Origin of the sequence: Janthinobacterium sp. RA13 (assembly GCF_000745325.1) — a bacterium.
In the GTDB taxonomy this organism is placed as follows: Bacteria; Pseudomonadota; Gammaproteobacteria; order Burkholderiales; family Burkholderiaceae_D; genus Janthinobacterium; species Janthinobacterium rivuli.
This window is the reverse complement of sequence record NZ_JQNP01000001.1, coordinates 2,858,330-3,083,449: the sequence shown is the minus strand read 5'-3', so window position 1 is coordinate 3,083,449 and position 225,120 is coordinate 2,858,330. Positions and strand designations below refer to the sequence as shown.

At 62.9% G+C, this 225,120-nt stretch carries 208 protein-coding genes, 3 tRNA genes and 1 other RNA gene (1 of these 212 running past the window's edge); 96 read left to right on the top strand and 116 right to left on the bottom strand.

The genetic code is table 11. The features are described from left to right. From FG13_RS13675 to FG13_RS13660, 4 genes are all read left to right on the top strand, one after another. A protein-coding gene (locus FG13_RS13675) for an ABC transporter ATP-binding protein (RefSeq protein ID WP_081922571.1) crosses the window boundary here: on the top strand, positions 1 to 502 show its 3' end. It extends 623 nt beyond the left edge of the window; the window shows 502 of its 1,125 coding nt (coding positions 624–1,125); its start codon lies beyond the left edge, outside the window; it ends in the stop codon at positions 500 to 502. Between the two features lie 35 nt (positions 503 to 537). Next, positions 538 to 1,428 carry an AraC family transcriptional regulator gene (locus FG13_RS13670; RefSeq protein ID WP_035821643.1) on the top strand — a complete coding sequence of 297 codons (891 nt, stop codon included), beginning with the start codon at positions 538 to 540 and terminating at the stop codon, positions 1,426 to 1,428. A gap of 17 nt (positions 1,429 to 1,445) precedes the next feature. Further along, positions 1,446 to 2,927 (top strand): xylulokinase, encoded by a 1,482-nt coding sequence (gene xylB / locus FG13_RS13665; protein WP_035821641.1) that lies wholly within the window; start codon positions 1,446 to 1,448, stop codon positions 2,925 to 2,927. A 167-nt stretch (positions 2,928 to 3,094) separates the two neighbouring features. Then, complete coding sequence (locus tag FG13_RS13660; protein ID WP_035821639.1) at positions 3,095 to 4,720, top strand: methyl-accepting chemotaxis protein; 1,626 nt, start codon at positions 3,095 to 3,097, stop codon at positions 4,718 to 4,720. Here FG13_RS13660 and FG13_RS13655 read toward each other — a convergent pair. Beyond that, the gene (locus FG13_RS13655; RefSeq protein ID WP_081922570.1) at positions 4,717 to 6,882 is read right to left on the bottom strand and encodes a TonB-dependent siderophore receptor; all 2,166 of its coding nucleotides are present in this window, start codon (positions 6,880 to 6,882) and stop codon (positions 4,717 to 4,719) included. The genes FG13_RS13660 and FG13_RS13655 overlap by 4 nt on opposite strands. A gap of 407 nt (positions 6,883 to 7,289) precedes the next feature. Here FG13_RS13655 and FG13_RS13650 point away from each other — a divergent pair, with 407 nt between their 5' ends. Then, entirely contained in the window at positions 7,290 to 9,104 is a 1,815-nt protein-coding gene (locus tag FG13_RS13650; RefSeq protein ID WP_081922569.1) for a putative bifunctional diguanylate cyclase/phosphodiesterase, read from the top strand. Here FG13_RS13650 and FG13_RS13645 read toward each other — a convergent pair. The 10 genes from FG13_RS13645 to FG13_RS13600 all read right to left on the bottom strand — a co-directional run bounded on the left by FG13_RS13645 (position 9,095) and on the right by FG13_RS13600 (position 20,611). Continuing rightward, entirely contained in the window at positions 9,095 to 11,542 is a 2,448-nt protein-coding gene (locus FG13_RS13645) for a TonB-dependent siderophore receptor (RefSeq protein ID WP_035821637.1), read from the bottom strand. The genes FG13_RS13650 and FG13_RS13645 overlap by 10 nt on opposite strands. A 77-nt stretch (positions 11,543 to 11,619) precedes the next feature. Then, positions 11,620 to 12,573 carry a FecR domain-containing protein gene (locus FG13_RS13640; RefSeq protein ID WP_035821635.1) on the bottom strand — a complete coding sequence of 318 codons (954 nt, stop codon included), beginning with the start codon at positions 12,571 to 12,573 and terminating at the stop codon, positions 11,620 to 11,622. Next, complete coding sequence (locus FG13_RS13635; protein WP_035821633.1) at positions 12,570 to 13,097, bottom strand: sigma-70 family RNA polymerase sigma factor; 528 nt, start codon at positions 13,095 to 13,097, stop codon at positions 12,570 to 12,572. The genes FG13_RS13640 and FG13_RS13635 overlap by 4 nt, the downstream gene beginning before the upstream one ends. Before the next feature lie 5 nt (positions 13,098 to 13,102). Next, positions 13,103 to 13,456, bottom strand: a complete 354-nt coding sequence (locus tag FG13_RS13630; RefSeq protein WP_035821631.1) for a DUF3325 domain-containing protein — start codon at positions 13,454 to 13,456, stop codon at positions 13,103 to 13,105. Then, a complete protein-coding gene (locus tag FG13_RS13625) occupies positions 13,456 to 15,078 on the bottom strand; it encodes a PepSY-associated TM helix domain-containing protein (protein WP_035821628.1) in 1,623 nt (540 codons plus the stop codon). Before FG13_RS13625 ends, FG13_RS13630 begins: the two co-directional genes overlap by 1 nt. After that, a complete protein-coding gene (locus FG13_RS13620) occupies positions 15,075 to 15,410 on the bottom strand; it encodes a DUF3649 domain-containing protein (RefSeq protein ID WP_051959021.1) in 336 nt (111 codons plus the stop codon). Before FG13_RS13620 ends, FG13_RS13625 begins: the two co-directional genes overlap by 4 nt. Positions 15,411 to 15,412: 2 nt before the next feature. Then, positions 15,413 to 16,159, bottom strand: a complete 747-nt coding sequence (locus tag FG13_RS13615; protein WP_035821626.1) for a DUF4198 domain-containing protein — start codon at positions 16,157 to 16,159, stop codon at positions 15,413 to 15,415. Between the two features lie 387 nt (positions 16,160 to 16,546). Continuing rightward, on the bottom strand, positions 16,547 to 18,943 hold the full coding sequence (locus tag FG13_RS13610; RefSeq protein ID WP_235211729.1) for a TonB-dependent siderophore receptor: 2,397 nt from the start codon (positions 18,941 to 18,943) through the stop codon (positions 16,547 to 16,549). Positions 18,944 to 19,034: 91 nt separating this feature from the next. Beyond that, the gene (locus tag FG13_RS13605; RefSeq protein ID WP_235211728.1) at positions 19,035 to 20,126 is read right to left on the bottom strand and encodes a FecR family protein; all 1,092 of its coding nucleotides are present in this window, start codon (positions 20,124 to 20,126) and stop codon (positions 19,035 to 19,037) included. Then, on the bottom strand, positions 20,126 to 20,611 hold the full coding sequence (locus FG13_RS13600; protein ID WP_200880282.1) for a sigma-70 family RNA polymerase sigma factor: 486 nt from the start codon (positions 20,609 to 20,611) through the stop codon (positions 20,126 to 20,128). Before FG13_RS13600 ends, FG13_RS13605 begins: the two co-directional genes overlap by 1 nt. A 168-nt stretch (positions 20,612 to 20,779) precedes the next feature. Here FG13_RS13600 and FG13_RS13595 point away from each other — a divergent pair, with 168 nt between their 5' ends. Then, positions 20,780 to 22,411: an alpha-D-glucose phosphate-specific phosphoglucomutase gene (locus FG13_RS13595; RefSeq protein WP_035821622.1), complete on the top strand. Its 1,632-nt coding sequence runs from the start codon at positions 20,780 to 20,782 to the stop codon at positions 22,409 to 22,411. A gap of 50 nt (positions 22,412 to 22,461) precedes the next feature. Here FG13_RS13595 and FG13_RS13590 read toward each other — a convergent pair whose 3' ends face one another. The 5 genes from FG13_RS13590 to groES form a co-directional block, all read right to left on the bottom strand. Continuing rightward, complete coding sequence (locus FG13_RS13590) at positions 22,462 to 24,000, bottom strand: POT-type proton-dependent oligopeptide transporter (RefSeq protein WP_176388037.1); 1,539 nt, start codon at positions 23,998 to 24,000, stop codon at positions 22,462 to 22,464. 118 nt (positions 24,001 to 24,118) lie between these two features. Then, positions 24,119 to 24,688, bottom strand: coding sequence for a GNAT family N-acetyltransferase (locus FG13_RS13585; protein ID WP_051959019.1), 570 nt, complete (start codon positions 24,686 to 24,688; stop codon positions 24,119 to 24,121). 60 nt (positions 24,689 to 24,748) lie between these two features. Continuing rightward, a complete protein-coding gene (locus FG13_RS13580) occupies positions 24,749 to 25,279 on the bottom strand; it encodes a hypothetical protein (protein ID WP_051959018.1) in 531 nt (176 codons plus the stop codon). 180 nt (positions 25,280 to 25,459) lie between these two features. Next, on the bottom strand, positions 25,460 to 27,109 hold the full coding sequence (gene groL, locus FG13_RS13575; RefSeq protein ID WP_035821617.1) for a chaperonin GroEL: 1,650 nt from the start codon (positions 27,107 to 27,109) through the stop codon (positions 25,460 to 25,462). A 50-nt stretch (positions 27,110 to 27,159) separates the two neighbouring features. Next, the gene (groES, locus tag FG13_RS13570; RefSeq protein WP_010400979.1) at positions 27,160 to 27,450 is read right to left on the bottom strand and encodes a co-chaperone GroES; all 291 of its coding nucleotides are present in this window, start codon (positions 27,448 to 27,450) and stop codon (positions 27,160 to 27,162) included. 534 nt (positions 27,451 to 27,984) lie between these two features. Here groES and FG13_RS29035 point away from each other — a divergent pair. From FG13_RS29035 to FG13_RS13550, 5 genes are all read left to right on the top strand, one after another. Further along, complete coding sequence (locus FG13_RS29035; protein ID WP_051959016.1) at positions 27,985 to 28,731, top strand: hypothetical protein; 747 nt, start codon at positions 27,985 to 27,987, stop codon at positions 28,729 to 28,731. Positions 28,732 to 28,887: 156 nt separating this feature from the next. Next, positions 28,888 to 29,151: a hypothetical protein gene (locus FG13_RS13560; protein ID WP_035821615.1), complete on the top strand. Its 264-nt coding sequence runs from the start codon at positions 28,888 to 28,890 to the stop codon at positions 29,149 to 29,151. After that, positions 29,151 to 29,462: a cell division protein ZapA gene (locus tag FG13_RS13555; protein WP_034747344.1), complete on the top strand. Its 312-nt coding sequence runs from the start codon at positions 29,151 to 29,153 to the stop codon at positions 29,460 to 29,462. The genes FG13_RS13560 and FG13_RS13555 overlap by 1 nt, the downstream gene beginning before the upstream one ends. A 189-nt stretch (positions 29,463 to 29,651) precedes the next feature. Further along, positions 29,652 to 29,829: non-coding RNA, 6S RNA (gene ssrS / locus FG13_RS29480), on the top strand. Positions 29,830 to 29,908: 79 nt separating this feature from the next. Then, on the top strand, positions 29,909 to 30,373 hold the full coding sequence (locus FG13_RS13550; protein WP_035821613.1) for an EVE domain-containing protein: 465 nt from the start codon (positions 29,909 to 29,911) through the stop codon (positions 30,371 to 30,373). On the opposite strand, the gene FG13_RS29030 is transcribed toward FG13_RS13550, so the two are convergent. The 4 genes from FG13_RS29030 to FG13_RS13530 form a co-directional block, all read right to left on the bottom strand. After that, the gene (locus FG13_RS29030; protein WP_152598763.1) at positions 30,370 to 31,623 is read right to left on the bottom strand and encodes a GGDEF domain-containing protein; all 1,254 of its coding nucleotides are present in this window, start codon (positions 31,621 to 31,623) and stop codon (positions 30,370 to 30,372) included. The two genes, FG13_RS13550 and FG13_RS29030, sit on opposite strands and share 4 nt — an antisense overlap. Continuing rightward, positions 31,620 to 31,865: a hypothetical protein gene (locus FG13_RS30075; protein WP_035821611.1), complete on the bottom strand. Its 246-nt coding sequence runs from the start codon at positions 31,863 to 31,865 to the stop codon at positions 31,620 to 31,622. Before FG13_RS30075 ends, FG13_RS29030 begins: the two co-directional genes overlap by 4 nt. A 154-nt stretch (positions 31,866 to 32,019) precedes the next feature. After that, entirely contained in the window at positions 32,020 to 32,850 is an 831-nt protein-coding gene (lgt, locus tag FG13_RS13535) for a prolipoprotein diacylglyceryl transferase (protein WP_035821609.1), read from the bottom strand. 79 nt (positions 32,851 to 32,929) lie between these two features. Continuing rightward, on the bottom strand, positions 32,930 to 33,841 hold the full coding sequence (locus FG13_RS13530; RefSeq protein ID WP_035821607.1) for a LysR family transcriptional regulator: 912 nt from the start codon (positions 33,839 to 33,841) through the stop codon (positions 32,930 to 32,932). A gap of 174 nt (positions 33,842 to 34,015) precedes the next feature. On the opposite strand from FG13_RS13530, the gene ilvD reads away from it, so the two are divergent. Continuing rightward, positions 34,016 to 35,881, top strand: coding sequence for a dihydroxy-acid dehydratase (gene ilvD / locus FG13_RS13525; protein ID WP_035821605.1), 1,866 nt, complete (start codon positions 34,016 to 34,018; stop codon positions 35,879 to 35,881). Positions 35,882 to 36,228: 347 nt separating this feature from the next. After that, positions 36,229 to 36,540 carry a c-type cytochrome gene (locus FG13_RS13520; RefSeq protein WP_034747381.1) on the top strand — a complete coding sequence of 104 codons (312 nt, stop codon included), beginning with the start codon at positions 36,229 to 36,231 and terminating at the stop codon, positions 36,538 to 36,540. 21 nt (positions 36,541 to 36,561) lie between these two features. On the opposite strand, the gene FG13_RS13515 is transcribed toward FG13_RS13520, so the two are convergent. Further along, the gene (locus tag FG13_RS13515) at positions 36,562 to 37,563 is read right to left on the bottom strand and encodes an NAD-dependent epimerase/dehydratase family protein (RefSeq protein WP_051959013.1); all 1,002 of its coding nucleotides are present in this window, start codon (positions 37,561 to 37,563) and stop codon (positions 36,562 to 36,564) included. Positions 37,564 to 37,668: 105 nt separating this feature from the next. Here FG13_RS13515 and FG13_RS13510 point away from each other — a divergent pair, with 105 nt between their 5' ends. Continuing rightward, on the top strand, positions 37,669 to 38,571 hold the full coding sequence (locus tag FG13_RS13510) for a LysR family transcriptional regulator (protein ID WP_035828068.1): 903 nt from the start codon (positions 37,669 to 37,671) through the stop codon (positions 38,569 to 38,571). Here FG13_RS13510 and FG13_RS13505 read toward each other — a convergent pair. The 5 genes from FG13_RS13505 to folD all read right to left on the bottom strand — a co-directional run bounded on the left by FG13_RS13505 (position 38,564) and on the right by folD (position 43,795). Next, on the bottom strand, positions 38,564 to 39,706 hold the full coding sequence (locus FG13_RS13505; protein ID WP_034747385.1) for a branched-chain amino acid ABC transporter substrate-binding protein: 1,143 nt from the start codon (positions 39,704 to 39,706) through the stop codon (positions 38,564 to 38,566). The genes FG13_RS13510 and FG13_RS13505 overlap by 8 nt on opposite strands. 334 nt (positions 39,707 to 40,040) lie before the next feature. Then, a complete protein-coding gene (locus tag FG13_RS13500) occupies positions 40,041 to 40,406 on the bottom strand; it encodes a hypothetical protein (RefSeq protein WP_035821604.1) in 366 nt (121 codons plus the stop codon). Beyond that, positions 40,403 to 40,828: a DNA polymerase III subunit chi gene (locus FG13_RS13495; RefSeq protein ID WP_035828066.1), complete on the bottom strand. Its 426-nt coding sequence runs from the start codon at positions 40,826 to 40,828 to the stop codon at positions 40,403 to 40,405. Before FG13_RS13495 ends, FG13_RS13500 begins: the two co-directional genes overlap by 4 nt. A 5-nt stretch (positions 40,829 to 40,833) precedes the next feature. Continuing rightward, complete coding sequence (locus FG13_RS13490; RefSeq protein ID WP_035821602.1) at positions 40,834 to 42,903, bottom strand: M3 family metallopeptidase; 2,070 nt, start codon at positions 42,901 to 42,903, stop codon at positions 40,834 to 40,836. Between the two features lie 46 nt (positions 42,904 to 42,949). Continuing rightward, positions 42,950 to 43,795 (bottom strand): bifunctional methylenetetrahydrofolate dehydrogenase/methenyltetrahydrofolate cyclohydrolase FolD, encoded by an 846-nt coding sequence (folD, locus tag FG13_RS13485; protein WP_035821601.1) that lies wholly within the window; start codon positions 43,793 to 43,795, stop codon positions 42,950 to 42,952. A gap of 528 nt (positions 43,796 to 44,323) precedes the next feature. On the opposite strand from folD, the gene aceE reads away from it, so the two are divergent. The 4 genes from aceE to FG13_RS13465 all read left to right on the top strand — a co-directional run bounded on the left by aceE (position 44,324) and on the right by FG13_RS13465 (position 52,289). Continuing rightward, a complete protein-coding gene (aceE, locus tag FG13_RS13480) occupies positions 44,324 to 47,020 on the top strand; it encodes a pyruvate dehydrogenase (acetyl-transferring), homodimeric type (RefSeq protein ID WP_035821599.1) in 2,697 nt (898 codons plus the stop codon). Between the two features lie 94 nt (positions 47,021 to 47,114). After that, positions 47,115 to 48,785, top strand: a complete 1,671-nt coding sequence (gene aceF / locus FG13_RS13475; RefSeq protein ID WP_035821597.1) for a dihydrolipoyllysine-residue acetyltransferase — start codon at positions 47,115 to 47,117, stop codon at positions 48,783 to 48,785. A gap of 10 nt (positions 48,786 to 48,795) precedes the next feature. Further along, positions 48,796 to 50,583 (top strand): dihydrolipoyl dehydrogenase, encoded by a 1,788-nt coding sequence (gene lpdA, locus FG13_RS13470; protein ID WP_035821594.1) that lies wholly within the window; start codon positions 48,796 to 48,798, stop codon positions 50,581 to 50,583. Between the two features lie 530 nt (positions 50,584 to 51,113). Further along, positions 51,114 to 52,289: an STAND family AAA ATPase gene (locus tag FG13_RS13465; protein WP_035821591.1), complete on the top strand. Its 1,176-nt coding sequence runs from the start codon at positions 51,114 to 51,116 to the stop codon at positions 52,287 to 52,289. A gap of 23 nt (positions 52,290 to 52,312) precedes the next feature. Here the strand turns inward: FG13_RS13465 and FG13_RS13460 are convergent, their stop codons facing one another. Continuing rightward, positions 52,313 to 53,029, bottom strand: coding sequence for a TetR/AcrR family transcriptional regulator (locus FG13_RS13460; RefSeq protein ID WP_035821589.1), 717 nt, complete (start codon positions 53,027 to 53,029; stop codon positions 52,313 to 52,315). A 144-nt stretch (positions 53,030 to 53,173) separates the two neighbouring features. Here FG13_RS13460 and FG13_RS13455 point away from each other — a divergent pair, with 144 nt between their 5' ends. The 3 genes from FG13_RS13455 to FG13_RS13445 are packed head-to-tail and all read left to right on the top strand — an operon-like array spanning position 53,174 to position 57,516. Further along, on the top strand, positions 53,174 to 54,388 hold the full coding sequence (locus FG13_RS13455; protein WP_035821587.1) for an HlyD family secretion protein: 1,215 nt from the start codon (positions 53,174 to 53,176) through the stop codon (positions 54,386 to 54,388). 6 nt (positions 54,389 to 54,394) lie between these two features. Continuing rightward, positions 54,395 to 55,993 (top strand): DHA2 family efflux MFS transporter permease subunit, encoded by a 1,599-nt coding sequence (locus FG13_RS13450; protein ID WP_035821585.1) that lies wholly within the window; start codon positions 54,395 to 54,397, stop codon positions 55,991 to 55,993. Positions 55,994 to 56,043: 50 nt separating this feature from the next. Then, positions 56,044 to 57,516 carry an efflux transporter outer membrane subunit gene (locus FG13_RS13445; RefSeq protein ID WP_035828064.1) on the top strand — a complete coding sequence of 491 codons (1,473 nt, stop codon included), beginning with the start codon at positions 56,044 to 56,046 and terminating at the stop codon, positions 57,514 to 57,516. A gap of 9 nt (positions 57,517 to 57,525) precedes the next feature. Here FG13_RS13445 and FG13_RS13440 read toward each other — a convergent pair whose 3' ends face one another. Further along, positions 57,526 to 58,443, bottom strand: coding sequence for a LysR family transcriptional regulator (locus FG13_RS13440; protein ID WP_035821584.1), 918 nt, complete (start codon positions 58,441 to 58,443; stop codon positions 57,526 to 57,528). Between the two features lie 112 nt (positions 58,444 to 58,555). On the opposite strand from FG13_RS13440, the gene FG13_RS13435 reads away from it, so the two are divergent. The 5 genes from FG13_RS13435 to FG13_RS13415 all read left to right on the top strand — a co-directional run bounded on the left by FG13_RS13435 (position 58,556) and on the right by FG13_RS13415 (position 64,122). Beyond that, on the top strand, positions 58,556 to 59,155 hold the full coding sequence (locus FG13_RS13435) for a short chain dehydrogenase (RefSeq protein ID WP_035821582.1): 600 nt from the start codon (positions 58,556 to 58,558) through the stop codon (positions 59,153 to 59,155). A 112-nt stretch (positions 59,156 to 59,267) separates the two neighbouring features. Continuing rightward, positions 59,268 to 60,989 carry a dipeptidyl-peptidase 3 family protein gene (locus tag FG13_RS13430; RefSeq protein ID WP_035821580.1) on the top strand — a complete coding sequence of 574 codons (1,722 nt, stop codon included), beginning with the start codon at positions 59,268 to 59,270 and terminating at the stop codon, positions 60,987 to 60,989. A 153-nt stretch (positions 60,990 to 61,142) separates the two neighbouring features. Continuing rightward, complete coding sequence (locus tag FG13_RS13425) at positions 61,143 to 61,838, top strand: hypothetical protein (protein ID WP_035821577.1); 696 nt, start codon at positions 61,143 to 61,145, stop codon at positions 61,836 to 61,838. Positions 61,839 to 61,942: 104 nt separating this feature from the next. Next, positions 61,943 to 62,674 carry a BON domain-containing protein gene (locus FG13_RS13420; protein WP_035821574.1) on the top strand — a complete coding sequence of 244 codons (732 nt, stop codon included), beginning with the start codon at positions 61,943 to 61,945 and terminating at the stop codon, positions 62,672 to 62,674. Positions 62,675 to 62,829: 155 nt separating this feature from the next. After that, a complete protein-coding gene (locus FG13_RS13415; protein WP_035821571.1) occupies positions 62,830 to 64,122 on the top strand; it encodes an MFS transporter in 1,293 nt (430 codons plus the stop codon). 55 nt (positions 64,123 to 64,177) lie between these two features. Here FG13_RS13415 and FG13_RS13410 read toward each other — a convergent pair whose 3' ends face one another. Further along, positions 64,178 to 66,337, bottom strand: a complete 2,160-nt coding sequence (locus FG13_RS13410; protein ID WP_035821568.1) for a dipeptidyl-peptidase 5 — start codon at positions 66,335 to 66,337, stop codon at positions 64,178 to 64,180. A gap of 175 nt (positions 66,338 to 66,512) precedes the next feature. Here FG13_RS13410 and FG13_RS30690 point away from each other — a divergent pair, with 175 nt between their 5' ends. Then, on the top strand, positions 66,513 to 67,559 hold the full coding sequence (locus tag FG13_RS30690) for a lysozyme inhibitor LprI family protein (RefSeq protein ID WP_081922567.1): 1,047 nt from the start codon (positions 66,513 to 66,515) through the stop codon (positions 67,557 to 67,559). A gap of 3 nt (positions 67,560 to 67,562) precedes the next feature. After that, complete coding sequence (locus FG13_RS13400; protein WP_035821566.1) at positions 67,563 to 68,066, top strand: hypothetical protein; 504 nt, start codon at positions 67,563 to 67,565, stop codon at positions 68,064 to 68,066. Between the two features lie 3 nt (positions 68,067 to 68,069). Here the strand turns inward: FG13_RS13400 and FG13_RS13395 are convergent, their stop codons facing one another. The 5 genes from FG13_RS13395 to FG13_RS13375 all read right to left on the bottom strand — a co-directional run bounded on the left by FG13_RS13395 (position 68,070) and on the right by FG13_RS13375 (position 71,929). Next, on the bottom strand, positions 68,070 to 68,480 hold the full coding sequence (locus FG13_RS13395) for a hypothetical protein (RefSeq protein WP_035821563.1): 411 nt from the start codon (positions 68,478 to 68,480) through the stop codon (positions 68,070 to 68,072). Between the two features lie 104 nt (positions 68,481 to 68,584). After that, a tRNA-Lys gene (locus tag FG13_RS13390) sits at positions 68,585 to 68,660 on the bottom strand. Between the two features lie 68 nt (positions 68,661 to 68,728). Further along, a complete protein-coding gene (locus tag FG13_RS13385) occupies positions 68,729 to 70,483 on the bottom strand; it encodes a GspE/PulE family protein (protein ID WP_035821560.1) in 1,755 nt (584 codons plus the stop codon). A gap of 47 nt (positions 70,484 to 70,530) precedes the next feature. Then, the gene (locus tag FG13_RS13380) at positions 70,531 to 71,319 is read right to left on the bottom strand and encodes a spermidine synthase (RefSeq protein WP_035821557.1); all 789 of its coding nucleotides are present in this window, start codon (positions 71,317 to 71,319) and stop codon (positions 70,531 to 70,533) included. A 97-nt stretch (positions 71,320 to 71,416) separates the two neighbouring features. Continuing rightward, on the bottom strand, positions 71,417 to 71,929 hold the full coding sequence (locus tag FG13_RS13375; RefSeq protein WP_034785134.1) for a glycine zipper 2TM domain-containing protein: 513 nt from the start codon (positions 71,927 to 71,929) through the stop codon (positions 71,417 to 71,419). Between the two features lie 400 nt (positions 71,930 to 72,329). Between FG13_RS13375 and FG13_RS13370 the strand changes: the two genes are divergently transcribed. The 5 genes from FG13_RS13370 (at position 72,330) to FG13_RS13350 (ending at position 77,660) form a co-directional block, all read left to right on the top strand. Further along, positions 72,330 to 72,728, top strand: coding sequence for a barstar family protein (locus tag FG13_RS13370; protein WP_034747450.1), 399 nt, complete (start codon positions 72,330 to 72,332; stop codon positions 72,726 to 72,728). Between the two features lie 156 nt (positions 72,729 to 72,884). Further along, positions 72,885 to 73,493 carry a phosphoribosylglycinamide formyltransferase gene (gene purN / locus FG13_RS13365; RefSeq protein ID WP_035821555.1) on the top strand — a complete coding sequence of 203 codons (609 nt, stop codon included), beginning with the start codon at positions 72,885 to 72,887 and terminating at the stop codon, positions 73,491 to 73,493. A 21-nt stretch (positions 73,494 to 73,514) separates the two neighbouring features. Further along, positions 73,515 to 74,834: an RsmB/NOP family class I SAM-dependent RNA methyltransferase gene (locus FG13_RS13360; protein ID WP_035821554.1), complete on the top strand. Its 1,320-nt coding sequence runs from the start codon at positions 73,515 to 73,517 to the stop codon at positions 74,832 to 74,834. A 125-nt stretch (positions 74,835 to 74,959) separates the two neighbouring features. Next, positions 74,960 to 76,318, top strand: coding sequence for a mechanosensitive ion channel family protein (locus FG13_RS13355; RefSeq protein ID WP_035821553.1), 1,359 nt, complete (start codon positions 74,960 to 74,962; stop codon positions 76,316 to 76,318). A gap of 172 nt (positions 76,319 to 76,490) precedes the next feature. Next, complete coding sequence (locus tag FG13_RS13350; protein ID WP_416208709.1) at positions 76,491 to 77,660, top strand: DesA family fatty acid desaturase; 1,170 nt, start codon at positions 76,491 to 76,493, stop codon at positions 77,658 to 77,660. Between the two features lie 137 nt (positions 77,661 to 77,797). Here the strand turns inward: FG13_RS13350 and rpmG are convergent, their stop codons facing one another. The 3 genes from rpmG to radC all read right to left on the bottom strand — a co-directional run bounded on the left by rpmG (position 77,798) and on the right by radC (position 79,155). Continuing rightward, the gene (gene rpmG / locus FG13_RS13345) at positions 77,798 to 77,965 is read right to left on the bottom strand and encodes a 50S ribosomal protein L33 (RefSeq protein WP_010400929.1); all 168 of its coding nucleotides are present in this window, start codon (positions 77,963 to 77,965) and stop codon (positions 77,798 to 77,800) included. A 22-nt stretch (positions 77,966 to 77,987) separates the two neighbouring features. Further along, positions 77,988 to 78,224, bottom strand: a complete 237-nt coding sequence (rpmB, locus tag FG13_RS13340; RefSeq protein WP_010400928.1) for a 50S ribosomal protein L28 — start codon at positions 78,222 to 78,224, stop codon at positions 77,988 to 77,990. 256 nt (positions 78,225 to 78,480) lie between these two features. Next, positions 78,481 to 79,155 carry a RadC family protein gene (gene radC, locus FG13_RS13335; protein ID WP_035821549.1) on the bottom strand — a complete coding sequence of 225 codons (675 nt, stop codon included), beginning with the start codon at positions 79,153 to 79,155 and terminating at the stop codon, positions 78,481 to 78,483. 244 nt (positions 79,156 to 79,399) lie between these two features. On the opposite strand from radC, the gene FG13_RS13330 reads away from it, so the two are divergent. From FG13_RS13330 to FG13_RS13295, 7 genes are all read left to right on the top strand, one after another. Then, positions 79,400 to 81,250 (top strand): LamG-like jellyroll fold domain-containing protein, encoded by a 1,851-nt coding sequence (locus FG13_RS13330; RefSeq protein ID WP_035821547.1) that lies wholly within the window; start codon positions 79,400 to 79,402, stop codon positions 81,248 to 81,250. A 118-nt stretch (positions 81,251 to 81,368) separates the two neighbouring features. Further along, positions 81,369 to 81,824, top strand: a complete 456-nt coding sequence (locus FG13_RS13325) for an FKBP-type peptidyl-prolyl cis-trans isomerase (protein WP_034785165.1) — start codon at positions 81,369 to 81,371, stop codon at positions 81,822 to 81,824. 12 nt (positions 81,825 to 81,836) lie between these two features. Beyond that, positions 81,837 to 82,784 carry a 4-hydroxy-3-methylbut-2-enyl diphosphate reductase gene (gene ispH, locus FG13_RS13320; RefSeq protein WP_035821545.1) on the top strand — a complete coding sequence of 316 codons (948 nt, stop codon included), beginning with the start codon at positions 81,837 to 81,839 and terminating at the stop codon, positions 82,782 to 82,784. A gap of 295 nt (positions 82,785 to 83,079) precedes the next feature. Next, complete coding sequence (locus FG13_RS13310) at positions 83,080 to 84,009, top strand: branched-chain amino acid ABC transporter permease (RefSeq protein WP_034747477.1); 930 nt, start codon at positions 83,080 to 83,082, stop codon at positions 84,007 to 84,009. 22 nt (positions 84,010 to 84,031) lie between these two features. Continuing rightward, a complete protein-coding gene (locus tag FG13_RS13305) occupies positions 84,032 to 85,249 on the top strand; it encodes an ABC transporter permease subunit (protein WP_035821542.1) in 1,218 nt (405 codons plus the stop codon). 12 nt (positions 85,250 to 85,261) lie between these two features. Continuing rightward, complete coding sequence (locus tag FG13_RS13300) at positions 85,262 to 86,035, top strand: ABC transporter ATP-binding protein (RefSeq protein ID WP_034747484.1); 774 nt, start codon at positions 85,262 to 85,264, stop codon at positions 86,033 to 86,035. An 11-nt stretch (positions 86,036 to 86,046) separates the two neighbouring features. After that, positions 86,047 to 86,769 (top strand): ABC transporter ATP-binding protein, encoded by a 723-nt coding sequence (locus FG13_RS13295; protein ID WP_152598918.1) that lies wholly within the window; start codon positions 86,047 to 86,049, stop codon positions 86,767 to 86,769. A gap of 283 nt (positions 86,770 to 87,052) precedes the next feature. Here the strand turns inward: FG13_RS13295 and FG13_RS13290 are convergent, their stop codons facing one another. Then, positions 87,053 to 87,619, bottom strand: coding sequence for a phasin family protein (locus FG13_RS13290; protein WP_035821535.1), 567 nt, complete (start codon positions 87,617 to 87,619; stop codon positions 87,053 to 87,055). A gap of 350 nt (positions 87,620 to 87,969) precedes the next feature. On the opposite strand from FG13_RS13290, the gene FG13_RS13285 reads away from it, so the two are divergent. The 3 genes from FG13_RS13285 (at position 87,970) to FG13_RS13275 (ending at position 90,877) form a co-directional block, all read left to right on the top strand. Continuing rightward, a complete protein-coding gene (locus FG13_RS13285; RefSeq protein ID WP_034747493.1) occupies positions 87,970 to 88,887 on the top strand; it encodes a DMT family transporter in 918 nt (305 codons plus the stop codon). A 19-nt stretch (positions 88,888 to 88,906) separates the two neighbouring features. Then, positions 88,907 to 89,626, top strand: coding sequence for a nitroreductase (locus FG13_RS13280; RefSeq protein ID WP_051959007.1), 720 nt, complete (start codon positions 88,907 to 88,909; stop codon positions 89,624 to 89,626). Positions 89,627 to 89,803: 177 nt separating this feature from the next. Beyond that, entirely contained in the window at positions 89,804 to 90,877 is a 1,074-nt protein-coding gene (locus FG13_RS13275) for a serine hydrolase (RefSeq protein ID WP_035821532.1), read from the top strand. Between the two features lie 32 nt (positions 90,878 to 90,909). Here FG13_RS13275 and FG13_RS13270 read toward each other — a convergent pair whose 3' ends face one another. Beyond that, positions 90,910 to 91,689 carry an IclR family transcriptional regulator gene (locus FG13_RS13270; RefSeq protein ID WP_034747499.1) on the bottom strand — a complete coding sequence of 260 codons (780 nt, stop codon included), beginning with the start codon at positions 91,687 to 91,689 and terminating at the stop codon, positions 90,910 to 90,912. 151 nt (positions 91,690 to 91,840) lie between these two features. Here FG13_RS13270 and FG13_RS13265 point away from each other — a divergent pair, with 151 nt between their 5' ends. The 8 genes from FG13_RS13265 to FG13_RS13230 all read left to right on the top strand — a co-directional run bounded on the left by FG13_RS13265 (position 91,841) and on the right by FG13_RS13230 (position 98,630). Next, the gene (locus FG13_RS13265) at positions 91,841 to 92,224 is read left to right on the top strand and encodes a diacylglycerol kinase (RefSeq protein ID WP_035821531.1); all 384 of its coding nucleotides are present in this window, start codon (positions 91,841 to 91,843) and stop codon (positions 92,222 to 92,224) included. A gap of 130 nt (positions 92,225 to 92,354) precedes the next feature. Then, positions 92,355 to 93,359: a sulfate ABC transporter substrate-binding protein gene (locus FG13_RS13260; protein ID WP_035821530.1), complete on the top strand. Its 1,005-nt coding sequence runs from the start codon at positions 92,355 to 92,357 to the stop codon at positions 93,357 to 93,359. Between the two features lie 44 nt (positions 93,360 to 93,403). Further along, a complete protein-coding gene (locus FG13_RS13255; RefSeq protein ID WP_034747509.1) occupies positions 93,404 to 93,970 on the top strand; it encodes an RBBP9/YdeN family alpha/beta hydrolase in 567 nt (188 codons plus the stop codon). A gap of 41 nt (positions 93,971 to 94,011) precedes the next feature. Continuing rightward, a complete protein-coding gene (locus tag FG13_RS13250) occupies positions 94,012 to 94,650 on the top strand; it encodes a peroxiredoxin (RefSeq protein ID WP_034785187.1) in 639 nt (212 codons plus the stop codon). A 228-nt stretch (positions 94,651 to 94,878) separates the two neighbouring features. Then, positions 94,879 to 95,688 (top strand): sulfate ABC transporter permease subunit CysT, encoded by an 810-nt coding sequence (cysT, locus tag FG13_RS13245; RefSeq protein ID WP_099408869.1) that lies wholly within the window; start codon positions 94,879 to 94,881, stop codon positions 95,686 to 95,688. Continuing rightward, complete coding sequence (cysW, locus tag FG13_RS13240; protein WP_035828057.1) at positions 95,685 to 96,611, top strand: sulfate ABC transporter permease subunit CysW; 927 nt, start codon at positions 95,685 to 95,687, stop codon at positions 96,609 to 96,611. The genes cysT and cysW overlap by 4 nt, the downstream gene beginning before the upstream one ends. A 1-nt stretch (position 96,612) precedes the next feature. Beyond that, positions 96,613 to 97,683, top strand: coding sequence for a sulfate/molybdate ABC transporter ATP-binding protein (locus FG13_RS13235; protein ID WP_035821525.1), 1,071 nt, complete (start codon positions 96,613 to 96,615; stop codon positions 97,681 to 97,683). A gap of 14 nt (positions 97,684 to 97,697) precedes the next feature. After that, positions 97,698 to 98,630 (top strand): CysB family HTH-type transcriptional regulator, encoded by a 933-nt coding sequence (locus FG13_RS13230; protein ID WP_035821523.1) that lies wholly within the window; start codon positions 97,698 to 97,700, stop codon positions 98,628 to 98,630. Here FG13_RS13230 and FG13_RS13225 read toward each other — a convergent pair. Together FG13_RS13225 and FG13_RS30935 are read right to left on the bottom strand one after the other, a co-directional pair. Beyond that, on the bottom strand, positions 98,627 to 98,980 hold the full coding sequence (locus tag FG13_RS13225) for an MmcQ/YjbR family DNA-binding protein (RefSeq protein ID WP_035821521.1): 354 nt from the start codon (positions 98,978 to 98,980) through the stop codon (positions 98,627 to 98,629). The genes FG13_RS13230 and FG13_RS13225 overlap by 4 nt on opposite strands. Then, the gene (locus tag FG13_RS30935) at positions 98,977 to 99,588 is read right to left on the bottom strand and encodes an immunity protein Imm33 domain-containing protein (protein WP_035821519.1); all 612 of its coding nucleotides are present in this window, start codon (positions 99,586 to 99,588) and stop codon (positions 98,977 to 98,979) included. Before FG13_RS30935 ends, FG13_RS13225 begins: the two co-directional genes overlap by 4 nt. Positions 99,589 to 99,877: 289 nt before the next feature. On the opposite strand from FG13_RS30935, the gene FG13_RS13215 reads away from it, so the two are divergent. Further along, entirely contained in the window at positions 99,878 to 100,567 is a 690-nt protein-coding gene (locus tag FG13_RS13215) for a hypothetical protein (protein ID WP_035821517.1), read from the top strand. 83 nt (positions 100,568 to 100,650) lie between these two features. Here FG13_RS13215 and FG13_RS13210 read toward each other — a convergent pair whose 3' ends face one another. The 3 genes from FG13_RS13210 to FG13_RS13200 form a co-directional block, all read right to left on the bottom strand. Next, positions 100,651 to 103,068 carry a TonB-dependent receptor plug domain-containing protein gene (locus FG13_RS13210; RefSeq protein ID WP_051959004.1) on the bottom strand — a complete coding sequence of 806 codons (2,418 nt, stop codon included), beginning with the start codon at positions 103,066 to 103,068 and terminating at the stop codon, positions 100,651 to 100,653. 295 nt (positions 103,069 to 103,363) lie between these two features. After that, complete coding sequence (locus tag FG13_RS13205; protein WP_035828053.1) at positions 103,364 to 104,410, bottom strand: aldo/keto reductase; 1,047 nt, start codon at positions 104,408 to 104,410, stop codon at positions 103,364 to 103,366. Further along, positions 104,410 to 105,459 carry a quinone-dependent dihydroorotate dehydrogenase gene (locus tag FG13_RS13200; protein WP_035821515.1) on the bottom strand — a complete coding sequence of 350 codons (1,050 nt, stop codon included), beginning with the start codon at positions 105,457 to 105,459 and terminating at the stop codon, positions 104,410 to 104,412. The genes FG13_RS13205 and FG13_RS13200 overlap by 1 nt, the downstream gene beginning before the upstream one ends. Before the next feature lie 203 nt (positions 105,460 to 105,662). On the opposite strand from FG13_RS13200, the gene FG13_RS13195 reads away from it, so the two are divergent. Then, positions 105,663 to 108,977, top strand: a complete 3,315-nt coding sequence (locus FG13_RS13195) for a S41 family peptidase (RefSeq protein ID WP_035821512.1) — start codon at positions 105,663 to 105,665, stop codon at positions 108,975 to 108,977. A 129-nt stretch (positions 108,978 to 109,106) separates the two neighbouring features. Here FG13_RS13195 and FG13_RS13190 read toward each other — a convergent pair whose 3' ends face one another. The 3 genes from FG13_RS13190 to FG13_RS13180 are packed head-to-tail and all read right to left on the bottom strand — an operon-like array spanning position 109,107 to position 111,227. Next, the gene (locus FG13_RS13190; protein WP_035821511.1) at positions 109,107 to 109,829 is read right to left on the bottom strand and encodes an arginyltransferase; all 723 of its coding nucleotides are present in this window, start codon (positions 109,827 to 109,829) and stop codon (positions 109,107 to 109,109) included. 60 nt (positions 109,830 to 109,889) lie between these two features. Further along, a complete protein-coding gene (aat, locus tag FG13_RS13185; RefSeq protein WP_035821509.1) occupies positions 109,890 to 110,606 on the bottom strand; it encodes a leucyl/phenylalanyl-tRNA--protein transferase in 717 nt (238 codons plus the stop codon). 30 nt (positions 110,607 to 110,636) lie between these two features. Then, entirely contained in the window at positions 110,637 to 111,227 is a 591-nt protein-coding gene (locus FG13_RS13180) for an NUDIX hydrolase (RefSeq protein ID WP_035821507.1), read from the bottom strand. Between the two features lie 185 nt (positions 111,228 to 111,412). Here FG13_RS13180 and FG13_RS13175 point away from each other — a divergent pair. Continuing rightward, positions 111,413 to 111,489, top strand: a tRNA-Met gene (locus FG13_RS13175). Positions 111,490 to 111,631: 142 nt separating this feature from the next. Then, a tRNA-Met gene (locus FG13_RS13170) sits at positions 111,632 to 111,708 on the top strand. A gap of 62 nt (positions 111,709 to 111,770) precedes the next feature. On the opposite strand, the gene FG13_RS13165 is transcribed toward FG13_RS13170, so the two are convergent. Next, entirely contained in the window at positions 111,771 to 112,556 is a 786-nt protein-coding gene (locus tag FG13_RS13165) for a helix-turn-helix transcriptional regulator (protein ID WP_035821506.1), read from the bottom strand. Between the two features lie 110 nt (positions 112,557 to 112,666). On the opposite strand from FG13_RS13165, the gene FG13_RS13160 reads away from it, so the two are divergent. After that, positions 112,667 to 113,845 (top strand): MFS transporter, encoded by a 1,179-nt coding sequence (locus tag FG13_RS13160; RefSeq protein WP_035821505.1) that lies wholly within the window; start codon positions 112,667 to 112,669, stop codon positions 113,843 to 113,845. Here the strand turns inward: FG13_RS13160 and FG13_RS13155 are convergent. Together FG13_RS13155 and FG13_RS13150 are read right to left on the bottom strand one after the other, a co-directional pair. Further along, positions 113,842 to 116,148 (bottom strand): xanthine dehydrogenase family protein molybdopterin-binding subunit, encoded by a 2,307-nt coding sequence (locus FG13_RS13155; RefSeq protein WP_035821504.1) that lies wholly within the window; start codon positions 116,146 to 116,148, stop codon positions 113,842 to 113,844. The genes FG13_RS13160 and FG13_RS13155 overlap by 4 nt on opposite strands. After that, complete coding sequence (locus FG13_RS13150; protein WP_035821503.1) at positions 116,145 to 116,621, bottom strand: (2Fe-2S)-binding protein; 477 nt, start codon at positions 116,619 to 116,621, stop codon at positions 116,145 to 116,147. Before FG13_RS13150 ends, FG13_RS13155 begins: the two co-directional genes overlap by 4 nt. Positions 116,622 to 116,773: 152 nt before the next feature. Between FG13_RS13150 and mug the strand changes: the two genes are divergently transcribed. Continuing rightward, positions 116,774 to 117,295: a G/U mismatch-specific DNA glycosylase gene (gene mug / locus FG13_RS13145; RefSeq protein ID WP_035821497.1), complete on the top strand. Its 522-nt coding sequence runs from the start codon at positions 116,774 to 116,776 to the stop codon at positions 117,293 to 117,295. On the opposite strand, the gene FG13_RS13140 is transcribed toward mug, so the two are convergent. Continuing rightward, positions 117,228 to 118,190, bottom strand: coding sequence for a LysR family transcriptional regulator (locus FG13_RS13140; protein ID WP_081922565.1), 963 nt, complete (start codon positions 118,188 to 118,190; stop codon positions 117,228 to 117,230). The two genes, mug and FG13_RS13140, sit on opposite strands and share 68 nt — an antisense overlap. 137 nt (positions 118,191 to 118,327) lie before the next feature. On the opposite strand from FG13_RS13140, the gene FG13_RS13135 reads away from it, so the two are divergent. After that, positions 118,328 to 119,548, top strand: a complete 1,221-nt coding sequence (locus FG13_RS13135) for an MFS transporter (protein WP_051959002.1) — start codon at positions 118,328 to 118,330, stop codon at positions 119,546 to 119,548. Here the strand turns inward: FG13_RS13135 and FG13_RS13130 are convergent. From FG13_RS13130 to FG13_RS13110, 5 genes are all read right to left on the bottom strand, one after another. After that, positions 119,545 to 120,336 carry an anti-sigma factor family protein gene (locus tag FG13_RS13130; protein ID WP_035821494.1) on the bottom strand — a complete coding sequence of 264 codons (792 nt, stop codon included), beginning with the start codon at positions 120,334 to 120,336 and terminating at the stop codon, positions 119,545 to 119,547. The genes FG13_RS13135 and FG13_RS13130 overlap by 4 nt on opposite strands. Further along, positions 120,333 to 120,854 carry an RNA polymerase sigma factor gene (locus FG13_RS13125; RefSeq protein WP_035821493.1) on the bottom strand — a complete coding sequence of 174 codons (522 nt, stop codon included), beginning with the start codon at positions 120,852 to 120,854 and terminating at the stop codon, positions 120,333 to 120,335. Before FG13_RS13125 ends, FG13_RS13130 begins: the two co-directional genes overlap by 4 nt. A gap of 15 nt (positions 120,855 to 120,869) precedes the next feature. Further along, positions 120,870 to 121,241: a COG4315 family predicted lipoprotein gene (locus FG13_RS13120; RefSeq protein ID WP_035821491.1), complete on the bottom strand. Its 372-nt coding sequence runs from the start codon at positions 121,239 to 121,241 to the stop codon at positions 120,870 to 120,872. Between the two features lie 57 nt (positions 121,242 to 121,298). Further along, on the bottom strand, positions 121,299 to 122,210 hold the full coding sequence (locus FG13_RS13115) for a DNA-3-methyladenine glycosylase 2 (RefSeq protein ID WP_035821489.1): 912 nt from the start codon (positions 122,208 to 122,210) through the stop codon (positions 121,299 to 121,301). Between the two features lie 70 nt (positions 122,211 to 122,280). Further along, positions 122,281 to 123,288, bottom strand: a complete 1,008-nt coding sequence (locus FG13_RS13110) for an XdhC family protein (protein WP_035821487.1) — start codon at positions 123,286 to 123,288, stop codon at positions 122,281 to 122,283. A 98-nt stretch (positions 123,289 to 123,386) separates the two neighbouring features. On the opposite strand from FG13_RS13110, the gene FG13_RS30680 reads away from it, so the two are divergent. Then, positions 123,387 to 123,527 carry a hypothetical protein gene (locus FG13_RS30680; RefSeq protein WP_175444556.1) on the top strand — a complete coding sequence of 47 codons (141 nt, stop codon included), beginning with the start codon at positions 123,387 to 123,389 and terminating at the stop codon, positions 123,525 to 123,527. Between the two features lie 41 nt (positions 123,528 to 123,568). Here the strand turns inward: FG13_RS30680 and FG13_RS13105 are convergent, their stop codons facing one another. The 14 genes from FG13_RS13105 to FG13_RS13040 form a co-directional block, all read right to left on the bottom strand. Then, positions 123,569 to 124,672, bottom strand: a complete 1,104-nt coding sequence (locus tag FG13_RS13105) for a M48 family metallopeptidase (protein ID WP_035821485.1) — start codon at positions 124,670 to 124,672, stop codon at positions 123,569 to 123,571. Positions 124,673 to 124,809: 137 nt separating this feature from the next. Further along, the gene (gene dut / locus FG13_RS13100; RefSeq protein ID WP_034785229.1) at positions 124,810 to 125,259 is read right to left on the bottom strand and encodes a dUTP diphosphatase; all 450 of its coding nucleotides are present in this window, start codon (positions 125,257 to 125,259) and stop codon (positions 124,810 to 124,812) included. Between the two features lie 35 nt (positions 125,260 to 125,294). Then, positions 125,295 to 126,515, bottom strand: coding sequence for a bifunctional phosphopantothenoylcysteine decarboxylase/phosphopantothenate--cysteine ligase CoaBC (gene coaBC, locus FG13_RS13095; protein ID WP_035821482.1), 1,221 nt, complete (start codon positions 126,513 to 126,515; stop codon positions 125,295 to 125,297). A 17-nt stretch (positions 126,516 to 126,532) separates the two neighbouring features. After that, a complete protein-coding gene (gene lspA, locus FG13_RS13090) occupies positions 126,533 to 127,042 on the bottom strand; it encodes a signal peptidase II (RefSeq protein ID WP_035821479.1) in 510 nt (169 codons plus the stop codon). An 83-nt stretch (positions 127,043 to 127,125) separates the two neighbouring features. Beyond that, a complete protein-coding gene (gene ileS, locus FG13_RS13085) occupies positions 127,126 to 130,026 on the bottom strand; it encodes an isoleucine--tRNA ligase (RefSeq protein WP_035821476.1) in 2,901 nt (966 codons plus the stop codon). An 85-nt stretch (positions 130,027 to 130,111) separates the two neighbouring features. Continuing rightward, a complete protein-coding gene (locus FG13_RS13080; protein ID WP_035821475.1) occupies positions 130,112 to 131,083 on the bottom strand; it encodes a bifunctional riboflavin kinase/FAD synthetase in 972 nt (323 codons plus the stop codon). 186 nt (positions 131,084 to 131,269) lie between these two features. Beyond that, on the bottom strand, positions 131,270 to 132,481 hold the full coding sequence (locus FG13_RS13075; protein ID WP_035821474.1) for a hypothetical protein: 1,212 nt from the start codon (positions 132,479 to 132,481) through the stop codon (positions 131,270 to 131,272). Between the two features lie 78 nt (positions 132,482 to 132,559). Beyond that, positions 132,560 to 132,991: an ExbD/TolR family protein gene (locus FG13_RS13070; protein ID WP_170840419.1), complete on the bottom strand. Its 432-nt coding sequence runs from the start codon at positions 132,989 to 132,991 to the stop codon at positions 132,560 to 132,562. Positions 132,992 to 133,096: 105 nt separating this feature from the next. Beyond that, positions 133,097 to 133,525 carry an ExbD/TolR family protein gene (locus tag FG13_RS13065; RefSeq protein WP_035821469.1) on the bottom strand — a complete coding sequence of 143 codons (429 nt, stop codon included), beginning with the start codon at positions 133,523 to 133,525 and terminating at the stop codon, positions 133,097 to 133,099. A gap of 3 nt (positions 133,526 to 133,528) precedes the next feature. After that, positions 133,529 to 134,461, bottom strand: coding sequence for a MotA/TolQ/ExbB proton channel family protein (locus FG13_RS13060; protein WP_200880281.1), 933 nt, complete (start codon positions 134,459 to 134,461; stop codon positions 133,529 to 133,531). Between the two features lie 86 nt (positions 134,462 to 134,547). Then, positions 134,548 to 135,204, bottom strand: coding sequence for an energy transducer TonB (locus FG13_RS13055; protein ID WP_035821463.1), 657 nt, complete (start codon positions 135,202 to 135,204; stop codon positions 134,548 to 134,550). 539 nt (positions 135,205 to 135,743) lie between these two features. Then, entirely contained in the window at positions 135,744 to 137,345 is a 1,602-nt protein-coding gene (locus FG13_RS13050) for a SpoVR family protein (RefSeq protein ID WP_051959000.1), read from the bottom strand. Then, positions 137,345 to 138,613 (bottom strand): YeaH/YhbH family protein, encoded by a 1,269-nt coding sequence (locus tag FG13_RS13045; protein ID WP_035821458.1) that lies wholly within the window; start codon positions 138,611 to 138,613, stop codon positions 137,345 to 137,347. Before FG13_RS13045 ends, FG13_RS13050 begins: the two co-directional genes overlap by 1 nt. 72 nt (positions 138,614 to 138,685) lie before the next feature. Then, complete coding sequence (locus FG13_RS13040; protein ID WP_034754154.1) at positions 138,686 to 140,608, bottom strand: PrkA family serine protein kinase; 1,923 nt, start codon at positions 140,606 to 140,608, stop codon at positions 138,686 to 138,688. 553 nt (positions 140,609 to 141,161) lie between these two features. Here FG13_RS13040 and FG13_RS13035 point away from each other — a divergent pair. Both FG13_RS13035 and FG13_RS13030 read left to right on the top strand, forming a co-directional pair. Then, a complete protein-coding gene (locus FG13_RS13035; protein WP_035821455.1) occupies positions 141,162 to 142,193 on the top strand; it encodes an adenosine deaminase in 1,032 nt (343 codons plus the stop codon). A gap of 23 nt (positions 142,194 to 142,216) precedes the next feature. Continuing rightward, positions 142,217 to 144,748 carry an ABC transporter permease gene (locus FG13_RS13030; RefSeq protein WP_035821451.1) on the top strand — a complete coding sequence of 844 codons (2,532 nt, stop codon included), beginning with the start codon at positions 142,217 to 142,219 and terminating at the stop codon, positions 144,746 to 144,748. Here FG13_RS13030 and FG13_RS13025 read toward each other — a convergent pair. Together FG13_RS13025 and FG13_RS13020 are read right to left on the bottom strand one after the other, a co-directional pair. Continuing rightward, positions 144,745 to 145,752, bottom strand: a complete 1,008-nt coding sequence (locus tag FG13_RS13025; protein ID WP_035821449.1) for a response regulator — start codon at positions 145,750 to 145,752, stop codon at positions 144,745 to 144,747. The genes FG13_RS13030 and FG13_RS13025 overlap by 4 nt on opposite strands. Positions 145,753 to 145,755: 3 nt before the next feature. After that, a complete protein-coding gene (locus FG13_RS13020) occupies positions 145,756 to 147,054 on the bottom strand; it encodes a sensor histidine kinase (protein WP_035821446.1) in 1,299 nt (432 codons plus the stop codon). 152 nt (positions 147,055 to 147,206) lie between these two features. Between FG13_RS13020 and cqsA the strand changes: the two genes are divergently transcribed. Continuing rightward, positions 147,207 to 148,454, top strand: coding sequence for an alpha-hydroxyketone-type quorum-sensing autoinducer synthase (cqsA, locus tag FG13_RS13015; protein ID WP_035821443.1), 1,248 nt, complete (start codon positions 147,207 to 147,209; stop codon positions 148,452 to 148,454). Between the two features lie 21 nt (positions 148,455 to 148,475). Here the strand turns inward: cqsA and FG13_RS13010 are convergent, their stop codons facing one another. From FG13_RS13010 to FG13_RS13000, 3 genes are read right to left on the bottom strand one after another with little or no spacing between them, the layout of a single operon-like run. Next, positions 148,476 to 148,925, bottom strand: coding sequence for a MarR family winged helix-turn-helix transcriptional regulator (locus FG13_RS13010; RefSeq protein ID WP_051958998.1), 450 nt, complete (start codon positions 148,923 to 148,925; stop codon positions 148,476 to 148,478). Between the two features lie 56 nt (positions 148,926 to 148,981). Beyond that, a complete protein-coding gene (locus FG13_RS13005; protein ID WP_035821440.1) occupies positions 148,982 to 149,329 on the bottom strand; it encodes a GIY-YIG nuclease family protein in 348 nt (115 codons plus the stop codon). 12 nt (positions 149,330 to 149,341) lie between these two features. Next, entirely contained in the window at positions 149,342 to 150,637 is a 1,296-nt protein-coding gene (locus tag FG13_RS13000) for an MFS transporter (RefSeq protein ID WP_235211727.1), read from the bottom strand. Positions 150,638 to 150,738: 101 nt separating this feature from the next. Here FG13_RS13000 and FG13_RS12995 point away from each other — a divergent pair, with 101 nt between their 5' ends. After that, positions 150,739 to 151,134, top strand: a complete 396-nt coding sequence (locus FG13_RS12995) for a group II truncated hemoglobin (RefSeq protein ID WP_035828045.1) — start codon at positions 150,739 to 150,741, stop codon at positions 151,132 to 151,134. Positions 151,135 to 151,139: 5 nt separating this feature from the next. After that, a complete protein-coding gene (gene rmuC, locus FG13_RS12990; RefSeq protein ID WP_035821436.1) occupies positions 151,140 to 152,525 on the top strand; it encodes a DNA recombination protein RmuC in 1,386 nt (461 codons plus the stop codon). Positions 152,526 to 152,537: 12 nt separating this feature from the next. Here rmuC and FG13_RS12985 read toward each other — a convergent pair whose 3' ends face one another. The 6 genes from FG13_RS12985 to FG13_RS12960 form a co-directional block, all read right to left on the bottom strand. After that, positions 152,538 to 153,446, bottom strand: a complete 909-nt coding sequence (locus FG13_RS12985; RefSeq protein ID WP_051958996.1) for an MHFG family PEP-CTERM protein — start codon at positions 153,444 to 153,446, stop codon at positions 152,538 to 152,540. A gap of 289 nt (positions 153,447 to 153,735) precedes the next feature. After that, positions 153,736 to 154,518 (bottom strand): hypothetical protein, encoded by a 783-nt coding sequence (locus FG13_RS12980; RefSeq protein WP_035821434.1) that lies wholly within the window; start codon positions 154,516 to 154,518, stop codon positions 153,736 to 153,738. Further along, a complete protein-coding gene (gene moeA / locus FG13_RS12975; RefSeq protein ID WP_035821431.1) occupies positions 154,515 to 156,362 on the bottom strand; it encodes a molybdopterin molybdotransferase MoeA in 1,848 nt (615 codons plus the stop codon). The genes FG13_RS12980 and moeA overlap by 4 nt, the downstream gene beginning before the upstream one ends. A 62-nt stretch (positions 156,363 to 156,424) precedes the next feature. Then, positions 156,425 to 157,546 carry a GTP 3',8-cyclase MoaA gene (gene moaA, locus FG13_RS12970; RefSeq protein WP_035821428.1) on the bottom strand — a complete coding sequence of 374 codons (1,122 nt, stop codon included), beginning with the start codon at positions 157,544 to 157,546 and terminating at the stop codon, positions 156,425 to 156,427. A 29-nt stretch (positions 157,547 to 157,575) separates the two neighbouring features. Continuing rightward, positions 157,576 to 158,907 carry a chromate efflux transporter gene (gene chrA, locus FG13_RS12965; RefSeq protein WP_035821426.1) on the bottom strand — a complete coding sequence of 444 codons (1,332 nt, stop codon included), beginning with the start codon at positions 158,905 to 158,907 and terminating at the stop codon, positions 157,576 to 157,578. An 87-nt stretch (positions 158,908 to 158,994) separates the two neighbouring features. Next, positions 158,995 to 162,099 carry an Rne/Rng family ribonuclease gene (locus FG13_RS12960; RefSeq protein ID WP_035821425.1) on the bottom strand — a complete coding sequence of 1,035 codons (3,105 nt, stop codon included), beginning with the start codon at positions 162,097 to 162,099 and terminating at the stop codon, positions 158,995 to 158,997. 696 nt (positions 162,100 to 162,795) lie between these two features. On the opposite strand from FG13_RS12960, the gene FG13_RS12955 reads away from it, so the two are divergent. The 4 genes from FG13_RS12955 to FG13_RS12940 all read left to right on the top strand — a co-directional run bounded on the left by FG13_RS12955 (position 162,796) and on the right by FG13_RS12940 (position 165,955). After that, the gene (locus tag FG13_RS12955; protein WP_034754116.1) at positions 162,796 to 163,791 is read left to right on the top strand and encodes an RluA family pseudouridine synthase; all 996 of its coding nucleotides are present in this window, start codon (positions 162,796 to 162,798) and stop codon (positions 163,789 to 163,791) included. 89 nt (positions 163,792 to 163,880) lie between these two features. Further along, positions 163,881 to 164,540 carry an HAD-IIIA family hydrolase gene (locus tag FG13_RS12950; RefSeq protein ID WP_035821424.1) on the top strand — a complete coding sequence of 220 codons (660 nt, stop codon included), beginning with the start codon at positions 163,881 to 163,883 and terminating at the stop codon, positions 164,538 to 164,540. Beyond that, positions 164,537 to 164,914, top strand: coding sequence for a Rieske (2Fe-2S) protein (locus FG13_RS12945; protein ID WP_099402980.1), 378 nt, complete (start codon positions 164,537 to 164,539; stop codon positions 164,912 to 164,914). Before FG13_RS12950 ends, FG13_RS12945 begins: the two co-directional genes overlap by 4 nt. A 39-nt stretch (positions 164,915 to 164,953) precedes the next feature. Next, a complete protein-coding gene (locus FG13_RS12940) occupies positions 164,954 to 165,955 on the top strand; it encodes a S49 family peptidase (protein WP_035821422.1) in 1,002 nt (333 codons plus the stop codon). 376 nt (positions 165,956 to 166,331) lie between these two features. Here FG13_RS12940 and FG13_RS29025 read toward each other — a convergent pair whose 3' ends face one another. Beyond that, entirely contained in the window at positions 166,332 to 166,727 is a 396-nt protein-coding gene (locus FG13_RS29025) for a hypothetical protein (protein WP_051958995.1), read from the bottom strand. A 256-nt stretch (positions 166,728 to 166,983) separates the two neighbouring features. On the opposite strand from FG13_RS29025, the gene FG13_RS12930 reads away from it, so the two are divergent. From FG13_RS12930 to FG13_RS12880, 11 genes are all read left to right on the top strand, one after another. Beyond that, on the top strand, positions 166,984 to 167,694 hold the full coding sequence (locus tag FG13_RS12930) for a pseudouridine synthase (protein ID WP_035828038.1): 711 nt from the start codon (positions 166,984 to 166,986) through the stop codon (positions 167,692 to 167,694). An 88-nt stretch (positions 167,695 to 167,782) separates the two neighbouring features. Then, on the top strand, positions 167,783 to 168,781 hold the full coding sequence (locus FG13_RS12925; RefSeq protein ID WP_035821420.1) for a fumarylacetoacetate hydrolase family protein: 999 nt from the start codon (positions 167,783 to 167,785) through the stop codon (positions 168,779 to 168,781). 139 nt (positions 168,782 to 168,920) lie between these two features. Continuing rightward, positions 168,921 to 170,114: a flagellar biosynthesis protein FlhB gene (flhB, locus tag FG13_RS12920; protein ID WP_035821418.1), complete on the top strand. Its 1,194-nt coding sequence runs from the start codon at positions 168,921 to 168,923 to the stop codon at positions 170,112 to 170,114. Beyond that, positions 170,111 to 172,207 carry a flagellar biosynthesis protein FlhA gene (gene flhA, locus FG13_RS12915; RefSeq protein ID WP_035821417.1) on the top strand — a complete coding sequence of 699 codons (2,097 nt, stop codon included), beginning with the start codon at positions 170,111 to 170,113 and terminating at the stop codon, positions 172,205 to 172,207. The genes flhB and flhA overlap by 4 nt, the downstream gene beginning before the upstream one ends. Positions 172,208 to 172,478: 271 nt before the next feature. Next, on the top strand, positions 172,479 to 173,807 hold the full coding sequence (flhF, locus tag FG13_RS12910) for a flagellar biosynthesis protein FlhF (RefSeq protein WP_034754102.1): 1,329 nt from the start codon (positions 172,479 to 172,481) through the stop codon (positions 173,805 to 173,807). Next, positions 173,800 to 174,663, top strand: a complete 864-nt coding sequence (locus FG13_RS12905) for a MinD/ParA family ATP-binding protein (RefSeq protein WP_035821406.1) — start codon at positions 173,800 to 173,802, stop codon at positions 174,661 to 174,663. Before flhF ends, FG13_RS12905 begins: the two co-directional genes overlap by 8 nt. Before the next feature lie 45 nt (positions 174,664 to 174,708). Beyond that, positions 174,709 to 175,440: an RNA polymerase sigma factor FliA gene (locus FG13_RS12900; RefSeq protein ID WP_035821402.1), complete on the top strand. Its 732-nt coding sequence runs from the start codon at positions 174,709 to 174,711 to the stop codon at positions 175,438 to 175,440. Further along, complete coding sequence (locus FG13_RS12895) at positions 175,422 to 176,168, top strand: flagellar motor protein (protein ID WP_035821399.1); 747 nt, start codon at positions 175,422 to 175,424, stop codon at positions 176,166 to 176,168. The genes FG13_RS12900 and FG13_RS12895 overlap by 19 nt, the downstream gene beginning before the upstream one ends. A gap of 5 nt (positions 176,169 to 176,173) precedes the next feature. Continuing rightward, positions 176,174 to 176,950 carry a flagellar motor protein MotD gene (gene motD / locus FG13_RS12890; protein ID WP_035828035.1) on the top strand — a complete coding sequence of 259 codons (777 nt, stop codon included), beginning with the start codon at positions 176,174 to 176,176 and terminating at the stop codon, positions 176,948 to 176,950. A 49-nt stretch (positions 176,951 to 176,999) separates the two neighbouring features. After that, entirely contained in the window at positions 177,000 to 177,362 is a 363-nt protein-coding gene (locus FG13_RS12885) for a translation initiation factor Sui1 (protein ID WP_035821397.1), read from the top strand. A 43-nt stretch (positions 177,363 to 177,405) separates the two neighbouring features. After that, the gene (locus FG13_RS12880) at positions 177,406 to 178,290 is read left to right on the top strand and encodes a hypothetical protein (protein WP_035821395.1); all 885 of its coding nucleotides are present in this window, start codon (positions 177,406 to 177,408) and stop codon (positions 178,288 to 178,290) included. Between the two features lie 18 nt (positions 178,291 to 178,308). Here FG13_RS12880 and FG13_RS12875 read toward each other — a convergent pair whose 3' ends face one another. From FG13_RS12875 to flgA, 3 genes are all read right to left on the bottom strand, one after another. After that, on the bottom strand, positions 178,309 to 178,776 hold the full coding sequence (locus FG13_RS12875; protein ID WP_035821394.1) for a flagella synthesis protein FlgN: 468 nt from the start codon (positions 178,774 to 178,776) through the stop codon (positions 178,309 to 178,311). Between the two features lie 8 nt (positions 178,777 to 178,784). Next, positions 178,785 to 179,093, bottom strand: coding sequence for a flagellar biosynthesis anti-sigma factor FlgM (flgM, locus tag FG13_RS12870; protein ID WP_034787161.1), 309 nt, complete (start codon positions 179,091 to 179,093; stop codon positions 178,785 to 178,787). A 111-nt stretch (positions 179,094 to 179,204) separates the two neighbouring features. After that, on the bottom strand, positions 179,205 to 179,900 hold the full coding sequence (flgA, locus tag FG13_RS12865) for a flagellar basal body P-ring formation chaperone FlgA (protein WP_035821393.1): 696 nt from the start codon (positions 179,898 to 179,900) through the stop codon (positions 179,205 to 179,207). Positions 179,901 to 180,091: 191 nt separating this feature from the next. On the opposite strand from flgA, the gene flgB reads away from it, so the two are divergent. The 11 genes from flgB (at position 180,092) to flgL (ending at position 191,025) form a co-directional block, all read left to right on the top strand. Continuing rightward, positions 180,092 to 180,544, top strand: a complete 453-nt coding sequence (gene flgB, locus FG13_RS12860) for a flagellar basal body rod protein FlgB (RefSeq protein ID WP_035821392.1) — start codon at positions 180,092 to 180,094, stop codon at positions 180,542 to 180,544. Between the two features lie 2 nt (positions 180,545 to 180,546). Beyond that, positions 180,547 to 180,948: a flagellar basal body rod protein FlgC gene (flgC, locus tag FG13_RS12855; protein ID WP_034754081.1), complete on the top strand. Its 402-nt coding sequence runs from the start codon at positions 180,547 to 180,549 to the stop codon at positions 180,946 to 180,948. A gap of 15 nt (positions 180,949 to 180,963) precedes the next feature. Then, positions 180,964 to 181,659 carry a flagellar hook assembly protein FlgD gene (locus FG13_RS12850; RefSeq protein WP_035821390.1) on the top strand — a complete coding sequence of 232 codons (696 nt, stop codon included), beginning with the start codon at positions 180,964 to 180,966 and terminating at the stop codon, positions 181,657 to 181,659. Between the two features lie 53 nt (positions 181,660 to 181,712). Further along, a complete protein-coding gene (locus FG13_RS12845; protein WP_035821388.1) occupies positions 181,713 to 183,260 on the top strand; it encodes a flagellar hook protein FlgE in 1,548 nt (515 codons plus the stop codon). Between the two features lie 60 nt (positions 183,261 to 183,320). Next, positions 183,321 to 184,064: a flagellar basal body rod protein FlgF gene (locus FG13_RS12840; protein ID WP_035821385.1), complete on the top strand. Its 744-nt coding sequence runs from the start codon at positions 183,321 to 183,323 to the stop codon at positions 184,062 to 184,064. A gap of 72 nt (positions 184,065 to 184,136) precedes the next feature. Next, positions 184,137 to 184,919 (top strand): flagellar basal-body rod protein FlgG, encoded by a 783-nt coding sequence (gene flgG, locus FG13_RS12835; protein ID WP_034754070.1) that lies wholly within the window; start codon positions 184,137 to 184,139, stop codon positions 184,917 to 184,919. Between the two features lie 50 nt (positions 184,920 to 184,969). Beyond that, entirely contained in the window at positions 184,970 to 185,620 is a 651-nt protein-coding gene (locus FG13_RS12830) for a flagellar basal body L-ring protein FlgH (protein ID WP_035821382.1), read from the top strand. Positions 185,621 to 185,622: 2 nt separating this feature from the next. Further along, entirely contained in the window at positions 185,623 to 186,738 is a 1,116-nt protein-coding gene (locus FG13_RS12825) for a flagellar basal body P-ring protein FlgI (protein WP_035821379.1), read from the top strand. A 10-nt stretch (positions 186,739 to 186,748) separates the two neighbouring features. Next, on the top strand, positions 186,749 to 187,675 hold the full coding sequence (flgJ, locus tag FG13_RS12820) for a flagellar assembly peptidoglycan hydrolase FlgJ (RefSeq protein ID WP_035821376.1): 927 nt from the start codon (positions 186,749 to 186,751) through the stop codon (positions 187,673 to 187,675). 88 nt (positions 187,676 to 187,763) lie between these two features. Beyond that, complete coding sequence (flgK, locus tag FG13_RS12815) at positions 187,764 to 189,731, top strand: flagellar hook-associated protein FlgK (protein ID WP_051958993.1); 1,968 nt, start codon at positions 187,764 to 187,766, stop codon at positions 189,729 to 189,731. Positions 189,732 to 189,783: 52 nt separating this feature from the next. Next, the gene (gene flgL, locus FG13_RS12810; protein ID WP_035821373.1) at positions 189,784 to 191,025 is read left to right on the top strand and encodes a flagellar hook-associated protein FlgL; all 1,242 of its coding nucleotides are present in this window, start codon (positions 189,784 to 189,786) and stop codon (positions 191,023 to 191,025) included. 143 nt (positions 191,026 to 191,168) lie between these two features. On the opposite strand, the gene FG13_RS12805 is transcribed toward flgL, so the two are convergent. Further along, complete coding sequence (locus tag FG13_RS12805) at positions 191,169 to 192,068, bottom strand: LysR family transcriptional regulator ArgP (RefSeq protein ID WP_035821371.1); 900 nt, start codon at positions 192,066 to 192,068, stop codon at positions 191,169 to 191,171. 73 nt (positions 192,069 to 192,141) lie between these two features. Here FG13_RS12805 and FG13_RS12800 point away from each other — a divergent pair, with 73 nt between their 5' ends. Then, positions 192,142 to 192,789, top strand: coding sequence for a LysE/ArgO family amino acid transporter (locus FG13_RS12800; RefSeq protein ID WP_035821369.1), 648 nt, complete (start codon positions 192,142 to 192,144; stop codon positions 192,787 to 192,789). A gap of 6 nt (positions 192,790 to 192,795) precedes the next feature. Here FG13_RS12800 and fliR read toward each other — a convergent pair whose 3' ends face one another. From fliR to FG13_RS30930, 14 genes are all read right to left on the bottom strand, one after another. Continuing rightward, positions 192,796 to 193,662: a flagellar biosynthetic protein FliR gene (fliR, locus tag FG13_RS12795; protein ID WP_035821367.1), complete on the bottom strand. Its 867-nt coding sequence runs from the start codon at positions 193,660 to 193,662 to the stop codon at positions 192,796 to 192,798. 16 nt (positions 193,663 to 193,678) lie between these two features. After that, a complete protein-coding gene (gene fliQ, locus FG13_RS12790; protein ID WP_035821365.1) occupies positions 193,679 to 193,948 on the bottom strand; it encodes a flagellar biosynthesis protein FliQ in 270 nt (89 codons plus the stop codon). 10 nt (positions 193,949 to 193,958) lie between these two features. Beyond that, the gene (gene fliP, locus FG13_RS12785) at positions 193,959 to 194,717 is read right to left on the bottom strand and encodes a flagellar type III secretion system pore protein FliP (RefSeq protein ID WP_370385431.1); all 759 of its coding nucleotides are present in this window, start codon (positions 194,715 to 194,717) and stop codon (positions 193,959 to 193,961) included. A gap of 7 nt (positions 194,718 to 194,724) precedes the next feature. Continuing rightward, entirely contained in the window at positions 194,725 to 195,315 is a 591-nt protein-coding gene (fliO, locus tag FG13_RS12780) for a flagellar biosynthetic protein FliO (RefSeq protein ID WP_035821363.1), read from the bottom strand. Next, positions 195,312 to 195,746, bottom strand: coding sequence for a flagellar motor switch protein FliN (fliN, locus tag FG13_RS12775; protein ID WP_034754038.1), 435 nt, complete (start codon positions 195,744 to 195,746; stop codon positions 195,312 to 195,314). Before fliN ends, fliO begins: the two co-directional genes overlap by 4 nt. Before the next feature lie 51 nt (positions 195,747 to 195,797). After that, the gene (fliM, locus tag FG13_RS12770) at positions 195,798 to 196,784 is read right to left on the bottom strand and encodes a flagellar motor switch protein FliM (RefSeq protein ID WP_034754035.1); all 987 of its coding nucleotides are present in this window, start codon (positions 196,782 to 196,784) and stop codon (positions 195,798 to 195,800) included. A 6-nt stretch (positions 196,785 to 196,790) separates the two neighbouring features. Then, positions 196,791 to 197,303: a flagellar basal body-associated protein FliL gene (gene fliL / locus FG13_RS12765; RefSeq protein WP_035821361.1), complete on the bottom strand. Its 513-nt coding sequence runs from the start codon at positions 197,301 to 197,303 to the stop codon at positions 196,791 to 196,793. A 186-nt stretch (positions 197,304 to 197,489) separates the two neighbouring features. Continuing rightward, a complete protein-coding gene (locus tag FG13_RS29020; RefSeq protein WP_051958991.1) occupies positions 197,490 to 198,776 on the bottom strand; it encodes a flagellar hook-length control protein FliK in 1,287 nt (428 codons plus the stop codon). A gap of 19 nt (positions 198,777 to 198,795) precedes the next feature. Beyond that, positions 198,796 to 199,236: a flagellar export protein FliJ gene (gene fliJ / locus FG13_RS12755; RefSeq protein WP_035821358.1), complete on the bottom strand. Its 441-nt coding sequence runs from the start codon at positions 199,234 to 199,236 to the stop codon at positions 198,796 to 198,798. A gap of 32 nt (positions 199,237 to 199,268) precedes the next feature. Beyond that, positions 199,269 to 200,585, bottom strand: a complete 1,317-nt coding sequence (fliI, locus tag FG13_RS12750; RefSeq protein ID WP_233516143.1) for a flagellar protein export ATPase FliI — start codon at positions 200,583 to 200,585, stop codon at positions 199,269 to 199,271. A gap of 89 nt (positions 200,586 to 200,674) precedes the next feature. Next, complete coding sequence (locus tag FG13_RS12745; RefSeq protein WP_051959609.1) at positions 200,675 to 201,376, bottom strand: flagellar assembly protein FliH; 702 nt, start codon at positions 201,374 to 201,376, stop codon at positions 200,675 to 200,677. 43 nt (positions 201,377 to 201,419) lie between these two features. Continuing rightward, complete coding sequence (gene fliG, locus FG13_RS12740) at positions 201,420 to 202,418, bottom strand: flagellar motor switch protein FliG (RefSeq protein ID WP_034754023.1); 999 nt, start codon at positions 202,416 to 202,418, stop codon at positions 201,420 to 201,422. Further along, entirely contained in the window at positions 202,411 to 204,126 is a 1,716-nt protein-coding gene (fliF, locus tag FG13_RS12735) for a flagellar basal-body MS-ring/collar protein FliF (protein ID WP_035821349.1), read from the bottom strand. Before fliF ends, fliG begins: the two co-directional genes overlap by 8 nt. Before the next feature lie 74 nt (positions 204,127 to 204,200). Further along, a complete protein-coding gene (locus FG13_RS30930; RefSeq protein WP_217916889.1) occupies positions 204,201 to 204,557 on the bottom strand; it encodes a hypothetical protein in 357 nt (118 codons plus the stop codon). Here FG13_RS30930 and fliE point away from each other — a divergent pair. Next, the gene (gene fliE, locus FG13_RS12730; RefSeq protein WP_217916886.1) at positions 204,454 to 204,756 is read left to right on the top strand and encodes a flagellar hook-basal body complex protein FliE; all 303 of its coding nucleotides are present in this window, start codon (positions 204,454 to 204,456) and stop codon (positions 204,754 to 204,756) included. The two genes, FG13_RS30930 and fliE, sit on opposite strands and share 104 nt — an antisense overlap. A 72-nt stretch (positions 204,757 to 204,828) precedes the next feature. Here the strand turns inward: fliE and FG13_RS12725 are convergent, their stop codons facing one another. The 12 genes from FG13_RS12725 to FG13_RS12670 all read right to left on the bottom strand — a co-directional run bounded on the left by FG13_RS12725 (position 204,829) and on the right by FG13_RS12670 (position 217,703). Then, positions 204,829 to 205,575, bottom strand: coding sequence for a flagellar brake protein (locus tag FG13_RS12725; protein WP_081922563.1), 747 nt, complete (start codon positions 205,573 to 205,575; stop codon positions 204,829 to 204,831). A 25-nt stretch (positions 205,576 to 205,600) separates the two neighbouring features. Then, positions 205,601 to 205,927: an EscU/YscU/HrcU family type III secretion system export apparatus switch protein gene (locus tag FG13_RS12720; protein WP_035821344.1), complete on the bottom strand. Its 327-nt coding sequence runs from the start codon at positions 205,925 to 205,927 to the stop codon at positions 205,601 to 205,603. Beyond that, positions 205,920 to 207,101, bottom strand: coding sequence for a flagellar hook-length control protein FliK (gene fliK, locus FG13_RS12715; protein ID WP_035821342.1), 1,182 nt, complete (start codon positions 207,099 to 207,101; stop codon positions 205,920 to 205,922). Before fliK ends, FG13_RS12720 begins: the two co-directional genes overlap by 8 nt. Positions 207,102 to 207,127: 26 nt before the next feature. Further along, complete coding sequence (locus FG13_RS12710) at positions 207,128 to 207,454, bottom strand: flagellar protein FliT (protein ID WP_035821340.1); 327 nt, start codon at positions 207,452 to 207,454, stop codon at positions 207,128 to 207,130. Positions 207,455 to 207,457: 3 nt separating this feature from the next. Further along, a complete protein-coding gene (gene fliS, locus FG13_RS12705; RefSeq protein WP_035821338.1) occupies positions 207,458 to 207,904 on the bottom strand; it encodes a flagellar export chaperone FliS in 447 nt (148 codons plus the stop codon). Between the two features lie 22 nt (positions 207,905 to 207,926). Further along, complete coding sequence (fliD, locus tag FG13_RS12700) at positions 207,927 to 210,608, bottom strand: flagellar filament capping protein FliD (protein ID WP_235211726.1); 2,682 nt, start codon at positions 210,606 to 210,608, stop codon at positions 207,927 to 207,929. Between the two features lie 229 nt (positions 210,609 to 210,837). Continuing rightward, positions 210,838 to 211,209 (bottom strand): flagellar protein FlaG, encoded by a 372-nt coding sequence (locus tag FG13_RS12695; RefSeq protein WP_035821335.1) that lies wholly within the window; start codon positions 211,207 to 211,209, stop codon positions 210,838 to 210,840. A gap of 84 nt (positions 211,210 to 211,293) precedes the next feature. Next, positions 211,294 to 212,805, bottom strand: a complete 1,512-nt coding sequence (locus tag FG13_RS12690) for a flagellin N-terminal helical domain-containing protein (protein WP_035821332.1) — start codon at positions 212,803 to 212,805, stop codon at positions 211,294 to 211,296. Between the two features lie 339 nt (positions 212,806 to 213,144). Next, positions 213,145 to 214,716 carry a diguanylate cyclase gene (locus FG13_RS12685; RefSeq protein WP_035821329.1) on the bottom strand — a complete coding sequence of 524 codons (1,572 nt, stop codon included), beginning with the start codon at positions 214,714 to 214,716 and terminating at the stop codon, positions 213,145 to 213,147. 198 nt (positions 214,717 to 214,914) lie between these two features. Beyond that, positions 214,915 to 215,562 (bottom strand): response regulator, encoded by a 648-nt coding sequence (locus FG13_RS12680; protein WP_034753998.1) that lies wholly within the window; start codon positions 215,560 to 215,562, stop codon positions 214,915 to 214,917. Positions 215,563 to 215,592: 30 nt separating this feature from the next. Further along, entirely contained in the window at positions 215,593 to 217,113 is a 1,521-nt protein-coding gene (locus tag FG13_RS12675) for a sensor histidine kinase (protein ID WP_235211725.1), read from the bottom strand. Further along, complete coding sequence (locus FG13_RS12670; RefSeq protein ID WP_035821327.1) at positions 217,113 to 217,703, bottom strand: membrane protein; 591 nt, start codon at positions 217,701 to 217,703, stop codon at positions 217,113 to 217,115. Before FG13_RS12670 ends, FG13_RS12675 begins: the two co-directional genes overlap by 1 nt. Positions 217,704 to 217,818: 115 nt before the next feature. Between FG13_RS12670 and greB the strand changes: the two genes are divergently transcribed. Further along, on the top strand, positions 217,819 to 218,385 hold the full coding sequence (gene greB, locus FG13_RS12665) for a transcription elongation factor GreB (protein ID WP_035821325.1): 567 nt from the start codon (positions 217,819 to 217,821) through the stop codon (positions 218,383 to 218,385). 70 nt (positions 218,386 to 218,455) lie between these two features. After that, a complete protein-coding gene (locus tag FG13_RS12660; protein WP_051958989.1) occupies positions 218,456 to 219,100 on the top strand; it encodes a transposase in 645 nt (214 codons plus the stop codon). A 180-nt stretch (positions 219,101 to 219,280) separates the two neighbouring features. On the opposite strand, the gene FG13_RS12655 is transcribed toward FG13_RS12660, so the two are convergent. From FG13_RS12655 to gmk, 3 genes are all read right to left on the bottom strand, one after another. Beyond that, positions 219,281 to 221,563 carry a RelA/SpoT family protein gene (locus FG13_RS12655; RefSeq protein WP_035821324.1) on the bottom strand — a complete coding sequence of 761 codons (2,283 nt, stop codon included), beginning with the start codon at positions 221,561 to 221,563 and terminating at the stop codon, positions 219,281 to 219,283. 82 nt (positions 221,564 to 221,645) lie between these two features. Then, on the bottom strand, positions 221,646 to 221,849 hold the full coding sequence (rpoZ, locus tag FG13_RS12650; RefSeq protein WP_010400723.1) for a DNA-directed RNA polymerase subunit omega: 204 nt from the start codon (positions 221,847 to 221,849) through the stop codon (positions 221,646 to 221,648). 60 nt (positions 221,850 to 221,909) lie between these two features. Continuing rightward, positions 221,910 to 222,548, bottom strand: coding sequence for a guanylate kinase (gmk, locus tag FG13_RS12645; RefSeq protein ID WP_080753685.1), 639 nt, complete (start codon positions 222,546 to 222,548; stop codon positions 221,910 to 221,912). A gap of 210 nt (positions 222,549 to 222,758) precedes the next feature. Here gmk and FG13_RS12640 point away from each other — a divergent pair, with 210 nt between their 5' ends. Continuing rightward, on the top strand, positions 222,759 to 223,169 hold the full coding sequence (locus FG13_RS12640; protein ID WP_081922562.1) for a DoxX family protein: 411 nt from the start codon (positions 222,759 to 222,761) through the stop codon (positions 223,167 to 223,169). A gap of 9 nt (positions 223,170 to 223,178) precedes the next feature. Here the strand turns inward: FG13_RS12640 and FG13_RS12635 are convergent, their stop codons facing one another. Then, a complete protein-coding gene (locus FG13_RS12635; RefSeq protein WP_035821322.1) occupies positions 223,179 to 224,069 on the bottom strand; it encodes a YicC/YloC family endoribonuclease in 891 nt (296 codons plus the stop codon). Between the two features lie 300 nt (positions 224,070 to 224,369). On the opposite strand from FG13_RS12635, the gene rph reads away from it, so the two are divergent. Further along, positions 224,370 to 225,098 carry a ribonuclease PH gene (rph, locus tag FG13_RS12630; protein ID WP_035821321.1) on the top strand — a complete coding sequence of 243 codons (729 nt, stop codon included), beginning with the start codon at positions 224,370 to 224,372 and terminating at the stop codon, positions 225,096 to 225,098. Positions 225,099 to 225,120: the final 22 nt, after the last annotated feature.

Genomic DNA, 225,120 nt, shown 5'->3' with positions numbered 1-225,120 from the left:
GAAGGGCGGGCATATCGAGCAGATCGGCACGCCGGCGGAACTGTACAACCATCCGCGCACCCTGTTCGCGGCAGGGTTCATCGGCACGCCGGCCATGAACTTCATCGATGGCGTCGTCGAAAAAGACGGCGGCCAGACGGTGCTCGTGTGCGCCGGCTACCGCTGGCCACTGGTCTCGTTCCGCTTCGCGGCGTTGCAGGCCGGTGCGCGCGTGGTCTTCGGCCTGCGCCCGAACCACTTGCGCGCGGCGCTGCCGCAGGAGCCGGCGGGTACGCATGGCCTGGCGTGCGCCATCGACCTGGTCGAGCTGCTGGGCGCCGAAGCGCTGATCAGCTTCCAGTGCGGCTCCTTGAGCCTGTCCGCGCTGCTGCCGGCGAACGCGGCCAACAGCGCGGCGCAGGTGGGCCAGAGTCTGGCGCTGGCTTTCGATGAAGAGCATATGCACCTGTTCGACGCCGACAGCGGGCTGGCTTTGGCGCTCAGTGCTCAGCTAAGTGGTTAGAATAGCTGGCAACGAGACCGCGCAAGGGAACTGCCGTGACGCCTGACCTGGAACTGATCCACAAACCGATCCACGAATCGTTTCGCGCGTGGGCGCACGGCTTTCCGCACACTGTGGCGAAATGGCATTTTCATCCCGAGTACGAACTGCACTTCATCATCACGTCAAACGGCAAATTTTTTATCGGCGACCATATCGGCAGTTACGGGGCGGGCAATCTGATCCTGACGGGGCCGAACCTGCCGCACAACTGGGTCAGCGAACTGCCGGAAGGCGTGATCCTGCCCGAGCGCGACCTGGTGCTGCAGTTTTCCGGCGACTTCATCGAACGCTGCGCGCTGCTGTTCCCGGAAATGGCGCCCCTGAAAGCCCTGCTGGGCGAGGCCGGCAGGGGCTTGCAATTTCCCGATGCGCTGGGCCTGCGCCTGGTGCCGCTGATGAAGGAATTGACGACGGCGCAGGGCTTGCGCCGGGTCGAACTGTTTACGCGCCTGTTCGGCGAGCTGTGCGAGTGCCGCGAGCGGCGGCCCCTGGCCAGCGTCACTTACCTGGCGCAGGCGGGCCGCTACATGTCGTCGACCATCAACCTGGTGCTGGCGTATATCAAGCAGAACATCACGCTCGATTTTTGCGAGCAGGACGTGGCCGACGTGGCGGAAATGAACACCTTGAAATTCACGCGTTTCTTCCGCAAGCATACGGGCACCTCGTTCATTCAATACGTCAACCAGGAGCGCATCGCACTGGCCTGCGAGCTGCTGATGAACACGGACATGAAGGTCACCGATATCTGCTACCGCACGGGCTTCAACAACCTTTCCAATTTCAACCGCCAGTTTTTGGCGCACAAGCAGATGTCGCCGTCGAAGTTCCGCTCCTGCCTGCTGATGAACATGCCCGAGCCGTCCGGCGACGGCCATTCTTAACTTTCTTCTGGAATCAAATGACATATCTCGGTATCGATATCGGCACCTCCGAAATCAAGGCCATCCTCACCGATGACGCCCAGGCCATCCTTGCCAGCGCCGGCGTGGCCTTGCGCGTGTCCAGTCCCCATCCCGGCTGGTCGGAACAGAATCCCGAAGACTGGTGGCACGCCACCCTGGACGTCATCGCCGCCATTCGCGCCGCCCAGCCGGTGGCGTTTTCGGGCTTGCGCGGCATCGCGCTGTCGGGCCAGATGCATGGCGCAACCCTGCTCGACAAGCAGCAGCACGTGCTGCGCGCCGCCATCCTGTGGAACGATACGCGCGCCTTTGCCGAATGCGTGGAACTCGAGGCCTTGGTGCCCGAGTCGCGCGCCATCACGGGCAACCAGGCCATGCCCGGCTTCACGGCGCCCAAGCTGCTGTGGCTGCAAAAGTACGAACCGTCGCTGTTCCGCGCCACGGCCAAGGTCTTGCTGCCCAAGGATTACGTGGCGCTGCGCCTGACGGGCGAGTATGTGTCCGACATGTCCGACGCTTCCGGCACCCTGTGGCTGGACGTGGCCAAACGCGACTGGTCCGAGCGCATGCTGGCGGCCACTGGCCTGTCGCGCGAGCACATGCCGCGTCTGGTCGAAGGCAGCGCCGCCGCTGCGCCGGTGCGCCCGTCGCTGTGCCAGGAGTGGGGCATCGCGCACACGGTGCTGCTGGCCGGCGGCGCGGGAGATAACGCTGCCGCCGCCGTGGGCCTGGGCGTGGTGGAGCCGGGCGCCGGCCTGCTGTCGCTGGGGACGTCCGGCGTGCTGTTCGCCGGCAGCGACGGTTTTGCGCCCAATCCGGGCCAGGGCGTGCACGCGTTTTGCCACTGCCTGCCCGAGCGCTGGCACCAGATGAGCGTGATCCTCAGCGCCGCGTCCAGCCTCAGCTGGGTGGCGCGGCTGACGCAGTCGTCCGACATCGGCGAACTGGTCAAGCTGGCGGAAAACGTCGAGGCGCGCACGGCGCCCGTCTTCCTGCCGTATTTGAGCGGCGAACGCACGCCGCACAACGACGCCTCCGCGCGCGGCGTGTTTTTCGGTTTGTCGACGGAGCACGGACGCGCTGAACTGGCCTACAGCGTGATGGAAGGCGTGGCCTTTGCCATGGCCGATGGCAATGCGGCCCTGCGCAGCGCCGGCACGCACCTGGAAGAAGCGTCGTTCGTGGGCGGCGGTTCGCGCAGCCGGTTCTGGGCGCAGCTGTGCGCGAATGCCTCGGGCTTGAACGTGCTGCGTCACGACCACGGCGCGGCTGGCGGCACCATGGGCGCGGCGCGCCTGGCGCAGATGGCGGTGACGGGCTTGCCGCCCGCGCAGGTGTGCACGCGGCCGCCCGTGCAGGAAACGGTGGCGCCGCAAGCGTCCGCCATGCTGGACGAACGCCTGGCGCGCTACCGGCGGCTGTACCCGTTGCTGCGCGCGGAGTTCGCCGGCGCGGCAGGCGAAGGCGTGGCCGGGTAGTCAACTTTCCATTGTAATTTGTTGTTTCTATGTTGAAAGTGTTTCTCTAGCGAAAGCGCTGCTTGGTTTTTCCCGGGGCGCGCCCCATGATTTCCCCATTTGGTGAGAATTGGATAGTTTTGGTGGCGCCTTTGTTGCCATCCTGTTCTTGCCGCCGGGAGAAACACATGCAACTTGCGAATCTGAAAATCTCCGTCCGCCTGGGTCTGTTGGGCGCCTTTTTCTTTCTTGCGCTGGTGTTCGTTGGCGCGCGTGGCTGGAGCGCGCTCGACGCGGCCAGTGTGCGCAGCGCGGACGCCATGCAGCGTTCCGTCGCCCTGACGGAAGCGGTCGACGCGGCGCGCAGCGCGCAAGTGGAATTCAAGATCCAGGTGCAGGAATGGAAAAACATCCTGCTGCGCGGCGGCGATGCGGCCGCCTTCCAGCGCTACCGCGAAGCGTTTGTCGCCAGCGGCGCGCAGACGCGCAAGGAATTGAAAAGCCTGCAATCGATGATGGCCGCGCTGGGGCTCGACACGGCGCCCGTGGAGCAGGCGCTGCAGGCGCATGACGCGCTGGGCGTGAGCTACCTGGCGGCGCTGCAAAAGTTTGATGGCGCGCGCGCCGACAGCGCCCACACGGTCGATGCGCTGGTCAAGGGCATGGACCGCGAACCGACGCGCCAGATCGACGCCATCGTCGCCGCCATCGGCAAGCAGTCGCACGCCCTGATGGCGCAGATGAAGGAGCGCGATGCGGCCGCGCACCGCAGCGCCAGCATCGCCATGCTGGCCACCGTGCTGCTGACCCTGGTCGTCGGTACCGTCACCGTGTGGTGGCTGATCCGCAGCATCACGGTGCCGCTGGGCGCTGCCGTCGGCATCGCCCAGCAAGTGGCGGCCGGCGACTTGCGCGCCGTGGTGGCCGACGGCAGCCGCGATGAAATCGGCGACCTGCTGCGCGCCTTGAAAGCGATGAGCGGCAACCTGGCCGCCATCGTGGGACGGGTGCGCGCCGGCACGGACGCCATCGCCACGGCGTCCGCTGAAATCGCCAGCGGCAATATGGACCTGTCGTCGCGTACGGAAGAGCAAGCCAGCTCGCTGGAAGAAACGGCTGCCTCGATGATCGAGCTGACGTCCACCGTGCGGCAGAATAACGACAACGCGGACCAGGCGCGCCAGCTGGCCGGCGGCGCGGCCGACGTGGCGCAGCGCGGTGGCGAGGCCGTGGCGCAGGTGGTGCAGACCATGAGCCATATCAATGCCTCGTCCAAGCGCATCGTCGACATCATCGCCGTCATCGACGGCATCGCCTTCCAGACGAATATCCTGGCCCTGAATGCGGCCGTGGAAGCGGCGCGCGCGGGCGAGCAGGGACGCGGCTTTGCCGTCGTGGCCACCGAAGTGCGCAACCTGGCGCAGAGGTCAAGCGCGGCGGCCATGGAAATCAAGCAGCTGATCGGCGCATCCGTGCGCACGGTGGAAGAGGGCAGCGTGCTGGCCGGTCAGGCGGGGCGCACGATGGACGACGTGGTGAGCAGCGTGCAGCGCGTCAACGCCATCATCGGCGAGATCGCCGTGGCCAGCGTGGAGCAGCGCGACGGCATCGAGCTGATCAGCATCGCCATCAGCCAGATGGATGGCGTGACGCAGCAAAACGCGGCTCTGGTGGAGCAGGCGGCCGCCGCCGCGGACGCGCTGCAGCAGCAGGCGGCCAGCCTGGCCGACGCCGTCAGCATCTTCAAGCTGCATGCGGCGCCGGCACTGGCGCCGGCACCGGAACTGAAACCGGGCCGGCTGGCGCTGGCTTAGAACGTGTACTTCGCCGTCAGCACGGCGCTGCGCGGATCGCCGAATGCATTGCCGCTGTCGATGCTGCTGATGGCCTGGTAGTAGCTGCGGTCGAAGACGTTGGTCACGCTCAGGCGCACGTCGAGCTGGCGGTTCACTTGCCAGCCCGCGTTCAGGTCGGCCACCGCGTAGCCGCCCTGGCGGATGGCGCTGTTGGTCTTGTAGACCTGGTTCTGCGCCCGCAGCGCGCCGCCGACGCGCCACGCATCGGACAGGCGATAGCTGGTGGACAGGCGCAGCAGGCGGCTGGGGCGCTCGGCCGCATAGCGCGCGCCGACGGCATTGCTGCCCTGTGCCTTGGCGTACTCGGCCGTGTTGTAGGTAAAGCCCGCGCTCATCTGCCAGCGCGGCGTCAACGCGCCGGACACGCTCAGCTCGAACCCATCGCTGCGTACTTCACCGGCCGCCTCGGAACATGACAGCAGGCCGGGGCCGCACTGCGTCAGCGGCAGCGCTGTCGCCAGGTTCTTTTGCACGATGCGGAACACGGCCGCCGAGGCGTTCAGCGCGCCGCCGAAGTATTCGCCCTTCACGCCCGCTTCCATGTTGATGCCCGTGACGGGATCGAGCAGCACGCCATGCCTGTCGACGGCGCTTTGCGGATTGAAGATGCTGGTCCAGCTGCCGTACAGCGAGTGCTGGGCGTCGATGTCGTACACCAGGCCCGCATATGGCGTGACTTCCCGGCTCACCTTGTAGCCGGAGCGGGCCCCCGTAAACGTATTGATGGCGCGGTAGTCATACCAGTCGACGCGGCCTCCCACCAGCAGGGCCAGCGGATCGGCCAGGCTGAAGCGGGCCGTCGTGTAGACGCCCGTCTGCTTCGTCTTGCTGTCCTGGCCATAGTAGAAGGTGCCGATCGCCGGTTTCACGGGCGCGCCCGTATCCCAGTTCACGGGGTTGAAGGTATAGCTGTAGTCGGGCACCGACTTGTAGCCCTTGTCTTCGGTATCGCGCGTGCGGTAGCTGGCGCCGAAGACGATTTCATGGCGGCGGCCCAGCAGGCTGAAAGGACCGGCTGCCTGCGCATCGACAATGCGTTGCTGGCGGTCGTAGACAAAGGCGTTGGCCGCGCTGAGGCGGAACAGATTCGTCTTCGGCACGCGGGCGATGCCTGTGACGACGGAGTCGAGTTCGTCCTGCAGCGCCTGCGCCGCCAGTTTGACCTTCCAGCCGTTGCCCAACCGGTGTTCGAGTTCGGCGAACAGGCGCGTGTTTTTCTTGTTCCAGAAGGTCCAGTCGGGCGCATTACTGGCCGAGAGGTCGAGCGGCAGGAAACTGCCATCGAGCGCCGTCGGCAAGCCGTACCACGTGGAGCCGGGATTGCGCTCGTCGTTGACGTGGAAGCCCACGCTCAGGGTCGTGTCGCGCGACAGGTCGGCGTCGGCAGTGGCGTAGAGCAGGGCGCGCTTGTGGCGGTAGTTCGAGATGAACGTGTCGGTATCCTGGTAGGCGGCCACGGCGCGCCCGCGCAGGCTGCCCGCCTGGTTCAGCGCGCCGCGCGCATCGACTTCGCCGCGGTAGTCGTGGTAGCGGCCGACGCTGCCCGTGAGCGACACCTCGTTCTGCGCCGTAGGGCGCTTGCGCACGAAATTCATCGTGCCCGACGGGTTGCCCACGCCATTCATCATGCCGGCCGCGCCGCGCAGGATTTCGACCCGGTCGTACATGGCCAGGGTGGCGAAACCCAGGGTGTCGCCGTCGGCCGACATGGTCAGACCGTCTTCCGTGAAATTGCTGATCGAGAAACCGCGTGAATAAAAGCTGGCGCGCTCGGTGGCGCCCTTGTTCAGGCTCAGACCCGGCGTGATATTGGCGATGTCCTCGACCGAGCGGATATTCATGTCGTCCATTTGCTGGCGCGTGACGACGCTGACCGATTGCGGCGTCTCGCGCATGGACAGGTTCAGGCGTGTGGCCGCGGTCATGCTGCCGCTGGTGTAGGAGCCGCTGCCTTCGGTGGTGGCGGAGGCGGCCTGCGCGTTGACGCGCACCTCGGGCAGATTCTGCTCCTGCTGCTGCGCCTGGCCATGGGCCGGTGCACCCAAGGTGCCGAGAATGGCCGCGGCCATGAGGGTCGGCGCCAATGCGGCGGCCTTTCGCTGTGCGCTGTGGTTTGTCATTGACTGCTCCCGGTGTCGCGATGATGTGGTGGATGAAGCAGGCGGATGCCTGTTTCACAATATGCGTCGCTGGGGAGAGTGTTGCGCCTGGCTTGCTTGGCCATGCCGCTGCTGTCCTGGCCTGGGCGCAGGGACTCAGATGAATGGAGTGAATCTCAATAATGAGAATCATTCTCATTTTAGTGCGGCGCAGCAATTGTTGCAATAATTGGTGAGATTGTCTGTGGGAGGATTGCAACAGTGATCTCGCCTCGCCGTGATTGACACCAGTCAAGCGTCGCCCGATCAGGCAAATATCGCGCCAAAATTCTTATACTATTTCCTTTCCGCATGGTTCTGCGCCCGGCCGCATGGCGCGCGTTGCAAAGGAAAAGCATGTCTTCCATCTCTTGCCTGACGGGTGACGCATGACGGCGCTGCTGCTGGCGCTGTGCCTGACCCTCGCCGTGGTGCTGAGCGTGCTGCTGGCCTGCCAGTGGCAGGTGGCGCGCACGTGGCGCCTGCGCCATGCGACGGGCGTGGTGCTGCAGGCGGCGCAGGCGCAACGCATGGCAGAGGCGCTGGCGCTGCTGCACGCATTGCCGGCGGCCGTCGTCGGCACCGACCACGCTGGCGTGGTGCGCTACCTGAATCCCCGCGCCAGCGCCATGGGCGGCCGGCTGGGCGACGATGGCCTGGGCCAGCCTGTGACCGAGCTGCTGCCGCTGTTCCATGACGGCACGCCCGTCGATGCGGCGCGCCAGGTGCGCGATTGCGTGGCGCGGCAGGAAGTGCTGGAAGTGGCGCGCGGCGCCGTGCTGCTGCGCCACCTTGACGGCAAGCGCATCGACGTGCAGTACAGCTGCGCGCCGCTGGCGCAGGGCGGCGCGGTGCTGCTGCTGCACGATGTGTCGGCTCGCCGGCGCGCCGAGCAGCAGCTGGAATTCATCGCCCACCACGATGGCCTGACGGGGCTGCCAAACCGGCTGCATTTCCAGATCCGCTTCGAGCACGGCATCGCCTACGCGCGCCGCCACCAGGGTTTGCTGGCCGTGCTGTTCGTCGACATCGACCGCTTCAAATCCATCAACGACAGTCTGGGGCACGACGTGGGCGACCAGGTGCTGACGGAGTTCGCGCGCCGGGTGCAGCAGTGCGTGCGCAAGGTCGACACGGTGGCGCGCCAGGGCGGCGACGAATTCATCATCCTGCTGACGGAACTGCGCACGGCGCACGATGCCGAGCGGGTGGCCGAAAAAATCGTCGGCGCCATCGCCGCGCCCTTCGTCATCGGCGAATACAGCCTGTCGGTGGCGGCCAGCGTGGGCGTGGCCCTGTATCCGGACGATGACGACGACGTCAATGCGCTGATCGAAAAGGCCGACCTGGCCATGTATGCGGCCAAGCGCCACGCGCCCGGTACCTGCCTGCGCTACGCGCCGCGCATGCAGACGCAGTCGTATTCGCGCACCATCCTCGAGACGGCCCTGCGCCACGCGCTCGAACGCAACGAGTTCGCGTTGTATTACCAGCCGCGCATGGACTTGAAGACGCGCACGATCACGGGCGTGAAAGCGCTGCTGCGCTGGAAGCACCCGGAACTGGGCCTGATGATGCCGCTCGATTTTTTGCCGGTGCTGGAAGAAAGCGCCTTGATCCTGCCGGTGGGAGCGTGGGTGATGGCCACGGCGGTGGAACAGGCGCGCAGCTGGATCACGCAGGGGCAGAGGCTGACGGTGTCCGTCAGCCTGTCGGCGCGCCAGTTCTACCAGCGCGATATCGCGCGCAATTTCGCCGCCGCGCTGGAGGCGGCCGGCGTGCCGGGGCATTGCATCGAACTGGAAATCGCCGCCGGCATCTTGATCGACCGCAACCAGAACTGCGAACTGATACTGCGCCAGTTCCGCCAGCTGGGCGTGGCGATTTCCATCAGCGATTTCGGCACGGGCGACGCTTCGCTCAACTACCTGAAACGCTTTCCCACGGATGCCGTGAAGATCGAAAAGTGTTTTGTCGACGACGTGGGCAAGCCCGGTGGCGACGGCGCCATGGTGCGCGCCATCGTGGCGATGGCGCGCACCTTGGGGCTGCGCACCATCGCCGGCGGCGTGGAAAGCGGCGAGCAGCTGGAACTGCTGGCCGAGATGGGCTGCGACGAGGCGTTTGGCTACTATCTGGGCCGCGCCATGGCGCCCGAGGGCATCGAGGTGCTGCTCAAAACGAGTGAAGCCATTCAGAACTGATAGCGCAGCGACAGCATGGCGTTGCGCGGATCGCCGTAGTAGCCGCCCATGCCCGTCGAATAGTACTTTTTGTCGAAGACATTGTTGACGTTCAGGGTCGCCAGCAGTTGCTTGCTGACCTGGTACTGCGCCATCAGTCCCGCCACCGCATACGCCTTTTGCGTGAAGCGTTCGCCGTTCGGCCCGCGGTCGTCCGTGTAGATATCGCTTTGCCAGTTCACGCCGCCGCCCAGCACCAGGCCCGGCACGCCTTGCGCCAGGCGCCAGGTGGTCCACAGCTTGGCCATGTTCTGCGGCTGGTTGGTCTGGATGCGTGCGCCGGCGGCATTGCGGATGCGGCTATGGGCATAGCTGGCCGTCAGTTGCCAGTCGGGACGCAGCTGGCCCGACACTTCCGCCTCGAAGCCACGCGTGGTGGCACCTTTCACCGTGTGGTAGGCGTAGGAACCGCCGCCCGTGCCGATGATCCAGACATTGCCCGGATCGGCTTCGGCCAGGTTTTCCTGCTTCAGCTGGAAGAGCGCGGCGCTGGTGGTGAGCTTGCCGCCGAAGAATTCGCCCTTGGCACCCACTTCGTAGTTCTTGCCTTCGAGCGGCGCCAGGAAGCGGCTGTTGACGTCGCGCTGGCTTTGCGGCGTGAAGATGCTGGTGTAGCTGGCATAGGCCGACCAGTGCCGGCCCAGGTCGTAGACGAGGCCCGCATACGGCGTGATCTTGCCGTTTTCGCGCATCGCGTCATACAGGTCCGTGCCGTTGAAAAAATCGCTGCGAATGTCGCGCTTCCAGTACGACAGGCGCGCGCCCAAAATCACCGACAGCGCGTCCGTCGGGCGCAGGCGCAAGGTCGAATACAGGCCGCTTTCCTGTTCCTTGTCGTATGAGCTGCCCCGGCGCGTGCCGCTGTAGTCGGGCACCGGCATGGCGCCGTTCCAGGCGTGAATATCCGGCACCGTATGGTCATAGCCATCGAGGCGCCAGTTCGGATAGAGGGGGCTATTCGTCTTGAGTTCCGAAGTGCTCACGCCCAGCACCAGTTCGTGCTGGCGGCCGAAGGCCTGGAACGGGCCGCTGACATAGGCGTCGAGCGAGGTCTGTTGCGGCTTGCTGTGCCAGTTGGCCAGCCACAGCTTCATGCCGCCGCCCGTAGCGCGGTCCGGGTAGCCGTCGCCGGAAAAGCCCTGCAAGGCGTCGTACTGGTTGCTGCTGCGGCTCACGGCCACCCTGGCGATCCAGTCATTGTCGAAATAATGGTCGAGCGTGGCGAACAGCATGCTCTGTTCGCGGTCATACGTGCTCCACGCCGCCGTGCCGTTCATCGAGCGCTTGAAATGGGTCAGCGAGCCGTCGGCATAGAACATGGGGAATTCACGGCCCGCGCCTTTCAGCTTTTCCTTCTGGTAGTTGATGCCGGCGCCGAGCACCGTCGATGGCGTCAGGTCCGCTTCGACGATGGCGTACAGCACATCCTTTTTCTGCTGGTAGCGGTCGATGAACGAGCGCTGGTCTTCATGCGCGGCGACGATGCGTGCGCGTACCTTGCCGTCCGCCGTCAAGGGCGTCGAGACATCGCCTTCGATGCGGTAGCGGTCCCACGAACCGAGCTGGGCGCCGGCCGTGGCGGCAAAGCTGCGGCCCGGACGTTTGCGCACCAGGTTGACGGCGGCCGACGGACTGCCCGTGCCGCTGATCAGGCCCGTGGCGCCGCGGATGATCTCGACCCTGTCGTAGATGGCCATGTCGTAGGTGCGCGCTTCCAGGCTTTTGCTGGTCGGGATGCCGTCGAACATGTACGAGGTGACTTCGAAGCCGCGTGAAAACACCTGGTCGTATTCGCGCGTGCTCGAGGAATGGTCGACCGTGATGCCGGGCGACTGCACCAGTACGTCCTGCAAGGTGCGCAAGCCCTGGTCTTCGATCCGCTGGCGCGTGATGACGCTGACCGCTTGCGGCGTTTCGCGCAGCGACAGGTTCAGGCGCGTGGCGCTGGTCAGGCCCGCATACCCGCGCTTGCCTTCCGTGGTGCCGTCGCGCAGGGCGCTGGAGCTGACGGCCACTTCGCCCAGGGTGGCGGCGATCGGCGCGGCGGGTAACGCGGTACCCGCCTTGCGCAGCACGTAGCTGCGTTCCCCGCTGGGCAGCGCTTCCAGGCCCGTGCCGGCCAGCAGGCGGGCCAGGGCCTGCGGCACCGTGTAGCTGCCGCTCAGGCCTGGCGTGCGCACGCCTTGCAGCAGTTCGGCCGCCGCGCCCACGCTCACTTTTGCTTCGATGGCAAAGCTGGCGATGGCGGCGGACAGCTCGCCCGCCGGCACGTGGAAGGCCGTTTGCGCGGTGGCTGGCGCGGTGGCATCGGCGGCCATGGCCGGCGCCTGCGCCAGCGACAGCAGGATCACGGCGCTGCCGATGGCGCGTGCGAGGGGAGTCAAACGGGGTGGGTGCATGGTGTGGCCTTTCCGGTGAGTGTCGTTGTCGTACTTACAGGACAGGCCATGCCGAAAAAAGGGGCCAAATTTCACGATTATTTTTTGCGGGCCGCGAGAGTGACCCAGTACGGGGTGCGGTACAGCACGTCGACGGGCAGCATGCGCGCCAGGCTGTCCAGCACGGCGTCCGTGTCGTCGAGCTGGAAGGCGCCCGACAGGCGCAAGCCCGCCACTTGCGGTTCCACGCGCAGCAGGCCGGGACGGTAGCGTGACAGCTCAAAAGCGAAGGCGTCGAGGCGCATGTCCTGCGCCGCCAGCATGCCGTGCGCCCATGCATCGGCTTGCAGCGGGGCCGGCGTGGGCAGGCCGGCGTGGCTGGCGTCGAAGCGGCTTTGCTGTCCCGCCACGAGCGTGCGGACGGTGGCCGACGGCGCGCGCGGCGTGATTTCCACCGCGTGTTCGAGCACCGTCACACGGCTGGCGTCGTCGTCGACGCGCACGGTGAAGCGCGTGCCCAGCGCGCGGATGCGGCCATGGCAGGTGGCGACGATGAAAGGGCGGCTGCCCGCATGGTCGGGGCGCGTCTGCACCAGCACTTCGCCGCGGCGCAGGGTCAGCAGGCGTTCACCGGCGCCATACGCCACGTCGACGGCGCTGTCCGTGTTGAGCACCAGGGTGCCGCCATCGGGCAGGGATATTTCGCGCCGTTCGCCCACGCCGCTGCGGTAATCAGCCAGCATCTCGTGGCGCACCAGCAGCCAGGCGGCGGGCGCCGCCATCAGCGCCAGCAATACCTGCACGGCCACGCGGCGTTGCGGCCGGCGCAGCACGGGCACGGCCAGCTCCGGCGGCAGCAAATTCGCCGTCTGGCTCACCTGCCGTACCCTGTTCCAGGCGCGCGCATGTTCCGGGTCGCGTGCGCGCCACTGGGCGCTGGCGGCCAGGTCGTCCGGCGTGGCCTGGCCCGACTGCTCCAATAAATACCATTCGACGGCCTGGCGCGCCACCTTGCGCGACAGCGGCGGAGATGGCGAAGCGGCCGCGCTCATGCCGGCAAGTCCTGCGCCAGCAGCACGCATTCGGTCAGCGCCTCGGCCATGTAGCGCTTCACGGAGCGTTCGCCGATGCCCAGCTGCGCGGCGATGTCCGCATAGGCATGGCCTTCGATCTGCGCCAGGATGAAGACGGCGCGCACCTTCGGTCTCAGGCCATCGAGCATGGCATCGACGGCTTGCAGCGCCTGCAGGATTTCCACGCGCCGCTCGGTCGATGGCACATGCTGTTCGGGTAGGGCGGCCAGCGCATCGGCCCACGCGCGTTCCAGCGACTGGCGGCGCAGGTGGTTGATCAGCAGGTGCTTGGCGACGGTCGCCAGGTAAGCCTTGGGTGCGCGCAGGGCCGGCGTTTGCGGCTGCATGGGCGCGCCGGCCAGCAGGCGCGCGAAGGTGTCCTGCATCAGGTCGGCCGCCTCGGCGGCATTGCCCAGGCGCCGTTGCAGCCAGTGCGCCAGCCAACCGTGGTGTGCGCGGTAATGGCTTTCCAGTTGCGTGGACAGCAGGGGTGGCATGGCCATGATCGTTACCGTACTGCCAGCGCGACGGCGGCCAGCAAGGCCGCCACGCCGATCATGCGCGCCAGGCGCATGGCCTGGTGCGGCGCATACGGCAGCAGCCAGATCAGCAGCAAGCCGCAGCCCGTCAGGCTGCCGACCCAGTAGACGAGGCCATAGCCGCCGCCGGCGATGTGCATGGCCCAGGCCAGGCCGGCCGCCAGCGCCAGCCAGCCAGCCCACTGCAGGCGGCGGCGCAGCGGCGCGGGCGGTTCGGCGCCGCGTCCGTGCAAGTCGGCGTAGTGGCGGTCCATCGCCAGGCACAGCGAAGACAGGCCCGCGTAGCACAGCGCGAAGACGAGGAAATTGGCTAACAGTTCCATCACGCGGCCTCCATCGTTTGCGCCGGTTTCACCGGTGCCGCCTTGGCCGCCTTCACGGGCAGCGGTTTCAGTTTGTACGCCGCATACGCGAGACCGAGGCCCAGCAGCAGCACCACCAGGTCGAAGGCGGCCACCGCAACGGGGCCGCGGCCCAGGAACAGGGTCACGCCCAGGTGCGAATTGGTGGTGAAGACGTTCAGCACGGGCAGCGACGCCAGCAGGAAGGCGCCGGCGGCCAGCTGCATGCGCCACATGGCGCGCGAGGGGCGCAGCTGGGCGATGATGGCGGCCAGGGCCCAGGCGCCGAAGAAGCAGGCGATTTCCTCTTTTGGCCGGTCTTCCATCGTCACCGACAGCAGGCGGTTGGCCCAGAAGTAGGCGCCAAAGGCGATCGGGATGCCGGCGATGGCGCCGATGTTGAGCGCCTCGACCAGGCGCAGGCCGAAGCTGGCGCGCTTGCCGGCGGCCAGCGCCTTGGCCTGCTTCTGGCGCGTCTTGACGGCCCACAGCAGGGCGCCCGTGGCGACCATGGCGCAGCCGGCCAGGCCGGACAGGAAGAACAGGGCGCGCAGCAGCGGTCCGCCGAAATGCGCGACGTGCAGTCCCACCATGACGCCTTGCGTGGCGGCCGCGCCGGGCTGCGCCTCGCCGTCGCTCGACAGCAGTTTGCCGGACACGCCATCGAATTCCATCGATGGCTGCTTCGACGACATGTCGCGTCCACCGGCGCGCGTCAGTGAAATGGTGGCGTTGGCGTCGCCCGGGTGGTTGACGGAGATGCGCTCGACCTTGCCGCCGCCCCAGTGCTGCTCCGCCTGGCGCACGAGGGGCGCCAACGGCGTCAGCGGCGCGGCCACGCCGGCCGGCTTGCTGTCGCCCGAGCGGCCGGGGAAGGCTTCGGCGAAGAAGGTATCCTGGTCGCCCTTGTAGGCGGCCGTGACGCCGGAAGGCATGTACAGGAACATCAACGTGACCAGGCCCGTGTAGGTGATCATGATGTGATAGGGCAGGGCCAGCACGGCCGTCACGTTGTGCGCGTCCAGCCACGAGCGCTGGCCCTTTTTCGGCCGGAAGGTAAACAGATCCTTGAAGATGCGCTTGTGCGTGACGATGCCGCTGATGATGGAGACGAACATGAACATGGCGCAGAACCCCACGATCCAGCGGCCCCAGATGGCCGACATGTAGTGCAGGTCGAAGTGCAGGCGGTAGAGGAATTCGCCGCCCCGCGTCTCGCGCGGCTTTGATAGCACTTCGCCCGTGGCCGGGTCGGCTTTTTCGCTATGAAAATTGCCGCGCCGGCCGCGTTTCTTTTCGCCCGGTTTCGAGGGTTTGCTCCAGCCCAGTTGCGTGGACGGGCTGCGCTCGCCGGGCAGGCTGATGAACCAGCGCGTGGCGCCGTCTGCCCGTTCTTCCATCGCCTGTTGCGCGACCTTGGCCGCTTCCTCGGTGCTCACCTGGCTGGCGGCGGCGCCGTGCAGTTCGGGCTGCATCCACAGGGTGATTTCATTGCGGTAGTAGCTGGCCGTGCCGGCGCAAAACACCAGCAGCAAGATCCAGCAGACGAGCAGGCCGGACCAGGTGTGCAGCCATGCCATCGACTGGCGGAAACCTTCTTTCATGCGAGACTCCAGGATAGTGCGTCCATCCACTGCAGGATGGCGGCGATGACGGCGGCCGGCATCAACAGGCCCAGCCAGGCGCGCAGGGCGCTGCGCGTGGCGAAGACCCACAGCACGGCGCAGGTGTAGATGGCAAACGACAGCAGGGTGGCCGTCATGACGGCTTCGGAGCGGGCCATGGGCAGGCTCACCGACAGCAGCATGGTGACCAGCGCGGCCAGCACGTAGCCGCCAACGATGGCCGCCACGCTGCGCGAGGCCACGCCGAGGCGGTAGATCGCGCCGGCGGACAGGCGCAGGCGCGCGATTTTAATGATGGCTGGCGCTGGCATGCTCAGTCATGATCCTTGCTGGGCGGCAGGGCCGGGCCGGCCGGCAGCGGCGTCACGCCTTGCGGCTGCACCAGGCTCAGGGTCGTCACGAACATGGCCTTGTCATAGGCTTGCGCGCCGCGCTGGCCGGCCGTCTTGTCCGTGTGCTGCACTTCCAGCACATAGGTGCCCTTCCATGGCAGCGGGAAGCTGACCAGGCCTTGCGCATCGCTCCACGCTTCCTTGCCCCAGCCCGACTGCACCACGGCGTTGACCTTGGCCTGCGCCAGCGGCTTGCCCTGGTAGCTGACCTGGAACTGGCCTGGTTTGCCGGTCGGCACCAGGTCCAGGGTCAGCGCGGGAGCTTGCGCCTTGCCGTCGGCGACCAGGCGCGCGGCGGGAATCCATACGGTGCGCGTGCTCTTGCCATCCTTCTTTTCTTCCCACGATGGGTAGTTGTCTTCCTCGACGATGATGCTTTCGCCCGCGCCCGCCTTGCCATTGAGGAGGAACGCGCCGGCCGTCTTGCTCGCCTGCAGCGGCTGCGCGCCCTTGGCCGACACCCACGTCACGTTCCTGATGCTGAACTTGTCGAGCAGGCCGGGCGACGCTTCGCGCAGGTTGTCGCCGAACTCGCCGAAGTACACACTGGCCGCCTTGCCGTCCTGCTGCAGCCAGATCTGGTGCGCGCTGGCCGTGCCGGAAACGAGGGCCGCGCCCAGCAGGGCGGTGGCGAGGGCGCCGAGGCGCGCGATGGAAGTGAGGTGCATGGTGTATCCCTTGGTTTATGGTGAGAAACGTGGTTGTCGCAGCGGTGCAAGGTGCCGGGAAGCGGCGGCGGCAATGCCGGCCGGCGAACGTGCCCGCGCCATGAAACTACCTTTTTCGTTATTGATACGGGAAGGCTTGCTTGGCGGGGATGCCTGGCTGGCGCAGCGTGTCATCCAGCTGCGCATCAGCCATGCCGTCCTGGCCGGTCGATGGCAGGCAGGACATGCGGGATGCGGACTCCGAACGGAATCCAAATGTGAATGAGAACTATTCTTATTATAGTGCGAGGTTGCGAGACATGCAAGAGAGAGGTGTTGTAACGATGTCGTAAACGAGCACGGCCACCGTACTGACGCGGTGCCCGTGCAAGCGCGCAAGCGCGGGCGTTACAGCTGGCCGCGCAGGGTCAGCATGGCGTTGCGTGGTTCGCCATAGAAGTTGGAGCCATAGGCGGCCCACACGCGCGTGTAGTATTTTTTATCGAACAGGTTGTTCACCGTCAGCGACAGCTCCAGCTTGGGACTGAGGCGGTAGCCAGCCTGCAAGCCCACCGTGGTGACGGGTCCCTGCTCGAATTTCACGGGGCCGTTCAGGCGGTACATGCTGCTGACGCTGCGCAAGCCGCCGCCCACGCTGACTTTATCGAGCGCGCCGGCCAGCCGGTAAGTGGTCCACAGATTGACATTGTGGCGCGGCGCGATGAAGGTGTACAGCTGGGCCTTCTGATCATCGCTGCCTTCGAGGGTGCGCGTGCTGGTGTAGGAATAGCCGCTCGTGATGTTCCAGCCCGGCAGGGGGCTGCCGCTCAGCTCGGCTTCCACGCCCTGGTTGCGCATCTTGCCGGCGCCGATGGAAAACAGCGGGTTGGCCGGATCTGGCATGGCGCGGTTCTCGTCTTCCATGCGGAACAGGGCCGCATGCGCATTGACGTTCTTGTCGAACAGCTCCGCCTTCAGGCCCAGTTCGAACTGCTGGCCCGTGCGCGGTTTCAGGATCTGGCCGGCGGCGTCCGTGGTGGTCTGGGGCGAGAAGATGCGCGTGTAGCTGGCGTAGGCCGACACCTGCTTGTCGAGTTCATAGACCAGGCCCGCGTACGGCGTGAATTTCGCATTGATGGTGTTGCTGACATCGGTGAACTGGTTGAAATAGGCATTGCGGTTGACGGTATGGTTGTTCCGGTGCGTCAGGCGCCCGCCCAGGTTGACGGCGAGCCGGTCCGTCGCTTGCAGGCGGGTGCGCGCGTACAGGCCCAACTGCTTGGTGCGGTTGTCGTTGCCGTTGGAAAAGGTGTAGCTGGGCCGGGCGATATTGTTATCCGGGTGGAAGATGTTGATCGGCGCAGTGTCGCCGCCACCATACTGGAAATTTTTGTGCACCTGGCGGTAGTCGGCGCCCACGATCAGGTCGTGGCTGCGGCCGAACGCCTGGAACGGCGTCGCCAGCCAGGCATCGAGTCCCTGCGTCTTCCAGTGGCTGCGGTAGGTCCAGCTGATCAGGCAGCTCTCGCCCGTGACAGGGTCTGCCGAACAATCGGGCCAGCCGAAATGGCGCGATGGTTCGTCCTGCTCGCGGTACAAAGCGGTCACCTTGAACTGGCCGCCGTTGTCCAGTTTGTGATCGAGTTCGGCAAAATATTCCGTGACCTTTTCCGTGATGTGGTTCCAGGCCGGGTCCAGGTACGTGGAGCGGGGCACGTCGAGCAGGCGCCCGTCTTCATAGGCGGGCAGGCCGAAGGCGGGACGGCCCTTGTATTCCTGCCAGGTGACGCCGCCCGTCAGCACGGTGCCCGGCGCCACATCGACGGCAACGGTGCCGTACAGCAGTGGTTTTTCCGCATACACGTGGTCGACGAAGGAGCGCCGGTGTTCGTAGGCGGCCACCAGGCGGCCGCGCACCTTGCCGTCCGCGCTCAAGGGACCCGTGACGTCCGCTTCCGCATAGTAGCGGTCCCAGGAACCCGCGCTGAGCACGCCGCTGGCGGTGTAGGTGTCGCGCGCCCGCTTGCGCACCAGGTTGATGCTGCCGCCCGGGTCGCCCGCGCCCTGGAACAGGCCGTCCGGTCCGCGCAGCACTTCCACGCGGTCATAGATGGCCAGGCCGAAGCCGGCTGACAGATCGTTGCCCGTGCTGGCCGGCGTCATCACGCCATCGACCTGTACCGAGTCCAGCGCATGGCCGCGCGAATAAAAATTGCCGTGGTTGCCGCCCGTGCTGCTCGCTTCGACGGTGATGCCCGTCACGCCGCGCATGGCGTCATCCAGGTTCAGCAAATTCTGGTCGTTCAGCTGCTGGCGCGTCAGCACGGAGATGGACTGGGGAATCTCGCGCAGGCTTTGCCGGCCCTTGCCGATGCTCACTGCCTGCGCCGCATACGACTTCGTCAGTTCGGTATCCGCCGTCGCCTCCTGGCGCGCGCTGACGGTGATTTCCGCCAGGGTCGCCACCTTGCCCGTGGCGGCGGGCGCCGGGCGGATGATGACGCTGTTGCCGTCGATGCTGGCGGACAGGCCGCTGCCGGCCAGCAGACGCTCCAGGCTGTCGGCCACGCTGAGCGTGCCGCTGACGGCGGGCGCCGTCTTGCCGGCCACCAGTTCCGGCGCGAACAGCAGTTGCAAATTGGCTTGCCGCGCCAGCTCATTCAGGGCTTGCCCCAGAGGTTGGGCGGCGATGGCTAGTTTGACGGATGACAAGGTTTGCGCGTGTGCCAAGGGGATGCTGCCCAGGGCCAGCATGGCGGCCAGGGCGAAGGGGGCGGGTGTCAGATTGAGGCGGGGGGACCACATGTTGCATTTCTCCAGGTTAATTTATTGTCGATTAACCTGGTAGACGCGGCAGCGGGAAAAACCCTCACCTGCGAATGCGAATTATTTTCATTTATTTTTTTGGGAAGTGCATAGCCGGTGCCTGCGCAGGTGCTCTCGGCGCCATGCCGATGGTGCTGACGGTGCCGCTGCGCACGACTTGTACGGGCAAGAGTTGCGGCAAGGCGGCGGCGAAGCGGTCGAGCTGGGTCAGGCTGAAGCTGCCGCCGATGCGCAAGCGCGCGACGGCGGGATCGCGCACGACGAAGCCCGTGTCGCCATAGCGTTCGAATTCGGCCAGCGCCGCACCCAGCGGCACATTGTCGAAGGTGATCCTGCCGTCGCGCCACGGCGCCACGCTGCCCGGGGCCAGGCTGGCGACGGCAGACAGGCGGCCGCCGGCATCGCTGCTGACGCCCTGGCCGGCCCGCAGGTCGACCTGATCTTGTCCTACGCCGGCCACGCGCACCTGGCCATGCTGCACGGCCACGCGCAGCTGGCCGTCGTGCACCAGCGTGTTACGCACGGAAAACTGCGTGCCCACCACCGTCACTGTCAACGGACCGCTGAGCACGTCGAACGGCTGGCCCTGCTTCGATTGCACCTGGAACAGCGCTTCGCCGTGCGCCAGGCGCACTTCGCGGCGCTGGCGGTACAGGGTGACGTGCAGTTGCGTGGCCGTATCGAGCTGCACCTGGCTGCCGTCGGGTAGCGAGATGGCCAGGCGCTGGCCGCGCACGGTGGCATACGACTGGCTGAACGTGGGTTGCTGCCACCACTGGTAGCCGCCCGCGCCCACGCCGAGCAGCAGCATGGCGGCGGCCGCATACGGCAGCATGCGCAGGGAGCGCAGAAGCGGGCGGCGGGCGGATGGCGCTGGCACTGTCCAGCGGGCGGCCACCTGCGCGGGAATCCGGCGCGCCGCGCGATAGGTGTCTTGCAACTGGGCATACGCGTGCGCGTGCAGCGCATCGGCCGCCAGCCAGGCGGCAAACTCGGCCTGTTGCCGCGCATCGAGGTTACCGCGCCGGCTGAACCACGTGGCCGCCGCCAGCGCTACCGGGTCTTGCGTGGCGGCAAAGTCGGCATGCTCGCGCAAGTCCGCCTGCTCCTGGGCGGAGGGGCCGAAATCATGGCGGGGCGGGTGGGCTGTCATGGACGGCATTATGCGCATTCCCGCAGAGAACGCAACTGCGCCTGGCAACTGAGCATGCCGCGCGCGATATGTTTTTCCACCATGCTCACGGAAATGCCCATGCGCGCAGCGATCTGTGCGTGCGGCAATTCCTCGAAGATGTGCAGCACGAAGGCATCGCGGCAGCGCGGTGGCAAGGCGTCGATGGCGGCCACGCAGGCTTGCCAGTCCTGGCTGCTTTCCAATGCCTGTTCCGGCTGCAAATGACGGGGCCCTGCCGGATGCGCGGCCTCCGGCAGGGCGTCGAGTTCCTCGTGCTGGCGCAAGGCGGCGCGGCGGTGCTGGTCGATCAGCAGGTTGCGCGCCGTGTGGTACAGCAGCGCGCGCGGTTCGCGCACGGCCGCCTCGCCCAGCACGCGCGCATAGCTTTCCTGCACCAGGTCGGCCGCTGCCTCGCGGTTGCGCACGCTGCGCCAGCAAAAGTTCAACAGTTCTTGGTAATAGCGTGCAACCACGGCGTCCGATGTATGAGTCCGCAGCCAGGAATGCCGCATATGAGAATGATTCTCATTATATGGCATGCCGCGATGTTGCGTTAAGCGGCTTGGCGCACCGTGGCAGACGTACAACGCTTTGCCCTGCGGCCAGCATCGGTTAACATGGGAAGTTAATAAGGAGGCAAGATGAGTATACAAATCATCAATACGGCGCCGGTGGCCGGCCAGCGGCCTGGCACCTCGGGCTTGCGCAAGAAGGTGGCTGTCTTCAGCGCACCGCAATACCTGGAAAACTTCGTGCAGAGCGTGTTTGACACGCTGGGCGACTGCCGCGGCCAGACCTTGGTGCTGGGCGGCGACGGGCGTTACTACAACCGCGCGGCCATCCAGACGGTGCTGCGCATGGCGGCCGCGCATGGCTACGCGCGCGTGTTGCTGGGGCAGGGCGGCATTTTGTCGACGCCGGCCGTCAGCTGCGTGATTCGCAAGCATGGCGCCAGCGGCGGCATCATCCTGTCGGCCAGCCATAACCCGGGCGGCCCCGATGGCGATTTCGGCATCAAGTACAACATCGCCAATGGCGGCCCGGCGCCCGAAAAGGTCACCGAGGCCATCTACGCCTGCACGCAAGGCATCGCCGAATACCGCATCAGCGACGCTGCCGACATCGACCTCGATGTGCTGGGAGTGGCGCGCATCGAGCAGATGACGGTCGAAGTGATCGATCCGGTGCTTGATTACGCGGAACTGATGCAGCAGCTGTTCGACTTCGACGCCATCCGCGCCCTGTTCGCGGGCGGCCTGCGCCTCTGCTTTGACGGCATGCACGCCGTTTCCGGCCCGTATGCGACGGCCATCCTGGAAGGCATGCTGGGCGCGGCTAAGGGCAGCGTCATCAACGGCGTGCCCCTGGAAGACTTCGGCGGCGGCCATCCCGACCCGAATCCCGTCAACGCGCACGAGCTGATCGCCATCATGGCTGCCGACGATGCCCCGGACTTTGGCGCCGCCTCCGATGGCGACGGCGACCGCAACATGATCGTCGGCCGGCGCTTCGACGTGACGCCCTCGGACAGCCTGGCGATCCTGGCCGCCAACGCCACGCTGGCGCCCGGCTACCGCGACGGTTTGAACGGCATCGCCCGCTCCATGCCGACGTCGGGCGCGGCCGACCGTGTCGCTGGCGCGCTGGGCATCCCTTGCCACGAGACGCCGACAGGCTGGAAATTCTTCGGCACCCTGCTCGACGCGGGCATGGCCACCTTGTGCGGCGAAGAAAGCTACGGCACGGGCTCGAACCACGTGCGCGAAAAAGATGGTTTGTGGGCCGTGCTGTTCTGGCTCAACCTGCTGGCAGAGAAAAAACAATCGGTGGAAGAGATCGTGCGCGCGCACTGGGCCACGTATGGCCGCAACTACTATTCGCGCCACGACTACGAAGACATCGACAGCGCCGGCGCGCAGCAGCTGATGGACGCCGTGCGCGGCCAGCTGGCCGCCTTGCCCGGCCAGGTGTTCGATGGTTACACGGTGGCGCTGGCCGACGATTTCAGCTACACGGACCCCGTTGACGGCTCCGTGGCCACGCAGCAGGGCATCCGCATCATCATGACGGACGGCGCGCGCATCGTGCTGCGCCTGTCCGGCACGGGCACCGAGGGCGCGACCCTGCGCCTGTACCTGGAGCGCTACGAAGCCGATCCGGCCCGGCACGATATTCCCACCCAGGAAGCGCTGGCGGGGCTGATCGGCGTGGCCGAGCAGCTGGCGCAGATCCGTGAGCGCACGGGGCGCGATGGGCCGACGGTGACGACGTAAAAAAGGGCGCCCGAGGGCGCCCTTCTTGATTGCGGCAGATCAAACCGGCATCATGCTTTCGCCGGCACCACCGCCTGGCGGTAGTTGTCCACCATCTTGTAGCGCTTCGCATACAGGCCGAAGGCCAGCATGGCGACGGCGGCAAAGGCGGCGAAGAAGAACATCTGGAAAGCCGTCACGCTGATGCCGCTTTCGGCGATCTTGCCGATCACGCCTTCGTTCATGACGCTGCGGTTGACGATCAGCACCCACAGGTTGCCCACCGTGGTCGACAGATTCCAGAAGCTCATGATGGCGCCCTTCATCGAGACGGGCGCCTGGCTGTACGCAAACTCCAGCCCCGTCGCCGAGACCAGCACTTCGCCGAACGTCAGCAAGGCGTATGGCAGGATCTGCCACATGATGGAGACGGCGTTGCCGCTGTCGAGTGCCAGTTGCAGCAAGCCGATGACGATCCACGCCAGCGAGGAAAAGCCGATACCGGCCGTCATGCGGCGCAGGGCCGTCGCTTCCAGGCCGAAGCGGTTCAGCATCGGGTACAGCACCAGGTTGTTGAACGGGATCAGCAGCATCACCAGCATCGGGTTCAGCGCCTGCATCTGCGCCGGCAGGAACCAGCTTGGTTTTTCCATGGTGTTCGCTTGCACGATCCACGTCGAGGCCTTCTGGTCGAACAGCGAGAAGAACGGCGTGACGAGGGCGAAGATGACGAGGATGCGCAGCACGGCGCGCACGCCTTCGACGGCTTCGTCGGGGTGGATGCCGCGTGCGCGTTCCAGCTGCATGGCCGTGCCGATGCTGCCGAAGGCCAGCAGCAAGACCAGCGCGGTACATGCGGAAATCACGAAGCCCCATTCTGGAATGCTGTAGAACGCATACAGGGCGCCGACGACGCCGACATAGGCCACATACAGGCCTGGGCGCGAACCGCCGTCGACGCGGGCCAGCAGGGCCGTGCGGGCCACGCGGGTGAACGAATCGGGGTTTGGCGGTGCCGGCGGCACGTGCACGTATTTCTTGGCGCCCATCCAGAAGACGATGGTGGCGGCCAGCATCATGATGCCGGGGATGCCGAAGGCGATCGACGGACCGTAGTCGCGCAGGAACATCGGCATCAGCAGCGAGGCGAAGAAGGAGCCGAAGTTGATGATCCAGTAGAACAGGTCGAAGACCAGCTTGGCCTTGTGCTTGTTGGTCTGGTCGAACTGGTCGCCGACAAACGAGGCGACCAGCGGCTTGATGCCGCCGGAACCGAAGGCGATCAGGAACAGGCCGAAATAGAAGCCGTTGACGCTGTTTTCAAACAGGGCCAGGCAGGCATGGCCGGCGCAATACACGAGGCTGAGCCAGAAGATGGTGTTGTACTTGCCGAAGAAGCGGTCGGCCAGCCAGCCGCCCAGCAGCGGGAAGAAATACACGCCGATGACGAAGGTGTGGAAGACGTGCTTGGCTTCGCCCGTGCGCTGGTCGATCGGGATCATCAGCAGCAGGGTGCTGATGAGGAATGGCGTCAGGATGTTGCGCATGCCATAAAAGCTGAAGCGTTCGCAGCCTTCGTTGGCGATGATGTACGGTATTTGCCGCGGCATTTTGCCCGTGGCGGTTTGTGTCTCGGCCGATGACATTGGCTCTCCCCCAAGTTTTTTTTGTAAGCCGCGATGCTAAGGCCTGCCGCGTTTGCTTGCAACAGAAAAAACGGCCTGTCCGCTATTTCGCAGGGATTTGTAAGGTATTGATTTTCATAAAGACATTACTTTCGGCACTTGCAATGGCACTTGCACGAACCGGGCGGGGCAGCAACAGCTGCATATGCAGCATGCCATCCGCCGCGGGACGGTCCTCCAGCGTAAAACCGCAAGCCAGGTACAGGGTCAATGCCGCATGGTTGTCCTGCGCCACGGCCAGGCGCACGCGGGCCAGTTCGGGCACGCTGCAGGCGTGCGCGATGGCCGCCTGCACCAGTTGCCGTCCCGCACCGCACCCGCGCGCCTGCGGCGCCACGTACACGCTCCACAGACTGGCCTTGTCCTGCACGACGGCAATCGGTTCGCGGCGTAGGCCAGCCATGCCGATCAATTGTTCTTTGTTGAAAGCGCCAAATATTATTTGGTGCGAGGTGACGCGCAAGCGCTCGGCTATCTGTGCCAGCGGCAAGCCGCTTTCCGCCGCATGCGTGGTGCAGAAGGCGGCGGGCAGTTCGGCGATGCCGGCCAGGCGCAGCGCGCGGTAGGCGCTGGCGTCGTCTGGCGTGAGGGGGCGGACAGTGATGGCGGGCATGTGGGCGAGTATCGGGCTTTGATGCCAGAAAGTAAAGCTTGCGCTACAACGCCGGCGTAGTTACTGCGTGGCGACGCGCTGCATGGGCGCATTGTCCTTGCGCCATTGTTCCAGGCTGATCAGGTCGCCGCTGACGATGTCGTCGACAAGGATGCGCTTGCCATCGGGCGTCACGACGAAACTTTCCCAGCGGTGCGCCGCATCGGGCGTGCTTTCGAAAAAGCTCAGCTGGTAACTGGCGACGCCATCGACGAGACGCGTCTCGGGCGACGTTTCCATCACGGCGCCGTGCGCGCGGCCGCCCGAAGCCTTTTCGATATGCGCCGACCAGGCCTTGATTTCCGGCAAAGCCAGCAAGGCATCGACGGCGCGCGCGTTCTGCTCTGGCGCCGCCGTGTTGGCGCTGGCGCCAGGGGCATTGTCACCGTGCGGCGCGGACTGCTGGTGCATGTAGAAAGCGACTAGCCCGGCGGCCAGCAAGCCGGCCAGGATGCCGGCGATGATGGTGGTTCTGGAAGAAGAGGCGCGTGGCGGCATGATGGTGGGCGTGAGAAAGAAGGACGATGGCGGCCATGCTAAAGCAAAACGCACAGGCCGGCAATCGCCTGGCTTGCCAAATCAACAGGCCAACAGGCGAAAAAAAAAGCTACCTTCCGTAGAAGATAGCTTTTCGGGGGTTGCCGGGGGAGGGACAGGCAGCTTTTGGTCTGCTGTGTCTCCCCGGCGTATGCATCCCTGCGCGCCGTCGCCTGCGCGCGGGGATGCCGGACATTACATCATGCCGTCCATGCCGCCCATGCCGCCCATACCACCCATGCCGCCGCCCATGCCGCCGCCTGCTTTGTCGTCAGCGATTTCGCAGACCATGCAGTCGGTTGTCAGCATCAGCGAAGCGATCGAAGCGGCGTTTTGCAGCGCCGAACGGGTCACTTTGGCTGGGTCCAGAACACCCATTTCAACCATGTCGCCATACGTGCCGTTGGCAGCGTTGTAGCCGTAGTTGCCCGAACCAGCCAGTACGGCTGCCACGACGACCGAAGCTTCTTCGCCAGCGTTTTGCACGATCATGCGCAGTGGCTCTTCCATTGCGCGCAGAACGATTTTGATACCAGCGTCTTGATCAGGATTGTCGCCCTTGACCGTGATGTTGGCGCGTGCGCGCAGCAGGGCTACGCCGCCGCCTGGCACGATGCCTTCTTCCACGGCAGCGCGGGTCGCGTGCAGTGCATCTTCAACGCGGGCTTTTTTCTCTTTCATTTCGACTTCGGTGGCTGCGCCAACTTTGATCACGGCAACGCCGCCAGCCAGTTTGGCCACGCGCTCTTGCAGTTTTTCACGGTCGTAGTCCGAGGTCGCTTCTTCGATCTGTACACGCACTTGTTTTACGCGTGCTTCGATAGCGGCAGCTTCGCCGGCGCCATCGATGACGATGGTGTTTTCTTTGCCCACTTCGATGCGTTTCGCTTGGCCCAGTTCGGCCAGGGTCACTTTTTCCAGGGTCAGGCCGACTTCTTCAGCGATCACTTGGCCGCCGGTCAGAACAGCGATGTCTTCCAGCATGGCTTTGCGGCGGTCGCCGAAGCCAGGGGCTTTCACTGCGCACGTTTTCAGGATGCCGCGGATGTTGTTCACAACCAGGGTGGCCAGCGCTTCGCCTTCGATGTCTTCTGCGATGATCAGCAGTGGACGGCCAGCTTTGGCGACTTGTTCCAGTACCGGCAGCAGGTCACGGATGTTCGAGATTTTCTTGTCGCACAGCAGGACGAATGGGCTGTCCAGTACGGCAACTTGTTTCTCTGGGTTGTTGATGAAGTATGGCGACAGGTAGCCGCGGTCGAACTGCATGCCTTCAACGATGTCCAGCTCGTCGTTCAGCGACTTGCCGTCTTCCACGGTGATCACGCCTTCTTTGCCGACTTTTTCCATCGCTTCAGCGATACGCTCGCCGATCGAGTAGTCCGAGTTCGCCGAGATCGCGCCAACCTGGGCGATTTCTTTGGTCGTGGTGCAAGGACGGGCGATTTTCGCCAGTTCTTCGACGGTGGCAGCAACTGCCTTGTCGATACCGCGCTTCAGGTCCATCGGGTTCATGCCGGCGGCAACGAACTTCATGCCTTCGCGCACGATGGCTTGTGCCAGCACGGTTGCGGTGGTGGTGCCGTCGCCGGCGTTGTCGCTGGTGCGGGAAGCAACTTCCTTGACCATTTGCGCGCCCATGTTCATGAGCTTGTCTTTGAGTTCAACTTCTTTCGCTACCGACACACCATCCTTGGTGACGGTAGGGGCGCCGAACGAGCGCTCCAGAACCACGTTGCGGCCTTTCGGGCCCAAGGTGACTTTGACTGCGTTGGCGAGGATATTGACGCCTTCGACCATCTTGGCGCGCGCTGCGTCGCCGAATACTACTTCTTTAGCTGCCATGTTCAATTCTCCTGAGTTTCGGGATGTATCTGTCTACAACGTGGAAACAATTACTTGACGACGATCGCCATGATGTCTTCTTCGCGCATGACCAGCAGCTCATCGCCGTCAACTTTGACGGTTTGGCCGGCGTACTTGCCGAACAGGACGCGGTCGCCCACTTTGACATCCAGAGGACGGACTTTGCCGTCGTCGAGAATCTTGCCATTGCCTACGGCAAGGACTTCGCCTTGATCCGGTTTTTCAGCAGCTGCATCAGGAATGATGAGGCCGGACGCAGTTTTGGTTTCCTGGTCGAGGCGTTTGACGATGACGCGATCGTTCAATGGGCGCAGATTCATACAAAACTCCTTAAAGTTCAATGGATAGGTGTTGCTAAATGAATACATGCCTGGCACAGCGCCAGGCCTGCTTTCAGTGACCGCCGTTGAAAGCAGCCCGCAACGGTCAAGCAAACCCCATGTCATCCTGTCCTTGCCTGTATCCGGCAGTGGTGCATCGCGGCGTCGCCCGCCGCGTAGCGTTCCCTGCAGTGGCCTGGCAAGCACCATCAGTCCTGAGGATTACTACGAAAGAGTTTGTTAGCACTCTCTACTAACGAGTGCTAATTATAGGGACGGTAGGGGGCTTATTCAAGGGCTTATTCTCCGGGAAGATATACATAGACGTTCTGCGCAGCCTGCATTTACGCAGGGTTTGCGCTGGCGCAAGCCAACTTCCCGGGCGTCAGCAACAGGCGCGACTCTAGCATGCCGTCCGGAGAGGGGCCGTTCCTGTACGCACAGGAAACAGAGTTTCACTATGGAATTTGATAAGATGATTGTAATTGCATATCAATATCGCCACATATGACTACTTGCACGAGAAAGAACGCCATGCCATTTCCGCCTTCCCGCCCCGCGCTGCGCCTGCTGGGCGCTACCCTCATCGGCCTCGCCTGCCTGGGCAATGCCGCCGCGCAAACGCCCACCATCGCCGACGAGATCACCGTGGCGACCCTGACGCCACAGGAAAAAGACAGGCTGCTGGGCGATTTGTTCAAGGACTTGAACAAGGACGACGACGACCAGGAAGCGCACGTGTGGGACAACGGCGGCGACCGCGGCGTGATGGTCAAAGTCACGTATAACTTCAGCAATTCCGGCATGACGGAGCACAGTTTGAAGGCGCATGTGTGCCGCGACCTGAAATTCATCGTCACGGCGGGCGGCAAGTCGCAGGACCTGAGCCGCCGCACCTGTTCGCAGAACAGCGGGAAATGGGATGTGCAGGGCAAGGATCCGGCGCCCGTCGTGTATCCGCCTTTCCTGTCCGACGTCACCATCGCCAGGCTGAATGCACAAGAACAAGCATCGTTGCTGAAGGCCGCCGTGCGCACCTTGAAAGATGAAGAGGATGGCAAGAGCCGCCAGTGGAGCAACAAGGGCCTGGGCAACGCGGTGCCACTGGCAGTGCGCCTGACGCCTTCGGGCACGGACGCCAAACCTGGCAGCTACAGCCGTACTTGCCGCGACCTGACGATGGTGCTTGACGGCAAGAGCGGCAAGCAGGAGTTGACGCGCCGCTCTTGCGAAAACCGCTATGGCGGTCTCGATATCGAACCCGATTACGTCGACGAGTAAAACGCTGCCATCGCTGCGCCGGCGGATGCGCGCACTTGGCGAAAAGCGCCGGAAAAAGCGTGTATTGTCCGCCAACTGCCCTGCATTGATGTAAATATGTGTGACAGCGGCGTGATTCGATTGACGCCCATGGAGCGTCCGCCCTATAGTGGCGGCATGATTTCCGAATTCAACGAATTATCCGACAAAATAGGCCTGCTGGCCGAAATGACCCATGCGCTGCGCCGTGAAAACGCGCAACTGCGCAAGGACAATGCCGCGCTGGCCGCCGACAACGCCCTGTATGTGCAACGCATGCGCGAAGCGCAGGAGCGGGTGGAAGCGTTGCTGGAAAAAATTCCCGAACTGGTGCAAGCTGGCCTGGAGCAAGCCGCTTCGGAAGCGGGCGCCTATATTGCCGAGAACGAGAAGGAAGCGTAATGCCGCGTGTCGATGTCAATATCATGGGCCAGTCCTACAGCATGGTGTGCCGCGACGGCGAAGAGCGCGCGCTGCGCGAAGCGGCGATCTATCTCGATAGCAAAATGAAAGCCATCCGCGACGCGGGCAAGGTCAAGGGTAACGACCGCATCGCCGTGCTGGCCGCCCTGGGCGTGGCCGCCGAATTCCTCTCCGTGAAGTCGCCGCAAGGTCCGCTGTCGGAATTGACGATACTGGAAGTGAAGCAGAAAATCTCGGCCATGCATACTGTCCTGGATAGCGCATTGACGCCCCAGGAAAACCTTTTTTAAACACCGAACCAAACCTACTGCGCGTCGCGACTTGCGGCCTGCGATGCTCGCTGTGCTCAAGCACAGCTGCGCTTCTTAGCCACAATTCATCGCCGCTCGCTACGGTTTTGTTCAGTGTTATTAATTGGATTTTAAGCGGACACGGTACGATTTGTCTTTGCGATGCGCGATCAAAGGAGTAAACTTGGGTCTACCCTGCGGTGTTCGCGATTGCCATATATTCCTTGAACCATTTATGCGCATCGGTTGCGAATTTTGTTTGATGGGAGTGAGCGTCGCTCGTTCGACGAACCCGAAATTGAACTAACGTGACCACCTTGAACCGTTTGGTTCGGGATGCCGGCATAGCGGCACAGGCGGGGCCCAATTTGAAAGAAAACGAAAAACGGTTGCAGCATCGATGCGCAACCGTTTTTTTACGTCTGTCGCTTTGATACGGAGTCTGCATGAAACAATACTGGCTGATGAAGTCCGAACCCGATGAAGTGAGCATCGATGACCTGATGGCCGCGCCCAAACACACCATGCCGTGGTTCGGTGTGCGCAATTACCAGGCGCGCAACTTCATGCGCGATGGCATGCAGCCGGGCGATGGCGTGCTGTTCTATCACTCGAGCTGCCCGCAGCCGGGCGTGGCGGGCGTGGCAGAAGTGGCCAGCGGCGCCTATCCCGATCACAGCCAGTTTGAAGAGGGCGGCAAATACTTCGACCCGAAAGCCACGCCAGAACAGCCGCGCTGGATCAGCGTCGACGTGCGCGGCGTGAAGAAGACGGCGCTGCTGCCCCTGTCCGAGATGCGCCAGATGCCGGAGCTGGAAGACATGCTGCTGCTCAAGAAGGGCAGCCGGCTGTCGATCACGCCCGTGACGCCGGCGCAATGGAAAGTCATCACCGGCAAGCTGGGACGCTAAGCCTCGACCCGGTTGCGGCCATTCTGCTTGGCCCGGTACAGGGCCTGGTCGGCGGCGGCCAGCAATTGTTCCGGCGTCTGTCCTGCGTCATGCAAGGCCAGGCCGATGCTGGCCGTCACCAGGCCGCCGCGCGACGGCGCGTGGACGATGGCGGCCGCGGCGATCGCCTCCTGCATCTTGTGCGCCACCGCCAGCGCGCCGTCGCCATCGGTGGCGGGCAGGATGGCGGCAAACTCCTCGCCGCCGAAGCGGGCCGCCAGGTCGCTGGCGCGCGGCAGCGCCGAGTTCAGGGCGGCCGCGATCCGCACCAGGCAGGCGTCGCCATACGGGTGGCCGAAGGTATCGTTGAGGCTTTTGAAGAAATCGATATCGATGATCAGCAGCGCCAGCCCCTGATGGTTGCGCGCGGCGCGCTGCCACTCCAGCTGCAGGGTCTGGTCGAAGCAGCGCCGGTTGGCGATGCCCGTCAAACCATCCGTCAGCGACAGCTTTTCCAGTTTGTCATGCGCCGCGCGCAAGGCCAGTTCGCTTTGCATGTAGCGGCTTTGCAGGGTGGCCGAGCGCAGCGCGTGGACCAGCAGCGCGACGAACAGCGACGCCGCCGCCAGGTAAAAATGCGCGCGCATGACGGCAAAGCCCAGGCCCAGCAAGGCGGCCGTAAAGAAGATGGGACTGAAATTGTCGATCAGCAGGGTCAGCTTTTGCGGGGTCTGCTGCGCCTGTGCGCTCTCCGCGCCGGACCGCGCCGCCGTGACGCGCATGGACAGCAGCACCAGAATCAGGAAGGGCAGGCTCGGCAGCACCTCGCTCCAGGCTTCGGTCGCGCCATGCAAGGTCAGATAGTTATACGCGGCCGCGCAGCCCGCATAGCACCATAAGAACACCGCCAGCAGCAGGTAAAAGCGGCCTTGCCCGCCATCGCGGCGGTGCGCCAGCAGGCGCAGCGAGGCGCAACAGGCCAGGGCCAGGTTTTCCACGTTGTAGGTCAGCACCAGCAGGCTGGCGGGAATCGGCGCGATCGAGCGCTGGTCGAAGGGCGACACGGAAAAGATGGCCGTATAGGCCAGGTAGGCCGCCAGCAGCACCTGTACGGCGTCGAGCCATTGCAGGGTGCGTGAAGGATGCTCGTGCGTCACGGACGACATGGCCAGCAGCAGGGGCGCGCCGTACATGAAATAGGCGAAATCGGAAAAATACGTGGCGTCGGAAGCCACTTGTCCGCTCAGGTCCTGCCAGGCCGACAATATCATGCCGGTGCTCCAGAACAGCATGGCCACGGCGAACAGGGTCCAGCCTGTCCTGGCGCGCCTGCCGCGCTGACATAGGCGCAGCGGCAACAGGCGGCCAGCGCCAGCAGGGGCGCGACGATGTTGAACGCATAGCTGACCCAGGGCGCGCGCGTGCCGGCCCACGCCGTCAAGGCCAGCTGGGCCAGCACATAGCCGGCGCCCAGCGCAATCGAGTACGTCAGTTTTTGTCCGGCAGGCAGCATGGCATGGCATTCCCGGTGGCGGCACGTTGAAACGATGATGCCGATATGTCAACAGCAAGTCTATTCCACTAGGAAATTTTATTGTGTCGAGGGAAATATTGCGGAAGGAGATAGTGGCGCACCTGCCTGGCGCGCCACCGGGGAAGCAGCGGTGTTACGTGTTTGCCGGGCGGGCCTTGGTGGGCGGCGTGCCCATTACCTGGCTTTTATACGCCCACACCAGCAGCGCGATGGCGCCGACGATCATCGGCAGGGACAGCATCTGGCCCGACGTGATCGGCACGCCCAGCCACACGACTTCCCAGTCCGGCGTGCGGAAGTATTCCGTGAAGAAGCGCGCGCAGCCGTACAGCAGGGTGAACATGGCGCCCACGGCCATGCGCGGACGCTGCTTGCGCGCAAACAGCCACAGGATGATGAATACCAGGATGCCATCGACCAGCATCTGGTAGAGCGGCGACGGGTGCACGGGATACGGAATGCCCGGCCACTGCATGGCCCACGGCAGGGTGTCCGGCGCGATGCGGCCCGGCAGTTCGGCATTGATGAAGTTGCCCAGGCGGCCGGCCGCGTAGCCGAGCGGCACCAGCGGCGCGATGAAGTCGAGCACGTCGAACAGATTGCGGCCCGCCTTGCGGCTCCACAGGTACATGGCCAGGATGACGCCGAGGAAGCCGCCATGGAAGGACATGCCGCCATGCCAGACCATGAAGATTTCGAGCGGATTGTGCATGAAGTATTCGGGACGGTAGAACAGCACTTCGCCCAGGCGCCCGCCGATCACCACGCCCAGCATGCCGTAGAACAGCATGTCATCGAGGTCTTCCTTCTTCCAGCCCAGCACGGCGATATGCGGCTGCTTGATGCGCACTCTGCCCAGGATAATGAACAGGGCAAAGGCCAGCACATACATCAGGCCGTACCAGTGCACGGCGAGCGGGCCGATCTGGATGGCTATCGGGTCGGGCATCGGGTGTATCAGCATGGGGTTTCTTTCTTTGTTTAAAGCCAAGGTTGCGTAGTATGGGGGCGCTGGCGGTTTTTTGCCTTAGCGGCCACTTAATTTATTGCGCTGGGTGGCCTAACTGCTTGCGCAGCAGCGCCAGGAAACCTTGCAGCACGGCGGACGGATTGTCGCGGCGCCAGGCCAGGCCCGTTTCCACCAGCGGCGTGGCGTCCTGCAGCGGCCTGTATTCTACGCCCGGGCGCATCAGATTCGATACCGATTGTGGCACAAGCGCGATACCCATGCCAGCCGAGACGAGGCTGACGATGGTTTGCATCTGTATCGCTTCCTGGCCGATCTGCGGCGTGATGCCGGCCGCGCGGAACACGCCGAGGATGGCGTCGTGCAGGGCAGGCGAGATTGCACGCGGGAAAATGATCAGGGGCAGGGGCGGCACGTCGCGCAGGCGCACGGGTCCCGGCGCATTGAATATGTCGAGGCCGGACGGCGCGGCCAGCACCAGCCCTTCGGCCAGCACGGGCAGGTAGTCGAGCGCCCCTTTCGCCTTTTCGGGCAAGGGCGGGATCAACAGGCCCGCATCCGTGCGCCCGGCCAGCAATTCATCGAGCTGCAGATCCGAGGTGGCTTCCTGCAGCGCGATCTGCACTTGCGGGTAAGCCGTCTGATAAGCGCGCAGCAGCGGTGGCAGCACGCTGTAGTCGGCCGAGGAAACGAAGGCCAGGCTCAGACGCCCCGCCTCGCCCTGTGCGGCGCGCCGCACCAGCGCGGGTAAATCCTGCGCCTGGGCCAGCAGCCGGCGCGCCTCGGGCAGCAGGGCCGTGCCGGCCGGCGTCAGTTGCACCTCGCGCCGCGTGCGCACGAACAGCGGGGCGCCCAGCAGTTCTTCCAGCGCCATGATGGTTTGCGACAGGGGCGGCTGCGTCATGTGCAGGCGCGCGGCGGCGCGGCCGAAGTGCAATTCCTCGGCGACGGTGACAAAGTAGCGCAGCTGGCGCAGTTCAAGGTTCATATGCGTTTCCATGTGGAATAAGTCCTGTGATATGAAAATCGACTCACAGACACGTGCATCATATATTTGACAGTGGCGCGCGCGCAAGGCAATCTGACGTACCCCCACTGCATGCAGGGTTTTGTTGAAAATCCGGGCAGTCAGGCATTATTCATTTCTCGGAAGGTCCCCATCATGCCGCAATACCGCTCCCGCACCACCACCCACGGCCGCAACATGGCTGGCGCCCGCGCCCTGTGGCGCGCCACCGGCATGAAGGACGGCGACTTCGACAAGCCGATCATCGCCGTCGTCAACTCGTTCACCCAGTTCGTGCCCGGTCACGTGCATCTGAAGGACCTGGGACAGATGGTGGCGCGCGAAATCGAAGCGGCCGGCGGCGTGGCCAAGGAATTCAACACCATCGCCGTCGATGACGGCATCGCCATGGGCCACGGCGGCATGCTGTATTCGCTGCCCTCGCGCGACCTGATCGCCGACTCCGTCGAATACATGGTCAACGCCCACTGCGCCGACGCCATGGTGTGCATCTCGAACTGCGACAAGATCACGCCGGGCATGCTGATGGCCGCCATGCGCATCAACATCCCCGTCGTCTTCATCTCGGGCGGGCCGATGGAAGCGGGCAAGGTCGTCAAGGTGGTCAACGGCACGCAGAAGATCATCAAGCTCGATCTGGTCGACGCCATGATCAAGGCGGGCGACAGCAGCGTCTCCGACGCCGACGTGGCGGAAATCGAACGCTCGGCCTGTCCGACCTGCGGTTCCTGCTCCGGCATGTTTACGGCCAACTCGATGAACTGTCTGACCGAGGCGCTGGGCCTGGCCCTGCCCGGCAACGGCACCATCCTGGCCACGCACTCGGACCGCCAGCAGCTGTTCCTGCGCGCGGGCCGCCTGATCGTGGAACTGGCCAAGCGCCACTACGAGCAGGACGATTATTCCGTGCTGCCACGCTCGATCGCCACCAAGGCCGCGTTTGAAAACGCCATGGCGCTCGACGTCTCCATGGGCGGCTCGACGAATACCGTGCTGCACTTGCTGGCCGCCGCGCACGAGGCGGAAGTGGAATTCACGATGGCCGACATCGACCGCATCTCGCGCAAGGTGCCGTGCCTGTGCAAGGTCGCGCCGATGACGGACAAATACCATATCGAAGACGTGCACCGCGCCGGCGGCATCGTGGGCATCCTGGGCGAACTGGCGCGCGCCGGCCTGCTCAACACCACCCTGCCGACCATCCACGCGCCGACCCTGGCCGACGCCATCGCGCAAAACGACATCAAGTGTACGGACGATCCTGCCGTGCATGAACTGTTCCGCGCCGCGCCGGGCGGCGTGCCGACGCAGACGGCGTTCTCGCAGTCCGAGCGTTTCGCTGCCGTCGACACGGACCGCAGCACGGGCTGCATCCGCGACAAGGCCCACGCGTATTCGCAAGATGGCGGCCTGGCCGTCTTGTACGGCAACCTGGCCGAAAAGGGCTGCATCGTCAAGACGGCCGGCGTCGATGAAAGCATCTTGAAATTCTCGGGCAAGGCGCGCGTGTTCGAAAGCCAGGACGCGGCCGTCGCTGCCATCCTGGAGGACACCGTGCATGAAGGCGACGTCGTCATCATCCGCTACGAAGGTCCGAAAGGCGGTCCCGGCATGCAGGAAATGCTGTACCCGACGTCGTACATCAAGTCCAAAGGCCTGGGCAAGGCGTGCGCGCTGTTCACGGACGGGCGCTTCTCGGGCGGCTCCTCGGGCCTGGTGATCGGTCACGCCTCGCCGGAAGCGGCCGAAGGCGGCGCCATCGGCCTGGTGGAAGAGGGCGACTTCATCGACATCGACATCCCCGAGCGCACGATCAACCTGCGCGTGACGGATGCGGAACTGGCCGCGCGCCGCGCCGCCATGGAAGCGAAGGGCGACGCGGCCTGGCTGCCCGTCAACCGCGACCGCTATGTGTCGCAGGCGCTGCAGGCGTATGCGGCGCTGACGACGTCGGCCGACCGGGGCGCAGTGCGCGATCTGTCCCAACTGAAGAAGCGCTGACCACACCAGGCAAAACCTACTGCGCGTCGCGATTTGCGGCCTGCGATGCTCACTGTGCATCCGCACAGCTGCGCTTCTCAGCCACAACTCGCTGCCGCTCGCTACGGTTTTACCTGGTGTTGGATAGTGTTGCGCAAGTAAGACAGCCGGTCCCGTTTGACTATGCGGGGCCGGCTGTCGTTACATCGCCTTACAAACAACGTGGTCATGGGCGTGCAGTTGGGGCAGAATGTGAGTGCCTGATACAAGGACATTGCGTTGCTACATTGAAACGCTTGATCTGGGCTCGTGGTGCATCTGCGGAAACACAGTAAAATGCCGCAGGAAGTAACTTTGGAGAAAAGACAATGAAACGTTTTATGTTGGTGAGTGTATTGACCGTATCGGCTCTGGCATCGCAAGCAGCGTTGGCCAATCCGGATCTGGCGAAAGCAAAGAACTGCATGGCTTGCCACGCGGTGAGCACGAAACTGGTGGGCCCTGCGTTCAAGGACGTGGCTGCCAAGTACGCTGGCCAGAAAGACGCTGAAAACAAGCTCGTGGCGAAAGTCATGAAGGGCGGTTCCGGCACCTGGGGCGCGATCCCGATGCCAGCGAACCCGCAAGTGAGCGATGCGGAAGCCCACACCCTGGTCAAATGGGTACTGGCACAGAAATAATCTGTGCCGCAGTACCTGCAATTAGCGCGCCGGCAATCCCGGCGCGTTTTTTTTGCCTGCTTCCTTCAGATTCCCCATGCCCTGCAATGTCGCCCGCACCGCTTCGTCGAGCGGCGTATGCGGCTCCTGGCCCAGCACGGCCAGCAGCCGCGCATTCTCCATGGATAGAGGCGTTTGCCACAGATAGCGCATCTCGCGCATTTCGCGCAGGGTTGCCACGAACGGCGACGCCAGCGCCACCAGCCACCATGGAAAACGCCGGATGGCGGGCGCAGCTCCCGTTGCCTGTTCCACCACGCGGGCAATCGCCCCCGTCATTTGCCGGCCGTCGTGGTCCCAGTGGCCGGCCATGTGAAAGCGGGCAAAGGCGGGCAAGGTGGCGCGCACGGCCAGCAATTGGACCATTGTGCGCGCCACGTCGGGCAGGTAGGACCACTGGTGACCCACGCCGGGCGCGCCCGGATACAGCACACTGCGCACGGGCTGGCCCGGTTTCACCAGGCCCTGTGAAAACCAGTTGTTGCCGGCACGGGGGCCAAAGAAGTCGCCCGCGCGCACGATGATGACCCTGGCGCCCTGCGTGCTGGCCCGTTCCAGCCGCGCTTCCAGTTCCACGCGGATGGCGCCCTTGCGCGTGAGCGGGCGTTGCGGCGCGTCTTCCGCCAGCACCGGGAAGGCATCGGGACCGAAGTTGTACACGGTGCCGGGCAGCACGATGGTGGCGTTTTCGGCCATCGCCGCGGCAATCGTATTGTCGAGCATGGGCAGCACCAGCTGGCCCCAGTGGCGGTAGCCGGGCGGGTTGACGGCGTGCACGATGACGGCGCAGCCTTTCGCGGCCGCCAGCACGTCCGTGCGCGACAGGGCATCGCCGCGCAGCCATTCAATGCCGTCGCCGCGTGGCGATGGCAGCTCTCCCCGCGTCAGGGCGCGCACCCGCCAGCCCGCCGCCAATAGCTGGCGCACCATCTCGCCGCCGATGCCGCCCGTGGCGCCCAGTACCAATGCTGTTTTGTCCATCATGACCTCCGTGTGGTTGATGGTGCCAGTATCTGCCGCGCAGGGCTAATTGGGAATTGACGAGCATCGACCACAGGCTATACATTTATGTATGACAAAGTTGATGCCATGAACCCATCCATCGCCTGGGAATACTACCGCTCGCTGCTGGCCGTGCTGAAGCACGGCTCGCTGTCCGGCGCGGCACGCGCGCTGGCCATCACGCAACCCACCGTCGGCCGGCATATCGCCGCGCTCGAGCAGGCGCTGGGCGCGACCCTGTTTACGCGCTCCCAGCTGGGTTTGCTACCGACGGAAGTGGCGCTGGCGTTGCGGCCCTATGCGGAAACCATGGAGCACACGGCAGCCTTGATGGAGCGCGCCGCCAGCAGCCAGGGGCAGGGCGTGGCCGGTGTCGTGCGCATCGCGGCCAGCGAAGTGGTGGGCGTGGAAGTGCTGCCGCCCATCCTGGCCCGCTTGCGCGCACGTCATCCGGACCTGGTCATTGAATTAGTATTGAGCAACAAGGTGCAGGATTTGCTGCGCCGGGAAGCGGACATCGCCGTACGCATGCTGCGGCCGCGTCAGGAACAGCTGGTGGCGCGCAAGGTGGGCGAGATCGAGCTGGGTCTGCATGCCCATGTGGATTACCTGGCGCAACACGGCACGCCACTGGCAATGGGCGACCTGGCGCGGCATGCCGTCATCGGCTACGACGAGGCGAGCCCCTTCGTGCGCAACGCGGGCGCGGCTTTCAAGGGATTTACGCGGGAAAATTTTGCCTGGCGCAGCGACAGCGACCTGGGGCAACTGGCCCTGATACGGGCGGGCGCGGGCATCGGCGTGTGCCAGGCGGGGCTGGCGGCGCGCGATCAATCCCTGCGGCGCGTGTTGCCGCAAGCGTTTTCGCTACCGATGGAAACCTGGATCACCATGCATGAAGACTTGCGCGGCAGCCTGCGCTGCCGCGCCACCTTCGACGCGCTGGCCGAAGGTTTGCAGGCTTACGTGGCGACGCAGCCGCTTACTTGACCACTTCCATCTTGGTCTTCTTGCCTTCCCGGTAGGTGAACAAGGTCAGCGCGCCGTCCTTGATGTCGCCGTTGGCGTCGAACGAGATCGGCCCCGTCACGCCCTGGTAGTGCACCTTGGCCAGGAACGGCAGGTAGACGGATGGTTTCGACGATTTGGCGTCGGCCATGGCGGTGGCCATGGTCATCACGGCATCGTAGACGTATGGCGCGTACAGCTGCACTTCCATATTGTACTTTTGCTTGTAGCGGGCGCGGAAATCGTCCATGCCTTTTTGCTGTGCGCCAGTCACGCCGCCCGCTTCCGCGCAGGTGACCATGTCTTCACCCACGGCGTCGCCCGCCAGCTTGCCCAGCGGTTCCGTGCACAGGCCATCGCCGCCCATGAACTTGGCCTTGATGCCCAGCGCCTTCATCTGGCGCAGCATGGGGCCGCCCACGGAATCCATGCCGCCAAAGAAGATCAGGTCGGGATTTTTCGACTTGATGCTGGTCAAAATGGCATTGAAGTCGGTCGCGTTGGCATTGGTAAATTCCTTGCCGACGATTTGCACGCCAGGCGCGGCCTTCTTGGCGCCCTTGACGAACTGTTCCGCCACGCCCTGGCCGTAAGCCGTGCGGTCATCGATGACGGCGATTTTCTTCGCTTGCAGCTTGCCCACGGCATATGCGCCCAAAGTTCCCCCCAGCTTGTTGTCATTGGCCACGACGCGGAAGGCCGTGTTGAATTTCTGCTGGGTATACGTCGGATTGGTGGCGGCCGGCGAAATCTGCGGAATGCCAGCATTGAAGTAAATGCGCGAGGCGGGAATTGTCGTGCCCGAATTCAGGTGGCCGACCACGCCATTGACCTTGGCGTCGACCAGCTTTTGCGCCACGGCCGTGCCCTGTTTGGGATCTGCTGCGTCATCTTCGGGTACCAGCACGAATTTCACGGCTTTGCCGTCGATCTTGAAGCCTTTGGCGTTCAAATCCTCGATGGCCATCTTGGCCGCGTTCTCGTTATCCTTGCCCAGGTGGGAGCTGGCGCCAGAGACCGGGGCGACATGGCCTATCTTGATGATTTCCTGCGCGCCCGCATGGCCGGCAAAAGCGAGGGCGAGGGCGAGAGGAAGGACTTTGGTCTTGAGCAGCATAAACATTCTCCAATGGATAAAGATACGGCGGCGTCTCGTGAAAACCGCTTCGAGGGGCGGTACGTGTGAAGAAAGGTACAACAAAAAACAGGCGGCGCAAAGCCGCATTTCGGGCTTTTTACATTTTGTCGCAACAATCACCAAAGTGAGGCGCGATGCACCGATTTCGCAGGCGCGAGCGCACCAAAGAATGGCGTTGGGAGGGGGAAGGGTGTAGGGCGAAAATACATTTATGGTCATTTACCCCAAAGGCGTAAATGCCGGGGTCAGACCCGTCGGGTCTGACCCCAGATTTTTGCCGGTGGGTGAAATGGTGCCACCGACAGACGTGCAGTTACTGTGCGGGAGGATGCAGATGGCCCAACTCATGGCTCACCGCATGCGCCACGATCTGTTCCAGCGACTGCTGCAAGTCTTCGCGCAAGGCTCCCCGCATGCCGATCAGGGCGTTTTGCAGAGCCGTCTGCAGCACGTGGGCGATGCGCTCTTCCAGCAGATGGTCGATCTTGCCTTGCACCTGGTGCAGGATGCGCTGCGTCAGCCGCTGTTCGATGGCGTCCCAGTCGGGCTGCGCCACCGTGGGCGGCAACGCCGGCGCTGTCTCGATAACAGGCTCTGCTGGGATGGAAGGAGATACCTCCGGCCCCAGCAGGACCTCCGTCAGCAGGGGGATGCCCTGGTCGAATGGCTGCTGACTCATGTCTTCCCTGCCACGAAGTGGGTCGGCTGCACGTTCTGCTGGCGGTAATGCAGGAAGCGCTGGCGACCCGCCTGCGCATCTTGCTCCTCCATGGAAACGATCTCGAAGACGCGCTGGAACTGCGCGTAATTGGCGGGCGGCAACTGCGACAGGTTGACGAGGATGTCGTGGTGCGGCAGCTCGGCCGCTTCGTCATCGGTCAGGATGATCGGCGTTTGCGCCGCCAGCGGATCGCCGGCCAGCACGTGCGGCAGGAAATCCGTGGCGGAAATGGTCCACATGGCGCTGTTCAAGGCGTCGAGCTGGGCGCTGTCGGCCACCAGCACGACGACCTTGTTGCCGGCCATATAGGCCTTGCGCGCCAGACGGCAGGCGTAGGCCAGCTTGTCCGGCACGTTGCTGTGAAAATCGACGCGGCTCATGGCGATCAAGCGGCCATGCCGCTGTGGCGCAGCAGGGCGTCGATCGACGGTTCGCGGCCGCGGAAGGCCGTGAACGATTCCAGCGCGGGGCGCGAGCCGCCGACGGACAGGATTTCTTGCAGGTAACGCTTGCCTGCTGCCGTGGTGGCGGCCGGCCCCAGCGCCTTGGCTTCCTCGAAAGCTGCATACGCATCGGCGGACAGCACCTCGGCCCACTTGTAGCTGTAGTAGCCGGCCGCGTAGCCGCCGGCGAAGATGTGCCCAAAGGCATTCTGGAAGCGGTTGAACGGGGGCGGGATGAGCAGCGAAAACTGGGCGCGCACGCGGTCGATCAGCTGCTGCACGCTTTGGCCCGTGCTGGCGTCGTAGTCATAGTGCAAATGCATGTCGAGCAGGGAGAACTCCACCTGGCGCAGGGTTTGCAGGCCGGACTGGAAATTCTTGGCGGCCAGCATCTTGTCGTACAGCGCGCGCGGCAGCGGCTCGCCCGTGACGGCATGCGCCGTCATGTGTTCGAGCACTTCCCATTCCCAGCAGAAGTTTTCCATGAATTGCGATGGCAGTTCCACGGCATCCCATTCGACGCCGGAAATGCCCGACACGCCCAGCTCGTCGACGACGGTGAGCATATGGTGCAGGCCGTGACCGAACTCGTGGAACAGGGTGATGACTTCATCGTGCGTAAACAGGGCAGGCTGGGCTTGGCCAGCTACCATGGCCGGTTCCGTGAAGTTGCAGGTCAGGTAGGCGATCGGCGTTTGCACATGTTGCGCGTCGGCGCGGCGGCCGCGCGCGTCGTCCATCCAGGCGCCGCCGCTCTTGCCGGCGCGCGCATACAGATCCAGGTAGAACTGGCCCACCAGCTTGCCGTCGCGTTCGATGCGGTAAAAACGCACGTCCTTGTGCCAGACGGGCGCCGTATCGGACTTGATCTCGACGTTGAACAGGTTCTGGATCTGGCGGAACAGGCCGTCGATCACCTTGTGTTCAGGGAAATATTGTTTGACTTCCTGGGCTGAGAACGCATAGCGGCGTTCCTGCAGCTTTTCGGAAGCATAGGGCACGTCCCACGCCTGCAGCTCGGCGATGCCCAGTTCTTCGCGGGCGAATTGTTTCAGTTCTGCCAGATCTTTCTCGGCGAACGGACGCGCGCGTTTGGCCAGGTCTTCCAGGAAAGTGATGACTTGCGCGGGCGAGGTGGCCATTTTGGAGACGAGCGACACTTCGGCGAAATTGCCGTAGCCCAGCAGTTGTGCCTCTTCGTTGCGCAGCCGCAACAAGGTGACGATGTTGTGCGTGTTGTCCCAGTCTTCTTTCTTGCTGAAGACCTCGCCCTGGTCCGACGCCTTGGTGGCGTTGGCGCGGTAGATGGTTTCGCGCAGCGCGCGATTGTCGGCAAATTGCAGGATCGGGTAGTAGGATGGGAAGTGCAGCGAGAATTCGTACCCTTGCTTGCCTGCCTTTTCGGCGGCGGCGCGCGCGGCGGCCTTCACGTCGTCAGGCAGGCCGGCCAGGTCAGCTTCGCTATCGACCAGCAATTTATAGTCATTGGTGGCGTCAAGCACGTTTTCGGAAAAACGCGTCGAGACGGCCGCGTGTTCTTCCTGGATGGCGCCAAAGCGCTCTTTCTTGTCCTCGGGCAACTCGGCGCCACCGAGGCGGAAGTCGCGCACGGCATTGTCGACGATGCGACGGCGCGCCGGCGACAGGCTGGCGAAATCGGCGCGGGCCTGCAATTGCTTGTATTTGCCGAAGAGGATTTCGTTCTGGCCCAGCTCGGTCCAGAATTCCGTCACCTTGGGCTGGTTCGCATTGTAGGCGGCGCGCAGCTCGGGCGTATCGACCACGCTATTCAAGTGGTTGACGATGCTCCAGGCGCGGCCCAGGGTTTCTGCGATCTGGTCCTGGGGCGCGACGAAGTTGTCCCAGCTCACTTCTTCCATGGGCGCTTCCAGCTGCGCCACCGTGGCGCGCGCCTGGGCCAAGAGGGTATCGATGGCAGGCGTGACATGCTCGTGCGTGATCGCGTCGAAACGTGGCAGGCCGGAAAAATCAAGCAGGGGATTGGTATTCATCGTCGCTTCCATATATAAAAGGGCGGTCATGCCGCCCCGGTGATTCTTAAATGCGTTCCGCGGCTTCTACCGTGTTCATCAATAACATGGTAATCGTCATCGGACCCACGCCACCCGGTACGGGGGTGATGTGGGACGCGACTTCTTTCACGCCAGCAAAATCCACGTCGCCGCACAGCTTGCCTTCATCGTCGCGGTTCATGCCCACGTCGATGACGATGGCGCCCGGCTTGACCATGTCGGCCGTCAGCGTGTTGCGGCGGCCGACGGCGGCCACGACCACGTCTGCCTGGCGCGTGTACAGGCCCAGGTCCGGGGTCGCGCTATGGCAGATGGTGACGGTAGCGTTCGCTTGCAAGAGCAGCAGGGCCATCGGCTTGCCGACGGTATTGCTGCGGCCGATGACGACAGCGTGCTTGCCGCGCAAGTCCACGCCCGTGCTTTCGATCAGTTTCATGCAGCCGTACGGCGTGCACGGGCGGAAGCCGGGCAAGCCCGTCATCAGTTCGCCGGCGCTCAGGACGGAATAGCCATCCACGTCTTTCGTCGTGGCGATCGCTTCGATGACCTTGTGCGGGTTGATGTGCTTGGGCAAGGGCATTTGCACGAGGATGCCGTGGATGGCGGGATCCGCGTTCAGGCTGGCGATGCGTGCCAGCAAGTCTGCCTCGGACAGGTCCGCTTCATATTTTTCCAGCACCGAGTGGAAACCCACGTCGCCGCACGCCTTGACCTTGTTGCGGACGTATACCTGGCTGGCCGGGTCTTCGCCGACGAGTATCACGGCCAGGCCGGGCTGGGTGCCCTTGGCCGTGAGGGCTGCGGCGCGCGTGGCGATCTCGCTGCGCAGTTTTTGGGAGAGGGCGATTCCGTCGATCAGTTGTGCTGGCATGGTAGGAGGCTGTGTTGGAGGGAAAACACAGATTATAAAGCCGGGCGGTGCAAAGGGGCGGTTTTGGCTATGCAAAGGCGTGACAACTGCGGGCCGGAGACGCGGGCCTGAGAAAATGCCGATAGCGGCGTTGCAACTCCTTGCCGTACTGGCGTACTGTCTGCGTCGCTGCGCCTTGCCCTCGACATTTTTCAGGCCCGCTTGGCCCGAAGCGCCTGGGCGGGCGACTGGGGCGTCAATGCGTTTTGCTGGTGTGCTGGTGGCGTAGGGAGCGCAAGGGCCTGTGGGTTTTTGGCGCCGTTTTTGGCACTTTGATCACGCTAATTTCCGGACAGAATTTGCGGCAGTGCAGCATAAATTTCATAGGGTAGTTTCATAATATGAAATGCTATATCGTAATTTGAAAAATAGTAAATACGCTGTTAGAATCCCCACACTAAACCGACTTAATAGTAAATAATCAGCGAAATACCGTCCGACAGCGATCCGGAAAATCGGGGTGGGGCGTTCACAAAGGAGACTCAACAGATGTCAGCTCAACTGAACCAGGTAACGACACAGATCGGCACCGACCCGGATATGCAGGAAACCAAGGAGTGGCTGGACGCGCTCGAAGCCGTTCTGGAAAATGAAGGCCCGGAACGCGCGCATTACCTGATGGAGCGCATGGTTGACCTGGCCCGCCGCCGCGGCGCCCAGATCCCGTTCTCCAGCACCACCGCCTACGTCAATACCATCCCCACCAAGCAAGAAGCACACTGTCCCGGCAACCTGGAATACGAAGAGCGCCTGCGTTCGTGGATGCGCTGGAATGCCATGGCCATGGTTGTCAAGGCCAACCGCGCCGACGGCGATCTGGGCGGCCACTTGTCCTCGTTCGCTTCGCTGGCGAACATGCTGGGCATCGGTTTCAACCATTTCTGGCACGCGCCAACGGCCGACCACGGCGGCGACCTGCTGTACATCCAGGGCCACTCCTCGCCCGGCGTCTACGCGCGCGCCTTCCTCGAAGGCCGTTTGAGCGAAGAGCAAATGCTGAACTTCCGCAAGGAAGTCGACGGCAAGGGCCTGTCCTCGTACCCGCATCCAAAGCTGATGCCTGACTTCTGGCAGTTCCCGACCGTGTCGATGGGCCTGGGCCCGCACATGGCGATCTACCAGGCGCGCTTCCTGAAGTACCTGCACGCACGCGGCATCGCGAAAACCGACAACCGCAAGATCTGGGCCTTCTGCGGCGATGGCGAGATGGACGAGCCGGAATCCCTGGGCGCGATCGGCCTGGCCGCACGCGACATGCTCGACAACCTGGTCATCGTGGTCAACTGCAACCTGCAGCGCCTGGACGGCCCTGTGCGCGGCAACACCAAGATCATCCAGGAACTCGAAGGCGAATTCCGCGGCGCCGGCTGGAACGTCGTCAAGGTCATCTGGGGTCCGGGCTGGGACGCCCTGCTGGCGCAAGACAAGGAAGGCATCCTGCAGCGCGTCATGATGGAAACCGTCGACGGCGAATACCAGAACTACAAGGCCAAGGATGGCGCCTACGTGCGCAAGCACTTCTTCGGCAAGCATCCGAAGCTGCTGGAAATGGTTGCCAACATGACGGACGACGACATCTGGCGCCTGACCCGTGGCGGCCATGATCCGCACAAGATTTACGCGGCATTCAAGATCGCCCAGGAACACAAGGGCCAGCCGACCGTCCTGCTGGTGAAAACCATCAAGGGCTACGGCATGGGCAAGTCCGGCGAAGCGCGCAACACGGCGCACCAGACGAAAAAACTCGACGACGAAGCCATCCGCGAAATGCGCGACCGCTTCTCGCTGCCTATCCCTGACGACAAGCTGGCCGACATCCCGTTCTTCAAGCCAGCCGACGACGCGCCGGAAATGGTCTACCTGCACGAGCGCCGCAAGGCCCTCGGTGGCTACCTGCCGCAGCGCCGCCAGAAGTCGGAAGAAACCCTGCCCGTGCCTGGCCTGGACGCCTTTAAAAACGTGCTGGAAGCGACGCCTGAAGGCCGTGAAATCTCGACCACGCAAGCGTTCGTGCGTGTGATCTCGACCCTGCTGAAAGACCCGAACCTGGGCCAGCGCGTCGTGCCTATCCTGGTCGATGAATCGCGTACCTTCGGCATGGAAGGCCTGTTCCGCCAGATCGGTATCTACAACCCGAAAGGCCAGTTGTACGAGCCGGTCGACAAAGACCAGGTCATGTACTACCGCGAAGACAAGGCCGGCCAGATCCTGCAAGAGGGCATCAACGAAGCGGGCGGCATGAGCTCGTGGATCGCCGCGGCGACGTCGTACTCGACCAACGACCGCATCATGATCCCGTTCTACACCTTCTACTCGATGTTCGGCTTCCAGCGCATCGGCGACCAGGTATGGGCTTCGGCCGACATGCGCGCCCGCGGCTTCCTGATGGGCGGCACGGCTGGCCGTACGACCCTGAACGGCGAAGGCTTGCAGCACGAAGATGGCCACAGCCATATCTTCGCCGCGACCATCCCGACCTGCATGCCGTACGATCCGACCTTCAGCCATGAAGTCGCCGTCATCATCCAGGACGGCCTGCGCCGCATGATCGCCAATCAGGAAGATGTGTTCTACTACATCACGATCATGAACGAGAACTACGCCCAGCCAGGCATCAAGCCAGGCCAGGAAGAAGGCATCCTGAAAGGCATGTACAAGCTGCAGGAAGGCTCTGCGGACGCCAAGCTGCGCGTACAGTTGATCGGCTGCGGCACCATCCTGCGCGAATCGATCTTCGCCGCCGAGCTGTTGCAAAACGACTGGGGCGTGGCAGCGGACGTGTGGTCGGCGCCATCGCTGACCCTGGTGGCCCGCGATGGCCAGGATGCGGAACGCTGGAACATGGTCAACCCGTCGAAAGAGCAGCGCGTGCCTTACGTGACGTCGCTGATGCAGGACACGGACGGCCCGATCGTCGCCACGACCGACTACATGCGCGCGTTTGCAGAACAGATCCGCGCCTTCATGCCGAAGGGCCGCACTTATAAAGTGCTCGGTACCGATGGCTTTGGCCGCTCGGACAGCCGCGCCAAGCTGCGCGAGTTCTTCGAAGTGAACCGTTATTATGTCACCGTGGCCGCGCTCAAATCGCTGGCTGACGAAGGCAAGATCGACGTGTCGGTGGTGGAGCAGGCGATCGCCAAGTACGGCATCGACGCGAACAAACCGAATCCGGTGACCCAGTAATCGTTGTGCGGACCCGATGATGCCAGGGCGGTGCGAAAGTGCCGCCCTGGCGTGTGTGCGGGTCCATCTGACAAATAAAATAACGGAGCAAGCTATGAGCATTGTGGAAGTCAAAGTCCCGGATATCGGCGATTTCAAGGAAGTCGAGATCATTGAACTGATGGTCAAGCCAGGCGATACGGTCAAGGTTGACCAGTCCCTGATCACGGTCGAATCGGACAAGGCCAGCATGGAAATTCCATCGAGCCACGCCGGTGTCGTCAAGGAATTGAAAGTCAACGTGGGCGACAAGATCGCCGAAGGTACGCTGGTCCTGCTGCTGGAAGTGGCGGACGACGCGTCGGTCCGGGTATCGGCGCCTGCGCCTGCCGCTGCGGCCCCTGCACCGGCTGCTGAAGCCGCACCTGCCGCCGCGCCAGCACCTGCCGCCCCATCCGGCGCGCCAGCGCTGGTCGAAGTGACCGTACCTGATATCGGCGACTTCAAGGAAGTCGAAGTCATCGAACTGATGGTCAAGGTCGGCGACAGCATCAAGGTCGACCAGTCGCTGCTGACGGTTGAATCTGACAAGGCCAGCATGGAAATTCCATCGAGCCACGCCGGTATCGTCAAGGAATTGAAAGTCAAGGTCGGCGACAAGGTTGCCAAGGGTTCGCTGGTGCTGGTCGTCGAAACGACGGGCGGCGCTGCCGCTCCTGTTGCTGCACCTGCCGCCGCGCCAGCGCAAGCTGCCGCCGCACCAGCCGCCGCCATCGCTTCGGCGCCCGTGCCTGCCGCAGCATCTGCTGCAGCCCCGGCTCCTGCTGCCGCACCTGCCGCCAACGGCAAACTGGCGCACGCGTCGCCATCGATCCGCAAGTTCGCGCGCGAACTGGGTGTGGACCTGAGCCGCGTGGGCGGTTCCGGTCCGAAAGGCCGCATCACCCAGGAAGACGTGCAGAACTTCGTCAAGGGCGTGATGTCGGGCGCAGTCGCCGCGCCGAACGCGCCAGCCGCCGCCAAAGGCGGTTCGGGCGTGGGCCTGGATCTGCTGCCATGGCCGTCGCTGGACTTCAGCAAATTCGGCACGACCGAATTGCTGCCGCTGTCGCGCATCAAGAAAATCTCGGGTCCTAATTTGCACCGCAACTGGGTCATGATCCCGCACGTCACGCAGTTCGACGAAGCGGACGTGACGGACCTGGAAGCGTTCCGCGTCGACACCAACGCGGCCAATGCGAAGAACAAGGATGCGGCCAAGCTGACCATGCTCGCCTTCGTCATCAAGGCGTCCGTCGCCGCGCTGAAGAAATTCCCCGCGTTTAACGCGTCGCTCGATGCCAAGGGCGAGAACCTGATCCTCAAGCAGTACTACAACATCGGCTTCGCGGCCGACACGCCGAATGGCCTGGTGGTCCCGGTGATCAAGGGCGCGGACCAGAAGTCGGTGTCGCAGATCGCCCGCGAAATGACGGAATTGTCGCTGCAGGCGCGCGAAGGCAAGCTGAAACCGGCCGATATGCAGGGCGCGAGCTTCACGATTTCGTCCCTGGGCGGCATCGGCGGCACGCACTTCACGCCTATCGTCAATGCACCGGAAGTCGCGATCCTGGGCCTGTCGAAAGCCTCGATCAAGCCGGTATGGGATGGCAAGGCCTTCCAGCCACGCCTGATGATGGGCACCTCGCTGTCCTACGACCACCGCGTGGTCGATGGCGCGATGGGCGCGCGATTCTCCGTGTACCTCGGCGAAGTCCTGGCCGACATGCGCAAAATTCTGCTGTAAGGAGCGATTGATGAGCACAGTAGAGGTAAAAGTACCGAATATCGGCGACTTCAAGGAAGTCGAAGTGATCGAACTGATGGTCAAGGTCGGCGACACCATCAAGGTGGACCAGTCCCTGATCACGGTCGAATCGGACAAGGCCAGCATGGAGATTCCGTCGACCCACGCGGGCGTCGTCAAGGAAGTCAAAGTCAAGGTCGGCGACAAGATCGCCGAAGGCAGCGCGCTGCTGGTGGTGGAAGCGCTTGACGGCGCTGCTGCTCCCGCAGCCGCACCGGCGGCCGCTGCTGCGCCTGCGGCGGCACCGGCTCCTGCAGCGGCGGCACCAGCTGCAGCCGTTGCCGCCATCCCGGCCGGCAATTACAGCGGCCAGGTCGACATCGACGTCGACATGATGGTGCTGGGCGGCGGTCCTGGCGGCTATTCGGCGGCGTTCCGCGCGGCCGACCTGGGCATGTCGACGGTTATCGTCGAGCGTTACGCGACACTGGGCGGCGTGTGCCTGAACGTGGGCTGCATTCCGTCGAAGGCGCTGCTGCACGTCGCCTCCGTCATCGACGAAACAGCGCACATGTCCAACACGGGCGTGACGTTTGCCAAGCCGACCATCGACATCGACCAGGTACGCAAGTACAAGGAAGGCGTCATCTCGAACATGACGGGCGGCCTGGCCGGCATGGCCAAGGCGCGCAAGACGCAAGTCGTCACGGGCGTGGGCCAGTTCCTCTCCGCGAACCACATCGAAGTGACGGCAGGCGACGGCTCGAAAAAAGTCGTGCAGTTCAAGCAAGCCATCATCGCGGCCGGTTCGTCCGTGGTGAAGCTGCCATTCGTGCCGGAAGACCCGCGCATCGTCGATTCGACGGGTGCGCTGGAATTGCGCCAGATCCCGAAACGCATGCTGGTCATCGGCGGCGGCATCATCGGCCTGGAAATGGCCACCGTCTATTCCACGTTCGGTGCGCGCATCGACGTGGTCGAAATGATGGATGGCCTGATGCAGGGCGCGGACCGCGACGCCGTCAAGGTGTGGCAGAAGTTCAACGAGAAGCGCTTCGACAACATCATGACCAAGACCAAGACGGTGGCCGTCGAGGCTCTGCCGGAAGGCATCAAGGTCACGTTTGAAGCTGCCGAAGCAGGTGCCACGGCACCGGCGCCACAGATCTACGATCTGGTATTGGTGGCCGTGGGCCGCAGCCCGAACGGCAAGAAGCTGGCCGCCGACAAGGCTGGCGTGCAAGTGACGGACCGCGGTTTCATCAACGTCGACAGCCAGATGCGCACCAACGTGCCAAACATCTTCGCCATCGGCGATCTGGTGGGCCAGCCGATGCTGGCGCACAAGGCCGTGCATGAAGCCCACGTGGCTGCGGAAGCGGCTTCCGGCCAGAAGTCGCACTTCGACGTCAAGGTGATCCCATCGGTCGCCTACACGGATCCGGAAGTGGCATGGGCCGGCATCACGGAAGACGAAGCAAAAGCCAAGGGCATCAAGGTCGAGAAGGGCCACTTCCCTTGGGCCGCTTCGGGCCGCGCCGTGGCCAATGGCCGCGCCGAAGGCTTCACCAAGTTGCTGTTCGATGCGGAAACGCACCGCATCATCGGCGGCACCATCGTCGGCACGCATGCGGGCGACATGATTGGTGAAATCGCGCTGGCCATCGAAATGGGCTGCGACGGCACCGACATCGGCAAGACCATCCATCCGCATCCAACCCTGGGCGAATCGATCGGTATGGCCGCCGAAGTGTACGAAGGCGTGTGCACGGACTTGCCTCCACCGCGCAAGCGCTGATGTTGTAGCGCTGTGTCGTAACACTAAAAACCCCGTAAGCGATTGTGGGGTTTTTTACTATCCAACGATTGCCGGCACGCACGCGGGCGACAGGTGAACGATGAAGCGGCGAAATCGCGCTGGCCATCGAAATGGGCTGCGACGGCACCGACATCGGCAAGACCATGCACCCGCACCCGACCCTGGGCGAGTCGATCGGCAGGTTTGCAAAAGCGCGCCGAATTAGGCGTGTGCACGGACTTGCCGCCGCCGCGCAAACGTTGATGGTTTAGCCGCCAGTAGGCACACTCAAAAACCCGCAAGCGATATTGCGGGTTTTTTTTTATCCCTTGATCTGGGCAGCGTAAACCGCAGATGGCTTGTGGCAGATCCATCCCATGTGAACATTGGTGAGTATTGCCGTGTGGAAAAAGTGGCAGAATGGAGGTCTGTCACCATGTTCTGCTTCAATAGAAGCGTGTGATTTTTCCAGGAATGTTGCCAGCGTGGGGTTCGGTCAAATTCCGCTGTACTGAAAGAGTTTTGCAACGATGAAAAAATTTACCGCCCTTCATATTGCCGATGTCCGTTTGCGCCGGGCCGATGAGCAAGAGCAAGCCGTGATGCTGCATGCCTTGTACCAGGACGTGGCCGCTATCCTGGCGGCGGGCAAGAAGATCGATGCGATTTTCTTTACGGGCCAGCTGGTGGCGCTCGACGCCTGTGCCGGCACGACGCCCGTGTATGTCTACGAATACTTCCTGCGCCCCCTGCTGCAGGCGGCCAGCTTGCCTGGCGCGCGCTTCTACCTGGTGCCGGGCAGCCGCGCGCAGGGTGTCGCGGCTGCGGCGCTGGGCAATGCCGGTTTCAGCTTTTTCTCCGCCGACGAGCACGCCAGTGCCGAGCAGCGCGCGCACTACAAGAATATCCACGCCGTGTTTCATGGCCACCAGCATACGGGCGACGCCAGTTCGCTGATGAAGTCGCTGGGCATCCTGTTCAAGAGCAATCCGGGCAGCCTGTACAGTGCGCAAGGCCAGATGGCGGCGTTTGCCGTGCTCGAGTTCGGTACAGGCGAGGCCGCGGCCGATGGCGGCGCGGCAGGCACGCAGTGGACGGTGTCCCTGCGCGAGTTCGATGACGTGAGCAAGCACTTCGCCCTGTCGGTGCTGTACACGCCGAATGGTCAGGAAACGGGGCAGGTGGATGCCGAGTATGTATTTGCCACCTTGCTGCCGCAGCTGGCAGTCGAGCGCGATTATCTCGACGGCTTGCTGGGCAAGGCGGGCGCGCAGCAGCGCGAAAACGCAGGCGTGGCTGCCGATGCGCGCGAATTCCTGATCGAGCTGGCGTTCGTGATGTTCGAAGCCAAGACCGTCTTCCTCAGCGAGGCGGAACTGGAGCGCTTTGCCAGCGACTATTGTGGCGTGAAGGGCTGGAGCATGGCGGCCGGCGACTGGCTGGCGCCCTTGTATGCGCAGGGCTTGCTGCTGCGCGATGATGGCCAGGTGGCGTTTTCCTTCGATTACTTCCGCACGTATTTCCTGGCGCAGCGCTTTGAAACCTCGTTCGACCTGATGCGCTATGGCCCGGACCGCTACGATGGAAGTGAGTCTTCACTCAGTGTTGATGGCGCGTCAGCGGCCCAGCCTTTCCTGCGCGCGCTGGGCTTGAGCGAGGAGCACGCCGCAGCGGCGGTGCCGGAGGGTTGCAGCCGTCCTGGCTGATTTCCCCGGCCAACCGTTCCGCGTCAGGCCGCCAGCGGCTGGCGCAGGGTGCCGTGCAGGAACAGGTCGAGACTGAAAGCCACCTTGGCGCGCAATTGCGCCACATCCGGTTGCGCCTGTGGCGGAAACAGCAGGCGCGACATCTGGTCGCCCAGCAGGCAATTGAGCAGGTGCAGCGCCAGCATGGACGGTGTCAATTCCGCGCGAAACAGGGGCGCGATATCGGGGCGGCTGAAAAACCTCGTCAGCATCTCGCGCGTCTGCCCCGGTCCCACCTTGTAAAACGTTTCCGCCAGTTCCGGATGCGTGGCCGCTTCGGCCACCACCATGCGATTGAGGCGAATCGCCGCCGGCATGGTGACGAGCTGCACGAACAGCAGGCCGAACTCGCCCAGAATGGTGGGCAGGGGCCGCATATCCGTTTCCAGCGCCGGCATGGTCGAGAAGTAGGCGGCGCGGCGCAATTCCACCACGGCATTGAACAAGCCCGACTTGCCGCCAAACTTCACATAAATCGTGCGCACGGCCACATGGGCTTCGCGGGCGATCATTTCCAGGCTCACCTTTCCATACCCCTTTTCCAGAAACAGGCAACCGGCCGTGTGCAGCAGGTTTTCCATGCGCGCTTCCATGTCGGCCGCGCGCGGCCGGCCGGCTGGCTTGCCGCAGCAGGAAAGTTCCTGGGCGTCGCCGGATTCTGTATCGGTAGGCAAGGTATCGCTGAGGCCGGGATCGGGCATGGTCAGGGTCTCTTTATAAGTGGGAAGGTAAGTGATGGCTCACACTGTAGTGCAAATTAAAATGAAATGCAATCGTTTCATTTCTTGACTTTGGCTTTTCTTTGCCCAATAATGAACATATATCATTTCATTTCCGGAGCAAGTATGTCCAACCAGCCAGGCCAAGCAGAGCACAAGGTGCTGAGTGCCGTCCCACCCGCGGCCCCTGCCGCACCTTCCGCGCCCGCCGCTTCGGCCAGCTCCGCACCACCTAACAATCGCGTGAAAATCATCGCCGGCCTGATCGTCCTGGTCGCCCTGGGCGCCGGCGCGCGCATGTGGTACCGCAGCCATTATTTCGTGGAAACGGAAAACGCCTACGTGGCCGGCCACGTGCATCCCGTCTCGGCACGCATTTCCGGCGTCGTCACCAAGGTCTTCATCGACGACAATCAAATGGTGAAAGAGGGCGACGTCATCGCCGAACTCGACCCATTCGACCAGCGCGTGAAAACCGAGCAAATTGCCGCGCAGATCGCCAGCGCCGAGCAGCAAGTGCTGCAAGCGGACGCGCAGATCGCGCAAGTGCAGGCGCAAGCGAGCGGCGCCCAGGCGCAAGTGGCGCAAGCCGATGCACAATTGCTGCGCGCAAAACAGGATGCGGAGCGTTATGGCCAGCTGTACACGAGCCAGATGAAAGCCGTGTCGAAAGCGGAACTCGACGCGGCCAATGCGGCCCGCTCGAGCGCCGTGGCCGACCTGGCCGCCCGCCGCGACAGCGCCTCGGCCGCCAAGGCGCAGATCGGCGCGGCGCAAGCTGCGCGCGACGTGGCCAAGGCACAAGTGGCTGTATTGCGCGTGCAATTGAAGGACGCGGAACAGCAGCTGCAATACAACCGCATCCTGGCCCCTGTCGCCGGCCGCATCGGCAAGCGCAACGTGGAAACGGGCATGCGCGTGCAGCCTGGCCAGCAATTGACGGCCATCGTGCAGGACAACGTCTGGGTCACCGCCAACTTCAAGGAAACCCAATTGGCCGACCTGCACCGCGGCCAGAGCGTGCACGTGACCATCGACGCCATGCCGGGCAAGAAACTGGTGGGTACCGTGGACAGCTTCGCGCCTGCCTCGGGCGCGCAATTCGCCCTGCTGCCGGCCGATAACGCCACCGGCAACTTCACCAAGATCGTCCAGCGCGTGCCCGTGAAAATCGTCTTCCAGCCGGAAGACGTCAAGGCCATGAATGGCCGCCTGGTGCCGGGCATGTCGGTGATCGCCGAAGTGGAAGTGAATCAGCCCAATGCGGCCCAGGACAAAGCCGAGGCCCCGCGCCACGCCGCCGCGCCAGCTGCTCCCGTCGCCCAGACCACCACGCGCTAAGCTTCCATGAGCAGCCCTTCCACCACGCTGGCGAAGCCGCCCGCGTTTCCCGTGCTCGACGAGAAAGTCTCCGGGCGCACCTGGCTGGCGGTCGCCGCCGGCATGCTGGGCGCCTTCATGGCGGTGCTCGACATCCAGATCACGAACTCCTCGCTCAAGGATATCCTTGGCTCGCTGTCGGCCACCCAGGAAGAGGGTTCGTGGATTTCCACGGCCTACCTGGTGGCGGAAATCATCGTCATTCCCCTCACCGCGCTGCTGGCGCGCGTGTTTGGTCTGCGCACCTACATGATCGGCACCACCGCTTTCTTCCTGCTGTTCTCCACCCTGTGCGGGGCGGCCTGGAACCTGGAAAGCATGATCGTCTTCCGCATGCTGCAGGGCTTCACGGGCGGCGCGCTGATCCCGATGGCGTTCACCCTGGTGATGCTCAAGCTGCCGCCATCGAAGCGCGCCGTCGGCATGGCCATCTTCGGCTTGACGGCCACCCTGGCGCCGGCCATGGGTCCGACCCTGGGCGGCTACCTCTCCGAGCTGTATGGCTGGCCATCGATCTTCTACATCAACTGGGTGCCGGGCGTGCTGCTGATCGTCGGCATGATCTATGGCCTGGACAAGGAGCCGCTGCAGCTCAAATTGTTCTGGAAAGCCGACTGGCTGGGCATCTTCTTCATGGCCCTGGGCCTCGGCTGCCTGACCATCTTCCTGGAAGAGGGCAATTCGAAGGACTGGTTCGACTCGGGCTTCATCATCACCTTTGCCGCGCTGGCCCTGACGGGCATCCTGGGCTGGGTCGTCACCAGCGCCACGCGCGCCGAACCGTTCGTCAACCTGGGCCTGTACGGCCAGCGCAATTTTTTAGTGGCCACCGTGCTGTCGGCCGTGACGGGCATGGGCCTGTATGGCTCGGCCTTCTTGCTGCCCCTGTTCCTGGGCCAGATCGCCGGCTACTCGCCGATGCAGATCGGTGAAGTCATCATGTGGGTGGGCCTGCCGCAGCTGTTCATCATGCCGTTCGTCGCCAAGCTGTCGTCGACGGTGGACAACCGCATCCTGTGTTCGATCGGCCTGCTGCTGTTTGGCGGCTCGTGCATGATGAATGCCTATATGGACGCTTCCACCGGCTACGACCAGCTGCTGTGGTCGCAGGTGGTGCGCGCACTGGGCCAGCCCTTTGTCATGCTGACCCTGTCGAACTTCGCCATGAAGGGCATCGCACCGAAAGACATGGCGTCCGCTTCGAGCCTGTTCAACATGACGCGCAACCTCGGTGGCTCGATCGGCATCGCCCTGCTGGCCACGGCCCTGAGCACGCGCGAGCATTTCCATTCGCAGCGCCTGGGCGAAGCGATCAATGCCTATTCCAGCGCCACGCAGCTGCGCATCGACCAGCTGACGTCGTCGTTCATGGCCAAGGGCTATGACGCCGTCACGGCCGGCAACCAGGCCTTGCAGGCGATCGACGGCATCGTGCGCCGCGAAGCGTATGTGATGGCCTATAACGATGGCTTCTTCCTGATCGGCGCCATCCTGCTGGCCTGCATCGTGCCCCTGTGGCTGGCCGACAAACTCAAAGCCCCCGGTGGCGGTGGCGGCGGTCATTGACCGCACACAGTCCGCACGTGCAGCACCTCAAGAACAAGAAGGTATACATCATGCAAACAGTATTGACGAAAATCGCGCTGGCCGCTTCCCTTGCCGTGGCGCTCTCCGCCTGCGGCACCGTGGGCCAGGATTTCACCGCCCCGGCGAATGTGGCCGGTGCCGACACCTTCCGCCACGGCGCATCCGCGGCGGACGCCGCCCAGCTGCCCAAGGAGTGGTGGAGCATCTACGGCGACGCCACCCTGAATCGCCTGGAACAGAGCGCGCTGCAGGACAACCCCGGCGTGAAGGCGGCCGGCGAGCGCTTGCTGCAGGCGCTGGCGCAAAGCGGCACGGCGCGCGCCAACCAGGGCCCGAGCGTCAACGTCAGCACGGGCATCTCGAACTCGCGCACCTCGGCCAACACTTCGCAGGGCCTGGCCCTGGGCAACCGCTCCATCAGCGGCAATAACTTCTCCGTGGGGGGCTCACTGTCGTATGAAGTCGACTTGCTGGGCCGTGTAAAACGCATGGTCGAAGCGGCCGATTCGCAAGCCTTGGCGGCGCAGGCCGACCGCGACGGCGTGCTGTTGATGCTGTCGTCGCAAGTGGCCAGCAATTACTGGCAACTGCGCGGCCTCGATGCGGAAATGGCGATCCTGAATGGCGCTTTGGACACGCGCCGCGAGTCGGCCCAGCTGGTCGAGGCGCGCTTCAACGCGGGCTTGACGAATGAGCTGGACCTGGCGCGCGCGAAAGTCGAACTGTCGAACGCACAGGCCGACCTGCATGAAGTCAAGCGCCAGCGCAACCAGCTGGAAAACAGCCTGGCCACCCTGACGGGCAAGCCTCCATCGGCGCTGCAATTGCCGGTGGCGGCCGATCCATCGGCCCTGCCGCTGCCGCCAGGTATCCCTGTCGGCCTGCCGGCCAGCCTGCTGGCGCACCGTCCGGACCTGGTCTCCAGCGTGGCGGGCCTGCGCGCGGCGAATGCGCAAGTGGGCGTGGCCGAAGGCGCGTTTTATCCGACGCTGCAACTGACGGGCAATTTCGGCTACGCCTCGGAAAAGCTGCGCGACTTGGCGCAGGGCGGCTCGCGCCAGTTCAGCTTTGGTCCGCTGGCCCTGTCCTTGCCGATCTTCGACGGCGGCCGCAACCAGGCCAATCTTGACCTGTCCAAGGCACGCTATGCGGAAGCCGTGGCGAACCATGAAACGAAGCTCTTGACGGCCTTGCGCGAAGTGGAAGATGCGCTGTCCGACGTGGAGCAGCGCCAGTTGCAGGGCGACGCGCAAGCTTTGTCGCAAGCAGCGGCGGCGCGCGCCTACCTGGTGGCGCGCACGCGCTACGAGCGCGGCATCTCGACCTACCTCGACGTGACGGATGCGCAGCGCAGCTCACTGGCCGCGGACCGCGCCGCCGCGCAGATCAAGACGCAGCGCTTGCTGGCGACGGTCGCCGTGGCGCGCTCTTTGGGGGCAGGTTGGCAGCCGGATGGCGAGCTGGCCAAGCTGGCATCCGCGCCAGCCGCGAAGGTGAACTAGGCACGACGATTACGTGAGCGTGGCCGGTGGCGGTGTCGCCGCCGGCCCGTAGCGTTCCAGCAGAAAATCGATGAAGGTCGTCAGCTTGGGCGTGGGCTGGCGGTCGCGCGGATACAGCACATGCATCAGGCGCGGCGCCGGCACGTGGTCGGCCAGCAGCGGTACCAGCCGTCCCGCCGCGATATCGTCGGCCAGTAAAATCTCCGCCTGCATGACGATGCCGAAGCCATGCAGGGCTGCCATGCGCAGCGCCTGCCCATTGTTCGAGCGAAAGCGGCTTTCTACCGCAGCGCCATCGTGGCGCGCTTCCTTGCCGCTCAAACGCCAGCGCATGTGGCGCGACCATTGCATGAAATCCACGCATTCGTGCCGCGCCAGATCGTCCGGCGTGCGCGGCGTACCGTGCTTTGCCAGGTAGGCGGGCGAAGCGCAGATCACCATCGCATACGGTCGCAAGGGCCGCGCCACCATGCCGGAATCTTCCAGCTTGCCGATGCGGATGGCCGCATCGAATCCTTCCTCCACCAGATCCACCATCCTGTCATTCAAATTGAGTTCCAGGCTCACGTCCGGATAGGCCGTCAGATAGTCGGCCATCAGCGGCGCGATGCATTCGCTGCCGAAGGACACGGGCGCCGTGATCTTCAGCTTGCCGCGCGGCGTGGCGCGCATGGCTTCCGCACCCGTTTCGGCCGCCGCGATCTGCGCCAGGATCTGGCGGCACTGTTCCACATACTGCTGGCCGATTTCCGTCAGGCTTTGCCGCCGCGTCGTGCGCGCCAGTAAGCGCGCACCCAGCCGCTCTTCCAGCTGTTTGATGTGCTTGCCCACCATCACGGGCGAGATGCGGAAGGTGTCGGCGGCGGCCGTGAAACTGCCCTGGTCGACGATGGATACAAAGATTTCCATGCTGCGCAATTTATCCATGGCGCCTTGATTGCAAACTATGAGTTGGTAATCTTGTAAATTTTAACGCATTTATTCCTTTTTGGAAGCGGCGCATACTGGCTGCATCGTTCAACCCACACAAGGAAGCAGCATGAAAATCGTCATCATTGGCGCCAGCGGCACCATCGGCAAGGCCGTTACCGCACAACTGGCGCAACGCCATGAAATCATTGAAGTGGGTAGCCGCACCGGCACGCACCAGGCCGACATGGGCGACATCGCGCAGGTGCGCGCCCTGTTCAAGCGCATCGGCAAGGTCGACGCCGTCGTCGTCACGGCCGGCAAACTGCATTTCGGCCCCCTGGCCGATTTCACGCCCGAGCAGTTCCAGCTGGGCCTGGACAGCAAACTGATGGGCCAGGTCAACGTGGCGCTGGTGGCGCAGGAATACCTGAACGACGGCGGCTCGATCACCCTCACCAGCGGCATCGTGGCCGAGCAGCCGATCCGCTTCGGCGCGGCCGCCAGCATGACGAATGCGGCCGTGGAAGGTTTTGTCAGGGGCGCCGCCATCGAACTGGCGCGCGGCGTGCGCATCAATGTCGTCAGCCCGACGGTGCTGGCCGAATCGCTGGAAGCATATGGTCCGTTCTTCTATGGCTTCGAGCCGGCCGCCGCCAGCAGAGTGGCGCTGGCCTACAGCCGCAGCGTGGAAGGGGCGCAGACGGGGCAGGTGTACAAGGTCTGGTAAGCCGCTTGCCATGCCATGGGGGCAGGTGGGACAATCGCAGGCTGAACAAGGAAGCGGACGCGCAGTAACAGCGCGGGGCGCTTTCTTGCTGTGAACCATACACCGAGGCCCCATGAAAAACATCCTGATTCCCCTGCTGATGGCCGCCGCCGTCGGCAGCGCTTGCGCCGCAACGCCAGCCGCCCCCGCTACGGCGCAACAATTGACCAGCATGAGCGCCCGCTATGCGCCCGTCGCGCTGACTGCCGATGTCACGCACCTGTCCGCAGGCGACCGCCAGGCCATCGCCAAGCTGGTTGAGGCGGCCAAGCTGGTCGACGTGCTGCAATTGCGCCAACGCTGGTCCGGCAACGAAGCGCTGTGGGCCGCATTGAAGAAAGACAAATCAAAGCTGGGCCAGGCCCGTTTGAACTATTTCTGGATCAACAAGGGGCCATGGTCGGTACTCGACGCGCACGCCTCGTTCATGCCGGCCAGCTATGCGGGCATCGCCATTCCCGCGCACAAGCCGGAAGCGGGCAATTTCTATCCGCAGGGCGCCACCAAGGCCAGCCTGGAAACGTGGATGAATGGCTTGCCGGCGGACGACAAGCAGCAGGCGCAATGGTTCTTCACGACGATTCGCGCGGGCAAGGATGGCAAGTACCAGACCGTCAAGTACTCGGATGAGTACAAGGTGGAGCTGAAACAGCTGGCCAGGCTGCTCGACGAGGCGGCCGCCGCCACGGACAATGCATCCCTGAAGAAATTTCTGACCCTGCGCGCCAAGGCTTTCCTCGACAATGACTACCTGCCGTCCGACTTCGCCTGGATGGACCTCGATTCGCCCGTCGACATCACCATCGGCCCGTATGAAACGTATAACGACGAGCTGTTCGGCTACAAGGCCGCCTTCGAAGCGTACGTGAACATCCGCGACCAGGCGGAAACGCAAAAGCTGAACTTCTTCGCCAAGCACATGCAGGAACTGGAAGACAACCTGCCGCTCGACGCCCAGTACCGCAACCCGAAAGTGGGCGCGCTGGCGCCGATGGTGGTGGTCAACCAGGTGTATGGCGCCGGCGATGGCAACATGGCCGTGCAGACGGCTGCCTACAACCTGCCGAACGACGAGCGCATCATCAGCGCGCGCGGCTCCAAGCGCGTCATGTTGAAAAACGTGCAGGAAGCCAAGTTCAAGGCTACCCTGACGCCGATCTCGAAACTGGTGCTCACGCCCGAAGCGCAGCAGGACGTCGACTTCAATTCCTTCTTCACGCACATCCTCGCGCATGAAATCATGCACGGCCTGGGCCCGCATGCGACTGTTGTCGACGGCAAGCCTTCGACGCCGCGCCAGGACTTGAAGGAAGCCTATTCGACCATCGAGGAAGCCAAGGCCGATATCACGGGTCTGTTCGCGCTGCGCTACATGATGGACAAGGGGCAACTGAACGACACCCTGGGCCAGGGCGACGCGGCCGAGCGCAAGCTGTACAACACTTTCCTCGCCTCCGGTTTCCGCACCCTGCATTTCGGCTTGACGGATTCGCACGCGCGCGGCATGGCCATCCAGATGAATTACATCCTCGACAAGGGCGGCTTTGTGTCCTTGGGCGATGGCAAGTTCGGCGTTGATTTTGGCAAGATCAAGCAGGCCGTGATCGACCTGGACCGTGAATTTCTGACTATTGAGGCGACGGGCGACTATGCGCGCGCGAAAGACCTGATGACCAAATACGTGGTGATCCGCCCTGAGGTGCAAGTGGCGCTCGACAAGATGAAGGCCGTACCGAACGATATCCGCCCGGAATTCGTCACGGCCCGCGCGCTGGACCAGGCGGCGAAGAAATAAGCTGACCTTGATTATTATCAGTGTGAAAAGCCGGCGCATTCTGCGTCGGTTTTTTTTCGTCTTTATTTATGAAAAGTTGCCAGTTTTTCCTTGTGGAAATATTTTCACCGCTTACTCTGCAGTTGTAAATCTTCCTTTCTTCCCGTCGATCCCATGTTGAAACTGTTTTCGCTGTTGAGTGTGTCCCTTGCCTTGCCCGCCGTGGCCGCCGCCCAAATCACTGATCTGGAAACCCGCTGGCTGCAGGCGGGAAAACCCGTCATCGAGTACGCACGCACGCAGGGCTTGCCCATCGATATCATCGTGCAGCCGCAGGATGCGCCCGGCGCCGTGCCGCTGGCGCTGGGCTACGAAGCTGGGCGCTGCAAGCTGGTGCTGTCCTTGCGCGGCAATGCGCAGGCGGACAGTATCTTGCAGGGCGTGCCACCCACGCGCCACGGCCTGATGATGGAAGCGATGACGGCGCATGAGATCGGCCACTGCCGGCGCTATGCGCAGGGCGACTGGCATGCCTTGCCACGCGGCTTTGTCGAGCCGCGCAGCATGCAGCGAGGCAAGTTGACCCCGCTGGCGCAGGAGTTGCGCGAGACGCGCCGTGAAGAGGGCTATGCGGACCTGGTGGCCCTGGCCTGGATGCATGGACGCCATCCCGGGCAGTACCAGGATGTGCTCGCCTGGATGCGCGGCGTGCGTGCGGCTGGTGAAGTCGCAAGCGGCGGCGCAGGCAGTTCGCACGCCACGCAAGCATGGCTGGCGCTGGCCGATGGCGCCGGTGTATTTGATGAGTCCGCTTCAATATTTGAACAGGCGCAAGTATTGTGGCGGAAGGGCTTGAGCGGCGACAAATAAACGCTGATTTTTATGTGAATGGACTGTCAGCGTGTGCTGTCGCACGGAGCTTTGTGCGCGGCAGGGGTCTAATCTGGGCATCAACTAACCAGAGAGGAACCATCATGAACAAAATGATCGCACTCATGCTGGCCGCCAGTGCCAGTGCCCTGCTTGCCGCCACGCCCGCGTATGCGCAGGATGCCTCGTACAAGAGTTTGACGGACAAGGCATCGGCCGACTACAAGCAGGCCAAGGCCGCCTGCGACAGCCACAGCGGCAACGCGAAAAAAGTCTGCGTGGAAGAAGCCAAGGTGGCGCGCGCCAAGGCCGATTCGGACGCCGTGGCGCAATACCGCAACACGCCGCGCGAACTGGGCAAGGCCCGCAAGGATGTCGCCAATGCCGAGTATGACCTGGCCAAGGCCAAGTGCGGCGACCGCACGGGCGCCGACAAAACCACGTGCATGAATGATGCCAAGGCGGCGAAAACGGCCGCGCTGGCTGACGCCAACACGGGCGCCAGGGATGGCACCAACGTGGCGCAAAATCCGCCCGCCACGACGAAGGAAAACTGCGACGCCATGGATGCGACGGCCAAGGCCGCTTGCGTGACGCGCAACGCGGCCGGCAGCACCAAGACGGCCGTGGCCGACTCCGTCATCACGACGAAAATCAAGGCTGACCTCGTCAAGGACAACGACTTGAAAGCGCTCGACGTACACGTGGAAACGGTCAACGGCGTCGTCATGCTCAGCGGCTTCGTGCCTTCCCAAGCGCAAGTGAAAAAAGCCGCCGACCTGGCCCGTGGCGTGGAAGGCGTGACGGATGTGAAGAATGGCTTGAAGGTGAAATAAGCGCATTCTGCACCGGCGCTCAAGCCAGGACTGGAGCCGTACGCAGCAATACGGCTCCAGTTTTTTTGATTGTATAAATTACGATCATAATATAACATGAGGAAAATCCTGTCGGCTGATGCTGACCGGTATTCACTTTTTCTCATGAGGACTGCATGCTTTCCTATCCCTTTTCGCAATGGCTGGCGCGGCGCGGCGTGCACTTTGCCTGGGTCATCGTCGCCATCACCTTCCTCACGGCATTAACCTCGTCCGCCGCGCTGGGCTTGCCAGGCGCACTGATGCAGCCCCTGAGCCGCGAATTCGGCTGGGATGCCGAGCAGATTTCCTCGGCCCTGGCCGTGCGCTTCGTGCTGTTTGGCCTGATGGGGCCGTTCGCCGCCATCCTGATGGAACGCTTTGGCTTGCGCAATGTCATCTGCGTGGCGCTGGGCCTGATCGCCGCCGGCATGCTGCTGGCCACGCGCATGACGCAGTTCTGGCACCTGGTGGCCCTGTGGGGCATCCTGCTGGGGCTGGGCTCTGGCATGACGGCGCTGGTCTTGAGCGCCGTGGTGGCGAACCGCTGGTTCGAGACGCACCGGGGCCTGGTGGTAGGAGTGCTGACGGCCAGCTCTGCCACGGGCCAGCTGCTGTTCCTGCCCGTGGGCGCCTGGCTGATCGAGCACTACGGCTGGCGCACGGCCGTCATGCCCGTGTTCATCGCCTGTGCCGTCGTCGCCGTGCTGGCTTTCCTGTGCATGCGCAACCGTCCGCAGGACGTGGCTTTGCGTCCCTACGGCGCCGACCCGGCCACGCCGCTGATGGTGGCGCCGGCAGCGAAGATGACGTTTGTCACGCCGTTCCTGATTCTGCGCAGCGTGGCGTCCAATCGTACCTTCTGGATACTCTTCGGCACCTTCTTCATCTGCGGCCTCAGCACCAACGGACTGATCCAGACCCACTTCATTTCCCTGTGCGGCGACTCGGGCCTGTCCGCCGTACCGGCCGCTTCCGTGCTGGCCATGATGGGCGCGTTCGACCTGTTCGGCACGATCTTGTCCGGCTGGTTGTCGGACCGCTATGACAACCGCAAACTGCTGTTCTGGTATTACGGTTTGCGCGGCTTATCATTGTTCTGGCTGCCGTATTCGGAATTCACCCTGTACGGCCTGTCGCTGTTCGCCATGTTCTACGGCCTGGACTGGATCGCCACCGTGCCGCCCACCGTGAAACTGGTGGGCGCCACGTTCGGGCGGGAGCGGGCGGGCATGGTCTTCGGCTGGATCTTCGCTGGCCACCAACTGGGCGCCGCCGTGGCCGCGTATGGGGCGGGCCGCATCCGCACCCTGATGCTGACCTACAACCCGGCCCTGTTTGCGGCCGGCGCCGCCTGCCTCGTGGCCGCGCTGATGGTGCTGGCGATCCAGCGCCAGAAGGCGGCCGTGGCCACCGCTCAGCCTGCATGAAAAAAGCCAGGCCCGCATGAGCGTAGCCTGGCTTTTCAAGAAGCGTGTAGCGCGATTATTTCAAATACTTTGCCAGCCATCCTTCGACTTCGCTATAGAAGAAGCGGCTGTTCTCGCCCTTCAATATCCAGTGGTTTTCGTCCGGGAAGACCAGCAGTTTCGCCGGCACGTTCAGGCGCTGTTGCACGGCAAAGTTCATCAGCGCATTGTTGGCCGGCACGCGGTAATCGAGCTCGCCCACGGTGATCAGGATCGGTGTCGTGAAACCCGTGCCTTTTTCGTGATTACCCGCTTGCATGATGGGGCTTTGGTCGCGCCACACGGGCAGGTTCGACCAGACGGGGCCGCCTGCATTCGTTTCACGGCCGAAGCCGCCATCGCTGGTGCCCCATTGCATGATCAAGTCCATTTCGCCCGCGTGCGAGACGATGGCCTTGTAGCGCGTGGTGGTTGCTTGCAGCCAGTTGGCCAGGTGGCCGCCATAGCTGGCGCCGCCGGCGGCCAGTTTCGTGCTGTCGATAAATGGGTATTTCTTGATGGCTTCATCGACACCCTGGTTGACTTCATCGCCCGGACCTTTCAAGGGGTCGAACTGAATCGAGCGCGAGAATTCCTCGCCATAGCCTGTGGAACCCTTGTAGTCGGTCAGCAGCACGACATAGCCTGGCTTGGCCAGCAAGTGATAGTTCCAGCGCAGCACGAACTGGTCGCGCCACATGCTGGCCGCGCCGCCGTGGATGACGGTAAACAGCGGGTATTTCTTGTTCGGATCAAAATTGGCCGGCTTGACAAGCATATTGTGGATCTGGCGGCCATCGGCCGTCGTGAACCAGAAATGCTCGGGTGCCTGCCAGTCGATCTTGCTGGCTTTCTCCGTGTTGAAGGCCGTCAAGCGCTTTGGCTGCTTGCCGTTGAAGGCATAGATTTCCGGCGGGTTGATGGACGACTCCCACACACCGACCAGGGCCTTGCCGCCGCTGCTCAGCGAGTTGATGGTACCCGTCGGCAAGGATGGCTCCTCGCGCACGTCGCCACCCCTGGCGTCGATCGAGTACAGTTTTTCCAGGCCCGCATGTTCATAGCTGAACAGGACGCGCTTGCCGCCTTCGGGCAGCACGAAGCGGGAAATTGAACGGTCCAGCTTGGCTGTCAAAATCGTTGGCGCCGGGTTGCTCATCGGCCAGGCAAAGCTGGCCAGGCGTTTCACGTCATACACTTTGCCTGGCGTTTCCGCGTCGCTCAAGGCGAACAGGGTCTTGCCGTCGGCCGCGAATTTCAGGCTGCCATAGCTGTACTTATCCTGCGTCAAACGCTGCGCTTCGCCGCCCGCCACGGGTAGCAGATACAGTTGCGAGACGACGGCCTCGCGCTGCGCCGCGTCGCGGTTGGTGGCCGCGTTGAAGACGACAGCCTTGCCGTCCGGCGTCCAGACGGCGTCCAGCGATTGTCCTTCGTCGCCCTGGCCGCCGCCAAAGCCCGGCAGGGTGACCAGTTGCGTGCCCGACAGGATGTCGCGCGCTGTGTTCTCACCCTTGGCGTCCGCTTGCGCATCGACGACGAACAGCCGCACCTGCTTGTCGGTCAGCCATTTGTCGAAATAGCGGGGCGCCGTCGTTTCATACGAGCGGGCGCTGTATTTACGGTCCTTGCGCTCTTTCGCGCTTTGCTTGACGTCGGCTTCCGTCTTGTTGCCTGGATAGATATCGCTGATGAACAGCAATTGCTTGCCGTCCGGGCTCCATTTCGGCATGCGCGCGCCCATGGTCAAGCTCGTCAACCGTTGGGCTTCGCCGCCGGCGGCCACGTCGAGGCGGTAAATCTGGCCCGCTTCATCGCCGTCGCGCTTGGCGACGAAGACGAGCTGGCGGCTGTCCGGCGACCAGGCCACGGCGCTTTCGCCGCTTTTGGAATAGGTCAGGCGGCGCGCGGGGCTGTCGTCAAGCAGTGACTTGATCCACAGGTCCGACCATTGCTCCTTGCTATCGTAGGCGCTGTCGACCACGGAAAACACGGCCCACTTTCCATCCGGGCTGGCGACGGGCGCGCCCACACGTTTCATCAGCCACACATCTTCATGCGTGATGGCGTGTCTGGCTTGCATTTGCGTGGCGGCAACTGGGGTGGTGGCGTTGGTATCGGCGGCATGGGCAAGCGAGGCGCAGGCCGCTGCGATCAGCAGCGAGCCGAGGGAACGGCGAAGACGGGGTGAGGTCATGGGCGTAGTCCGGAGTAGTGAAAAAAGTACAGCGGGCAACATTATTGCCCATGCTTTCCCGCACTGCCAAGGCTGGGTACCGTTACTTACCAGGCGGGAGTGTCACGTATCGGGCGGGCGCGCCATGGCTGATCAGTTAAACTTGTTCTTTTACTGACGCTACCTTTGGCCGGCCATGAAAATTAGTCTACCCTTATTGAAAACGATATTGCTGGGCGCGAGCTGCCTGCTGGCGGCCCCGGTTTTTGCCGCTGCCGTCGCACCGTACCCGAATACCAGCGCCATGGGCGTCGGTCACGCGGAAAGCACGGCCTGGTATGCGGGCTGCCTGAAGGTCAAGGATGCGGCGCCGCCGCCCGCCGACCTGCCGGCGCCATCGGCCGTGGCGTCCCTGCAGCAATGCCAGGCTACCGACCTGTACTACGATACCAAGAGTATGTCCGCGCCCAAGCCGGCCGACTGGCGTCCCGCGCGCCATTGCGCCATGGCCACGCAAAACAGCGCCGTCCTGATGATGCTGTACCAGAATGGACAGGGCGTGCAAAAAGACCCGTTGCTGGCGCTAAAGTATGCGTGCAGCATCGACGCGGCGCCGGCCGAGATGCGGGGCCGTATCGAGCACTTGCAGAAGATCAATGCCAGCGGTCGCGGCATGATCGATTTGTGCGACGACATCACCAGCGGCTACATGATGGGCGTGTGCAGCGCCATCGATGCGCGCCAGAAACAAAGAGTGCGCGGGCAGGCGACAGGTAAAGTCAGCGAGAGCATGCCTGCCGCGGCGCAAGCGTCGCTGCAAAAATTGCAGGCGGCGGCCAGCAAGTTTGCCGATGCGCGCGCGGCCAATGAAACGGACTTGAGCGGCACTGCGCGCGCCGCCCTGAGCATCGCCGCCCGCACGGCCGAGCTTGATCTGCTGGCGCATGATCTGCGCGAGTACGAAGCGGGCAAGCTGCCGGCCAGCATGACAAAGGAACAGGCGGCGGCGCTCGACAAGGAACTCAACGCCATCTACGGCAAGCTCATGAAAAAGCCGGCGCAAACCCATGCGGGCGCCGTGGGCAAGGATGGCATCCGCGCCACCCAGCGCCTGTGGCTGGCGTATCGCGATGCCTGGATGAACTTTGGCGCCGTGCGCTATCCGTCCGTGACGAGCGAAACCTGGGCCGGCCGGCTAACGTCGCGGCGCAATGTGCAACTGCAAGACTTGCTGGAGAACTAAAACATGCGGGAAGCGTACTACCACGAAGACGATTTTTGCATGATCGAACTGCTGCCGCTCGATAACTTGCAGCACTGTCTGACGCAGATGGGCGAGCAAGAGGCGTTTGTCGATGCGCACCGCAGCGGCGCCGGCTGGACGCAGATGTACGTGCCCGAGGCGCCGCCGTCGCAGATGGGCGCGCTGGGCCTCACGGCGGACCAGGTGCGGCTGGCGCTGGCGGACGCCTTGCCGCCGTATGACGCCGTCTACACGGGCTACAGCAGTTACCGCGTGGAATGCAAGAACGTGCTGGCCTTTGGCGGCGAGAACACGGAAACCCTGTTTGCCGGCCTGGACGACAAGGGCATCGTGTGCGACCTGTGGTGCAGCGACGCCATGCCCGAGCTGTTGCTGTTGCCCTTGAAAGAGCAGTTGCTGCTGGCCGACTGGGGCGCGGGGTTTGCGTGCCCGCTGTCCGATGGCGACTTGTTTGCCCGTTATTTAGAGGAATACGAACTCGACTAGGGTTTATTCGCAGGCGATGGCGTTCGGCTGCGCCACTTTCACCACCGACGCCAGGCGCGCCATGTCGTTGCCGTCGCCTTGCTCCACATACGGTTGATAGCTGTCGATGACGATGCGCGCACGCGCCTGCCAGCCGCAATTGTCGGCCTGGCGCGCGGGCACGCGCAGCAGCCGGCGCGCTTCGCCATCGTTACTGAAACAAAACCACACAGCGTGCGTGGCGGCAGGGCGCGGCAAACGGCCCCACTGCGCCTTGTCGGGCGCGAAGCAGACGCGGTTGCCGATGATTTCCAGGCTCATCTCGTCCGTGCGCGCGCTGTACTGGCCGTCGAGCACGATCGGCGTTTGCGTTTGAGCATGGGCGGACACGGACAGGCAGGCGGTGGCAAGCAACAGGATGGCGGCAAGTTTCATGCGTTTCTTTCAGGGCTGGCAAGACGAAGAGCCAGTATAACCGTGAGGGCCGGAAACGAAAAAAGCCCATCCGTGAGGATGGGCTTTTTAGTACTGCGCATTCGTGGTAGGCCGTGCGGGATTCGAACCTGCGACCAACGGATTAAAAGTCCGCTGCTCTACCAGCTGAGCTAACGACCCGAAAGAGGCCGCATTATATATCAGTTGAAAAAGAATGCAAAGCATTCCTGCGAGAAAGTACTGGCCAGCTAGGGCAGGGCTGCCGTGAGCTTCAGCACTTCGTCGATGCTGCTCGTGCCATCGATGATTTTACGGGCGCCGGCGATGCGCAGCGGCGTCATGCCGTCGAGGATGCTCTGGCGGCGCAGGGCGTGCAGGTCGGCACCGGCCTTGACCAGCTGGCCGAACGCTTCCGTCACGCTCAGCAGTTCATAAATGCCGGCGCGCCCCAGGTAGCCGCTGTGCCGGCACAGGGCGCAGCCGACGGGGCGGTACGCGGCGGCCGGCCGTGCCAGCTGGCCGCCCGTCAGGCACTGCCAGGCGTCGGCGCCGGGGGCGTCGTCCAGCTGTTTGCAGGCCGCGCACAGGCAGCGCAGCAAGCGCTGCGCCAGCACGCCGATCAGGCACGCTTCCAGCAGATAGGTGGGCACACCCAGTTCCAGCAGGCGCATCACGGCGGACGGGGCGTCGTTGGTGTGCAGGGTCGACAGCACCAAATGGCCCGTCAGCGCCGCCTGGATGGCCATCTCGGCCGTGGCCAGGTCGCGGATCTCGCCCACCATGATGATGTCGGGATCTTGCCGCATCAGCGCCCGCACGCCATCGGCAAACGACAGTTCGATGCCGGCCTGGGTTTGCACCTGCATCTGGTTGAAAGCCGGCTCGACCATTTCGATGGGGTCTTCCACCGTGCACACATTGACTTCGCTGCCGGCCAGTGCCTTCAAGGTGCTGTACAGGGTGCTGGTCTTGCCCGAGCCGGTGGGACCCGTGACGAGCACGATGCCGTGCGTGCGCGCCGTCAGCTGGCGCCAGCGTTCGGCGTCCGCGGGCGGAAAGCCCAGCTCGGCAAGGCTCTTGACGGCCACTTCCGGGTCGAAGATGCGCATGACGAGTTTTTCGCCGAAGGCCGTGGGCAAGGTCGACAGGCGCAGCTCGACTTCCTGGCCTTGCGCATTGCGCGTCTTGATGCGGCCATCCTGCGGGCGGCGCTTTTCCACCACGTCCATGCGTCCGAGCAACTTGATGCGCGCCGTCATGGCCAGCAGTACCACGGGCGGCAGCTGGTAGGCCTGGTGCAGGCGGCCGTCGATGCGCAGGCGCACGAGGCCCGCGTCGCGCTTCGGTTCCAGATGGATGTCGGACGCGCGCTGGGCAAACGCGTATTGCCACAGCCAGTCGACGATGCGCACGACGTGCTGGTCGTTGGCGTCGACGCTGGTCTTGTTGCGCCCCAGCTCCACCAGTTGTTCGACATTCTGGCGCAGCGCCAGGTCTTGCGTAGACGCTTGCCGGGCCACCTTGACGGAGCTGGCCAGGCTGAAAAATTGCGTGATGGCGTCGGCGATGTGCAGCGGATTGGCGATGACCAGGCTGAGTTTGCGCGGCGCCAGGTTGCCCAGCTGCGTCTGCCAGGCGAGCGCATATGGCTGGGCCGTGGCGATGACGATGCGCTCAAGCGTGCTTTCCACGGGCAGGATGTTGAAGCGGGCCGCATAGCCGGCCGTCATCACGTCGGCCACCTGGCTGAAATCGATGTGCAGGGGATCGATGCGCACATACGGCAGGCTGGAGCGTTGCGCCAGCCAGGCGCACAGGGTGTCGAGCGTCAGTGCGCCGTGGGCGATGTTGCACAGCGGATGCAAGGCAGGCGCGGGCAGCAGGGCGGCCTGGGCGTCGATGGCGGCCGCCTGCGCCGCATCGAGCAAGCCGTCTTCCTGCAGCCAGGCCAGCAGTTGCGGCAGTTGCAGCGGCGTGTCGGAGGGAGGAGGGGAAGCGGGCATGGCCGGCGCCTTTCCGGGCTGCCGGCCATGCGTGGACAGGCCGGCGGTTACAGGGTGCTGACGATGCCCTTGACCCAGGACTTGGCGGGCAGCTTGGTCTCGGCGACGATCTGTTTGGCGCGCTCGAGCAGGGCGGCTTGCGCCTCGGCATCGAGTGCCACTTTCGTCTTGAACGCGATCGCCACCACGTTCCCATCATGGACTTCCGGCAGGCAGATCACCTGTTCAAACGCAAACTTCATCGCCTTGATGTTCTTTGCATAGCTGGGGTGGTCGCCAAACAGGTTGACCGTCATGATGCCGTGCGGCGCCAGGCAGGCGCAGCAGGCGGTATAGAAATCGGCGCTGTCGAGCACGGGACCGCGCGCCGTGGCGTCGTACAGGTCCACCTGCAGGGCGTCCAGGGTGCCGTGGTTGGCGTCATCGTTGACGTAATCGAGCGCATCCATCTCGCGCACATGCAGGCGCTCGTCGTTGGGCGGCAGCTTGAACATCGATGCGCAGATGGTGATGACGGACGGGTTCAATTCGATGGCCTCGACCTGCGCCTGCGGAAACTGGCGGTAGCAGAACTTGGTCAGCGCGGCCGTGCCCAGGCCCAGCTGGGCGAGGCGCTGCGGCTGCTCGATCCACAGCATCCACGCCATCATCTGTTGCGCGTATTCAAGTTCCGGCCAGTCCGGCTTGCGGATGCGCATGGCGCCCTGTACCCATTCCGTGCCGAAATGCAGATAGCGCACGCCATCCATTTCAGACAGGGTGACAGGAGCATAGCGGGGCTTGCGCGCCGGGCGCGAGGATTCGACTTGTTCGATGGATTTTCGTTTGATAAGCATAAGGCGGCCTGAAAGTGTGCCGCATTATAGCCCGTGCCGGGGCGCCATAAAAAATGCCAGCCACTGGGGCTGGCATGGTACGGGCCGGTTGCTGCGCTTATTGCTGAGCGGGTTCAATCGAGACGCGCAGACGGATGCGTTCGCCCGGATCGTAGGACATGATGCTCGTGTAGTTGCGGCCGCGGTAGTCGTACGTGACCTGGTAGCCATTGTTGCGCGACTCCCAGTGGTCGACCTGGCGGCATTGCTTGACGGCTTGTTCCTGCATGCCGCCCTGGTAATTGTTCTGGTTGTCGACACGGTCGCCGACGACGGCGCCGGCAATCGCGCCAGCGGCCGCGGCGGCCGTACGGCCATTGCCGCCACCGACCTGGCTACCGAGCAGGGCGCCGGCGATACCGCCGACGATGGAGCCGCCAGCGCTGCGCTGCTGCGGCGGTGCCTGGACTTGCACGTATTCCGTGCGGCATTCCTGGCGTGGACGGTTGATCTGTTCCACTTGCGGCACGACGCGCACGACCTTGCCGAAATCTTCAAAGTCGGCGGCCTGGGCGAGTGGCAATGCACCGATACAAAGGGCTGACATCATCAATTTGGCTTGCAAGTTCATTTGTAACCTCGTTATCTAGAGAATCTTTCAGGGTATTTTTTACAACTTGGGACTATAGTAATCCCGCCAGACCAAGGCAAGTGTTTCGCATGGCAACAAAATGTAACAGCCCAAGCCCCTTGCCCCACAGTCTGTAACATGCACTTTCAATCGATACAAGATGTTGAAGTGACTTGAAACCAGCGGTTTGTAACAAATCTTGCGTTTGACATCATATTCGGGTTGATTCATGCAGGACAACACGTTACCCTAATACGCGTATGGCTTATATAAAATCGCACTGAATCGCATAAAAGTTGATACAGATCGAATCACCGCGTGCGCATTGACCCGCGTGCGGGGATGCAATAAGAAGAGCAGCTAGAACAATCCATACATAACAGGTCGATTTGAGGGAAAAATGAGTTTGTTACTAACCGTGCCGCCCAACCTTGTCCAGTCCATCCGTGCCTTTCGCGTGACCGAATTACAAGACGAGGCGATCCGTCTCGGGCAGCACTTTTTATATGCGCATTGCAACGCTGGACAGACCAAACAACAAGTCATCGGCATTATTGCAGAAGCATTCCTGTTTCCGAAAAACCTGGCGAAGAATTTCGATGCCCTGCGCCTGTGCCTTACGGACACCATGTTCAAGGCCGGCACGCAGACGGGTTTCCTGGTGGTGCTTGAGCAATTGCCAAATACGCAAAAATTCGACAAGGAAGCGCGCGAGATCCTGCTCGACGTGTTCCGCGACGCGGCCGACTACTGGGCCGAGAAGAAAGTCCCGTTCCGCGTCTTCTATTCGTTCGAGTAAACACTTACTCACGTTGTGATAGCGTAAAATCAGCCTTTTTCCGGCTTGGCAGGCAGCATCGTCCGGCGAAAGCGCCTGTTGTGCGATCATGTTGCGGCGCAACAATATCGCCGGCCTTTCTTGGTTCGCATCGCCATAGCGGGTACAATGCGCGCTATGAAAAATATCGTTATCCTCATTTCCGGACGCGGCAGCAACATGGAAGCGGTCGTACGCGCGGCGCAAGCCGAGCAATGGCCAGCCCGTATTGCCGCCGTCATCAGTAACCGGGCCGATGCCCAGGGATTGGTTTTTGCCGCGGAACACGGGATAGCGACGGCAGTCGTTGCCAACAAGGATTATGCCAGCCGCGAACAGTTCGATGCGACGCTGCAAGCCGTGATCGACGGTTTTGCCCCCGACCTGGTCGTGCTGGCCGGTTTCATGCGCATCCTCACGCCGCCTTTCGTCGAGCATTACGCGGGGCGCATGCTCAATATCCACCCGTCGCTGCTGCCGCTGTTCCCGGGCATGGCGACGCACCGCCAGGCGCTCGAGGCGGGCGTGACGGAACACGGCGCGACCGTGCATTTCGTGACTGCCGAGCTCGATCATGGCCCGGCCGTGGCGAGCGCGACAGTCCCCGTCTTGCCAGGCGACACAGAAGAGAGCTTATCGGCGCGCGTGCTGGTACAGGAACATCTGCTTTACCCGCGCGCCATCCGCCTGTTCATTGACGATAAACTGTCAGTCGAGCATGGCCAGGTCCGCGTGGACCCTCAATAAAATATTACAGGAAGAATAACAATGAGATTGCCACCAGCGATACTTGCCAATGCTGAAGAAGTATTGCGCGAAATTTTACGTTTCACGGCCCCGGCCGACACCACCCTGTCGCGCTATTTCCGCGACCATCCGCGCCTCGGTTCGCGCGAACGCGGCGCCATCGCCGAAGGCATTTATGCCGTGCTGCGCAACAAATCGTTCTTCACGGACTTCGCCGAAGCGGGCAGTGGCCCCACCATGCGCCGCCTGACCATCCTCGGCCTGGCCGAAGCCGTCGGTGCGGACTCCCTGGGCGGCCTGACGGAAGAAGAAGTGGAATGGCTGGAACGTATCACGCAGATCGACCGCAGCCTGATGCCGTCGAACATGCGCGCCAACATGCCGACCTGGCTGTTCGACAAGCTGATCGCCCAGTTCGGCGAAGCGGAAACCATGAAGCTGGCCGATGCGCTGAACGCGCCGGCGCCGCTGGACTTGCGCGTGAACTCGCTCAAGGCCACGCGTGACGACGTGATGCTGGCCCTGGCCGAAGCGCCGATCCTCAGCACGCCAACGCCGTTCGCGCCGCTGGGTTTGCGCGTGATCAAGAAGCCATCGTTGCAAAACCTGCCTTTGTTCCAGAGCGGCGCCATCGAAGTGCAAGATGAAGGCAGCCAGATCCTGTCGCAAATCGTCGGCGCCAAGCGCGGCGAGATGGTCGTCGATTTCTGTGCCGGCGCGGGCGGCAAGACGCTCGCATTGGGCGCGCTGATGCGCAACACGGGCCGTTTGTACGCGTTCGACGTGTCGGAAAAGCGTCTGGCCAAGCTGAAGCCACGCATGGCCCGCAGCGGCCTGTCGAACGTGCATCCGGTGCAGATCGCGCATGAGCGCGATGCCAAGATCAAGCGCCTGGCCGGCAAGATCGACCGCGTGCTGGTCGATGCGCCATGTAGCGGCCTGGGCACCCTGCGCCGCAATCCGGACGTGAAATGGCGCCAGCAGCCGAACTCGATCGTCGAGCTGCAAGCCAAGCAGGCAGCCATCCTGGCCGGCGCGGCGCGCCTGGTCAAAGGCGGCGGCCGCCTGGTGTACGCCACCTGCAGCTTCCTGAACGAAGAAAACGATTTTATCGCCGAGCAATTCCTGGCGGCGAACCCTGACTTCACCCTGGTGCCGATGAGCAAAGTGCTGGCCGAACAGAAGATCGAGCTGGAAATGGGCGACTACCTGAAATTGTTGCCGCACCTGCACCAGACCGACGGCTTCTTCGCCGCCGTGTTCGAGCGCAAGGTCATGCCGAAAAAAGTCTACGCCGATGAAAAGCCGGCCGACGACGCTGACGCAGAGCAAGCCGAATAAGTTAGTCACGGGCCGCCGCTGCAGCATCGCAGCGGTGGCCAAGCACTTGCGCCAGCCAGTCTGGCGCACGCTGTGGGCACCCCGCCCGGTTATTTCCCCGCACCATCTTCCTGACTCCATCCGCCATGAATGAAACCCCGCTGCTCAACCTGATCACTGATTTTGTCAACGATTTCCGCCAACCTGCCATTCTGTGGCAGGCGCTGGTCATCGTCGGCTGCCTGGCGCTGAGCTGGCTGCTGGTGCGGCAGTTGCGCGTGTTCCTGCACCAGCGGGCGGAAGCGGCCGCCACACCGGCCACGCCGGAAACCCTGCAGCGCACCGATAGTTTCATCCGCATCCTGACGCCTGTGCTGGCGGCCATGCTGCTGGGCATTGCGCAGCATTTCCTGGTCAAGTTCCAGTCGGTCAATCTGCTGAGCATCGCCATTCCCCTGTGCACCTCGATGGCGCTGGTGCGCTTCGGTTTTTATGTGCTGCGCCGCATTTTTGCCCGCCACGGCGACATCAGCCCGACCATGTTGTTGCTGGAAAAGATCTTCACGGTGGTGGTGTGGGCCGGCATGGCGCTGTACATCACTGGTTTGTGGCCGGAACTGCATACCTTCCTGGAAAGCATCGTCGTTCCGCTGGGGCGCAATAAAGTATCGGTGGCTGCCATCTTGCAAGCCGCTATTTCTGTGGCCGTGCTGCTGGTGCTGGCCATGTGGGCCGGCACCTCGCTCGACGAGCGCCTGATGAAAATGCAGGGCCTGCACACCTCCTTGCGGGTGGTGATGTCGCGCATGGGCCGCGCCGTGCTGATTCTTGTTTCCGTGCTGGTCAGCCTGTCGCTGGTGGGCATCGACCTGACGGTGCTGTCCGTGTTTGGCGGCGCCTTCGGCGTGGCGCTCGGTTTTGGCTTGCAAAAGATCGCCGCGAACTTCGTCTCCGGCTTCATCATCCTGCTCGACCGCAGCCTCACCATCGGCGACATGATTACGGTGGGTCAATTTACGGGCAAGGTCACGCAAATCAATACGCGCTATACTGTGTTATTGGGTGGCGATGGCGTTGAATCCATCGTGCCCAATGAAATGCTGATTTCCGGCGGCGTGCAGAACATGTCGCTGAGCAACCGCATGGTCTGGCTGTCGACGGCCGTGTCGGTGGGCTATGAAACGGATCTCGATGTCATCTTCCCCTTGCTGGAAGCGGCGACGGCCAAGGTGCCGCGTGTGTCGCAAAGCAATCCGCCATCGGCCACCCTCGTGCGTTTCGGCGCCGACGGCCTCGATGTGCAGATCGGCTTCTGGATCGCGGACCCGGAAAACGGCACCGGCGGCGTGAAGTCGAATGTGAACCGCGCCATCTGGCGCACCTTGCAGGAACATAAGGTCACTGTACCGTTTCCGCAACGCGAATTGCGTATTGTTGGTACGCCTCCTGCCCCGCTCGCGGGCGCGGCAGAGGGTGAGTCCGCCCCATCCGGCACCCAGCCTTAACCTCGCTGCCTGCCTCCGATTTTGCCTGAGAATACCCATTAGGGCGTACAATCACGCCTAAAATTAACTCTGCCGGACCTCCAGAGTCACTGGAGCGACCGTGCGCACGCCCTGTCCACTTGGAGTAGTAGTAATGACATTGAGTTCCGTTTTACACGACGTTTTGCAGTTCATGGCAACTGGCATTACCGATCTGTCCGCATGGCAAGTTTTCCTGTACACCATGGTGGTCACGCATATCACGATCGCCAGCGTCACGATTTATCTGCACCGCCACCAGGCCCATCGGGCGCTGGAATTGCACGCCATCCCTAGTCATTTCTTCCGTTTCTGGCTGTGGCTGACGACGGGCCAGGTCACCAAGGAATGGGCCGCCATTCACCGCAAGCACCATGCCAAATGCGATACGGAAGAAGATCCGCACAGCCCCGTGACGCGCGGCATCAAGAAAGTGTTCTGGGAAGGCGCCGAGCTGTACCGCGCTGAATCGAAGAACATGGAAACCATGGCCAAGTACGGCCACGGCACGCCGACGGACTGGATCGAGCGCAACCTGTACACCAAATACAGCTGGCTGGGCGTGGTATCGCTGTTCGTCATCAATTTCGTCTTGTTCGGCGTAATCGGCATTTCCGTGTGGGCCGTGCAAATGATGTGGATCCCGATCACGGCGGCCGGCATCATCAACGGCATCGGCCACTACTGGGGCTACCGCAACTACGACTGCGCCGATGCGGCCACCAACATCATTCCCTTCGGTATCCTGATCGGCGGCGAAGAGTTGCACAACAATCACCATACGTATGCGACGTCGGCCAAGCTGTCGTCGAAATGGTATGAAATCGATATCGGCTGGGCATATATCCGCGCGCTGGAAATGCTGGGCCTGGCCAAGGTGAAAAAGCTGGCGCCGGAACCGAAGTTCTCGCACGGTAAGCTGGAAGCGGACTTCGAGACCTTGCAGTCGGTCATCGCCAACCGTTACGACGTGATGGCCAAGTATGCAAAATCGATCAAGCATGCCTGGAAGGAAGAGCTGGAACACCTGAAGCACAAGGCTGAGCTGGAAAAGCGCTTCCTGAAATCGTCGCGCAAACTGATGCAGCGCGAACCGGGCAAGCTGGCCGATGCGCACCACGAGCAGTTGTCGGAATTGTTCCAGCATAGTAAGGCGCTGGAAACCATGCACCACATGCGCGTGGAACTGGGCGCCATCTGGGAACGTTCGCACTTTACGCGTGAACAGTTGCTGCAAAAGCTGCAAGACTGGTGCACGCGCGCCGAAGCGTCGGGCATCAAGTCGTTGCAGGATTTCTCCTTGCGCCTGCGCAGCTATGCATAAGTAAGCTGCAGCAGCAGATAAAAGCCCTGGTTTCCAGGGCTTTTTTTTCGTCGGTACAAATGAAGAGAGTCGGCCGAAAATCAGGGCGAAAAAAAACCGCTCATCGGAGCGGCTCTTTTTACAGAACACAAGATCAATTACTTGATTTTGGTTTCTTTGTACGTGACGTGCTTGCGTGCTTTAGGATCAAATTTCATGATCTCCATTTTCGCAGGCGTCGTACGCTTGTTTTTGGTAGTCGTGTAGAAGTGACCCGTACCGGCGGTCGATTCTAACTTGATTTTGTCGCGGCCTGATTTTGCCATGATAGCTCCCTTATTCTGCTAATTAGACTTTTTCGCCACGAGCGCGCATATCGACCAATACGGCGTCGATGCCGACTTTATCGATGACGCGCAGACCGGCGTTGGACAAACGCAGGGAGACCCAGCGGTTTTCAGATTCAACAAAAATACGACGATTCTGCAAGTTAGGCAAAAAACGACGTTTGGTTTTGTTGTTTGCATGGGAAACATTGTTGCCGACCATCGGCTTCTTCCCAGTGACTTGGCAAACACGTGCCATGGCGCACTCCTTAAAGATATTCCAAATTGGAAAAACGAGAGTATATCCAAAATAAGCCGATTTATCAATGACTTGCGAAAAACAATTGTGTCATGTTGTATTGAAATAATTTAACAATTTGACTTTTACCCTTCGCCATAGGGGAAAGCACTGGTAAACAGCGCTGTTTACTGTTAGATAAGCGTCTTGGGGCTGTCACGTATGTCCTTGTTTACACATGGTTAACTGGTAATTGAGCGGCGCCGGGCGAGATCCGCTAGATCTGGCCATGTTCCGCGAACGAATGCACTTGCCGCCCGGCCACGACGAAATGGTCGAGGATGCGCACATCCACCAGCGACAACGCTTGCACCAGCGCGCGCGTGAGCAGCAGATCCGATTCGCTCGGTTCCGGCGTGCCGGACGGGTGGTTGTGCGCCAGCATGACGCTGGCCGCGTTGTGCAGCAGCGCTTGTTTCACTACTTCACGCGGATACACGCTGGTGTGGGTGAGGGTGCCGCGAAACATTTCCTGGCTGGTGATCAGGCGGTTCTTGACGTCCAAAAACAACACGTGGAATGCTTCATGCGCCAGGTGGCCCAGGGTCAGGCGCAAATAGTCTTTGACGGCGTGCGGTGAATTGAGGGCTTGCCCCGCCTGCAAGTCTTCGATGATGGCGCGCCGCGCCAGTTCCAGCACCGCTTGCAGCTGGGCAAACTTGGCGCTGCCCATGCCGTGCACTGCGGAAAAACTCACGAGACTGGCGCCAAACAGGCCGCGCAGCGAACCGAAGTGCTCGACCGTTTCGCGCGCCAGTTCCACGGCGCTCTTGCCGCGCACGCCCGTGCGCAGGAAGACGGCCAGCAATTCCGCGTCCGACAGCGACTGCGCGCCGTCCTCGATCAGGCGTTCGCGCGGCCGTTCGCCGGCCGGCCAATCCTTGATGCCCATGCTGCCTCCCGTCGCGCCCAGCTGGTCGTGGCGCCTGCCGATGATTGTCGCGCCTTCCCCGGGCGGCCATGCTGCGCTAGCTCGTCTTTATGTCGGTTCATGGTAAAAAAACAAAAACCAAGATGCCCGGCCCGGCCATTTTCAGGCGCTATCATTTGCCTGTCGTTGCATTCCATGCAAGTTGCAGCGACGGGGAGTCAGGGCCCTGAACTCAATGTCTTCCACTTGTTTTACAGGAGTCGTCATGCCGTACATCAAAGTTATCAATGGAGTCATGCAAGAGTTCAACGCCGCCGGCGTCAATACGGGCAAGGTCAGCGGCATCGGCCTCAATGCGCATGCATATCTGGAACACCGTCAATGGAGCGTTAACGCACCGCTCGCTCCGGACCCGAAGACTCCCGATTACAGCACCGATTTGCCGTATCTTGCCGCCAACGGCTTCAAGTACCTCCAGGTGATGCTGGCGCCTTTCAAGGGCAAGGATGGCTATTGGAACTGGGGCGAAGTTGTTGGCGAGCCAAAGTTCGCAACCGACAACACGCTAACCGATGTGAATATCAAAGATTCGTACTGGCTTGCCATAACGGCGCTGCTCGATTGCGCGCTGGCCAATGGCATCGGCATCATCGCCTGCCCATTCTGGAATCCCTACGCCGTGCCGCAATTGGTGGGCGAGGCGGGCCCTGCGGGCGCTACAAAAGACGAGCAGGCCGCAGTTGCGCGGGTCGCACTGGTCAATCCACAGTCGAAAACACGCCGCTATATGCGTGCTTTTGCGCAGGCTTTTGCGCAGCACTACAGCAACCACGCGGGCATCGCCGCCTGGATGGCTGCGCAGGAACTGATGGGCGTGACCGGGATCAGCTTGACCGCTACCCGGGAAATCATCCAGGAGACGGCGCAATTGCTGCGTGACAACGATGGTCTGGCGCGCATGATTTCTTCCGGTAATGCCGGCATCGCTCATACTTCGCCCCGTCAAGGATCCTTGCAGCAATACGTCACGGAAACCTTGCCATTCGTAAATCCGGATCCGGTCGACTGTCTTTGTGAAAACCTGTTCCCGGGTAATGAATATGTCAGCAGCGCCCTGGGCAGCAGCGCGGATTTGCCGGCCGACTTCGTCTCGTCTTCGCTCGCTTACCTGCAAGTGATGCAGCGTGCCGCACATGCCTTGGGCAAGCCGTATTACCTTGGCAGCTTTTGCCTGTCGCAAAAGCAGGAGCTGGCGTTGCAAGATACCGAACGGCAAGACAACTTGCATGCCTTGCTGAGCGCCATACGCCGTACGGGCGTGCAACTGGCGTGCTATTGGGACTGGAATGGGGGGAAGCCCATGGAGGTCGACGGACTGAACCTGGTGGAGACGCCGGCCTACAGCAACGGACGCAAGGCTGTCTGGGACGCCTTGCGCGGCGAAGATGCCATGCGTCCGGCGCCGCCCACGCCTTGCTTCGGCGTAAAGAAAACCTTGCAATTCCAGCCGGGCCTGATGCTCACCGTGCCGTCGTCCGTGCGCTATGAGAGCGCCGATTTCTCGCTGTCGTATTGTATCCGGCAGCAGGCATTTTCCACGATGGTGGGCCGGGGTGGGGCTTTTGTCGCGCGTCAGGCGAACCTGAAAGGATGGACGCTGCTGACGCAGGATATCCAGACGTTCCTGTTCCTGCTCAACAGTGCTGGTGCGGGCTTCAATAACAATGGTCACGGCGTGAACGTGGATAGCGCCAACCGCTGGTTTCGCTGCACCTACACCGTCAAGCATGATGGTTCCATCAGCCTGTACGTCGACGATTTCCTGATGTCGCAGGGCAGCAAGATGGTGACGCCGTTCGTGCAGGCCATCGGCGCGCCCCTGGTGATCGGCCGCACCGTGGATGCGCTGGAGCAGGGTGCGCCCGCCTGGCAGTTGTCGGACGTCATCCTGTACGACCGCGTGCTGACGCCCAAGGAAGTGTATGACTATGGCCAGTATGGCATCGTGCACCGGCCCGTGGGGCGCTGGAAGCTCGATGGCGATCTGGAAGACAGCTCGGGCTTCGGCAATCACGCCAGCACGCCTGGCGGGTTGACGTACGTCAACGTCGGATAAGTGACAGGGCGCGCGGCCATGTTTTTTGACAAAAGCACGGCCGCGCCGAGATGGCATGGGGCGCGCTGGCTCAGGGTGGCTTACAATATCGTTTTGCACCAGTTACTTGAAAACTACTATGTCCAACGAGCAACCAGCAGTCGTCACCGAAGCGGCTTACCTCACCCTGCATTATCGTCTTGCCACTGTTGACGGTACTGACATTGTCACGACCTTCAGCGGCAATCCCGCGACCTTGATGCTGGGACAGGGCCAGCTGGCGCCATTCCTTGAGCAGCGTCTGCTGGGCTTGCCTGAAGGCACGCACCAGACCTTCGAGCTGGCGGCCGGCGAAGGCTTTGGCGAGCGCAATCCCGAGCTGGTGCAGTCCGTTTCGCGCGCAACCTTGGACGAAAACTCCGTGCCAGGCGCCGACTACAAGATCGGCGACCTGGTCGACTTTGCCGCGCCGGGCGGCGGCCGCTTTGCCGGCGTGCTGCGCGAAATGCGCGACGATTCGGCCCTGTTCGACTTCAACCATCCGCTGGCCGGCCAGCCGCTGCGTTTTGAAGTCAAGCTCATTTCGGTGCTGTAAAAAGGAATAGCGATGGATAAAGAACTGTTACTGGCCCAGCCCCGCGGTTTCTGCGCTGGCGTCGACCGGGCGATTGAAATCGTCGAACGCGCCTTGCAGCAATTTGGCGCACCGATCTATGTGCGCCATGAAATCGTCCACAACGCCTATGTGGTGGCCGACTTGCGCAACAAGGGCGCCATCTTCATCGACGACCTCGATGACGTGCCTGCTGGCAATACGCTCGTGTTTTCCGCCCATGGCGTGTCGAAAGCCGTGCGCGCCGAGGCGGAATCGCGCGGCCTGAGCATTTTTGACGCGACTTGCCCGCTGGTCACCAAGGTGCACATGGAAGTGGGCAAGATGCGCCGCGAAGGCCGCGAGATCATCATGATCGGCCACGATGGCCATCCCGAGGTGGAAGGCACGATGGGCCAGGCCGATATGGGCATGCATCTGGTGGAAACGCTCGACGATGTGGCGAAATTGCAGGTTGCCAATCCGGAAAGCCTGGCCTATGTTTCGCAAACAACGTTGTCAGTTGACGACACTAGCGACATTATTGCGGCCTTGAAAGCGAAATATCCGAATATCGCCGAGCCAAAAAAAGGCGACATTTGCTACGCCACCACGAACCGCCAGGAAGCCGTGAAATTCATGGCCCCGCAAGTGGAAGTGGTGATCGTCGTCGGCAGCCCGAACAGCTCGAATTCGAACCGCTTGCGCGAAGTGGCCGAGAAGATGGGCACGCCTGCCTACATGGTCGACAATGCCTCGCAAATCGACCCTGCCTGGCTGGAAGGCAAGCTGCGCGTGGGTGTGACGGCTGGCGCCTCGGCGCCCGAGGTGCTGGTGCAAGCCGTCATCGACCGTTTGAAAGAGTGCGGCGTGAAGAGCGTGCGCCCGCTCGACGGCGTGCAGGAAGCCGTCACGTTCCCGATGCCGAAAGGCCTCGATGGCATCAAGCGCGACGTCGCCTGAGTCGGTGGGACAATTGCGTATCGGTGAAATAGTTACCTCAAAACCGAATTTAATTCGGAAATGATCGATTTATTCCAAGCTTAGTTTTTGCAAAAGATCGTTATGATTGCCTCAAGCTTGAATATGTTGTCGTTATGACTAAGCAAGGTCACGCCCGTTTTGAGTGCGTGCACCATGCTGGTGAGAACGGTCCAGGGATGGCACTGCAGGAATTCTTCCTCCGGTGCCGTTTTTGTATCAGCGACATGTTCTGGCGGAAGTTGTTCCCGAAAAATGCATATTTGATAGGGCAATCATGGATACATTCATCCAGCAGATCATTAACGGCTTGGTGTTGGGCAGCATGTATGCCTTAGTCGCCCTCGGTTACACCATGGTGTACGGCGTTCTGAACCTGATCAACTTCGCCCACGGCGACGTGCTCATGATCGGCGCCATGGTGGGCCTGACCATCCTCAAACTGCTGGGCATTTATGTGCCGGACTGGCCCGGCTATTTGAAACTGGCCACCGCCATTCTCGGCGCCATTCCCATCTGTATTCTGGTCAACATCATCATCGAGCGGGTCGCCTACCGCCGCCTGCGCAACGCCCCCCGCCTCGCCCCCCTGATTACCGCCATCGGCGTCTCCATCCTGTTGCAAACCTTCGCCATGATGATCTGGACGCGCAATCCCTTGCCCTTCCCGCAATTGCTGTCGACCGACCCCATCAACATAGGCGGCGCCGTGATTTCGCAAACGCAAGTGCTGCTGCTGGCCCTGGCCGCGCTGTCGATGGGCGGATTGGTGTTGCTGGTGGAAAAAACACGGATGGGCCGCGCCATGCGCGCCACGGCGGAAAACCCCCGCGTGGCAGGGCTCATGGGCGTTGACTCCGACAAGGTCATCGTAGCCACCTTTGCCATCGGCGCCGCGCTGGCGGCCGTGGCGGGCGTGATGTGGGGCGCCAACTATGCCTCCATTCAATTTTCCATGGGCGCCATCCCCGGCTTGAAAGCGTTTTGCGCGGCCGTGCTGGGCGGCATCGGCAATATCTATGGCGCCATGCTGGGCGGTATCTTGCTGGGCATTATCGAGAGCCTGGGCGCCGGCTATATCGGCGACATCACGGGCGGTTTCCTGGGCAGCCACTACCAGGATATCTTTGCCTTCGTCGTGCTGATCATCGTGCTGACCTTGCGCCCGTCCGGCATCATGGGCGAACGAGTGGCCGACCGTGCCTGATGTGAAACTGGGAGATTAAATCATGGCACTACTCGATTTTGACGCTAAGAAAAATCCGACCAAAGCCTATGCCGGCATGCTGGGCCTGGCCGCGCTGCTGATGGTGTTCCCGTTTTTTGCCGCCCAGTTCGGCAACTCGTGGGTGCGCATCATCGACATGGCCTTGCTGTACATCATGTTGGCCCTGGGCTTGAACATCGTTGTCGGCTTTGCCGGCCTGCTCGACCTCGGCTACATCGCCTTCTACGCCGTGGGCGCCTACCTGACGGCCTTGCTGGCGTCGCCCCAGTTCGCCATCCTGCTCGAATCGGTGGTGAATCAGTATCCGGTACTGGGAGAAACCTTGGTGCAGCTGATGGGGCCGGAAATCCGGGAGAATGGCATCCATTTGTCGATCTGGATCATCGTGCCGCTGGCCGCTGCCGTGGCCGGCCTGTTTGGCGCCTTGCTGGGCGCGCCCACCTTGAAGCTGCGCGGCGACTATCTGGCCATCGTGACCCTGGGCTTTGGCGAGATCATCCGCATCTTCATGAACAATCTGAATGACCCGATCAATTTCACGAACGGGCCGCAAGGCATCAATCTGATCGATCCGATCCGCATCTTCGGCGTCAACCTGGCGGGCGAGGCGGGCACCAACAGCACCGTCACGGTGGCCGGTTTTTCCATGCCGTCCGTGAACGCCTATTACTTTTTGTTCCTCTTCCTGTGCATCGCTGTCGTGTTCGTAACCAAGCGGCTTCAGCATTCGCGCCTGGGCCGCGCCTGGGTGGCCATCCGCGAAGACGAGATCGCCGCCAAAGCCATGGGCATCAACACGCGCAACGTCAAATTGCTGGCCTTTTCCATGGGCGCCTCGTTCGGCGGCGTGGCCGGCGCCATGTTTGCCTCGTTCCAGGGCTTTGTCTCGCCGGAATCGTTTTCCTTGACGGAATCGATCGCCGTGCTGGCCATGGTGGTGCTGGGCGGCATCGGCCATATCCCCGGCGTGATTCTCGGCGGCGTGATCCTCGCTTCGATCCCGGAAGTGCTGCGCCACGTGGTGGAGCCGGCCCAGCAGACGCTGTTCGGCCACGTGGTGATCGAGGCGGAAGTGCTGCGCCAGTTGCTGTACGGCCTGGCCATGGTGTTGATCATGCTCAACCGTCCTGCCGGCCTGTGGCCATCGCCGAAGCATGAAGACCGGCCCGACCACGACGTCGACCAGCCGAACAAATCCACCGGCGTCGTGTCCGCTTAAGGGAGGAATAGCATGAGCGAACAGATCATTCTCAATATTGCCGGCGTAAATAAGCGTTTTGGCGGCTTGCAGGCGCTGACCGACGTGGGCATCACCATCCGGCAAGGGCAAATCTATGGCTTGATCGGCCCGAACGGCGCCGGCAAGACAACGTTTTTCAACGTCATCACCGGCCTGTACCAGCCTGATACAGGTACCTTCGAGCTGGCCGGCAAGCCGTATTCGCCGTCCGCGCCACACAAGGTGGCCAAGGCGGGCATTGCGCGCACCTTCCAGAACATCCGTTTGTTTGGCGACATGACGGCGCTGGAAAACGTCATGGTGGGGCGCCATGTGCGCTCGCACCAGGGCGTGTTCGGCGCCATCTTCCGCCACAAGGCGGCGCGCGAGGAAGAGGCGTCGATCCGCAAGCGGGCGATGGAACTGCTCGACTTCGTCGGCATTGCCCAGTTCGCCAGCCGCACGGCGCGCTTTTTGTCGTATGGCGACCAGCGGCGCCTGGAAATCGCCCGCGCGCTGGCCACCGATCCGCAACTGCTGGCCCTCGACGAACCGGCGGCCGGCATGAACGCGACGGAAAAGCTGGCCCTGCGCGAGTTGCTGGTAAAAATCAAGGCCGAAGGCAAGACCGTGCTGTTGATCGAGCACGACGTGAAACTGATGATGGGACTGTGCGACCGCATCACGGTGCTCGAGTATGGCAAGCGCATCGCGGAAGGCTTGCCGGCCGAAATACAACAAAACCCGGCCGTCATCGAGGCTTATCTGGGAGGGTCGCACGCATGAGTAACGATGGCTTGAACAAGAATGTATTGAAGGTATCGGGCCTGCACGTGGCCTACGGCGGCATCAAGGCCGTGAAAGGCATCGACCTGGAAGTCAACCAGGGCGAGCTGATCGCCCTGATCGGCGCGAATGGCGCCGGCAAGACGACGACCTTGAAAGCCATCACGGGGACTTTGCCTGAATGCAAGATCGAGGGCACGATCAGCTACCTGGGCGAATCGCTCAAGGGCACGAAATCATTTCACTTGGTGGAAAGAAAGCTGGCCATGGTGCCGGAAGGGCGGGGGGTGTTTACCCGCATGTCGATCCGCGAAAACCTCATGATGGGCGCCTACACGCGCACGGACAAGGCCGGTGTCGAGGATGACATCGCCCGCTGGTTCGATGTCTTTCCGCGCCTCAAGGAACGGGCGGCGCAGATGGCCGGCACCCTGTCGGGCGGCGAGCAGCAGATGCTGGCCATGGCGCGCGCCCTGATGAGCCATCCTAAGCTGCTGCTGCTCGACGAGCCCTCGATGGGCTTGTCGCCCATCATGGTCGAGAAAATCTTCGAAGTGATCCGCAAGGTGTCGTCCGAGGGCATCACGATCTTGCTGGTCGAACAGAACGCCCGTTTGGCCCTGCAGGCGGCGCACCGCGGCTATGTGATGGATTCCGGCCTGGTCACCATGGGCGGCAACGCGGCCGCCATGCTCGACGACCCGCGCGTGAAGGCGGCGTATCTGGGGGAGTAGAAGGGATCAGGCATAAAAAATGCCCCAGCCAGGCTGGGGCATAATGGCATCCGTCGGGGAAGTACGGGATGGATGCCTGGAGGAGCTGGTATTAAAGTAACCCCCAATAAATTATTGTGATTTCTGACTTCCATAACCGGCGCTCTGCGGCGTTACTCACTGCTAGCAGTGCTCGCACTGCGTCGCAGCGAGCGCCTTGCATAGCATCCGGTTCTGTTTGTCATAAATTCACACTAATTTCCCGAGGATTACTTAGCGGACCGCCGTAGCGGTCGCTTAATAATTACTTGGCGGCAGCGCGCGGCACGACTTTTTCAGCCGCTTGCGTGAACTGGTTCACGGCCGATGCCAGGTTCGCTTCGATGGCTTCGACGGCTTGCTTGCTGGTTTTCGAGAATTGCTCGTAGCCTGCATTGGCGTTGCCGATGGCGCTTTTCAGGATGGCGACGGCGTTTTCCGAACCGGCTGGCGCGTTCTTGGTGACTTCTTCCACCAGGGACAGGACTTTACGGTTGGTTTCAGCGATTTGCGATTCAGCAGCTTTGCTGAACTCGGCTTGCGTGCCGGACGTGATGGCAGCCAGGTGACGGCCGTAAGCGATGGCTTTTTCGGCGCCAGGCTGGGCTTGAGCAGCGCTCAGCGAGAAGAATTCTTGTGGATCTTTTGCCGACAGCAATTGCTTGGCGGCGGCGGTCGATTCTTCCAGCGTTGCCTTGGCAGCGGTCAGGTTCAGTTCGACGATCTTTTCGATGCCTTCGAAAGCTTTGCCCGTCAACGACGAGAACAGGGCGAATTGGGCTTCCAGGTTGGCTTTGGTAGCGGACGAGAATTGCTCAGGAATTGAAAACATATAAATCTCCAAAAAATCGAAATCTGGTTAATTTGATGCTGCGTGTACCGTTTGGGAAAGCAGGTGAATCTAAATTTTTCAAGCTGAACAAGAATTGTGCAACGCAACAAACCCTATTCTACGGTGAAAAAAAACGAAGTCAAGCGTTTCTTGTGCGATGCAACAATTGAATAGATTTGCATCAAAAGTCATTGTTTCTAAAGAGAAATATTTGATTTCTTGGTGTTAATGGTTTAACCCTAAACTGTTATTTCCCCGCCTTTCAGGACGGGTGCGGCGCAGCATGCTAGACTTTGCCTCCCGCACTGGCGCAGCGCCCCGGTGCCGATCCTGTTTCCCGAGTTGATACCATGTCCAATCTTCCCGCCGCGGCTGGTGCCAGCGGCAAAGCCTCTCTTCTGACCACTCTGACGCCGATGGCCTTGCCCGGCTTCTTCGTGTTGTTATGGAGCACAGGTTTTATCGTCGCCAAGTTCGGCTTGCCGTATGCGCCGCCGCTGACCTTTTTGCTGCTGCGCTTCCTGGGCGTGCTGGTGATCCTGCTGCCGCTGGTGCTGCTGTTGCGCGCGCCGTGGCCCGTGGGGCAATTCCGCCAGATCGCCGTGGCCGGCATCCTGATGCAGGCCGGCTATCTGGCCGGCGTCTGGTGCGCCATCAAGCTGGGCATGCCGGCCGGCCTGTCTGCGCTGATCGTCGGCATGCAACCCGTGCTGACGGCCTGCGCCGCGCCCCTGATCGGCGAATCCGTGCGTCCGCGCCAGTGGCTGGGCCTGTTCTTCGGCTTGCTGGGCGTGGCCCTCGTCGTGTATGCGAAGATCAACCTCGTGGGCCTGACGGTGGAAAGCGTGCTGCTGTGCGTGTTCGCGCTGCTGTCGATGACGGCTGGCACCATGTACCAAAAACGCCACTGCCCGCAATTCGACTTGCGCACGGGCACGGTGGTGCAGTTTGCCGCCTCCATCGTCGTGGTCTTGCCCTTCGCCCTGTATTACGAAGGGCTGGACCTGCACTTCAGCAACGTGCAATGGACGGCGAATTTCATCGGCGCCTTGCTGTGGTCGGTACTCGTGCTGTCCATCGGCGCCATCTTCCTGCTGTTCGCCCTGATCCGCCGCAGCGACGCGACGAAAGTGACGGGCTTGCTGTACCTGACACCGCCCACGACGGCCGTGATGGCCTGGCTGATGTTTGGCGAAGCCTTCAATATGCTGGGCATCGCCGGCATGCTGGTGGCCGTGGTCGGTGTGGTATTTGTCGTCAAGAAGTAGAGAGCGGGAGAGCAGGGCAGTGAGCAAGCAAGCATCCACCATACAGTCGGCGCAGCAAGCCGTCGACGCGGTCATTTTGTCGCGCCGTTCGATCCGCGCCTTTTTGCCCACGCCGGTGGCGCAGGACGAGATCGCGCGCATCCTGGAAGTGGCGGCGCGCGCGCCCTCGGGCGCCAACATGCAGCCGTGGAAAGTGTATGTGCTGTCGGGCGAGGCGCGCCTGCGCTTGTCGCAGCGCATCCTGGCCGCCTACGACGCGCCGAAGGCACCCGACGCGCCCGCGCGCACGGCCTCGTATATCTATTACCCGCGCCAGTGGACGGCGCCGTTCATCGAGCGCCGCCGCAAGATCGGCCTGGACCTGTACCAGTTGCTGGGCCTGGAGCGGGGCGACACAGCCGGCATGGCGGCCCAGCACGGGCGCAATTTCCAGTTTTTCGATGCGCCCGTCGGGCTGATCTTTACCATCGAGCGGGTGCTGGAGCAGGGTTCCTGGCTCGATTACGGCATGTTCTTGCAAAACATCATGCTGGCGGCGCGCGCGCGCGGGCTCGACACCTGTCCGCAGGCGGCTTTCATTCATTACCATGACATCATCCGCGACGAGCTGGGCGTGCCGGCCAGCGAAATGGTGGTGTGCGGCATGGCTCTCGGCCATGCGGATCCGGACAAGGTCGAGAATCGCCTGAGCACGGAACGCGAGCCGCTGGCCGGCTTTGTTAAATTCATGGATAAATAGACATGACTGGCGATGGGCACAGACAAACAGCCGGTTAAGGATGAGCCCGTTTGCGGATCGCCAACGATTTGTATTCCATTACTGCAATAAATACTGTCCTAACTGTTAAATAGGCTTGCGATTACTCTGCATTTCGCTACACTGCAATAATGCAACAGCTTCACGGGGAATTAACGAATGGCTAAGTTTAAACTTGCGCTGGGTATCCTGGCTTCCCTGCTGTTTGCGCTGGCGCCGGCTGCGGCCGTGCACGCCAAGGAAGCGAACGGCAAATCCTCAGCCTCCAAGAAACACAACACCAAGAAAGTCAAAGTCGTGCTGCGCAAGGGCGCGACGGCCGCGCCGCGCGACAAGACCGTGCGCCGGGTCGTCATGGTGCGCGGCAAGCGCAAAGTCATCTATCAAAAAGTCAGCAGCGTGGCCGTGCCCATGGCCGCACCGATGCCGACCATGGGCGACCTGGCCGGCCTGAACCTCACGCGCGATCCGCTCGACCTCAAGTCCAGCGTGGCGCTGGTGCTGGACCAGGCCAATGCGGAAGTGCTGTTTGAAAAGAATTCCAATGTGGCCCTGCCCATCGCCTCCATCACCAAGATGATGACGGGCCTGGTGGTGGTCGAAGCGCGCCAGGATATGGATGAAGTGCTGACGATCACGGACGAGGACGTCGACCGCGCCAAGTTCAGCAGCTCGCGCCTCAAAGTGGGGTCGCAATTGACGCGCGCGAATATGCTGCACATTGCCCTGATGAGCTCGGAAAACCGCGCCGCCTCGGCGCTGGGCCGCAATTATCCGGGCGGCTTGCCCTCGTTTGTCGACGCCATGAACAGCAAGGCACGCCAGCTGGGCATGATGGATACGCATTACGTCGATTCCAGCGGCTTGTCGAAAATGAACGTGGCCAGCGCGCGCGACCTGGGCAAGCTGGCCATGGCCGCCTTCCGCCATCCGCTGCTGCGCGAGTATTCGACGGACCCGAAAGCCATCGTCGAAGCCAGCGGCCAGCCCATGCAATTTGGCAATACGAATCACCTGGTGGCCAATCCGGGCTGGGAAATCGGCTTGCAAAAGACAGGCTTCATCAATGAGGCGGGACGTTGCTTGATGATGCAGGCTGTCATCGAAGGACGGGCCGTGATCATGGTCTTCCTCGATTCCAAGGGAAAACAGTCGCGTACGGCCGATGCGGGACGCATGCGCAAGTGGCTCGAAGCACTGAAACCAGCCAACATGAGCTTGCCTGGTGGATAAAAGAAACAGGGCAGCGTTGCTGCCCTGTTTCTTTAGTCTTGGGGTATAAAACCCAACGTCACTGAAATCTGGTTCGCCGTCTCCACCAGGTCCACCAGCCACTCATCCTGCAAGCGGTCGGCTGGCGCCGAGATCGACAGTCCCGCGATCAGCTTGCCTGTATCGTCGCGGATGCCGGCGGCCATGCAGCGCACGCCCAGTTCCAGCTCTTCATTGTCGCGCGCATAGCCGCGCTCGCGCACCAGGCTCAGCTCGCGCTCGAGCTTTTGCAGATCCGTGATGGAATTCTTGTTGTGTCCGGCCAAGCCCGTGCGCGTGGCGTAGGCGCGGATGGCTTTCGGCTCGTCGACGGAGAGGAATAATTTACCTGTCGAAGTCAGGTGCAGCGGACCGCGCCCGCCGATGGCGCGCACCACCTGCATGCCCGAGCGCTCGGAAAAGGCGCGGTCGATGTAGACGATCTCGTCGCCCTGGCGCACGGACAGGTTGATGGTTTGCTGGGTTTTCTTGTGCAGCTGGCGCATGAAGTCCAGCGCCGCTTCGCGCACGCTGAGGCGGCTTTTCACCACATTGCCCAGTTCCAGCAGGCGCATGCCCAGCCGGTAGGTACCTGGTTCGATGCGGTCGACAAAGCGCGTCAGCACCATGTCGTTGAGGATGCGGTGCGCCGTGGAGGGGTGCAAACCGGAAACTTTTGACAATTCCTTCAGGCTGACCGGGTCGGAATATTTGGCCAGGGCATCGAGCAGGGCGACCATGCGTTCGATCACCTGTATCGTTGTCTTCGGGGCAGCGACCGGTTCAATTTTCATGATGGATTTGGTGCAATGCAGTATTCATGCTTCTTTATACCATGATGTGAAAAAATAGTGAAATGTTCCGAGATATTCAGCGAATAAATGGTCACACTGCTATGTCGCCCCCATAATGTGCCCACTGCACTTGCTTTACATATGGAAAACTATGCAACCTGTAAATGAATTCAAAAGTAAAAGTGGCTTGAAGCGGATCTTTTCTGCCTTTTTCTACTCGCTCGATGGCTTGAAAGCGGCCTGGCGTCATGAGCATGCGTTCCGCCAGGAACTGGGCCTGTTCGTCGTCGGCACGGTGATCGCCTTGCTGCTGCGCATCTCCGCGTTTGAAAAGCTGGTGCTGATCGGCGTGCTGTTGCTGGTCTTGATCGTGGAACTGATCAATTCGGCAATCGAAGCCGTGGTCGACCGCATTTCGCTGGAACGCCATCCGCTGTCGAAAAACGCCAAGGATTTCGGCAGCGCCGCCGTGCTGCTGACCTGCATCCTGGCCTTCGCCACCTGGGCCGTGGTCCTGTTCAACCGGTTCTATTAACTGCTAAATCCCCGTTGCGCCTCGCCCATATGCGAAAATCGCATATCAAACGGCGAAACGCTTCGTTCTCTTTGCGGCCATGGCGCCGTAATCTGGTGGCTCTGAAAGTTCAACCACTCGGGGATCTTAGATGCTGTCGAAAAAAATCATCATTGCCGCCGCCATCAGCGCGTTTGCCCTTCTGCAAACGGCGCAGGCTGCCGATATCACCCTGCTCAACGTGTCGTATGACCCGACGCGCGAGCTGTACCAGGATGTGAACACGGCGTTTGCCAAGGAGTGGAAAGGCAAGACGGGCGACAACGTCAAGATCAAGCAATCGCACGGCGGTTCCGGCAAGCAGGCGCGCGCCGTCATCGATGGCCTGGAAGCGGACGTGGTCACGTTGGCCCTGGCCTACGACATCGACGCGCTGGCCGAGCACAAGCTGCTGGCCGCCGACTGGCAAAAGCGTTTGGTGCACAACAGCTCGCCTTACACCTCGACCATCGTGTTCCTGGTGCGCAAGGGCAACCCGAAAGGCATCAAGGACTGGAATGACCTGATCAAACCGGGCGTGTCCGTCATCACGCCGAACCCGAAAACTTCGGGCGGCGCCCGCTGGAACCATCTGGCCGCGTGGGGCTACGCGCTGCGCCAGCCGGGCGGCAACGAAGCGAAAGCCAAGGATTTCCTCGGCAAGCTGTATAAAAACGTGCCCGTGCTCGATTCCGGCGCGCGCGGCGCCACCACCACCTTCGTTGAACGCGGCATCGGCGACGTGCTGATCGCCTGGGAAAACGAGGCGTATCTCGCCGTCAAGGAACTGGGCCCGACCAAGTTCGACATCATCACGCCATCCGTCAGCATCCTGGCCGAGCCGCCCGTCGCCGTCGTCGACAAGTTTGCCGACAAGCACGGTACGCGCAAGGTGGCCGAGGCTTACCTGAATTACCTGTACACGGACGAAGCGCAAGACATCATCGCCAAAAATTACTACCGTCCGGCAACGGACAAGGCGGCGAAGAAATATGCATCGCAGTTCGCCAAGGTCAATCTGTTCACCATCGAGCAAGTGGCGGGCGGCTGGACGACGGCACAAAAGGCGCACTTTGCCGACGGCGGCATCTTCGACCAGATCTACCAGCCTAAGTAATACCGGATGGCACGATTGCCAGACCGTTACTAAAAGGACACATCATGGCGCTGCGCAGCTTTTCCGATTACCGGGTACTGATCGTGCCGGGCTTGCATAACAGCGGCCCCGAGCATTGGCAGAGCCGCTGGCAGCGCCTGTATCCGCAATTCGAGCGGGTCGAGCAGGACGACTGGAACGCGCCCGACCTGGCCACCTGGTCGGCGCGGCTGGATCAGGTGCGCCGGCAAGATGCAAGACCAACCCTGATCGTCGCCCACAGCTTCGGCTGCCTGACGACGGCGCATAGCCTGGCCCGCGATCCGCAGGGCGTGGCCGGCGTGCTGCTGGTGGGGCCGGCCGACCCGGACAAGTTTGGCGTGGCGAAGGCATTGCCGCAAAAGCGGCTGCCTTGCCCCGGCATCCTGATCGCCAGCCAGACGGATCCATGGATGACGGCCGAGCACGCGGCGCAGTGGGCACGGCGCTGGAATTGCAAGTATATTGATGGCGGTGCGCTGGGCCATATCAACGCCGAGTCGCGCCTTGGCGACTGGGTCTACGGCCAGGCGCAGCTGCAAACACTGTTTGATCTGGCGCAAAGCGACAAGCGCCACCGTCAGGCAGCCTGATTCGACGAATTCGATTGCACATAACCTCACAGGAGATCACGATGACTTTACGCCTGGGCGATGTCGCCCCTGATTTTGAACAAGACAGCTCGATCGGCCCGCTCAAGTTCCACGAGTGGGCTGGCAATTCCTGGGTGGTGCTGTTTTCCCACCCGGCCGACTTTACCCCCGTCTGCACGACGGAACTGGGCCTGACGGCCAAGCTCAAGCCCGAATTCGACAAGCGCAACGTGAAGGCCATCGCCCTGTCGGTGGACGCGGCCGAGTCGCACAAGAGCTGGATCAAGGATATCGAAGAGACGCAAAACACGGTGGTGGGCTTCCCCATCATCGCCGACGTCGACAAGAAAGTGTCGGTACTGTACGACATGATCCACCCGGAACAGTCCGTCACGGCCACCGTGCGCTCCGTCTTCATCGTCGACCCGAACAAAAAGGTACGCCTGATCCTCACATATCCGCTCAGTACGGGCCGCAACTTCAATGAAATCCTGCGCGTCATTGACGCTTTGCAACTGACGGACGGCTACACGGTGGCCACGCCCGGCAACTGGAAAGATGGCGACGACGTCATCATTCCATTGACCGTGCAGGATCCGGACGTGATCAAGCAGAAGTATCCGAAGGGGTTTACGGCTGCCAAGCCATACCTCCGTCTGACGCCGCAGCCAAATAAATAAACGTTTCAGCTTTCATAAAAACGCACCTGTTCGGTGCGTTTTTTTTCGCCCGCAGCTTTCACGGCAGGTATGCAAAATCCATCTAAGCAAATGAGAAATGGTTAGTTCTTTTTATAACGATTGCATGTGATTATTGCGTCCTATAACTCAAAAATGTAATAAGAAGGGGTTTCTATGTCTGCAGCATCAGCAGCACCGCTCAAGGCGCGCGGAGCGCCGTTTCGGGTCATGCCGGGGTTTAAGCTGTCACTGGGCTTCACGCTCTTTTACCTGGCCCTGATCGTTCTCATTCCGCTGTCGTCGGTGTTCCTGAAAACGTTCACCATGACATGGGACGCCTTCTTCAGCGCCGTCACGTCCGACCGCGTGATGGCGTCGTACCGGCTGACGTTTGGCGCCTCGCTGATCGCCGCCCTGTTGAACGTGGTGTTTGGCGGCATCCTGGCCTGGGTGCTGGTGCGCTATAAATTCCCCGGCAAGCGCATCATCGACGCGCTGGTCGACTTGCCGTTCGCCCTGCCGACGGCCGTGGCCGGCATCACCCTGACGGCTTTGTATTCGTCGAACGGCTGGTTCGGCCAGTTCATCGAAGGCGTGCTGGGCATCAAGGTGGCGTTCACGCCGCTGGGTGTGGTGGTGGCGCTGACCTTCATCGGCTTGCCCTTCGTCGTGCGTACCGTGCAACCGGTGCTGGAAGACGCGGAAAAGGAACTCGAAGAAGCGGCCGCCAGCCTGGGCGCCAATTCATTGCAAACGTTTATCCGCGTCATCTTCCCCACCATCTTGCCGTCCTTGCTGACGGGCTTTGCGCTGGCCTTCGCCCGCGCCACGGGCGAGTACGGTTCCGTGATCTTTATCGCCGGCAATATGCCGATGGTGTCGGAAATCACGCCGCTGTTCATTATTACCAAATTGGAACAATACGATTACGCAGGCGCCACGGCCATCGCCGTGGTGATGCTGGTGGTCTCCTTTTTGCTGTTGTTGACGATTAACCTGCTGCAAGCATGGACGCGCGGAAAGGCGAAGAAATCATGAGTACGAATACGACTGCCGCCGCTGGCGTGGACAAGGCGCTGCCGACGGCGCGCCGCTTCGAGCCGAACGTCGGCCCTGTCGTGCTGGAACCATTGTGGGTGCGCACGGTCTTGATCAGCATCGCCTTGCTGTTCCTGACGGCCTTCCTCATCGTGCCCCTGGTGGCCGTGTTTGCGGAAGCATTCAAGAAGGGCTGGGAAGCGTACATCGCCGCCATCATCGATCCGGACGCGATTTCCGCCATTAAATTGACCCTGATCACGGCCGCCATCGCCGTGCCGCTGAACCTGGTATTCGGCGTGGCCGCTTCCTGGTGCATCGCCAAGTTCGAATTCCGCGGCAAGAGCATTTTATTGACCCTGATCGACTTGCCGTTTTCCGTTTCCCCGGTGATTTCCGGCCTGATCTATGTGCTGATGTTTGGCGCCCAGGGCTGGTTCGGCCCGTGGCTGCAGGCGCACGACATCAAGATTTTGTTCGCCGTGCCCGGCATCGTGCTGGCCACCATCTTCATCACCTTCCCGTTCGTCGCGCGTGAACTGATTCCGCTGATGCAGTCGCAGGGCAGCGAAGAGGAAGAGGCCGCCATCGTGCTGGGCGCTTCGGGCTGGAATACGTTCCGCCGAGTCACCTTGCCGAACATCAAGTGGGGCCTGCTGTATGGCGTGATCCTGTGTAATGCCCGCGCCATGGGCGAGTTCGGCGCCGTGTCCGTCGTCTCCGGCCATATCCGAGGCGAAACCAACACCATGCCGCTGCAGGTGGAGATTCTGTACAACGAGTACAACTTCGCCGCCGCGTTTGCCGTCGCCTCCCTGCTGGCCTTGCTGGCCTTGGTGACCCTGGCCTTGAAAGCTTTCATTGAGTGGCGTTTGAACGAGAGCGACGCCGACGATTCCGCCTTACGTTCTACGGAGCACTGATATGACCATCGCAGTTAAAAACATCAATAAACGTTTCGGTGATTTCGTCGCCCTCGACAATATCTCGCTGGACTTTCCCGCCGGCGAATTGACGGCCCTGCTGGGCCCGTCGGGCTGCGGCAAGACCACCTTGCTGCGCATTATTGCCGGTCTGGAACACCCTGATAGCGGCCAGGTGCTGCTCGATGCGGAAGACGCGTCGAACCGCCACGTGCGCGAGCGGCAAGTCGGTTTCGTCTTCCAGCACTATGCGCTGTTCAAGCACATGACCGTGTTCGAGAACGTGGCCTTTGGCTTGCGCGTGAAGTCGCGCAGCGAGCGCCCGTCGGAAGACCAGATCCGCCGCAAGGTGAAAGATTTGCTGGAACTGGTGCAGCTGGACTGGCTGGCCGACCGCTATCCGCCGCAGCTGTCGGGCGGGCAACGCCAGCGCATCGCCCTGGCGCGCGCGCTGGCTGTCGAGCCGCGCGTGCTGCTGCTCGACGAACCGTTCGGCGCGCTTGACGCCAAGGTGCGCAAGGAATTGCGCCGCTGGCTGCGTCGCCTGCATGACGACTTGCACGTGACCAGTATTTTCGTCACGCATGACCAGGAGGAAGCGCTGGAAGTGGCGGACCAGGTCGTACTGATGAACAAGGGCACCGTCGAGCAACTCGGTTCCCCAGAGCAAGTCTACAACCATCCGGCTTCGCCCTTCGTGTATGGCTTCCTGGGCAACGTCAACCTGTTCCACGGCCGCGTGCATGACGGCGTGATGGCGACGGGCGACGCCAGCTTCGAGGTGCCCGATTACGCAGGCGTGAGCGACAGCAAGGGCACGGCCTACGTGCGTCCGCATGACCTGGAAATCGACCGCTACACGCAGGGTGCGGAAGGCATCGTCGTGAAACTGAGCCGCGCGCATGCGATCGGTCCGCTGGCCCAGCTGGACTTGCAGCGCGTCGATAACAGCGAGCTGATCGAAGCGGTGATGTCGAATGAGCGTTTTACCCATCTGCAGCTGAAGGAGGGCGAGACGTTAGTTGTTCGCCCGAAACGGTTACACGTGTTCGTTGAACCGACAAGAACCTAAAAGGTAGGAACACTATGAATTTTCAACAACTGCGCTCGATCCGCGAAGCGGCCCGCCGCGGCTATAACCTGACGGAAGTGGCCAACGCCCTGTTCACGTCGCAGCCGGGCGTGAGCCGGCAAATCCGCGAACTCGAGGACGAGCTGGGCGTGGTAATTTTCGAGCGCAACGGCAAGCGCCTGACGGGTTTGACGGAGCCGGGCAAGGGCATTTTGAAGATCGTCGACCGCCTGTTGATCGAGGCGGAAAACCTGCAGCAGGCCAGCCTCGAATACAGCGGCCAGACCAGCGGAACCTTGTCGGTGGCGGCCACGCACACGCAGGCCCGTTATGCGCTGCCGAAAGTGGTGCAAAGCTTCCGCGCCGCCTACCCCGACGTGCGCATCGCGCTGCAGCAAAGCGCGCCCGAGCACATCGCGGAATGGGTGCTGTCCGGCAAGACCGATATCGGCATCGCCACGGAAGGCTTGAGCCAGTTCCCCGACCTCGTGTCGTTCCCGTGCTACCGCTGGAGCCATTTGATCGTCGTGCCGGACGGCCATCCGCTGCTCGAACACTCGCCGATCCGCCTGGAAGACCTGGCGAAATATCCCCTGATCACCTACGACAAAGGGTTCACGGGACGCGGCCATATCGACGACGCGTTCGCCAAGGCGGGCGTGGCGACCGACATCATCCTCACGGCCATGGATTCCGACGTCATCAAGCAATACGTGGCGTTGGGCCTGGGCGTGGGTATTGTTGCTTCGATGGCCTTCGACCATGGGCGCGACAAGGGGCTAAGGGCCGTGGAAGCGTCGCACCTGTTCGCCACCAACACGACGCGCCTGGCCGTGCGCCGCGGCGCTTACCTGCGCGCGTATGCCTATGAGTTTATCCTGCAACTGGCGCCGGACCTGACGCGCGAAGACATCGACCGCGCCATGGCGGGAGAGGACGCGCTCTAGGCGATGGCGGCTCTTTGCGCGCGCGTCAGGCTGGCCACGGCGCGCGCGTAGCTGTCGCGCACCAGTTCCGCCAGGTAATCGGCGGGGAAGCGCGCCACGTCAACGATCGTTACCCAGTGAAAGCGGCCCATGTAGCGGGCCGGTTTCACGCCCGGCATGTCCGTCAGCTCGATAAAACGCTCGGCGCTGACGCGCAGGCTGAAGCGCCACTGCTCGGGCGCGCTGGTCTTGAAATACGCAAATTTTTTCCCCTCCACTGCAACTACGAGAATGTTCGACGGCGCACCGTACAGCACGGCTTGCGCGCCGGGCAGGGCCGTGCAAAAATCCTTCAATTCATCAGTTGTCATTCGTCCACCGCCACGAATTGTTGCGTGTTGTGGTCGAAGGCATAGGCCGCGCCGGCAGGCGCATCGAGCAGCGCGATAAAACGGTCATCCACGCTGAGCACGGCGCCCAGCGACACGAGGGCCACGTTGGCGCTGTCGTTCATGTAGTCGTCGCTCTCGTCGTTGGCCGTGAAGCGCCAGCCGCTGTCGTCGCCGTTGTCCGGCTCCTCGCGATACAGATAGCCGACGGGCGCACCGTCTTCCAGCACTTTTTTCGTCACGAAGCACAGGCCCGCGTAGCGGTTGACGAGGTTGTCGTCATCATCGTGCTGCGTATTGATGATGTGGCGCGCATCGAAGGCGATGGGGTCTTTGGCCTGTAAATCGGCGATGTAGCCGGGCATGTTGTCGAGCTTGCCGGTGAAGCGGCCATGCGGCTCGACCGTGTCGACCAGCACCCACATACGCTCGGCGCCCGGCGCTTGCGGATCGTCGCTGTGAAAAGCGAAGATCAGCTTGACCACTTCGCCGGGGCGTACCTGGGCAATGGCCTCGCGCGGCGATTTATAGAAAGTGTAGGGATGGCGCGCCGCCAGTTCGGCAGCGTCGGCCAAGTGCCAGCTGGGCATGGTGATCCGTCATCGGAGTGGAAGAACCCCCATGGTAGCTGATTGCCCGTCGGCCTGGCCGGCGTTTTCTCATCCGTGCTCCCAGTTGCACAGCGGGGTCGTTCTCAATAGCTTATATGGTTTTTCAGGAGAGCAATTGCTGTGTATGGAAGCTTGATGAAGCGCAGACTCCAGCAACATCACTGCCAGGCTGGGTCGCCAGGTGCTAGTCTGGACTGAAACCGGTTCTTGCTGACTCTTTTCATTCGCAGCACAGACAGCTTTCATGATCTCAATCGTGGAGACGAACATGCTCAAATTTATGCTTCTTGGAGGCATTTCCCTATTGCTCTGCGGCTGTGCATCTCAATTGGGAACGCTATTCAATCGCCCGGTAGTGGAAGATAGCGTGGATAAAATGCCGGGCGTCTTTTCACTGTCTGCCGATAGGCGAACAGTCATCTTTGTCACCGAGGAAAACCTCGGCGTGGATGCCAACAATGCTGTTATCAAGCGTCAGACGCGTTTCTGTGCGGAGCCGCCGCCCGATACGGCCAATGGTATCGAGGCCGCCCTGAACGGCAAGCTGGATGTGACTGGCAAAGCTGGCGTCCGTGGCAATGCCGAGTTTGACGATGAGTTCGAAACGACAGTGAGCGTCCTCGCTGACAGGACTGCCGCACTCGACGCCTACCGTACCGGCGTCTATGCCTTGTGTCAGTATCATTTGAATGGCGCCATTCAGAGTGGTGATGTCAAGGTGCTGTTCAGCGAACTCACCAAGGCCTTTGTCGAAGTACAGATAGCACAGCAACAACAAACCGCGGCAGTCAAGATGGCAGCCAAAGAAGCACAACTGGTGCGCACCGAGCTGGCGGTCAAAAATAGCGAGGCACAAGCGCAGGCGCTGATGCAGACGCGGCAACAGGAGCAGACACATCAAGTTGCCATCGAGCATGCCAAAGCGCAGCAAGCACCGCCTGCAACACCGGCTAAGTAGCCACTGGTCTTTGGCTGGGCTGCACGAGACATACCCAGCCAAAGACCAGTGTAACGGCTTTGCCTGCCGAGCCAGCCTGCCATTTACCAGCTATAGCCAGCCTTGGCGTAGTAGTAGCGGCCGTTGAAGCCGTTCGGTGCGAAGCCGCTGTACGGCTGGGTGCCGCCATTGTTGAGGTTACCCGCGCTGGTGATCTGGTCCGGATAGCGGTTGGTGACGTTGTCGATACCAGCCACGAGGCGCCAGTTCTTGCCCAGTTTCACGGAACCGGACACGTCCAGCACCCATTGCGGATCGTAGTGCTGGTCTTGCAGGGCATTGTTTTGCGGCACGATGAAGCTGCCGTAGCGCGTCACGACGCCGTGCGCATTCCAGATGCCGAAGCTGTAGTCGGCAGCCAGGCTGAACTTGTCTTTCGGCGAACCGACGGTGGCGCGCTGGATGGTCTGGCGGTCGATCAGTTTCAGGTTGTTGGCCGTCAGGATGGCCGGATTGTCCGCCACTTTCTGTACCGAGGTCTTGTTGTGGTTGTAGGCCACGGTCAGGTCCAGGCGATCCTTGTCCTGCAAGTCGATGCGGTAGGTGCTGACGATGTCCACGCCTTCCGTGCGCGTATCGACGGCGTTGGTGAAATAGCGTCCCGCGCCCACTGGCGTGCCCTGCGCGGCCAGGATGTTTTTCAAAGTAGTGCTGAGTATCAGATTGGAGGAAAACAGGATGCGGTCATCGATGTCGATGCGGTAGGCGTCGACCGTCGTCGTGAAGTTGCGGGTGGGCTGGAACTGCAGGCCCAGGCTGTAGTTGCGCGCTTTCTCCGCCTTCAGGTCTTGTGCGCCCAGGGCGCGTGCCTGTGGCGTGTTGACGGCAAAGGTACCCGTTTCGATGGCCGTATTCGTGCCATTGATGACCTGGAAGTTGGTGGTGGTGATGGTGTAGTACTGCTGCGCCAGCGATGGCGCGCGGAAGCCGCTCGACACGGTGCCGCGCAGGGACAGGGCGTCCGTGAAGGCATAGCGGGCCGAACCCTTGGCCGAGGTGGTGCTGCCGAAATCACTGTAGCGCTCGTGCCGCAGAGCCACGCCACCGGACAGTTTTTTCGTCGCTTCCGCTTCCAGGTTGACGTAGATCGATTCATTGTGGCGGCTGTGGCTACCCGCGTTTTCGGGACGGAAGCCGGCAAAGCCCTGCGAACCGGTACCGGTATACGATGCTTTCTCGCCAGCGCCGATCGTGTATTTTTCATGGCGCGCTTCGGCGCCCACGGCCACAGTCAGCGGCCCCGTAAAGTAAGCGACGGGGAATTCGCGCGCCGCGTCGAGATTCAGGACGGTCTGTTCATTTTTCAGGGAGCCCACATAGAAGTGCGTGGGGCTGGCGGCGGCCAGGTCGAAATTGACGGTATTGTCGAGATCCAGCTTGAACTTGTTGCTGCCGTAGTTCAGGCTGGCATCCCAGCGCCAGCCGGCCGCTTCGCCGCGCAAGCCGGTCACCAGCGACTGGTCGGTCAGGGTGCTGTTCTGGATTGGCAAGAAGCCTTCGGGAAAGATCGACGAGCGCGTGATGTAGTCCCCTTTTTCATTCTTCACCAGGCCTGCGCGCCAGGTGGCGCCGGCCGAGGTGTCGCGCTGGCCGTAGCCGCCGAAGGCATACCAGTCCAGGTTGTCGCCGAGATGGTATTCGCTGTTGATGAAGACGGTGGCCGGCTTGCTCTCGGCATCGCCGTAGCGCAGGTTGACCTGGCCATAGCGCGGTTCCAGCGGGTTGCTGAAATCGCGGCCGGCACGGTTGGTCGGGCCGCGATCGGCCACTTCCGCCGAGACGCGCACCCAGCCGTCGTCGCCCAGGGCGAAGCCGGCCGAACCCTTGATGGATTTTTGCTTGCCGTCGCGTTCCTGCGTCTGGCCATAGCCCACTTCGATATCGCCGCCGGCCGCGCCTTTTTTCAGGATGATGTTGATCACGCCGGCAATCGCATCGGAACCGTACTGGGCCGCCGCGCCATCGCGCAGCACTTCCACGTGGTCGATGGCGGCCAAGGGAATAGCGTTCAGGTCGACCGGCGCCGAACCGCGGCCCAGAGTACCGTTGACGTTGACCACGGCCGAGGTGTAGCGGCGCTTGCCGTTCACCAGCACCAGCGTCTGGTCGGGCGACAGGCCGCGCAGCTGGGCAGGGCGCACGGCATCGCTGCCATCGGCGCCCGTCGGACGGGGGAAGTTCATCGATGGCAGCAGGCGTGCCAGCACGGTGGCCAGTTCGGCCGAACCCGTGCTTTGCAGGTCGCGCGAAGTGAGGATGTCGATCGGCGATTCGGAATCGATGGTGCGGCGGTTTTTGGCGAAGGTGCCGGTGACGACCACCGATTGCAATTCACCTTCGGCCGGCAGCTCTTGCTGCGCTTGCGCGTGCATGGGCAGGCTGAAGCAGGCGATCAGGCTGGCGGCAATAACGGTTTTCACGGGCAGGGCGGGAATCTGGGAGCGGGCGGTGCTTGAACTCATCGACGATATCTCTTCGGTTGGTGGATGCGCGAACCAGGGCGGTCCGGTGATGACATCAGAGTAACAGTGGGTCTGTGGCGTGCTTACGAATCGTTCTGTCTATCGATATGCAATAAATGTCTGATACACGTCCAAATGGCGCGGGTAGCGCATATGGCCACGTTTCCAGCATACGACCGGGCATGGCCAGGCCGCAATGCTGCACAGCAGTAAATTGCCAGCTGTTGTATAAATACGACTAGTTGCTATGGGCGGGGGAGCCTGGCGGCGGCATGCGCCGCCAGACGGAGTGCGCCTATTGCCCTGGATTGGGCAGGCTGGCGTGGATGGCGTCGACGGCCCCCACGAGGTCCGGCGACAGCGTGACTTGATGGGCGTCGATATTTTGCTGCAATTGCGCCACGCTGGTGGCGCCGATGATGGTCGAGGCCACGAACCAGCGCGAGTAGCACCAGGCCAGCGCCAGTTGCGCCGGCGTCAAGCCGTGCGCGCGGGCCAGCGCCGCATACTGGCCGGCTGCCGCGATGGTAGCGGGGCGCACGTAACGGGGACTCCAGCCGGGCGGGAAAATCGTCAAACGGCCCCTGGCTTGCGGATCGTCGAGATATTTCGCCGTCAGCTGGCCGAACGCCAGCGGGCTGTAGGCGAGCAAGCTGACATTTTCCCGGTGGCACGTTTCGTCGAGCAAACTCGTCTCGAAATGGCGCGCCGTCAGGTTGTACAGGTTCTGGATGGAGACGATGCGCGGCAAGCCTTTCAGCTGCGCCTGCTTGATGTATTCGCACACGCCCCACGACGATTCGTTCGACACGCCGATGTGGCCGATCTTGCCTTCGTCGACCAGCTTGCCCAGCACGGCCAGGGTGTCTTCGATGGCGACCGAGGCGTGCTCCTTGCGCGGGTTGTACACGCTGGCGCCGAAGATGGGCAGGTTGCGGCTGGGCCAGTGCAACTGGTACAGGTCGATGTGCTCGGTCTGCAGCCGGCGCAGGCTGTCTTCGACGGCGGCGCGGATGTTGGCCGCGTCGTGATCCGTCTTGCCCTTGCGTATCCAGTGCATGCGCGAGTTCGGCCCGGCCACCTTGCTGGCCAGCACGATCTGGCTGCGCTTGCCGCTTTTCTTCAGCCAGCTGCCAATGTAGCGCTCCGTGCTGCCCTGCGTCTGCGCGCTGGCCATCACCGGATACATCTCGGCCGTGTCGATGAAGTTGATGCCCCGTTCCAGCGCGTAATCGAGCTGGCTGTGCGCTTCGGCTTCGCTATTTTGCTCGCCGAAGGTCATCGTGCCCAGGCAGATCCGACTCACTTCCAGGCTGCTGGCACCCAGCTTGACCTTGTTGATCATTTCGCCTGTTTGCCGCGCAGCGCGCGGGCGCAATCCTTGATCAGCGCCGGACCGGCGTAAATCAGGCCGCTGTACAGCTGCACCAGCTGTGCGCCCGCCTCGAACTTGGCCACGGCATCCTTGCCCTGCATGATGCCGCCCACGCCGATGATGGGCAGCGCGTCGCCCAGTTCCGCCTTCAGCAGGCGGATGACATTGTTCGACAGTTCGAACACGGGCGCGCCGGACAATCCACCCGCTTCGGCGCCGTGCGGCATGCCTTCGACGGCGCTGCGCGACAGTGTCGTGTTGGTGGCGATGACGCCATCGATCCGGTGGCGCGTGAGCGAATCGGCGATGCTTTTCACTTGTTCGCCATCCATGTCCGGCGCGATTTTCAGGGCCAGCGGCACGTAGCGCTTGTGCTTGTCCGCCAGGCGCGCCTGGGCATCCTTGAGTTGCGACAGCAGAGCGTCGAGTTCCGACGCGCCCTGTAGCTGGCGCAAATTCTTCGTGTTCGGCGACGAGATGTTCACCGTCACATAGCTGGCGTAAGGGTAGACTTTTTCCAGGCACAGCAGGTAGTCGTCAGCCGCCCGTTCGATGGGCGTGTCGGCATTCTTGCCGATGTTCAGGCCAAGCACGCCGGCGCGGTTCTGGTAAAACTTCGATGCCTGCACGTTGGCGACAAAGGCGTCCACGCCGCCATTATTGAAACCCATGCGGTTGATGATGCCCTGCGCCTGCGGCAGGCGGAACATGCGCGGTTTCGGATTGCCCGCCTGCGCGCGCGGCGTGACGGTACCCACTTCGATGGAGCCGAAACCCAGGTCGGCCAGCGCGTCGATGTAGGCGCCATCCTTGTCCAGGCCCGCGGCCAGACCGACCGGATTCGGGAAGGTGATGCCCATCACCGTGCGCGGATCAAGCGCAGGCTTGCCGGCCAGCTTGGTCAGGCCCAGCGCGCTGGCGCGCTTCAGGGCGGGCAGGGTGAGATGGTGGGCCGCTTCGGCATCCATCGAGAACAGCAGCGGGCGGGCGAGGGAGTACAGGAATTTTTCAGACATGGGGCGCTTTGAGTAGGTGTGCGTGGCGCCGGGAAGGGCTGGCGGCGCGCGAAATAAGTGCCGTATTTTACCGTGTTCCACGCGGCTGCCGGGTGTATAGTTCTTGTTGGTCTAGTGCAATATTAATCCCTTGATAATCAGCGCCGGGCCTTGGACTTTCCTGTTTCTTCCCTGTTCTCTTTACCTTATAAGCGAGACATCGATTGAAAAAGACACGCATCCTGACCGCCATCGCGGCCGCCAGCGCACTGCTGCTGCTGAGCCACCCGGCCCTGGCACTGCCGAATACGCAAGACACCCGCATGCTGAGCGAACCGACCGTCTCCAGCCGCCACATCGCCTTCATTTATGCGGGTGACCTGTGGCTGTCGAACCTCGATGGCGGCGGCGCGCGGCGCTTGACGTCCGACCTGGGCGACAAGTCCAGCCCCGTGTTTTCGCCCGATGGCAGCTTGATCGCGTATAGCGCCAACATCGACGGCAATGTCGACGTGTATGTGATCGCCGCCGCCGGTGGCGTGCCGCGCCGCCTGACCTTCCACCCCGGAGCGGACCTGGCGCAGTCGTTCACGCCCGATGGCCAGGCCGTGATGTTCACCTCACCGCGCGCCGCCTTCAACAACCGCTTCCAGAAGCTGTTTACGGTGCCGGTCGCGGGCGGCGTGGAAACGCAGCTGGAAATTCCGAACGCCTCGCGCGCGACGTATTCGCCCGATGGCAAGCGCATCGCGTACAACCCGCTGGCGCCTGCCTTCAAGCAGTGGAAGCGCTACCGTGGCGGCACCAATTCCTGGCTGTGGCTGTTTTCGTCCAGCGACAAGTCGATTGAAAAAATCCCCCAGCCGACGACGCGCTCGAACGACGTCGATCCGATGTGGCTGGGCGACACTGTGTACTTCCGCTCCGACCGTAACGGCGAATTCAACCTGTTTGCCTATGACGTGAAGACGAAAGCCGTGCGCCAGCTGACGCGGCATGCGGATTTCCCCGTGCTGAACGCGTCGGCCGCGAACGGCACCATCGTCTACGAGCAGGCCGGCTATCTGCACGCGTTCGACATCGCCAGCGGTCAGGCGCACAAGCTGGCCATCGGCGTGGCCAGCGACCTGGGTCAGACGCGCCCCCGCTGGGTCAAGAACGCGAAATACATCCGCGATGCGTCGATTTCGCCGTCGGGCGCGCGCATCGCCTTCGAGTACCGGGGCGAGATCGTCACCATCCCCGCCGACAAGGGCGACGTACGCAACCTGACGCAGACGGCCGGCGCCCACGAGCGCACGCCCATCTGGTCGCCCGATGGCCGTTCGGTCGCGTATTTCTCGGACGAGTCGGGAGAATATGAACTGCATGTGCGGGCGCAGGATGGCAAGGGTGCCGTGAAAAAGCTCAAGCTCAACGGCAGCGGCTTCTATGACAACGTCGTCTGGTCGCCCGACAGCAAAAAGATCGCGTTTGCCGACAACGGCTGGAGCATGTACGTGATCGACGTCGGCACGGGCAAGGTGCAGAAAGTGGCTACGGAGCCGATGTATGGCGTCGACAAGAGCATGCGCACCTCGTGGGCGCCCGATTCGCGCTGGCTGGCCTACACGCTCAATTCGCCCACCTACACGCGCAGCGCGTATATCTATTCCGTCGAGCAGAACAAGTCGATGCCCGTGACCGATGGTCTGTCCGACGTGGCCCAGCCCGTGTTCGACAAGAGCGGCAAATACCTGTACTTTTTTGCGTCCACCAATGCAGGCCCCAGCAACAACTGGTTCTCGCAGCAGAATGAAGACAACCTGGTGACGCGCACCGTGTGGATGGCCGTGCTGCGGCGCGACCTGCCATCGCCGCTGATCAAGGAAAGCGACGAGGAAAAGGCCGCCAGCACGGAGAGTAAAAAAGACACGGCGAAGGCGGAAGCGGAGCCAAAGAGCGAAGCGAAGATCGATCCGAAGACGGGCCGCGACGACCCGAAAGTGGTCGTGGCGCCCGTGGCGCCGATCCACATCGATTTCGACGGCATCGCCACGCGCATCGTCGACCTGCCGCTGCCGGCCGCGCAGTTTTCCAGCCTGACCGCCGGCGCTGCGGGGCAGATCTTTTTGCTGCGCGAAAGCGACGGCAAGAAGGCCGTGCAGCGCTTCGACCTGAAGGAGCGCAAGGCGGAAACCGTGGTGGCCGAAGCCGACGATTTCGAAGTGTCGGCCGACGGCAAGAAGCTGCTGTACCGCCAGAAGGACAACTGGGCCATGGGTTCCGCCACGGGCAAGCTGCTGGCGCCCGGCGAAGGCAAGATCAAGGTCGACGCCATCGAAGTAAAAGCCGATCCGCGCGCCGAGTGGACGCAGATTTTCAATGAGGTGTGGCGCATCAATCGCGATTACTTCTATGATCCGGGCATGCATGGCGTGGACTGGAAAGCCATGCGCGACAAGTACGCCGTGTTCCTGCCCGAGCTGTCCAGCCGCGCCGACCTGAACCGCCTGATCCAGTGGATGTGCAGCGAGCTGGCCGTGGGCCACCATCGCGGCGGTGGCGGCGATGATTTTATCGAGGCGAAGAAGGTGCCGGGGGGACTGCTGGGCGCCGACTATGAAGTGAGCGACGGCCATTACCGCTTCAAGAAAGTGTATGGCGGCTTGAACTGGAATCCCGCCCTGCGCGCGCCGCTGACGGAGCCGGGCCTGAACGTCAAGGCGGGCGAATACCTGCTGGCCGTCGACAGCCGCCCGGTGGCGCCGCCCACGAACTTGTACAGCGCCTTCGAGAACACGGCCGGCAAGGCCATCGACCTGACCGTGGGGCCATCGGCCGACGGCAAGGGCGCGCGCACGATCACCGTGGTGCCGGTGCCGACCGAGGATGCCTTGCGCAACCGCGACTGGATCGAAGGCAATATGCGCAAGGTCAATGCGGCGACCGGCGGCAAGGTGGCGTACGTGTACGTGCCCAATACGGCGGGCCTGGGCCACACCTACTTCAAGCGCTATTTCTTCCCGCAGGCGGACAAGCAGGCCATCATCGTCGATGAGCGTTTCAATGGCGGCGGCAGCGTGGCCGATTACTACATCGAGATCCTGCAGAAGAAGGAAATCGCCTGGTGGACCATGCGCTATGGCGCCGACATGAAGACGCCGTCCGCGTCGATCCAGGGTCCGCGCGCCATGCTGATCGACGAGACGGCCGGTTCGGGCGGCGACCTGTTGCCGTGGATGTTCCGCAAAAATAACATGGGCCCGCTGATCGGCAAGGCCACCTGGGGCGGCCTGGTGGGCGTCCTCGGCTTCCCCGTGCTGATGGATGGCGGCTTCATCACGGCGCCGAACCTGGCGTTCTGGACGCGCGAAAACGGCTGGGGCGTGGAAAACGAAGGCGTGCCGCCCGATATCGAAGTCGAGCAAACGCCGGCCGACGTCATCGCGGGCCGCGATCCGCAGCTGGAAAAGGCGATCGAGGTGATCCAGGCCGAACTGGCGAAGAATCCGCCCGCGCGGCCTGCACGTCCGGCGTTTCCGGATAAAAGTAAATAAAAGGCGTAGGTCGGATTAGGCGCGCAGCGCCGTAATCCGACAACATTGTTGGCGCCGCCGGTGGTGTCGGATTACGCGCTTGCGCGCTAATCCGACCTACCAACTGCCCCCACCGACATGCGCTTGGTTTTACATCACCACCCACTGTCCTTTGATCCTCGCTTCCAGCGGCTTGAAATTGATTTTATAAGCCATCTTCGGGCTCTGTTCGATCCAGTAGCCGAGATACACATACGGCAGGCCCAGTTCGCGCGCCTGGGCGATTTGCCACAGCACGTTGTAGGTGCCGTACGAGGCGCCCGGCACGTCGGGGTCAAAAAAAGTGTAGACGGACGACAGGCCATCGGCCAGCACGTCGATGATGCTGACCATGCGCAGGATGCCTTCGGCATCGCGGAACTCCACCAGGCGCGTGTTGACCCGGCTTTGCAGCAGGAATTGCGCATACTGGTCGCGGCTGTCCTGGTCCATGCCGCCGCCCGCGTGGCGCGTGCTCTGGTAGCGCAGGTACAGTTCGTAGTGCTCGTCGAGGAAGGACAGGGTGGCCACGCCCGCCTGCAGGCCGGCGTGCCGGCTCCAGGCGCGGCGCTGGTTGCGGTTCGGGGTGAACTCGCCCGTCACGACGCGCACGGGGATGCAGGCCTGGCAGCCATCGCAATACGGCCGGTAGGTGAAAATGCCGCTGCGGCGAAAGCCGTTGCGCACCAGTTCCGAATACACGTCGCTGTTGATCAGGTGCGAAGGCGTGGCGACCTGCGAGCGGGCCTGGCGGTCGTCCAGGTAGCTGCACGGATACGGCGCCGTCGTGTAGAACTGCAGGGTGGCAAACGGTAGTTCGTTCAGGTGCGTCATGCTGATCCTGTCTGGTCTGTCCGCGGCAATGGAAGTCTGCGTGGAGATATCATAGCTTTTTTATGCCGGTGGCGCAGCTTGCCAATCCGTGATTTGCGCTGCTTCAATGGCGATCCTTACATGGGCGAGGAAGCGCGCGCGCGAAATGGGCGCCGCGCCCAGCGAAGCCAGGTGCTTCGTTTCTTGCTGGCAGTCAATCATGGCCACGCCGCGCGCGCGCAAAAAGCGCACCAGCTGTGCCAGCGCGATCTTCGAGCCATCCGTCACGCGCGCGAACATCGATTCGCCATAGAACATGCGCCCGATCGACACGCCATATGCGCCGCCCACCAGTTCACCGTCAAACCACAGTTCCGACGAGTGCGCGTAGCCCAGCTTGTGCAAGCCCGTGTAGCCGGCGATGATTTCGTCGGAAATCCACGTGCCCGGGCCATCCTTTCGCGGCGCCGCGCAGGCGCGCATGACGGCGTCGAAATCACCGTCGAAGCGCAGCTGCCAGCGCCCGTCCGTGGCGGCGCTGCGCTCGACCTTGCGGATCGTCTTGGCCAGGCTGTCGGACACCTTGAAGTCGTCCGTCATCAGCACCATGCGCGGATCGGTGCTCCACCACAGGATGGGCTGGCCTTCGGAAAACCATGGGAAGATGCCGCGCCGGTAAGCGTCAAGCAGGCGCGCGGGCGACAGGTCGGCGCCGGCCGCCAGCAGGCCGGGCGCCTCGTCGGTCAGGGCGCGCGAGACGTCGGGAAACGGGGTGTGGATGTCGAGCCAGGGAATCATGCGGCGTCAAAGGTGGCGGGTGATGGGGGCTTACTCGGGCGCTTGCTCTGCATCCACGCGCGCCATCGGGCGCGTGATGTCGCCCGTATGGAAGCCATAGCTGCCGCCTTCGCGGATTTTCACGCGGTCGGCAAAGAACAGTTCCAGGGTGGCGCGGATGGTGGGAAAGGCCAGGTCATCCCAGGGAATCTGCGCTTCCGTAAACATCTGCACGTCCAGGCTTTCGATGCCCGGCGCGAAATCGAGGTCGCGCAGGCGCGCCAGGTAGAACAGGTGCACCTGGTGCACGCGCTGCACGTTCAGCAGCGAAAACAGGGGACCGAGTTCGATATTCGCGCCCGCTTCCTCCACCGTTTCGCGCTCGGCCGCGTCGGAGGTCGTTTCATCGTTTTCCATGAAGCCGGCCGGCAGGGTCCAGTAGCCCAAGCGCGGCTCGATGGCGCGCTTGCACAGCAAGACCTGCAGCTGGCCGTCCTCTTCCCACACGGGGATGGAGCCGACCACCATTTTCGGGTTCTGGTAATGGATGGCGTCGCAGTTGGCGCAGACATAGCGCGGACGGTTGTCGCCTTCCGGAATGGAGAGGCTGACAGGATGGGCGCATTCGGAGCAGAATTTCATGGGCAGGCTTCGGAAAATGGGTGTCTAGTGTAACGCTTACTGTACACCGATTGCGCGCGGCGTGGCGTGACGGGCGGACACAATACCAAGCGGCAATTGGCCGAGTTTTTTCATTAAATGGCTCTATTGCAGCCGAAGTTGAGATAGCTATTGCCTAAGTCACCCGTTTGCGCTTATAATTCTTGTGCGGGGTGGAGCAGTCTGGCAGCTCGTCGGGCTCATAACCCGAAGGTCACAGGTTCAAATCCTGTCCCCGCAACCAATACCGGAAAGCCGCTGATTCTTGCAAAAGATCGGCGGCTTTTTTCATTGCTGGCCAACGGCGAACTCCGGCAGACGGGGCGCGCATGCAATTGTCAAATCAAGCCCTTTACGCCCCGCAACAATCTGGTATATAATTCTTGTGCGGGGTGGAGCAGTCTGGCAGCTCGTCGGGCTCATAACCCGAAGGTCACAGGTTCAAATCCTGTCCCCGCAACCAATTCGAAGCCGCTGGTTCCTCGCAAGAGGGCCAGCGGTTTTTTCGTTATGCGGGGAGATTTCCTATTCCAGCTGGCGTGCGTACACGACCAGCCGCAGATGGCGGTCCGCATCGATGGTCAGCGAGGTGTGCTCATAGGCGACCTGCTCGCCGTCGATGGTCAGCTGGCGCACGCCTGCACACGGCGCATGTACGTCGTGGCGGCGCCACCACAGCTTGAATTCGGGCGAGACTTTTTCCAGTTCCTGCACCAGCGCGTGGATATCGGCTTCCTGCGTGGCGCGCGCGTAGTCGCGGCGAAAGCTCGACAGCATCAGCGGCGCCTGCTCTTCCCAGGCCGTGAAGCGTGAGCGCAGCAGCGGATCGGTAAACAAGAGCCACAGCAGATTGCGCCGCGATGGCACATGCGCGCCGAAGCCAAACAGGGCGTCCGCGCCTGCATTGAACGCCAGCACGTCCCAGCGCAGGTTGAGCACATACGCCGGATGCGCCAGCTCGTGCATCAGGCGGCGCACCGGCGGAGGCACCACGCAAAACGTCTTGCCTTCTTCGACTGGCGGACGCGCATGCGCGAGCAGGAACAGGTGGCGGCGTTCGCCCGCATCGAGTTTCAGCACTTCGGCCAGCTTGTCGAGAAAGGCGCTCGAGACGCCGATGTCGCGCCCCTGCTCCAGCCAGGTGTACCAGGTCAGCCCCACGCCGGCCAGCGCCGCCACTTCTTCGCGGCGCAAGCCGGGCGTCCTGCGCCGTCCGCCGCCAGGCAAACCCACGTCCTCGGGCGACAGCCGCGCGCGCCTCGCCTGCAGATAGGCGGCCAGTTCGTGGCGGGTGCGGGCCAAAGTGCGCATGGTGTGGTCTTTCCGGTGAGCCTGTTGCTATCAGTAATAGCATAAACAGTTAAATTGTAATTGTTTATATTGTATTCCAGAATGCCTGCTTTCTTTCTGAAAGCTGGCCCATGTCTGACTATTCTTCCTCCCGTTCCGGTCTTCCCGCCACCGTCTACCTGATCGCCATTGGCGCGTTCGCGCTGGGCATGGCGTCGTATGTGACGGCGGGCCTGATGCCGATGATCGCCGGCGCATTTTCCATTTCCCTGGCGATGGCCGCGCAACTGGTGACGGCGTTTACGCTGGCCTATGGCCTCGGCTCGCCGCTGGCCGTGGCCTTGCTGCCGGCGCGCGCGCAGCGCTCGGGCCTCCTGATCGCGCTGACCGTGTTCGTGCTGGCGAACGGGGCCAGCGCGCTGGCGGCCGGATTTGCCAGTTTGCTGGCGTGGCGGGCCATTGCCGGCATCGGTGCGGGCGTCTACCTGGCGCTCGGTATCGCAGCGGCGGCGGGCGTGTCGGCGCCGCAGCAGCGGGGCAAGGCCATCGGCGTGATCATGGGCGGCATGGCGGGCGGTACGGTGCTGGGCGTACCATTGAGCTTGCTGCTGGCGCAGCAGCTGGGCTGGACGGCGGCCCTGTGGCTGGTGACTCTTCTGGGCGGGCTGGCGCTGGCGGGCTTGCTGTGGCAGCTGCCCGCGCTACCGGCGGCACCGGCGATTTCTCTGCGCCGCAAGCTGGCCTTGCTGGCCGATGGGCAGGTGCTGTCCATCCTGTTGGTGTCGCTGCTGGCGGCCATCGCCAGCCTGGGCATGTACACGTTTATTGCGCCGCTGCTGGCGTTGTCCGCGCAGGGGGCGGCGATGTCCGCCACGCCCTTCCTGTGGGCGTGGGGCGTGGGAGGGATCGTGGGCAGCGTGCTGGTCGGATCATGGGCGGACAAGGTGGCGGCGCCGAAGCTGACCTGCTGCATCTTGCTGCTGCTGGCGCTGGCCTTGTGCGCGCTGCCGCTGGCGGCCCGCTGGTCGGCCTGGCTGATGCTGGCGCCGATTGCGCTGTGGGGCGCGGCTGGCTGGGCCCTGCAAGTGCCGCAAAACCAGCAGTTGCTGGCCGTGCGCGCGCGGCAGGGCGACGGCAACCTGGCCATCGCCCTCAACGAATCGGCGCTCTACCTGGGCAGCGCCATCGGCGCCGCCATGGGCGGGGTGCTGCTCTTGCTCAACTGGCCGATGTGGCTGCTGGCGGCCGGCGCCGCAGCCGTGGCAGCCGCGGCGTTGCTGCTGCAGTTCTTCGTTGCGCGGCGCTCCTAGCCTTTCTTCGCCAACTGCATGCCCACGGGCAGGGCGCGGATACGCTTGCCCGTGGCGGCGAAGATGGCGTTGCACAGGGCCGGGGCGATCGGCGGCGTGGCCGGCTCGCCCACGCCACCGAGCTCCATGTCCAGGGTGCCCGGCACCAGGTGCGTGTGGATCACGCGCGGCGCGTCGGCGGCGCGCAGCACGCTATAGTCGTGGAAATTGCTTTGCTCGACCCGGCCATTTTTGAAACTGATCTCGCCGCTCATGGCCAAGGACAGGCCCATGATGCAGGCGCCCTCGATCTGCGAGCGCACGCGGTCCGGGTTGATCTGCGGGCCGCAATCCATGGCGATGTCGACTCTCGGCACGATGACTTCGCCAGCCGCATTGATTTCCACTTCGATCACGGCCGCCACATAGGTGACGAAACTGTAGGACACGGCCAGACCCAGCCCCCGTCCCTTGGGCAGCTTGCGGCCCCAGCCCGCCTTTGCCGTCGCCAGCTCGATCACGTGGCGCATGCGGCCGATATCGACCGGATACTTCGCCGGGTCTTCGCCATAGTTCCAGCCGTCGGACAAGTCGGCCGGGTTGATCTTGCGCGCAGGGCCCAAGAGCGCCAGCAGGTAGTCGCGGTGGTCCTTCTTTGCCGCGTGGGCCAGTTCGGCCGTGAACGACTGGATGGCGAAGGCGTGCGGGATGTTCGACACGGAACGGAACCAGCCGATGCGCGTGTGGGCCGGCACTTCGGGCACCTCGACGCGGATGTTCGCGATGGCGAACGGCACGTTGATGGCCGACATGCCCAGCTCGAACGGCGCCTGCTTGTTCGCGCCGGCGGCAAAGGTCGAGGTGATGGTGGGGGCGGCCGTGCGGTGCAGCCAGGCCGTCGGCATGTCTTTCGCGTCCAGCGACGCTTCCAGCCGTTCGACGGACACCGTGTGCAGATAGTCGTGCTGCAGGTCGTCGTCGCGCGTCCACGTCAGCTTGACGGGCGCGCCATCCATGGCTTTCGACAGCAGCGCCGCCTCGACGGCGAAATCGGGTTTCGATTTGCGCCCGAAGCCGCCGCCGAGCAGGGTCACGTGCACGGTCACGTCGTCGTACGTCAGGCCCAGGGCCTTGGCCACGTTGCTGCGCGTCGCTTGCGGCGCCTGCACGCATGCCCACACTTCGGCCTTGCCGTTGGCGATGCGGACGGTGGCGGCGGGCGGCTCCATGGTGGCGTGGGCCAGGTGGGGCAGATAGTATTCGGCACTGAGTTTGCGCGCGGCGGGAGCGGCGGCCAGCGTGGCCACCGTCTTGCCCTGGTCGCGCGCCGGGCTGGCCGGCTGGCGCACGGCCGCTTCCAGGGTCTTGCGGAAGGCTTTCGAATCGTAGCTGCCGTTCGGGCCATCTTCCCATTCCAGCACCAGCGCTTCGCGGCCCTTGATGGCGGCCCAGGTGTTACGCGCGATGACGGCCACGCCGCCCAGCGGATTGAACATGGCCGGCGGCGGGCTGCCCGCCAGCTCGACGATGCGCAGCACGCCCGGCACTTTCAGGGCCGCCGTCTTGTCCACGCTTTTCAGCTTGCCACCGAATACGGGAGGGCGGGCGATGACGGCATACGCCATGCCATCGAGGCGCGTGTCGATGCCGAAGTGGGTATTGCCCGTGACGATGTCGTGCAGGTCAATGCCGCGCGTGCTGGTCTGGCCGATGTAGCGCAGCTCGTCCGCCGTTTTCAGGCTGATGCGCGCGCGCGGCGGCACCGGCAATTTGGCCGCTTCTTCTGCCAAGGCGCCGAACGACAGCGAGCGTCCGCTGGCCGCATGCACGACGGCGTGATTGACGGCTTTGACTTCCGTGACGGGCACGTCCCAGCGCACGGCGGCCGCCGTTTCCAGCATCAGGCGCGCCGTGGCGCCCACGTGTCGCATGGCGCGGAACGAGTGGCGCATGCTGCGCGAACCATCCGTATCCTGGCTGCCGTAGCGCGCCTCGTCGGCGGGCGCTTGCTGCACGCGCACCTGCGCCCAGTCGGCGCCCAGTTCATCGGTCGCCACCATGGGCAGGCTGGTGCGGATGCCCTGGCCCATTTCGGAGCGGTGCACAACAATGGTGACGATGCCGTCGGCGCCGACCGACAGAAAGACGAGGGTGTCGTCGACCACGCCGCCAGCCATCTTGTCGCCGCCGTATTTGACGGCATCGGCCGCCATCACGAGGCCGGAAGGACCAGCCACCAGGGTCAGGCCGGCCAGCGCGCCGGCGGCTTTGATCCAGTTGCGCCGCGCAGGCGAATGTGCTGCAGGAGTGTCATGGATGCTCATTTGGCCGCTCCTTTTGCGTTGATGCTGGTGGCGGCCTGCTTGATGGCTGCGTGGATGCGCGTGTAGGTGCCGCAGCGGCAGATATTGCCGCTCATCGCTTCGCGGATTTGCTGGTCGTTTGGTTTTGGCGTCTTGTGCAGCAGGGCCGTGGCCGACATGATTTGCCCGGCCTGACAGTAGCCGCATTGGGGCACGCCGTGTTCCTGCCACGCTTGTTGCAGGGCCAGGCCGACCTTGTCTTCGCCCACCGCCTCGATGGTGATGATCTTCTTGCCGGCGGCGGCCGACACCGGCGTCACGCAGGAGCGGATGGCTACACCATCGAGGTGCACGGTGCAGGCGCCGCACAGGGCCATGCCGCAGCCGAATTTGGTGCCGGTCATGCCCAGTTCGTCGCGCAAGGCCCACAACAGGGGCGTGTCTTCAGGCAGTGCAAGGTCGTGCTGCTTGCCATTGATGGTCAGGGTCGTCATGTGTATTCCTTGGTGGGGGATGGTGCGGGACAGCGCGACGGTCATCCGCCAAACGGATGAGCGCATCAGTAGGGGATGGTAGCACCAGCGGCCATGCGCTGCAGGGCGTGGGGTCCGGTGGCATACTGCGGCTTCTGATATTGGAGTTCTCCATGACATACATCGCAGCGGCGCAGGGCTTGCCGGACATCCTCGCTCCCGGCTTGCAGGTGGTTTTTTGTGGTCTCAATCCCGGCGTGGACGCGGCGGCGGCCGGCCACCATTTTCTCGGCCGCAGCAACCGCTTCTGGCCCGTGCTGCACCTGGCCGGCTTCACGCCACATCTGGTGGCGCCGCAGGACGATGCCAGCGTGCTCGGTTTCGGACTGGGCTTGACGGCGGCCGTCGGGCGCCCGACCCGCCGCGCGGATCAGGTGGACACGGACGAATTCGCGCAAGCGGCGGCGGGCCTGCGGCATAAACTGGCCTTGCTGCAGCCGCAGTGGATCGCCTTCCTGGGCAAGGCCGCCTATGCGGCGATGACGGGCAAGCGCCAGCTGGAGTGGGGCGAACAGCCGGAGCGCTTTGGCGGCGCGCGCGTGTGGATATTGCCCAATCCGAGTGGGCTCAATCGCGGCTATTCGAAGCAGCGGCTGGTCGACGCGTATGCGGAACTCCAACGCGCGCTGGGCTGACGTCCAGTTCCACGGCGCGCAACAGCGGCGTGACGAAATCGAGGAAGGCGCGCAATTTCAAGGGCAGCGGCGCTTGTCCCTTGTGCAGCAGGCTGACGGGCAAGGGCACCGCTTCGAACGGTGCGAGCACGATGCGCAGCCGGTCTTCGCGCAGGGCGTCCATCACCTGATACGACAGCACGCGGATCACGCCCGCATCCAGGGTGGCGGCGGCGATCGCCGCGTCCACCGTATTGACGGCCAGCCGCGAGTGCACGGGTACGGACTGCGCAGCCTTGCCCGTGCCGAAGACCCAGGCGCGCCGCGATTCCAGCACTTCGAAACTGATGCAGGCATGCGCGGCGAGGTCACCCGGTGCCGCCGGCGTGCCATGCGCGGCCAGGTAGCCGGGACTGGCGCAGACGACCCGGCGCACCGTGCCGACCCGCGTCGCCATGAAGCTGCTGTCGGGCAGGTCGCCGATGCGCACGGCCACGTCGACCTGCTCGTCCATCAGGTGCAGCACGCGGTCGGTCAGTACCAGCTTGATCTCGATGTCCGGATAGCGGGCCAGGAACGCCGCCACCACGGGCACGATGTGCAGGCGTCCGAACATGACGGGCGCCGTGATCGTCAGTTCGCCTTTCGGCGCCGCATATTCACCCGTCGCAATGCGCTCCGCTTCGCTGATCTCGTCGAGGATGCGGCGGCACGCGGCCACGTAGGAGTGGCCGGCCTCCGTCAGCGACAACTGGCGCGTCGTGCGGTGCAGCAAGCGCGTGTTGAGGTGCGCTTCCAGCGCCGCCACCTTGCGGCTGACGGTAGCCAGCGGCATGCCGAGATGGCGCGCGGCGGCCGTCAGGCTCCCCGCGTCCACCACGGCCAGCAAGATGGTCATGGATTCCAGTCTATCCATGGCGTGTTCTCATGTGAGCCTATCGAATTTTGGAAGAATGATTCTCAATATTATGGAATTCTCTTTGTCGGTGCAAGTACGTAAGCTGGTCTCCTTCGCTGCGGCACGTCGCTGCGGCAACTTGAAAGGAGAGCGCCATGCGCCCCACGCCCATTCCCCCGCCCGATGCACACACCGTGGCGTCCGCGCCGCGCGGCAAGATACTCATGATGGCGGTGATCGCCGGTGCGGTCATCACCAACATCTATTGCACCCAGCCTATCCTGCCCCTGATCCAGTCCGGCCTCGGCGTCGACCTGGCGGCCGTCAACCTGGTCGCTGGCGCGGCGCTGCTGGGCTTTGCCACGGGGCTGGCGCTGCTGCTGCCGCTGGGCGACCGCGTCGACCGGCGCACGCTGGTGCTGGGGCAGATCGCGCTGGCCTTCGTTTGCGCCTTGGCGGCCGCGCTGGCGCCCGGCATCTGGCCGCTGATCGGGGCATCGTTTGGCCTGGGCATCGTCAGCTGCGTGCCGCAGCAACTGGTGCCGCTCGCCGCGAGCATGTCGCCGCCCGCTGAGCGCGGCCGTTCCGTCGGCACGGTGGTCAGCGGCATCATGGTGGGCATCCTGCTCGGGCGTACGGTCGCCGGCGTGGTGGGCGAGGCCTGGGGCTGGCGCGCCGTGTACGCCATGGAAGCGGCGTTCATGGTGCCCGTGTGGATCGCGGCGGCGGCCTTGCTGCCACGCGGGAAACCGGGTAGCCAGCTCTCCTACCTTGGCTTGCTGGCGTCGTTGTTGCCACTGGCGCGCGACCATCGTCCCCTGCGCGAAGCTATGCTGATCCAGGCGCTGTTGTGGGCCTGCTTCAATGCGTTCTGGGTCAACCTGGCCTCGCTGCTGGCCAACGGTCCATGGCACCTGGGCAGCGCCTGGGCCGGCGCCTTTGGCATCATCGGCGCGGCCGGCGCGCTGGCCGCCACCGTGGGCGGCAGGGCCACCGACAGACTCGGTTCGCGCACGGTCATTGGCCTGAGCATCGCCATCGTGACCTTGTCCTACGTACTGCTGGCGGGTGCCGCCTCGTCGCTGGCCTTGCTGGTGATCGGCGTCATCGTGCTCGACATCGGCGTGCAGGCCGCCCTGGTAGCCAACCAGACACGCGCCTTTGCCGTCGACCCGGCCGCTCAGGGGCGCATCAACAGCCTGTACATGACGGCCACCTTCATCGGCGGCGCCGCCGGTGTGGCGGTGAGCGGCTGGCTGATGCAGCGTTTTGGCTGGACGGGCGTGGCGGTGTTTGGCGTCGGACTGGGCATGCTGGCTGGCGTCATCCACGTGGCCGGATCACGCGCACGGCAGCGGGCGGCAAGCGCCACTTAGCGTGGCTGCTCCAGTTGCGCGTACACGGCGCCGGCGATCTTGCCCAGTTCCTGCTTGGGCAGGCTCGCCGAGAGGGCATAACCGAGCTGGTCGTCGATCCAGTAAAACACGCTCAATTCCTTTTCCTGCGTGTAGCGGAAGGCCGTTTCCTGCCTGCCCGCCCGCTCTTTCGCCACGTACAGGGTCAGGCGCTTGCCGCCGCCATCTTCATACATGAATTGCGCCACGGGGCCGTCGCCATCGCCGGGCAGCAGGCGTCCGCCGATCAGGTGATAACCGAGCGGCGACAGCGCTGGCGGCTGCAATTTCGTGCCCAGGCGTTTCGACAGCCACTGCACCAGGTGCGCCTCCTGTTCCGCGCCCACCTCGACGGGGTGGCGCACTTCGGGTGTGTAGACGGCGTGGGCGATGGCGGCGCTGCGCGCCAGGGAGATCGGGCTGGCGCTGGCGGTGATGCTGTCGCCGGCATCGCCGCGCAGCAGCCAGCCACCCATGCCGCCGGCAAGCACCAGCACGACGGCCGCTGCCGCCTGCATGGCGGGGCGCCGCCAGGCGCCGTTCGCCGCCGGTGGCGATGTCGCTTGCAGCAGCGCCGGCGGCACGGTTTCATCCAGCACGGGATCGAACAGGGCGCGCAATTGCCGGTTCTGTGCACGCCAGGCGTCGACTCGGGCGGCGTCTTCTGGATGCGCGCGCAGGTGGTCGTCGATGGCCGCGCGCTGTTCCTCGGGCAGGACGCCGTCGGCCAGGGCGTGCAATTGCGCTTCGCTGATGGCTTGCGTTGTCATTTCACGACTTTCAGGGTGGGGGCGCCATGGTTGCCAACGGGGCGGCCGTCGAGCAGTTCGCGCAGCCGCTCGCGCCCGCGCGACAAGCGCGACATCACGGTGCCGACGGGGATGTCCAGGGTGGCCGCCACCTGCTCGTACGGCATCTGTTCCAGCGCGACGAGCAGGATCACTTCGCGCTGCCCCAGCGGCAAACGGGCCAGCGCCGCATCCATTTCGCCGATGGCGATGGTCTGTCCCGGCGCGTGTTCAGGCGCGGGCAGCAGGGCGTCGTCGTCGAGCTCCTGCAGCGCCAGGCCGGGGCGGCGCAATTGATCCACGTGCAGGTTGTGCATGATGGAAAACAGCCAGGGCCGCATCTCGCCGCCGCGCTGCCGCTGATCGAGCTTGCGCCAGGCCCGCTCCACGGTGTCCTGCACCAGGTCGTCCGCGTGCAGGGTGCCCGCCAGCGCGCGCGCATAGCGGCGCAGGCCGGGCAGGCACGCTTGCAGCTGGCGGCTGTCGTCGAACGCAGTCATGGCGGCGCAGCTTTGTTATGGCTTGACGACGTGCCACACGTTCTTGACATTGTCGCCGGCCACGTCGCCCGGCTTCTTGTCTTCCTTGTACAGGTAAAGAGGCTTGCCCTTGTAGGTCAGCTGCATGGCGCCGTTGTCTTCGCGCTTGATGCTGCCATATGGCGCGGCGGGCGCCGCTTCGGTGGCGATGACGGCGGGCCAGACCACCAGGCAGCCGCCGCTGCAGGCGCTCTTGCCGCTGTCGGCGACATCCTTGTCGAACACGTAGACGGTCATGCCGCTGGCGTTGACCAGCATGCCGTTGGCGGGCATGACGTCGGCGGCGAAGGCCAGCGGGGCGGACAAGGCGGTGAACAGGGCGGTGGCGGCGAAAGTGGTAAAGCGCATGATGGTCTCCTTGAGGTTTTGGGGGCTTGCAAGGGATAGACGCGTGCCGCCCGCCGTTTATTCCCGCGCTGGCGGATTATTTTTTGGATGCAGGCTGGCCCACAGGTGGGCCGCCGCCATGGTGCGGTGCGGCGCATACTGGCGCAGCCATTGTTCCGTGCGCGCCATGTCCGGCTTCGTTACTTCGCCGAGCAGCTTTTGCAGCGCGGCGCGGATGGCCACGTCGCCGTGCAGCGAGCAGTCGGCATAGCCGTAGCCGCGCAGCAGCGCGTAGTTGACGGTCCACGGGCCGATGCCCTTCACGGCCAGCAGCGCCTGCGACATCGCCGCCACGTCGCCGGAGGGCGGCAGCTCCAGCGACAGTTCCCCATCGTTGACGAGATGGGCCAGGCGCAGCACGGTTTCCGCCTTGGCGCGCGAGAATTTGCGGCTGGTCAAGTCCTCGACGGATAGCCGCGTCACGTCGCGCGCTTCGGGGTAGCACCACAAGCCGCTGGCGTGCCGGAGTCCGGCCTGCAAGATGAAGGTGCGGCGCAGGGCGATGGCGAACGGCAGGTTGATCTGCTGGCCGATGATGGCCCAGGTCAGCGCTTCGAAGGGGCTGGCCGATTGCACGATGCGCAGGCCTGGATTGACGCTGACCAAGGGCGCCAGCAGCGGGTCATTGGCCGCCAGTTGCGCGAACGGCTGCGGATCGATGCGCAGGCCGAGGATGTTCAACAAGGCGCCGTGCAGTGGTGTTTCAAGGTCGCCAACGCCATCGCCGTCGATCTCGGCGCGGCAGAAGGCGGCATCGTTCGTGAAGGCCACATCCAGCACGACCGGCACGCCTTGCATCAGGATGCCCTTGCGCAGTCCTGCCGGCGTGACTTGCTCCGCCACGGCTTCCGTATCACGGCTGTGGAAGGTGATGACGTCGTCGCGGCGGTAGCCGGCGGGCAGGGGGAGGGTCCAGTGCAGCAGGGTCATGGTGGGGGGCCAAAGTCAGGGACGGTATCAGGGAGGCGATGCGGGCGCACCGCGTTTCTTGCTTCGTGCCTTAGCGCGCGCAGATGTCGGTGGTGGGCGGGCTAAGTGCCGCCGCGTGCTGGATCTGCAGCGCGTCGGGAACGCCATTTTTTACGGCCGTCAGTTCGGCCAGGATGGAGATGGCGATTTCGGCCGGCGTCTTGCTGCCGATGTACAGGCCGATGGGACCATGCAGGCGCGCCAGTTGTTCCGTGCTGACGTCGAACTGCAGCAGCCGTTCGCGGCGCTTGGCGTTATTCGCGCGCGAGCCGATGGCGCCCACGTAAAACGCGGGCGATTTCAGCGCTTCCATCAGGGCCAGGTCATCGAGCTTGGGGTCGTGCGTGAGGGCGACGACGGCGCTGCGGCTGTCGAGTTTGAGTTCGAGCACGAGGTCGTCCGGCATGGCGTGCAGCAGGGGCACGCCGGGCACGTTCCAGCCGCCCCGGTATTCTTCGCGCGGGTCGCAGACGATGACGTGGTAATCCATGGCCGTGGCGATCTGCGCCACGAAGCGCGACAGTTGGCTGGCACCGATGATCAGCAAGCGCCAGCGCGGACCGTGCTGCGTGGTGAGCACGCCGTCTTCCAGGGACAGCACGGCGCCCGGCGTAGCGCGCTGCAGGGTGACGGTGCCGGTATCGAGATCGAGGCGGCGCTCGACCAGTTCATGCGCTTCCAGGCGCGCCAGCAGTTCTGCCACCTTGCTGTCCGCATGCAGCGGTTCGATGGCCAGTTCGATGGTGCCGCCGCAGGGCAGGCCGAAGCGGTGCGCCTCGTCGGCGCTGATGCCGTAGCTGACGATGTCCGGCTGCGTGCGCACGATGCCGTGCACGCGCACGGTGTCGATCAGGTCATCTTCGATGCAGCCGCCGGAAACGGAACCGACCACCGTGCCATCGTCACAGATGGCCAGGGTGGCGCCCACGGGGCGGGGGCTGGAACCCCAGGTCTTGATGACGGTGACGAGTTCGCAGCGGTGGCCGGCGGCGAGCCAGGCGGCGCTGGTTTTCAGAACTTCAAGGTCGATGCTGTCCATGGGCCGCGAAAGGAAAGCCGCAGGTAGGCGGCAAAGTATGGAATATTTTTCAATATTGTGGCTATACTACGCTCTCCAACAGCCTGCGGAGAGTTTTCATGTCGAACGACCAAAAAACGCAAGACGACGGCATTCCCAAGTTTGGCAAACTGCTCATCGCCCTGTTCCTGGCGGTGGTATTTTGCGGCGCCCTGACCTGGATCATGGGCACCTATTTCCCGAACTTCCCCGGCGCCTGACCAAACTTGGTTTTGTCAGGCGCCTCCTTTGTTGATCAGGCCTAGGGCTTGATCGGCTTCTTCGCCGCCTGCTTGGCGCGCACGTCGATGACGGCGCGGTTGACGGCGGCCATGCGCGAGTTGGTGCCCGGGTGCAGGGCCGTGTAGCCATTGGCGACCGTGGCCGGCACTTGCGTGGCCAGGCGCTGCCAGAAGCGGGCGGCGTTGTCGACGTTGTAGCCGGCGCGCGCCAGCAGGTAGATGGCCAGGGTGTCGGCTTGCACGTCGAGTTCCTGCGGCATGGCCTTGATGCCGGCCGCGCCCGTCAGCATCGACACGTCGGGCTGCACGGCGCCCAGGCTGTCGATGATGCTGCCGGCCGTCCCGGCCGAGCGCTGGCTGCGCGCGTGGTCGAGGATGTTGTGCGCCATTTCGCGGGCGATCACGAAGGCGATGCTTTCGTCGTTTTGCGCCGCATTGACCATGCCGCGCGTGAGCATGATGCGTCCGCCGTCCGAGTAGGCATTGATATTGTCCGCATTGCCCAGGGCGACGCGGAAGGCGCAGGCGCGCGTGACGGGAATTTTGAGGTCTTGCTGCTGGCCGTCGCGGGCGATGGTCATGTTCAGGCTCGCGCTTTTCGAAGCCAGCGGGCCGACGATGGCGCCGAACGGGCCTTCCGCTTTCGGGCCGGCCGGCAGCGGCTTGCCTTCGGCGGCCAGCAAGCCGTCGCCCTTGCGCAAGCCGGCGCGGGCGGCGCCGCTGCCCGGCAAGACGCCGGAGACCTGCATCTGTTCGCCGTAGCCGAGGGCTGCCTGCGCCGCGTCGGCATAGATGCCAGGGTAGGAATACTTGTTCTGCGCCGTGAAGCCCAGCAGGTTGCGCGCATACGTCTTGCACAGGTCCGCATTGTTGATCAGCAGGGGCGCCGAGACTTTCGACAGGCGGTCCTGCAGCGCCACCATCTTCACCAGTTCTTCCTGCGCCGCCTTTTGCTGCGCCGTCGGCGCGGGCGCATCGGGCGCCGGCACGACGTTGAACGGACCGCTGACATTCGTGGCCGGCGTGGTGCAGCCGGCGAGGATGGCCGCACTGGCCAGCAGGAGGGGAGTAGCCAATCGGCGCAGCGAAGTTGGGGCTGGGATCAGATGGCGGAAACCTGGCATGGACTATTCCTTCGTGTAGCTCCTGACAAAACCTACTGCGCGGCGCGATTTGCGGCCTCCGATGCTCACTGTGCATTCGCACAGCTCTGCTTCTCAGCCACAACTCACATCCGCTCGCTACGGTTTGTCAGTCGCTGTTAATGTTTTCCGGTGCTGCCGAAACCGCCAACACCGCGTTCGCTGTCGCCGAATTCCTCGACGACGTTAAAGCCCACTTGCAGCACCGGCACGATAATCAGTTGCGCCAGGCGTTCCATGGGATTGAGCGTGAAAGCGCTCTGGCCCCGGTTCCAGGTCGATACCATCAGCTGGCCCTGGTAATCGGAGTCGATCAAGCCTACCAGATTCCCCAATACGATGCCGTTTTTGTGGCCCATGCCGCTGCGCGGCAAAATCATGGCCGCATACGACGGGTCGCCGATGTGGATGGCCAGGCCGGTGGGAATGAGCACGGTCTGGCCGGCTTCGATGGTGATCGCCTCGTCGATGCAGGCGCGCAAATCGAGGCCGGCGCTGCCCGGTGTGGCGTAGGCCGGCAGCAGTTCTTTCATGCGGGCGTCGAGGATCTTGATGTCGATATTTTTCATGAATCTAACTAACTAAGCTAAGTCGTTTAAAGGGATTATTTGAGCAGCGAATTCTTGGCAATGCGCTTCGAGATTTCCGAAATCAGCTGGCGCGCCAGGTTCAGTTTCGAGGCGCGCGGCAGCACGGTATGGCCTTCCTCGTCGAAGAGGATGATGGTGTTGTCGTCCTGGCCAAAGGTGTTCTGGCCGATATTGCCGACGAGGAGGGGGATGCCCTTTTTCTCGCGCTTGGTCGAGCCGAATTCCACCAGGTTTTCCGATTCGGCGGCAAAGCCCACGCAGTAGGGATAGCCGGCCAGGTTGGTGCGTGCCGCCACGGTGGCGAGGATGTCGGGGTTTTGCGCGAACTGCAGTTCTGGCACGGAGCCGTCGGCCTGCTTTTTCATCTTTTGTTCGCTGGCGTTGGCGACTCTCCAGTCGGCCACGGCGGCCACGGCGACGAAGACATGCTGGCCGTCGACGTGGGCCAGCACCGCATCGTGCATCTGCTGCGCGCTTTGCACGTCGATGCGGCGCACGCCGAACGGCGCGTCCAGCGCCGTGGGGCCGGAAATGAGCAGTACCTCGGCGCCCGCTTCGCGCGCCGCGCGCGCCACCGCATAGCCCATCTTGCCCGAGGACAGATTGGTGATGCCGCGCACGGGGTCGATGGCTTCGAAGGTGGGACCGGCCGTGACCAGCACGCGCTTGCCCGCCAGGACTTTCGGCTGGAAGGCGGCGATCAGCTCCGTCAGCAATTGCTCCGGTTCCAGCATGCGGCCCAGGCCCGTTTCGCCGCACGCCTGTTCGCCCGCGGCCGGGCCGAACAGCTTGATGCCGTCGTCGCGCAACTGCTGCACATTGCGTTGCGTGGCGGGGTTCTGCCACATTTCCACGTTCATGGCCGGTGCCACGAGCAGGGGCAGGTGGGCGGGACGGGCCAGGCACAGGGTCGACAGCAGGTCGTCGCACACGCCGTGCGCGAGCTTGCGCAGAAAATCGGCCGAACACGGCGCGATCAGGATGGCGTCCGCATGGCGCGTCAGATCGATATGCGCCATGTTGTTGGCGATGCGTGCATCCCACTGGCTCGTGTGCACGGGGTGGCCGGACAAGGCCTGCATCGTGACGGCCGTGATGAAGTGGCTGGCCGCATCCGTCATCACCACTTGCACCGAGGCGCCGGCCTTTGTCAGCGCGCGGCACAGTTCCGCCGCCTTGTAGCAGGCGACGCCGCCTGACAGTCCCAGGACGATTTTTTTGCCGGACAATTCCATGCCGTTCTCCTGCGTGTTTATTTGTTTACCCGGCGCAGTTCATCGATGATGAACAGGGCCGCGCCGATGCAGATGGCGCTGTCGGCGATATTGAAAGCGGGGAAATGGCCCCAGCTTTTCCAGTGGAAGTCGAGGAAGTCGACCACGTGGCCGTAGACCAGGCGGTCGATGGCGTTGCCCAGCGCACCGCCCAGGATCAGCGCCAGGGCCCAGCAAAACATGCGCTGGCCGGCGTGCTTTTTCAGCAGATAGATGATGTAGACGGCGGCCGCCAGGGCGATGCCGGTGAAGAAATAGCGCTGCCAGCCGCCCTGGTCGGACAGGAAGCTGAACGCGGCGCCCTTGTTATACGCGAGCACCAGGTTGAAATACGAGGTGATGACCATCTCTTGCGCATAGCGGAAGGTCTTCAGGATCGTGATCTTGGTGATCTGGTCGAACAGGATGACGATGGCGGCAATGCCCAGCCAGGGCACGAGCGACGCCGAGGATGACGATTTCGATGAAAAACGGTTTTTAGTGGCCATATTTTTCCAGGGAAGATAATGCCGCCGTTGCCCTTGCGGGCAGCGGCGGTGGGAAGCGGCGCAGGAAGCTGTCCCGCGCCGTTTTATGCGAAGCGGCGTTTCTCGCCCGCGCCAAACAGATTGCTGACGCAGCGGCCGCACAGGGTAGCATGCGCGGCGTCCGTGCCCACGTCCGCACGGTAGTGCCAGCAGCGCTCGCACTTCGGCGCCGTCGACGCGGCCACGACCACTTCCTCGGCCGCTTCGTCAGCCACTTCGGCCACCGTTGCCTGCGAGGTGATGAAGACGAACTTCAAGTCGTCGCCGAGGGTGGTCAACAGCTTGTACTTCATCGGCGCGGCCTTGATCGTCAGTTCCGCCTGCAGCGACGAACCGATGGCGCCCGAGGTGCGCAAGTCTTCCAGCTGTTTCGTCACGTGCGTGCGCACGGCGCGCAGGGCCGTGTATTTCTCCAGCAGATCGGCCGCATCCGCTACTGCCGGCAGCTGCCACCAGGTTTGCGTGAAGATGGTTTCATCGCTGGCGGCATACGCTTCCGGTCCGGCGAAGACGGCCCATGCTTCTTCGGCCGTGAACGACAGGGCCGGGGCCATCAGGCGCAGCAGGCTTTGCGTGATGTGCCACAGGGCCGTTTGCGCGGAACGGCGCGCGTGCGACGTCAGGCCGGAGGTGTACAAACGGTCCTTCAGGATGTCCAGGTAGAAGCCGCCCAGGTCTTCCGAGCAGTACGTCTGCAGCTTCGAGACGACCGGGTGGAATTCGTAGCGCGCGTAGTTGTTCTCGATCTGCGTTTGCAGCGATGCCATGTTGGCCAGCGCATAACGGTCGATTTCGAACATCTCCGCCACCGGCACGGCATCCGTGGCCGGATTGAAGTCCGACGTATTGGCCAGCAGGAAGCGCAGGGTATTGCGGATGCGGCGATACGATTCCGTCACGCGTTTCAGGATTTCGTCGGAGATCGACAGCTCGCCCGTGTAGTCGGTCGAGGCGATCCACAGGCGCAGGATGTCCGCGCCCAGGGTGTCCGAGATCTTTTGCGGCGCCAGGGTGTTGCCCAGCGACTTGGACATCTTCTTGCCTTCGCCATCGACCGTGAAACCGTGCGTCAGCAGGGCCTTGTACGGTGGACGGCCGTTCAGCATCGACGACACCAGCAGGGACGAGTGGAACCAGCCGCGATGCTGGTCCGAGCCTTCCAGGTACAGGTCGGCCGGGAATTGCAGCTGCGTCGAGTGCGAACCGTGGCCTTGCGGACCGCCCAGCACCGTCTGGTGCGTGGCGCCGGAATCGAACCACACGTCCAGCGTGTCCTTGTTCTTGGCGTAGATGGCCGCTTCGTCGCCGATCAGGTCTTTCAGATCCAGCGCCTGCCATGCCTCGATGCCGTCCTTTTCGATCAGCTTGGCCACTTGCTCCAGCAGTTCCGGCGTGCGCGGATGCAGGTCACCCGTTTCCTTGTGCACGATGAAGGCCATCGGCACGCCCCACTGGCGCTGGCGCGACAGGGTCCAGTCAGGGCGGTTGGCGATCATGCCATGCAGGCGCGCCTGGCCCCAGTCCGGGAAGAACTCGGTGTCGGCGATGCCTTTCAAGGCCGTCTCGCGCAGGGTCGCGCCGCCGTCTTTCGGCGTCACGTCCATGCCGGCGAACCATTGCGAGGTGGCGCGGTAGATGATCGGCGTCTTATGGCGCCAGCAATGCATGTAGCTGTGGTCGAACATCTTGACTTCGAACAAGGCACCCGCTTCGCGCAGGGCGTTGCAGATCGGTTTCGACGCTTCCCAGATGGTCATGCCGCCGAACAGGGGCAGGGTCGAGGCGAACTTGCCGTCGCCCATGACGGGCTTGATGATGTCGTCGTCTTTCATGCCGTGCGCCTTGCACGAGATGAAGTCGTCCAGGCCGTAGGCTGGCGCCGAGTGCACCACGCCGGTGCCGCTTTCCGTGGTCACGTATTCGGCCAGGTACAACGGCGACAAACGGTCGTAGAACGCGTCGGAAGCATGCAGCGGGTGGCGGAAGCTGATGCCGGCCAGGGCCGCGCCGTCGCAAGTGGCGATCGTCGTGCCCTCTAACTTGAAGCGCGCCAGGCTGGCCACGACCAGGTCTTGCGCCAGGATCAGCAGCAAAGGCTGGCCATCGCGCTCGGTCTTCACCAGCGCATATTTGACTTCCGGGTGCACGTTCAGCGCCTGGTTCGACGGGATGGTCCACGGCGTCGTGGTCCAGATGACGATGAAACCGTTATCGGTCGGCAGCGATGGCAGGCCGAAGGCGGCTGCCAGTTTTTCCGGCTCGGCGAACTTGAACCCGACGTCGATGGCGGGATCGCGTTTTTCCGCGTATTCCACTTCCGCCTCGGCCAGCGCCGACTGGCAGTCGAAGCACCAGTTGACGGGCTTCAGGCCGCGGTACACATAGCCTTTTTCCAGCAGCTTGCCCAGCGCGCGCAATTCGTCGGCTTCATTGCCGTGCGCCATGGTCAAATACGGGTTGTCCCACTCGCCCAGCACGCCGAGGCGGATGAAGTCTTTTTTCTGGCGCTCGACCTGCACATTGGCGTAGGCGCGCGCCTTTTCCAGCACTTCGGCAGTCGGCAGGTTCTTGCCGTGCAGTTTTTCGATCTGGATCTCGATCGGCATGCCGTGGCAATCCCAGCCCGGTACGTATGGCGCGTCGAAACCGGACAGCGAGCGCGACTTGACGACCATATCCTTGAGGATCTTGTTGACGGCGTGGCCCAGGTGGATGTCGCCATTCGCGTACGGCGGGCCGTCGTGCAGGATGAATTTCGGACGGCCGGCGGCGGCCTTGCGCACGCGCTCGTAGATTTTCTTGTCTTGCCATTGCTGCACCCATTGCGGCTCGCGCTTGGCCATGTCGCCGCGCATCGGGAATGGGGTTTCCGTCATGTTGACCGGGTATTTGCTTTCAGGCTTCTTGTTTTGCTTGGGCGTGGCTGGCTTGTTTTGATCGGACATAGTCTTCTTTACTTGTATGGTGTAGATGTTTTGCAGCAGGTGTGTGGCGGCGGCGGGCGCCGCCAGGCGGCGGAGTTGGCCGGGGTCAAATTCGGTCGGTGGCGGTAATGGCGCTGCGGCGCTGCGTAAAATAGGCGCGTGCCTGGTTCGAGTCGCGCTCGATGGCGGCCGTCAAAGTGGGCAAATCGTCGTATTTCTCTTCGTCGCGCAGCTTTTCCAAAAATTCCACGCGCACCAGCTTGCCGTAGCAGGACTGATTGAAATCGAACAGATGCACTTCCAGCAGCACGCGGCCGCTGTCATCGACGGTGGGGCGCACCCCAAGGCTGGCCACGGCCGGCAGCGGTGCCGGCCCCAGGCCATGCACTTGCACGATGAAGATGCCGGACAGGGCGGGGCGGTGCGCCACGCGCAGGTTCAGGGTGGGGAAACCGAGCGTGCGGCCCAGCTTCTGGCCGTGGATCACGTGGCCGGAAATGGCGTACGGATGACCCAGCAACTGCGTGGCCAGCGGGAAATCGCCGGCAGCCAGGGCCAGGCGCACGGCCGACGACGAGATACGCGTGCTGCCGTTCATCACGGTAGGCAATGTTTCTACGTGGAAACCATATTGGCGGCCCGCTTCCTGCAGCATGGCCACGTCGCCGGCGCGCCGGGCGCCATAGCAAAAGTCGTCGCCGACCATCAGCCATTTCACGTGCAAGCCGTCGACGAGGACTTTTTCCGTGAATTCCTGCGGCGTCAAGGCGGCGAACTGGGCGCTGAAGTGCTCGACGACGACACGGTCGATGCCGGCGTCGTCCAGCGATTGCAGCTTGTCGCGCAGGTTGGCGATGCGCTGCGGGGCTTTGGACAGGTCGCCCGCGCGCTGCGCGAAGAATTCGCGCGGGTGCGGTTCGAACGTCATCACGGCCGCTTCGATGCCGAGCTCGGTGGCAGCTTCGCGCACGCGCGCCAGCAAGGCCTGATGGCCGATGTGGACACCGTCAAAATTGCCGATGGTCAGAGCGCAAGGCGCTCGTGCCTGGGCATTGGGAAGTCCGCGGAATACCTTCATAGGAATCTGATGAAAAACTGTGCCAAAAGGGGGATTATACGGACTGTTTCAGGGATGCACACCCGGCAGGGCGGCCGCAGGGGTAATTTCCCTGCTGAAATGATAAAAAGCGTTGCCGGCGGGTGTGCTGGCAACGCTTTTGGGTGGCACTCGACTAGCTGCCTACAACTCCCGGAGGATGTTGTCTTATTTATTCATTAACGTCCAGTAACGGGCCAGGTCTGCCGCGCCATCCGTGCCCTTGACGGCTTTGAGTGCCGTCGTGGCGTTGGACTTCTTGCCAGCGTGGATGTAAGCGATGCCCAGATGCAGCTTGGCTTCTTCCGCATACTTGGCGGTGCCCAATTTCACGGCGTCGTTCATCAAGCCCAGGCCCTTTTCCGCCTGACCGTCGTAGACGAGGGCGAAGCCCAGCTTGCTTAAGCTGTCGGCGTCCTTGTTCTTGACGTATTCCGCTTCCGACTTGGCCGCGCTGGCTTTCAGGTCGGCCTGGGTTTTCAGGGCCAGGTCTTTCAGGCGCTGGTGACGGGCTGCATCGGCGCCGGTACCCAGCACGCCTTTTTTGTAGCCTTGCTCGATGATGCTCAACGCTTCGCCAGGATTGCCTGCTTGCAGGGCCAGCTGGCTGATTTCCATGTATTCGGAAGGCTTGCTGAACAGGCCGTTAGCCAGGCGCAGGCGCTGGACGTCCAGGCCCAGGCGTTGCGAGAAGCCAGGTTTGCCCGAAACGCGGTTCAGCAGGTCGGCCCAGTAGCTGGTTTTCGGATAGCTCGATGCCAGTTTTTCCAGGGTGGCGACGTAGCCGCCCTTGTCGTTTTGCTTCATCTGGATGTTGGCCAGCATTTGCAGGCTTGCTTCCGAGTTGCCGCCGCGCGCTTGCAGCTCTTTTGCCGCTTCGGCGTAGTTGCCGCTGACGTAGTAGGTCTGGATCAGCAGTTCGCGCATCTGTGGATCTTCGCGGTCTTTCAGCGAGCGTTTGATCCAGGTGATGGTGTTCGGCCAGTCCTTGGCGCGGTAGTACATGCCTGCCAGCGCTTGCGTGAATTTCGGGGCTTCGGCGGCGCTCAGGCGGCCGGAATTGATGACGGCTTCAAACGCCTTGATGGCGGTGCCGTTGTCGCCAGCGGCGGCGGCGGCCGAAGCGCGTACGCGTTCGATCTGGTAGCTTTCAAAGGCGGTCTTGCCGCCAACGCTGTCTGCTTCACGCAGTTTGGCCAGCGCTTCCTTGTTTTTGCCGCTGCTAGCGAGTTTTTGTGCTTCTTGCAGTGGCTTGCCGACTTCGGCGCGCACGGTGTCCGCGGCATATGCCAGCGAGCCCAGGCCGATTACAGGAGTTGCTGCGGTAAAACCGATAGCGGCCATGACGAGGCCGAGATGAGCGAGACGAAACTTGGACATGAGAAAGTCTTTCAGTAAAAAGCGAATAGGCAGGAAGTCCTGCCTATTCGGATGTAAAGATAACCTGATTGCTACAGCTTACTGGAATTGCTCGTTGCCGACCAGACCGATTTTGGTCACGCCCAGACGCTGCGCCGACGCCATCACACCGGCGACGACTTTGTATTCCACCAGCTTGTTAGGACGCAGATGCACTTCTGGCTGGTCTGCTTGCGCAGCAACGTTGCTCAGCTTGGCTTCCAGCGTATTACGATCAGGTACGACCTGATTGTCCCACAAGATAGTGCCATCAAAATCGACATCGATCGTGACGACCACTGGTTCGGTTGTCGGTGGCGGCGGGGTGCCGACCGGCATGTTCAGGTTCACCGAGTGGTTTTGCTTAGGAATCGTGATGATCAACATGATAATCAGCACCAGCATCACGTCGATGAGGGGCGTCATGTTCAGTTCCATCATTGGTTCCGGATCCGCGCCTGCTGCGCTTCCCGAACCGACATTCATACTCATAGTGTTTCCTTTAAGAAGTCCAACGAAGCACCGGGCAAAACTGCCGCCCGGCAAGCTTCCTTCAGTGGCGCCCCCGTGTTGCCGGGGCGCCGCTGTCAGTCGCTATCAGCTCTTGTCAGGTGGTTCGGTGATGAAGCCGACCTTCTGGATCCCGGCACGTTGGGTCGTGTAAATAACCCGGCCGATCGATTCGTAGCGTGTTTCTTGGTCGCCACGAACGTGTACTTCCGGCTGCGGTACTTTCACTGCTTCAACTTTAAGATAATCGAACAGCTCGTTCGTGTCTTTCAGTCTGGTCTGGCCCAGGTAAATCTCGCCATCCTTGTTAACAACGATGTTAACGTTTTGCGGCTTGGTTTGCAGGGCTTGGTTCGTCTCAATCGGCAGATCGATTTTCTGCAGCTTGAGGACAACCGGACTCGTAATCAAGAAAATGATCAGCAAAACCAACATGATGTCGACAAGCGGCGTCGTGTTGATTTCTGACATTACCTGATCTTGTTCTCCGCTGTCGGAGCCGACGGACATCGACATGACTTATCCGATCTTTTTAGCGCCGGCAGCACGGCCAGCTTCGCTGGTGGACATTACGCCGGAAACCAGAACCGAGTGAACGTCGGCGCTGAACGAGCGGATGTCTTCCATTGCGGTTTTGTTACGACGAACCAACCAGTTGTAACCCAGAACGGCAGGAACAGCGACCAGCAGACCGAAAGCGGTCATGATCAGTGCTTCACCAACTGGACCTGCAACTTTGTCGATCGATGCGTTACCGGTCATGCCGATAGCGGTCAGTGCGTTGTAGATACCCCAAACGGTACCGAACAGACCGATAAACGGTGCGGTCGAACCAACGGTTGCCAGGAACGACAGGCCATCTTGCAGACGCGATTGCACTTTGTCCGAAGCGCGCTGGATCGACATCGTCACCCAGGTCGACAGATCGATTTGTTCCAGCAGGGCGCCGTCATGGTGAGCCGTTGCCTTGGTGCCCGATTCAGCGATGAAGCGGAATGGCGAACCTTCTTCCAGGGTTGCCGAACCAGCAGCGATCGAAGGCGCTTTCCAGAATTTGGCAGCGGCTTCTTTAGCTTGCTTGAAGATCTTCATTTGATCGATCAGCTTGGTGATGATGATGTACCAGGTACCGATCGACATGATGACCATGATGATCAGGGTGGCGCGTGGCACGAAGCCGCCGTCCCACACTGCTTGCAGGCCGAACGGGTTGTGCACTTCTTCGGTTTTGGCTGGAGCTGCTGCATCAGCGGCTGGAGTTGCTGCTGCGTCTGCTGCTGGAGCGGCTGCATCTGCTGCAACTGGTGCTGGTGCAGCGTCTGCCGCAGGAGCCGAAGCGGCAGCCGATGCTGGCGCGTCAGCGAATGCCGGAGCTGCTACCAGAGCGGTAGTGGCGGTAACGGACAACAGAACCGCGGCAAAAAATGCGGACAAACGGGTATTCTTAAACATGCTTCCTCCAAAATTAAAAATAACAGATCGCTGAACGTAATGACAACGAAATCATAGTGTGAGACAGGGGATAACTGTCTCGGGTTTTAATCCAGCGACCAAACGTATTGCATTTGCTGCCAGCCTTGTTCCGGCTTGCCGTCAACTGTTGCCGGCTTAAATGTACAGCGGCTGATACCTTGCACCGCGGCTTTGTCCAGGTCTCTGAAGCCGCTGGACTTCACGATCTTCGAATCAGCGACCTTGCCGTCTACACCGATCAGGAACGACAGTGTCACCACACCGGTTTCCTCGTTGCGCTGCGACGACTTTGGATAAGCCGGTTTTTCGCAGACACTGAAGTCAACCACGGCCGGTGTACGCACCGATTTGGCTGGTCCAGGAGTTGGCGCAGGCTGTGCAGGCGGCGATGGCGGCGTCAATACATTCGTGGCTGGTTTCACGGTCGTCGCATTTGCAATCACGTTCTGCTGTGGCGGCGGCTGCTGCACGTTCACCTCGACTGGCGGAATGAATGGCGGCGGTGGCGCTTTCATTTCTGGCGGCGGTGGTGGCGGTGGAAGATCCTTCGGTGGAGGCGGTTTGACTTCCTCGATAATCTTGGTTTCAACCGGTTCCATCATTTTGGTGACTAACCGCTTGCCCAAGCCCGTCACGATCCCGTAAGCCGCGAGAACGTGCAGCAGGACAACGATAGTGATGCCTGTGTAGTTCTTGGGACTTTTCTCGTTCGAAAAATTCATGCCTGCTTTCTCCAAATACCATCTCTTGTCTTGCAACTGAACCCCAAAATGACGACACAAAGCTCCAGCCGTATCCGGGACGTCGCCGAATTATACATACGAATTCTTTATTTTACACAGATTTTTAACGCCTAAAACCGGTTAAATTTTTGGCGCTTTTGCGCCCTGAAAACGTACTTGCTTATGTCATCTTTGCACGCTTTCGGACAGAAAAAAAGGCGGTCTTATCGGTTTTTTACAGCCGTTTTGGGCGACCGCTGCTAAGTTCTCCGATGTGCCTATCTGGCGGAATTATATTTCGTGATATTCAATATGGAAACTGCTAAATTTGGAGAAAAATCTTTCTTTTGGGAAATGTTTTAGCTCGGAACCAGACCACTTAGCGGCACGCGCGCACCAAACGGGTGCGGAACGGACTTTATCCAGGTCAAAAAAGGCGCTCCCGGCGGCTGTTTCGACGCCGCCAGGCCATACGGAATTCCTATACAGGCATAGGAAGCGCTTATATTCTTGCCATTGATTATTATCAACAAATCATTTCATGGCCGGACAAGCGGGTCATCGCGCCGGTTACGTTTTTCCCGTCGGCAATTCAAGGTGCCCAGGACGACCCCTTGCGGGTCGACCGTATCGAGGTGCACATCGAAGCCCCACAGCCGCGCCACGTGCTTGAGCACCTCGGCCGCCTGCTGGTTCAGGGGACGGCGCTGGAACTGCGTGTGGCGCAGGGTCAGGGCGCGGTCGTCGCGCGTATTGACGGACCAGACCTGGATGTTCGGCTCGCGGTTGCCCAGGTTGTACTGCTCCGCCAGTTGCTGGCGCACGTAGCGGTAGCCGGCATCGTCGTGGATGGCGGAAATGGCCAGCTTTTCATTCTTGTCATCGTCGAGCACGGCAAAGAAGTGGAATTCGCGGATCAGGCGCGGCGACAGATACTGGGCGATGAAGCTTTCATCCTTGAAATTGCGCATGGCAAAGTCCAGGCTCTTGCGCCAGTCGCTGCCGGCCATGTCGGGGAACCAGGCGCGGTCTTCGTCCGTCGGGTGCTCGCAGATGCGGCGAATGTCGCTCATCATGGCAAAACCCAGCGCATACGGATTGATGCCGCTGTAATAGGGGCTGTCGATGGGCGGCTGGTAGACGACGTTGGTATGGCTTTTCAGAAATTCCATCATGAAGCCGTCGCCCACCACGCCTTCGTCATACAGCTGGTTCAATATCGTGTAGTGCCAGAAGGTGGCCCAGCCCTCGTTCATGACCTGGGTTTGCCGCTGCGGGTAGAAATACTGGGAAATTTTGCGCACGATGCGCACCATCTCGCGCTGCCACGGTTCCAGCAGCGGCGCGTACTTCTCTATGAAGTACAGCAGGTTTTCCTCGGGTTCGGGCGGAAAGCGGGGCGCGGCCTTGCGCTGCTCGTCCTCTTCCTCGTCTTCGTCGCGCCGGGGCAGGGTGCGCCACAGCTGGTTGATCTGCGACTGCACATAGGCTTCGCGCTCTTTCTGGCGCGCATATTCCTTCGCCATCGACAGCTTCGCCGGGCGCTTGTAGCGGTCCACGCCATAGTTCTGGATGGCGTGGCATGAGTCGAGCAGCAGTTCCACGGCATCGACGCCATGGCGCTGTTCGCACTCGGCAATGTAATTCTTGGCAAACACCATATAGTCGATGATGGCGTCCGCATCCGTCCAGGCGCGGAACAGGTAATTGCCCTTGAAGAAGGAGTTATGGCCGTAGGCCGCATGCGCGATCACCAGCGATTGCATGGTCAGGCTGTTTTCCTCCATTAAATAGGCGATGCACGGGTTCGAGTTGATGACGATCTCGTAGGCCAGGCCCATCTGGCCCCGCTTGTAGCTTTTCTCGGTGGATAGAAAGTGCTTGCCGAACGACCAGTGGTTGTAGGACACGGGCATGCCCACCGAGGTGTAGGCATCCATCATCTGCTCGGCCGTAATGATTTCCAGCTGGTTCGGATAGGTGTCGAGGCCAAACTGTTTCGCCACTCTGCGGATTTCCTCGTGGATTTGCTCGATCAGTTCGAACGTCCATTCCGACTGCTCGGGCAGGGCGTTCGGGTGGCGCAGGCGCTCGAACGGCTCGCCCGGGGTGTTGCTGGCGCGGTCAAAGGCTGCACTCATCATTTCACCTGTTTCTTGAACAGTTCGCGGAAGACCGGATAGATATCGGCCGGCGTGACGATCTTTTGCATGGCGAAATGGGCGTGATGGTCGAGCACGCCCGCGTATTGCTCCCACAGGTTTTGCTGCGGGCCGTCCGTGATCTCGACGTAGGTGTAGTACTGCACCTTGGGCATGATGGTGTTGATCAGCAACTGGCGGCACAGCACGGAATCGTTGTCCCAGTTGTCGCCGTCGGAGGCCTGCGCCACATAGCTGTTCCATTGCCCGGCGCCATAGCGTTCGTCGATGATGGTGTTGAGCAAGTGCAGCGCCGAGGACACGACGGTGCCGCCCGACTCGCGCGAATTGAAGAATTCATGCTCGTCCACTTCGGCCGCCGCCGTATGGTGGCGGATGAAGACGACCTCGATCTTGTCGTAGGCGCGCTTGAGGAACAGATACAAGAGGATGAAGAAGCGCTTGGCCGTGTCCTTGCGCGATTCGTCCATGGAACCGGAGACGTCCATGATGCAGAACATGACGGCCTGCGTCATCGGCTTGGGCACCTTGATGCGGTTGCTGTAGCGCAAGTCGAACGGGTCGATGAAGGGAATGGCCAGCAGGCGCGTGTGCAGGTGGTGGATCAGGCGGCGCAGTTCCGTGACGAGCGGGTCGCTGTCGGGCGCGCCTTCGTGCAGCAGGGCCGCCAGGTCTTCCTCGGCCTGCGCCAGCTGCTTGCGGGCGCCGCCGCCGACGGCGATGCGCCGCCCCAGTGCGCCGCGCAGGGAGCGCAGCACGTGGATGTTCGATGGTGTGCCCGACATATTGTAGCCGGCGCGCTGGTTCTTGAATTCCGTGGTGGCCGTCAGCTGGGTTTTCACCATGTGCGGCAATTCGAGGTCTTCGAAGAAATAATTCATGAATTCTTCGCGCGACAATTCAAAGATGAAATCGTCTTCCGTCGTCTCGTCGCTATTGCCCGCCTTGCCACGCCCGCCGCCACCGCCGCCTTTCGGCCGGGCGATCTGGTCGCCTTTCAGGTATTCCTTGTTGCCGGGATTGACCACTTCCCACACGCCGCCATGCGCGTGGCCGAACGACGGTTCGCCCACGTCCTTGACGGGGATGCTGACCTTCTCGCCATTCTCGACGTCCGTGATCGAGCGCCCCTTGATGGCGCGCCCCACGGCATCCTTGATCTGGCCCTTGTAACGCCGCAGGAAACGCTCGCGGTTGACGGCGGATTTATTCTTGCTTTGCAAGCGCCTGTCGATGAGATATGTCAAAGGGTGCCTCCTTGCCTCTCGTCTTGCGCGCCCCGCCACCGATCGGGCGGGAGCGCGCCTCCGCTGTCCGCGCTATGACGACTTGCGTACGCGCAAGTACCATTCGCATAACAGGCGTACCTGCTTGGCCGTATAGCCTTTTTCCACCATGCGGGCCACGAAGTCGGCGTGCTTGTTGGCATCGTCGGCGCTGGCCTTGGCATTGAAGGAAATCACGGGCAGCAATTCCTCCGTATTCGAAAACATTTTCTTTTCAATTACGGTGCGGAACTTTTCATAACTGGTCCAGGCGGGATTCTTGCCGCCGTTCGAGGCCCGCGCGCGCAAGCCGAAATTGACGATTTCGTTGCGGAAATCCTTCGGATTGGAAATGCCCGCCGGTTTCTCGATCTTTTCCAGCTCATTGTTCAGCGATTCGCGGTCAAAACTTTCCCCCGTGTCCGGATCGCGGTATTCCTGGTCCTGTATCCAGAAATCGGCAAACGTCACATAGCGGTCGAAAATGTTCTGTCCGTATTCCGAATAGCTTTCCAGGTAAGCCGTCTGGATCTCCTTGCCGATGAATTCCACATAGCGCTGCGCCAGGTGCTCCTTGATATACGAGAAGTAGCGCTGCTCGAGTTCCGGCGCGAACTGCTCGCGCTCGACCTGCTGCTCCAGTACATATAATAGATGCACGGGATTGGCGGCCACTTCGGAATTGTCAAAGTTGAACACTTTCGACAGGATCTTGAAGGCAAAGCGCGTCGACAGGCCGTTCATGCCTTCGTCCACGCCCGCGTAATCGACGTATTCGTGCATGGACTTGGCTTTCGGGTCCGTATCCTTGAGGTTTTCGCCATCGTAGACGAGCATCTTCGAAAAGATGCTGGAGTTTTCCGGGTCTTTCAGGCGGGACAGGATGGCGAACTGCGCCATCATGCGCAGGGTGCCGGGCGCGCACGGGGCCTTGACCAGCGAGGAATTGGCCACCAGCTTGTCGTAGATCTTGATTTCGTCGGACACGCGCAGGCAGTACGGCACCTTGACTATATAGATACGGTCAAGGAAGGCCTCGTTGTTGCGGTTGTTCTTGAAGGTTTTCCATTCCGACTCGTTCGAGTGGGCCAGGATGATGCCGTCAAACGGAATCGCGCCAAAACCTTCCGTGCCCTTGTAGTTGCCTTCCTGCGTGGCCGTCAGCAGCGGGTGCAAGACCTTGATGGGCGCCTTGAACATTTCCACGAATTCCATCAAGCCCTGGTTGGCCAGGCACAGGCCGCCCGAATAGCTGTAGGCGTCCGGGTCGTCCTGCGCATAGTCTTCCAGCTTGCGGATGTCGACCTTGCCCACCAGCGAGGAAATATCCTGGTTGTTTTCATCGCCCGGCTCCGTTTTCGAGATGGCGATCTGTTTCAGTACGGAAGGATAGCGCTTGACGACACGGAACTGGTTGATATCGCCATTGTATTCATGCAGCCGCTTCACGGCCCACGGGCTGGGGATGTTGCGCAGGTAGCGGCGCGGGATGCCGTAATCCTCTTCCAGGATGGTGCCGTCCTCTTCCTCGTTGAACAGGCCCAGCGGCGATTCGTTGACGGGCGAGCCTTTCAGGCAATAGAAGGGCACGTGTTCCATCAGCGATTTGAGTTTTTCCGCGATGGACGACTTGCCGCCGCCGACAGGCCCCAGCAGATACAGGATCTGCTTGCGTTCTTCCAGCCCTTGCGCCGCGTGGCGGAAATACGAGACGACTTGCTCGATGACTTCCTCGGTGCCGTAGAACTCGCGGAAGGCGGGGTAGATCTTGATCACCTTGTTGGCGAAGATGCGCGACAAGCGCGTGTCGTTGCGCGTGTCGACCAGCTGCGGCTCGCCGATGGCGGCCAGCATGCGTTCGGGCGCGCTGGCGTACGTCAGCTTGTCCTTCTTGCACAGGGCCAGGTATTCGGTGAGCGACATTTCCTCTTCGCGGGTGCGCTCGTAGCGTGCTGCATAGTTATCAAAAATGGTCATGTCAATGTCCTTTAATGTAAACCTGAACTGCCAGTCACCATGGCCGCCCGCCTGGCACTCGCCTGGGCTTGCCGTCTGAATTTTTTCTGTACCCCGTACCGATTTTTATTGTTGTTTCAAGCCCGGCTGTCTTTGCGAGTCCGGATTGCCCGGACCAAAAAACTGGCGCTTGATGCCGTGTGCTGACGTGGCCAGCCGGCTTTTTTTCACTGTTGATAGCGCTTGTTGCACCTACCATTACCCATGAAATTAATTATTGCTCTAAAGGATCAGGAAGTCAAAAGATATGTCAGCATATCCTTAATACTTGTTTGTAAATTGTTGATTTAATTGGATAAATCATCAAATTTTTCAGCGGTTTCAATGAACCTTTGTATCCCTTTTAAACCATCATACGACAATTCGCCAGCGCGTGCCGATGCCGGCCACGGCGGCCGGGCGCCGGTGAGGCTGGCCATCTTGCGCTAAGATGCCTGCATGTCTGATGGCCCTGCGCGCCGCGCGTGCGCGTGCGCGAGCCAGCATTTTTATCGTCACCCTATAAGGAACACCCATGATGAACCCCCAATTGCGCGCGATCGTCCGCGGCATGCCGAAGGCCGAACTGCATATCCATATCGAAGGCTCGCTGGAGCCAGAACTGATTTTCGCACTGGCAGCGCGCAATGGCGTGCCGCTTGGCTATGAATCGGTGGAACACTTGCGCAGCGCCTATGCTTTTACGGATTTACAATCTTTTCTCGACATTTATTACGCTGGCGCAAGCGTGCTCTTGAAAGAGCAGGATTTCTACGACATGACGCAAGCCTACCTGCGCCGCGCCGAAGCCGATAACGTCTTGCACACGGAAATCTTCTTCGACCCGCAAACCCACACGGCGCGCGGCGTGGCCATGGCCGACGTGATCAACGGCATCCACCGCGCCTGCCAGGACAGCCCCGTCAGCGCGGCCCTGATCCTGTGCTTCCTGCGCCACCTGAGCGAGGAAGAAGCGTTCGAGACCCTGGAAGACGCTTTGCCGCACCGCGACAAATTCATCGGCATCGGCCTCGACTCGTCGGAAGTGGGCAACCCGCCCGAGAAATTTTCGCGCGTGTTTGCCCGTTGCCGCGAGCTGGGCCTGCACCTGGTGGCCCACGCGGGCGAGGAAGGTCCGCCAGCCTACATCCGCACGGCGCTCGACGACCTGCAGGTCGAACGCATCGACCATGGTGTGCGCTGCCTGGAAGACGCGGAACTGACGGCCCGTCTGGCGCGCGAACAGATCGCGCTGACCGTGTGCCCCTTGTCGAACACCAAGCTGCGCGTGTTCGACCAGATGCATGACCATAACCTGGTGCAATTGCTCGACGCCGGTCTGCTGGTGACGGTGAACTCGGACGATCCCGCGTATTTCGGTGGCTACATGAACGACAATTTCGACGCCATCTTCGACGCCTTGCCGCTGGGCCTGTCCCACGCGCAACGCCTGGCGCGCAACGGTTTCATCGCCGCCTTCCTGACGCAGGCGCAGAAAGACGCGTTTCTCGCTACCGTCGATGCGTATTTCGCGCAGCACGCCGCCGCCCACGGCATCGCGCAATAAATCTACCGGAAGACCCGCCGCCCATGTTCCGCCTCTCCCTGAAAATGACCGGCCGCGACTGGCGCGCCGGGCAACTGCGTTTCCTGCTCGTTGCGCTGATCGTCGCCGTGGCGGCCCTGTCGGCCGTGGGCTTCTTCGTCGACCGCCTGCGCGCGGGCCTGAACCGCGATGCGCACCAGCTGCTGGGGGCCGACCTGGTCATCAGCGCCGACCAGCCCGTCAATGCGGCCTGGCGCGCTGAAGCGCAGAAGCGCGGTTTTATTTTGGCCGACACGGTGACGTTTCCCAGCATGGCGCAGGCGGGCGAGGGCGAGCAATCGCTGTCGCAACTGGCGTCCATCAAGGCCGTCTCGCCCGGCTACCCGCAGCGGGGCAAGCTGAAAATCACGACCACATTGAGCGAAGCACAGGATGCCGTCGGACGGCCCACGGACCAGGTGCCGGCGCCCGGCACCCTGTGGGTCGATGCGGCGATTCTGTCCAGCCTGAACGCCAAGCTGGGCGACACACTCACCTTGGGCGACAAGGCATTTACGGTCACGCAACTGATCGCCAGCGAGCCGGACCGTGGCGCCTCCTTTCTGAACTTCGCGCCCCGCGTGATGCTGCCCCTGGGCGACCTGGCCGCCACGGCGCTGGTGCAGAACGGCTCGCGCGTATCGTACCGCTTGCTGCTGTCGGCGCCGCCCGCCAAGGCGGCCGAGCTTGCGCAATATCAAGCCTGGCTGGAAGGCCAGATCAAGACGCAGGCGATCAAGGGCGTGCGCATCGAATCGCTGGAATCGGGCAGCCCGCAAATGCAATCGACCCTGGACCGCGCCGACCGTTTTCTTTCCCTCGTCGGCTTGCTGTCGGCCATGCTGGCGGCCGTCGCCGTGGCCATGGCCGCGCGCCGCTTCATGCTGCGCCACCTGGATGCGTGCGCCATGTTGCGCTGCCTGGGCTTGACGCAAAACCAGGTCACGGCCATGTACGTGATCGAATTCCTGCTCGTCGGCCTGGCCGGCAGCGTCGTCGGCGTGATGGTGGGTTTCGGCGGCCACCTGGTGCTGCTGGAGTTGTTGGGCAAACTGGTGCAAAGCGACTTGCCGCCCGTGTCCATGCTGCCCGCGCTGCAAGGCGTGGCCACCGGCATGCTGCTCTTGCTGGGTTTTGCCCTGCCGCCGATTTTGCAGTTGCGCAATGTCCCGCACAACCGCGTGATTCGCCGCGAGCAGGAGCCGCCGCAGGCGCTGGCCGTGGCCACGTATGGCCTGGGCATCGCCGCCTTTGTCGTGCTGCTCTTGTGGCAGGCGGGCGACGTGAAACTGGCGCTGCTGACGGCGGCCGGTTTCCTCGGCGGCTTTGCCCTGTTCGGCCTGGCCGGCTGGCTGGGCATCAAGTCGCTGAAAACCCTGCGCGGCGCCTTCAATCACCAGGGCTGGCGTTTTGCCGTCACGTCCTTGCAGCGCCGGCCGGGCGCCACCGTCATCCAGGTGGTGTCGCTGGCCCTGGGCCTGATGGCCTTGCTGCTGCTGACGGTGGTGCGCGGCGACTTGATGGTGGCCTGGCGCAACGCCACGCCGCCCGATGCGCCGAACCGTTTCATGATCAATATCCTGCCGGAACAAAAAGACCCGATTGCCGCGCGCCTGGCGCAAGCCGGCGTGGCCAACGCGCCCCTGTATCCGATGATACGCGGGCGCCTGGTGGCCGTGAATGGCAACACCATCACGGAAAGCACCTACGAGGATGACCGCGCCAAGGGCCTGGCCGACCGCGAATTCAATCTGTCGACGATGGCCACGATGCAGGAAGAAAACAAGCTGGTCGCCGGCAAATGGTTCGGCAATGCGCCCGGCGCGCCGGCTGAAGCGTCCGTGGAAGAGGGCATCGCCAAGACCTTGAAGCTGAAACTGGGCGACAAGCTGCGCTTCGACATCGCCGGCCAGCCCGTCGAAGCGGCGATCACGAGTTTGCGCAAGCTGGAATGGGGCTCGATGCGCGTCAATTTCTTTGTCATCATCAATCCGGCCGCCATGGCGGACACGCCGCAGACGTGGATCACGGCGTTTCACTTGCCGCCGGCGCAGGCGGACCTGGGCAATGCCTTGTTGCGCGACTACCCGAATCTGACGGTGGTCGACGTGGGCGGCGTGCTGAAACAGATACAGGGCGTGCTGGACCAGGTGGTGACGGCCGTCGAATTCCTCTTCGCCTTCACTTTGGCTTCGGGCTTGCTGGTGCTGTATGCGGCGCTGATGGGCTCGCAGGACGAGCGCACGCGTGAAGCGGGACTGCTGCGCGCCCTGGGCGCCACGCGGCGCCAGCTGGCGCAAGCGCAGCTGATCGAGTTCTCGCTCGTCGGCGCGCTGGCCGGCTTGCTGGCGGCGTCGGGCGCGGCCGCCATGGGCTGGGCCCTGGCCACGTACCAGTTCAAGTTCGCCTGGAGTTTTGCGCCCGGCGTGTGGGCCTTCGGCCTCTTGGCCGGCGCCCTGTGCGCGATCGCCGGCGGCTGGCTGGGCTTGCGCAATGTTTTAAAACATCCGCCGCTGCAAACCTTGCGCGAAGGCTAAACCTGAACGCTGTCGTCCGCCTGCGCGCGTAAAAATTGCGCGTAGGACATGACCGGTTGGCCCAGCTGGTGTGGCGGCACGTCGAACAGGGCCCAGAAATACGTCACGCGGCCCAGGCAGATGGTGGGCGCGGCGCAATAGCGGAACCAGTTTTCGCCGATGTGTGCCGCGTACATGCCGTCGCTGTCGGCATCGGAAAAGTAGGGAATCACGCGCATTTCCAGCAAGGCCAGCAGCAGGGATTCGGGCGCATCGCTGTCGCGCGCCATTTCGTACTGCGTGTGCAGGCTGCGTTCCGTCTCGATGATCATCAGCCTGGCCTGGCCGTCGCGCGTGAAAAACAGGATGCCGCTGGGATTGGGAAAAATATAGTATTCGACAAAACCATGGCGCCGGCACAGCTCGTGCACGACGGCGGCCAGCGCTTCGTCTTGCAGGAAAGTGTAGTCGTGCAGCATCAGCAGGTCGCGCACGGTGTCCGATTGCTGCAGGAAAAATTCGCGCTGCAGGGCATGGACTTCCTGTTCCAGGATGTCGAGCGCATCGTCGTCGCTCTTCTTGATGTAGCGGTCGATCAGGCCCCGGTTGAAGGCCGTCACGGCCACCTTTTCATCGGCCGCGCCCGTAAATAAAATCTTCTTGCACGGTAAGTCGCGCACGGCCTGGCAAAATTCCAGGCCATTCATCTGCGGCATCGAATAATCGACCACCAGCACGGAGGGCACGGCAAAGCGCTGCGCCTGGCCGCTGATGCGCCAGATACGCTCGATGTCGAGCGCCACGTTGCACTGGTCGGGCGGCAGGTTCTGCGTGTCGAAATTGACGTGCAGCGGCGTTTCGCCCGGTTGCGCGCTCTGGCGCAGCCAGTGCAAGGCGCTGCTGGTGTCGTGGAAGGTCTTGCGCGCCAGGCCGGGATCGAGCTGGAACGCCAGGCTTTTCAGGAAGGAATCGCTGTCGTCGATCAGGACGGTCAGGGTCGGATGGGTGTAGACGGGCAGTTGCATGCGTCACCTTGCGGGGAAAGAGGATTGGAAGCGGGCCGGCATGGGCTGGGGAAACTCCAGGATGAAAATCGCATACGCGTGCTCGCGCGACACGCAGCGGATGCGCGCCTGCCAGGCCGTGACGATCTGCTGGCACAGGGCCAGGCCGATGCCGCTGCCGTTATGTACGGGATAGGAGTAAAAACGCTCGAAGATCAGCGGCAGGCGATTCTTCGCGATGCCGCAGCCCGTGTCGATGAACAGCAGCCTGGGCACGGGACGGGCGCCGTCGATGACGATGCGCACTCGTCCCTTGCCGGCCCGCTGGATGGCTTTCAGCGCGTTTCTCAGCAGGTTCAGCAGGATCACCACGCACAGTTCGTCCTGTCCCGCGAACTGGAAGTCGGCGCGCACGTCCACCTTGACGCTGCTGCGCTGGCTGTTGCCGGTAAATGGGTAGCGCTTGAGCACGGAGCTGACCATGGCCAGCATCGATAGTGCCTGGCTGGGCTGGAGGTTGCGGTTCACGGCACTGGCGCTCATCAGGAACAAATCGATCATGTGCTGCATGTGGCGCACTTCGAACTGGATGCGCGTCAGGGCTTCCTGCAGCGGGGGCATGTCGTCCACCTGGCCGGCCAGCTGCGGCAGCAGCCGGCGCATGCCACGCACATTGGCCTCCACGCTGGTCAGCGGCGTGCGCAGCTCGTGCGCCACGGAACCGAGTCCGGCCGCCAGGCCTGCCAGCCGTTCCCGTTCCAGCACCTTGCTGCCCACTTTCACCACGGACAGCGCGGCAATGGTGAACCAGTGCACGGGCAGTTGCTGCAGCACTTCACGCTGCAGCAGGAAGCCGCCTTCCCCTTGCAGGATGACGGCGAGGCAGGCGGCGCTGGTGCCGATCAGGTAGGCGCGGCAAGCCAGTTTCGTTTCGAAATGAAACAGCACGACCAGCCCGATCAGCAGCGATTCGCTCCAGATGGACGAAGCATGGTTCATCACAAACATGAAGGTAAAGAAGAAGGGCAGGATGTAGCTGAGCGCGAACAGCAGGTAGCGCGACAGCCAGCGGGCCGAGAAGCGGCGGGCAAACAGACCGGCGACGCAGATGCCCACGCCCGTCAGGCGCAAGGTCAGGTTTTCATAAGCTTGCGGAAAAAAGTAATGCCACAGCAAATAGTACAGCGGCATCGCCACCGTGCCCACGGCGGCCAGCATGGCGACCCTGCCGGCCAGGTTTTCATGCGGCATGCGCTCATGCAGCAGCGAATGGAGCAGGCGCCTGCGCCAGTATGTCCATCGTGCTTGCAATTGCTGCGTCATGACTCTGCCTTGATTCTCTTCAGAACATTATCATCGCGTAAATTTTCCTGGTTGAACGGTTATCTCGCCGGACATTGATATACGTCAATGGATGGGTCGGCTAGACGGTCAAGGCTTTAATCCGCAGCAAACATTTCCCTAGGAGAAAACTCATGACCATCGCTACCAGCTTGCCCATCCCATCGTTCGCCCGTGCCGAACACTGCCTGCCAGACTACATCGTGCGGCGCATGGATGCGCATCACATCACGCGCATCGAAAAATTGCTGGGCGGCCAGCATCCCCACGCCTGGCAACCGACACCGGCCCATGCCATTTTCCTGGCCGGCAACGACTATCTGTCCATCGCCGCCGAGCCGGCGCTGGTGGCAGCCCAGGTGGCGTCGCTGCAGGCAAATGCGGGCGGCCTGCTGATGTCGGCCGTGTACTTGCAGGAAGGCAGCGAACAGCACCGGCTGGAAAGCCGGCTGGCCCGCTACATGGGCTGCGAGGACGGCATCCTGGCGCAGTCCGGCATGGCGGCCAACGTGGGGTTGATCCAGTGTATCGCCAGCCCCGGCATTCCTGTCTACCTCGACATGCAGGCCCACGCCTCACTGTGGGAAGGCGTGCTGTCGGCGCAGGCCCAGGCCGTGCCCTTCCTGCACAACGACATGACGCACTTGCGGCGGCAAGTGGAAAAACATGGCCGCGGCGTGATCGTCGTCGATGCCCTGTACAGCACCAATGGCAGCCTGGCGCCGCTGCTGGAACTGCTCGAAATCGCCGAGCGCAGCGATTGCGTGGTGGTGGTCGACGAGTCGCACTCGCTGGGCACGCATGGCCCGCAGGGCGCGGGCCTGGTGGAAGCATGGGGCCTGGGTCATCGCGTGCATTTCCGCACGGCGTCGCTGGCCAAGGCCTTCGCGGGCCGGGCCGGTTTCATCAGCTGTTCCAGCCGCTTCAAGGGCTATTTTTTGTCCGAATCGCGGCCCGCCATCTTCAGCTCCTGCCTGCTGGCGCATGAGCTGGCGTGGCTGGGCGCGGCGCTCGATTTCATCATGGCCGCCGATGGACGGCGCGCCACCCTGCAACGCCATACGCTGCAGGTGCGCGAAGGCTTGCGCGAACTGGGCTACAACGTCAGCGATGGCACGGAGCAGATCGTGGCGTTGGAGGCGGGCGGCGAACCGGCCACCCTGGCACTGCGCCAGGCGCTGGAACGGCAAGGTATTTTCGGCGCCATGTTTTGCGCCCCGGCAACGGCGAAGAACCGCGCCCTCGTGCGCCTGACCCTGAATGCGGGACTCGACGAGGCGGCCATCGACCGGGTGCTGGCGGGCTGCGCCGCCATTCGCGCCGAAGCGGGCGTGGAACAGTGGCAGTCGACGCGGCGCCTGCGCAAGCTGGCGCTCGTGTAAGCGGCTGGCCGGCTGGCAGCGTCAGCCGGCCAGCTTGCCGAGGATGGCCGACAGCGCCGCCAGTTGTTCCGCCGGCGCGTCGTGCAGCAATTCGCGTCCCACCGCCTGCGCCGTGGTGCTGGCATGTTCCAGCAATGCCAGGCCGGCGGCGGTCAGCACGGCATAGCCGACGCGCGCGTCGCGCGCATCGGCCTGGCGCGCCACCAGGCCAATCTTTTCCAGCGGCATCAGGGAGCGCGTGACGCCAGAGGCCGTCAATGCCAGGCGCTCGGCCAGGTCGATGCGGCGCAGCCGCGCACCGGGGGCGCGCTGCAGCTGGTACAGCAATTGATAGTCGCTGAAGCTCAGGCCATGCAAATTGCCCAGGGTGCTGTCGAAGCGGCGCACGATGAGCGCCTGGGCGCGCGCCAGGCGCAGGCAAAAGTCCAGCGCGCCATCGCCGTCCGGCGAGAGGGGAGTGTGATCGTTCATGCCATCCTTTGTTTTGCTGCGAAGTGCTTGAGTACGCAAGTGTAATGCACCGCAGCTCAATACAGTGGCTGACCCTGTTCCAGCCAGTGCGCGTGGTGCAGATCCAGCAGGGCGCTCAGTTCGGCGTCCGCATCGAAGGCGGGATCGTCGGGAAGCTTGAGCGTATCGATGACCGTGCAGGAAAAGGCCGCCGCGCCGTCGCGCCGCCAGTCCGCCTGCAGCGCCGCATTGCGGTGCTTGCCCAGGTTCAGTTCGAAGCGGTGCCGGTTCAGCATGCCGGGCGCGTTGCGGCTGCTTTCAAGCAAGGTGCGCCCGCTGGGCAAGTGGCGCAGGGCGATGATGCCCAGCGGCGGTGGCTGTTGCCGGTAAGCAGCTTTCAGGGCTGCTTGCTGTGTTTTATCCATAGTAAAACTTTCTCAAGGTTGAATGACGCAATCGGCTTCCCCGATGCGGGGGATGCCGGTCAGCAGGGCGGCGGCCACGGCGGCCGCCAGCAGCAGGGCGCCGCCGCCGCAGAACAGCTCGCCCACGGTGACGTGGCGCAGCAGCGCGCCCGTGGCGGCCGCCGACAGCGGCGCCAGGCCCAGGAAGATGCCCATGAACAGCGCCATCGCCCGGCCCAGCATGGCGGGCGCCACGCGCCGCTGTATCCACGTAAAGATGGCCACCTGCAAGTAACCGCCCAGCAGCCCCGTCACGGCCAGCAGGGCCGCGCCTTGCCAGGCCGTGTCGACTTGTCCCAGCCCCATCAGCAGCAGGCCGACGACCGCATCGACCAGCAGCAGGGTGGCGCCGAAGCGGCGTCGCAGCCAGGTGCCGCCCAGGCTGGACGCCAGCATGCCGGCCAGGGTGCCGGCGCCATGCGCGCCCATCAGCAGTCCCAGCGCCGCGGCGCCGTGCAGGCGCTCGCTGGCCAGCACGGGCAAGGCCACTTGCAGCGGACCCATGACGAAGAACGCCACCACGGCCCAGTAGGCATAGCAGCTGCGCAAAGGAAGGTCGCGCCACACCATGGCCAGGCCCGCCGCCATGTCGCGCCACATGCCCTGCACCGTGGCCGCTGCCAGTGGCCGCAGCTTGACTTGCCGCAAGGTCCAGACGGAAAACAGAAACGTCAGCGCATCGATGGCAAAGGCGGCGGCCAGCGCCGCCATAGCGGTTTTCTGCCCGCCCCCGTGGGCGCCGAGCACGAGCGCCGCCAGCAGGGGGCCGGCCAGCAAGGACAACTGGCGCGCACCCATCTGCAAGCCATTGGCGCTCTGCAACGATTGCGGCGGCACGGCTTGCGGCAGGATGGCCGTGCCGGCGGGAATGGCGAAGGCGGATGCGATGCCCAGCGCCAGCGCGGCCGCATACGCGAGCGCCAGGCTGGCCTGGTCCAGCATCAGCAGGCCGGACAGCGCCAGCAGGATGGCGGCGTTCGCATATTTACTCAGCTGCAGCACGCGCTGGGGCGAGTAGCGGTCGGCGATGGCGCCACCGAACAAGATGAGCACGGCGCGCGGCGCGCCCATCAGGGCCACGGCGATGCCCAGGCTGAGGCTATCGTTCGTCAGGCTCAGCACCAGCCAGGGCAGGGCCAGCATGCTGAACTGGTCGCCCAGCATGGACACGAGGCCGCCGCCCAGCAGCCAGCGGAAATTGGTATTGCGTAGCAAATGCGATTCTGCGGTGGTCGACATGGTGGTTTTGTCCGTGTTTAAAGATTGCATGGTAGTTGATATAAGCTTGAGTGGTCAAGTATATTGCTTTTTATTGTGGCAGAGGCGCCGGCGCCGCATGGGCCGCCGGCGCTTGCGCTATCATGGCGGCCATGACTGATACCACTGCCCCTACCCTGTACGAGACCATCGGCGGCGCCCCCGTGCTGCGTGAAATGGTCGACCGTTTTTATGACTTGATGGAGCTCGAAGCCGAGTTCGCCGGCATCCGCGTCATGCATCCACCGTCGACGGACGGCTCGCGCGACAAGCTGTATTTCTTCCTGACGGGCTGGATGGGCGGACCGGACTTGTATATCGAGAAATTCGGCCACCCGCGCCTGCGCGCCCGTCACTTGCCCTACGCCATCGGCACCAACGAGCGCGACCAGTGGCTGCGCGCCATGGCCTGGGCCATGGAAGACACGGGCATCGAAGAGTCCTTGCGCGTGCGCCTGATGGAATCGTTCTATCAGACGGCCGACTGGATGCGCAACAAACCTGACTGACAGCCATGAGCCCTATCGAGTTTTACAGCCTGCTGGGCGCCGCCATCGTCGCCATCGTCCTGTTGCTATTGATCTTGCTGCGCCCCCGTGGCGCGGCCGGCGATGGCGCCACCACCCTGGCCCTGGTGCAGCAGCACCAGCAGCAAAGCCTGGAACGCATCGACCGGGTCGAGCGCGAAGTGCGGCTGCAACTGCAGGCGTCGGCGCAAGCCACGCGGCAAGACCTGGCCGCCAGCCTGGCGCAATTCCAGGCGGCGACCTTGCAACAGCTCGACAGCCTGCGCACGCAGATGCAGGCGCAGGGGAAAGTCGGACGCGAAGAGCAGGCGCAAAGCCTGGCGCGCTTTGCCGACAGCACCAACCAGACGCTGGCGCAGCTGACGGAATCGAATGCGCAGCGCATGCTGGAAGTGCGCGCCACCCTGGAAAACAAGATCCGCGACTTGCAGGCCGATAATGGCGCGCGCCTGGAAGAGATGCGCAAGACGGTCGACGAGAAACTGCACGCGACGCTGGAGACGCGTTTGACGGCCTCGTTCCAGCAAGTGTCCGAGCGGCTGGAAAAAGTCCACCAGGGCCTCGGCGAAATGCAGCAGCTGGCGCTGGGCGTGGGCGATTTGAAGCGGGTGCTCACCAACGTCAAGACGCGCGGCACGTGGGGCGAAGTGCAGCTGGAAATGCTGCTGGAGCAGGTACTCACTGTCGACCAGTACGCGAAGAACGTGGAAACGGTGCCGGGCAGCGGCGCGCGCGTGGAATTCGCCCTGAAGTTGCCGGGCATGCTTGATGGCGGGCCGCCCGTGTGGATGCCGATCGATGCGAAGTTCCCCAAGGAACAGTACGAGCGCCTGGTCGAAGCGGCCGAGCGGGCCGATGCCGAGGGCGTGGCCCTGGCCGGACGCGAGCTGGAACGGGCCGTGCGGGGCGAGGCGAAAACCATCGCCGAAAAATACCTGGCGCCGCCGCAAACGACGGATTTCGCCATCCTGTTCCTGCCCACGGAAGGCTTGTATGCGGAAGTGCTGCGCCGTCCGGGCCTGGCCGACGAATTGCAGCGCGTGCACCGGGTCAGCATCGCCGGGCCCTCCACCCTGACTGCCTTGCTCAACAGCCTGCAGATGGGTTTCCGCACCCTGGCGCTGGAAAAACGCTCGTCGGAAGTGTGGCAAGTGCTGGGCGCCGTCAAGACGGAGTTTGGCAAGTTCGGCGACGTGCTGTCGCAAACCCGCCTGACCCTGGAAAAGGCGGCGAAGAATATCGAAAGTGCGGAAGTGCGCAGCCGGCAGATGGCGCGCAAATTGAAATCCGTGGAAGCCTTGCCGGGCGAGGCGGCCGCCTTGCTGCTGGGTAAGGCGGACGCTGGTCTGTCCGCCGAGGCCGACGGCGAATAGCGCCGCCCGCGTTCAGGCCGCGGCCGCCGGCCGGCGGCGCAGCGTGGTACTGACCAGCAGCGCCAGTCCCGCCAGCAGCATGGCCCAGGTGTGCGGTTCCGGCACGGCCGGCAGGACGGACAGGTCGGTGGGCGGCAGCGAGGGCAGGATGACGGTGGGGATAAACGGCTCGGCGATGATGCTGCTGCCGCGTGGTGGCTGGCCACCGCCTATGCTCGACGGCAGCATCGTGTCGTTGCCGGTGCGCACGACATCGAAGACCAGCAGGGGCAGGCTGGCCACCACGGCCGGCGGCACGCCCGTGAACGAACCGCCATGCGCGCCGGCGGGATGCTCGATGACGGGCACGCCCGCCGTGGCAGGCGTTGCTGCAGGTGCGGTGGCCACCGGCGTTGCGCCGCCTGGCGCAGCTCCGCCAGGGGCTGCACCGGCGCCGCGCGGTCCGGCCGCCGCCTGCGTGATGCGGCTGACATTGCGGCACACGGTGGGCACGAGGATGCAGGCTCCCTGTACGCAGTACACGAGTCCCCGTTCCTGCATCTGCTCGCTCCAGCCTGCACGCGTGACATTGCGGCAAACGCGGCCCGGCCCGAAATGCATGTCGCTGATGCGTGCATCGTAATTGCCCTTGCCGCGGATGGCGTCGCGGCTGATCACGACGATTTCATCATACTGGCGCGCGCGCATGCGCGCCTTCAATTGCTCGCGCACCTGCGGCGCGATGTCCGGGTAGCGGTCCACGGCGGCAACGACATCCCCCATGAACGGGTCGACGCCCGGGCGATTCCAGCTGCAGTGTTCCAGCACATCGGCCCGTGGGGCCCCTTTGGCATCAGCGGGCAGCGGCGCCAGCGACAGCATGCCGAGCAGACAAGCCGCTCCCAGCATGCCGGCGCCCGCGATCCATGAACGGTGTCTCATTATTAGTTTCCTCGTGAAAACAATATCAAAATTGAATTTTATGCGAGATCGGATGTTATCACCGAAGAAACTCTCATATCAACAAATAAATAAAATTATTACAATTTGTGTTGTGTTTGTTGATATGTTATTTAAAGAAATAATTAGTATTTTTATCTCAATAGGCGAGCAGTTGCCGCATGGGGAAATTGATTGCGAAGGGGTAATGCAAACGGCCCGCGCAAGGCGGGCCGTTTGGAGGGCGGAGGGTTTTGAGGGATGCGCCGCCGGCAGGCGGCGGTGCAACGATCTAGATGCGGCCCGGGCAGGCTTGCGTATCGAAGGCGGGATAGCCGATGGCGGGCAGTTTGTGCAGCCACGTGCTCATCAAGGTGCGCGCGCCTTGCGCATCATGCTGTTGCCCCTGCTGCAAATCCACGGTAAGCGTGTCCAGTTCCGCGCAGATCGATTGCTTGCCGGCCTGGGCCGCCAGCAGGGAGGCCAGCAGTTCCGGCAGCACGGCCGCCGCCGGCGCCGCCTGGCGCGTGGCGCGGTAGTGCTGCCAGTAGCGCTCGGCGGCATCGCCGTCAAAGCTGGGGACGAAGCCGAACGTGGCGTCATCGTGGTGCAAACGGTACACGGTGGGAAAGTAATGCGGCCCCGTCAGTTCGCCAGGAAAGCGGTCGCGCCGCTGGACGTCGATGGCCAGCGATCCGTTGCGCTCCACGCGCACGGGACTGGGCGAGTCGTACTGGTCCACGCTGACCATGGAGAGTGCGTTGCCCTGCATGAAGATAATCTTTTGCGTGTAGTGGCGCCCGCCCAAGTGGCCGCACACGGCCACGAAGCGGTCGTTGATGGCGGTGACGGCCGCAACGACGCCGCAATCGGGGCGCAAGGGCGTGTTTTCCTGCCACACGAGCGCCTGGTCGCTGGTGCGCACGATGCTGACGCGGCCCGCGGTTGCGCCGTGCAAGTCACCGCTTGCTTCCTCGATGCGCTCGTCGAAGCGCACCGTGTAGCCATTGCTGTGGACTTCGCCGGCGTACGCCGTCATGCCCTGCAGCAGGGCCAGTGTCAGTATCAGTTTCATATCAGTCCATGGAATAGTACGATATCGACCAGGTCGCCGGCGGCCACATGGCCTTGCGCTTCGTGCAGCACGATAATGCAATTGGCTTGCGTCATGGAGTGCAGGATGCCCGAGCCTTGCGCCCCCGTCAAGCGCACGTGCTGGCGTCCGTCCGGGCCCCGTTCGACGATGCCGCGCTGATATTCCGTGCGGCCCCGTTTTTTGCGGATCGCCGCTTGCGCCGCCACCTGCAGCAGCGCCAGGGCGGCCGTGTCCGCATCGGCGCCCATCAGGCGTAGCAGGGTGGGGCGGGCGAGGAAATAAAACGCCGCCATCACGGCCACGGGGTTGCCGGGCAGGCCCAGCAGCAAAGCCATGTCGCCCTCGCTGGCAATCCGGCCAAAGGCCATGGGGCGGCCCGGACGCATGTTGATTTGCCAGAAGGCCACTTCACCGAGGCGCGCCAGGATATCGCGCGTAAAATCGGCCGCGCCGCTGGACACGCCGCCCGAGGTGACGATGACGTCGGCCGAGGCACAGGCGCCGCGCAGGGCTACTTCCAGCGCCTGCGGATTGTCCTTGACGATGCCCATGTCGAGCACCTCGCAGCCGAGGCGGGTCAGCATGCCCAGCAGGGTGTAGCGGTTGCTGTCGTAGATGCAGCCGGCATCCAGCGGCTCGCCGATCGAGCGCAATTCGTCGCCGGTGGAAAAGAAGGCCACGCGCAGGCGGCGGCGCACGGGTACCGTGGCGATGCCCAGCGAGGCGAGCAAACCCAGTTCGGCCGGCCCGAGTGTCTTGCCTTGCAGCAGCGCAGGTTGGCCCTGCATCAAGTCTTCGCCCTTGAAACGGCGGTTGTCGCCGGGGCGGATGCAGTCGGGCGCCACGGTAATGCTGCTTGCGCTGGCTTGCTGTACCAGTTCCTGCGGCACCACGCTGTCGCAGCCGTCCGGCATGACGGCGCCCGTCATGATGCGCGCGCATTGTCCGCGCTGTACGGTGACCGTACCCGGGCGGCCGGCCAGGATGGTATCGACCACGGCCAGGGTCACGGGCGTGTCGCCACCGAGGTCGTCGCCATGCAGCGCATAGCCATCCATGGCGGAATTGTCGTGCGCGGGCACGCTGATGGGCGAGACGATGTCGGCCGCCAGGATGCGCTCGAACGCTTGCGGCAGCGGCAGTTCCTCGATCTCGGCGACGGGCGCGACCGTGTCGGCCAGGATGGCTTGCGCCATCGGCACGGACAAGCCCTGCGCCTGCAGGGCGGCCAGCTCGTCCGGGGTATTGATGTTGCCGAACGCGCTATTGTTCTCGAACAGTACTTCGGCCAGCTTCAGGGGGCCGTGCCAGGTGCGCATGCGGCGTTCCCCACCGCGCAGATAAGCGTCTAACTGGGGCAGGGCGGCAGTCTTGACGAGACAGAAGACGGGGTGCGGGCGGCGCACAGTCTGACCCGTCGCCGCATCGATTTCCTCGGTGACGGCGATGGCCAGGTCGGCATTGTTTTGCATCAAGCCAGCGGCCAGGCGCGCCGCCAGGTCGGGCGGCAGCAAGGGAGAGTCGCAGGGCACGGTCAGCAGGTAGGGCGTGCCGGCGTGCCGCATGCCGCTGTGCAAACCCGCCAGGGGACCGAGCTGGCCCGGCAGCACGTCCGGCCACACGGGCAGGCCGAAGCTTGCGTAATCGCCCGCATCCGCGTGGACACTGATGGCCAGCTGGCCCACTTGCGGCGCCAGGCGCTGCAGCACGTGGCGCGCCAGGGGCTGTCCATGCAGGGGCAGCATGCCCTTGTCGCGCTGGCCCATGCGCGTGCCGAGGCCGCCGGCCAGGACCAGGCCGGTAATGTCGTGTTTGTTGATCATGTCAGGTAGGGAAATTGGTGCATGCGCCATGGTAGCAGTGGCGGGCCCGCGCCGCGCCCGATTCAGCCACCGATGTACGACATTTCCACTTTCTTTTTACCGTGCTCAAGCGCGCCGCCCGTCAAATCCGTCTGGCTGGTGCGCAATTGCGAATAGCGGTCGCCGCGGCCGCGCCACAGCTGCGCCACGGCCGAGGAAATTTCCGCGTCGCTGCGGCCGCCGCGCAGCAGGCTGCGCAAGTCGTGGCCGCTGCTGGCGAACAAACACGTGTACAGTTTGCCCTCGGTCGAGAGGCGGGCGCGGCTGCAGTCGGCGCAGAACGCTTGCGTGACGCTGGAAATGAGGCCGATTTCGCCGCCGCCATCCGCATAGCGCCAGCGCGCCGCCGTCTCGCCCGTGTAGTTCGGGTTGATGGGCAGCAAAGGCATGTGAGCGGCGATGCGCCGCACGACTTCGGCGGACGGGATGACTTCCTGCAAGTTCCAGCCGTTCGAGGCGCCCACGTCCATGTATTCGATGAAGCGCAGGATGTAGGGCGTATCCTTGAAGTGGCGCGCCATGGGCACGATTTCCTGCTCGTTCATGCCGGCCTTGACGACCATGTTGATCTTGATGGGGCCCAGGCCGGCGGCGTGCGCCGCATCGATGCCGTGCAGCACGTCGGCGACGGCGAAATCCACATCGTTCATGCGCTTGAAGGTGGCGTCGTCGAGCGAGTCGAGCGACACGGTGACCCGGTTCAGGCCCGCATCCTTGAGCGCCTGCGCTTTCCTTGCCAGCAAGGAGCCGTTGGTCGTCAGGGTCAGGTCCAGCGGCTGGCCCGACGGCGTGCGCAGGGCGGCCAGCATGGCGATGAGCTTTTCGATATTCTTGCGTAGCAGCGGTTCGCCGCCCGTCAGGCGGATCTTTTCCACGCCGTGCGCGACGAACAGGCGCGCGACGCGCGTGATTTCCTCGAACGACAGCAAATCCGTGTGCGGCAGGTACACGTGGTTCTTGTCGAACACGTCCTTCGGCATGCAATACACGCAACGGAAATTGCAGCGGTCGGTAATCGAGATGCGCAAGTCGTGCAGGGGCCGGCCCAGGCTGTCGGCCACGTTGCCGCTCGGGCTTTCCAGCTGCGCGGGGATCACCAAAGCCCCATTGCGGGCCTCGGCGAGGTAGATAATCTTGTCAGCCATGAAAGGTGATACCACTTACGTTAAATCGGTCAAGGCAGATACGATAGCACGAGGCCGAAGATGGCACAGGCGAGCAGCAATTTGATGGTGCCAACTTGAAACCGGATCAGCGCCACGCCGGCCGCCAGCGCGATGAATATCGCCAGCCAGTCCCAGTGCGGCAGCGGGTTTGCTTGCCAGAAGACGTGGCGGCCAAAGAACAGAGCCAGGCTGGCGATGACGCCGACCACGGCCGCCGAAATGGCCGTCAGGGGCGCGCTCAGGCGCAGATTGCCGCGAGACGCTTCCACCAGCGGCGCACCGGCCAGGATGAAGATGAACGAGGGCAAAAAAGTAAACCAGCTGGCGACGAGCGCGCCGCACACGCCCGCCAGCCACAGCTGCTCACCCGTCACGGCATGGCTCCAGCCGCCGACAAAGCCGATGAAGGCGACGATCATGATCAGCGGGCCGGGCGTCGTTTCGCCCAGCGCCAGGCCATCCATCATTTGCGCGCTGCTGATCCAGTGGTAGTGGTCGGTGGCGCCCTGCACCAGGTAGGGCAGCACGGCATACGCGCCGCCGAACGTCAGCAGGGCCGCCTTGCTGAAAAACACGCCCATCTGCGCCAGCGGCTGGTCCGCGCCGCCCGCCAGCGCCAGGCCCAGCCAGACGAAGAAGGCCAGCGCCAGGCCCACGGCGGCCGTGCCAAGCAGGCGCGGCCAGCGGAAGCGCGCATGCTCCGGCGTGGGCGTGTCGTCATCGATCAGGGCGGCGCCGTAGCGGGCCGCGCCGCCATGCGAGGCGCCGTTGGCATGAAAGTGGCCCGGCAGCCAGCGCCCGCCCGCCATGCCCAGCAGGGCGGCGGCGAGCACGATCAGTGGAAATGGCAGCCGTAGCGCGGCGATGGCGACAAATGCGGCCGCTGCGATGGCGATCAGGCTAGGGCTGCGCAAGGTGCGCCGGCCCAGGCGCCAGGCGGCCGCCAGCACGATGGCGACGACGGCCGGCTTGATGCCGTACAGGACGCCAGCGATGGCGGCCACGTGGCCATACGCCATGTACAGCCAGGACAGGACGATCAGCACCCCCAGCGAGGGCAGCAAAAACAGCAGGCCAGCCACCAGCGCGCCGCGCGTGCGGTGCATCAGCCAGCCGATGTAGATGGCCAGCTGGGTCGCTTCCGGCCCTGGCAGCAACATGCAGTAGTTCAAGGCGTGGAGGAAACGCTGCTCGGAAATCCAGCGCCGCTTTTCCACCAGTTCCGCATGCATTATGGCGATTTGCCCGGCCGGGCCGCCAAAGCTGACGCAGCCCAGCTTGAGCCAGTACCAGAAGGCGCTGCGCAGGCTGACGGGGGAAGGAGTGGCGTGCTCGTGCATGGGGGCTGGCTGGCAAAAAAGTGGACGTAAAAAAGGGGAAGCCTGAGCTTCCCCTTCATCATTGGCGGCTGGGCGAACCCGGTCCGCTTATGGACGTTGCGTGTTGACCTGGATCAACGGCTCATCCGATTGCGGCGGCAATGGCTTGCGTTCGCGCGGCTTGCGTACCGGAGCGACTGCCTTGGCGGCCGCTTCCTGCGCCAGGCGCAGTTTTTCCGGATCGGTGGCAGCCAGGGTCAGGCCGGCCGAACCGAGCACAGCGCTCAAGTCCAGCGGCGCGGCGGCAGGTGCTGCAGGAGCAGGAGCAACGACGGGAGCTGGTGCTGGTGCTGGTGCAGGAGCAGCGACGGGAGCCACTTCGGCAACCACCGGGGCCGCTTCCACCACGGCAGGTGCCGCTTCGGCGACTGGCGCTGCGGCTGGAACTTCTTCCGCCACGACGACGGTTTCCACGACAGCAACCGTTTCCACGACTGGCGCCGCTTCGACGATGACTTCCGCTGGCGCAGGCGCTGGCGCCGGTGCGGCTTCCGCTTTCTCGGCGAAGCTGTACTCGGCAGCGGGTGCTGGTTCGGCAGCGGCTGGTTCAGCTTGCGCTGCAGCAACGACGGCTTCCACAGGGGCTGGCGGCACGATTACTTCAGCAGCTGGTGCGGCTTCCTCAACCTTGGCCACTTCCACCACTTCGACCACTTCAGCCACGACGGCTGGTGCGGCTTCAGCTACAGCTTCCGCTGGCGCGGCAGCGACGTCAGCGGCGGCTTCCGGCGCCGGAGCGACCGTAAAGCTGATCACTGGCGCGTCCTGGCCGTCGTTGTCACCGTTTGCCGATTCGATCAGCTCGCCCGTTTCGCGGTCGCGGCGGTTGCGGTTGCGGCCACCACGACGACGACGGCGGCGCGGCTCTTCGCCTTCCACGTCGTTTTCCGTCTCTTCGCCTTCAGGACCGGCATTCGCCGGTGCTTTCAGCAGGTTCGCCGGTGCGGCGTCGGATTCAGGGCCGCTTGACGCCACGACCACATTCACCGCGCTGGCGGTGGCGCCAACCAGGGCCAGTTCTTCAGCTTTCACCTCAGCAACAACAGCCTTGTCGGCGCGTGGTTCGCGGCCTTCGCGTGGCTGGCGTGGCGGACGTTCGGCGCGTTCCGGGCGCTCTGCGCGCTCAGGACGTTCCGCGCGTTCCGGACGCTCACCGCGTTCGCGTGGCACGGCCGTTGCATCGCCACCCTCGCGCGCTTCACGCGGTTCGCGTGGCGGACGCGGTGGACGTGGCGGACGGGCCGCTTTTTCCAGTGCTTCCGCTTCTTTGGCTGCATCGTCCTGGGCTGGACGGCCCTGGCCCGGTTCGCGTTCTTCGCGGCCAGGCTTGCCGTTGCGGCCACGGCCACGCGGGCCACGGCTGTTGCGGTCGCCACGGTCGGCGCCGGCCGGTTTGGCTGGAGCGACAGGAGCGGGCGCCGGTGCCACCGGTGCGGGAGCGCCGGTGAAGAAGCTGATGATCTTGGCGATCAGGCCCTGTGGTGCGGCAGGCGCGGCCACTGGAGCCGGTTTCGCTTCGACGGGCTTGCGCTCGACCAGCGGTGCCGGCTGGTCAGGGGTGATCGTCTTGACGACGGCTTCCTGGCGCGGCTTGGCTTCTTCCTTCTGGCGCTTGCTGTAAGCCATGTCGGTTTCAGCGCTTTCAGCCAGGTTGTAGCTGGCCTGGCTGTCTTCCAGACGCGGATCGTCGTGCTTGATGCGTTCCAGCTTGTAGTGCGGCGTTTCCAGATGCTTGTTCGGGATCAGGATCACGGCGATGCGGTGGCGGTTTTCGATCTTCAGCACTTCGCCGCGCTTTTCGTTGAGCAGGAAGGCGCCCACGTCCACGGGCACTTGCACGTGGATGGTGGCCGAGTTTTCCTTCATCGCCTCTTCCTGGATGATGCGCAGCACCTGCAGGGCGGACGATTCCGTATCGCGGATGTGGCCGGTGCCGGAGCAGCGCGGGCACGTCACGTGCGAACCTTCGGACAGCGAAGGGCGCAGGCGCTGGCGCGACAGTTCCATCAGGCCGAAGCGGGAAATCTTGCCCATTTGTACGCGGGCACGGTCATGGTGCAGCGCGTCTTTCAGGCGCTGTTCCACTTCGCGCTGGTTCTTCGCCACTTCCATGTCGATGAAGTCGATGACGATCAAGCCGCCCAAGTCGCGCAAGCGCAGCTGGCGGGCCACTTCTTCGGCCGCTTCGCAGTTGGTGTTGAAGGCCGTCGTCTCGATGTCCGAGCCGCGCGTGGCGCGGGCCGAGTTGACGTCGACGGAGACCAGCGCTTCGGTATGGTCGATCACGATGGCGCCGCCCGATGGCAACGGCACGGTGCGGCTGTACGCCGTTTCGATCTGGTGTTCGATCTGGAAGCGCGAGAACAGCGGCACGTCGTCGCTGTAGCGCTTTACGCGGTGCACCATGTCGGGCATCACGTGGCTCATGAACTGGTGCGCCTGGTCGTAGATCTCGTCGGTGTCGATCAGGATCTCGCCGATGTCGGGCTGGAAGTAGTCGCGGATGGCGCGGATCACCAGCGACGATTCCTGGTAGATCAGGAAAGCGCCGTTGGCCGACTTGCCGGCGCCTTCGATGGCGCGCCACAGTTGCATCAGGTAATTCAAGTCCCACTGCAGTTCATCGACGTTGCGGCCGATGCCTGCCGTGCGGGCGATCACGGACATGCCAGCTGGCAAGTCCAGTTTATCCATGGTTTCGCGCAATTCCTGGCGCTCTTCACCTTCCACGCGGCGCGATACGCCACCGCCACGCGGGTTGTTCGGCATCAAGACCAGGTAACGGCCGGCCAGGGAAACAAACGAGGTCAGGGCGGCGCCCTTGTTGCCGCGCTCTTCCTTTTCAACCTGGACCATGATTTCCTGGCCTTCGCGCAGCGCTTCCTTGACGGAAGCGTTACGTACGTCGACGCCTTCGCGGAAATACGTGCGGGCAACTTCCTTGAAAGGCAGGAAGCCGTGGCGGTCTTCGCCATAGCTGACGAAGCACGCTTCGAGCGATGGCTCGATGCGCGTGATCACGCCCTTGTAGATGTTGGATTTGCGCTGTTCGCGCCCGGCTGTCTCGATATCGATGTCGATCAGTTTTTGTCCGTCGACAATCGCTACGCGCAGTTCTTCTTGCTGCGTGGCATTAAACAACATGCGTTTCATTTTTATAACTCCGCGACCCGTAGGCCATCTCAAAGCCGCTTCCGGGGAAGCGGCGAAGTACAGGGATATATGCGAGAACGGGAGTGCTGGCGGGGGAAATGCCCAGGCGTGCGGAGCAACAACGCGTACGAGGTAAACGTTACGGCCGCAACAGGCGCGGTGAGGTCGATCGTCATGCCGAGTGCACAGGACACTTGCAACTCATCTGAAACAGCCCGGATGAGAATGAACTGCATCGGGGGCAGAGAATGCAAGTGGTCAGCAAATTCAGAGCCAAAATCGTTAGCCGGCTCATTACAGGGATCGCGATGGCGAGGCTTGGCCTCAGCCTATCATCGACAACCCTCAGTATTTGGCCACATACGGGGTTTGGCGAAAACGGCAAGCGTTATCAACTTCATCAACCCGCGAGCCCGACTCGATAAGTCGCGCTAACGGGTACTTATCCTTATAATCCCACACTCACTTCAGCATCTCCACGCGTTATCCGATTACAACTACGGTGCAACCTTGATTCGCGCAGGGATGGTGCATATACATTTTTTTCCACCGAATTTGCAATTTGGCGAGGCCGGTGGAGACGCCCCTGTGTAAAATGTGCTTTTATTCTTACACTCGCAGCAGCCAGGGCCGCAGCAAAAACAATTATATATTCAAAATGAAGGACTTAGAGAGATTTCTGGGAAGACATAGTAAATGAAGAGTCAAAATGATGTTGTTCCCCCTTCAACACCCCCGGTTCAGCCGCAAGCCCAATTCGTAACGATCGCCGAGGAAGAAGCAGGCCAGCGCATCGACAACTACTTATTAAGAGTGTGCAAGGGAGTGCCTAAAAGCCACATCTACCGGATATTGCGTTCGGGAGAAGTGCGGGTTAATAAAGGCCGTATCGATCAGCTGTACCGTCTCGCCGCCGGCGACGTGGTGCGCATTCCACCCGTGCGCGTGGCCGAAAAGGCCCCCACGGGCGCGCCGGCCGCCGAATTCAAGATCATCTTCGAAGATGCGCAGCTGCTCGTCATCGACAAGCCGGCCGGCGTGGCCGTGCATGGCGGCTCGGGCGTCTCGTTCGGCGTGATCGAGCAATTGCGCGCTTCGCGCCCCGACGCCAAGTTCCTGGAACTGGTGCACCGCCTGGACCGCGACACGTCCGGCTTGCTGTTGCTGGCAAAGAAACGCACGGCATTGACGAATTTGCACGAACAGATGCGCGACGGCGTCACCGACAAGCGCTATCTGGTGCTGGTGGCCGGCGACTGGAAGAATGCACGCCAGCATATCAAGTTGCCATTGCATAAATATACGACGGCCGAAGGCGAGCGCCGGGTGGCCGTGCAGGCCGATGGCCTGGCATCGCACACGGTGTTTTCACTGTTGCATAAATATCACAACTTCGCCTTGCTGGAAGCGGAATTGAAGACGGGACGCACGCACCAGATCCGCGTGCACCTGTCTTCGTCCGGTTTCCCCATCGCCGGCGACGATAAATATGGCGACTTTGCCCTCAACCGTGCCCTGTTGAAAGCCGACAGCACGCGCGGCGCCCTGAAACGCATGTTCCTGCACGCGCACCAGATCACGTTTACGCATCCGGAAACGGGCAAGACGATGACCCTGAACGCGCCGCTGGCTGCCGAATGCGAGCGTTTCTTGGTAAGCTTGGGCAAACCATTGGCCGTTGCCGCACGATAAAATTCGACGCGTGCGCGTGACACTACTCACAAGGTAGTCAGTCGCCATCATTCATTCTCAAGGAGCCGGCGGCTATGCCGTCGGGAAACATGGCAAGAAAGCAATTTGATCTGATCGTCTTCGATTGGGACGGTACCCTGATAGACAGTACCTCGACCATCGTCAAGTGCATCCAGGCATCGGCCAAAGACCTGGGCTTGCCTATCCCCACCGAGTTGCTCGCTTCGCATGTGATCGGCCTGGGCTTGCAGGAAGCCATGCAGCTGGTGATGCCCGACGTGGAGCCGAAATACCATGCGCGCATGGCGGAACGCTACCGTTATCACTACCTGTCGCGCGACCACGAACTGGCGCTGTTTCCTGGCGTCTACGAAATGTTGCAGGAACTGTCGCAACAAGCCTACTTTCTCGCCGTTGCCACGGGCAAGAGCCGTGTCGGCCTGAACCGCTCCCTGAATGCCGTCAAGCTGCTGTCCCTGTTCGATGCGACGCGTTGTGCTGACGAAACCTTTTCCAAGCCCCATCCGGCCATGCTGCAGGAGCTGACGCGCGAACTGGGGCAGGATATGCGCCGTACCGTGATGATCGGCGACACCAGTCATGATTTATTGATGGCAAGCAATGCAGGCGCGGCTGGTATTGCCGTAGAGTATGGGGCGCATCCCGTGGCGCAGTTGCAAGCTTGCAATCCCCTGTATTCGGCCGCCACGGTGGCCGAGCTGCATCAATGGCTGAGCGAGCACGCATGATGAACGATGTTGTCGATATTTACATTTGCGCCGCCGACGCCGTGGCTGACGGCGGCAAGGGCGTGCGCTTTCCCGTTTCGGCCGGTGGCGAAGCGACCACGGGCTTTGTCGTGCGCCACGGCGGCAAGGCGTATGGCTACCTGAACCGTTGCGCCCACGTGCCGATCGAACTGGACTGGGCGGAAGGCGAGTTTTTCGAGTCCAGCGGTTTGTATCTGATGTGTTCGACGCATGGCGCCATCTATGTGCCGGAAAGCGGCCTGTGCGCAGGCGGCCCCTGCAAGGGCGGACGCTTGCGTCCGATTGCCGTGGCCGAGCGTGATGGCCAGCTGTACTGGCAGCCCGACGAATATGTCCAGCCATTGCCGGCCTGAGGCCGGGGCAGGCCTTCTGTAATTTAAGCAAAGTGAACCATGAGCGATAACACGAATGACAAGCTGGACAGCAGCGCGCCAGCCGCCGGCCACGGCGCCCCTGCGGGACACTGGGAGCGCGACGTGCTGGAAAAGCTGGTATTTGCCACTTTGCAAGAGCAACGCGCGCACCGCCGCTGGAGCATCTTTTTCAAGGTTTTCGGCCTGCTGATCGTGCTGTTCGCCCTGTGGGTATTTTATGACTACAACACGGCCGACGACAGCGAAACCCTGGGCCGCCATACGGCCCTGATCGACATCAGCGGCGCCATCGAGTCCGAAGGCAGCGGCTCGGCCGCCGTCGTCATCCCCGCGCTGGACAAGGCGTTTTCCGACGCCGGCTCCGTGGCCGTGGTGCTGCATATTAATAGTCCCGGTGGCAGTCCCGTGCAGGCCGGCATGATCGTCGACGAGATGCAGCGCCTGCGCAAGGGCTATCCGGACAAGCCTTTGTATGTGGTGGTCGATGAAATGTGCGCCTCGGGCGGCTATTACATCGCGGCCGCCGCCGACCGCATCTACGTCAACAAGGCAAGCGTGGTCGGCTCCATCGGCGTGCTGATGGATGGCTTCGGCTTTACGGGCGTGATGGAAAAGGTCGGCGTCGAGCGCCGTTTGCTGACGGCCGGCGAGAACAAGGGTTTCATGGATCCATTCAGCCCCCTGACGGAAAAGCACAAGGCGTATGCGCAGAGCATGCTCAATGAAATCCACCAGCAATTCATCGACGTCGTGCGCGCGGGGCGAGGCAAGCGCCTGAAGGAAACCCCTGACACCTTCTCGGGCCTGTATTGGACGGGCGCGAAAGCCGTGGAAATGGGCCTGGCCGACGATTTCGGCACGGTTGACAGCGTGGCGCGCGACGTCGTCAAGGCGGAAGACATCGTCGACTACACGCAGCATGAAGGCTTGCCGGAACGGGTACTCAAGAAGTTTGGCGCCGCCATGGGCGCGGGCGCCATGAAGGCAGCCGTGCAGCAGTCACAACCGGCGTTGCGCTGAGAACATCACTGTTGGCTGGCAGGCAAGCCAGTCGAGAATGATTTTCAATAAGGTGGTAAATAGGCTTGAAAATGGGGCTGCTTGGGCTATAGTGAAAGCGTAGTTCTTTTCAAGGAGGGGCGATATATCAACTATGTTGTCAGTACTAACTTGATTGGCAGGTCCTGGAACTACTCGCCGCATCGCAGATGTGGTTTTGAGTGAATTTACATTCCTCACTAAAGTCCCGATGGGGCTTGGGAACGGCGGCGCAATGCCGCCGTTTCCTTTTGTGTGTGCAAGATGGGCCGGTGTGGCTGGATGTTGTTGTCTGGGCTGGGCGTGCGGGCAAGGCAGGCATGCGAGGGCGGGGCATGGCTGGTCGCATGGGCCGCGTTCAGGCGGCGCAGCCGTTGCAGTGCGCGGGCAGGAGCGCGGTGCTTGCCTGCCGGGCCGCCGCTGCACTGGCGTTGCTGTTGGCGCTGCTGTTTGCGCTGGTGTCGGGCGGCATGTCCGCCATGGCAGGCGCGGTGACGCTGTCGCTCTCCGCGTTCGCGTCCGCATGCGCAAAACCGCCCAGTTCCAGCCAGCACATGAAATGGCATTGCGCCTCGGCATGCCAGTGCGTCTGGCCTGCAGGCGCTGGCGGCGCGTCCGCATCGTGCGGCGCCGGGGCGCTGCTCCAGCGGGCCACGCCGAGCCTGACTTTGTGCATGGCCGCCTGTTCCGCGGCGATGCGTTGGCGCATGTCGGCGATGCTGCCTTGTAAGGCGATGGTATCGGTATGCTTCATACAATGTCCTTGTGGGTCGTTGCTTGGTTATTATTCCTAAAGCTCGTTAGGCGGATTCCTAACGAAGTTTCAGTCTATCAACGCGATATTCCGAGCGCTTGATATTTCTCAAAAGAATCAACCATTTCTCGCCAAATCTCACCTTGTTCTTTTTGGTATTTCTGCATGCGCCATGGTTTCGTGCAGCCTGGACCGCTGTGCAGGCGCCAGCTGCCGCCGCTTCACGCTGCCAGCCGCTTCTGGTAAAGTCACGCCCATGAGTAAATTATCCCTAGACCGCATCCTGCAATCGCAGGGTTTTGGCACCCGTAAATATTGTCGTTCCCTCATCGAGGATGGCGATGTCGTCATCGGTGGCGTCACCCAGACCAATTACCGCACCACCGTCGAGACCGACGGCCTGGTGCTGCACGTGTTCGAAGAAGAGTGGGTCTACCGCGCGCACCTCTACCTGGCGCTGAACAAGCCCGCCAACTTCGAATGCTCGCGCAAACCCAGCCATCATCCTGGCGTGCTGACCTTGCTGCCGGAACAATTCACCTGGCGCGAAGTCCAGCCCGTCGGCCGGCTCGACCACGATACGACCGGCATGCTGCTGATGTCCGACGATGGCCCGTTTATCCATGCACAATCGTCGCCGAAGCGCCACGTTCCCAAGATTTACCAGGCCACTACGCAAGAGCCGGTGACCGATGAGCTGGTAGCCCTGCTGTTGGCTGGCGTGCAATTGCATGACGAGCCGGCCCCGCTGGCAGCCCTCGTCTGCGTCAAGCGCGGCGAACACCAGCTGGAAATCGTGCTTGAGCAAGGCAAATACCACCAGGTCAAGCGCATGCTGGCCGCCGCCGGCAACCATTGCAGCGCGCTGCACCGTTCCGCCATCGGCAGCCTGACCCTGGAATCGCTGGGCATCGCCGAAGGCGACTGGTGCTATCTGACTCCCGAGCAGATCGCGCTGCTGGCCTAAATTCCTCCAGGCCGCCAAAGCCGGGGATGTCCCGGCTTTTTGGCGTCTTTAGCCTCCTATTGCCTGCATTTGACGAAGTTTCCCGCACATGAAATTAGCAACCCTGAAGGATGGCACGCGCGACGGCCAGCTGGCTGTCGTCTCGCGCGACCTGAAAACGGCCCACCTGGCCGACGGCATCGCCCCGACCCTGCAAAAGGCGCTCGACGACTGGAGCTTCATCGCGCCCCAGCTCGATTTGCTGTACCAGACCATCAACAGCGGCCGCGGTCATCGCGCTTTCGAGTTCGATCCGGCCAACTGCATGGCGCCCTTGCCGCGCAGCAGCCTGCGTGTGGCCGGCGCATCCTACCTGCAGCAGATCGAGCGGGCCTGCAAGGCGGCTGGCGTTGATGTGCCCGCCAACTTGCGCGAGGCGCCGCGCCTGTACCAGGGCGCCAGCGATGATTTCCTCGGCGCCCACGACGACATCACCCTGGCGCACGAGCAGTGGGGCATCGATTACGAGGCAGGCATCGCCGCCATCACGGATGACGTGGCCATGGGCTCGACGCCCGACCAGGCGCACCTGAACATCAAGCTGCTGATGCTGGTCAACGACGTGACCTTGCGCAACCTGGCGGCCGACGAGCAAGCCAGTGGCTACGGTTTCCTGCAGGCGAAACCGGCCATGGCCTGCTCGCCCGTGGCGATTACGCCCGATGAGCTGGGCGACGCCTGGCGCGGCGGCAAGGTGCATTACGCCTTGCGCTGCAGCCTGAACGGCAAATTGACGGGCCAGCCCCACGCGGGCGCCGACATGGCCTTCAATTACCCCCAGTTGCTGGCCCATCTGTGCCAGACGCGCAATGCGCGCGCCGGCAGCGTGGTCAGCGCGGGCGGCGTCGCCAACAAGGAAGTCAAGAAGGGGTTTTCCAGTATCGTTGAACGACGTAACCAGGAGATGATCGCCGATGGCGTCGCCAGCACGCCATTCCTGCTGTTTGGCGATGTGGTCCGTCTGGAAATGCTCGGCGATGACGGTAAATCCTTGTTTGGCGCCATCGAGCAGACCGTGAAGCAGGCGGAAGCGAGGAAGTCCCGCTAAGGTTACTGGAGAGTAAAGGAAATGCAGGGGATTTGCCCCCCTGTTCCGCCGATGGCGCGCGCCCGTCTGAACCGATAATGCAACATGCCCAGTCCGTATTGCGCCTAGCCAGGCTGCAGGACTTCACCGGAGTTGATTGATGTCGGAAGACAGCGACGCAGAAAAGACCGAAGCCGCGTCACCGAAGCGCCTCGAGCAGGCGCGTGAGGAAGGCGACGTTCCGCGATCGCGTGAAGTGGCAACGTTTACTGTGTTGATGGCGTCCGGCTGCTGCCTGTGGTTTGCCGGCGACGCCATCGTGCGGCGGCTGACGGCCGTGATGGTGTCCGGCCTGACCCTGGACCGCGAGCAGATCCTCAATCCCGACGCGATGATGTTGCGCATCGGCTACGACGTGGGCTCCGTCTTGCTCACTTGCCTACCGTACGCGCTGGCCATCATGCTCGTCGCCCTGGCCTCGCCCGTGCTGGTGGGCGGCTGGCTGTTCAGTTCCAAGGCGTTCACCCCCAATTTTGGCAAGCTCAACCCGATTCGCGGCCTGGGCAATATGTTTTCGAAGAATGCGCTGGTGGAATTGCTCAAGGCCATCGCCAAGACCCTCGTCGTCGGCGTCGTGGCCTGGATGGTGATGCAGCATCAAAAGGACGCCGTGCTGGGCTTGTCGGTGGAATCGCTGCGCGCCGGCTCGGCCCATCTGATCAGCCTGCTGATCACGGCCTTCCTGTTGATCGTCGGCGCGCTGGGCCTGATCGCCGCCATCGATGGGCCGTACCAGATGTGGCACTACGCCAACAAGATGAAAATGTCCTTGCAGGAAGTCAAGCAAGAGTCGAAAGAGTCGGACGGCAATCCGCAGATCAAGGCGAAGATCCGCCAGATGCAGCATGAAATGTCGCGCCGCCGCATGATGGCCGACGTACCGAAGGCCGACGTGGTGGTGACCAATCCTACCCACTACGCGGTGGCCTTGAAGTATGGCGAGAATTCGCGCGGCGCGCCGCAGGTGGTGGCCAAGGGCATCGACGAGGTGGCGGCGAAGATCCGCGAACTGGCGGGCGAGCACAAGGTCGCCATCCTGGAAGCGCCGGCCCTGGCGCGCGCGCTGTACCAGCATACGGACATCGGCGACGAGATTCCCGAGGCGCTGTATGGCGCCGTGGCCGAAGTGCTGGCCTATGTGTTCCAGCTGCGCAGCTATGGCAAGGGCCAGGGCGAGCGTCCCGACAAGCCGAAGAAACTCGACGTGCCGCCCGAGCTCGACCCGCACAATCCCGCATCGCAGACACCGCCCGCAGCCGGCGCAGCAGACAAGAATAAAGGAAGTACACCATGAACGGCCTGAGAATGCCAGCCTGGCTCAGTGGAATGGGTGGCAACGCCAGCAAGGGCATCGCCGCGCCTATCATCATCATCATGCTGCTGGCGATGATGGTGCTGCCGCTGCCGGCCTTCATCCTCGACATCTTCTTCAGTTTTAATATCGCGCTGTCCATCATCGTGCTGCTGACGGCGCTGTACACGGTCAAGCCGCTCGACTTCATGGCGTTCCCGACCATCTTGCTCGTGTCGACCATGCTGCGCCTGTCGCTGAACGTGGCGTCCACGCGCGTGGTGCTGACGGAAGGCCATACGGGCGCCGACGCGGCCGGTAAAGTGATTGAAGCGTTCGGTCACTTCTTGATTGGCGGCAACTACACGGTCGGTATCGTGGTCTTCATTATTTTGACGATCATCAACTTTACGGTGGTGACCAAGGGTGCGGGCCGTATCGCCGAGGTGGGCGCCCGCTTCGCGCTGGACGCGATGCCCGGCAAACAGATGGCCATCGACGCCGACCTGAACGCCGGCCTGATCGGCGAAGACGAAGCGCGCCGCCGCCGCACGGAAGTGGCGCAGGAAGCGGAATTCTATGGCGCCATGGACGGTGCCAGCAAATACGTGCGCGGCGACGCCATCGCCGGCATCATGGTCACCGTCATCAACATCGTCGGCGGCTTGCTGGTGGGCCTGCTGCAGCACGACATGGGCTTTGCCGACGCACTGAAGAACTACACCCTGCTGGCCATCGGTGACGGCCTGGTGGCGCAGATTCCTTCGCTGATCATTTCCACGGCGGCCGGTATCGTCGTCTCGCGCGTGGCTAGCGAACAGGACATCGGCACCCAGCTGGTGGGACAATTGTTTGCGAAACCGCAAGTGCTCTATATTACCGCCGGCATCATCGGCGGCATGGGATTGATTCCCGGCATGCCGAACATGGTCTTCATCCTGCTGGCGTCGTTGCTGGCCGGTTCCGCCTATCTGATCAGCAAAAAACGCACGCAGGAAAAAGAGGCGGCCGAAAAGCCGGCCGAAGCGCCGCAAGCGACCGTGGCGCCGGAGCAGGAAGAAGCCAGCTGGCAAGACATCATGCCCGTCGATACGCTGGGCCTGGAAGTGGGCTACCGTTTGATTCCCCTGGTCGACAAGACGCAGGGTGGCGAATTGCTCAAGCGCATCAAGGGTATCCGCAAGAAATTTGCCCAGGAAGTGGGCTTCCTGGCGCCGCCCGTGCACATCCGCGACAACCTGGAATTGAAGCCGTCCGCCTACCGCATCACCTTGAAGGGCGTGGAAGTGGGCGTGGGCGAAGCGTTCAACGGCCAGTTCCTGGCGATCAACCCCGGCATGGCCAGCGGCACTTTGCCGGGCCTGGCCACCAACGACCCCGCCTTCGGCTTGCCCGCCACCTGGATTGACGCCAGCTTGCGCGACCAGGCGCAATCGATGGGCTACACGGTGGTCGACGCGGGCACCGTGGTGGCCACGCACCTGAATCACCTGATCACCTCGCACGCGTCGGAACTGCTGGGCCGCGCGGAAGTCCAGTCCCTGCTCGACCATCTGGGCAAGGATGCGCCACGCCTGGTGGAAGACCTGGTGCCGAAGATGCTGTCGCTGTCGACCTTGCAAAAGGTGCTGCAAAACCTGCTGGCCGAGGGCGTGCACATCCGCGACATGCGCAGCATCATCGAAACCCTGGCCGAGCATACGGTCAGCACGCAAGACCCGAACGAGCTGACGGCGCTGGTGCGCGTGGCCCTGGGCCGCGCCATCGTGCAGCAACTGTTCCCCGGCGCGGCCGAACTGTCCGTGATGACACTCGACAGCCGTCTCGAGCGGCTGCTGATGCAAGCGATGGGCAATGGCGGTGACGGCGCCGGCATCGAGCCTGGCCTGGCCGACACCATTGCGCACCAGGCGGGTCTGGCTGCGCAGCAACAGGAAGCGCTGGGCCTGACGCCGGTGCTGCTGGTGCCGGCGCCGCTGCGCGCCCTGCTGTCGCGCTTCCTGCGCCGCGCCTTGCCGCAGCTCAAGGTGCTGTCGCATGCGGAAGTGCCGGAAACCAAGACCATCCGCGTCACGGCGCTGGTGGGCGCGCAATAAAGCAAACCCAAGCGAAGGGCCGGGGTCGAACCCTCAGGGGTCGACCCCAGTTGTTGCTTTGGGTTAAAAAAACCGTAATTTCCTCCCGGCAAACTGAATAACGGGTACTTTCCCGTCCTGTTCCTTCGATCATTTCCTGTAAGCATCGCTAATAATGGAAACTGTCCGGGTGATCTGTGTCCATGTGGAAGACAGCACTCAAGCAACAGGAGTCGACGATGGTCACACAGTTCAGCCAATATTGCGCCACCCCCGCCCTGGGAGGCCGGTCATGAATGTGAAGAAATTTACGGGTGCCTCGTCGCGCGATGCGCTGCGCAAGGTGCGTGAAGCGCTGGGCCCCGACGCCGTGATCCTGTCGAACCGCCAGGCCGATGGCGTGGTGGAAATCCTCGCGCTGGCCAATGACGATGCCGCTTCGCTGGCGTCGCCGCCGGCCGCGTCCGAAATGGCCCAGCCCCGTCCCCAGTTGCAGACCCAGTTCGCCACGCCGCAGCGTCCGGCCGCCCCGGCCCAGCGCCCGGCCGCGCCACGTCCTGCCGCACCGCGCCAGGCTGCCTCCGAGCCAGTGGACATGGCCCGCATGCAGCAGATGATGGCCAGCGCGCTGGCGCACGTCAAGGAAAACGCCGCCGCCGAGATGAGCGGCATGATGAATGAAATCCGCGCCATGCGCGGCATGATGGAAACCCAGCTGGCGGAAATTTCATGGGGTTCGACGCAGCAGCGCGAGCCGCAAAAAGCCGTCGTGCTGCGCGAAATGCTGGCCGCCGGTTTTTCTGCCAGCCTGGCGCGCTACCTGATCGACAAGCTGCCGGCCGGCCTCGATGGCGCGCAAAGCATGCGCTGGATCAAGACCGTCCTGAGCCGCAACCTGAACACGGTGGCCAATGAAGACGCCATGCTGGAGCAGGGCGGCGTGTTTGCCCTGGTCGGCCCGACCGGTGTCGGCAAGACCACCAGCACGGCCAAGCTGGCGGCTCGCTGCGTGATGCGCCACGGCCCGGAAAAGCTGGCCCTGATCACCACGGATGCCTATCGTATCGGCGCGCATGAGCAATTGCGCATCTACGGCAAGATCCTCGGCGTGATGGTGCATTCCGTGAAGGACGAGGCGGACCTGCGCATCGCCCTGAAGGAATTGAAGAACAAGCACACGGTGCTGATCGATACGGTCGGCGTGAGCCAGCGCGACCAGATGGTGACGGAGCAGGTGGCCATGCTGTCGGGCGCCGGCGCCGACGTGAAACGTTTGTTGTGCCTCAATTCCACCGCGACGCAGGAGACCCTCAACGAAGTGGTGCGCGCATATCAAGGCAGCGGCCTGGCCGGCTGCATCATGACCAAGCTCGATGAAGCGGCCTCGATCGGCAATGTGCTCGACGTGGTGATCCGCCAGAAGCTGAACCTGTTTTATGTGTCGAACGGCCAGCGCGTGCCGGAAGACCTGTACCTGGCCGACCGCGGCTACCTGATCGACCGCGCATTCAAGCTCAAGCGCGACTCGGCGGCCACGCAGTTTTCCGATGCCGAACTGCCGCTGCTGATGGCGCAGGCGGCCGCCCGCAACAATGAAGCGCGCGGGGTGCACCTTGGCTAATTTCGATTTCGATCAGGCCGAAGGCTTGCGCCGCATGCTGGCCGGCCCGCAGCCGCGCGTCATGACGTTCCTGTCGGCCACGCCGCAGGACGACAAGGGCGCCATGCTGGTCAACCTGGGCGCTTCGCTCGCCTACGGCGGCAATGACGTGCTGCTGCTCGACGCCAGCGGCGGCAGCGATGGCGTGGCTGCGCGCCTGGGCCTGGCGCACGGCGCCAGCCTGCGCGACGTGGCGCGCCAGCAGTGCGGCTTGAACCAGGTCATCCACCAGGTGCCGCAAGGCTTCGGCGTGGCCAGCCTGGGTGCGCGCAACCATTTGATGGACAGCATGGACTATGCGGGCGAGGACGAACTGCGCCGCCTGGGCAAGACCTTCGAGGTGCTGGCGCGCCAGAGCGGCATCGTGCTGGTCGACGGCGTCATGGCCGACGAGGGCGACTGCTTCCCCGTGCCGCTGATGGCCTCATCGGATATCGTCGTGCAAGTGTCCACCAGCGCCACCTCGATCAAGGCGGCGTACTGCCTGATCAAGCGCCTGAGCCAGGAACTGGGACGCCGTCCGTTCGGCATCCTCGTCACCGGCGCTTCCGAATCCGAAGCAAAAGTGGTATACGATAATATGGCGCAGGCGGCGAGCCGCTACCTGGCCGTGAAGCTGACCTCGATGGGTTCGGTGCCTGCCGATGAATATCTGCACCGCGCGGCGCGCCTGGGCCGCAGCGTGGTCGATGCGTTTCCGCTGGCGGGCGCCTCGGTGGCGTTTCGCGGCCTGGCCGAGCGGCTGGCCCGTTCGGCGGCGCCGGTGCTGGGCGGCACCTTGTACCAGACGGGGAGCCCGCACCAGTTCAGCGCCTGAAGCCAACCGTAGCACCAGATAAGATGAGAAAACAATAAGCAGCCTATGTACACGGTCAAAGGGAAATCGAACAAGGACTATTTGCTGACGGAGCATATTCCGCTGGTGAAGCGTCTGGCGCACCATATGAAGGCGAAATTGCCGCCTTCGGTCGAGGTCGATGACCTGATCCAGGCTGGCATGATCGGCCTGCTCGATGCCATCAGCCGCTATGAAGAGACGCATGGCGCGCAGTTCGAGACGTATGCCGTGCTGCGCATCCGCGGCGCCATGCTCGACGAATTGCGCACCAGCGACTGGCTGCCGCGCAGCATGCGCCAGAACATGCGCAAGATCGAAGAGGCGATGAGCACCTTGCAGCAGCGCCTCGGCCACCCGCCGACGGAGTCGGAAGTGGCGAAGCTGCTGAAAATGTCGCTGGCCGACTACCAGGAAATGCTGGGCGACGGCGGCGGCCACCAGCTCGTGTACTACGAAGACTTTCATGACCCGGACGGCAATGACAGCTTCCTCGACCGCCATTGCGTGGACGAGGACAGCGACCCCTTGCGTTCCCTGCTCGATACCGATTTCCGGCAATCCGTGATCGATGCCATCGACGCGCTGCCGCCACGCGAGAAAATACTCATGGGCCTGTACTACGAAGAAGAGCTGAACCTGAAGGAGATCGGCGCGGTGATGGGCGTGTCGGAATCGCGCGTCTCGCAGCTGCATACCCAGGCCGTCGCGCGCCTGCGCGCAACCTTGAGGGAGCTGGCGTGGACTGGTCCAGCGTAATCGGGCTGGCGCTGGCGCTGGCGGGCCTGTTGGTCGGCCAGGCACTGGAAGGCGGCAAGATGGCCTCCCTGCTGCAGCCGGCCGCCTTTGCCATCGTCATCGTCGGCACCTTCGGCGCCGTGCTGCTGCAAACGCGGCTGCGCACTTTTGTGCGTGGCCTGGAAATGTTGCGCTGGGTCTTCCTGCCGCCGTCCGACACGCGCGCCGCGCTGGCGCGCGACATCGGGCAATGGAGTCTGACGGCGCGCCGCGACGGCCCGCTGGCGCTCGAGCGCCTGATGGAAAACACGGCCGACCGCTTCAACGCCAAGGGTTTGCGCATGATCGTCGACGGCATCGCGCCCGACAAGCTGCGCCAGCTGCTCGACGTGGAAATTTCCGCCTACGAAATGGCCGAGCGCCAGGCCGTCAAGGTGTGGGAATCGGCGGCCGGCTATTCGCCCACCATCGGCATCCTGGGCGCCGTGCTGGGCTTGATCCACGTCATGGAAAACCTCACCGACCCGAGCAAATTAGGTGGCGGCATCGCCGTGGCGTTTGTCTCGACGATTTATGGCGTGGGCCTGGCCAACCTGCTGTTCCTGCCGGTGGCAAATAAACTCAAGGCCATCGTGTCGCGCCGCGTGCTGCAATACGAAATCACGGCCGCCGTGCTGTACGACATCGCCACGGGCGACCATACGCGCATCATCGAAGAGCGCGTGTCGAGCCTGCTGCACGAGCATTGACCATGATGCGGCGCGCGCGCAGGAAGTATGACGAGGAACCGGACAACCAGGACCGCTGGCTGATCTCGTACGCCGACTTCATCACCCTGCTGTTCGCCTTTTTCGTCGTCATGTACGCCATTTCGCAAGTCAACGAAGGCAAATACCGCGTCTTCCAGAATGCCATCGGCCAGGCCTTCAGCCTGGAAAAGGGCGCGCCGCCCATCATCATGGAAGCGCCGCAAGCCATTCCGCTGCCGAATCCCTCCCTGAAACGCCGCACGGAAGCCATCCGCCGCGAGCGCGAACACATGACGCGCCTGGCGCAGGACCTGACGTCGACCCTGGCGCCGCTGGTGAAGGAGGGCAAGGTGCGGGTCACGCAGACTAGCCGCGGCGTGAGCGTGGAAATCAATGCCAGCGTGCTGTTCGATCCGGGCGCGGCGCGCCTGACGACGGAGTCGGACCAGGCCCTGCGCGCCGTGGCCGTGCTGCTCAAGGACGACACGCACGACGTGCAGGTGGAAGGGCATACGGATGTGCAGCCGATCAGCAATTCGAACTTTGCCTCGAACTGGGAATTGTCGGCCGCGCGCGCCAGCGCTGTGGTGCGCCTGTTCATCGCCAGCGGCGTCAAGGCTTCGCGCCTGACGGCCGTCGGCCACGCCGACAATATTCCCGTGGCGCCCAATGAAACGGCGGAAGGGCGCGCGCGCAACCGCCGGGTCGCCGTGACGATTTTGTCGGGCATCCCCGAAACGGTGACGGAAGTGCCGACGGCGCCCGTGGCGCCAGCCAATTGAACGCCGCCGCTTGGTACAATCGCGGCATTCTCTCTTTTATCTCTTCCTCATGAAAAGCAGCTCCCTGGGCGGTCTCGTCTATTCCACCGAAACGGGCCGCATGTGTCCAGCCTGCCGCCAGCCGTTGGCGCAATGCGCGTGCAAGGCGCAAGCCAAAGCGGCGCCAATCGGCGACGGCGCGGTGCGCGTGTCGCGCCAGACCAAGGGCCGCGGCGGCAAGAGCGTCACCGTGGTAAAAGGCTTGGCGCTGGACGCCATCGCGCTGGCCCTGCTGGGCAAGCAGTTGCGCACGCAGTGCGGCTCGGGCGGCACGGTCAAGGATGGCGTGATCGAAGTGCAGGGCGACCATGTCGACACCATCCTGGCCGCGCTGTCCAAGCTGGGCCACCAGGCGAAAAAGGCCGGCGGCTGAGGATGCACAGGCGTGCGGCCCGCTGCCGCGCGCTTGTGGTAACGTGCGCTTCCCATCCACGCGCATCGTCTCCATGAACGTCAAATTCACCGGCATCGCCATCGCCGCCGCCATCGCGGCCGTGCTGGCGCTCGTGTACTGGCCCGCACCGGACGGCGGCGCGCCGGAACCTGTCGCCGTTGCCGCCAGCGCGCCGGCGGGGCGCAGCCTGGCGTCGTATCTGAATATCGACGCCACCCCGGCCGCCGATGCCGCGCCCGTTGCCGTGACTTTGGCGCGGCGGCTAGAACGCCTGGGCGCCAGCGGCAAGCCGGAAGACGCGTATGCGGCCTTCAACCTGATCGACGACTGCATCGTCTTCCAGCGCGAAAGCCGCTTGCCGGGGCTGGAATTCGAACTGGGACGCGAGATGACGGTGGAAGAAAAAGCCGCCCAGCAGCAGTTGTGCGGGGGCCTGACGCAGCGCCAGCGCGAGGACCGTCTCGCTTATCTGGCCAGCGCCGCGCAAGCCGGCGTGCCCGGCGCCGCCACCCTGTTCCTGTCGGAAGGGCCGTTCGGCGACCGCAGCGCGCTGCGCAACCGTCCCGACGATCCGCTGGTGCTGGCGTGGAAGCGGCAAGCCATCGCCCAGCTGACGGCGCAGGCGGACGAGGCGGAACTGAGCAGCGTGTCGACGCTGATGATGGCCTACCTGCGCGATGGCGAGGTGGTACAGAAGGATGCGTCGCAGGCGTATGGCTACCTGCTGGCCCTGCGCCAGGTCTACGACGATATCCTCGCGCCCGGCGTCACCAATCCATATCAGGATGAATACTGGCACTGGCTGCAGGCGGAACTGACGCCGGAGCAGCAGGCGGCCGCCAGCGCCAGGGCGCAAGCCATCGTGGCGAAATGGCGCCAGCACGCGGGGCGTCCCGCGCACGGTTGAACTGCTCAATAAGGGAAATTAGCCGATGACGACGCGCCGGCTGGCCGTGTTCGTCGTTGCTTGGCCGCTGGGGCCGTAGAAATTGCCGCTTTGGGCCGGGGGGCGCATGGCGTTCAGGGCGCCTTGCGTATGTACCATGTGCTTGTTGACGAGCAGGCTGTTCAGGCGGTTTTGTTCCTTGGCTTCGCGCGTCGTCTCGAGCAAGGCTTTCCACAGGGGCGCCGCTTCCGCTTCATTGGCGCCGACCAGCCAGTCTTCCATGCCCGCTTCGGCGGCGAGAAAGCCCGCTGCAGCCAGCGCCTGGTGGCGTTGCGCCGCCAGCTGGCTCAATTGTCCTACGAGTGCTGTCTTGCGTACGGTGAGCTCCGTGATTGCATCGATGTCAGCCGCAACCAGATGCCGCTGTTCTTCTTTCATCAATGCCAGCAATGTGGTCATGAGCTGTTGCTCGTCGCGCAGGCTGGAAAACGGAGTCACTGATTGCATGAGGGAACCTATCTATTTCGTGAGTGCAGCAAGTCCTTGACTGTGTCGAGGAGACCGTCCGCCACTTTTTCTGAGTTGACCTGGAACTGGCCGTCGGCGATCGCCAGTTTGATGCGTTCGACTTTTTTCGTGTCGAACACGGCGCCGCTGCCGGCAGTTGCACTGGCCGCTAATGCCTGTCCTTGCGGCGACAGGCGTACATTGTCCGACGTTGTCGGTGTTGCCTGGGCTTTCTCGGCATTCCGGGCGCCGGAGGTACTCGCGGGCGCCACCGGCAGGCCGGGATTGCTTTTAATGGTGTTGTCGGTAATTTTCACAGCGTGATCCTCGTCTGGTCGAAGTCAAAAAACTCCGGGATATGTGTCATTATCGGCACCTTCTCCCGAAACTTTAGTGCGCCAGACCACAATATCGCTGTCCATCCGTGTTCAGAAGGCTACTTCGACCATCCCCCCGGCCCGCGCCACGCCGCTGATCTGCTGGCCGCTCTGCGTGCGCACCTGCACCGTCTGGCCATCGCCGGCACTGCCGATGGCGCGTCCTTCTGATGCCACCTGGAAACCGTTGCCACTCGAAACGACGCGCACCAGCTGGCCCTGCATCACCACCGGCTTGCGGCGCAAGGTGTCGAGGCGCATCGGCGTGCCTGGCGGTAAGGAAATATTCGTGCTGGCGCCGACCACCTGGGCCATGTCCGTGGCGATGCCTGCTGGCAATGCGGCCAGGTCGCCCTGCATCGTCACCAGCTGGCTGGCGTCGATGGCTTGTCCTTGCGCCAGCGGCACGGCGCTGGCCACGTAGTCGCCCACGACGGCCACGTTGGCTTGCAAATAAATGGTCCAGCTGGAGGGCGCCGTGCAGCGCACGCCGACGGTGGTCTTGCCCCAGGCGCGTGCACCCGGCGCCATGAATGCTTGCGGCGCGGGGCAGGCGGCCAGGTTCAGGCGCGGATCGACGGCGCCGACGGTGATCGTCACCTTGCCCGGCAAACCGTTGCTTTGTACTTGCAGGAATTGTTCCACGCTGTTGCGCAGTGCTTCCGGCGTTTGCCGGCCGGCGTTTTGCGCCTGGGCCAGCAGTGGCAGGGCGGCAAGAGCGAAGAGGAAAGCAAGCGGTGTTTTCATGGTGATAGGCCTCTGGAATACTGCCATGATAGTGCGGGCGGCCCCGTTCGAAGCGCCGATTAAGGGGTAAAAGTACGGTCTGATCCGGCGATGGTCTTGCTGGTGGGCGCCGTACTATGTTTCCTGTCATCACTATACCGCCATCCTTCCGCCATCTCGGGCGCCAGTGGCAGATCTTTCCGGAGCCTGACATGATAGGGAAACTCGACGATTACATGCGCTTCAACGAGACGGCGCTGAGCCTGCGCTCGACGCGCCAGGAATTGCTCGCCTCGAACATCGCCAATGCCGACACGCCCAACTACAAGGCGCGCGATGTCGATTTCGCCGCCGCCCTGAAGGGCGCGATGGCGCGCAAGGATGGTGTGCCGCCTGCCCTGAAGGGCACGGCGCCGCAGCATATGCCGGGCAGGGGCGTGGCCGCCGCAGCGGGCGCAAGCGGTGGCGGCAAGGTCGAGACCCTGGCCGACGGCACGCCGCTGCTGTACCGCGCGCCGGCCCAGGGCGCCGTCGATGGCAATACGGTCGACATGGATCTCGAGCGCAATGCCTTTGCCGACAACGCCATCCGCTACGAGGCGGCCGTGACGTTCCTCAACTCGCAGATCAAGGGGATGCTGACGGCCATCCAGGGAGGACAATAATCATGTCGCTATTTAATATCTTCAATGTTTCCGGTTCGGCCATGAGCGCCCAGGCGCAGCGCCTGAACACGGTGGCCAGCAACCTGGCCAATGCGGACAGCGCCACCAGCGCCACGGGCGAAGCCTACCGCGCCAAGCAGGTGGTGTTCGAAGCCGTGCCCATGGCCAATGGCGCCACGGCCGTCAAGGTGCAGAAGGTGATCGAAGACCCGTCGCCGATGAAGCTGGTCTACGACCCGAAGAACCCGCTGGCCGACGAAAAGGGCTACGTCACCATGCCCAACGTCAATACGGTCGACGAGATGGTCAACATGCTTTCGGCTTCGCGTTCGTACCAGACCAACGTGGAAACCATGAACGCGGCCAAGTCGCTGCTCCTGAAAACCCTCACCATCGGCCAATAAGGCTGACTGATCATTATGGCAACCATCGATACCAGTACCTCTAAAATCACCGACCTGATGGCGACGATGAATCCGAAGAAGACGACGGCCGAGCCAGGCAGCGTCGAAGCGGAAACGAACAAATTCCTCACCCTGCTGGTCACCCAGCTGAAAAATCAGGATCCGATGAATCCGCTGGACAATGCGCAATTGACCAGCCAGCTTGCCCAGCTGTCGACGGTAACGGGCGTCAACAAGCTCAATACCACCGTGGAAAGCTTGAAAGCCAGCTACCAGCAAGCCGAATCGATGCAGGCGGCCAACATCATCGGCCATGGCGTCTTGACGGCGGGCAAGGACATCAACCTGAGCAAAAGCGCCGCGCTGCTGGGCGTGGACCTGGCCACGCCAGCCGACAAGGTCAAGGTCGTCATCTACAAGGATGGCAAGGAAGTCCATTCCATCGACCTGGGCGCACAGGCGGCGGGCACCTTGCCGCTGGGCTGGAACGGGTCCACCGCCGACCTCGACAAGGATGGCAAACCGGTCGTGCTGGCCGACGGCGCCTACACCTTCACGGTGGAAGCGACGCGTGGAGGCACCAAGCTCAAGGATGCAACGGCGCTGATGTTCGGTTCGGTCGCCAGCGTGTCGACGGGCGCGAATGGCGTGAAATTGAATGTGCCGGGCGTGGGCAGCATCACCATGGCCGACGTGAAACAGATTCTGTAAGCCGCTTACCCTGAGCGTGACCCTCTACCCCTAATTTCTACCAGGAGAACACAATGTCTTTCCAACAAGGCCTGAGCGGCTTGAATGGCGCCGCCAAATCGCTGGACGTCATCGGTAACAACATCGCCAACTCGTCGACCGTAGGTTTCAAGCAGTCGCAGGCCCAGTTCGCCGACATTTATGCCAACTCGCTGTATGGCGTGGGCGGCAACCAGGCGGGGATCGGCGTGTCGGTGTCGCAAATCGCCCAGCAATTTAACCAGGGTAACCTGGAATCGTCGTCGAATCCCCTCGACATCGCCATCAATGGCGCCGGCTTCTTCCGTACCAGCGTCAACGGCGCCATCCAGTACTCGCGCAATGGCCAGTTCCAGGTCGACAAGAGCGGCTTCATCGTCAACGCCCAGCTGGCGCAGCTGACCGGCTATCCGGCCGACGCCAACGGCAAGATCGTCGCCGGCGCCATGGTGCCCCTGCAGATCGACCAGTCGGACATGAAGCCCCAGGCAACGACCAAGATCAGCACGGAAGTCAACCTCAATTCGAATACGGCCATGCCGACCACGGTGCCGTTCAAGACAACGGAAGACACCTCGTACGGCAAGTCGTTTCCCGTGGAAGTCTTCGATTCGCTGGGTAATTCCCACATCATGTCGAATTTCTACGTCAAGACGGGCACCAACACCTGGGATGTCTACTCGGCCATGGACGGCACGGAAGTGACCAGCATGAAGGCAGCGGCCGCCCTGCAGACGGACGCCGCCTCGCTGGCCGCGCGCGCCGCCTACCAGGCCGCCGCCACGGCCGTGCCGCTGGTGCCGGCGAATGTGACGGCCGCCGCCGTCGCCTACGGCAATGCTGCCGGTGCCGCCGTCTCGGCCGCCGCCGCCGCCGCGGGCGCCACACCGGCGCAACTGGCCGCCATCGCCGCCACCTATGGCAGTGCCGTGCCGAATGGCATCAACTCAAGCCGCACGCCCGACCAGATCGACGCGGCCATCCGTGCCGTCACCAATGTGCCAGCCGTCAAGACCGGTTCGCTGGTCTTCAACACCCTCGGCACCCTGGACCGGGCCGCCATGCTGGCCCTGACGCCGCCGCAAACCCTGCCCGTCACCGTCAACCTGCCAATCTTCCCGGCCACGGGCGCGAATCCGACCCTGTCGGTCCAGGTCGACTTCACCAAGTCGACCCAGCTGGGCAGCGCCACGGCGGAAAAGAAAACGGAAGCGGACGGCTACAAGGCCGGCCAGCTGAGTCAATTCATCGTGGGCGACGACGGCATCATCCAGGGCCAGTACAACAATGGCAAGACGCGCAGCCTGGGCCAAGTGGTGTTGAGCAACTTTGTCAACCCGAACGGCCTGGAACCGCTGGGCAATAACGCCTGGGTGGAAAGCTCGGCTTCGGGCAAGCCCGTCACGGCCGAGCCCAAGACGGGCAACCTGGGCAACTTGCGCGCCTCGGCGGTGGAAGTGTCGAACGTCGACCTGACGGCGGAACTGGTCAACATGATCACGGCCCAACGCGCCTACCAGGCGAATGCGCAGACCATCAAGACGCAGGACTCGGTCCTGCAGACCCTCGTCAACCTGCGCTAAGAGTAAGGGGAGCCGTTCTGCCGGATGGCTCCCGGCTTTCGTTTTGCACGGAGAAAACACATGGACCGTCTCATCTACACCGCCGGCTCGGGCGCCAAGCACATCCTCGACAAGCAGGCGACCACGGCGAACAACCTGGCGAACGCCACCAGCACGGGTTTCCGTGCCCAGCTCGATTCGTTCCGCGCCGTGCCCGTGGTGGCCGACGGCATGATGCCGACGCGCACCTTCGTCGTCGATTCGACGGTCGGTTCCGATTTCACGCAAGGTCCGATGCAGCACACGGGCCGCGCGCTCGACGTGGCCGTGGAAAATGGCGGCTGGATCGCGGTGCAGTCGGCCGACGGTTCCGAAGCCTACACGCGCAACGGCGCCTTGAAGCTCAATGAAAACGGCATGCTGCAAACGCAGTCGGGCCTGATGGTGCAGGGCGATACGGGTCCCATGGCGATTCCGCCCGGCGTGACGGTGGCCATTGCCAGCGACGGCACGGTGGGTACGATTTCCACCGACGTGCCGCCAGGGCCATCGACGGTGCTGGGACGCATCAAGCTGGTCAATCCGCCCGAGCAGCAACTGGTGCGCGGCGACGACGGCCTGTTCCGCCTGAAGGATGGCACGGTGGCGCAAGCCGACCAGGCCGTCAAGCTGACGACCGGCGCGCTGGAAGGCAGCAATGTCAGCCCAGTCGACTCCATGGTCAGCATGATCGCCCTGGCGCGCCAGTTCGAAACGCAAATGAGCTTGTTGAAGAATGCCGAGAATAACGCGGCGAAAGCCACCCAGATCCTCGCTTTGAATTGATGGGGGCCACCGCATAATGGTCACATAGAAATAGTCTACAGAGCTGACTAGCGCTGTTATTGGAGAAAAATCATGATTCGTTCCCTTTGGATTGCCAAAACCGGCCTGGAAGCGCAGCAGACGCAGATGGACGTGATCGCCAATAACCTGGCCAACGTCAGCACCACGGGCTTCAAGAAGTCACGCGCCGTGTTTGAAGACTTGCTGTATCAAAACGTGCGCCAGCCTGGCGCGCAATCGTCGCAGCAAACCCAGCTGCCATCGGGCTTGCAGATCGGCACCGGCGTGCGCACCGTGGCGACCGAACGCATCCATACGCAGGGCAATCCCCAGGCATCGGGCAATTCGCGCGACGTGATGGTCAACGGCACGGGTTTCTTCCAGGTGCTGATGCCGGACGGCGCCACCGCCTACACGCGCGACGGCTCGTTCCAGACGGACGCCAACGGCCAGCTGGTGACGTCCGAAGGTTTCGTCATCCAGCCCGCCATCACCGTGCCGACCAATGCGCTGAGCCTGACCGTGGCGCGCGACGGCACGGTGTCCGTCACCTTGCCCGACACGGTGGCGCCATCGCAGATCGGCTCGCTGCAACTGACCACCTTCGTCAACCCGGCCGGCCTGGAATCGAAGGGCGAAAACCTGTACATGGAAACGGGCGCTTCCGGCGTGGCGCAAACCAACACCCCGGGCACGAACGGCGCCGGCGTGCTGATGCAGGGATATATCGAGACATCGAACGTCAACGTGGCCGAGGAAATGGTCAACATGATCCAGACGCAGCGCGCCTACGAGATCAACAGCAAGGCCATCACCACATCCGACCAAATGCTGCAGAAATTGTCGCAACTTTAATTTTCATAGTCGTCATGCCATCCGCCGCCGGATGGCAGCGGAGGTTCGCCATGCAATACCCCATCATCGCCTTGTTCTCTGCAGTCCTGCTGTCCGGCTGCGCCATCACGCCTACGTCCATCGTGCAATATCCGACCTCCACGCGCGCACCGATGCCGGAACCGGTGGTCGTCAACAATGGCTCCATCTACCAGCCGTCGACCTACCGTCCCGCCTTCGAAGACCGCCGCGCGCGCCACGTGGGCGACACCATGACGATCGCCATCACCGAGCGCACGAACGCCGTCAAGGCGGGCGCCAGTTCCGGCAACAAGTCGGGCAGTGTGGGCTTCAGCACGCCGGGCATGTTGCAAGGCCGCCTGGGCGGCAGCGTGGCGGCGAATGGCGCGACGAAATTTGCCGATGGCGACAACCAGTCCGCCAGCAACACCTTTAGCGGCGTGATCGGCGTGACGGTGATTGAAGTGCTGCCGAACGGCAATCTGATCGTCGCCGGCGAAAAACAGATCGCCATGAACAAGGGCACGGAATTCATCCGCTTCTCGGGCATGGTCAATCCGGACACCATCGGCACGGGCAACGTCGTGCCCTCGACCCAGGTGGCCGAAGCGCGCGTCGAATACCGCACCAACAGCCAGATCGACCGCGCCGAAATGGCCTCGATGGCCTCGCGCTTCTTCCTCAGCCTGCTGCCATTCTGATCATGGCCACTTTCACCTTCCCCCGCTTTGCCGCCATTTTCGGCCTGACCGTCGCCCTGCTGGCGCCCGTGGCGCAGGCCGAACGCATCAAGGACCTGGCCAGCATCGCCGGCGTGCGCCAGAATCAGCTGATGGGCTATGGCCTCGTCGTCGGCCTCGACGGCAGCGGCGACCAGACCACTCAAACGCCATTTACCATCCAGAGCGTGGCGGCGATGCTGCAGCAGCAAGGCATCAACTTGCCGCAAGGCACCAGTTTGCAGCTGAAAAACGTGGCCGCCGTGATGGTGACGACGGCCTTGCCCGCGTTTGCCCAGCCGGGCCAGTTGCTCGACGTGACGGTGTCGTCGATGGGCAATGCGAAAAGCTTGCGCGGCGGCACTTTGTTGATGACGCCCTTGAAGGGCGCCGACGGCCAGGTGTACGGCATGGCGCAAGGTAACGTGCTGGTGGGCGGCGTGGGCGCGCAGGCGGCCGGCAGCTCCGTTGTCATCAATCACCTGAGCGTGGGACGCATCTCGGGCGGTGCGACCGTCGAGCGCAGCGTGCCTTCGGCGCTGGGCGCCAACAACACCATCCGCCTGGAATTGAACGCCACCGATTTTGCCACCGCCAGCCGCGTGGTCGACGCCATCAACAGCCGCTACGGCGCCGGCACGGCCGCCGCGCTCGACGGCCGCGTGATCCAGGTGCAGTCGCCCAGCGGCAGCGACCAGCGCGTATCCTTCCTGGGCCAGCTGGAAAGCATCGAAGTCAATCCGGCCCGCCTGGCGGCCAAGGTCATCATGAATGCACGCACCGGTTCCGTCGTGATGAACCAGTCCGTGACCCTGGAAACGTGCGCCATTTCGCACGGCAACCTGTCCGTCACCATCAATGTCGAGCCGCAAGTGAGCCAGCCGGCGCCCTTGTCGGGCGGACGCACGGTGGTCACGCAGACGGCGCAGATCGATATCAAGAAGGAACCGGGCAAGGTCATGCTGGTCAAGGGCGGCGCCTCGCTGTCCGAGGTGGTGAAAGCCCTGAACGCCATCGGCGCCTCGCCGCAAGACTTGCTGGCCATCCTGCAGGCGATGAAAGCGGCCGGTTCGCTGCGCGCCGAACTTGAAATCATTTGATGGACACGCCATGATCAGCCAAACCGACCTCAGCAATACCGCCGCCTACGACGTCAAGGGCATGGATGGCTTGCGCCAGTCCGCCAAGGCGAAGGACCCTGCCGCCCTGAAAGAGGCGGCCACGCAATTTGAAGCCATGTTCATCAACATGATGATGAAAAGCATGCGCGAAGCCACGCCGCAGGACGGCATCATGGATAGCCAGCAAAGCAAGATGTACACCTCGATGCTGGATCAGCAGACGAGCCAGAACCTGGCCAAGCGGGGCACGGGCCTGGCGGACGTGCTGATCCGCCAGTTGTCGTCGTCGAACCAGGCGCTGGCCGCCGATGGCGCCGAAGCGCCGTCGCCCCGCTCGTCGAGCATGGCGCAGGCGCTGGCCGCCTTCCGCCAGCAGCAGGGCGCCCTGACGGAGGGCGCAAGCGGCGCCGCCGCCACCGGCAAGACCCTGAGCGAGAAGGCCAACGCCACGCAGGCGCCGCACGTGCGCGCCTTCCAGGAAAAACTGGGCGTGCATGCGGAAGAAGCCAGCCGCGCCACCGGCATCCCGGCCAAGTTCATGCTGGGCCAGGCGGCGCTGGAAACGGGCTGGGGCAAGCGCGAAATCATCGCCCGCGACGGCAGCAGCAGCCACAACCTGTTCGGCATCAAGGCTTCCAGCGACTGGAAGGGCAAGGTCACGGAAGCCGTCACGACGGAATATGTGAATGGCAAGGCGCAGCGCAAGGTGGAAAAATTCCGCGCCTATGACAGCTACGCGGACAGCTTCAAGGATTATGCGCAGTTGATTACGAACAACAAGCGCTACGAGAAAGTCCTGGCCAGCGCGGGCGACGCCAGCACGTTCGCCCACGGCTTGCAAAAGGCCGGCTACGCGACGGACCCGAATTACGCTGCCAAATTGACAAAAATTATCAAGAATTCGCTGGTCGGCTAGTAACACGCCGCACCCCTGTGCAGGCCGCGCGCTTCAAGTTTTCGCCGCGCCTGCCGTAAATACTCATGACAGTAACCAATAAGACACCATGACTTCGAATCTACTCAGCATCGGTAAGAGCGGTTTGCTTGCAGCGCAGGTGGGCCTGTCGACGACCGGGCATAACATCACCAATGCCAACGTGGACGGCTACAACCGCCAGGTGGTGCTGCAGCAGACGGCGCAGTTCAACAATGCAGGTTATGGCTTTGTTGGCAATGGTACCGAGGTATCGCAAGTCAAGCGCCAGTACGACGGTTTCATGGCGGCCCAGGTGAATGGCGCGCAGTCGGCCACCAGTTCGCTCGACGCGTATTACACGCAGATCAGCCAGATCGACAATATGCTGGCCGATCCCACGGCCGGGCTGTCGCCGGCGATGGCCGATTTCTTCAAGGGCGTGCAGGATTTCAGCTCGAATCCCTCGTCCGTGTCGTCGCGCCAGGCATTGCTGTCGAGCGCAAACTCGCTGACGGCGCGCTTCCAGGGCCTCAGCGCGCGCCTGACGGAAATCGGCGACGGCGTCAATTCGCAGATTACGTCGAACGTCAAGGTGATCAATTCCTACGCCAAGCAGATCGCGGAACTGAATACCTCGATTACCAACCTGACCGTGAATGAAAGCAATCAGCCCAACGATTTGCTGGACCAGCGCGACCAGCTGATCACGGAGCTGAACAAATACGTCAAGGCAACGGTTCAGCCGGGCGCCGGCAACTCGATTACCGTCTCGATTGGCTCGGGCCAGCCACTGGTGGTGGGCGAGAAGAATTTTGAACTGGCCACCACGCCATCGCCGACGGATCCGAGCCGCCTGGATGTGGGCTATGTGACGGGGACGAGCGTCACCAAGCTGTCGGAAAGCTCCCTCAGCGGTGGCTCGCTGGGCGGCTTGCTGGAATTTCGCAGCGGCAGCCTGGACCGCATTCAGAATTCGCTGGGCAAGGTCGCCATCGCACTGGCTTCCACCTTCAATGAACAGCACAAGCTGGGCCAGGACTTGAATGGCGAGATGGGGGCCGACTTCTTCAAGTTGCCCGATCCCGTCATCGGCGCCGACTACCGCAACAACGCGACCAGCACGACCGTGGTGTCGGCCAAGGTCAGCGATCCGACCAAGCTGACGGCCAGCGACTATGCCGTCAAGTATGACGGCGCCAATTACGTGGTGACGCGCCAGAGCGACGGCGCGAAAACAACCATCAACCCGTATCCGCAAACCGTGCCGCAGACCATCGATGGCGTGGATTTCTCGATCACGGGCGCGGCCGCCGAAGGCGACAACTTCATGGTCAGGCCGACCGCGCACGGCGCTTCCGACCTGGCCGTGGCGATTACCGACCGCAACAAGCTGGCCGCCGGCGCGCCGATCGCCACGGGCGCGCCCGTCAGCAACACGGGCAGCGGCAAGCTCGGCCTGGGTAGCGTGGACAAGGCGTATTTAACGCCGGGCAATGCCTTGACGAGTACCGTCACCTTGACGTACGACAAGGCGACCACCTCGCTGTCGGGTTTCCCTGCGGGCCAGGCCGTGACGGTGAAAGGCTTGAACGGCGCGACCACCACGTATCCGGCCGGCACGGCGAACATCCCGTACACGGAAGGCGACAGCTTCAGTTTTGGCGGCATCAACTTCAACATGACGGGCGCGCCCGCGCAAGGCGACAAATTCACCATCGCGCCGAACTCGGGCGGCGTGGGCGACAGCCGCAATGCCGCCTTGCTGGCAGGCTTGCAGACGAAAAACATTCTCGATGGCGGCAAGGCCACGTTCCAGGGTTCGTACGCGGAAACCGTCAGCTATGTCGGCAACAAGACGCGCGAAGTGCAAGTCAGCGGCCTGGCCAGTCTTGCGCTATTGCAACAAACCAGCACGCAGCAGCAGGCCGTCTCCGGCGTCAACCTCGATGAAGAGGCGGCCAACCTGTTGCGCTACCAGCAAGCCTACCAGGCTTGCGGCAAGGTCATGCAGATCGCCAGCACCCTGTTCGACGTGGTCATCGGCCTCGGACGTTAATTATTCAGGCGGCGGCGCATAGCGCCCCGCCGCCATCAGGAAGGGCAGCATCATGCGCATCAGTACCAAAATGATCTATGACGCGGGCAGCACGCAGCTGAACAATCTGCAGGGCGCGTTGAACCGCACCCAGATGCAGCTGTCGGCGAATCGCCGCAACCTGACGCCGGCCGATGACCCGATCGCCTCGGCGCGCGCGCTGGAAGTGACGCAATCGCAATCGATCAATACGCAATTCGTGACGAACCGCTCGAACGCCAAGAATTTTCTTTCGCAGGAAGAGCTGGCCCTGGCCAGCACGACCTCGCTGATCGCCGACGTGCAGGATCTGGTGTTGAAGGCCGGTAATCCTGCCTTGAAGGATATCGACCGCCAGAGCCTGGCCACGGAGCTGAAGGGCCGCCTGACCGACCTGATGGGCATCGCCAACACGTCCGACAACGCGGGCGGCTATCTGTTTTCCGGCTACAAATCGACGACGCAACCGTTCAGCCAGACGCCGGGCGGCGCCACCTACGTGGGCGACCAGGGCCAGCGCGAGTTGCAAGTGGGCTCGGCGCGCTACCTGGCCACCAGCGACTCGGGCGCGGCCGTGTTCGAGAATAATTTGACGGGCAATGGCAAGTTCACCACGGCGGCCGATCCGGGCAACTTCGCGCGCGGCGGGGCCGGCATCATTTCCGGCGGCACCGTCACCGATCCCACCAAGCTGACGGGACACAAGTACACGATCGACTTCCAGGTGACGGGCACGGGCACGGATGCCAAGACGACCTATACCGTGACGGACGTGACCCTGGGCCAGACCATCCCGAATCCCGCCGTGCCGGTGGCCTATAAATCGGGCGACGCCATCAACTTTGACGGCCAGCAAGTCAATGTCGCGGGCAAGCCGGCCGATCTGGACAAGTTCACCCTGGAGCCCAGCGGCAAGGAATCGATCTTTACCACGATTACCAACCTGATCGGTGCGCTGGGCGAACCGGCCTCGGGCGACGCAGGGCAGGCGCGCCTGACGGCCAGCCTGAACACGGCGCACGATATTCTCGACACGGCCTACGACAACGTGCTGTCGGTGCGCGCGGAAGTCGGTTCGCGCCTGAAGGAACTCGACACGCTCGACAGCGCCGGCGACGACCTCGACCTGCAATATGCGAGCACCCTGTCCGGCTTGCAGGACCTGGACATGGTGAAGGCGATTTCCCTGTTCAGCCAGCAGCAGATCACCCTGCAGGCGGCGCAGAAGTCCTTCACGTCCATCTCGGGACTGTCGCTGTTCAATTACATCAGGTAGGCGGCCCGCATCGGATGAGCGGCAAGCCGGGGCAGGGAGCACATCTCCCGCCCCGGCTTTTTTGCGTCCGCACGATGGCCGCCACCGTGCAAGCCTGGACGGCGCTGCGCCTTGCATTCGGCAGCGACCAGCCCTGAGGCTGGCTATCGGGGTGGCAGCAGGCTGTTGCGGGCGGCGGACAGGATGGCGCCGCTCAAGCCGTCGAGCAGGCTGGACGCGGCGCGCGCCGTGTGCCAGTGCAGGGGCACGTCCAGGGGCGAGTCCGGCAACAGTTCGACCAGGCTGCCATTGTCGAGATGGGGCTGGATCAGCGCCTGCGGATGCAAGCCCCAGCCCATGCCGGCCAGGGCGGCCGTGACGAAGGCGTGCGACGAAGGCAGGGTGTGGCGCGGCAATTCCACATGCCGGTGGCACAGGCGCCGCACCCAGCGCGATTGCAGCTCGTCCTTGGTATTGAAGACGAGGCTGGGCGCCAGCGCCAGGCTGGCGGCGCCCACGCCGTGGGCAAAATGCCGCTGCATGAAGGCGGGACTGGCGGCCGCCAGGTAACGCATGGCGCCCAGCGGACGGCTGTTGCAGCCCGATGCGGGGCGGGCCGTGGCGCTGACGGCCGCCAGCACGGCGCCGCTGCGCAGCCACTCGGCCGTATGGTCCTGGTCGTCGACGGCCACTTGCAGCAGCACCGGGTGTGCGGCCGCGAAGTCGGCGATGGCGGGCGCCAGCCAGGTGGCCAGGCTGTCGGCATTCACGGCGATGGGCACGCTGGCGCGCGACGGCCCCTGTGCCGCCAGCGCCGGCAAGGCACCTTGCAAATCCTGTTCCAGCAACTGCACCTGGTCCACGTGCTGGCACAGGCGGCGGCCCGTCTCCGTGGCGCGGCAGGGCTGGTCGCGTATCACCAAGGCGCAGCCGACGCGCTCTTCCAGCAGGCGGATGCGCTGCGAAATGGCCGATGGCGTCACGTGCAAGGCGCGCGCGGCGCGCTCGAAACTGCCTTCGCGGATGACGGCGGCCAGGGCGGCGAGGGCGGCATAATCGAGCATGAATGAAGTTTTTCTTAACTGGCAATAGAAAAGGTAGTTTGCCTTCATTACGTGCAGCTGGCAAGATCGCCGCATGACACTCCCGACCGCCACCACACCACTCGTTTTTTCCGTCTTTCTCCAGGGCTTGACCCTGGGCCTGGGACTCATCGTTGCCATCGGCTCGCAAAATGCCTTTGTCTTGCGGCAAGGCTTGCGCCGCGAACACGTGGGCGCCATCGTGCTGTTTTGCGCCCTGGCCGACGCGGCGCTGATTGCCGCCGGCGTCCTGGGCATGGCCAGTGCGCTGGGGCAGCGTCCCCTGCTGGCCAGCGCGCTGGCGCTGGGCGGCGCCGCTTTCCTGGCCGTCTACGCTTGGCAAGCCCTGCGGCGCGCGCGCCGTCCCCAGCAGTTGCGCGCGGCCGAAGGCGGGGCGCAACTGGGCCTGGCTGCCATCCTGGCCCAGGCGGCGGCGTTTACCTTGCTCAACCCCCACGTGTATCTGGATACGGTATTGCTGGTGGGAAGTATCGGCGCCCAGCAGCCGGGCGCGCTGCGCGCCTGGTTTATCGCCGGCGCCAGCGCGGCCAGCCTGCTGTGGTTTGCCTCGCTGGGATTTGGCGCGCGCTGGCTGGCGCCGTGGTTTGCGCGGCCCCGGGCCTGGCAAGTGCTCGATGGCTTGATTGGTATCACCATGTTCGTACTGTCGGCGCTGCTGCTGCGTCACGCGCTGGGCTGGTAGCCCGGATCAGGGCGCGGGCGGCAGCGGCGCGGGCGCAGGCAGTGCCGGGCGCAAGGGGTTCGGCGGCGCGGGCGGCGGTGGCCGGTCGCGCGTGGCAAAGCCGCGCGGCAGCAGACGCGCCGTTTCTATGCCGCGCAGGAACATGTTCTGGAACGGCGTGGCCAGGTAGGGCAGGACCATGCTGATCACCAGCAAGCCCACGCCCAGGGTGACGGGAAAACCGATACCGAAAATGTTCAGCTGCGGCGCGGCGCGCGTCAGGATGCCCAGCGCCACGTTGGTCAGCAGCAGGGCGGCGATGATGGGCAGCGAAATTTGCAGGCCGGAACGGAAGATTTCTCCGCCCCAGGCCGCCAATTGCTGGAAACCGCCGCCGCTGATGGGACTCGACGAGATCGGCAGGCTGACAAAGCTTTCCGCCAGCGCCGCCAGCAAGACCAGGTGGCCGTTGACGGTCAAAAACATCAGGGTGGCCAGCATGACGAGGAACTGGCTGATGGCGGAAGAGCGGCCCTTGGTTTGCGGGTCGAAGAACGAGGCGAAGCCCAGGCCCATGGTGAGACTGCTGATCTCGCCGGCCATTTCGATGGCGGAAAACACGATGCGGATGGAAAAGCCCATGGCCAGGCCCACCAGCATCTCCTGCGTGAGGATCAACAAGCCGGGCAAGGACATCGGGTTGACGGCAGGCAAGGCCGGCACCGTGGGGGCGATGATCATGGCCAGCAGCGCGCCCAGGGTCACCTTGACGGTGGCCGGCACGGATGCGTTGCCGAACAGCGGGGCGGCCGCGATCAGGCCGAGGATGCGGCTAAGCGGCCACAGCAGCGCTGCGATCCACGTGTTCAGTTCGATGCTGGACAGGGTCAGCATGGCAACGTTTGCTGCACTAGCCCACCAGGTTCGGGATGCCCGTAAACACCTGGCGCATGTAGTCGAGCATGACGGACAGCATCCACGGGCCGGCCACGACGAGGGCGACGAAAATGCCGACCAGCTTCGGGATGAAGGACAGGGTCGCCTCGTTGATCTGCGTGGCCGCCTGGAAAATACTCACGATCAAGCCGATGATGAGGGCGACGAGCAGCATGGGCGCGGCCACCATCAGCGTGATTTCCATCGCATGGCGGCCCAGGGTCATGACGCTTTCGGGTGTCATCGTACTTCCCCTAGTAGAAACTCTGTGACAGCGAGCCCAGCAGCAACTGCCAGCCATCGACGAGCACGAACAGCATCAGCTTGAACGGCAGCGAGATCGTCGCGGGCGACATCATCATCATACCCATCGACATCAGCACGCTGGCGACCACCATGTCGATGATCAAAAACGGGATGAAGATGGCAAAGCCGATCTGGAACGCCGTCTTCAGTTCGCTGGTGACGAAGGCGGGCACGAGGATGCGCAGCGGCACGTCTTCGGGACCCTGCAGGGCCGGCGAGCGCGACATCTTGGCGAACAGGGCCAGGTCGGCCTGGCGCGTCTGCTTGAGCATGAAGGTTTTCAGGGGATCGACGCCCTTGTCCATCGCCTGCTGCATGGTGATCTTGTTTTCCTGATAGGGCTGGTAGGCATCCGTATAAATCTTGTCGAACACGGGGCCCATGACGAACAGGGTCAGGAACAGGGCCAGGCCCACCAGCACCTGGTTCGGCGGCGCCGATTGCGTGCCGATGGCCTGACGCAGCAGGGACAGCACGATGATGATGCGCGTAAAGCAGGTCATCATCAGCAAGGCCGCCGGCAAAAAGGTGAGCGACGTCATCAGGATGAGCGTCTGCACCGGCAACGAGTAATTCTGGCCCCCGCCCGGCGCCGGCGTGCTGTTGAAGGCCGGGATGCCCGGCTGGGCCATGGCCCACAGCGGCAAGGCCAGGGCGGCGGCCGCCAGCAGCCAGGTCAAAGGAGTCTTCAAGGTGGACCACGCCATCTGCTGCTTATTTCCCATTGCGTTTTTCGATGGTCTGTTTCAGCCACTCGGAAAAATTGGCGGCCGCGGGGCCGTTTTGCGCCGTGGCCAGTTGCGGCAGATCGCCTTCCTGGCGCGGCATGGTGGCCAGCGCGTTGATCCTGCCGGGCGAGGCGCCGACGACGATCCACTGGTCGGCCACTTCGACGAGGACGATGCGTTCGCGTCCGCCCAGGTTGAGCGAGCTGACGACGCGCATCTTGTTGTTGCCGCCCATGACCTTGGGGCCATAGCGTTTCATGAACCAGGCCAGGCCGATCAAGAGGGCCAGCACGAACACGAGTGCGAAGATGGTTTGCAGCAGGCTGCCGGCCGAGCTGGTCGGCGCCATCGTCATCGGTGCGCCGGGCGGCATGGCGGGCAGGGCGGCGGCAGGCGAGGTAGCAGCTGTAGTGGCAGGTGAGGCTGCTGGCGCCGCTGCGGCAGGCGGTGTCTCGCTTGCCAGCGCGACGGAAGCGCTGGCCGCCGCTGGTGCGGACGCGGCTGGCGCTTCAGCCAGGGCAATGCTGCATGCCGCCATCAGCGGCAACATGGTGGAAATCAACAGGCCAGGCTTCATTTATTCAATTTTCGGATGCGTTCGGAAGGCGTGATGATGTCGGTCAGGCGGATGCCGAACTTGTCATTGACCACCACCACTTCGCCCTGGGCGATCAGGCAGCCGTTCACCAGCACGTCCATCGGTTCGCCGGCCAGGCCGTCGAGCTCGACCACGGAACCCTGCGCCAGTTGCAGCAGGTTCTTGATGGCGATCTTGGTGCGGCCCAGTTCGACCGTCAGCTGCACCGGGATATCGAGGATGAAATCGATATCGTTGTGCGTTTCCGACTTCGATGCCTGCTTGGAAAAGTCCTTGAACACGGCGGCGCTGGCCGCGCTGGCCGTATTGGCGGCCTGGTTCTGCAGCGCTTCGGCTTCCGCCTTGGCCTGCTCGGCAATGGCCGCGCCCCAATCGTCTTCCGCGCTTTGGTCGTCTTGGTTGTCAGACATGTGTTTCTCCTGTTGTACAGATACGGACCGCAACGCGGCCCGGGTATTTATTTAGTGGTTATTCATGTTATCGGCATTGGCCAACAACTTTTCAACCTTTAAGGCATATTGTCCGTTCAACACGCCATACGTGCAATCCATCACGGGCACGCCGTCGACGGTCGCGGCGATCAGTTCGGGAATATTCAGCGGGATGATGTCGCCCACCTTCATGTTCAGGATTTCATCGAATGACACGCGCGCCGTGCCCAGCGAAGCCACCAGCTCGACTTCGGCGATCTGGATCTGCTGCGTCATCAAACGGATCCAGCGCTTGTCCACTTCCAGCGCCTCGCCCTGCAGGCTCGAGGTCAGCGAATCGCGGATCGGCTCGATCATCGAATACGGCATGCAGAAGTGGATTTGTCCGGAAACGGAGCCCAATTCCACCGTAAACGTGGACGCCACCACCACCTCGTTCGGCGTGGCGATGTTGGCGAACTGCGTGTTCATTTCTGAACGGATATATTCGAACTCGACGGGGAAGACCGGTTCCCACGACTTGGTATAGGCTTCGAAGACGATGTCGAGGATGCGCAGGATGATGCGCTGCTCCGTCTGCGTAAAGTCGCGCCCTTCGACGCGCGTATGGAAGCGTCCGTCGCCGCCGAACAGGTTGTCGACCAGCAGGAACACGAGGCCCGGATCGAAGACCATCAGGGCCGTGCCGCGCAACGGCTTCATGTGCACCAAGTTCAGGTTGGTCGGCACCACCAGGTTACGGATGAACTCGCTGTATTTCGACACGCGCACGGAACCGACCGACACTTCGGCGCTGCGGCGCAGGAAGTTGAACAGGCCCACGCGTAGCAGCCGGGCGAAACGCTCGTTGATAATTTCCAACGTTGGCATCCGGCCGCGCACGATGCGCTCCTGGGTTGCCAGGTTGTAGGTACGAACTCCCGTGACATCTTCCGGCGCCTGCGCGTCGTCCTGGTCTCCGTTGACGCCCTTGAGTAGGGCATCGACTTCTTCCTGGGAGAGGAAATTATCGGCCATGGCTGCTTATTGAATGATGAATGCGGTAAATAATACGTCCGTCACGTCCTGCTCCGGCCCTTTGTCCTCGAACGGCTGGTTCACCTGATTGATGATTTCGGCCGCCAGTTGCTGCTTGCCTTCCACGGTATTGAGTTCGGACGCCTTTTTGCCGGACAGCAGCAGCAACAAGCGGCTGCGCACTTTCGGCATGTTGATCTTGATCAAGTCCATTTCTTCCGGGCTGCTGGCCTGCAAGGTGAACGCGATTTGCAGGTATTGCTCGCCATTTTCCGGCTGCAAATTGACGGTGAAGGCATCGATGGGCACGAAGACGGGCGGACCTGCCTTGGAAGCGGCATGTTTTTTCTTGCTCGGTGCCGATTCTTCTTTATCGGCCTTGCCATGCAGGAAGTACCAGGCGGCACCGCCACCGATACCGCCAGCCACCAGCACCGAGGCCAGCACGATGATCAGAAGCTTCTTTTTCGAGGCCCCGGCGGGAGCCAGGCCTGCATCTGCTTTCGGATCTGCTTTCATTTTTGGATTTGCTTTCAATGGTACTCGAGTGCATGGAAGTGGATCACGACGCCATTATGTCATTATCGGCAAATTCTGCGCAGAAGGATGCAGTGAAAAGAGGGCGGAAGCGCCCTCAACTCGCTGTTTTTAGACGAAAAGTTACGCCGTGGGGCGCGCCAGTGGCTTGCGGACGACGAATTATCCTCAGGCAAAGGTATCCACGGCACTCAGGCTGGGCCGGCTGCGTCCGCCTGTCGCCGGCGCGATGGCGACCACGCCGCCACCCTGGCCATTGCCACGGCGTTCGCCCGAGGCGGCGCGCTCGCCATTGTTTTGTTGTTCCGGCGTACCTGCCGAGACGGTGGCGCTGCCAAAGGCGATGCCCGCTTCGCTCATCATTTCGCGCAGGCGCGGCATGGCCGCCTCCAGCGCCTGGCGCACTTCCGGCTGGGCCGACATGAAGGCGGCATCGGCCTGGTCATTGGTAACCGTCAGTACCACTTGCACGGGGCCCAGGTCGGGCGGATTCAGGGTCAGGGTGGCGCTCTGGTCGCCGCCAGCGGCCATCCACACGACTTTCTGCCCCAGTTGCTGGTCCCAGGCCGGCGTGCCGACCCGGCCCGTCAGCTTGTCGGCCGGCACGGCCACGGCGGCCGCGGCCTGCTGCAGCGCGCCCGGCTGCAACTGGGCCGCCAGGCGGCTCAGGTCGGCAGGGGTTTCCTTGAGGACCGGTTCGGCCACGGCAGCGCCCGCCTTGGCGGTGGCTGCCAGCTGCGCGTCGATGGCCAGCTTGCCAGGTTCGGCCTTGCCGGTCGGCACGCTGGCGCCCGGTGTGGCGGCAGCCTTGCCCTGGGCCTGGCCCAGGCTGTCGGCAAAGTCGCCGCTGTCCGCTTGCGCGGCGACGGTGGCGGCAGCCTTGCCGCTGCCCTGGCCGGCTGCCAGCAGGGGGCCCGTTGCCGGATTCTTGCCTTCTGCCTTGATGCTGGCGCGCGCCGGCAGTTCCGGTACGGCCTTGGCGGCTGCTGCCGGTGGCTGGATGGCCAGCTGGATGCTGCCTACCAGGGCCAGCATTTCGGCGGCCGGATCGGCTGGCGGCGTGACTGTCGCGGCGGGGGCGGCGGGCACGCTGGCTTCGGCCGGGGCGCTGTCGGCGGTGGCGGGTGTTGCTGCCTCGCTCGATTGCGCGGGCGGCTGTTCGCTGCTGGCCGCCTGTTCGGTGCCTGCTTGCGCCGCTTTCGCTTCGTTCGCTGGCGCCTGGGCGGGTGCCTGCGTGGCGGCGGGGCTGGCGGGACGAGCTGCCGGCGCCGGCGCAGGCGTTTGTATTTGCGCTTGCGCCATATTGCGGCTGGCCTGGCGTTGCTCGATCTGGCGGTTCAGGGTGCGCTGGAAGTCGCCCGCCGTGCCGCTGGTGGACGGCTGGCTGCGGTTGGCGGCACCCGGCGTGGCGTTCGACGAGATAATCTGGGAAATCGGTGTTGGCTGGGTTTGCATGATGCTGCCTCAGTGTTGCTTAGCGTTTGTAATAGGCTTGTCGCGCCGCGTGCTCATCCATTGCTTTCTGGTCGCGCTTGTTTTCCAGCTTCAGCGCCTGTTCCTGCGCCCGGTTGTTCAGGGTGGTGTAGGACATGCGCTTGCGTTCGGCCAGCTGCCAGCGCATCTTTTCATTGTCGCTGCGCGCCTGCGCATGCTCGACCACTTGCTGCTGGCCCAGGATGGCGCTGTCGAGCTTGACCATGAAGGCCTGGAAGTTGCGGTAAGCCATGGGCGTAATGCCGCTGCTCATGCTTGCCTCGAAGCGCTTGGCGTAATCGTCGCGGTAGCCGGACAGCATGTCGAGCTTCTGGCGGCAATCGTCGAGCGCTTTCAGGGCCGCGCCCAGGCGCTTGGCGCAGTCATCCGTTTCGCGCTGGGCAAGGTCGATCAGGGTTGCAAGTTGGGAAGGAGAGGCCATGGCTGATTATATTCCCGCTATGCAAGCCCTAATCAGTCGAATAGAGCGGTAAGTTGCCCCAAGCTCTCGTCCATGCTGACCCGCTCCGTGATTTGCTGTTGTAAAAACGCCTCGATCTTTTCATGCAGGGCAATCGCCTGGTCCAGCACGGGGTCGGTGCCGGCGCTGTAGGCGCCCACGCTGATCAGGTCGCGGCTGCGTTCATAGCGCGAATACAGCTGTTTCAGCTTGCGCGCCTGCTGCTGGTGTTCGTGCGTGGTGATCGAGTGGGCGGCGCGCGAAATCGATTGCTCGATGTCGATGGCCGGATAGTGTCCCGCTTCGGCCAGGCGGCGGTTCAGCACGATGTGGCCGTCGAGAATCGCGCGCGCCGAGTCGGCGATCGGATCCTGCTGGTCGTCGCCCTCGGTCAGCACGGTGTAGAAGGCCGTGATCGAGCCGCCGCCTTCCTCGCCATTGCCGGCCCGCTCCACCAGCACGGGCAGCTTGGCGAAGACGGACGGCGGATAGCCCTTGGTGGCCGGTGGCTCGCCGATGGCCAGGGCGATTTCGCGCTGCGCCATGGCGTAGCGGGTCAGCGAATCCATGATCAGCAGCACGTTTTGCCCCTGGTCGCGGAAGTGTTCGGCAATCGCCGTCGCATACGCGGCCCCTTGCAGGCGCATCAGCGGCGGCGTGTCGGCCGGCGCGGCCACAACGACGGAACGGGCCAGGCCTTCGGGGCCGAGGATTTGCTCGATGAATTCTTTTACTTCGCGTCCCCGTTCGCCGATCAGGCCGACGACGATCACGTCCGCTTCCGTGTAGCGGGCCATCATGCCCAGCAGCACGCTTTTACCGACGCCGGAACCGGCGAACAGGCCCATGCGCTGGCCACGGCCCACGGTCAGCATGGCGTTGATCGAGCGCACGCCCACGTCGAGCGTGTCGACGATGGGGGCGCGGCCCAGCGGATTGGCGGGGCGTACATTGATGGGGGCGCTGTCGGTCGTGTGCAGCGGACCGAGCTGGTCGAGCGGGCGGCCCGCGCCGTCGAGTACGCGGCCCAGCAGTTGCGGCCCCACGGGCAGGTGGCGCGCGCGGTCGCTGGGGCGGCGGCGCGGGTGCGCCACGCTGCCGGGGCGGGGAATGGCCGGTTCGACGGAAAACACGCGCGTGCCGGGCACGATGCCCTCGACGTCGCTTTGCGGCATCAAAAACAGGCGCTCGCCTTCAAATCCCACCACTTCCGCTTCGACCCGGCCGCCATTGGGCAGCGGCACGGTGCAGGCGGCGCCGACGGCCAGGCGCAGGCCCACCGCTTCCATCACCAGGCCGGCCACGCGCGTGACGCGGCCTGAAATCTGCATCGGTTCCACAAAGCCGACCACGGCCGTACAGTCGCTCAGGTAGGCGCGCCAGCGCGCCGCATGGGCAGTCGGTCCTTTGACGGGCTCGCTCACGGCGCCAGCCAGTCCAGGTCTTTGCCCAGCGCGTGCGTCAGGCGGTGCCAGCGGGTGGACGTCTGCGCGTCGATCTGGTTGCTGGCCGTGTCGATCTTGCAACCGCCGCGTTCCACGCTGGGGTCTTCGATGACGCGCCAGCCACCCTTGTCGAGCTCATCACCGATGCCGTCGCGCACCACTTGCGCGTCTTCCGGGTTGAGCATCAGCAAGGCCGGTTGTTGTAGCACAGGCAAGTATTCGATGGCTTCGCGCACCATCGGCAGCATCAGCTCGGGGCGCACGGGCAAGGCCGTCTTGAGCATGCCCTTGGCCAGTTGCAAGGCCAGTTCCATGACGTCGTTGGCGATCAGCTCGTCGGCCTGCTGCACGGCCGTGCCGAAGTCGACGGCGATGGTTTGCAGGTGCGCCAGTTCCACGGCGGACGCCGCCTTGCCTTGCGCATACGACTCGGCATGGCCGTCGGCATGCCCGGCCGCGTGGCCTTCCGCATAGCCGGCCGCGCGGCCTTCGTCGAAGGCCGTGGCGCGCGCTTCCTCGCGGATGGCGTCGAGCTCTTCCTGCGTCGGATATTCGAGCGGCGGGGCCGGCTCTTCCTCTTGCAGCTCGGCAAATGGATCGAATTCCGGTTCGGGATCCGGTTCCAGCAGCTTGCGCGCCGCCACCACGCTGGGACGCTCGTCGCCAAACGAGGTCATTTCCCAGCGCTGGTAGGCGGTTTGCTGCTCTTTGGGAATCAAGTTAGACAAACGAATCCTCGCCTTTTCCGCCTAGGACAATCTGCCCCTCGTCCGCCAGGCGGCGCACGATCTGCAGGATCTGTTTCTGCTGCGATTCCACTTCCGACAGGCGCACGGGGCCTTTCGATTCCAGGTCTTCGCGCATCATCTCGCCGGCGCGCTGCGACATGTTCTTGAAGATCTTGTCGCGCAGCTCTTGCGAGGCGCCTTTCAGGGCGATGATCAGCATTTCCGACTGCACTTCGCGCAGCAGCAACTGGATGCCGCGGTCGTCGATATCGATCACGTTGTCGAACACGAACATTTCGTCCATGATCTTTTGCGCCATGTCATTGTCGTAGTTCTTGATATTGTCCATGACCGAGCCTTCTTGCTCGCCGCTCATGAAGTTCAGGATCTCGGCCGCGGCGCGCACGCCGCCCAGCGACGATTTCTTGATGTTTTCGTTACCCGACAGCAGTTTCGTCAGCACGTCGTTGAGTTCGCGCAAGGCGGCCGGCTGCACGCCGTCCAGGGTGGCGATGCGCAAGACCACGTCGTTGCGCAGGCGGTCCGTGAAATGGCCGAGGATTTCGCAGGCCTGGTCGCGCTCCAGATGGACGAGGATGGTGGCGATGATCTGCGGGTGTTCGTTGCGGATCAGCTCGGACACGGATTGCGAATCCATCCACTTCAGCGATTCGATGCCGGACGCATCCTTGCCGCCCAGGATGCGCGACAGCAGCACGGACGCCTTGTCGTCGCCCAGCGCCTTGGTGAGCACTTGCCGGATGTATTCGTCCGAATCGAGGCCGACGGTGGAATTGAGTTCCGTCTGCGCGCGGAAGTCGCCGAGCACCTCGACCACCTGCTCGTGCGCGATGCCCTTCATGGTGGCCATGGCGGCGCCCAGTTTCAGCACTTCGCGCGGCCCGAGGAATTTCATGACCTCGGCCGCTTCGCTCTCGCCCAGTGCCAGCATCAGGATCGATGCTTTTTGCAGTCCCGTTGTCTCAGTCATTATTGCCTATCCATGCTTTGATTACGTTGGCCACCACGCGCGGGTCTTCCTGCGCCAGTTTTCTGGCCATCGCCAGGTTTTCGCGATAACCGCGCGCCGTATCTTCTTCCAGCTCTTCCAGCTCCGCTTCGCTGAGCAGGACTTCGTTTTCTTCGTCCGTCTTGGCCAGTTCCGGTTCGATGACGGGCGGCGGGGCGCCGAAATCGTCGATCTTGCGCATCACGGGGCGCAGCATCGGGCGCACGATCTTGATGAAGATATACAGCAGGATCAGGGCCGTGATGAGGAATTTCGCCAATTCCTTGGCCAGCGGCAAGTTGGCCGGGTCGCGCCACCACTCCAGCTTGCCTTCCGGCGCGCGGTCGATGCCGTCGAAGGGCGAGTTGGCCACGCTGAAGCTGTCGCCGCGTTCCTTGTTGTAACCCATCGCTTCCTTGACCAGATTATTGATCTGCACCATTTCGGCAGGGGAAATCGGCTTGACCGTGACCTTGCCATCCTTGTCGAAAGTACGGCGATAGTTGACTACGACGGCCACCGACAGGCGGCGCAAGCCGCCCATGGATTTCTGCTCGTAGCGCACGGTCTTGTCGACTTCATAATTCGTCGTCGATTCCTTCTGTGTCGGCGCCGTCGGCGCGCCGCCCGGTGCACCAGGCGCCTCGGCCGTCAACGGCGCCGTCGCCACGCCTGGCGGCTGGTTCGACAGCGCGCCCGGCACGCCGGATGGGTTGGCATTGCCGGCGCCCGTCGATTCGCTCGTTTGCTGGCTGCGGATGGTCGACGCTTCCGGCGGCGAATTGGGCTTGTAGGTCTCGGCCGCCTGCTCGCTTTGCGAAAAATCGACATCGGCCGTCGCTTCGGCGCGCACATTGCCTTCGCCGACGATGGGCAGCAAGATCGATTCGACCTGCTTGATCACGCTTTGCTGCAATTGCTGCACGTACTTTAATTGGTTCGGGTCCAGGCTCTTGATGCCGTTGGCGCGGTCCTTGTCCTTTTCCTGGTTCGACAGCAGGGTGCCGGCCTGGTCGACCACGGTGACATTGATTGGCAGCAACTCCGGCACGCTGGACGCCACCAGGTGCACGATGGCGCTCACCTGCAACTGATCGAGGCCGCGGCCCGGATGCAGGTTCAGCAGCACGGACGCCGTCGGTTTTTGCTGTTCGCGCACGAAGACGGATGGTTTGGGCAGCGCCAGGTGGACACGCGCCGTGTCGACGGCGGACACCGATTCGATCGATTTGGCCAGTTCGCCTTCGAGGGCGCGCTGGAAATTGACCTGTTCCAGAAATTGCGACACGCCCAGCTTCTGGTTTTCCATCAGCTCGAAGCCCACGTTGCCGCCCTTCGGCAAACCTTGCGCGGCCAGTTTCAGGCGCGCGTCGTGGACTTGTTCGGATGGCACGAGAATGGCGCCGCCGCCTTCGGAAAACTTGTGCTTGATGCCCAGCTGGTCCAGCGAGGCGGTGATGGCGCCGCCATCGCGGTCCGTGTAGTTCGAGAACAGGACTTTGTATTCGGGCGGCTGGTTCCACATGTACAGGGCCACGCCGATGGCTACCAGTGCCGCCACGCCCAGGCCGCGCAGGAAATTCTTGCCCATCGGCGTCTTGGCGAAGGCTTGCACGGACTCCACGGGCGAGCGGGCAGGCGCCGGTTCCGGGGGTATGCGGTTCACATCGATTTCTTCGGCTACAGCCATGATTGCCTTCCAGGGCGCGTATGTTTGGTAATGAGCGGGGGCCGCTTCCTCGGGAGGAGGGGCGATATGCAGAATTATCCGCCACTGTCACGCGCTTCAATCGTCCAAATAGAAGGCGCTTTTGCCGCCTGCTCGGCCGAGCGGCTGGCGTTGACGCTGGTATTGTGGAACCCTGGCAACATGTGACGGAAGTTATTGTACCCGTCGTTGCCTTGCAAGCCAGGGTTTTGTTCTCTGGGTGCAACAGGCATGGAACAGATATGAAGCAGACCAGAATCGGGAGGCAAAGTGAAAACAGGCGGTATCGATAGCAGCAGGATCGAGGCGATGATCGCGCAACTGAAGTCGGCGGCCACGCGGCCGGAGGCGAAAATACCGGCGATCCAGACCGAGCTGCCGGCGGCGAAGGTGAATTTTGCCGATGCCTTCAAGAGCGCGCTCGACTCCGTGAGCGGCGCGCAAAAGGCCTCGTCGGCACTGGGCCAGCGCTTTACCATGGGCGACGAAAAGGTCAGCCTGTCGGACGTGATGGTATCGATGCAAAAGTCGAGCATCGAATTCCAGGCGACGGTGCAGGTGAGAAACAAGTTGGTTTCTGCGTATCACGAGATCATGAATATGCAGGTGTAAAGTTTAATTTACCCCAAAGGCAAATTCCGGGGTCAGACCCGGCGGGTCTGACCCCAGCTTTCGGCTGGGGTATCAGCTGAGTCCAGCCATCCGTGCATTGCGCTCCCGCTCCAGCCGCGTAATATAGCGCTGCACGTGCGCCAGCATGCTGCGCGGCAGGTCGACGAACTGGCAGCCGAGGCGGCGGTTCAGCTTGTTGTTCAGCAAGGTCATGTCCAGCGAATTGCGAATTTGCAAAGTCGCCGTGACGATGCCGACGTCGGGCAAGTCGATGCGGCAGCCGGGATAGTCCCTGCCGATGGTCTCGCCCAGCATCAGTTTATTGTCGAGGATGGCGATGCCGCCGCAGCTGATGTCGGCCAGCGGGAACAGGGTATCGGCGCCGCCCAGCGAAGGCGGCAGGGGGATCGAGACGCGCACAGGATTGCTCACCGGTGTCGTCATGCGGTAATACTCGCGCCGTTGCAAGCGGATCAGCGTTTCTGGAATGGCAATTTTCAAGGCGGGCGTGCCGCCGTAATGGCACTCTTCCACCTGGGCGCTGGCAAACAGGATGCGGATCTTGTCGAGCGAGGTTTCAAACGAAATGCCCTTGGCGGCCAGCATGCGCCGGTTCTGGTCGGCGTTCACGGAACGGTCGAGGATGACGCTATCGTGCTCGGCATCGACTTCCAGGATGGAAGTGACGCACACATCGGATTCACCGTGGATCAGCATGCGGATCAGCTGGTTCTTTTCGCTGATGCTGCGCAGCAAGGCGATGATTTCCCGCCGCGATTCCACTTCAAAATCATGCCAGTTTTCGAGGCCGGAATCCATAATATGTGCTTGCATTGATGCCTGTCTATGTATCGGTGAGGTTGACGCTGGTGTCGGGCGGCGGCGGGATCGGCCCGCCATTCGCAGATTCAATATGATATAACCAGGCCAGCAGTTCCGCAATCGCCCGATACAGGCCGGGCGGAATCTGGCGGTCCAGGTCGACATCCATCAGCAGTGCCACCAATTCCTTCGATTCATGCACGAAGACGCCGTGCTCGCGCGCCGTGCTGATGATCTGGTCCGCGATCAGGCCGCTGCCCTTGGCCACCACTTTTGGCGCCGGCGTGCCGCTCTGGTAGGCCAGCGCGACGGCCGTCTGCGGCACCTTGCGTTTGGTGTCGTCAAGCATCATCTTCTCCAGCGGCCGCCTCCGGCTTGCCGGCGATCGTCAACGACGACAAGGGCCAGCCGGCCGCGTCCAGCGACGCTTCCAGCGCCGCCGCATGCTGGCGCAAGGTGCCGGCGCTGCCTTCGCTGCCCGCTTGCAACTGGATGGCCACTCGGCCGCCCTGCAAGACCACGTGCGCGGCCAGGTCGCCCAGCAGGGGAAACTGGAAGCGCACATTGCTGCGCCAGGCCGTCGCTTCCTCGTCGGCCTCCGTGCCAGCGTGCTGCTGGCCTTCCGGCGCATCGCGGCTGATATCCCACTGCATTTTCTGGCCGGGCCACGCTTCGCCCTGCCACTGCACGCGCGCCTGTTCGTGCGTATGCAGCTGCAAATTGATCAGTTGCGCCGAAGCCAGGTCGGTCCCTGTTCTGGTCGTCTCACCCTGGGCCGCCTTCTGCATTTGCGGCTCCAGCAGCAGCGACGCGAGCGGCCGCTTGCCTTCGGCCCATTCGGCCACATGCGATTCATAGAACAAGCCGCTGCTGCCGACGGCATCGCGCAGATTCTGCGCTACCTGGGCCGGGGCGGCGCCGGGTGTGGCCATCAGCGGCGCCTTGCCGACCAGGGACAGGGGCGCGCCGGGCACGCTTTCCGCCTGGCTGAGTACGCTGCTGATGGCGCGCGCGGTGGTGCTCAGCTCGGGCGCGGGCGTGTCGCTTGCCAGGGCGGGCAGCAGATTGGCCGGTGTCAGGGGCGCGCGGCTGAGCAGGGTGGCGGCCGTGTTGCTGGCGCGCGTGCCCGCTTGGGCGGCGCCAGCCTGGGGGCCACGTGCTTCGGCTGCCTCGGGCTCGGCTTCCGCGTCCGCATACGTCAGCAGGGCACTGGCGGGCTGGTCGCGGCTATTGCCGATTTGAAAAGAGGGACGGGGATTGATGCCGATCAAGGTCAGCGGGATTTCCGTGCCTGGCTGGGCGCCGGCGGGCAGCTGCATGCGGGCCGGCGTGCCGGCCACGCGCACGAGGAAGCTGCCGTCGCCCATGCGGGCCAGCACCTGGCCCTGCATGGATTTGCCGATCAGCCCCTGCAGCGAGCGCTGGAACTCGGCCTGGCGCGGATCGGCGACGGCGTCGGCCGCCCGCGTGGGCTTGACCGGGGTCAGGGGCGTCATGCCGATCGCATCCATCTTCGGCAACATGATAGCGGACCTTGCCCCGTGGGCGCTTACGCGCCGTAGGCGTTGGCCAGGCGCCGCTCAGTGCCGGTGCTGCTGATCAGCTTGGACAATTGCGCCATCCACGGCATGGTCAGATCGCGGATCTTGCGGTCGTCTTCCAGGATCTGCTTGATCAGGGCGACTTTGCGTTGGCGGCCGGCGCTTTCCAGCACGACTTTTTCCTCATTCGCCTTCAGCGCGGCCACATGCGCACTGATGCGCTGTTCCAGCGCTTCCAGCGCATCCCAGTCGGCGTTGGTGGCGGCGGTGACCATCTGGCCCGTCAGGGTCTGCATGGCTTCGTAGGTGGTCAGGACTTCTTGATTGGTCATCATGGGTCAGGCGCTCGCAAGGCTGGGCATACGTTTCAGGTCGGCGCCAGGCATGGCGGCGGGGGTGGCGCCGATGGCGTTCCAGGTTTCGCGCAAGTCGGTGAGCAGGCGCTGCACTTCCTCCAGCATGGCCAGATCGTTGCGGATGTTGGCCGCCAGCAGGCGCGCGCTCATGTATTCATACAGGGCGTCGAGGCCTTCGGCGATCTGGCCGCCCGCTTCCTTGTCCAGGCTGGCGCGCAAGCCATTGTCGATGATCTGGATGGCTTTCGAGATGGACTTGCCTTTTTCCGGCACATTGCCCGATTTCATGTGCATCTGCGCGCTGAGCACGGCCACCAGGGCGCCGTCGTACAGCATCACGATCAGCTTGTGCGGCGAGGCCGAAACGATGCCCGTTTCCAGGCCGACCTTGGCATAGGCGTTGACGCCGCGTTGTTGTGTTCCAAACATTTAATTCTCCTGATGATTGGGCTTAACGGTTGGCGGCGATGGCGGCCAGCTGCTGGGTCAAATAGGATTGCATGCCCTGCAATTTATTCAGGGACACATCCAGGCGCGAATACTGGGCACGGTAGCGCGTTTCGATGTCGTTCAGTTTGTCACTGAACTTGTCGCGCTGCGTCGCGATGCTCTTGATGGTTTCGTTGAGGCCCTTGGAACGGTTGGTGATCATGCCGTCGGTGCCGAGGAAGGACGTGGCCAGGTTATTCAGCTGGTAGGCATAGCCTTGCGAGAAACTGACGGTGCCGCGCGAACCGGTGGTGCCGCCCGTGACTTCAATCTTCAGGCCATCGGCCGGGGAGCCGGCGGCGCCCGTCAGGGTCTGGCCCGAGCCGATCACCGGTTGTCCGCCCAGGGTGCCAGCCACGTCCGCACCCTTGACGGGGGCGGCTGCGCCGAACAGATCGGTTGGCGCCGTGCCGGTGCCGCTGCTGATGGCGATATTCGAGACGGAACCATAGCGGCTCGACGCCAGTACCAGTTTGCCCGTACCATCGATGGAAGCCGATACGGTGGCGCCGTTGTCGGAAAAGGCCTTCACGCCGTTGACCGATGACTGGATGATGGACGCCATCTGGGCCGGCGTGTACGTCCCGGCAGGAATGACGACCTGGGCCGTATTCTTGGCAGCGCTGGGCTCGGTGTCGTTCAGCGTGATGCTCCACGTGGTGTCGCTGCCTATCGTAGTGGTGGCCGGCAGCACGGCGGCCGAGGTGATCGAGCCCTGGCTGGCCATCGTGGTGATCGTCAGTTCATAGCTGCCGGGCTTGGTTGCGGCGGTCGAGCTGGTAAAGGCGACGTTGCTGTCGGTGGCCTTGCCGAGCGCGGAAAACAGGCCGGCGATGTCCGTGAAGTTGGCGCTGATGGCTTTGTCGAGCTTGCTGGAGTCCAGCGCCAGGCTACCGTCCTTTTGAAAGGAAATGCCAACCTGGCTCAGGGTGCTCAAGTTGCTGTTCAAGCCGGTAATCGGTGCGCCCAGCTGTTTGCGCAACTGGCTCTGGATCGATTGCGCGGTCGAGTCGCCCAGCAGGACGCCGCCCTTCTTGGTTTCCGGATCATAGGCCGTCATCTTGGCCATCGCCGTGTTCAGGTCGTTATACGCCTTGACGAAGGCATTGATGCTGGTCTTGACGGTGGAAGTATCTTTCTGCACCGACAAGCTGGTGCTGCCGACCTTGGCAATGCCCAGGGTCACGCCTTCGATGGCCGTATCGACGCTGTTCGACGCGCTGGTGATGGCGATGCCGTTGACGCTGAAATTCGTGTTTTGCGCGGCGCTGTTCTGTTTCAGGTTTTGCGTGCCGCTCGCATCGTAGGACAGCAAGTCATTCAGGGCGCTGTCCGGCGGCAGGCCGTCGCTGCCGCTCAGCGAGATTTTCATCGATGAGTTGGCGCCCGTCTTCGACGAGCTCAGGACCAGATGGAACGGCTTGTCCGTGCCGTCCGAAACGATACTGGCCGTCACGCCCAGGCCCGCGTTATTGATGGCGTCGCGGATGCCTTGCAGGGTGTTATTGGTGGCGTCGATCACCACCGTGCCCGTCGCCTGCGTGCCGTCCTGGGTAAAATTGGTGTTCATGTAGGCGCCACCGGAGCCTGCCGTCAGTCCGGCGGCGGCCGGATTGCTGCCGGCGATGGTGATCGGGCTGGCATTGCTGGAGGCCAGGTTGATGGTGCTGGTCAGCGTCACGTTCGAGCCGTCATTGACCGCGTTCGAGGCGTGGCCGATGCCGCCCTTGACCGAACCCGTCACCACTTCTTCGATGTTCAGGTTGGAACCGTCGGCGCGCGTAAATTTCAGGGTGCCATCGGCGGCCTTGCCGGTGACGGTGATGTTGGCCGCGGCCAGCGCATTCGAGACGGCATTCGGACCTTCGAGCGTCGTGTCGAGCGAGGCGGCCGTGATGCCGCCGTTGGCGGCCACGCCGTTGCCCTGGGTAACGATCTCGACGCCGCCCACCGACAGCGAATAGGTGCCATCCGCGCCCGTTTCGACGCTGCCGAAGCCGGCGAACATGGTGGCGCTGCTCGATGTCGGCTGCGCCGTGGCGGTCACGCCCGTGGTGCTGCTCTTGGCGTTGATGGCGTCGGCCAGGGCGCGCGCGCTCTTGGTGCTGGCATCGGTGGGGATGGCGGTGCCGTTGAGGATCAGCGAGCCGTTGCTGATGCCGGTTTGCGCCGTGGTGGCGCCCAGGGCGGTGCCGTTCAAACCGAAGGTGCCGCCGGTGAGCGCGCCCAACTGGAAGGAAATCGTTGTCTTGCTGCCCAGCCCGATGGTCGACAGCTTGTTGGCCATGCCGCCCGACATCAGGGTCTGCGACTGGGCCAGTTGCGTGACATTGATGTTGTAGTTGCCAGCCACGGCCTTGGCGCCGGCACTGGCGGACAGCACCAGTGGATCGGCGGGCGTGGCGCTGACGGCGCGGAAGTTATTGGTATTGGACAGGGCCGACAGCGAATTCTGGAAAGTGCTGACGGCGCCACTGAGCGTGCCCATCGCGCTGAGCTTGGCCTGGTAGGAGGCCGTTTTCTTGTCAAAAGTACCCAGCGGTGCGGCTTCGGCCGTCATCAGCTTGTCGATGATGGCATTCACATCCAGGCCGCTGGCGCCGGCGCCGATGCCGATGGATGAAAGTGTAGGTGTGATGGCCACTGAATACTCCTAGGAAAACGCTAATATAAGCTGTTATCGGCAGAATCAATCAGGACTTGAGAGGGGGATTTACCGCGCTGTTTTCAGCGGGAGCGAAAAAGCGGGAAAGGGGCAGGGGAGTGTTGCGTTAATTGCAATAAAATCGGGGCCGGATAGCCAGGCTACCGAACCCCGTGGTCATGCCGATGCGTATTGCCATGATGTCGCATGTCCGTGTGCCATGCCATCGCTATGCGCTTTGACTGATCAGCGAACCTTTGGCCGAATCGAAGGTTTTGGACAATTCCAGGGCTTCCCGGGTAGGAATCTGGCGCAGTACTTCCTTGGTTTCCTGGTCGATGATTTTGACCACCGTGCGCTGGCTGTCTTCGTCGATGGAAAATTCCAGGCCTTGCGTCTTCATTTGCGAGGACTGGTTCAATTCCGAGACCGCTTTGTCCAGCTGCTCGCGGCTGGGCTCCTTGCTGGCTTGCTGTGGTGCAACCGTAGCGTTTTCCGTGGCGTTGCGAGGTGCTGCCGGGCGCGCCGCTGGCGTGTCCGCAGACACATAACTCTTGTCTATCCTGGCCGCGGAGGCGGCCGCTATCGTGTCGATAGTCATGGTGCTCTCCTAGTGAAAATTCCCCGGCCGAAAAAATCCGGCAGGGGAATCAGAGTCCTGCGCTGTTGCCTGACTAATCGGAGATTAGCCGCGCAGCAGGCTCAGGACGCCGTTTGGCAGCGAGTTCGCTTGTGCCAGCATGGCCGTACCAGCTTGTTGCAGGATCTGGCCGCGGGTCATGTTGGCCGTTTCCGATGCAAAGTCCGTATCGACGATACGGCTGCGCGATGCGGACAGGTTTTCCGTGGTCGATTGCAGGTTGGAAATCGCCGACGAGAAGCGCGATTGCAAAGCACCGTACTGGGCGCGTTGGCCGTTCACCGTTGCCAGTGCTGCATCGGCAATTTTCAGTGCCAGCTGCGCGCCGTCAAACGTCGTCACGTCCAGGGTCGACACGGAGTTCAGGGTCGAACCTTGTGCCGTTGCTTTACCAACTGCCAGGCCGGTAGGCGTGGTTTCCGTGACCGAGAAGCTGTTTTGCGAATCGAAGGTCACGCGGCCGTTGACCGTGGCGGCATCGGCTGCGGTGATGATCGACGTGGCTGCGGCTTGTACTTTGCCATCGGCCTTGTAGCCATCAACGTCGAACTTGACGTTGGCCGTCGTGCCTTGCGTCAGAGCGATATTTTCGCCCGATGCATTGGTCAGCTTCATGCCCTTGTTGACGCTGTCGTACTGGGCGGTCACGCCGGTCTTTGCCGTTTGGGCATTGATGGCGTTGATGCCTGCGGCATAGTCGGCTGCGGTCGATGCGGTGCCGCTGACGGCGAACGATACGGTGACGCCCTTGGCGTTATCCGAGCCGATGGAGAACGAATACGATTCGGCGCCCAGGTTCAGGTTGACGTCCGTTTGTGCCGTTGCCGTCACGCCCGTTTTCGCCGTTTGGCTGTTGATGTCGGCGGCGACGGATTTGGCCGTGCTGCCTTTGATGGCATCGCCTGCACCTGGTGCCGTTTCGGCGACGGCGGCCGTCGTGTCGACGGTCGTGGTGCCAATGGAGCCGGAAATCGTCAGCTTGCCGACAACTGCATTACCGACGGCATCTTTTTTGACAGCCGATGCATCGTTGGCGATACGGTTGTTGCCGTAGGTGTTGGTCAGGAAGTTCGCGCCGCTGGCGGAAATCAGCTGATTGGCATCTGCGCCGACCTGGAAGTTGGCCGTACCCATGGTGCCGTCCAGCAGCGCCTGGCCGTTGAACGAGGTGGTTTGGGCGATACGGTTCAGTTCCGAACCCAGCTGGCCTACCTCGGTTTGCAGCGCCTGACGGTCGCTCGACGAGTTGGTGGCGTTCGACGATTGCACGGCCAGTTCGCGGATACGTTGCAGGATGTCGCCCGAGCTTGCCAACGCGCCTTCAGCCGTTTGAGCCAGCGAGACGCCGTCGTTTGCATTGCGGGTGGCTTGGGTCATGCCGCGGATTTGCGACGTCATACGGTCGGAAATTGCCAGACCAGCGGCGTCATCCTTGGCGCTGTTGATGCGCATGCCGGAGGACAGGCGTTGCAGCGAGGTGCTCAGGGCCGACTGCGAGGTCGACAGATTGCGTTGCGAATTCAGGGACGAGATGTTGGTATTAATTACTGCAGCCATGATAATTCTCCAAACAGGTACTACATTGCGCTATGTGCTAGTCACTTTGGCCTGCCCCGCTGTTCCGGGACAATCAAGCCGCTGTTGTTTAGGGTAACGGTTGCTCTGCGGGAAAATTTATGGCGAAAAGTGCTTTAAATTTTAATTTTTAGCCCTTCAGTTTGTGGCTGGCAGCGCGCTAGACGACAGGATTTAAGGAAACTTGAGGGCAAAAATAGTTTTATTTTTATATGTTGCGGAGGTTGGCGGGGCGCCGGAGAGGGAAGGATGTTATTGTTTTTGCCATAAAAAATGCCGTCCGGCCGGGTGGCGGGACGGCATGCGGCGAAGCGCCAGGGTTCAGTCCGCCACCACCACGCGGTTCTTGCCCGTTTGCTTGGCCTGGTACATGGCGCGGTCGGCGCGCTTGACCAGTTCGGCCTGGTCTTCGTTGGGCAGGCGCAGGGCCACGCCGGCGGAAAAGGTGATCAAGACTTTTTCGTTGTCGTGCAGGAAGAAATGCCGGGTCAGTTCGCGCTGCAAGCGCGTCATCGTCGACGAGGCGGCCTCGACCGTCGTTTCCGGCAGCAGGATGAGGAACTCCTCGCCGCCGAAGCGGGCGATGACGTCCATCGAGCGCAGGGTTTCCTTGACGATTTTGACCAGGTGTTTCAGCGCCGCATCGCCGGCCAGGTGGCCGTAGGTGTCGTTCAGGCGCTTGAAATCGTCGAGGTCCAGCATGGCGATGCACAGCGGCGTGCCGCGGCGGTCGGAGCGGGCCGTCTCGCGCTCGAACACGTCGTCCAGGCCACGCCGGTTCAGGCTGCCCGTCAGCTGGTCTTCCCGCACCAGCTCGCTCATATGCTGGAGCTTTGCTTCCAGCGTGTGGATGCGCTGTTCCGCATCCTGCACTTCCTGGCGCGCCAGCACCATCTTGTCGCGCGCGCGCAAGGCTTCGTTCTGCACCATGCGCGTTTCGCGCAGGACTTCGTCGAGAACGCTGTTCAGTTCGCTGATATTTTCCGCCTGGCTGATCTTTTCCGAATAGCCGCCGATCTTTTCATGGAAGTCGCCCGTGCTGGCCGCCACTTGTCCCAGGCGGTCGATGAAGGTCATCATCATGTTCTTGACCGTCAGCTTGACGTCGGACAGGCTGTGCTTGAGCTGGCCCTGCTTGTAGATGACTTCCTTCAGGCTGCGCGTGGCGTCTTCCAGCGCGCGCTGGTCGAGCGGGCCGGCGATCAGGTTTTGCACGGCATCGACCTGGCCGCGCAGCCAGCTGTCGTCGTCGAGCAACTGGCTGACGTTATCGAGCAGCAACTTGAACAGGCGCAGCAGCAATTCCTGCTGCTCGGCCGTGTCGCCGCTTTTCAGTTCGATCTGGTAGCACAGCTGTTTCAGGCGCAGGGCCGCTTCGTTCAGCGCTTCTTCCGTGTGGGCCAGTTTGATGGCCGCGCCCAGCGATTCGGCTTCCTCCACCAGCGCGGGCGTGCCCGTCAGCAAGGTGGCGACGGCAAAACCCAGGGTACGGCTGAGCAACTCACGCAGGGTGCGCGTCTGTTCGCCGTCCGGCAGGGGCGGCAATTCGATGCCGCCGCCTTTCTTGACCTGTTTTTCCGCCAGTTGCGCCAGGGTGCGCGCATAGCTGTCCCAGTCGCGCGCTTTCAGGGCGCGCTGGAAACGCCGGCCAAAGTCGCCCAGTTCGCCCGCCGATTCGCTCATCTTGGCGGCGAATTGCGTCAGGACATTCTCCGCGCCGCTCTCCGTGGGTGCGCTGGCGGCCAGCACGGCGCCAGGCGTAGCCGGCGTCTCTGCCGGTTCGCTGATGCCGGCGATTTCATTGTAGATATCGCGGTAGGCGCTTGGCGTCGGGGCGATGCGGCGCGTGGCCAGGCGGCGAAACGCTTCGCGGGCGATATCGGCCGGGTTCATCGCGGCGGTGGCGGTATTCGTGGCGCCAGCGGGAGCGCTTGCTGGGGAAGTTGGCAATTTACTGGACATGTAGGCACAGCCTTTTTAGATATTTCTAATTATCCTCATGATATGCGAGTTGGCAAAGAACTTATTGTGCGAGAAGCAAGGAGAAGTCCTGTCAATTCGCCCGATGCCAGCGTGCATGCCACTTTGCCGTCAATCCACCAGCTGGTTGCGGATGGCGTAATGCGTCAGTTCGGCGCTGTTCTTGAGTTTCATCTTGACCAGCAAGCGGGCGCGGTATTCGCTGACGGTCTTCACGGATAATTTCAGCTCTTCGGCGATGGCGCCCACGGCCTTGCCCGAGGCGATCATGACCAGGGTCTGGTATTCGCGGTCCGACAAGGTGTCGTGCAAGGCCGTTTCGTGGTCTTCGCCCACCGTGTTGGCCAGTTCCTGCGCCAGCGAGGCGCTGATGTATTTCAAGCCCTGCGCCACCTGGCGGATGGCCGTGACCAGTTCGCGCGGCGCGCTCTGTTTCGTCAGGTAGCCGGCCGCGCCCGCCTTGAGCGAACGGATGGCGTACTGGTCTTCGCGGTGCATGGACAGCATCAGTACGGCCAGCTCCGGCTTTTCCTTCTTGATCTGCTTGAGCACCTCGATGCCGCTGCGGTCGGGCAGGGAGATGTCGAGCAGCAACACCTGGCATTTCGAGCCACGGAACAGCTTGATGGCGTCGTGGCCATTTTCGGCCTCGCCGGCCACGATGATGTCCTTCGTGTCGGCGAGGATTTGCTTCAAGCCCTCGCGCACGATCGCATGATCGTCGGCGATGAATACCCGGATGGTGGCTTTTTCTTTCATGACTGCGTTGTTTCCTATCTAATTCACCCACTAGGCCGTGTCTGGCGACGGCCCGCTGTGCGCGGGCGCACTGGCTGCAGCCGCTATTATCGCCTCTCGCGCCGTGGTCAGCCGGATTTTTATGCTCAGGATGGTACCGCCGCCAGGCCCGTCCATCAGACTCAGGGTGCCGCCCAGCGCGCTGGCCCGTTCGGCCATGCCGCGAATGCCGAACGATTGCGGCTTGGCGCGGTCTGACAGACGCATGCCGACGCCATTGTCGGCGATCGACAGGCTGATATGCTGGCGCTGCCGGGCCAGGCGTACGCTGACCTTGCTTGCCTGCGCATGCTTGGCGATATTCGTCAGCGCCTCCTGGGCGATGCGGAACAGGCTGGTCGCCTGGTCCAGTTCCAGTTCGATATGCTGGCGGTTCGAAATGAACTGGCATTCGATGCCGGCCTGGCGCGCGAATTCCTTGACTTGCCAGTCCAGCGCGGCGACCAGGCCCAGGTCCAGCATGGACGGGCGCAAGTCCAGCGAAATGCGGTGCACGGCGTCGATGCTGCGGTCGACCAGGGCATCGACATAATCGGCCTTTTCCTGCAACTGCGGGTCGTCCGGCGGCAAACGGCGCGCCAGCATGGCCAGCGCCATCTTGATGGCCGTCAAGTTGCCGCCCAGGTCATCGTGCAGTTCGCGCGCCAGACGCGTGCGCTCGTGTTCCTTGACCTTGTCGATGTGCGCGGTCAGCTCGGCCAGGCGGGCGCGCGACTGGCGCACCTCGATCTGTTCGAGCCGGCTTTCCGTGATATTCGTCATGATGCCTTCCCATTGCACCGTGCCGTCGGCCAGCGCGCGCGGCGTGGAGCGCAGGTTGATCCATTTGACGTCCTTCCAGGCATCGATCCAGATGCGGCCTTCCCAGTTCCAGCTCCACAAGGCGCTTTTTGACGCCTGCATCGATTCCAGATACGAGGCGCGGTCGTCGGCCAGGATCAATTGGTAAAACAGTTCCGGGCGCGCGTGCAGCTGCGCCGGTCCCAGGCCAAGCAGAGCCTGGCAGCCGTCGCTCAGGTAGGGGAAGGCGGCGCGCCCATCCGCATGCAGACAGAACTGGTACACGAGGCCCGGCGTATTCGAGACGATGGCGTTGAAGCGCGACTGCACCTGCGCCAGGGCGGCGGCCGTCGCCTGCGGCGTGCGCAAGTCTTCGCCTTCGGCCAGCAGCAGGGCGCGTCCCTGGCGGTGGGCGCGCGACAGGTGCAGGCTGAGCGAATACAGGCTGCCATCGCGGCGGCGCAGCTGTACGTGCAGCCGGGCCTGCGCACCGATGCTGTCGTCCAGGGTCGCCAGCACGGCGGCCAGTTGCTGCGCATCGAGCTGCGGCGCCAGGGTGAAGGGCGTCATCGCCAGCAATTGCTTGCGCGCATACTGCAAGTTGTCGCAGGCGGCATCGTTGGCGTCGAGCAATTGCAAGCTGGCAGCGTCAAACAGGTAGATTTCCGGCGTCGCCGCGCGCATGGCGGGCGCCAGCCGGGGAGTGTCGTGCATGGCGTTGGCTTTCTTCATCAGCGGCGCGCGCGCCAGAAGGCGGCGAAGCGGCGCAGCACCCTGGCCGGGCGCGAACTGTGGCGCCCGGCGGCGGCGCGCGTACGCAGGCGCTGCCACCAGGCGCGGCGGGCGCGGCCCAGCGCGGCCGACAGGCGGCTGACACGGCGCCATGGGCGCGTGGCGCGCAGACGGGCGATCCAGCGGTCCTTGGTTTCCATGAACAGGCCATGCCAGCGCGCAAACCACGGCAAACTCAATAGGGTGGGGCGCGTCAGCGAATACAGGCGCGCGACGGCGGCCGCGCCGCCCAGCTTGGCGATGACAATTACGCCGATGCCGGAAAACGCATGGCCGCGCGCGATCGCCAGCAGGGCCAGCAGCTTGACGGGGAACAGCAGCACGGCTGGCAGCACGAAGATGGCCAGCGCCCAGTACGGCGGCAGGCGCTTGATCCACGCTTCGAGCGCATGCAGGGGCGGAAATTGCGCGATCACCTGCATGATGCGCGCGCCCGTCGCCCACAGCCATTCCTCGATCAGCAGGAAGATGGCGGCCAGGTAGACCAGCGGCGCGAACAGCCAGCGCCTGACTCTGTAGAATTTTTTCATCCGTCTCCGTGTGCGGCGCAGGTTTGCCGCGATTGCCACGATGATACGTCAAAAAAGCCCGTTTGCCCCCGCATCGCGTGTGCCCGTGGCTCCCTGGCGGGGCTACAATAGGCAGATGAATAAAGCCTTTGTAAAAGAATCCGACAACGACGACGATGAAGAAGCGGCCGCGCTGGCGCTGGCCATTCCCGCCGGCGCCAAGAACTACATCACGCCGGCCGGTTACCAGCGCATCAAGGAAGAGCTGCTGCAGCTGATCGACGTCGACAGGCCGGAAGTGGTGCGCATCGTCCACTGGGCCGCGTCGAATGGCGACCGTTCGGAAAATGGCGACTATATCTACGGCAAGCGCCGGCTGCGCGAAATCGACCGCCGCATCCGCTTTCTCACCAAACGCATGGACCTGGCCGCCATCGTCGACCCCAGCGTCCACCATGGCAACGATCAGGTGTTTTTCGGCGCCACGGTGACTTACCGCACCAGCGACGGCGAAACGCACACCATCACCATCGTCGGCATCGACGAGTTCGATCCCCTGAACGGCAAGATCAGCTGGGTCTCACCCATGGCCCGCACCATCACCAAGGCGCGCGAAGGCGACGTGATCACCCTCACCACGCCGCTGGGCGAGCAGGAGCTGGAATTGCTGGAAGTGACGTATCCGGCGCCGGGGGAGGGGTAGTTTGCGGTGACGCTGGGTGGGTGAGGCGCGCGCAGGCACACTGATTCTTTAGTTGCTATCAGGAGTTGTCATGCCCCGCCGCCTCCGCCTCGCCTTGCCCGGCGTTCCCTTGCATGTGGTGCAGCGTGGCGTAAATCGCCAAGCCTGCTTTCTTGATGGACAGGACAAGCAGCGTTATCTGGATTATTTGCGCAGTTGTTTGGCGCTTGCGCCATGCCAGTTGCATGCCTATGTGGTCATGAGCAATCATGTGCATCTCTTGCTTTCCACGCAAAGCACAGTTTTCCTGTCGTCGCTGATGAAAATGCTGAATCAGCGTTATGTCCAGTACTTCAACTGGCGTTATGGCCGCACCGGCAGCTTGTGGGAAGGTCGCTACAAGTCTTGTCTCGTGCAAGAAGAACGTTATTTATTGATTTGCCAGCGCTATATCGAACTCAATCCCGTCAGGGCCGGTATCGTGGCATTACCTGGGCAATATTGCTGGTCCAGCTATCGGAGCAATGCGCAAGGCAAGCTCGATGACCTGGTGTCTCCGCACTCCTTGTATTTGACGCTTGGACGTGACGTGTCTGAACGGCAAGAGAAATACCAAGCGTTATTTCAGGATGAGTTGGGCGAGCGTTGCATTGGACAACTGCGAGAGGCAGTCAATGCCGAATTTGCCGTAGGCGATCAGGCGTTTTTACGGCGACTCGCGGAAATGCGCCGGTAGTCCGCAGCGGAGATCAGGGGTCAGACCCGGCGGGTCTGACCCCAGTTTTTTGCTGCGTAAATGAATTACGTTCGAACCTGCAAAGCGTGAGAGCCGGGGTCAGTCGCTTCGCGATTGGAATGCGCCCCATTGGGACGTATTCCCCCGGCGGGTCTGGCCCCAGCTTTTTGCCAACAATTCTTAGTTACGTTCGCGCAGGATGCGATTCACGCCGGCCACTCTGCGCACGTTGCGCAGCAGGGCGGCCAGGTGGACGCGGTCTTTGACTTGCACGGTGAAGCGCAGCTGGTCGAGGACGTTGTCCTTGTCTTCGTCCATGCCCACATAGATGATGTTGGCGTCAGATTCGCCGATTTCGGCGGCCACGCGGGCGAGGATGCCCCGTTCGCTGTTGATCAGCACCTTGATGCGGCAGTCGAAGCGGCGGTTCAGTTCGGTTCCCCAGCGCACGGCGATCCAGCGGTCCGGTTCCTTGGCGCGCTGGCGTTTCGCTTGCGAGCAGTCGCTCGTGTGTACGAGCAGCCCCTGGTCGCGGCGCAGCTGGCCGATGATCTGGTCGCCGGGAATCGGCAAGCAGCATGGTGCCAGTTGCACGGAGACGCCTTCGCTGCCGCAGATGGTAACGGGGTCGAGCTCGCTGCCGCTATTGTGTTCCACCGGCATGCTGGCCGCTTCGCCGCCAATCAAGCCGAAGATGTGGCGCGCCACCAGGGTGGCCATGCGCTTGCCGATGCCGATGTCCGCGTACAGCTCGTCCATGGAGTTGGCGCTCGACTCGTTGAGCAGGCGTTCGACCAATGGCGCTGGCAGGTCGGCGTCGATGTTCAGGGTCTGCAGCGCCTGCGACAGCAATTGCTGGCCCAGGGCGATCGATTCGGGCAGGTTGATCGTGCGCAGATGGTGGCGGATGGCCGAACGGGCCTTGCCGGTGCGCACGAACGACAGCCAGGTCGGGCTGGGGCGCGACGAGGAATCGGTGATGATTTCGACGATGTCGCCATTGTGCAGCTCGGTGCGCAGGGGCGAGGTTTCGTTGTTGATCTTGACGGCCACGGTCTGGTCGCCGATGCCCGTGTGGATCGAGTAGGCGAAGTCGATGGCCGTGGCGCCGCGCGGCAGGGCGATGATCTTCGACTTTGGCGTAAACACGTAGACGGAGTCGGGGAACAGGTCGACCTTGACGTGTTCGAGGAATTCGGCTGAGTCGCCCGTCTGCTGCTGGATGTCGAGCAGCGATTGCAGCCACGCATGCGTGCGCTGCTGCAAGTCGGACGGGTTCGATTCACCGCTCTTGTACAGCCAGTGCGCCGCCACGCCGGACTCGGCCGTGCGGTGCATTTCCTGCGTGCGGATCTGGAATTCGACGGGCGTGCCGTACGGGCCGATGACGGTCGTGTGCAGCGACTGGTAGCCGTTCAGCTTGCGGATCGCGATGTAATCCTTGAACTTGCCCGGCATGGGCTTGTACAGGCTGTGCAGGGTGCCCAGGGTCACGTAACAGTCGGCAAAGCTGCCCACCACCACGCGGAAGCCGTACACGTCCAGCACTTGCGAGAACGACAAATGCTTGCTGCGCATCTTTTTATAGATGTCGTACAGGGTCTTTTCGCGGCCCGTGACGTCGGCCTCGAGTTCGGCCATGGACAAGGTGCTCTTCACCGCTTCCATGATCTTGTTGACCACTTCGCGCCGGTTGCCGCGCGCCGCCTTGACGGCTTTCGCCAGCGTGCGGTAGCGCATGGGGTACAGGTGCGAGAACGACAGGTCCTGCAGCTCGTGGTAGATGTTGTTCAGGCCGAGGCGATGCGCGATCGGCACGTACACTTCCATGGTCTCGCTGGCGATGCGGCGCTTTTTGGCCGCCGTCATGAAGTCCAGGGTGCGCATATTGTGCAGGCGGTCGGCCAGCTTGATGAGGATCACGCGCACGTCGGACGCCATGGCCAGCAGCATCTTGCGGAAGTTTTCCGCCTGCGCTTCGATCTGGCTCTGGAATTCGATCTTTTCCAGTTTCGACAGGCCGTCGACCAGGTGCGCCACCGGCGCGCCGAAGCGTTCGATCAATTCATCCTTCTTGACGTCCTGGTCTTCCATGACGTCATGCAGCAGGGCGGCCATGATGGCTTGCGCGTCGAGCTTCCAGTCGGCGCAGATTTCGGCGACGGCGATCGGGTGCGAGATATACGGCTCGCCCGAGCGGCGCATCTGGCCCAGGTGCATTTCGTCGGAGAAGCGGTAGGCTTCCTTGACTTTTTTCAGGTCGGCGGGAGACAGGTATTCGGCCAGCTTGTCGGCCAGATGGCTGACGGAGGCCACGCCGAGGGCGGGCGCTGGCGGTGCTGCGGGGGTGTTGCTGCCGGACGTGCCGGCGCCGGGCGCGGATGCGCCCTGCGGTTTTGCCGCCTGGCGCGAGGCCAGGGGCGGCAGTGCTGCGGAAGTCGTGTCGGCTGGGGTCAGACTCATAAAACGTCGCGTTGCTTCACAGTGTGAATAAAGGATACGGTAGAACCAGGGGTCAGCACTGTTCCGGCACGCGGGTTCCCACTTACATCGGGACCTTTTTCAGCATTTCGATGCCGACTTTACCGGCAGCGATTTCACGCAGTGCGACAACGGTAGGCTTGTCCTTGGCTTCCACCTTTGGGGTGTGGCCTTGCAGCAACTGACGTGCGCGATAGGTCGCAGCCAGGGTCAGCTGAAAACGGTTAGGGATCTGCTTCAGGCAATCTTCGATTGTGATACGGGCCATAGTAACTCCTAAATTGTGTGCGTGGTGCGGGGCGCTGTGTGAACTGGCGTGCAGAGACGATTATTCTGCGTGCAGGCCCAGCTGGGCGAATAGCGATGCGTTGCGGGCCGCTTGTTGCGCAAACCGGCAACGGGCCGCTCTCACGATCGCGCTCAGTTCGGACAAAGCGACCGTAAACTCTTCATTGATAATAACATACTCGAACTCGGGAGCGTGTGCGATTTCGCCGCCGGCCGCCAGCAGGCGGCGCGTGATCACGTGCGGCTCGTCCTGGCCGCGCTTGTTCAGGCGTTCTTCCAGCGCATCGATCGATGGCGGCAGGATGAAAATGCCGGCCGCGCGGGGAAATTGCTTGCGCACCTGGCGCGCGCCTTGCCAGTCGATTTCCAGCAGGATATCGGTGCCGGCGGCCATTTGCTGTTCCACCATGATGCGCGAAGTGCCGTAGTAATTGCCATGCACTTCCGCCCATTCCAGGAACTCGCCCTGGTCGGCGCGCGCGACAAAGTCTTCCGCCGTCGTGAAGTAATACTCGCGGCCATGCTGCTCGCCCGGACGGGGCGCGCGCGTGGTGGTCGAGATCGACAATTTGATGCCGGGCTCTTGCGCCAGCAATGCATTGACCAGTGTCGATTTGCCGGCGCCCGATGGCGCGGCGACCACGAACAGGCTGCCGGAGAAGGCGGTAGGGTGGCTCATGCGGATCTTTCCATATGCGTGTGATGGCGGCGTGTGCGCTTGCATGGGCGCCGCCCAATCCGGTATTTTACCAAGAGGCAAGGCGGTGAGCCAGCCCCGCGATGCGCCTTGCCGCCAGGCTTGTGCATATTTTGCTTGTTATCTTGAGGAAATAGTTATTTAATTTGGAATGGTTTTTTCTTAATAACTATTTGCCGACAGGATGCGCGCATGAAGAATTTCCCGTTTCTCAGTTCCGCCCAGGCCATGTTGCTGCTGCGCGTGGCCATCGCCGTGATGTTCATGGCGCATGCGATCACGCGCATTGCCAATGGCACCATTCCCCGCTTTGCCGGTTTCCTGGAAGACAAGGGATTCATCTACGGCCTGGCCGTCGTGTGGGCGATTACCGTCGTCGAAATCGTTTGCGGCAGTTTGCTCATCGCCGGCAAATACACGCGCTGGGCGGCGGCCGGGCTGATGGTGATCTGCATCGGCGGCATCGCCATCGTGCATGCGGCCAAGGGCTGGTTCGTGGGCGAGCATGGCGCCGGCGGCGTGGAATACAGCATCGTGCTGTTTGTCGCCTGCGTCGTCATCGCCGCCAGCGACAAGGGGCGCGCCGGAGCGCGCCTGGCCTGAAGGGGGAGCTTATTCCAGGTTCTGCACCTGTTCGCGCATCTGCTCGATCAGCAGCTTCAAGTCCATCGAGGCGTCGGCCAGTTCCTTGACGGACGCCTTGGCGCCCAGCGTGTTGGCTTCGCGGTTCAGTTCCTGCATCATGAAGTCGAGGCGCTTGCCCACTTGCCCGCCCTTGGTGAGGATGTGGCGCGTTTCGCCCAGGTGGGCCGACAGGCGCGCCAGCTCTTCCGACACGTCGATGCGGATGCCGTACAAAATCACTTCCTGGCGGATGCGTTCCATGGCGTCCTGGCGCGACAGGGCTGAATTCGAGCCCTGGCTGGCCAGGCCCAGCGCATCCTGCATGCGCTCGATGGCTTTTTGCTGGAAGGCCGCCACCACTTGCGGTATCAATGGCGTGATGCGCTTGACGATGGCTTCCATCGCTTCGATGCGCGACACCAGCACCGCTTCGAGCGCGGCACCTTCGCGCTTGCGGCTGTCGACGAAGGCCGCCACGGTACGCTTGGTCAGCGCGCCCACGTCCGCCTGCAGGGACTCCTGTCCCACTTGCGCTTCTTCGATGACGCCAGGCCAGCGCAGCAGTTCGGCCACCGTCATGACGGGAGCGGAGACAAAATGCTGGCCCACTTCGTTTTGCAGGCGCGCCAGTTCGGCCAGCAGGGGCAGGTTCAGCGCCTGCGTGCCGGCCGTCGCGGCCTTGCGGCCAAAGCTCAGGCGTACCTCGACTTTGCCGCGGGTGATGGCGGACATGACGGCGGCGCGCAAGTCAGGCTCCAGGGCCCGCAGATCGTCGTTGATCCGGAATTGCAGGTCGAGAAAGCGCGAGTTGACGCTCTTGATTTCAATTGTCAGTGTGCCTGCAGCACCTTCGCTGGTGGCAACCGCGTAGCCTGTCATGCTTGAAATGCTCAAAGGATTCCCCGATTTGGTCTTGTATACAGTCACTTATACACTTAATCAGCCAGCGCAGGCAATACCGCCCGCGCCGCAAAACAGACCGAAGTACACGATGGCCTGAAAATTGCTGAATAGTGTGCGTTTTACGGCATTGTAAAGAAAATTGTGTTTGGCGGGGCAGGATTGTAGGGATCATGTGTGCGCGGCCCGCCATTGCGTCCTGCGCTGTTGCATGACTGCAAATACACGGGCGCGCGGTGGTAAAATCGCTGCCGCAACCCCAATCACACAGGACATCCCATGACATTTGAATCCCGCCCGAGCGGCCGCGCCGTCGACGCGCTGCGCGCCATCCGCATCACCCGCCAGTACACCAAGCATGCCGAAGGCTCGGTGCTGATCGAGTGCGGCGACACCAAGGTCATCTGCACCGCCAGCATCGAAGACAAGGTGCCGGGTTTTCTGAAAGGCAAGGGCCAGGGCTGGTTGACGGCCGAGTACGGCATGCTGCCGCGCTCGACGCACACGCGCATGGACCGCGAAGCGGCGCGCGGCAAGCAGTCCGGCCGCACGCAGGAAATCCAGCGCCTGATCGGCCGCTCGCTGCGCGCCGCCTTTGATTTGCAGGCCTTCGGCGAACGCACCCTGCACCTCGATTGCGACGTCATCCAGGCCGATGGCGGCACGCGCACGGCCTCGATCACGGGCGCCATGGTGGCTGCGTATGACGCGTTTTCCCAGCTGCAGGCGCGCGGCGCGATCACCGCCATTCCCGTGAAAAGCTTCGTCGCCGCCATCTCGGTGGGCGTCTACCAGGGCATGCCGGTGCTGGACCTCGATTACGTGGAAGACTCGGGCTGCGACACGGACATGAACGTGGTCATGACGGAAGCGGGCCACTTCATCGAAGTGCAGGGCACGGCTGAAGGCGCCGCTTTCGACCGCGCCGGCATGAACCGTTTGCTGGACCTGGCACAGGGCGGCATCGCCGACCTGATCGCCCTGCAGAAGCAGGCTTTGGGGATCTGATCTTTACATAGATTTACACATC

What these genes read in the sequence shown, in the direction of transcription:
- xylB (WP_035821641.1), top strand. Translation starts at nt 1,446, where the DNA reads ATGACATATCTCGGTATCGATATCGGCACCTCCGAAATCAAGGCCATC.
- FG13_RS13660 (WP_035821639.1), top strand. Translation starts at nt 3,095, where the DNA reads ATGCAACTTGCGAATCTGAAAATCTCCGTCCGCCTGGGTCTGTTGGGC.
- FG13_RS13655 (WP_081922570.1), bottom strand. Translation starts at nt 6,882, where the DNA reads ATGACAAACCACAGCGCACAGCGAAAGGCCGCCGCATTGGCGCCGACC.
- FG13_RS13650 (WP_081922569.1), top strand. Translation starts at nt 7,290, where the DNA reads ATGACGGCGCTGCTGCTGGCGCTGTGCCTGACCCTCGCCGTGGTGCTG.
- FG13_RS13645 (WP_035821637.1), bottom strand. Translation starts at nt 11,542, where the DNA reads ATGCACCCACCCCGTTTGACTCCCCTCGCACGCGCCATCGGCAGCGCC.
- FG13_RS13640 (WP_035821635.1), bottom strand. Translation starts at nt 12,573, where the DNA reads ATGAGCGCGGCCGCTTCGCCATCTCCGCCGCTGTCGCGCAAGGTGGCG.
- FG13_RS13635 (WP_035821633.1), bottom strand. Translation starts at nt 13,097, where the DNA reads ATGGCCATGCCACCCCTGCTGTCCACGCAACTGGAAAGCCATTACCGC.
- FG13_RS13630 (WP_035821631.1), bottom strand. Translation starts at nt 13,456, where the DNA reads ATGGAACTGTTAGCCAATTTCCTCGTCTTCGCGCTGTGCTACGCGGGC.
- FG13_RS13625 (WP_035821628.1), bottom strand. Translation starts at nt 15,078, where the DNA reads ATGAAAGAAGGTTTCCGCCAGTCGATGGCATGGCTGCACACCTGGTCC.
- FG13_RS13620 (WP_051959021.1), bottom strand. Translation starts at nt 15,410, where the DNA reads ATGCCAGCGCCAGCCATCATTAAAATCGCGCGCCTGCGCCTGTCCGCC.
- FG13_RS13615 (WP_035821626.1), bottom strand. Translation starts at nt 16,159, where the DNA reads ATGCACCTCACTTCCATCGCGCGCCTCGGCGCCCTCGCCACCGCCCTG.
- FG13_RS13610 (WP_235211729.1), bottom strand. Translation starts at nt 18,943, where the DNA reads ATGTGGTCCCCCCGCCTCAATCTGACACCCGCCCCCTTCGCCCTGGCC.
- FG13_RS13605 (WP_235211728.1), bottom strand. Translation starts at nt 20,126, where the DNA reads ATGCCGTCCATGACAGCCCACCCGCCCCGCCATGATTTCGGCCCCTCC.
- FG13_RS13595 (WP_035821622.1), top strand. Translation starts at nt 20,780, where the DNA reads ATGAGTATACAAATCATCAATACGGCGCCGGTGGCCGGCCAGCGGCCT.
- FG13_RS13590 (WP_176388037.1), bottom strand. Translation starts at nt 24,000, where the DNA reads ATGCCGCGGCAAATACCGTACATCATCGCCAACGAAGGCTGCGAACGC.
- FG13_RS13585 (WP_051959019.1), bottom strand. Translation starts at nt 24,688, where the DNA reads ATGCCCGCCATCACTGTCCGCCCCCTCACGCCAGACGACGCCAGCGCC.
- groL (WP_035821617.1), bottom strand. Translation starts at nt 27,109, where the DNA reads ATGGCAGCTAAAGAAGTAGTATTCGGCGACGCAGCGCGCGCCAAGATG.
- groES (WP_010400979.1), bottom strand. Translation starts at nt 27,450, where the DNA reads ATGAATCTGCGCCCATTGAACGATCGCGTCATCGTCAAACGCCTCGAC.
- FG13_RS29035 (WP_051959016.1), top strand. Translation starts at nt 27,985, where the DNA reads ATGCCATTTCCGCCTTCCCGCCCCGCGCTGCGCCTGCTGGGCGCTACC.
- FG13_RS13560 (WP_035821615.1), top strand. Translation starts at nt 28,888, where the DNA reads ATGATTTCCGAATTCAACGAATTATCCGACAAAATAGGCCTGCTGGCC.
- FG13_RS13555 (WP_034747344.1), top strand. Translation starts at nt 29,151, where the DNA reads ATGCCGCGTGTCGATGTCAATATCATGGGCCAGTCCTACAGCATGGTG.
- FG13_RS13550 (WP_035821613.1), top strand. Translation starts at nt 29,909, where the DNA reads ATGAAACAATACTGGCTGATGAAGTCCGAACCCGATGAAGTGAGCATC.
- FG13_RS29030 (WP_152598763.1), bottom strand. Translation starts at nt 31,623, where the DNA reads ATGATATTGTCGGCCTGGCAGGACCTGAGCGGACAAGTGGCTTCCGAC.
- FG13_RS30075 (WP_035821611.1), bottom strand. Translation starts at nt 31,865, where the DNA reads ATGCTGCCTGCCGGACAAAAACTGACGTACTCGATTGCGCTGGGCGCC.
- lgt (WP_035821609.1), bottom strand. Translation starts at nt 32,850, where the DNA reads ATGCTGATACACCCGATGCCCGACCCGATAGCCATCCAGATCGGCCCG.
- FG13_RS13530 (WP_035821607.1), bottom strand. Translation starts at nt 33,841, where the DNA reads ATGAACCTTGAACTGCGCCAGCTGCGCTACTTTGTCACCGTCGCCGAG.
- ilvD (WP_035821605.1), top strand. Translation starts at nt 34,016, where the DNA reads ATGCCGCAATACCGCTCCCGCACCACCACCCACGGCCGCAACATGGCT.
- FG13_RS13520 (WP_034747381.1), top strand. Translation starts at nt 36,229, where the DNA reads ATGAAACGTTTTATGTTGGTGAGTGTATTGACCGTATCGGCTCTGGCA.
- FG13_RS13515 (WP_051959013.1), bottom strand. Translation starts at nt 37,563, where the DNA reads ATGATGGACAAAACAGCATTGGTACTGGGCGCCACGGGCGGCATCGGC.
- FG13_RS13510 (WP_035828068.1), top strand. Translation starts at nt 37,669, where the DNA reads ATGAACCCATCCATCGCCTGGGAATACTACCGCTCGCTGCTGGCCGTG.
- FG13_RS13505 (WP_034747385.1), bottom strand. Translation starts at nt 39,706, where the DNA reads ATGCTGCTCAAGACCAAAGTCCTTCCTCTCGCCCTCGCCCTCGCTTTT.
- FG13_RS13500 (WP_035821604.1), bottom strand. Translation starts at nt 40,406, where the DNA reads ATGAGTCAGCAGCCATTCGACCAGGGCATCCCCCTGCTGACGGAGGTC.
- FG13_RS13495 (WP_035828066.1), bottom strand. Translation starts at nt 40,828, where the DNA reads ATGAGCCGCGTCGATTTTCACAGCAACGTGCCGGACAAGCTGGCCTAC.
- FG13_RS13490 (WP_035821602.1), bottom strand. Translation starts at nt 42,903, where the DNA reads ATGAATACCAATCCCCTGCTTGATTTTTCCGGCCTGCCACGTTTCGAC.
- folD (WP_035821601.1), bottom strand. Translation starts at nt 43,795, where the DNA reads ATGCCAGCACAACTGATCGACGGAATCGCCCTCTCCCAAAAACTGCGC.
- aceE (WP_035821599.1), top strand. Translation starts at nt 44,324, where the DNA reads ATGTCAGCTCAACTGAACCAGGTAACGACACAGATCGGCACCGACCCG.
- aceF (WP_035821597.1), top strand. Translation starts at nt 47,115, where the DNA reads ATGAGCATTGTGGAAGTCAAAGTCCCGGATATCGGCGATTTCAAGGAA.
- lpdA (WP_035821594.1), top strand. Translation starts at nt 48,796, where the DNA reads ATGAGCACAGTAGAGGTAAAAGTACCGAATATCGGCGACTTCAAGGAA.
- FG13_RS13465 (WP_035821591.1), top strand. Translation starts at nt 51,114, where the DNA reads ATGAAAAAATTTACCGCCCTTCATATTGCCGATGTCCGTTTGCGCCGG.
- FG13_RS13460 (WP_035821589.1), bottom strand. Translation starts at nt 53,029, where the DNA reads ATGCCCGATCCCGGCCTCAGCGATACCTTGCCTACCGATACAGAATCC.
- FG13_RS13455 (WP_035821587.1), top strand. Translation starts at nt 53,174, where the DNA reads ATGTCCAACCAGCCAGGCCAAGCAGAGCACAAGGTGCTGAGTGCCGTC.
- FG13_RS13450 (WP_035821585.1), top strand. Translation starts at nt 54,395, where the DNA reads ATGAGCAGCCCTTCCACCACGCTGGCGAAGCCGCCCGCGTTTCCCGTG.
- FG13_RS13445 (WP_035828064.1), top strand. Translation starts at nt 56,044, where the DNA reads ATGCAAACAGTATTGACGAAAATCGCGCTGGCCGCTTCCCTTGCCGTG.
- FG13_RS13440 (WP_035821584.1), bottom strand. Translation starts at nt 58,443, where the DNA reads ATGGATAAATTGCGCAGCATGGAAATCTTTGTATCCATCGTCGACCAG.
- FG13_RS13435 (WP_035821582.1), top strand. Translation starts at nt 58,556, where the DNA reads ATGAAAATCGTCATCATTGGCGCCAGCGGCACCATCGGCAAGGCCGTT.
- FG13_RS13430 (WP_035821580.1), top strand. Translation starts at nt 59,268, where the DNA reads ATGAAAAACATCCTGATTCCCCTGCTGATGGCCGCCGCCGTCGGCAGC.
- FG13_RS13425 (WP_035821577.1), top strand. Translation starts at nt 61,143, where the DNA reads ATGTTGAAACTGTTTTCGCTGTTGAGTGTGTCCCTTGCCTTGCCCGCC.
- FG13_RS13420 (WP_035821574.1), top strand. Translation starts at nt 61,943, where the DNA reads ATGAACAAAATGATCGCACTCATGCTGGCCGCCAGTGCCAGTGCCCTG.
- FG13_RS13415 (WP_035821571.1), top strand. Translation starts at nt 62,830, where the DNA reads ATGCTTTCCTATCCCTTTTCGCAATGGCTGGCGCGGCGCGGCGTGCAC.
- FG13_RS13410 (WP_035821568.1), bottom strand. Translation starts at nt 66,337, where the DNA reads ATGACCTCACCCCGTCTTCGCCGTTCCCTCGGCTCGCTGCTGATCGCA.
- FG13_RS30690 (WP_081922567.1), top strand. Translation starts at nt 66,513, where the DNA reads ATGAAAATTAGTCTACCCTTATTGAAAACGATATTGCTGGGCGCGAGC.
- FG13_RS13400 (WP_035821566.1), top strand. Translation starts at nt 67,563, where the DNA reads ATGCGGGAAGCGTACTACCACGAAGACGATTTTTGCATGATCGAACTG.
- FG13_RS13395 (WP_035821563.1), bottom strand. Translation starts at nt 68,480, where the DNA reads ATGAAACTTGCCGCCATCCTGTTGCTTGCCACCGCCTGCCTGTCCGTG.
- FG13_RS13385 (WP_035821560.1), bottom strand. Translation starts at nt 70,483, where the DNA reads ATGCCCGCTTCCCCTCCTCCCTCCGACACGCCGCTGCAACTGCCGCAA.
- FG13_RS13380 (WP_035821557.1), bottom strand. Translation starts at nt 71,319, where the DNA reads ATGCTTATCAAACGAAAATCCATCGAACAAGTCGAATCCTCGCGCCCG.
- FG13_RS13375 (WP_034785134.1), bottom strand. Translation starts at nt 71,929, where the DNA reads ATGAACTTGCAAGCCAAATTGATGATGTCAGCCCTTTGTATCGGTGCA.
- FG13_RS13370 (WP_034747450.1), top strand. Translation starts at nt 72,330, where the DNA reads ATGAGTTTGTTACTAACCGTGCCGCCCAACCTTGTCCAGTCCATCCGT.
- purN (WP_035821555.1), top strand. Translation starts at nt 72,885, where the DNA reads ATGAAAAATATCGTTATCCTCATTTCCGGACGCGGCAGCAACATGGAA.
- FG13_RS13360 (WP_035821554.1), top strand. Translation starts at nt 73,515, where the DNA reads ATGAGATTGCCACCAGCGATACTTGCCAATGCTGAAGAAGTATTGCGC.
- FG13_RS13355 (WP_035821553.1), top strand. Translation starts at nt 74,960, where the DNA reads ATGAATGAAACCCCGCTGCTCAACCTGATCACTGATTTTGTCAACGAT.
- FG13_RS13350 (WP_416208709.1), top strand. Translation starts at nt 76,491, where the DNA reads ATGGCAACTGGCATTACCGATCTGTCCGCATGGCAAGTTTTCCTGTAC.
- rpmG (WP_010400929.1), bottom strand. Translation starts at nt 77,965, where the DNA reads ATGGCAAAATCAGGCCGCGACAAAATCAAGTTAGAATCGACCGCCGGT.
- rpmB (WP_010400928.1), bottom strand. Translation starts at nt 78,224, where the DNA reads ATGGCACGTGTTTGCCAAGTCACTGGGAAGAAGCCGATGGTCGGCAAC.
- radC (WP_035821549.1), bottom strand. Translation starts at nt 79,155, where the DNA reads ATGGGCATCAAGGATTGGCCGGCCGGCGAACGGCCGCGCGAACGCCTG.
- FG13_RS13330 (WP_035821547.1), top strand. Translation starts at nt 79,400, where the DNA reads ATGCCGTACATCAAAGTTATCAATGGAGTCATGCAAGAGTTCAACGCC.
- FG13_RS13325 (WP_034785165.1), top strand. Translation starts at nt 81,369, where the DNA reads ATGTCCAACGAGCAACCAGCAGTCGTCACCGAAGCGGCTTACCTCACC.
- ispH (WP_035821545.1), top strand. Translation starts at nt 81,837, where the DNA reads ATGGATAAAGAACTGTTACTGGCCCAGCCCCGCGGTTTCTGCGCTGGC.
- FG13_RS13310 (WP_034747477.1), top strand. Translation starts at nt 83,080, where the DNA reads ATGGATACATTCATCCAGCAGATCATTAACGGCTTGGTGTTGGGCAGC.
- FG13_RS13305 (WP_035821542.1), top strand. Translation starts at nt 84,032, where the DNA reads ATGGCACTACTCGATTTTGACGCTAAGAAAAATCCGACCAAAGCCTAT.
- FG13_RS13300 (WP_034747484.1), top strand. Translation starts at nt 85,262, where the DNA reads ATGAGCGAACAGATCATTCTCAATATTGCCGGCGTAAATAAGCGTTTT.
- FG13_RS13290 (WP_035821535.1), bottom strand. Translation starts at nt 87,619, where the DNA reads ATGTTTTCAATTCCTGAGCAATTCTCGTCCGCTACCAAAGCCAACCTG.
- FG13_RS13285 (WP_034747493.1), top strand. Translation starts at nt 87,970, where the DNA reads ATGTCCAATCTTCCCGCCGCGGCTGGTGCCAGCGGCAAAGCCTCTCTT.
- FG13_RS13275 (WP_035821532.1), top strand. Translation starts at nt 89,804, where the DNA reads ATGGCTAAGTTTAAACTTGCGCTGGGTATCCTGGCTTCCCTGCTGTTT.
- FG13_RS13270 (WP_034747499.1), bottom strand. Translation starts at nt 91,689, where the DNA reads ATGAAAATTGAACCGGTCGCTGCCCCGAAGACAACGATACAGGTGATC.
- FG13_RS13265 (WP_035821531.1), top strand. Translation starts at nt 91,841, where the DNA reads ATGCAACCTGTAAATGAATTCAAAAGTAAAAGTGGCTTGAAGCGGATC.
- FG13_RS13260 (WP_035821530.1), top strand. Translation starts at nt 92,355, where the DNA reads ATGCTGTCGAAAAAAATCATCATTGCCGCCGCCATCAGCGCGTTTGCC.
- FG13_RS13255 (WP_034747509.1), top strand. Translation starts at nt 93,404, where the DNA reads ATGGCGCTGCGCAGCTTTTCCGATTACCGGGTACTGATCGTGCCGGGC.
- FG13_RS13250 (WP_034785187.1), top strand. Translation starts at nt 94,012, where the DNA reads ATGACTTTACGCCTGGGCGATGTCGCCCCTGATTTTGAACAAGACAGC.
- cysT (WP_099408869.1), top strand. Translation starts at nt 94,879, where the DNA reads ATGCCGGGGTTTAAGCTGTCACTGGGCTTCACGCTCTTTTACCTGGCC.
- cysW (WP_035828057.1), top strand. Translation starts at nt 95,685, where the DNA reads ATGAGTACGAATACGACTGCCGCCGCTGGCGTGGACAAGGCGCTGCCG.
- FG13_RS13235 (WP_035821525.1), top strand. Translation starts at nt 96,613, where the DNA reads ATGACCATCGCAGTTAAAAACATCAATAAACGTTTCGGTGATTTCGTC.
- FG13_RS13230 (WP_035821523.1), top strand. Translation starts at nt 97,698, where the DNA reads ATGAATTTTCAACAACTGCGCTCGATCCGCGAAGCGGCCCGCCGCGGC.
- FG13_RS13225 (WP_035821521.1), bottom strand. Translation starts at nt 98,980, where the DNA reads ATGACAACTGATGAATTGAAGGATTTTTGCACGGCCCTGCCCGGCGCG.
- FG13_RS30935 (WP_035821519.1), bottom strand. Translation starts at nt 99,588, where the DNA reads ATGCCCAGCTGGCACTTGGCCGACGCTGCCGAACTGGCGGCGCGCCAT.
- FG13_RS13215 (WP_035821517.1), top strand. Translation starts at nt 99,878, where the DNA reads ATGCTCAAATTTATGCTTCTTGGAGGCATTTCCCTATTGCTCTGCGGC.
- FG13_RS13210 (WP_051959004.1), bottom strand. Translation starts at nt 103,068, where the DNA reads ATGAGTTCAAGCACCGCCCGCTCCCAGATTCCCGCCCTGCCCGTGAAA.
- FG13_RS13200 (WP_035821515.1), bottom strand. Translation starts at nt 105,459, where the DNA reads ATGTCTGAAAAATTCCTGTACTCCCTCGCCCGCCCGCTGCTGTTCTCG.
- FG13_RS13190 (WP_035821511.1), bottom strand. Translation starts at nt 109,829, where the DNA reads ATGACGCACCTGAACGAACTACCGTTTGCCACCCTGCAGTTCTACACG.
- aat (WP_035821509.1), bottom strand. Translation starts at nt 110,606, where the DNA reads ATGATTCCCTGGCTCGACATCCACACCCCGTTTCCCGACGTCTCGCGC.
- FG13_RS13180 (WP_035821507.1), bottom strand. Translation starts at nt 111,227, where the DNA reads ATGAAATTCTGCTCCGAATGCGCCCATCCTGTCAGCCTCTCCATTCCG.
- FG13_RS13165 (WP_035821506.1), bottom strand. Translation starts at nt 112,556, where the DNA reads ATGCGCACTTTGGCCCGCACCCGCCACGAACTGGCCGCCTATCTGCAG.
- FG13_RS13160 (WP_035821505.1), top strand. Translation starts at nt 112,667, where the DNA reads ATGTCTGACTATTCTTCCTCCCGTTCCGGTCTTCCCGCCACCGTCTAC.
- FG13_RS13155 (WP_035821504.1), bottom strand. Translation starts at nt 116,148, where the DNA reads ATGAGCATCCATGACACTCCTGCAGCACATTCGCCTGCGCGGCGCAAC.
- FG13_RS13150 (WP_035821503.1), bottom strand. Translation starts at nt 116,621, where the DNA reads ATGACGACCCTGACCATCAATGGCAAGCAGCACGACCTTGCACTGCCT.
- mug (WP_035821497.1), top strand. Translation starts at nt 116,774, where the DNA reads ATGACATACATCGCAGCGGCGCAGGGCTTGCCGGACATCCTCGCTCCC.
- FG13_RS13140 (WP_081922565.1), bottom strand. Translation starts at nt 118,190, where the DNA reads ATGGATAGACTGGAATCCATGACCATCTTGCTGGCCGTGGTGGACGCG.
- FG13_RS13135 (WP_051959002.1), top strand. Translation starts at nt 118,328, where the DNA reads ATGCGCCCCACGCCCATTCCCCCGCCCGATGCACACACCGTGGCGTCC.
- FG13_RS13130 (WP_035821494.1), bottom strand. Translation starts at nt 120,336, where the DNA reads ATGACAACGCAAGCCATCAGCGAAGCGCAATTGCACGCCCTGGCCGAC.
- FG13_RS13125 (WP_035821493.1), bottom strand. Translation starts at nt 120,854, where the DNA reads ATGACTGCGTTCGACGACAGCCGCCAGCTGCAAGCGTGCCTGCCCGGC.
- FG13_RS13120 (WP_035821491.1), bottom strand. Translation starts at nt 121,241, where the DNA reads ATGCGCTTTACCACTTTCGCCGCCACCGCCCTGTTCACCGCCTTGTCC.
- FG13_RS13115 (WP_035821489.1), bottom strand. Translation starts at nt 122,210, where the DNA reads ATGACCCTGCTGCACTGGACCCTCCCCCTGCCCGCCGGCTACCGCCGC.
- FG13_RS13110 (WP_035821487.1), bottom strand. Translation starts at nt 123,288, where the DNA reads ATGGACAGCATCGACCTTGAAGTTCTGAAAACCAGCGCCGCCTGGCTC.
- FG13_RS30680 (WP_175444556.1), top strand. Translation starts at nt 123,387, where the DNA reads ATGTCGAACGACCAAAAAACGCAAGACGACGGCATTCCCAAGTTTGGC.
- FG13_RS13105 (WP_035821485.1), bottom strand. Translation starts at nt 124,672, where the DNA reads ATGCCAGGTTTCCGCCATCTGATCCCAGCCCCAACTTCGCTGCGCCGA.
- dut (WP_034785229.1), bottom strand. Translation starts at nt 125,259, where the DNA reads ATGAAAAATATCGACATCAAGATCCTCGACGCCCGCATGAAAGAACTG.
- coaBC (WP_035821482.1), bottom strand. Translation starts at nt 126,515, where the DNA reads ATGGAATTGTCCGGCAAAAAAATCGTCCTGGGACTGTCAGGCGGCGTC.
- lspA (WP_035821479.1), bottom strand. Translation starts at nt 127,042, where the DNA reads ATGGCCACTAAAAACCGTTTTTCATCGAAATCGTCATCCTCGGCGTCG.
- ileS (WP_035821476.1), bottom strand. Translation starts at nt 130,026, where the DNA reads ATGTCCGATCAAAACAAGCCAGCCACGCCCAAGCAAAACAAGAAGCCT.
- FG13_RS13080 (WP_035821475.1), bottom strand. Translation starts at nt 131,083, where the DNA reads ATGAAGGTATTCCGCGGACTTCCCAATGCCCAGGCACGAGCGCCTTGC.
- FG13_RS13075 (WP_035821474.1), bottom strand. Translation starts at nt 132,481, where the DNA reads ATGTCCAAGTTTCGTCTCGCTCATCTCGGCCTCGTCATGGCCGCTATC.
- FG13_RS13070 (WP_170840419.1), bottom strand. Translation starts at nt 132,991, where the DNA reads ATGAGTATGAATGTCGGTTCGGGAAGCGCAGCAGGCGCGGATCCGGAA.
- FG13_RS13065 (WP_035821469.1), bottom strand. Translation starts at nt 133,525, where the DNA reads ATGTCGATGTCCGTCGGCTCCGACAGCGGAGAACAAGATCAGGTAATG.
- FG13_RS13060 (WP_200880281.1), bottom strand. Translation starts at nt 134,461, where the DNA reads ATGTTTAAGAATACCCGTTTGTCCGCATTTTTTGCCGCGGTTCTGTTG.
- FG13_RS13055 (WP_035821463.1), bottom strand. Translation starts at nt 135,204, where the DNA reads ATGAATTTTTCGAACGAGAAAAGTCCCAAGAACTACACAGGCATCACT.
- FG13_RS13050 (WP_051959000.1), bottom strand. Translation starts at nt 137,345, where the DNA reads ATGAGTGCAGCCTTTGACCGCGCCAGCAACACCCCGGGCGAGCCGTTC.
- FG13_RS13040 (WP_034754154.1), bottom strand. Translation starts at nt 140,608, where the DNA reads ATGACCATTTTTGATAACTATGCAGCACGCTACGAGCGCACCCGCGAA.
- FG13_RS13035 (WP_035821455.1), top strand. Translation starts at nt 141,162, where the DNA reads ATGATGAACCCCCAATTGCGCGCGATCGTCCGCGGCATGCCGAAGGCC.
- FG13_RS13030 (WP_035821451.1), top strand. Translation starts at nt 142,217, where the DNA reads ATGTTCCGCCTCTCCCTGAAAATGACCGGCCGCGACTGGCGCGCCGGG.
- FG13_RS13025 (WP_035821449.1), bottom strand. Translation starts at nt 145,752, where the DNA reads ATGCAACTGCCCGTCTACACCCATCCGACCCTGACCGTCCTGATCGAC.
- FG13_RS13020 (WP_035821446.1), bottom strand. Translation starts at nt 147,054, where the DNA reads ATGACGCAGCAATTGCAAGCACGATGGACATACTGGCGCAGGCGCCTG.
- cqsA (WP_035821443.1), top strand. Translation starts at nt 147,207, where the DNA reads ATGACCATCGCTACCAGCTTGCCCATCCCATCGTTCGCCCGTGCCGAA.
- FG13_RS13010 (WP_051958998.1), bottom strand. Translation starts at nt 148,925, where the DNA reads ATGAACGATCACACTCCCCTCTCGCCGGACGGCGATGGCGCGCTGGAC.
- FG13_RS13005 (WP_035821440.1), bottom strand. Translation starts at nt 149,329, where the DNA reads ATGGATAAAACACAGCAAGCAGCCCTGAAAGCTGCTTACCGGCAACAG.
- FG13_RS13000 (WP_235211727.1), bottom strand. Translation starts at nt 150,637, where the DNA reads ATGCAATCTTTAAACACGGACAAAACCACCATGTCGACCACCGCAGAA.
- FG13_RS12995 (WP_035828045.1), top strand. Translation starts at nt 150,739, where the DNA reads ATGACTGATACCACTGCCCCTACCCTGTACGAGACCATCGGCGGCGCC.
- rmuC (WP_035821436.1), top strand. Translation starts at nt 151,140, where the DNA reads ATGAGCCCTATCGAGTTTTACAGCCTGCTGGGCGCCGCCATCGTCGCC.
- FG13_RS12985 (WP_051958996.1), bottom strand. Translation starts at nt 153,446, where the DNA reads ATGAGACACCGTTCATGGATCGCGGGCGCCGGCATGCTGGGAGCGGCT.
- FG13_RS12980 (WP_035821434.1), bottom strand. Translation starts at nt 154,518, where the DNA reads ATGAAACTGATACTGACACTGGCCCTGCTGCAGGGCATGACGGCGTAC.
- moeA (WP_035821431.1), bottom strand. Translation starts at nt 156,362, where the DNA reads ATGATCAACAAACACGACATTACCGGCCTGGTCCTGGCCGGCGGCCTC.
- moaA (WP_035821428.1), bottom strand. Translation starts at nt 157,546, where the DNA reads ATGGCTGACAAGATTATCTACCTCGCCGAGGCCCGCAATGGGGCTTTG.
- chrA (WP_035821426.1), bottom strand. Translation starts at nt 158,907, where the DNA reads ATGCACGAGCACGCCACTCCTTCCCCCGTCAGCCTGCGCAGCGCCTTC.
- FG13_RS12960 (WP_035821425.1), bottom strand. Translation starts at nt 162,099, where the DNA reads ATGAAACGCATGTTGTTTAATGCCACGCAGCAAGAAGAACTGCGCGTA.
- FG13_RS12955 (WP_034754116.1), top strand. Translation starts at nt 162,796, where the DNA reads ATGAAGAGTCAAAATGATGTTGTTCCCCCTTCAACACCCCCGGTTCAG.
- FG13_RS12950 (WP_035821424.1), top strand. Translation starts at nt 163,881, where the DNA reads ATGGCAAGAAAGCAATTTGATCTGATCGTCTTCGATTGGGACGGTACC.
- FG13_RS12945 (WP_099402980.1), top strand. Translation starts at nt 164,537, where the DNA reads ATGATGAACGATGTTGTCGATATTTACATTTGCGCCGCCGACGCCGTG.
- FG13_RS12940 (WP_035821422.1), top strand. Translation starts at nt 164,954, where the DNA reads ATGAGCGATAACACGAATGACAAGCTGGACAGCAGCGCGCCAGCCGCC.
- FG13_RS29025 (WP_051958995.1), bottom strand. Translation starts at nt 166,727, where the DNA reads ATGAAGCATACCGATACCATCGCCTTACAAGGCAGCATCGCCGACATG.
- FG13_RS12930 (WP_035828038.1), top strand. Translation starts at nt 166,984, where the DNA reads ATGAGTAAATTATCCCTAGACCGCATCCTGCAATCGCAGGGTTTTGGC.
- FG13_RS12925 (WP_035821420.1), top strand. Translation starts at nt 167,783, where the DNA reads ATGAAATTAGCAACCCTGAAGGATGGCACGCGCGACGGCCAGCTGGCT.
- flhB (WP_035821418.1), top strand. Translation starts at nt 168,921, where the DNA reads ATGTCGGAAGACAGCGACGCAGAAAAGACCGAAGCCGCGTCACCGAAG.
- flhA (WP_035821417.1), top strand. Translation starts at nt 170,111, where the DNA reads ATGAACGGCCTGAGAATGCCAGCCTGGCTCAGTGGAATGGGTGGCAAC.
- flhF (WP_034754102.1), top strand. Translation starts at nt 172,479, where the DNA reads ATGAATGTGAAGAAATTTACGGGTGCCTCGTCGCGCGATGCGCTGCGC.
- FG13_RS12900 (WP_035821402.1), top strand. Translation starts at nt 174,709, where the DNA reads ATGTACACGGTCAAAGGGAAATCGAACAAGGACTATTTGCTGACGGAG.
- motD (WP_035828035.1), top strand. Translation starts at nt 176,174, where the DNA reads ATGCGGCGCGCGCGCAGGAAGTATGACGAGGAACCGGACAACCAGGAC.
- FG13_RS12885 (WP_035821397.1), top strand. Translation starts at nt 177,000, where the DNA reads ATGAAAAGCAGCTCCCTGGGCGGTCTCGTCTATTCCACCGAAACGGGC.
- FG13_RS12875 (WP_035821394.1), bottom strand. Translation starts at nt 178,776, where the DNA reads ATGCAATCAGTGACTCCGTTTTCCAGCCTGCGCGACGAGCAACAGCTC.
- flgA (WP_035821393.1), bottom strand. Translation starts at nt 179,900, where the DNA reads ATGAAAACACCGCTTGCTTTCCTCTTCGCTCTTGCCGCCCTGCCACTG.
- flgB (WP_035821392.1), top strand. Translation starts at nt 180,092, where the DNA reads ATGATAGGGAAACTCGACGATTACATGCGCTTCAACGAGACGGCGCTG.
- flgC (WP_034754081.1), top strand. Translation starts at nt 180,547, where the DNA reads ATGTCGCTATTTAATATCTTCAATGTTTCCGGTTCGGCCATGAGCGCC.
- FG13_RS12850 (WP_035821390.1), top strand. Translation starts at nt 180,964, where the DNA reads ATGGCAACCATCGATACCAGTACCTCTAAAATCACCGACCTGATGGCG.
- FG13_RS12845 (WP_035821388.1), top strand. Translation starts at nt 181,713, where the DNA reads ATGTCTTTCCAACAAGGCCTGAGCGGCTTGAATGGCGCCGCCAAATCG.
- FG13_RS12840 (WP_035821385.1), top strand. Translation starts at nt 183,321, where the DNA reads ATGGACCGTCTCATCTACACCGCCGGCTCGGGCGCCAAGCACATCCTC.
- flgG (WP_034754070.1), top strand. Translation starts at nt 184,137, where the DNA reads ATGATTCGTTCCCTTTGGATTGCCAAAACCGGCCTGGAAGCGCAGCAG.
- FG13_RS12830 (WP_035821382.1), top strand. Translation starts at nt 184,970, where the DNA reads ATGCAATACCCCATCATCGCCTTGTTCTCTGCAGTCCTGCTGTCCGGC.
- FG13_RS12825 (WP_035821379.1), top strand. Translation starts at nt 185,623, where the DNA reads ATGGCCACTTTCACCTTCCCCCGCTTTGCCGCCATTTTCGGCCTGACC.
- flgJ (WP_035821376.1), top strand. Translation starts at nt 186,749, where the DNA reads ATGATCAGCCAAACCGACCTCAGCAATACCGCCGCCTACGACGTCAAG.
- flgK (WP_051958993.1), top strand. Translation starts at nt 187,764, where the DNA reads ATGACTTCGAATCTACTCAGCATCGGTAAGAGCGGTTTGCTTGCAGCG.
- flgL (WP_035821373.1), top strand. Translation starts at nt 189,784, where the DNA reads ATGCGCATCAGTACCAAAATGATCTATGACGCGGGCAGCACGCAGCTG.
- FG13_RS12805 (WP_035821371.1), bottom strand. Translation starts at nt 192,068, where the DNA reads ATGCTCGATTATGCCGCCCTCGCCGCCCTGGCCGCCGTCATCCGCGAA.
- FG13_RS12800 (WP_035821369.1), top strand. Translation starts at nt 192,142, where the DNA reads ATGACACTCCCGACCGCCACCACACCACTCGTTTTTTCCGTCTTTCTC.
- fliR (WP_035821367.1), bottom strand. Translation starts at nt 193,662, where the DNA reads ATGCTGACCCTGTCCAGCATCGAACTGAACACGTGGATCGCAGCGCTG.
- fliQ (WP_035821365.1), bottom strand. Translation starts at nt 193,948, where the DNA reads ATGACACCCGAAAGCGTCATGACCCTGGGCCGCCATGCGATGGAAATC.
- fliP (WP_370385431.1), bottom strand. Translation starts at nt 194,717, where the DNA reads ATGGCGTGGTCCACCTTGAAGACTCCTTTGACCTGGCTGCTGGCGGCC.
- fliO (WP_035821363.1), bottom strand. Translation starts at nt 195,315, where the DNA reads ATGAAGCCTGGCCTGTTGATTTCCACCATGTTGCCGCTGATGGCGGCA.
- fliN (WP_034754038.1), bottom strand. Translation starts at nt 195,746, where the DNA reads ATGTCTGACAACCAAGACGACCAAAGCGCGGAAGACGATTGGGGCGCG.
- fliM (WP_034754035.1), bottom strand. Translation starts at nt 196,784, where the DNA reads ATGGCCGATAATTTCCTCTCCCAGGAAGAAGTCGATGCCCTACTCAAG.
- fliL (WP_035821361.1), bottom strand. Translation starts at nt 197,303, where the DNA reads ATGAAAGCAGATCCGAAAGCAGATGCAGGCCTGGCTCCCGCCGGGGCC.
- FG13_RS29020 (WP_051958991.1), bottom strand. Translation starts at nt 198,776, where the DNA reads ATGCAAACCCAGCCAACACCGATTTCCCAGATTATCTCGTCGAACGCC.
- fliJ (WP_035821358.1), bottom strand. Translation starts at nt 199,236, where the DNA reads ATGGCCTCTCCTTCCCAACTTGCAACCCTGATCGACCTTGCCCAGCGC.
- fliI (WP_233516143.1), bottom strand. Translation starts at nt 200,585, where the DNA reads ATGCAGATTTCAGGCCGCGTCACGCGCGTGGCCGGCCTGGTGATGGAA.
- FG13_RS12745 (WP_051959609.1), bottom strand. Translation starts at nt 201,376, where the DNA reads ATGACCTCGTTTGGCGACGAGCGTCCCAGCGTGGTGGCGGCGCGCAAG.
- fliG (WP_034754023.1), bottom strand. Translation starts at nt 202,418, where the DNA reads ATGACTGAGACAACGGGACTGCAAAAAGCATCGATCCTGATGCTGGCA.
- fliF (WP_035821349.1), bottom strand. Translation starts at nt 204,126, where the DNA reads ATGGCTGTAGCCGAAGAAATCGATGTGAACCGCATACCCCCGGAACCG.
- fliE (WP_217916886.1), top strand. Translation starts at nt 204,454, where the DNA reads ATGATCGCGCAACTGAAGTCGGCGGCCACGCGGCCGGAGGCGAAAATA.
- FG13_RS12725 (WP_081922563.1), bottom strand. Translation starts at nt 205,575, where the DNA reads ATGGATTCCGGCCTCGAAAACTGGCATGATTTTGAAGTGGAATCGCGG.
- FG13_RS12720 (WP_035821344.1), bottom strand. Translation starts at nt 205,927, where the DNA reads ATGCTTGACGACACCAAACGCAAGGTGCCGCAGACGGCCGTCGCGCTG.
- fliK (WP_035821342.1), bottom strand. Translation starts at nt 207,101, where the DNA reads ATGTTGCCGAAGATGGATGCGATCGGCATGACGCCCCTGACCCCGGTC.
- FG13_RS12710 (WP_035821340.1), bottom strand. Translation starts at nt 207,454, where the DNA reads ATGATGACCAATCAAGAAGTCCTGACCACCTACGAAGCCATGCAGACC.
- fliS (WP_035821338.1), bottom strand. Translation starts at nt 207,904, where the DNA reads ATGTTTGGAACACAACAACGCGGCGTCAACGCCTATGCCAAGGTCGGC.
- FG13_RS12695 (WP_035821335.1), bottom strand. Translation starts at nt 211,209, where the DNA reads ATGACTATCGACACGATAGCGGCCGCCTCCGCGGCCAGGATAGACAAG.
- FG13_RS12690 (WP_035821332.1), bottom strand. Translation starts at nt 212,805, where the DNA reads ATGGCTGCAGTAATTAATACCAACATCTCGTCCCTGAATTCGCAACGC.
- FG13_RS12685 (WP_035821329.1), bottom strand. Translation starts at nt 214,716, where the DNA reads ATGAACCCGGCCGATATCGCCCGCGAAGCGTTTCGCCGCCTGGCCACG.
- FG13_RS12680 (WP_034753998.1), bottom strand. Translation starts at nt 215,562, where the DNA reads ATGAAAGAAAAAGCCACCATCCGGGTATTCATCGCCGACGATCATGCG.
- FG13_RS12675 (WP_235211725.1), bottom strand. Translation starts at nt 217,113, where the DNA reads ATGAAGAAAGCCAACGCCATGCACGACACTCCCCGGCTGGCGCCCGCC.
- FG13_RS12670 (WP_035821327.1), bottom strand. Translation starts at nt 217,703, where the DNA reads ATGAAAAAATTCTACAGAGTCAGGCGCTGGCTGTTCGCGCCGCTGGTC.
- greB (WP_035821325.1), top strand. Translation starts at nt 217,819, where the DNA reads ATGAATAAAGCCTTTGTAAAAGAATCCGACAACGACGACGATGAAGAA.
- FG13_RS12660 (WP_051958989.1), top strand. Translation starts at nt 218,456, where the DNA reads ATGCCCCGCCGCCTCCGCCTCGCCTTGCCCGGCGTTCCCTTGCATGTG.
- FG13_RS12655 (WP_035821324.1), bottom strand. Translation starts at nt 221,563, where the DNA reads ATGAGTCTGACCCCAGCCGACACGACTTCCGCAGCACTGCCGCCCCTG.
- rpoZ (WP_010400723.1), bottom strand. Translation starts at nt 221,849, where the DNA reads ATGGCCCGTATCACAATCGAAGATTGCCTGAAGCAGATCCCTAACCGT.
- gmk (WP_080753685.1), bottom strand. Translation starts at nt 222,548, where the DNA reads ATGAGCCACCCTACCGCCTTCTCCGGCAGCCTGTTCGTGGTCGCCGCG.
- FG13_RS12640 (WP_081922562.1), top strand. Translation starts at nt 222,759, where the DNA reads ATGAAGAATTTCCCGTTTCTCAGTTCCGCCCAGGCCATGTTGCTGCTG.
- FG13_RS12635 (WP_035821322.1), bottom strand. Translation starts at nt 224,069, where the DNA reads ATGACAGGCTACGCGGTTGCCACCAGCGAAGGTGCTGCAGGCACACTG.
- rph (WP_035821321.1), top strand. Translation starts at nt 224,370, where the DNA reads ATGACATTTGAATCCCGCCCGAGCGGCCGCGCCGTCGACGCGCTGCGC.